General features: G+C 35.1%; 154 protein-coding genes, 10 tRNA genes and 8 pseudogenes. 133 read left to right on the top strand and 39 right to left on the bottom strand.

Translation table 11 applies throughout. The features are described 5' to 3' along the window. Window positions 1-5: 5 nt before the first annotated feature. The 10 genes from ACM6HU_RS27310 to ACM6HU_RS27265 all read left to right on the top strand — a co-directional run bounded on the left by ACM6HU_RS27310 (window position 6) and on the right by ACM6HU_RS27265 (window position 2,009). Window positions 6-81: transfer RNA gene (locus ACM6HU_RS27310), tRNA-Phe, on the top strand. Between the two features lie 14 nt (window positions 82-95). After that, a tRNA-Thr gene (locus tag ACM6HU_RS27305) sits at window positions 96-171 on the top strand. Between the two features lie 10 nt (window positions 172-181). Then, window positions 182-265, top strand: a tRNA-Tyr gene (locus ACM6HU_RS27300). A 14-nt stretch (window positions 266-279) separates the two neighbouring features. Continuing rightward, window positions 280-353: transfer RNA gene (locus tag ACM6HU_RS27295), tRNA-Trp, on the top strand. A gap of 12 nt (window positions 354-365) precedes the next feature. Continuing rightward, window positions 366-441: transfer RNA gene (locus ACM6HU_RS27290), tRNA-His, on the top strand. Between the two features lie 65 nt (window positions 442-506). After that, window positions 507-581: transfer RNA gene (locus ACM6HU_RS27285), tRNA-Gln, on the top strand. A gap of 5 nt (window positions 582-586) precedes the next feature. Continuing rightward, window positions 587-661, top strand: a tRNA-Gly gene (locus ACM6HU_RS27280). A gap of 14 nt (window positions 662-675) precedes the next feature. Next, window positions 676-746: transfer RNA gene (locus ACM6HU_RS27275), tRNA-Cys, on the top strand. A gap of 10 nt (window positions 747-756) precedes the next feature. Beyond that, window positions 757-838, top strand: a tRNA-Leu gene (locus ACM6HU_RS27270). A gap of 178 nt (window positions 839-1,016) precedes the next feature. Then, the gene (locus ACM6HU_RS27265; RefSeq protein WP_414848549.1) at window positions 1,017-2,009 is read left to right on the top strand and encodes a tyrosine-type recombinase/integrase; all 993 of its coding nucleotides are present in this window, start codon (window positions 1,017-1,019) and stop codon (window positions 2,007-2,009) included. An 870-nt stretch (window positions 2,010-2,879) separates the two neighbouring features. On the opposite strand, the gene ACM6HU_RS27260 is transcribed toward ACM6HU_RS27265, so the two are convergent. Together ACM6HU_RS27260 and ACM6HU_RS27255 are read right to left on the bottom strand one after the other, a co-directional pair. Beyond that, on the bottom strand, window positions 2,880-3,248 hold the full coding sequence (locus tag ACM6HU_RS27260) for a hypothetical protein (protein WP_016113004.1): 369 nt from the start codon (window positions 3,246-3,248) through the stop codon (window positions 2,880-2,882). Continuing rightward, window positions 3,248-4,363 (bottom strand): RapH N-terminal domain-containing protein, encoded by a 1,116-nt coding sequence (locus ACM6HU_RS27255; RefSeq protein ID WP_016132537.1) that lies wholly within the window; start codon window positions 4,361-4,363, stop codon window positions 3,248-3,250. The genes ACM6HU_RS27260 and ACM6HU_RS27255 overlap by 1 nt, the downstream gene beginning before the upstream one ends. Before the next feature lie 228 nt (window positions 4,364-4,591). Here ACM6HU_RS27255 and ACM6HU_RS27250 point away from each other — a divergent pair, with 228 nt between their 5' ends. From ACM6HU_RS27250 to ACM6HU_RS27155, 20 genes and pseudogenes are all read left to right on the top strand, one after another. Then, on the top strand, window positions 4,592-4,867 hold the full coding sequence (locus tag ACM6HU_RS27250) for a TIGR04197 family type VII secretion effector (protein WP_016113006.1): 276 nt from the start codon (window positions 4,592-4,594) through the stop codon (window positions 4,865-4,867). Window positions 4,868-4,907: 40 nt separating this feature from the next. Continuing rightward, on the top strand, window positions 4,908-5,270 hold the full coding sequence (locus ACM6HU_RS27245; protein ID WP_016113007.1) for a DUF3958 family protein: 363 nt from the start codon (window positions 4,908-4,910) through the stop codon (window positions 5,268-5,270). Next, complete coding sequence (locus ACM6HU_RS27240) at window positions 5,267-6,943, top strand: T7SS effector LXG polymorphic toxin (protein WP_077295576.1); 1,677 nt, start codon at window positions 5,267-5,269, stop codon at window positions 6,941-6,943. The genes ACM6HU_RS27245 and ACM6HU_RS27240 overlap by 4 nt, the downstream gene beginning before the upstream one ends. Before the next feature lie 24 nt (window positions 6,944-6,967). Beyond that, window positions 6,968-7,420, top strand: coding sequence for a YrhA family protein (locus ACM6HU_RS27235; RefSeq protein WP_016113010.1), 453 nt, complete (start codon window positions 6,968-6,970; stop codon window positions 7,418-7,420). Between the two features lie 15 nt (window positions 7,421-7,435). Further along, window positions 7,436-7,888, top strand: a complete 453-nt coding sequence (locus ACM6HU_RS27230; protein ID WP_016113011.1) for an SMI1/KNR4 family protein — start codon at window positions 7,436-7,438, stop codon at window positions 7,886-7,888. A gap of 179 nt (window positions 7,889-8,067) precedes the next feature. Then, complete coding sequence (locus tag ACM6HU_RS27225; RefSeq protein WP_033670992.1) at window positions 8,068-8,316, top strand: winged helix-turn-helix domain-containing protein; 249 nt, start codon at window positions 8,068-8,070, stop codon at window positions 8,314-8,316. Between the two features lie 979 nt (window positions 8,317-9,295). Beyond that, window positions 9,296-10,015: a YebC/PmpR family DNA-binding transcriptional regulator gene (locus tag ACM6HU_RS27220; RefSeq protein ID WP_016113013.1), complete on the top strand. Its 720-nt coding sequence runs from the start codon at window positions 9,296-9,298 to the stop codon at window positions 10,013-10,015. Between the two features lie 635 nt (window positions 10,016-10,650). Beyond that, complete coding sequence (locus ACM6HU_RS27215; protein WP_016113014.1) at window positions 10,651-11,427, top strand: transglycosylase domain-containing protein; 777 nt, start codon at window positions 10,651-10,653, stop codon at window positions 11,425-11,427. Window positions 11,428-11,618: 191 nt separating this feature from the next. Continuing rightward, a complete protein-coding gene (locus ACM6HU_RS27210) occupies window positions 11,619-12,272 on the top strand; it encodes a DsbA family protein (protein ID WP_016132538.1) in 654 nt (217 codons plus the stop codon). Window positions 12,273-12,383: 111 nt separating this feature from the next. After that, window positions 12,384-12,457, top strand: a tRNA-Gly gene (locus tag ACM6HU_RS27205). A gap of 209 nt (window positions 12,458-12,666) precedes the next feature. Beyond that, on the top strand, window positions 12,667-13,809 hold the full coding sequence (gene queG / locus ACM6HU_RS27200) for a tRNA epoxyqueuosine(34) reductase QueG (protein ID WP_016113016.1): 1,143 nt from the start codon (window positions 12,667-12,669) through the stop codon (window positions 13,807-13,809). A gap of 47 nt (window positions 13,810-13,856) precedes the next feature. Next, entirely contained in the window at window positions 13,857-14,744 is an 888-nt protein-coding gene (locus ACM6HU_RS27195) for an amidase domain-containing protein (protein WP_016113017.1), read from the top strand. Between the two features lie 58 nt (window positions 14,745-14,802). After that, complete coding sequence (gene trmL / locus ACM6HU_RS27190; protein WP_016113018.1) at window positions 14,803-15,291, top strand: tRNA (uridine(34)/cytosine(34)/5-carboxymethylaminomethyluridine(34)-2'-O)-methyltransferase TrmL; 489 nt, start codon at window positions 14,803-14,805, stop codon at window positions 15,289-15,291. Between the two features lie 403 nt (window positions 15,292-15,694). Next, window positions 15,695-17,590 carry a PrkA family serine protein kinase gene (locus tag ACM6HU_RS27185; RefSeq protein ID WP_016113019.1) on the top strand — a complete coding sequence of 632 codons (1,896 nt, stop codon included), beginning with the start codon at window positions 15,695-15,697 and terminating at the stop codon, window positions 17,588-17,590. 688 nt (window positions 17,591-18,278) lie between these two features. Beyond that, the gene (yhbH, locus tag ACM6HU_RS27180; protein ID WP_414848548.1) at window positions 18,279-19,442 is read left to right on the top strand and encodes a sporulation protein YhbH; all 1,164 of its coding nucleotides are present in this window, start codon (window positions 18,279-18,281) and stop codon (window positions 19,440-19,442) included. Window positions 19,443-19,995: 553 nt separating this feature from the next. Further along, window positions 19,996-20,562, top strand: a complete 567-nt coding sequence (locus tag ACM6HU_RS27175) for a restriction endonuclease subunit S (protein ID WP_414848547.1) — start codon at window positions 19,996-19,998, stop codon at window positions 20,560-20,562. 22 nt (window positions 20,563-20,584) lie between these two features. Further along, a complete protein-coding gene (locus tag ACM6HU_RS27170; RefSeq protein ID WP_414848546.1) occupies window positions 20,585-22,177 on the top strand; it encodes a type I restriction-modification system subunit M in 1,593 nt (530 codons plus the stop codon). After that, the gene (locus ACM6HU_RS27165; protein WP_414848545.1) at window positions 22,167-23,387 is read left to right on the top strand and encodes a restriction endonuclease subunit S; all 1,221 of its coding nucleotides are present in this window, start codon (window positions 22,167-22,169) and stop codon (window positions 23,385-23,387) included. The genes ACM6HU_RS27170 and ACM6HU_RS27165 overlap by 11 nt, the downstream gene beginning before the upstream one ends. 23 nt (window positions 23,388-23,410) lie before the next feature. Then, window positions 23,411-26,569 carry a type I restriction endonuclease subunit R gene (locus ACM6HU_RS27160; protein ID WP_414848544.1) on the top strand — a complete coding sequence of 1,053 codons (3,159 nt, stop codon included), beginning with the start codon at window positions 23,411-23,413 and terminating at the stop codon, window positions 26,567-26,569. A gap of 178 nt (window positions 26,570-26,747) precedes the next feature. Next, a pseudogene (locus ACM6HU_RS27155) lies at window positions 26,748-26,846 on the top strand (IS6 family transposase); the annotation flags it as partial. Between the two features lie 128 nt (window positions 26,847-26,974). Here ACM6HU_RS27155 and ACM6HU_RS27150 read toward each other — a convergent pair. Continuing rightward, a complete protein-coding gene (locus tag ACM6HU_RS27150; RefSeq protein ID WP_414848543.1) occupies window positions 26,975-28,522 on the bottom strand; it encodes a recombinase family protein in 1,548 nt (515 codons plus the stop codon). Window positions 28,523-28,644: 122 nt separating this feature from the next. Between ACM6HU_RS27150 and ACM6HU_RS27145 the strand changes: the two genes are divergently transcribed. Next, window positions 28,645-28,812, top strand: a complete 168-nt coding sequence (locus tag ACM6HU_RS27145) for a hypothetical protein (RefSeq protein ID WP_180230687.1) — start codon at window positions 28,645-28,647, stop codon at window positions 28,810-28,812. Window positions 28,813-28,907: 95 nt separating this feature from the next. On the opposite strand, the gene ACM6HU_RS27140 is transcribed toward ACM6HU_RS27145, so the two are convergent. Further along, window positions 28,908-29,285 (bottom strand): helix-turn-helix domain-containing protein, encoded by a 378-nt coding sequence (locus ACM6HU_RS27140; protein WP_414848542.1) that lies wholly within the window; start codon window positions 29,283-29,285, stop codon window positions 28,908-28,910. 40 nt (window positions 29,286-29,325) lie between these two features. Between ACM6HU_RS27140 and ACM6HU_RS27135 the strand changes: the two genes are divergently transcribed. The 7 genes from ACM6HU_RS27135 to ACM6HU_RS27105 all read left to right on the top strand — a co-directional run bounded on the left by ACM6HU_RS27135 (window position 29,326) and on the right by ACM6HU_RS27105 (window position 37,526). Next, window positions 29,326-29,457, top strand: a complete 132-nt coding sequence (locus ACM6HU_RS27135) for a hypothetical protein (protein WP_257208405.1) — start codon at window positions 29,326-29,328, stop codon at window positions 29,455-29,457. Window positions 29,458-29,512: 55 nt separating this feature from the next. Further along, window positions 29,513-30,967 (top strand): recombinase family protein, encoded by a 1,455-nt coding sequence (locus ACM6HU_RS27130; protein ID WP_414848541.1) that lies wholly within the window; start codon window positions 29,513-29,515, stop codon window positions 30,965-30,967. Beyond that, window positions 30,964-32,532, top strand: coding sequence for a recombinase family protein (locus tag ACM6HU_RS27125; RefSeq protein WP_414848540.1), 1,569 nt, complete (start codon window positions 30,964-30,966; stop codon window positions 32,530-32,532). Before ACM6HU_RS27130 ends, ACM6HU_RS27125 begins: the two co-directional genes overlap by 4 nt. A 790-nt stretch (window positions 32,533-33,322) precedes the next feature. Then, complete coding sequence (locus ACM6HU_RS27120; RefSeq protein WP_414848539.1) at window positions 33,323-34,399, top strand: cyclic GMP-AMP synthase DncV-like nucleotidyltransferase; 1,077 nt, start codon at window positions 33,323-33,325, stop codon at window positions 34,397-34,399. 8 nt (window positions 34,400-34,407) lie between these two features. Further along, window positions 34,408-36,093, top strand: coding sequence for a ThiF family adenylyltransferase (locus ACM6HU_RS27115; protein WP_414848538.1), 1,686 nt, complete (start codon window positions 34,408-34,410; stop codon window positions 36,091-36,093). 4 nt (window positions 36,094-36,097) lie between these two features. Beyond that, on the top strand, window positions 36,098-36,598 hold the full coding sequence (locus tag ACM6HU_RS27110; protein WP_414848537.1) for a Mov34/MPN/PAD-1 family protein: 501 nt from the start codon (window positions 36,098-36,100) through the stop codon (window positions 36,596-36,598). Continuing rightward, complete coding sequence (locus ACM6HU_RS27105) at window positions 36,573-37,526, top strand: SAVED domain-containing protein (RefSeq protein ID WP_414848536.1); 954 nt, start codon at window positions 36,573-36,575, stop codon at window positions 37,524-37,526. The genes ACM6HU_RS27110 and ACM6HU_RS27105 overlap by 26 nt, the downstream gene beginning before the upstream one ends. Window positions 37,527-37,621: 95 nt before the next feature. Here the strand turns inward: ACM6HU_RS27105 and ACM6HU_RS27100 are convergent. After that, a pseudogene (locus ACM6HU_RS27100) lies at window positions 37,622-37,799 on the bottom strand (helix-turn-helix domain-containing protein); the annotation flags it as partial. Between the two features lie 207 nt (window positions 37,800-38,006). On the opposite strand from ACM6HU_RS27100, the pseudogene ACM6HU_RS27095 reads away from it, so the two are divergent. The 6 genes and pseudogenes from ACM6HU_RS27095 to ACM6HU_RS27070 all read left to right on the top strand — a co-directional run. Then, window positions 38,007-38,162, top strand: a pseudogene (locus ACM6HU_RS27095) (sporulation protein YhbH); the annotation flags it as partial. A gap of 308 nt (window positions 38,163-38,470) precedes the next feature. Beyond that, a complete protein-coding gene (locus ACM6HU_RS27090; RefSeq protein ID WP_016113021.1) occupies window positions 38,471-39,019 on the top strand; it encodes a hypothetical protein in 549 nt (182 codons plus the stop codon). Window positions 39,020-39,031: 12 nt separating this feature from the next. Continuing rightward, entirely contained in the window at window positions 39,032-40,591 is a 1,560-nt protein-coding gene (locus tag ACM6HU_RS27085; RefSeq protein WP_016131172.1) for a flotillin family protein, read from the top strand. 1,255 nt (window positions 40,592-41,846) lie between these two features. After that, the gene (locus ACM6HU_RS27080) at window positions 41,847-42,560 is read left to right on the top strand and encodes a response regulator transcription factor (RefSeq protein ID WP_016113023.1); all 714 of its coding nucleotides are present in this window, start codon (window positions 41,847-41,849) and stop codon (window positions 42,558-42,560) included. Next, window positions 42,557-43,615: a sensor histidine kinase gene (locus ACM6HU_RS27075; protein WP_016113024.1), complete on the top strand. Its 1,059-nt coding sequence runs from the start codon at window positions 42,557-42,559 to the stop codon at window positions 43,613-43,615. The genes ACM6HU_RS27080 and ACM6HU_RS27075 overlap by 4 nt, the downstream gene beginning before the upstream one ends. 425 nt (window positions 43,616-44,040) lie before the next feature. Beyond that, window positions 44,041-44,352: a heavy metal-binding domain-containing protein gene (locus tag ACM6HU_RS27070; protein WP_016113026.1), complete on the top strand. Its 312-nt coding sequence runs from the start codon at window positions 44,041-44,043 to the stop codon at window positions 44,350-44,352. Between the two features lie 340 nt (window positions 44,353-44,692). On the opposite strand, the gene ACM6HU_RS27065 is transcribed toward ACM6HU_RS27070, so the two are convergent. Continuing rightward, window positions 44,693-45,487 (bottom strand): EcsC family protein, encoded by a 795-nt coding sequence (locus tag ACM6HU_RS27065; RefSeq protein WP_016113027.1) that lies wholly within the window; start codon window positions 45,485-45,487, stop codon window positions 44,693-44,695. A gap of 367 nt (window positions 45,488-45,854) precedes the next feature. Between ACM6HU_RS27065 and ACM6HU_RS27060 the strand changes: the two genes are divergently transcribed. The 8 genes from ACM6HU_RS27060 to ACM6HU_RS27025 all read left to right on the top strand — a co-directional run bounded on the left by ACM6HU_RS27060 (window position 45,855) and on the right by ACM6HU_RS27025 (window position 51,945). Continuing rightward, window positions 45,855-46,058, top strand: a complete 204-nt coding sequence (locus tag ACM6HU_RS27060; RefSeq protein WP_033670995.1) for a DUF4274 domain-containing protein — start codon at window positions 45,855-45,857, stop codon at window positions 46,056-46,058. 157 nt (window positions 46,059-46,215) lie between these two features. Continuing rightward, window positions 46,216-46,470, top strand: coding sequence for a hypothetical protein (locus ACM6HU_RS27055; protein ID WP_016113028.1), 255 nt, complete (start codon window positions 46,216-46,218; stop codon window positions 46,468-46,470). A 166-nt stretch (window positions 46,471-46,636) separates the two neighbouring features. Next, window positions 46,637-47,911, top strand: a complete 1,275-nt coding sequence (locus ACM6HU_RS27050; protein ID WP_016113029.1) for a nitrous oxide reductase family maturation protein NosD — start codon at window positions 46,637-46,639, stop codon at window positions 47,909-47,911. Continuing rightward, on the top strand, window positions 47,911-48,429 hold the full coding sequence (locus ACM6HU_RS27045; protein ID WP_003195015.1) for a nitrous oxide reductase accessory protein NosL: 519 nt from the start codon (window positions 47,911-47,913) through the stop codon (window positions 48,427-48,429). The genes ACM6HU_RS27050 and ACM6HU_RS27045 overlap by 1 nt, the downstream gene beginning before the upstream one ends. A 95-nt stretch (window positions 48,430-48,524) precedes the next feature. After that, entirely contained in the window at window positions 48,525-49,337 is an 813-nt protein-coding gene (locus tag ACM6HU_RS27040) for an ABC transporter permease (RefSeq protein ID WP_016113030.1), read from the top strand. Next, the gene (locus ACM6HU_RS27035) at window positions 49,334-50,029 is read left to right on the top strand and encodes an ABC transporter ATP-binding protein (protein ID WP_016113031.1); all 696 of its coding nucleotides are present in this window, start codon (window positions 49,334-49,336) and stop codon (window positions 50,027-50,029) included. Before ACM6HU_RS27040 ends, ACM6HU_RS27035 begins: the two co-directional genes overlap by 4 nt. Window positions 50,030-50,197: 168 nt before the next feature. Next, window positions 50,198-51,142, top strand: a complete 945-nt coding sequence (locus ACM6HU_RS27030) for an alpha/beta hydrolase family protein (RefSeq protein ID WP_016113032.1) — start codon at window positions 50,198-50,200, stop codon at window positions 51,140-51,142. After that, window positions 51,115-51,945 (top strand): ankyrin repeat domain-containing protein, encoded by an 831-nt coding sequence (locus tag ACM6HU_RS27025; protein WP_098116753.1) that lies wholly within the window; start codon window positions 51,115-51,117, stop codon window positions 51,943-51,945. The genes ACM6HU_RS27030 and ACM6HU_RS27025 overlap by 28 nt, the downstream gene beginning before the upstream one ends. Window positions 51,946-52,191: 246 nt before the next feature. Here the strand turns inward: ACM6HU_RS27025 and ACM6HU_RS27020 are convergent, their stop codons facing one another. The 6 genes from ACM6HU_RS27020 to ACM6HU_RS26995 are packed head-to-tail and all read right to left on the bottom strand — an operon-like array spanning window position 52,192 to window position 58,637. Beyond that, complete coding sequence (locus tag ACM6HU_RS27020; protein ID WP_016113034.1) at window positions 52,192-53,337, bottom strand: hypothetical protein; 1,146 nt, start codon at window positions 53,335-53,337, stop codon at window positions 52,192-52,194. Next, the gene (locus tag ACM6HU_RS27015) at window positions 53,334-54,671 is read right to left on the bottom strand and encodes a F390 synthetase-related protein (RefSeq protein ID WP_088094198.1); all 1,338 of its coding nucleotides are present in this window, start codon (window positions 54,669-54,671) and stop codon (window positions 53,334-53,336) included. The genes ACM6HU_RS27020 and ACM6HU_RS27015 overlap by 4 nt, the downstream gene beginning before the upstream one ends. Next, a complete protein-coding gene (locus tag ACM6HU_RS27010) occupies window positions 54,664-55,515 on the bottom strand; it encodes an MBL fold metallo-hydrolase (protein WP_016113036.1) in 852 nt (283 codons plus the stop codon). The genes ACM6HU_RS27015 and ACM6HU_RS27010 overlap by 8 nt, the downstream gene beginning before the upstream one ends. After that, window positions 55,512-56,498, bottom strand: coding sequence for an NAD-dependent epimerase/dehydratase family protein (locus ACM6HU_RS27005; RefSeq protein ID WP_016113037.1), 987 nt, complete (start codon window positions 56,496-56,498; stop codon window positions 55,512-55,514). Before ACM6HU_RS27005 ends, ACM6HU_RS27010 begins: the two co-directional genes overlap by 4 nt. Next, window positions 56,495-57,658: an ATP-grasp domain-containing protein gene (locus tag ACM6HU_RS27000; protein ID WP_016113038.1), complete on the bottom strand. Its 1,164-nt coding sequence runs from the start codon at window positions 57,656-57,658 to the stop codon at window positions 56,495-56,497. The genes ACM6HU_RS27005 and ACM6HU_RS27000 overlap by 4 nt, the downstream gene beginning before the upstream one ends. Then, window positions 57,648-58,637: a beta-ketoacyl-ACP synthase III gene (locus ACM6HU_RS26995; protein ID WP_016131174.1), complete on the bottom strand. Its 990-nt coding sequence runs from the start codon at window positions 58,635-58,637 to the stop codon at window positions 57,648-57,650. Before ACM6HU_RS26995 ends, ACM6HU_RS27000 begins: the two co-directional genes overlap by 11 nt. Before the next feature lie 637 nt (window positions 58,638-59,274). On the opposite strand from ACM6HU_RS26995, the gene ACM6HU_RS26990 reads away from it, so the two are divergent. The 12 genes from ACM6HU_RS26990 to ACM6HU_RS26935 all read left to right on the top strand — a co-directional run bounded on the left by ACM6HU_RS26990 (window position 59,275) and on the right by ACM6HU_RS26935 (window position 73,321). Further along, window positions 59,275-60,372: an ABC transporter ATP-binding protein gene (locus tag ACM6HU_RS26990; protein ID WP_016113040.1), complete on the top strand. Its 1,098-nt coding sequence runs from the start codon at window positions 59,275-59,277 to the stop codon at window positions 60,370-60,372. Next, window positions 60,372-61,304: a carbohydrate ABC transporter permease gene (locus tag ACM6HU_RS26985; protein WP_016113041.1), complete on the top strand. Its 933-nt coding sequence runs from the start codon at window positions 60,372-60,374 to the stop codon at window positions 61,302-61,304. Before ACM6HU_RS26990 ends, ACM6HU_RS26985 begins: the two co-directional genes overlap by 1 nt. Continuing rightward, window positions 61,301-62,122: a carbohydrate ABC transporter permease gene (locus ACM6HU_RS26980; protein WP_088094196.1), complete on the top strand. Its 822-nt coding sequence runs from the start codon at window positions 61,301-61,303 to the stop codon at window positions 62,120-62,122. Before ACM6HU_RS26985 ends, ACM6HU_RS26980 begins: the two co-directional genes overlap by 4 nt. Before the next feature lie 27 nt (window positions 62,123-62,149). Then, complete coding sequence (locus ACM6HU_RS26975) at window positions 62,150-63,526, top strand: ABC transporter substrate-binding protein (protein ID WP_016113043.1); 1,377 nt, start codon at window positions 62,150-62,152, stop codon at window positions 63,524-63,526. A gap of 523 nt (window positions 63,527-64,049) precedes the next feature. Further along, window positions 64,050-64,721: a response regulator transcription factor gene (locus ACM6HU_RS26970; protein ID WP_016113044.1), complete on the top strand. Its 672-nt coding sequence runs from the start codon at window positions 64,050-64,052 to the stop codon at window positions 64,719-64,721. After that, window positions 64,718-65,980: a sensor histidine kinase gene (locus tag ACM6HU_RS26965; protein ID WP_016113045.1), complete on the top strand. Its 1,263-nt coding sequence runs from the start codon at window positions 64,718-64,720 to the stop codon at window positions 65,978-65,980. The genes ACM6HU_RS26970 and ACM6HU_RS26965 overlap by 4 nt, the downstream gene beginning before the upstream one ends. A 295-nt stretch (window positions 65,981-66,275) precedes the next feature. Beyond that, window positions 66,276-67,061 (top strand): hypothetical protein, encoded by a 786-nt coding sequence (locus ACM6HU_RS26960; RefSeq protein WP_044880782.1) that lies wholly within the window; start codon window positions 66,276-66,278, stop codon window positions 67,059-67,061. 21 nt (window positions 67,062-67,082) lie between these two features. Further along, the gene (locus ACM6HU_RS26955; RefSeq protein ID WP_170927947.1) at window positions 67,083-67,904 is read left to right on the top strand and encodes a C39 family peptidase; all 822 of its coding nucleotides are present in this window, start codon (window positions 67,083-67,085) and stop codon (window positions 67,902-67,904) included. Window positions 67,905-68,266: 362 nt separating this feature from the next. Then, the gene (locus tag ACM6HU_RS26950; RefSeq protein WP_016113048.1) at window positions 68,267-69,874 is read left to right on the top strand and encodes a sensor histidine kinase; all 1,608 of its coding nucleotides are present in this window, start codon (window positions 68,267-68,269) and stop codon (window positions 69,872-69,874) included. Further along, entirely contained in the window at window positions 69,871-70,578 is a 708-nt protein-coding gene (locus ACM6HU_RS26945; protein WP_016113049.1) for a response regulator, read from the top strand. The genes ACM6HU_RS26950 and ACM6HU_RS26945 overlap by 4 nt, the downstream gene beginning before the upstream one ends. A gap of 122 nt (window positions 70,579-70,700) precedes the next feature. After that, window positions 70,701-72,047 (top strand): 2-hydroxycarboxylate transporter family protein, encoded by a 1,347-nt coding sequence (locus ACM6HU_RS26940; RefSeq protein ID WP_016113050.1) that lies wholly within the window; start codon window positions 70,701-70,703, stop codon window positions 72,045-72,047. A 68-nt stretch (window positions 72,048-72,115) separates the two neighbouring features. Further along, window positions 72,116-73,321: an NADP-dependent malic enzyme gene (locus ACM6HU_RS26935; RefSeq protein ID WP_016113051.1), complete on the top strand. Its 1,206-nt coding sequence runs from the start codon at window positions 72,116-72,118 to the stop codon at window positions 73,319-73,321. Window positions 73,322-73,646: 325 nt separating this feature from the next. On the opposite strand, the gene ACM6HU_RS26930 is transcribed toward ACM6HU_RS26935, so the two are convergent. Continuing rightward, window positions 73,647-74,186 (bottom strand): DUF4871 domain-containing protein, encoded by a 540-nt coding sequence (locus tag ACM6HU_RS26930; RefSeq protein WP_016113052.1) that lies wholly within the window; start codon window positions 74,184-74,186, stop codon window positions 73,647-73,649. 125 nt (window positions 74,187-74,311) lie between these two features. Between ACM6HU_RS26930 and ACM6HU_RS26925 the strand changes: the two are divergent. Further along, window positions 74,312-74,674: pseudogene (locus ACM6HU_RS26925) on the top strand (PLP-dependent aminotransferase family protein); the annotation flags it as partial. A 40-nt stretch (window positions 74,675-74,714) separates the two neighbouring features. Here the strand turns inward: ACM6HU_RS26925 and ACM6HU_RS26920 are convergent. The 3 genes from ACM6HU_RS26920 to ACM6HU_RS26910 all read right to left on the bottom strand — a co-directional run bounded on the left by ACM6HU_RS26920 (window position 74,715) and on the right by ACM6HU_RS26910 (window position 77,631). Beyond that, window positions 74,715-75,227 carry a GNAT family N-acetyltransferase gene (locus ACM6HU_RS26920; protein ID WP_016113054.1) on the bottom strand — a complete coding sequence of 171 codons (513 nt, stop codon included), beginning with the start codon at window positions 75,225-75,227 and terminating at the stop codon, window positions 74,715-74,717. Between the two features lie 191 nt (window positions 75,228-75,418). Continuing rightward, complete coding sequence (locus ACM6HU_RS26915; RefSeq protein WP_016113055.1) at window positions 75,419-76,795, bottom strand: sensor histidine kinase; 1,377 nt, start codon at window positions 76,793-76,795, stop codon at window positions 75,419-75,421. Window positions 76,796-76,959: 164 nt separating this feature from the next. Continuing rightward, window positions 76,960-77,631, bottom strand: a complete 672-nt coding sequence (locus tag ACM6HU_RS26910) for a response regulator transcription factor (RefSeq protein ID WP_016113056.1) — start codon at window positions 77,629-77,631, stop codon at window positions 76,960-76,962. 337 nt (window positions 77,632-77,968) lie between these two features. Here ACM6HU_RS26910 and ACM6HU_RS26905 point away from each other — a divergent pair, with 337 nt between their 5' ends. Then, window positions 77,969-78,091, top strand: coding sequence for a hypothetical protein (locus tag ACM6HU_RS26905; protein WP_077294981.1), 123 nt, complete (start codon window positions 77,969-77,971; stop codon window positions 78,089-78,091). A gap of 573 nt (window positions 78,092-78,664) precedes the next feature. Here ACM6HU_RS26905 and ACM6HU_RS26900 read toward each other — a convergent pair. Both ACM6HU_RS26900 and fdhD read right to left on the bottom strand, forming a co-directional pair. Next, the gene (locus ACM6HU_RS26900; protein WP_016113058.1) at window positions 78,665-79,171 is read right to left on the bottom strand and encodes a GNAT family N-acetyltransferase; all 507 of its coding nucleotides are present in this window, start codon (window positions 79,169-79,171) and stop codon (window positions 78,665-78,667) included. 317 nt (window positions 79,172-79,488) lie between these two features. Next, window positions 79,489-80,298: a formate dehydrogenase accessory sulfurtransferase FdhD gene (fdhD, locus tag ACM6HU_RS26895; protein ID WP_016113059.1), complete on the bottom strand. Its 810-nt coding sequence runs from the start codon at window positions 80,296-80,298 to the stop codon at window positions 79,489-79,491. Between the two features lie 461 nt (window positions 80,299-80,759). Between fdhD and fdhF the strand changes: the two genes are divergently transcribed. The 8 genes and pseudogenes from fdhF (at window position 80,760) to ACM6HU_RS26855 (ending at window position 92,666) form a co-directional block, all read left to right on the top strand. Beyond that, window positions 80,760-83,702 (top strand): formate dehydrogenase subunit alpha, encoded by a 2,943-nt coding sequence (gene fdhF, locus ACM6HU_RS26890; protein WP_016113060.1) that lies wholly within the window; start codon window positions 80,760-80,762, stop codon window positions 83,700-83,702. Window positions 83,703-83,714: 12 nt separating this feature from the next. Then, window positions 83,715-84,197 (top strand): DUF1641 domain-containing protein, encoded by a 483-nt coding sequence (locus tag ACM6HU_RS26885; RefSeq protein WP_016113061.1) that lies wholly within the window; start codon window positions 83,715-83,717, stop codon window positions 84,195-84,197. Window positions 84,198-84,401: 204 nt separating this feature from the next. Next, the gene (locus ACM6HU_RS26880; protein ID WP_016113062.1) at window positions 84,402-86,273 is read left to right on the top strand and encodes a glycerophosphoryl diester phosphodiesterase membrane domain-containing protein; all 1,872 of its coding nucleotides are present in this window, start codon (window positions 84,402-84,404) and stop codon (window positions 86,271-86,273) included. Window positions 86,274-86,847: 574 nt separating this feature from the next. After that, window positions 86,848-87,981, top strand: a complete 1,134-nt coding sequence (gene ald / locus ACM6HU_RS26875; RefSeq protein ID WP_016113063.1) for an alanine dehydrogenase — start codon at window positions 86,848-86,850, stop codon at window positions 87,979-87,981. Window positions 87,982-88,085: 104 nt separating this feature from the next. Then, window positions 88,086-89,501, top strand: a complete 1,416-nt coding sequence (locus ACM6HU_RS26870; protein ID WP_016113064.1) for an amino acid permease — start codon at window positions 88,086-88,088, stop codon at window positions 89,499-89,501. 67 nt (window positions 89,502-89,568) lie between these two features. Continuing rightward, window positions 89,569-89,676: pseudogene (locus ACM6HU_RS26865) on the top strand (SAM-dependent methyltransferase); the annotation flags it as partial. A 223-nt stretch (window positions 89,677-89,899) separates the two neighbouring features. Then, on the top strand, window positions 89,900-90,277 hold the full coding sequence (locus tag ACM6HU_RS26860; protein ID WP_016113065.1) for an ArsR/SmtB family transcription factor: 378 nt from the start codon (window positions 89,900-89,902) through the stop codon (window positions 90,275-90,277). Between the two features lie 22 nt (window positions 90,278-90,299). Then, window positions 90,300-92,666, top strand: coding sequence for a heavy metal translocating P-type ATPase (locus ACM6HU_RS26855; protein WP_016113066.1), 2,367 nt, complete (start codon window positions 90,300-90,302; stop codon window positions 92,664-92,666). Window positions 92,667-92,846: 180 nt separating this feature from the next. Here ACM6HU_RS26855 and ACM6HU_RS26850 read toward each other — a convergent pair whose 3' ends face one another. Beyond that, entirely contained in the window at window positions 92,847-94,310 is a 1,464-nt protein-coding gene (locus ACM6HU_RS26850) for a nicotinate phosphoribosyltransferase (RefSeq protein WP_003195138.1), read from the bottom strand. 246 nt (window positions 94,311-94,556) lie between these two features. Here ACM6HU_RS26850 and ACM6HU_RS26845 point away from each other — a divergent pair, with 246 nt between their 5' ends. The 3 genes from ACM6HU_RS26845 to ACM6HU_RS26835 all read left to right on the top strand — a co-directional run bounded on the left by ACM6HU_RS26845 (window position 94,557) and on the right by ACM6HU_RS26835 (window position 97,839). Further along, on the top strand, window positions 94,557-95,834 hold the full coding sequence (locus ACM6HU_RS26845; RefSeq protein ID WP_016113067.1) for a helix-turn-helix domain-containing protein: 1,278 nt from the start codon (window positions 94,557-94,559) through the stop codon (window positions 95,832-95,834). Further along, window positions 95,831-95,959 carry an NprX family peptide pheromone gene (locus ACM6HU_RS26840; RefSeq protein ID WP_016113068.1) on the top strand — a complete coding sequence of 43 codons (129 nt, stop codon included), beginning with the start codon at window positions 95,831-95,833 and terminating at the stop codon, window positions 95,957-95,959. The genes ACM6HU_RS26845 and ACM6HU_RS26840 overlap by 4 nt, the downstream gene beginning before the upstream one ends. Window positions 95,960-96,138: 179 nt before the next feature. After that, a complete protein-coding gene (locus ACM6HU_RS26835; protein ID WP_016113069.1) occupies window positions 96,139-97,839 on the top strand; it encodes a M4 family metallopeptidase in 1,701 nt (566 codons plus the stop codon). A 46-nt stretch (window positions 97,840-97,885) separates the two neighbouring features. Here the strand turns inward: ACM6HU_RS26835 and ACM6HU_RS26830 are convergent, their stop codons facing one another. Next, window positions 97,886-98,434, bottom strand: a complete 549-nt coding sequence (locus ACM6HU_RS26830) for a TVP38/TMEM64 family protein (RefSeq protein WP_016113070.1) — start codon at window positions 98,432-98,434, stop codon at window positions 97,886-97,888. A gap of 154 nt (window positions 98,435-98,588) precedes the next feature. Between ACM6HU_RS26830 and ACM6HU_RS26825 the strand changes: the two genes are divergently transcribed. The 5 genes from ACM6HU_RS26825 to ACM6HU_RS26805 all read left to right on the top strand — a co-directional run bounded on the left by ACM6HU_RS26825 (window position 98,589) and on the right by ACM6HU_RS26805 (window position 102,550). Beyond that, window positions 98,589-98,891, top strand: a complete 303-nt coding sequence (locus ACM6HU_RS26825) for a metal-sensing transcriptional repressor (protein ID WP_016113071.1) — start codon at window positions 98,589-98,591, stop codon at window positions 98,889-98,891. A 16-nt stretch (window positions 98,892-98,907) separates the two neighbouring features. Next, window positions 98,908-101,298 (top strand): heavy metal translocating P-type ATPase, encoded by a 2,391-nt coding sequence (locus ACM6HU_RS26820; protein WP_088094195.1) that lies wholly within the window; start codon window positions 98,908-98,910, stop codon window positions 101,296-101,298. A 96-nt stretch (window positions 101,299-101,394) separates the two neighbouring features. Beyond that, the gene (gene copZ, locus ACM6HU_RS26815; protein WP_003195128.1) at window positions 101,395-101,598 is read left to right on the top strand and encodes a copper chaperone CopZ; all 204 of its coding nucleotides are present in this window, start codon (window positions 101,395-101,397) and stop codon (window positions 101,596-101,598) included. A 143-nt stretch (window positions 101,599-101,741) separates the two neighbouring features. After that, window positions 101,742-102,260 (top strand): RNase A-like domain-containing lipoprotein, encoded by a 519-nt coding sequence (locus ACM6HU_RS26810; protein WP_016113073.1) that lies wholly within the window; start codon window positions 101,742-101,744, stop codon window positions 102,258-102,260. Between the two features lie 17 nt (window positions 102,261-102,277). Further along, window positions 102,278-102,550: a hypothetical protein gene (locus ACM6HU_RS26805; RefSeq protein ID WP_016113074.1), complete on the top strand. Its 273-nt coding sequence runs from the start codon at window positions 102,278-102,280 to the stop codon at window positions 102,548-102,550. A 4-nt stretch (window positions 102,551-102,554) separates the two neighbouring features. Here the strand turns inward: ACM6HU_RS26805 and ACM6HU_RS26800 are convergent, their stop codons facing one another. From ACM6HU_RS26800 to ACM6HU_RS26790, 3 genes are all read right to left on the bottom strand, one after another. Then, the gene (locus ACM6HU_RS26800) at window positions 102,555-103,808 is read right to left on the bottom strand and encodes a VanW family protein (RefSeq protein ID WP_088094194.1); all 1,254 of its coding nucleotides are present in this window, start codon (window positions 103,806-103,808) and stop codon (window positions 102,555-102,557) included. A gap of 246 nt (window positions 103,809-104,054) precedes the next feature. Next, window positions 104,055-105,071: an LCP family protein gene (locus tag ACM6HU_RS26795; protein WP_033670997.1), complete on the bottom strand. Its 1,017-nt coding sequence runs from the start codon at window positions 105,069-105,071 to the stop codon at window positions 104,055-104,057. Between the two features lie 192 nt (window positions 105,072-105,263). Further along, window positions 105,264-106,442: a NupC/NupG family nucleoside CNT transporter gene (locus tag ACM6HU_RS26790; protein WP_016113077.1), complete on the bottom strand. Its 1,179-nt coding sequence runs from the start codon at window positions 106,440-106,442 to the stop codon at window positions 105,264-105,266. A gap of 91 nt (window positions 106,443-106,533) precedes the next feature. Here ACM6HU_RS26790 and ACM6HU_RS26785 point away from each other — a divergent pair. From ACM6HU_RS26785 to aspA, 3 genes and pseudogenes are all read left to right on the top strand, one after another. Then, window positions 106,534-106,920, top strand: a pseudogene (locus ACM6HU_RS26785) (VOC family protein). 161 nt (window positions 106,921-107,081) lie between these two features. Continuing rightward, window positions 107,082-108,398 (top strand): hemolysin family protein, encoded by a 1,317-nt coding sequence (locus tag ACM6HU_RS26780; protein ID WP_016113079.1) that lies wholly within the window; start codon window positions 107,082-107,084, stop codon window positions 108,396-108,398. A gap of 182 nt (window positions 108,399-108,580) precedes the next feature. Next, complete coding sequence (gene aspA / locus ACM6HU_RS26775; RefSeq protein WP_016113080.1) at window positions 108,581-110,014, top strand: aspartate ammonia-lyase; 1,434 nt, start codon at window positions 108,581-108,583, stop codon at window positions 110,012-110,014. A 105-nt stretch (window positions 110,015-110,119) separates the two neighbouring features. On the opposite strand, the gene ACM6HU_RS26770 is transcribed toward aspA, so the two are convergent. Beyond that, complete coding sequence (locus ACM6HU_RS26770; RefSeq protein WP_016131179.1) at window positions 110,120-111,739, bottom strand: lactate permease LctP family transporter; 1,620 nt, start codon at window positions 111,737-111,739, stop codon at window positions 110,120-110,122. Between the two features lie 870 nt (window positions 111,740-112,609). Here ACM6HU_RS26770 and ACM6HU_RS26765 point away from each other — a divergent pair. Both ACM6HU_RS26765 and ACM6HU_RS26760 read left to right on the top strand, forming a co-directional pair. After that, window positions 112,610-112,897 carry an ArsR/SmtB family transcription factor gene (locus ACM6HU_RS26765; protein ID WP_003195107.1) on the top strand — a complete coding sequence of 96 codons (288 nt, stop codon included), beginning with the start codon at window positions 112,610-112,612 and terminating at the stop codon, window positions 112,895-112,897. Window positions 112,898-113,075: 178 nt separating this feature from the next. After that, complete coding sequence (locus ACM6HU_RS26760) at window positions 113,076-113,255, top strand: acid-soluble spore protein H (protein WP_016113082.1); 180 nt, start codon at window positions 113,076-113,078, stop codon at window positions 113,253-113,255. A gap of 28 nt (window positions 113,256-113,283) precedes the next feature. Here the strand turns inward: ACM6HU_RS26760 and ACM6HU_RS26755 are convergent, their stop codons facing one another. Further along, a complete protein-coding gene (locus ACM6HU_RS26755; protein ID WP_414848535.1) occupies window positions 113,284-114,675 on the bottom strand; it encodes a peptide MFS transporter in 1,392 nt (463 codons plus the stop codon). 382 nt (window positions 114,676-115,057) lie between these two features. Further along, window positions 115,058-116,023 (bottom strand): ABC transporter substrate-binding protein, encoded by a 966-nt coding sequence (locus tag ACM6HU_RS26750; RefSeq protein WP_016113084.1) that lies wholly within the window; start codon window positions 116,021-116,023, stop codon window positions 115,058-115,060. A gap of 195 nt (window positions 116,024-116,218) precedes the next feature. On the opposite strand from ACM6HU_RS26750, the gene ACM6HU_RS26745 reads away from it, so the two are divergent. From ACM6HU_RS26745 to ACM6HU_RS26735, 3 genes are read left to right on the top strand one after another with little or no spacing between them, the layout of a single operon-like run. After that, entirely contained in the window at window positions 116,219-117,223 is a 1,005-nt protein-coding gene (locus ACM6HU_RS26745) for a FecCD family ABC transporter permease (RefSeq protein WP_414848534.1), read from the top strand. Next, window positions 117,220-118,278, top strand: coding sequence for a FecCD family ABC transporter permease (locus ACM6HU_RS26740; protein ID WP_016113086.1), 1,059 nt, complete (start codon window positions 117,220-117,222; stop codon window positions 118,276-118,278). The genes ACM6HU_RS26745 and ACM6HU_RS26740 overlap by 4 nt, the downstream gene beginning before the upstream one ends. 60 nt (window positions 118,279-118,338) lie before the next feature. Then, window positions 118,339-119,166, top strand: coding sequence for an ABC transporter ATP-binding protein (locus tag ACM6HU_RS26735; RefSeq protein WP_016113087.1), 828 nt, complete (start codon window positions 118,339-118,341; stop codon window positions 119,164-119,166). 27 nt (window positions 119,167-119,193) lie between these two features. Here the strand turns inward: ACM6HU_RS26735 and ACM6HU_RS26730 are convergent, their stop codons facing one another. Continuing rightward, window positions 119,194-119,925: a class I SAM-dependent DNA methyltransferase gene (locus ACM6HU_RS26730; protein ID WP_016113088.1), complete on the bottom strand. Its 732-nt coding sequence runs from the start codon at window positions 119,923-119,925 to the stop codon at window positions 119,194-119,196. A gap of 214 nt (window positions 119,926-120,139) precedes the next feature. Here ACM6HU_RS26730 and ACM6HU_RS26725 point away from each other — a divergent pair, with 214 nt between their 5' ends. Both ACM6HU_RS26725 and ACM6HU_RS26720 read left to right on the top strand, forming a co-directional pair. Next, a complete protein-coding gene (locus ACM6HU_RS26725) occupies window positions 120,140-121,330 on the top strand; it encodes a glycine C-acetyltransferase (protein ID WP_414848533.1) in 1,191 nt (396 codons plus the stop codon). Window positions 121,331-121,365: 35 nt separating this feature from the next. Beyond that, window positions 121,366-122,340: an L-threonine 3-dehydrogenase gene (locus ACM6HU_RS26720; RefSeq protein ID WP_170927954.1), complete on the top strand. Its 975-nt coding sequence runs from the start codon at window positions 121,366-121,368 to the stop codon at window positions 122,338-122,340. Between the two features lie 80 nt (window positions 122,341-122,420). Here ACM6HU_RS26720 and ACM6HU_RS26715 read toward each other — a convergent pair whose 3' ends face one another. The 4 genes from ACM6HU_RS26715 to ACM6HU_RS26700 form a co-directional block, all read right to left on the bottom strand. Beyond that, window positions 122,421-122,699: a hypothetical protein gene (locus ACM6HU_RS26715; protein ID WP_414848532.1), complete on the bottom strand. Its 279-nt coding sequence runs from the start codon at window positions 122,697-122,699 to the stop codon at window positions 122,421-122,423. A 161-nt stretch (window positions 122,700-122,860) separates the two neighbouring features. Then, window positions 122,861-124,741, bottom strand: a complete 1,881-nt coding sequence (locus ACM6HU_RS26710; RefSeq protein WP_414848531.1) for a vWA domain-containing protein — start codon at window positions 124,739-124,741, stop codon at window positions 122,861-122,863. A gap of 3 nt (window positions 124,742-124,744) precedes the next feature. Continuing rightward, entirely contained in the window at window positions 124,745-125,638 is an 894-nt protein-coding gene (locus tag ACM6HU_RS26705; RefSeq protein ID WP_414848530.1) for an AAA family ATPase, read from the bottom strand. 153 nt (window positions 125,639-125,791) lie between these two features. Next, the gene (locus ACM6HU_RS26700; RefSeq protein WP_016113094.1) at window positions 125,792-127,321 is read right to left on the bottom strand and encodes a cardiolipin synthase; all 1,530 of its coding nucleotides are present in this window, start codon (window positions 127,319-127,321) and stop codon (window positions 125,792-125,794) included. A 63-nt stretch (window positions 127,322-127,384) separates the two neighbouring features. On the opposite strand from ACM6HU_RS26700, the pseudogene ACM6HU_RS26695 reads away from it, so the two are divergent. Together ACM6HU_RS26695 and ACM6HU_RS26690 are read left to right on the top strand one after the other, a co-directional pair. Then, window positions 127,385-127,631 (top strand): annotated as a pseudogene (locus tag ACM6HU_RS26695) (hypothetical protein). Window positions 127,632-127,718: 87 nt separating this feature from the next. Further along, window positions 127,719-127,979 carry a hypothetical protein gene (locus ACM6HU_RS26690; protein ID WP_088094304.1) on the top strand — a complete coding sequence of 87 codons (261 nt, stop codon included), beginning with the start codon at window positions 127,719-127,721 and terminating at the stop codon, window positions 127,977-127,979. Between the two features lie 190 nt (window positions 127,980-128,169). Here ACM6HU_RS26690 and ACM6HU_RS26685 read toward each other — a convergent pair whose 3' ends face one another. Then, entirely contained in the window at window positions 128,170-129,594 is a 1,425-nt protein-coding gene (locus ACM6HU_RS26685) for an amino acid permease (protein WP_016113097.1), read from the bottom strand. Window positions 129,595-130,049: 455 nt separating this feature from the next. On the opposite strand from ACM6HU_RS26685, the gene treR reads away from it, so the two are divergent. The 26 genes from treR to ACM6HU_RS26555 all read left to right on the top strand — a co-directional run bounded on the left by treR (window position 130,050) and on the right by ACM6HU_RS26555 (window position 158,418). Then, on the top strand, window positions 130,050-130,760 hold the full coding sequence (gene treR / locus ACM6HU_RS26680; RefSeq protein WP_033670999.1) for a trehalose operon repressor: 711 nt from the start codon (window positions 130,050-130,052) through the stop codon (window positions 130,758-130,760). A 160-nt stretch (window positions 130,761-130,920) separates the two neighbouring features. Further along, entirely contained in the window at window positions 130,921-132,348 is a 1,428-nt protein-coding gene (gene treP / locus ACM6HU_RS26675) for a PTS system trehalose-specific EIIBC component (RefSeq protein WP_016113099.1), read from the top strand. 13 nt (window positions 132,349-132,361) lie between these two features. Beyond that, window positions 132,362-134,020 (top strand): alpha,alpha-phosphotrehalase, encoded by a 1,659-nt coding sequence (gene treC / locus ACM6HU_RS26670; RefSeq protein WP_016113100.1) that lies wholly within the window; start codon window positions 132,362-132,364, stop codon window positions 134,018-134,020. Window positions 134,021-134,466: 446 nt separating this feature from the next. Next, the gene (locus tag ACM6HU_RS26665) at window positions 134,467-135,438 is read left to right on the top strand and encodes a phosphotransferase enzyme family protein (protein WP_016113101.1); all 972 of its coding nucleotides are present in this window, start codon (window positions 134,467-134,469) and stop codon (window positions 135,436-135,438) included. A gap of 164 nt (window positions 135,439-135,602) precedes the next feature. Further along, a complete protein-coding gene (locus tag ACM6HU_RS26660; protein WP_016113102.1) occupies window positions 135,603-137,063 on the top strand; it encodes an alanine/glycine:cation symporter family protein in 1,461 nt (486 codons plus the stop codon). Between the two features lie 169 nt (window positions 137,064-137,232). Beyond that, window positions 137,233-137,961 (top strand): amino acid ABC transporter ATP-binding protein, encoded by a 729-nt coding sequence (locus ACM6HU_RS26655; protein ID WP_016113103.1) that lies wholly within the window; start codon window positions 137,233-137,235, stop codon window positions 137,959-137,961. 12 nt (window positions 137,962-137,973) lie between these two features. After that, complete coding sequence (locus tag ACM6HU_RS26650; protein ID WP_414848529.1) at window positions 137,974-138,780, top strand: glutamate ABC transporter substrate-binding protein; 807 nt, start codon at window positions 137,974-137,976, stop codon at window positions 138,778-138,780. Window positions 138,781-138,846: 66 nt separating this feature from the next. After that, entirely contained in the window at window positions 138,847-139,503 is a 657-nt protein-coding gene (locus ACM6HU_RS26645) for an amino acid ABC transporter permease (RefSeq protein ID WP_016113105.1), read from the top strand. Further along, a complete protein-coding gene (locus tag ACM6HU_RS26640; RefSeq protein ID WP_016113106.1) occupies window positions 139,504-140,148 on the top strand; it encodes an amino acid ABC transporter permease in 645 nt (214 codons plus the stop codon). A 234-nt stretch (window positions 140,149-140,382) separates the two neighbouring features. Then, on the top strand, window positions 140,383-141,807 hold the full coding sequence (locus ACM6HU_RS26635; protein WP_016113107.1) for an amino acid permease: 1,425 nt from the start codon (window positions 140,383-140,385) through the stop codon (window positions 141,805-141,807). Continuing rightward, entirely contained in the window at window positions 141,785-142,165 is a 381-nt protein-coding gene (locus ACM6HU_RS26630; RefSeq protein ID WP_016113108.1) for an OsmC family protein, read from the top strand. Before ACM6HU_RS26635 ends, ACM6HU_RS26630 begins: the two co-directional genes overlap by 23 nt. Before the next feature lie 160 nt (window positions 142,166-142,325). Continuing rightward, complete coding sequence (locus ACM6HU_RS26625; protein WP_016113109.1) at window positions 142,326-142,880, top strand: hypothetical protein; 555 nt, start codon at window positions 142,326-142,328, stop codon at window positions 142,878-142,880. 153 nt (window positions 142,881-143,033) lie between these two features. Further along, entirely contained in the window at window positions 143,034-144,476 is a 1,443-nt protein-coding gene (locus ACM6HU_RS26620; RefSeq protein ID WP_016113110.1) for a SulP family inorganic anion transporter, read from the top strand. An 81-nt stretch (window positions 144,477-144,557) separates the two neighbouring features. Continuing rightward, window positions 144,558-144,980 (top strand): universal stress protein, encoded by a 423-nt coding sequence (locus ACM6HU_RS26615; RefSeq protein ID WP_016113111.1) that lies wholly within the window; start codon window positions 144,558-144,560, stop codon window positions 144,978-144,980. Window positions 144,981-145,125: 145 nt separating this feature from the next. Then, on the top strand, window positions 145,126-145,233 hold the full coding sequence (locus tag ACM6HU_RS26610; protein WP_016113112.1) for a DUF4027 family protein: 108 nt from the start codon (window positions 145,126-145,128) through the stop codon (window positions 145,231-145,233). A gap of 432 nt (window positions 145,234-145,665) precedes the next feature. After that, complete coding sequence (locus tag ACM6HU_RS26605; protein WP_016113113.1) at window positions 145,666-146,124, top strand: MarR family winged helix-turn-helix transcriptional regulator; 459 nt, start codon at window positions 145,666-145,668, stop codon at window positions 146,122-146,124. 19 nt (window positions 146,125-146,143) lie between these two features. Continuing rightward, entirely contained in the window at window positions 146,144-147,763 is a 1,620-nt protein-coding gene (locus ACM6HU_RS26600) for an MDR family MFS transporter (protein ID WP_016113114.1), read from the top strand. Between the two features lie 142 nt (window positions 147,764-147,905). Beyond that, window positions 147,906-148,877 carry a LacI family DNA-binding transcriptional regulator gene (locus tag ACM6HU_RS26595; RefSeq protein WP_016113115.1) on the top strand — a complete coding sequence of 324 codons (972 nt, stop codon included), beginning with the start codon at window positions 147,906-147,908 and terminating at the stop codon, window positions 148,875-148,877. A 13-nt stretch (window positions 148,878-148,890) separates the two neighbouring features. Further along, window positions 148,891-149,787, top strand: a complete 897-nt coding sequence (gene rbsK / locus ACM6HU_RS26590; protein ID WP_016113116.1) for a ribokinase — start codon at window positions 148,891-148,893, stop codon at window positions 149,785-149,787. Continuing rightward, window positions 149,784-150,179 (top strand): D-ribose pyranase, encoded by a 396-nt coding sequence (rbsD, locus tag ACM6HU_RS26585; protein WP_016113117.1) that lies wholly within the window; start codon window positions 149,784-149,786, stop codon window positions 150,177-150,179. The genes rbsK and rbsD overlap by 4 nt, the downstream gene beginning before the upstream one ends. 18 nt (window positions 150,180-150,197) lie before the next feature. Further along, the gene (locus ACM6HU_RS26580; RefSeq protein WP_016113118.1) at window positions 150,198-151,682 is read left to right on the top strand and encodes a sugar ABC transporter ATP-binding protein; all 1,485 of its coding nucleotides are present in this window, start codon (window positions 150,198-150,200) and stop codon (window positions 151,680-151,682) included. A 3-nt stretch (window positions 151,683-151,685) separates the two neighbouring features. Further along, window positions 151,686-152,621: an ABC transporter permease subunit gene (locus tag ACM6HU_RS26575; RefSeq protein WP_016113119.1), complete on the top strand. Its 936-nt coding sequence runs from the start codon at window positions 151,686-151,688 to the stop codon at window positions 152,619-152,621. 14 nt (window positions 152,622-152,635) lie between these two features. Continuing rightward, a complete protein-coding gene (gene rbsB, locus ACM6HU_RS26570) occupies window positions 152,636-153,559 on the top strand; it encodes a ribose ABC transporter substrate-binding protein RbsB (protein ID WP_016113120.1) in 924 nt (307 codons plus the stop codon). 35 nt (window positions 153,560-153,594) lie between these two features. Continuing rightward, window positions 153,595-154,242: a fructose-6-phosphate aldolase gene (gene fsa, locus ACM6HU_RS26565; RefSeq protein WP_016113121.1), complete on the top strand. Its 648-nt coding sequence runs from the start codon at window positions 153,595-153,597 to the stop codon at window positions 154,240-154,242. Between the two features lie 428 nt (window positions 154,243-154,670). Further along, window positions 154,671-157,070 (top strand): immune inhibitor A, encoded by a 2,400-nt coding sequence (locus ACM6HU_RS26560; RefSeq protein WP_016113122.1) that lies wholly within the window; start codon window positions 154,671-154,673, stop codon window positions 157,068-157,070. A gap of 508 nt (window positions 157,071-157,578) precedes the next feature. Beyond that, window positions 157,579-158,418, top strand: coding sequence for an N-acetylmuramoyl-L-alanine amidase (locus ACM6HU_RS26555; protein ID WP_016113123.1), 840 nt, complete (start codon window positions 157,579-157,581; stop codon window positions 158,416-158,418). Between the two features lie 34 nt (window positions 158,419-158,452). On the opposite strand, the gene ACM6HU_RS26550 is transcribed toward ACM6HU_RS26555, so the two are convergent. Continuing rightward, window positions 158,453-159,607, bottom strand: a complete 1,155-nt coding sequence (locus ACM6HU_RS26550; protein WP_016113124.1) for an MFS transporter — start codon at window positions 159,605-159,607, stop codon at window positions 158,453-158,455. Between the two features lie 226 nt (window positions 159,608-159,833). Here ACM6HU_RS26550 and bdhA point away from each other — a divergent pair, with 226 nt between their 5' ends. From bdhA to ACM6HU_RS26525, 5 genes are all read left to right on the top strand, one after another. After that, window positions 159,834-160,886, top strand: coding sequence for a (R,R)-butanediol dehydrogenase (gene bdhA, locus ACM6HU_RS26545; RefSeq protein ID WP_016113125.1), 1,053 nt, complete (start codon window positions 159,834-159,836; stop codon window positions 160,884-160,886). Between the two features lie 149 nt (window positions 160,887-161,035). After that, a complete protein-coding gene (locus ACM6HU_RS26540; protein ID WP_016113126.1) occupies window positions 161,036-161,350 on the top strand; it encodes a potassium channel family protein in 315 nt (104 codons plus the stop codon). A gap of 252 nt (window positions 161,351-161,602) precedes the next feature. Beyond that, a complete protein-coding gene (gene cerA / locus ACM6HU_RS26535) occupies window positions 161,603-162,454 on the top strand; it encodes a phospholipase CerA (protein ID WP_016131186.1) in 852 nt (283 codons plus the stop codon). A gap of 190 nt (window positions 162,455-162,644) precedes the next feature. Further along, window positions 162,645-163,817, top strand: a complete 1,173-nt coding sequence (locus ACM6HU_RS26530) for an amino acid deaminase/aldolase (RefSeq protein ID WP_016113128.1) — start codon at window positions 162,645-162,647, stop codon at window positions 163,815-163,817. Beyond that, entirely contained in the window at window positions 163,805-165,118 is a 1,314-nt protein-coding gene (locus ACM6HU_RS26525; RefSeq protein WP_016131187.1) for a D-arabinono-1,4-lactone oxidase, read from the top strand. The genes ACM6HU_RS26530 and ACM6HU_RS26525 overlap by 13 nt, the downstream gene beginning before the upstream one ends. 4 nt (window positions 165,119-165,122) lie before the next feature. Here ACM6HU_RS26525 and ACM6HU_RS26520 read toward each other — a convergent pair. Further along, a pseudogene (locus ACM6HU_RS26520) lies at window positions 165,123-165,425 on the bottom strand (hypothetical protein); the annotation flags it as partial. A 25-nt stretch (window positions 165,426-165,450) separates the two neighbouring features. Then, a complete protein-coding gene (locus ACM6HU_RS26515) occupies window positions 165,451-165,753 on the bottom strand; it encodes a hypothetical protein (protein ID WP_016113131.1) in 303 nt (100 codons plus the stop codon). A 960-nt stretch (window positions 165,754-166,713) separates the two neighbouring features. Between ACM6HU_RS26515 and ACM6HU_RS26510 the strand changes: the two genes are divergently transcribed. The 5 genes from ACM6HU_RS26510 (at window position 166,714) to ACM6HU_RS26490 (ending at window position 171,057) form a co-directional block, all read left to right on the top strand. Then, a complete protein-coding gene (locus ACM6HU_RS26510) occupies window positions 166,714-167,958 on the top strand; it encodes a 3D domain-containing protein (protein ID WP_098116750.1) in 1,245 nt (414 codons plus the stop codon). Window positions 167,959-168,061: 103 nt separating this feature from the next. Then, window positions 168,062-168,289: a helix-turn-helix transcriptional regulator gene (locus tag ACM6HU_RS26505; protein ID WP_077294953.1), complete on the top strand. Its 228-nt coding sequence runs from the start codon at window positions 168,062-168,064 to the stop codon at window positions 168,287-168,289. After that, window positions 168,282-168,755, top strand: a complete 474-nt coding sequence (locus ACM6HU_RS26500; protein ID WP_016113134.1) for a hypothetical protein — start codon at window positions 168,282-168,284, stop codon at window positions 168,753-168,755. The genes ACM6HU_RS26505 and ACM6HU_RS26500 overlap by 8 nt, the downstream gene beginning before the upstream one ends. A 134-nt stretch (window positions 168,756-168,889) precedes the next feature. Next, the gene (locus ACM6HU_RS26495) at window positions 168,890-170,326 is read left to right on the top strand and encodes a hypothetical protein (RefSeq protein ID WP_016113135.1); all 1,437 of its coding nucleotides are present in this window, start codon (window positions 168,890-168,892) and stop codon (window positions 170,324-170,326) included. Between the two features lie 95 nt (window positions 170,327-170,421). Next, window positions 170,422-171,057, top strand: coding sequence for a class A sortase (locus tag ACM6HU_RS26490; RefSeq protein WP_016113136.1), 636 nt, complete (start codon window positions 170,422-170,424; stop codon window positions 171,055-171,057). 22 nt (window positions 171,058-171,079) lie between these two features. Here ACM6HU_RS26490 and ACM6HU_RS26485 read toward each other — a convergent pair whose 3' ends face one another. Then, the gene (locus ACM6HU_RS26485; protein ID WP_016113137.1) at window positions 171,080-172,465 is read right to left on the bottom strand and encodes a peptide MFS transporter; all 1,386 of its coding nucleotides are present in this window, start codon (window positions 172,463-172,465) and stop codon (window positions 171,080-171,082) included. A 553-nt stretch (window positions 172,466-173,018) separates the two neighbouring features. On the opposite strand from ACM6HU_RS26485, the gene brnQ1 reads away from it, so the two are divergent. Then, window positions 173,019-174,320, top strand: coding sequence for a branched-chain amino acid transport system II carrier protein BrnQ1 (gene brnQ1, locus ACM6HU_RS26480; RefSeq protein WP_077295003.1), 1,302 nt, complete (start codon window positions 173,019-173,021; stop codon window positions 174,318-174,320). Window positions 174,321-174,361: 41 nt separating this feature from the next. Here the strand turns inward: brnQ1 and ACM6HU_RS26475 are convergent, their stop codons facing one another. Then, window positions 174,362-174,910, bottom strand: a complete 549-nt coding sequence (locus ACM6HU_RS26475; RefSeq protein ID WP_016113139.1) for a DUF3916 domain-containing protein — start codon at window positions 174,908-174,910, stop codon at window positions 174,362-174,364. Window positions 174,911-175,112: 202 nt separating this feature from the next. On the opposite strand from ACM6HU_RS26475, the gene ACM6HU_RS26470 reads away from it, so the two are divergent. Next, window positions 175,113-176,852 carry a DUF2339 domain-containing protein gene (locus tag ACM6HU_RS26470; protein ID WP_016132542.1) on the top strand — a complete coding sequence of 580 codons (1,740 nt, stop codon included), beginning with the start codon at window positions 175,113-175,115 and terminating at the stop codon, window positions 176,850-176,852. 34 nt (window positions 176,853-176,886) lie between these two features. Here ACM6HU_RS26470 and ACM6HU_RS26465 read toward each other — a convergent pair whose 3' ends face one another. Both ACM6HU_RS26465 and ACM6HU_RS26460 read right to left on the bottom strand, forming a co-directional pair. Then, window positions 176,887-178,440 (bottom strand): DNA-binding protein, encoded by a 1,554-nt coding sequence (locus ACM6HU_RS26465; protein ID WP_088094309.1) that lies wholly within the window; start codon window positions 178,438-178,440, stop codon window positions 176,887-176,889. A gap of 183 nt (window positions 178,441-178,623) precedes the next feature. Continuing rightward, complete coding sequence (locus ACM6HU_RS26460; RefSeq protein WP_016113142.1) at window positions 178,624-180,015, bottom strand: amino acid permease; 1,392 nt, start codon at window positions 180,013-180,015, stop codon at window positions 178,624-178,626. 273 nt (window positions 180,016-180,288) lie between these two features. On the opposite strand from ACM6HU_RS26460, the gene ACM6HU_RS26455 reads away from it, so the two are divergent. Continuing rightward, window positions 180,289-181,581 carry an NCS2 family permease gene (locus ACM6HU_RS26455; protein ID WP_016113143.1) on the top strand — a complete coding sequence of 431 codons (1,293 nt, stop codon included), beginning with the start codon at window positions 180,289-180,291 and terminating at the stop codon, window positions 181,579-181,581. Window positions 181,582-181,607 lie beyond the last annotated feature (26 nt).

The raw sequence follows: 181,607 nt of genomic DNA, 5'->3' as shown, positions 1-181,607 counted from the left end.
TTTCTGGCTCGGTAGCTCAGTCGGTAGAGCAGAGGACTGAAAATCCTCGTGTCGGCGGTTCGATTCCGTCCCGAGCCACCATTTTAACTAAATATGCCGGCTTAGCTCAATTGGTAGAGCAACTGACTTGTAATCAGTAGGTTGGGGGTTCAAGTCCTCTAGCCGGCACCATGTAAGTTTCGGAGGGGTAGCGAAGTGGCTAAACGCGGCGGACTGTAAATCCGCTCCTTCGGGTTCGGCAGTTCGAATCTGCCCCCCTCCACCATTTACATTTTATATAGGGGTATAGTTTAAAGGTAGAACAGAGGTCTCCAAAACCTCCAGTGTGGGTTCAATTCCTACTACCCCTGCCAAAACATAACATGGCGGTTGTGGCGAAGTGGTTAACGCACCGGATTGTGGCTCCGGCATTCGTGGGTTCGATTCCCATCAGTCGCCCCATTTTCATTTTTTAACATTTGTAAATAAAGTAGTTAATACTTGCATATAATGAATTAAAACTTCGGTGGGCTATAGCCAAGCGGTAAGGCAACGGACTTTGACTCCGTCATGCGCTGGTTCGAATCCAGCTAGCCCAGCCATTTTTGCGGAAGTAGTTCAGTGGTAGAATACAACCTTGCCAAGGTTGGGGTCGCGGGTTCGAATCCCGTCTTCCGCTCCAAATTAATTTAATATGGCGGCATAGCCAAGTGGTAAGGCAGAGGTCTGCAAAACCTTTACCACCGGTTCAAATCCGGTTGCCGCCTTTCTTATTATGCCGATGTGGCGGAATTGGCAGACGCGCACGACTCAAAATCGTGTTCCTTCGGGAGTGTCGGTTCGACCCCGACCATCGGTATCGTTAAATGTTTATCGGGAATTACAGAAGAATTAAGTAATAGCAACGTTTAAAACGTCTTTCTACAGTTTTGTAGGAAGGCGTTTTTTTTGTTTTCAGGGGTAATTTTGTTTGAAAAATCCACTTTTAAAATCGTATTCATTGGTCGTGTTCACAGGTAAAGAAAGGTGGTTAACTTTTGGCTAGAAGAAAAAATACTTTAGATGAAAGCGAATTAGCTGTTATTAAAAGACAAAGTAAATCTTATGTTGAAACGTTTGATGAAGCTATCACTTTGTTTGTGAAGGACTGTGAATTAAGAAATCTTAGACCGTTTACCATTAAATATTATTTAAATGAATTACAAGCTTTTCTTAATTTATTAACTGAACAAGAAATAGACGTTTCTATTCTAAAGCCTTACAACATGAAAGAAGAACATGTAAAAGAAAACGTAATACTTTACATGAAAAATTATAGGGGAATTAAAGTAGTTTCTATTAACACTCGTTTACGTGCATTACGTGCTTTCTACAACTTTCTATACAAACAGAAGCACATTCCTAGAAATCCAATGGAAAACATTAAGTTGTTGAAAGACAGAAAACGAATCATTCCCACCTTTTCAAAAGAACAGCTTAATAAATTGTTCCATCAGCCTAATTTAAGGACGTTTACTGGCGTTAGGGATTACACAATTATGATGTTAATGCTTGAAACGGGAATACGTGTAAATGAACTGGTAGGGCTATCAGTAAAGGATACTCGCTGGGAAGATAGTTTACTCGTAATTCGTAATGCTAAAAGCTATCGAGAACGGCAAGTGCCTATACAAAGGGATATGAAAAACCAGTTGAAAAAATATATTGCGATTCGAGGTTATGTTGAAAGTGATGCTTTATTCGTCACTGTTGATGGTACACGGCTTACTAGAAGAGGAATACAACAACGAATATCCATATATGGCAACATGGCACAAATAAAAGATGTGCGTTGTAGTCCACATACCTTTCGTCATACGTTTGCGAAATTAAGTGTTCAACAAGGGGCGAATATCTTTGAATTACAAGCTATATTAGGACACACGAACATGGAGATTGTTAAAACGTATGTAAATCTATTCGGTACTGATGTAAGAGAAAGACATAAAGAATTTTCACCGTTAAAAGTGCTTAATAAACGGTACGTATAAAAAGTTTAGACAAAGAAAAAAGTCACCTGTTACAGCAGGTGACCCAAAGTTTGAAAAATCGACTCAAAACTAAATAACGGACATTCCGTATACTCGTCACCCCCATTATAAATTTTTTGAAAATATAATGCAAAGGGTTTAGTTTTCTATTGTCTTTTTTAGATATTTAGAAGCGTTGGTGTGCGGTAATTCCGAACGTGGAATTGCCTGAAACCACGTTAAAATAGGTTATTCATTATGGTTTGTGTACATGTGAAAATTAAAATAATAAGTATTATGGAAGGTATCATCTCATAATTCCACTTCCTAAAAATTTGATTAGTAATGAGATAGGAAAACATAATTACACTACTTATGATTTGAAGGAAAATTAAGGTCTTAAAAACAATATTAAACTTCTTGTTTTTATGCAGAGAAAACAAAAACAGAAAATATAGTAAAAATAATAGAATCACATTAATAATTATAGTTCCTCTGATGTACCATACTCTTTCGCTTTTACTCCACATTTTGTTGAGGTCGTCGTAAAAACCAATATTGAAGACTACAGCAGCAAATAGATAGAAAATAGCACCTAAGAGTGTAGATAAAATCACATTCCAAAATTTTAATTTTACTTGTGTGGCTTTATTTAAATACAATTTATCAATTTCCTTAGTTGTTGCCGCTATTACAAGTTGATTAGCACTATATAGTACAGCCGTTATAAGTAGACCTATAAGGGTAGTTATAATCGCAGTGAACGCAGGTGGAAGCTTACTAATTGTATCAATTGTTAATCCATTGAACATTCTCTCTGTTCAGTCCTTTCATGGTTAAATTCCGATAAAAAAGAACGTCACCTTTAGAGAAGGACGTTCTTTTTATTAATTAAATTATTGTTTCACCATGCGTATTCGTAGGTGCAGGGGGTCTTCCATGGTCATAAGCAGGAGAACCAGTGTTACCATCAGCTACACCCCAAGGTTGTCCGTGTGTGTAAGCAGGTGCAGGCGTGTCATCTTCAGCTTTATTACTTGCAATACCAGTATCTCCATGTGCGTAAGATGGAGACCAAGTGTCACCTATATTTAATGCTAAATCAGGTCTTTGAGGTGACCAACCTTCTCCATGCGTTGATTGTAACTTATTAATGTTATCTGCCTGTGCAGTTTGTTGTGTTTCTGGATTGATACTTAATCCGAAAGACATAAGACCTGTAGTAGCTAAACTCATTACCATTAAACCAAGCTTTTTCATTATTTTAACGCCCCTTTAGCTAATAATTTTGTTCTTGCTTCAAGACCTAAACAGAAATAGTCACTAGATGTTTGGTAGTCACACACAGTATGTAATCTAGTTGCTAACAGTTCTGCATATTCTTCTACATAATCCCAAAGTGCTTCTCTTTTGAAATAGGAGATACCTGCAATAGTTACTCTTTTTAATTCTTCAATAGAAGCATTGTTATTTAGTGCTTTTAAAATGGTAAAGTGATGTGTGTATTCTTCATTCTCTAGGTTTAAACAAATTTTTAAACCTTTTTCAACAAAGTCAGAAGCAATATTTGTTTCACCTAACTTAGAATATTCTCTAGCTTGTAGAAAAATAGCTTTGAAATGATTAGGGATTTTCTCTGTTACTTCTGATAAGTGACGAATAGCTGATTCAGAAAGGTTTTGACTTGAATATAACCAACCCAAATTGTGACGGACTAATGAAATTAATGTTTCTTCGTTATTCTTATATAATAAGTTTAATGCAGAATTTAAATGTTCCTCGGCTTGTTCAAATTGTTTTAGAGATACACAACTCATTCCAATTGTATTTTCACAAGAAGCTGCATTACTTTCATAACCTTGGTATTTAGAGAAGATATCTTTTGAAGTAGTTGCATAACGAATAGCTAAAAGTGGTTCGTAGGTGTTATGGTAAAACAAGGCTAACTTAGATTGAAATTCAGCTTGTTCGATTTCATTGGAAACATATTTCAAAAGAGATTCAGCTTTTTCATAATGATTTTGTGCCTCGTTATAGTCAGTAAGTATCATGAAATGTACAGCTTTATAAAAATGATAATAATAAGCTAAGAAACCATCAGTCGGAGTTTCAAAAGAATCAATTTCATCAAAACTATTTTTTGTGATACTGAATCTATCGGTAAGTGTTTTGAAACGGAAATCTAGCAAAGAGTAGTATAATAATAAATTTCGGTTTTGTAGTTCTGTGTTTTCTTCAGTCTTTAAAATGTTAATATATTCATCAAGTTCTTGTTTTAAGTTTGTTACTTTTGAAAGTTGTTGTTGTAACATTGATTGATACCAGTCATTAAGTAACCTTGTAACCTTTTCATTCCCCTTCACTGGAACGTGCATATAATCCCTTCCTTTTCTGAATAGTCTTACATTAAATGATAACAAGAATAAGATTTAATAAAAATAAAATTTCTATATTTCTCAACATTTGTTTAACAATTTTATTTTCAAGTATATAACTAATCGCATTCGTTCTCCCTGTTAGTAATTTCAAATATTTGGAACAGTAGAATGATTTAACATGATATAATTTTCTTGATGAATATGGAACTAGAAAGGATTTAAGCGATGGGAAAATTTCAAAGTAATTTTCAAGTGGCACAACAAATCGCTACTCAAATGAGGAATGCTTCGGATACAATCCAAAGTGCAACAAGTCGTTCTATAATAAAGGCGACGCGTACAACACTATCTGTTAACTCCAAAGCACAAGAAGCGAATCAACAAGTTTTAGATTTAACAAAACAATTTTCTGCTGCTTTTCAACAAGCGGCTGATAATATTCATTCGGTAGCTAACGAGTTTGAGAGAATGGATAAAGAACTTCAAAATACTTTTCGCTAATGTAATAACCTATATAAAGTAAAACGATAGGAGGAAAAAGATGAGTCAAGATATTGAAAAACAAATTAATCAATTAAATCAAAAATTACGAAGTGTATTTGAAGAACAGAATCGAAATCAATCTGCGATTCAAACACAGGGACAAGCAGAAGAAGATTTTCATGTATGGAAAAATCAAAACCATCGTTTGTTTGACCGTATTTTAGGAACTTGGCATGGAGATAGAGAAATGTCACTGTTTTTTATGGATATGCGTCAAGATGCACAACAAATGGAACGAAAACTCACATTCGAATTGGAAAATCAAAAAGAAACGTTGCTTAAAGAGAAACGAGACCTTAGTGATTTAGAAAACGACCTTTCCTATCAGCAACAACAATTAGCAAGGGGGACCAATGCATGAGTTTAAATATGTATTTGGGAGAAGTACAGAACCAAACTCAAAGCATGAACGCTGTATGTACCGCTACCATTCAAGGCATGGAACAAGCCATTCAGTCGATTGACGCTTTTACAATTGATACTGTTCTACAAGGACAAACATATAGCAGTGCAAAATCATTTTTTGTACAAACCTTTCGTCCTTTAGCACAAGGAATCATTTACTTATGTGAAGAATTAATCCGTCAGAATGATGCCTTTCCAAGTCAATTTCAATCAAAGGTAGCTTCAACTGATGTCATTGAACAAGAAATATTAGAACAAATCCAAGGGATTGACCAAACAAAAGCAGGTATTGAAGGAATTAGTAATGTCCTTCCAGGTATGCAAGCAATGATGGGTATTTTTGATATGATGAAACGGAAACTGCAAGAAAAGTTAGAACATCTACATGAATTTAATTATACTTCTAGTAGTAACTATGATACAGCACTTCAACTAGCTGCTAGTATTGCGACGGGTTTAGCGGAAGTCCAAAACGGAAAAGGTTTTATTCCTGCAAGTGGTACATTTAGTACACAAGGGTTGAATATGGAATGGGCAACGTCTATTCAAGCGATAGAAGAAGAGAGGGCACGTAAAGCGGACAATTCAATTGAAGAAGGGGCAATGTGTGGCAAGCTTCTTCCGAAATCTGACCTCGAAAAAGCTTGGGATAAAGAAAAAAAGGATTTGAATGCCGCATGGACTGGTATTTCTACTGGTTTTGTAGATGGTGCTGAAGATGCATGGGAAGGGTTCGTAGCTTTAGGCGATAAAGAAACCTGGTTGAATATGCGAGATGCGATTATAAACTATGATGAAACTTTTCCTGCAATGTGGAATACTTTTTCAGATTCGTTTATAAATAATTTTTGGAATGGGGATTTGGAAAGCAGAGAACATTATGTAGCTTATGGTGTAGCATCGTTGGGGCTGGGGTTTCTGGGTGATAAAGGTCTTAGTAAAGCAGGACAAGTAGGGAGAATAGCAGCCGTTACAGGCTTTACAAAAGGAAAGTCGTTCATAACTAATTCTGCTACGTATAGAAATGCGTTAAATACATTAAATAATTTTAAGTTGAACACTGGAAACCGCTTTGCTTATGCTGGTGTTGGGGGAAATTCTTTAAAATCCAGCTTTGTTGATACTTATCAAACAGCTAAGGATAAACTATCGCCTTATCAATATACTAAAAGTACTACGGACGGAGACGTTTTTGTTGGCAAATTATACGGAAAAGATGTACCTCTTAAAGACGTCAGAGTTGATGACATTACGTATACTAAGAGACCTAGAGAAGAATTTGAACAACTTAGGAAAGCTTTTGATAGCAGGATAAGACAAGAGTTTCTTAAATCCTTGGTAAATGACCCTGTTAAGCTTACTGAACTTAAGAAAGCGGGAATAACAGATGGTAATATAGAATTAATGAAAAAAGGAAGACCTCCAGTAGGGTGGCAAGTACATCATAACCTTCCTTTAGACGACGGAGGAACAAACGCATTTGAAAATTTAACTTTAATACAAAATCACCCATATCATAAAGCTATAACTAATACACAACGTACATTAACTAGACACTTACAAGATGGCGATAGTACAGACATAAGTTGGCCTATACCAAAATATAACATCTATCCTAAGGGAGAATAAATAAACTTAGAAAGAGGTTTTTATATGTGGAAAAATCTAGTTTTAGAAATTGGAGATATACTGAAAAGTGTTAACTTTAATTTGAACACACCAGCAACAGATACTGAAGTTCATAGATTAAGAGAACACGTGAAAGAGAAATTTAATGTTGATTTATCGATTGAATTTGAGGAGTTTCTTAAAAACGTAAATGGTTTAGATTTTGGTGGACTAGTTATTTATGGAGTTGATCCTTCTTTACTAGAAACAGAAAGAAACGAACCAATTTGTGGATTTATAGATACGAATGAGATTTGGTATGAAAATGAATTTCAAAAAGAGTATCTTTTCTTTGGAGATTCAAGTATTGCGTGGTTTTGTAAAAACTTATCTGACGGTACTTACTTAGAACTTGATAAACCATCGGGAACAGTGATGAAAACATATAATAATTTCAATACAATGCTAGAAGAAGCATTGAAAACAGCCCTTCTTTAATAAGGAGGATTACATATGAACAATATTACATGGTTTGATGTAAGTGAAAAGAAAATTACGGATGAACAAATTCAGAAATTAGAACAGTATTTGGGTATTAAATTTCCTAACGACTTTATTGAATGTGTGAAACAATATGATGGAGGGTACCCGCATCCAAAAGTATTTGATATACAGGGACAAGATGGAGGTTCATTCAGTTACCTATTAACTTTAGATTCAGAAAGTAGGTACTCCATTCTTCGGGTGTATGAAGGCATAAAAGGCAGATTAGTAGATAAAGTATATCCGTTTGCCACAGACCCGTATGGAAACTTCTTATGCTTTGATTATCGAAATAATCCCGAAGCACCAACGGTTGTATTTTGGGAACATGAGGAAGAAGAAATGGAAAAAGCAGTTTATCCTGTTTGTTCGTCTTTTACAGAACTGCTTGATAGCTTATGCGATTATGACGATGAAGAGTAATTAATTATGAGTAACAAAAGTGAGACTTATGTGAATTACGCATAAGTCTTTTTAATATGTACCAACACAAGTTAAGAGGAAGTTTTTATTGCTTTTATAGTAATTCATATGTACTATATGAAATGTAAAGCACTATTAGTATGAGTGTTAAATGACAGAACAAGGGAAGGGAATTGCAGTTGGAATTATTTAAACAAACAAACTTAGATAAAACGGAACTATTGTTACTATACATTATGAAAGAATTAGAGGCAGATAAAGTACCAGTGAAATTATCATATAACCAGTTACAGGACTATTTAAGGGCTAACCGTAATACAACATCTAAGGCGATAAAAGGACTGAAAGAACATGGTTTACTGTCTGTTACAGTGGGGCAGGGAAAAGCTTCCAACACTTATCAACTTACATTAGAAACAGATGTATAAGGAGAAGGGTGATTATATAATAGTAGAAAAAATATATTGAAAATCTCGCCTGCTAGAATTATACTGTAAAGTATATAGTAGTCGTGTGAACAGGCTAACTGTAATACCCTGCAATTACTTGTAGAATTACTTAATATAACTGTAAAGAAATGATAATAAATAATGATATAACGGAAAAAACCGACTCAAAATCGTGTTCCTTCGGGAGTGTCGGTTCGACCCCGACCATCGGTATCAAAAAGACGAGTAATCGTCTTTTTTATTTGTCTTCGGATTGATTATATCGTACATATTAAGCGCTTCTTACTTCGGTAAGGAGTGCTTTTTTTGCGAATAAACGTAAAAATTCTTGTCCACAATAACTAAAGAAGATATCTTAAGCTATTCGTAGCAACCTCCAGCAAATGTTTTTTGTACGACCGTTCTTGTAAAAGAGGCGGTCTTATTTACGTATTGCTATAAATACAAAGAAAATCTCTTATAGTATCAGTCATTCCGTTATTGGTACTAACTGAACAAAAGTTAACACTACGAGCAGTTCTCACCGTTCGCACCACGCATTAAAACCGTGCATCGTAATCGGCAGTGAGTCCGAGAGTCCGATGAACCAAATCATGCGCATTATGAGGAAACGCACTTTGTATTAAATAAATTTGGAGATGAATTGCTAGATTATTAACGAAATCTGGAGACCTTTCAGAACCAAAATAATGGGTTGTAAAAGTAGGCTTCCATTTTAGGAGGCTTTTTTCATGTACATTGTCAAATCATGTTATTTGAGTGTTAAATTCGTAATGAATTATGAATTTAAGGTATAATATAATTTGGTGAATGAACAAAATTATATTGATTTATATTATGTCAGTAATGCGAATCAATAATGAACTTTTTGTATTTATTTTGAAAAAGTGTTGAATAAACATTGTATTTCATATTAATATTTTTATGTAGATTTAAACGTGAAAGAGAGTGGAACAGTATGGGCCGTAAATGGAATAATATTAAAGAAAAAAAAGCATCAAAAGATGCAAATACAAGCCGCGTATACGCTAAATTTGGACGTGAGATTTATGTAGCGGCAAAACAGGGTGAACCAGATCCAGAATCAAACCAAGCTTTAAAAGTGGTATTAGAGCGTGCAAAGACGTACAGTGTACCAAAAACAATTATTGACCGTGCAATTGAAAAAGCAAAAGGTGGTTCAGAAGAAAACTATGACGAACTTCGTTATGAAGGATTTGGACCAAACGGATCAATGGTAATTGTAGATACACTTACAAATAACGTGAATCGTACTGCAGCAGATGTACGCGCTGCATTTAGTAAAAATAGCGGTAACATGGGTGTGAATGGATCAGTAGCATATATGTTTGATGCGACTGCTGTTATTGGGCTTGAAGGAAAAACAGCAGATGAAGTGCTTGAAATATTAATGGAAGCAGATGTAGACGCGCGTGATATTCTAGAAGAAGAGGAAGCAGTTATCGTTTATGCTGAACCTGATCAGTTCCATTCGGTACAAGCAGCGCTTAAGGATGCTGGTATTACTGAATTTACAGTTGCTGAGCTAACAATGCTTGCACAAAATGATTTAACACTTCCAGAAGATGCACAAGTACAATTTGAAAAAATGATTGATGCATTGGAAGATTTAGAAGATGTTCAACAAGTGTACCACAATGTTGATTTAGGTGAATAATATATAAAAAAGAGACCTTTTGTTATTTATAACAGAAGGTCTCTTTTCTTATATTATGTAAGTAAAAGTGTCTAGTATGATGTGTAATCGGTGAAACTAGGTAAGGTAGTAGGATATATATAGTAAATACATATTGATTACAGGAACGTTTGTTTGGTAATATGTTTATATTGCTCAAATTGTATTATTGTATTAATTTCTTTAGAAATGCTGTAGAAAAATTTTAGGGGGGAACCAGCTAAATCTGAAAATATGCCAGGTGATATAATAGAAGAAGGATGGATATGTGATTTTTAAAGCGATTCATCTGAATATATATATCCATTTTGATTTCCAAATATATAAGTCGCGGCTATGCAAACAAACTCTCTTTGTTTGCACGTGACATGGGGATAAAAAAAGTACTGACCGCTTCTATACATGATCAGATTCTCTCTCCCAACTAAAAAGAAGAGGATTATGTCATTTTTTAAGTTGAATGTATATAGAAGTTTGCTACTTTTTCTGCTAGAATATGTATTTTATAGCTTACAACATTGTAAGGTAAGTGTAAGAGAAATCAATTGGGGATTGCTTTGAGAAACAGTATTCTTAATGTAAAGATTATATGGTTGTAAGGAAAAGAGGTGTGCATAATGAAAGAACGAGTACTATCTAAAGTTAACTATCATCAAAAAGTTTCATTCAATCCAATTACAAAGTTTCTTTATAAAGCTATTATTTTATTATTACTACTTAGTTGTACATTATTATTCATAGGAAATGTAATGATTGAAAGAAGTGATATTAGTAAGCTACATGTACCTGCTAAATTAGAGGTACCAGAATCTCTGGCTCACGCATTTATTGCGACAGAAGATAAAAGGTTTTATCACCATAACGGCTTAGACTATATAGCAATTGTTCGAGCTTCTATTGAAAATATAAAAGCTGGTGGTATTGTACAGGGCGGAAGTACAATTACACAGCAGCTTTCCAAAAATGCTTTTTTATCTAATGAACGTACATTTTCTCGTAAATGGAAAGAAGTTTTTTATACAAAAAAAATTGAGCGAACATTTACTAAAGGTGAGATTTTGAAATTATATGTAAGCAATATTTATTACGGAGAAGGTGCATGGGGGATTGAAAAAGCATCCAAGCTATACTTTGGCAAAACGGTAAATCAATTAACATTAAGTGAGAGTGCAATGATGGCTGCTGTTGTGAAAGCTCCTGCTTATTATTCTCCTGCTCAAAATTATGACAAAGCAGTAGAAAGACGAAATGTTGTTTTGAAATTAATGGAACGAGAAGGATATATTAGTCATGATGAATATGTGCAAGCAATTAGTGAAAAATTAGTAATTCGTCATGACATTTTAACTCAGCATTCATTGCAAAAAGTAGCTCGTGAAAAAGCGGTAAGTTAAAAGTGAAGTTCCATAGGGGAACTTCACTTTTTTTTGAATAAGACTGCCAAAGAAGAGACACAATATTGACACATTTGTTGTGTTTTCGGAAATTATGTGAGCGTGTTCATTGCATGATGTATAAAAGTATTGATATCATGTGTAATGTGTACAACAATGTATACAGAATATGAATTTAAAGAGGAATGTATATGAAATCATCAAATAAAATCATGGCTCTTGGTATTGTTTTTTCTATTGCAGTGTTAATTGTAATTGGAACAGTTGCGTACAGTATCATAAATGACAAAAAAGATAAAGGGAATGAAATGTTTGCTTATTCCACGCAGCAATCTTTAGGTAAGGAAGATGCACCCGTTAAGGTTGTTGAATTTGGGGATTTTAAATGTCCAGCTTGTCGAACTTGGGATACGACAGTATTACCTCGTTTAAAAGAGGAGTATATTAATAAAGGGAAAGTCCAGTTTTATTTCATTAATTTTCCGTTTGTTGGAAAAGATTCTAATTTAGGTGCAGCGGCTGGTGAAGCGATTTATAAACAAGACTCAGAATCTTTCTGGACATTTTATGATGAAATTTATCAAATTCAGAAGAAAGATACTGAAGAATGGATTACAGAAGAACTGCTTCTTAATATAGTGAAGGAAAAACTTCCGAAAGTTAATATAGAACAGTTTAAAAAAGATTTACATAGCAAAGAAACCCAAGACAAAGTACGTAAGGATTACGATCGTGCACAAAAATTAAAAGTACAAGGTGCTCCTTCAGTATATGTAAATGGGAATCTTTCAAATCCTGATTATGATAGTATGAAAAAGGCAATCGATAAAGAATTGAAAAAGTGATGATTATTCATCACTTTTCGACTTTTTTCGATAAAATTATTGCTTGGGCTTTTATTACATGCTATACTATTTTACATAAGTTATTTCAATATCTTATGTTTTTTCATATTTGCGGGTGTAGTTTAGTGGTAAAACAAGAGCCTTCCAAGCTCTGGTCGAGAGTTCGATTCTCTTCACCCGCTCCAGATATTATTTCATATTCTCATAATAAATTGTGATCAACGCAGTGTTTCGTTTCTAGGATAAACGAGGCATTGCGTTTTTTAATGTTTGGAAATGAAGATTTTATGCGAAAATAGAATTAAGGACTATGATTACGAAGTGGATTGCTAACCATCAGTAGGTGATTACTTGTTTGATGAGGATATGTATTCATCGTAGAAGGAGGCAAAGCATGAATTTTGAGCAATTAAAGCAAGATGTTATAGCGTATAGTAAAACAATTGGAATAGATAAAATAGGCTTTGCGAGTGCCTCACCATTTGAAGAATTAAAACAGCGTTTAATTCAGCAGCAACAATTAAATTATCAGTCTGGTTTTGAAGAACCTGATATTGAAAAAAGAACAAATCCACAGTTACTATTGCCGGGAGCAAAATCAATTATTGCAATTGCATTAGCGTATCCATCAAAGTTGAAAAATGCACCGTTAAGTAAACGAGGAGAAAGACGTGGTATTTTTTGCCGGGCATCTTGGGGACAAGATTATCATCTTGTTTTGCGGGATCGCTTGCAAAAATTAGAGGCGTATTTAATTGAGAAGCTTCCTGATATAGAAGTGAAATCAATGGTAGATACGGGAGAATTGAGTGATCGTGCTGTTTCAGAGCGTGCTGGTATTGGATGGAGTGGTAAAAACTGTTCCATTATTACGCCAGAATTTGGCTCTTATGTGTATTTAGGAGAAATGATTACGAATGTACCATTCCCACCGGATCAACCAATAGAAGACCAGTGCGGAAGCTGTACAAAGTGTATTGATATTTGTCCAACTGGTGCACTTGTACAAGGAGGACAATTAGATTCAAAAAAATGTATTGCTTTTTTAACACAAACAAAAGGATTTCTTCCAGAAGAATATCGGGATAAAATTGGAAACCGTATTTACGGATGTGATACGTGCCAAACAGTTTGTCCAAAGAACAGAGGGAAGGATTTTCATAATCATCCAGAAATGGAACCCGATCCAGAGCTTGTGAAACCACTGTTAACGCCATTATTAACGATAAGTAACCGAGATTTCAAAGAAAAATACGGTATTATGTCGGGGTCATGGCGCGGGAAAAAACCATTGCAACGAAATGCAATTTTAGCCCTTGCTCATTTCAAGGAAACCACAGCAACTCCGGATTTAATTAGTGTTATGAAAGATGATCCAAGACCCGTAATTCGTGGGACAGCAGCATGGGCTCTAGGGAAAATTGGTGGTGAAGGTGTAGGAGAAGCGATTGAAAAGGCGATGGAACGTGAAAAGGATGAAGAAGTTCTTCATGAAATGAATCGTGGTCTTGAAATGTTAGCTGAGAAAAAACAGTAGATAATACCTCTTTTTTTCATATTGTGTAATATGGGGGGGAGAGGCCTATGTTGGTAAAGAAACAGCTTGAACAACAGATGCAACAATTTTTAGCGTATATTACAAATAAACGTGTAGGTGTCGATAAGATTCCTGCTGATTTACTACAAGTATTACAGCGAAAAAGAAATTTGTTTCAAAAACGTGATGCTGAAATTGTAAAGGCAACAGCAGACGTATCTTTTATAAGACAATGGAATAGTAAGCAATATCAAGAAGTAGATTATCAAGTTCATTTGAAATATTTAGTTCATCATCATGAATTATTCTACATGGAAGAAGAACAATTAGAACGGCGTGTTTATCTGAAAGATGGGCGTATTGTAGAAGATAAAGATATTACAGTGAAAGAAGAAAAGGTCCAAGGGGAAATGTTAGAGCGTGAGATAACGAAAGGAAAGTATGATTCGTATCAATATAATCGCTTAGAAGCTGTCAAATATGCGGAGCGTTGGTGGGATGATCGAAACCCGGCGTATCGTAATTTTCCTGATAATTGTACGAATTTTATTTCACAGTGTCTGCATATTGGTGAAACACCAATGACTGGGTATCCTAACATTCGTAAAGGATGGTGGCAAAGGGAGAATCAGTGGAGCTGGAGCTGGGCAGTTGCTCATTCATTTTATTGGTATTTATCAGGGGCTACAACAGGACTTCGTGCTAAAGCGGTAGAAAATCCGGAAGACCTTCTACTTGGTGATGTAATTGTTTATGATTTTGAAGATGATGGTAGATGGAATCATACAACAATAGTTGTAGCCAAAGATGCGGACGGCATGCCGCTTGTAAATGCCCATTCTGCTAATAGCCGCAGGCGTTATTGGAATTATGAAGATTCCAGTAAATATACACCACAAATGAAATATAAATTTTTTCATATTATTAATGGGTAGAGATTTTTCACTCAAGTGGTATAATACGTAGTAGACAAAAGATTGAGGTGAATATAACGTGGGAGTACATGTTGTTTTATATCAACCAGAAATTCCAGCAAATACAGGGAACATTGCACGTACTTGTGCAGCCACTGGAACAGAATTACATTTAATTCGACCACTTGGATTTTCAACGGATGATAAAATGTTAAAACGTGCCGGTCTTGACTACTGGCAGCACGTAAAAATTACGTATTATGATTCGATTGAAGAGTTTTATGAAAAAAATAAAGACGGTGAATTCTTCTATTTAACAAAGTATGGTGAAAAAGCACATACAGCGTTTGATTATAGTAAGGTAGAGAAAGATTATTATTTTGTATTTGGAAGAGAAACAAACGGATTGCCAGCAAACGTAATTGAAGAAAACTTCGATCATTGTTTACGTATTCCAATGACTGACAAAGTACGTTCTTTAAATTTATCCAATACAGCAGCGCTTTTAATTTATGAGGCATTCCGCCAACAAAATTATCCAGGTTTAGATTTAGAGATTGTATATTAAAATTTAAATGTAATAGCAAACAAAAAGTGATGGGCTTAGGCCCATCACTTTTTGTTTGTACCTGGTTTATCATTATATCCTGAAGTGAAAATTGCAGTAAGAAATGTAAGTGAGACACCTAAAATTAATAATAATTTCATGTGGGACCTCCTTCTTCATATTTTATTTAAAATAATTTTGATCTGAAGTTTATGTAGATTCTATGGAAGTAAAGAAGATATATCCTGTAAGAATGGAGAACAAGTTCCCCGGTATTTTCATTATACCGAATTTTCTTTTAACTTTGGGATAAAATTTATAATGTTTGTAGAAGATTTCATTTTGATTTAAAGAATGTTTAAGGACATCCTCGCATACCTTTTATAATAATCCGATTGAACAAGGAGATGGGGGAGGAGCTATAATGGATATTCTAAAGAAAATTGAACAGCATCGAGAAGCAGAAGAACGTTTACAATGGGAAGGTACGTTTGCGGAATATTTGGAGCTTGTTAAAGAACGACCATGGGTGGCTCAAACTGCACACTCTCGCATTTACAATATGATTAAAGATGCTGGCATTGAAGAAGTAGAGGGGAGAAAAAAATATAATTTTTTTAGCAATCGGCTATTTGGATTAGAAGAAGCATTAGAGCGCCTTGTAGAAGAATATTTTCATCCGTCTGCGAAACGTTTAGATGTTAGAAAACGGATTTTATTATTAATGGGACCAGTGAGTGGTGGGAAATCAACGTTAGTCACTATGTTAAAACGGGGATTAGAGACATACTCGCGTACAGATCGAGGAGCTATTTTTGCGATAAAAGGTTGTCCGATGCATGAAGATCCTCTTCATTTAATACCACATCATTTACGTGATGACTTCTACGATGAATATAGCGTAAGAATTGAAGGGAATTTGTCACCATTAAATGTGATGCGTTTAGAAAAAGAATATGGTGGAAGAATTGAAGATGTAATTGTAGAACGTATTTTTTTCTCGGAAGATCGCCGGACAGGAATTGGTACATTTAGTCCTTCAGATCCAAAATCACAGGATATTGCAGATTTAACAGGGAGTATTGATTTTTCTACAATTGCAGAATATGGTTCAGAGTCAGATCCACGTGCATACCGTTTTGATGGAGAGTTAAATAAAGCAAACCGTGGTATGATGGAATTTCAAGAGATGTTAAAATGTGATGAGAAATTTTTATGGCATCTATTATCTCTTACACAAGAGGGGAATTTCAAAGCGGGGAGATTTGCACTTATTTCAGCAGATGAATTAATTGTAGCCCATACGAATGAAACAGAGTATCGCTCCTTTATTTCTAACAAGAAGAATGAGGCGTTACATTCAAGGATTATTGTAATGCCGGTTCCATATAATTTACGAGTGAGTGAAGAAGAACATATTTATGAAAAGATGATTCATGAAAGCGATGTTGCCAATGTACACATTGCACCGCACACACTTCGCGTCGCAGCAATGTTCACGATTTTAACACGCTTGAAGGATCCGAAGCGCCCGGATATTGATTTAATTAAAAAGATGCGTTTGTATGACGGAGAAATGGTAGAAGGTTACAATGCAATTGATGTAGAGGAATTGCAGCGTGAATATCAGGATGAAGGTATGAGTGGTATTGATCCGCGTTATGTCATTAACCGTATTTCTTCTACTATTATTAGAAAAGAAGTACCATCGATTAATGCGCTTGATGTGTTACGTTCATTAAAAGATGGGTTAGATCAACATCCATCTATTAGTAATGAAGATCGGGAGCGCTATATGAATTTCATTTCATTAGCACGGAAAGAGTACGATGAAATTGCCAAGAAAGAAGTACAAAAAGCATTCGTGTATTCGTATGAAGAATCAGCTAAGACGCTTATGGATAATTACTTAGATAACGTTGAGGCATATTGCAATAAATCAAAATTACGTGATCCATTAACAGGTGAAGAAATGAGTCCAGATGAAAAGCTGATGCGTTCTATTGAAGAGCAAATTGGTATTTCAGAAAATGCAAAGAAAGCGTTCCGAGAAGAAATTTTAATACGCATTTCTGCTTATGCTCGTAAAGGAAAACGTTTTGATTATAACTCACATGAACGCCTTCGCGAAGCAATCCAGAAAAAATTATTTGCTGATTTGAAAGATATTGTGAAAATTACAACATCCACGAAAACACCAGATGAAAATCAGCTGAAGAAAATTAATGATGTTGTAGCACGCTTAATCGATGAACATGGCTATAATTCTTCATCAGCAAATGAATTGCTTCGCTATGTAGGTAGCTTGTTGAATCGATAGCTTGATAATAAAACGCTGTCTCTAATGAAAGCAGAGGCAGCGTTTTTGTATCTATGTAAATTTAGGCTAAAAAAACGCCATAACCCCTATTCTTTTTAGTTGGGAGCGAGGATTCAGCCAAGCATAGAAGTGGTCAAATCCTTTGCCTGTCCCATGCCAAGTAAGAACAGAAAGAGAAAACGAGTGAATTCACCTTTTCTTCTTCGCGTGAGCGACTTATATGTCGAAATCCTAAAGTGAATTTATATATCTAATTGAAGTAATGGGATTTTACTAGTGAACGCCTCGTTTTATGTATGGACTTGTCCAAACATAATAAATTAAGGTGCAATTTCATGAATTTATTGTCAATTATTTTTACAATACGCATATGATAGAGTAACCAACCATTCATATAGAAAAAGCCAACACAATACAATATGTTGCAGAGTGGAAAAGTGTGCAACAATGAATTGTGTTTCTTTCTTATCAGCTAAAGAAATTTCAATTTAAAGTGAATGTCAAAGTTTTTGTTAAGGAAGTTCGGAGCAATACGTAAAAAAGCTATGGGTGCCTTATGATTATGGAAAAAGTAAGTTCTAATGAACAGATACTTTTTAACGATTCTTGTTGCTACATCATAACCTCAAATTCGTATATTACTGTTTATTAGAGAAAATAAGGAAAATTACAGTAAGGAGGGAAAAAGATGGGCGAAGAAAATCAACCAAATTATACAATTTCACAGGAAAACTGGTCCCTCCATCGCAAAGGACATGACGATCAAAAACGCCATCAAGAAAAGGTGCAAGAGGCAATTAAGAATAACTTACCAGACCTTGTGACAGAAGAAAATATCGTGATGTCTAATGGTAGGGACGTTGTAAAAATACCAATTCGGTCTTTAGATGAATATAAAATTAGATATAACTACGATAAGAATAAACATGTTGGGCAAGGAACTGGTGATAGTAAAGTTGGCGATGTGGTTGCAAGAGATGGGTCAGGTGGTCAAAAGCAAAAAGGACCAGGAAAAGGGCAAGGTGCAGGGGATACAGCTGGAGAAGATTATTATGAAGCAGAAGTATCAATTTTAGAATTAGAGCAAGTATTTTTTAAAGAGCTAGAGCTACCTAATTTAAAGCGGAAAGAAATGGATGAAAATCGTATTGAACATATTGAATTTAATGACATTAGAAAAACAGGATTATGGGGAAATATTGATAAAAAACGGACGATGATATCAGCTTATAAACGAAATGCGATGAATGGAAAGCCCGCTTTTCATCCAATTCGTCAAGAAGATTTGAAGTTCCGAACATGGAATGAAGTGTTGAAGCCAGATTCCAAAGCTGTCGTATTAGCAATGATGGATACGAGTGGATCTATGGGGATTTGGGAGAAGTATATGGCGCGTAGTTTCTTCTTTTGGATGACAAGATTCTTACGTACAAAGTACGAAACGGTAGATATAGAGTTTATTGCGCATCACACAGAAGCGAAGGTCGTGACAGAAGAAGAGTTTTTCTCAAAAGGAGAAAGTGGTGGAACAATCTGTTCCTCTGTTTATAGAAAAGCACTTGAGCTTATAGATGGCAAGTATTCACCGGAACGCTATAATATTTATCCATTTCATTTTTCAGATGGAGATAACTTAACATCAGATAATGCTCGGTGTGTGAAGCTTGTGCAAGAATTGATGAAGGTATGTAATATGTTTGGGTATGGGGAAGTAAATCAGTACAATCGTTCATCATCTACCCTTTTTTCGGTTTATAAAAACATTGAGGATGAGAAGTTTAGGTATTATATATTGAAGAATAAGAAGGCTGTTTTTGACTGCCTGAAAACATTTTTCTCAAAAGAAAATTAAAAAGTAAATCTCTTAGAAATAGAGAAGCGATAAAGTGAAACTTTTATCAGTGTGGGGCTTGCTGCCCATTAATAGGGAATGAAACTAAGATAAACAGGTTTATTAAGGACGGAGAACCGTTCTTTTTTTATTTTTATATATGCCATGCGACTTATCCGGACAAGATATTAGTACCATACAACTTTTCGATATTTTGTAAGTGTTGTTTTTAAATAAAGCCACGAAGTTTATAAAAAGTTGCGGTGTTTTTCCTCTTTGGATCTGTTTATCTAAAGGGGTGTTATTATAGTGAAATTCAAAAAAAGACCTAAACACTTGTATTCACATAGTGTTTAGGTTTATTTATTGTTTTTTATTATTTTTACGATTCCTTGTCAAATATTGATAAGTTATTTCTATATTCTTTTGTGAAAAGGATTTCCTATGTGTAAGTTTGTTCGTCTTTTTCTCAACTTACTAGAATTGTTGACGGAGTATTTTCAGAGTGATACGATTTAATCGCAATGGTAATTAAGTAATTCTAAAGAAATACTTTTTTCGAAGAGGGCGGGATATGAAACTTGAAGATATCGTAACGGTTAGAATAGGAAGAAACCTTTCTAGAGGAAACGAGAAAAATGATCTGACTTTAGTTGCTTATTCGTACGAGGATTTAATGAATGATTTAGAGGGATCATTTCTAGACTCACAAGCTAGTTCTTATAGTGGAAATTCAAATCATAAAGACAGCTATTTGAGCAGTGCCGGAGATGTTGTTTTCAGCTTTGTTAGTTCCAAAGCTGGGATAGTCAGTGACTTAAATCAAGGGAAGATCATAAACCAAAACTTTGCGAAACTCATTATTGAACATGATCATTTGGATAGTAGCTATTTATGTTATGCGTTGAATGAATCATACTCAATGAAAAAGCAAATGGCAATTTCTATGCAAGGAAGTACTGTACCAAAATTAACTCCAGCGATTTTAAAAGAGTTGGAAATCAAGTTACCAAGTATTGAGAAACAACGGACGATTGGAAAAGCTTATTTCTTTTTGAGGAAGCGTCAAGCTTTGGCAAAGAAACAAGCAGAACTTGAAGAGCAACTTTATTTAAAAGCATTGAAGCAATTAGACCAATAATAGAAAAAGTGAGGAACGCAACATGGCTGAATTAAACTCAAAATTATTTAGTGCCGCAGACAACTTGCGAAGCAAGATGGATGCATCAGAATATAAAAACTATTTATTAGGATTGATCTTTTACAAGTACTTATCTGATAAGTTATTAGAAAAAGTAGTTGAAATAGCAGATGAATCACTAGAAGAATACAATACACAAGAAAAACAAACTCAATTGTATAGAGAATCATTAGCAGATGAAGATATAAAAAATGACTTGATTGAAACGTTAGTGGATACATTGGGCTATGATATTGAACCAGAGTATTTATTCAATGTATTAACCAATCAAGCTAAACAAAACACGTTTCAGTTGAGTGACTTGATTAAAGCCTTTATTAACTTGTCTACGAAATATAATCAATTTAATGGATTGTTTGATGATGTGGATTTGAAATCAAAAAAGCTGGGATCAGATGATCCACAACGAAACATTACCATTACAGAAGTCTTGAAGAAACTAAATGACGTCGATGTGCTGGGACATAATGGCGATGTCATTGGGGATGCCTATGAGTTTTTGATTGGTCAATTTGCCTCAGAAGCTGGTAAGAAAGCTGGAGAATTCTATACACCTCATGAAGTATCTGACATGATGGCTCGTATTGCCGCAATTGGTCAAGAAGACAAAAAATTGTTTAGTGTATTTGACCCAACCATGGGATCTGGTTCCTTGATGCTGAATATTCGAAACTATATTAACCATCCAGACAATGTAAAATATCATGGGCAAGAACTAAATACAACGACCTATAATCTAGCGAAGATGAACTTGATCTTGCATGGTGTTGATAAAGAAGATATGCGTTTACGCAATGGGGATACATTGAATAAAGATTGGCCGACAGATGAGCCTTATACCTTTGATTCTGTCCTAATGAATCCACCTTACTCAGCTAATTGGTCTTCAGATGATACGTTCTTAGATGATTCTCGTTTCAACCGTTACGGGAAGTTAGCGCCAAAATCAAAAGCGGACTTTGCTTTTCTCTTACATGGATTCTATCATTTGAAAGATTCGGGAACAATGGCAATCGTCTTACCGCATGGGGTACTATTCCGTGGAGCTGCGGAAGGTGTGATTCGTAAGAAATTATTAGAAGATGGCAGTATTGATGCTGTTATTGGTATGCCAGCAAACTTATTCTTTGGGACATCAATTCCAACAACAGTCATCATCTTGAAGAAAAACCGCACCACTCGTGACGTGTTATTTATTGATGCAAGTAATGAGTTTACGAAAGGAAAGAATCAAAATAAACTTTCCAAAGAAAATATTGATAAAATCGTCGAAGCGTATAAGAAGCGAGAAGATGTGGAGAAGTATGCCCACGTTGCTACCTTTGATGAAATCAAAGAGAATGATTTCAATTTGAACATCCCTCGATACGTAGATACCTTTGAAGAAGAAGCGCCTGTTGATATGGCATCAGTGGGCTCAACTATCAAAAACATTCGTAAAGAAAAAGCTGAATTAGAATCTAGCCTACATGACATGATTTCTTCACTACAATTTGATGAAGAAAACGCAGAATGGATCAAGGGTGCATTAGAGGTGTTTAATCGTGAAAAATAACCATACACCAAAAATTCGTTTTTCAGGGTTTACTGGAGATTGGGAACAGCGTAAGTTAGGCGAGATTTCAGAAAAAGTAACTGAGAAGAATAAAAATAATATCTATTCTGAAACTCTGACGAATTCAGCAGAGTTTGGAATCATCAATCAACGTGATTTTTTTGATAAGGATATTTCAAACGAAAAGAATTTAGATGGTTATTATGTCGTTCGTCCAGATGATTTTGTTTACAATCCAAGGATTTCTAATCTCGCTCCAGTAGGTCCAATTAAGCGAAATAAGTTAGGCAGAACTGGCGTAATGTCGCCTCTTTATTATGTTTTCCGTACACGTGACATTGATAAAACATATTTAGAAAAATATTTCTCATCTAATAGTTGGCATATATTCATGAAATTGAATGGAGATTCCGGTGCACGATCAGACAGGTTTGCTATCAAGGATTCTTTATTTCGTGAAATGCCTATTCCGATTCCTTCAATTGAAGAACAAGAGAAAATCGGTAACTTTTTCAAACAACTAGACGACACGATCACTCTTCATCAACAAGAACTAACCACCCTCAAACAAACAAAACAGGGATTCTTGCAAAAAATGTTTCCCAAAGAAGGGGAGTCCGTGCCTGAGATTCGGTTCCCAGGATTTACTGGAGATTGGGAACAGCGTAAGTTTCAAGACTTTATCGCTAAGGCTGGTAAGAAAAATACAATGGGTGAAAATTATCCGGCATATTCTGTAAGTAACAAGTTGGGATTAGTTAGCCAAACAGAACAATTTGATGGAAGTCGATTAGATGATCTTGATAAAACATCTTATAAATTAGTTAATCCGAATGAATTTGCATATAATCCAGCTAGAATTAACGTTGGCTCTATAGCATTTAACAACCTCAATAAAACAGTAATTGTGAGCTCACTTTATGTAGTATTAAAAATGAATGAAGAGCTAGATAATGAGTTTATTCTACAATTTATTAAATCGCAATTTTTTATTGATGAGGTAAGAAGAAATACTGAAGGGAGTGTAAGGGAGTATTTATTTTTCGAAAACTTCAAAAATATCAAGTTCCCTTACACTTCTAGTAAGGATGAGCAAATCAAAATCGGCAACTTTTTCAAACAACTAGACGACACGATTGCTCTTCATCAACGCGAATTAGATGCCTTAAAAGAAACAAAAAAAGCATTCTTACAAAAAATGTTTGTCTAAGCAATATAGGGAGAGGGAGAAATATGACAAAGATACCACATAACGCTGAAGCTGAAGTGGAACGTCGCCTGATTGAAGTATTAGGGGAAGGACATAATCAGTGGAATTATCGCCCAGATTTAAAATCAGAAGAAGACTTGTGGAATAATTTACGTCAAAAGATCACTCAAAATAACTTATCAGAAATTGGGGAACACCCCATTTCTGATAAAGAATTTGACAGCATTAAAACAGAATTATTATTGAAAACACAAACACCATTTGATGCTGCGAAATGGCTCAAAGGAGAGAATGGAATTTCTCGTATCACGATTGAACGTGAGGATATTTCCATGGGTTCAATGTCCTTAGTTCTATATTCAAACCAGGACATAGGTGGTGGTATTTCTACATACGAAGTCGTTCATCAGATTGCAAAACAAAAGGCAAACGTTGATGGTCGTGATCGTCGATTTGACGTGACACTTTTAATCAATGGGTTGCCAATTGTTCAAATTGAATTGAAACAGGTAAGTGCCAAAGACGGCGTATTCCAAGCCTATAATCAAATCAAGAAATACGCAGAAGAAGGGATGTTTAGAAATAATATTTTTTCTACCCTTCAGTTATTTGTCATTTCCAACGAACAAACGACTCGCTATTTTGCCAATGCGATGCCAAAAGACATGCATAAGAAATTTGTCTTTAGCTGGCGGACCACAGACAATCGAAAAGTAGAAAATCTCTATGAATTTGTGAAACAAGCCTTAAATATTCCAGATGCACATCGCTTGATTGCCAATTATACAATTGTGAGTGAGGATCAAGACAACAAAGCCTTAATGGTCCTACACCCTTATCAAATTCATGCGATTGAAGCTTTGTTTACATCTGCCATGAAACATGAATCAGGATATGTTTGGCACGCGACTGGTTCAGGAAAAACGTTGACAAGTTTTGTTTCTACGAAGTTATTAGCTCGCAAACCAGGTATAGATCGTACCATTATGCTCATTGACCGAAAAGACTTGGACAATCAAACTACGACTGAATTCACTAAATTTGCTTCCGAGTTTAATACCGGTATTTCTTCTGGTAATGCCAAGTCTAATAGTTTAATTGTTGGAACTAGAAGTGCGAAAGAGCTAAGTAATACTCTACTATCTGATGCAAATTCCAATATAGTGATTATTACCACACGTCAAAAATTAGAAGCTGCCTTGCGCTATGCCCAAAAACAAGAGGAACAAAAAGGTACACAGCGTTTTAAGAAACTGCTGGGACAACATATTGTCTTTGTCGTGGATGAATGCCATCGTGCTTTAAGCGCAGAAGGGATGGAAGCGATTAAGGGCTTTTTCCCAAATTCTACATGGTTTGGATTTACAGGTACGCCAATATTTGATGAAAACAAGAAACAAGCTAAAGGTCGATTAGCTCGCACCACTCATGATCAATATGGAGAAGTTTTGCACACCTATACTATTAAGAATGCGTTAGATGATGGGGCTGTCTTAGGATTTCAAGTAGAGCACGAAGATACGATTAAACAAACATCCTTTAATAATTATATTTTTGATCGACTGCGCCAAAATGAAAAATACGCTCATTTTAGTGATGATGAAATTAACGATATTATCGATCAAATGGATGGAATGGAAAAGGAAGCATACCTTGAACCATCCTCTTTCGAAGATGATACTCATATTCAAAAAGTCATTCGTAAGATTTTCCGACCAGATAATGCCTATACAAAATTTGATTTCCAAAACGGTCGTCCTCAAAAGTCTGCCATTTTAACAACAAATTCTATTGATATGGCGAAACGCTACTATCAGGCGATTAAGGAAATGACTAAAGATCCAGAATGGTTGATGAAAGAATTTGCTGGATATCCGATTCGAAAAGGGCGTACGATTGAAGATCCAGATTTCCCGCGGATTGCTATCACCTATTCGATACAAGAAAACGAGGATAATTCCAAACAAATTCAAGATGAAATGAAAGACATTATTAAGGACTATAACGGTTATTATCGCACTGCTTGGTCGATAGAAGATATTGAACGATATAATGGCGATATCAACAATCGCTTAGCTCGTAAGAAAGCAGAGTTCAAAGAATTTGGAAAACAAATTGACTTAGTCATTGTTGTAGACCGCTTATTGACTGGATTTGATGCACCAACGATTCAAACGTTATTTGTGGATCGAAATTTAAGTTATGCCAATTTGATTCAAGCCTTTTCTCGAACCAATCGTACCTATCCAGGAAAGACAAAAGGATTGATTGTGACATTCCGGAAACCTGCGACAATGGAACAAAACGTAAAAGAAGCTACGAGGGTATATTCTGAAGCAAAAGAGGAGTCTAATCTTGTTTATCCAACTTACGATGAATCGAAGAAGCGTTTTAAAAAGGCTCACAAGTCGTTAACAACGTTAGTTCCAAATCCAACCGATATTAACGAGCACTCACCTTTTGAAACCCGGATTGAATTTGTGAAAGCTTTCCAGGAGTTAAACAATGCCTATGAAGCTTTAGTTACATATGATGATTACAACGATGATATGGAAAAATCAACAGCACTTCAAGAACAGGTGAATACCTTAGAAGAATATATTGGTGTATACAACACGGTTAAGGGTTCACTAGTAGATGAAGGGGGCCAGGATGGACCGGGTCCAGATTTCTCAGACATTGAATTCTATGGAGAAAATGCAATTAAAATCTATGATATTGACTCAACCTATATTGACCGACTATTAGGAACGTACTCAGCCAATAATCAGAATATCCGTGATGATATCGAAAAAGCACTTCAAAAACTGAAGAAATCAGAAATTGTTAAAGGCGTGTACCATGCAATTTTAAATGCTATTGATACCAAAGAAATAGATTCAGAGGAAGATATTCTTGGAGTGAAACGACGCTTTTTCACTAATACACGTAAGAAGGCGATTGAAGAATTTGCGAGTACTTGGTTTGTGAAAGAAGATGAGCTACATACATCTGCGATTCAATATGTGATAGGAACGGATCCTATTCCGAATATTGGGGGAATCATCAACAGCAAGCAATTTGATAAGTATAAAGCCGTACATCCAGATGCAAAACCATTGAAATACGGACCAGAAATGAAGCGTCAGTGGAGAAAGACATTAGATGAAGTCATTGTACCTTTGGATAACGAGTTGAGATAAAATCGTTTTGAAATAAAGAAAGAAAATCTATATAGTTATAGGCCAACTACGAAGCTGTAGTTGGCCTATACGGTTCTGGTGCAAAAAGATTAAATGGATTGCAAGTAATCTCTAAATCTTGGGCATATTGATCCTATTACTCTAAAAAAGGGGTATGATCAGTATGTAAAACCCATACTTGTTCAAATGGAAACATTATTAACCTGACATTATCTTGTTAACAGTGAGATGGTATCTGCGGTACAACCTAAGTTTTCGTGAGTTGGTGGAAATGATGAATAGGTAAAAAAAACGAAATCAATATAAATAGAGAAAGAAGCTAACTATATGTAGTAGGTAGTTATCTTCTTTCTCTATTAATGGGCATTTTGGATGAATACTGTTATATGGAGTTGATTTTTATGCTTATATTTTAGTATATAATTCCACTACAAATTCATCTTTTCTTTGCCAGCTTTTTTTTCTCAAATATGTTGCCTTTTCAAGTACTGACTTAAGAAGGCGGTTTTTTTTTTCTATATCTTCAGTCGCATGGTATGCTTCTAATACATTTTTAATTTTGGGAACAAACTCATGTATATGTCTTTCTTTTTCTAAAACATGCTTAAATTCATGTTCAAGTTGTTCAATTTCTTCTTGGGTAGTTTTTAAACGTATTACAATGGATTTTTGTCGTTCTAAAAAAGTCTCAATATCGTATACACCCTTTTCTAACAAATCATGAAGGTTACTTTTTTGCTTTTGTAAATCGTTAACTTGTTGTTCTTTCTTTTCCAAAGTTTTTTGCTGCAACTGAATATTATTTTCTTTTTTCTTTTTTTGTACCATATTTTCTTGTATCTCAAAGCTCTCGATAATTTGTTTTAAGCCATCAAGTATGCGCTGTTCAACAAGTACTAAAGAGGCACCTTTTTGAATTCCTTTACAAGATGGTTGTACACAACGCACTTGAGGATTGGGACGATCTTTCCGTGGTTGATAAAGCATGGAATGACCGCACAGTTCACATAATAAGATGCCTGCCAATGGATTAGAAAGTTTTTTTGTTTTGGTTGTTGGTGGTCTCCAGCGTTTACTATGTGCCATGTTGGCTTTTTGAAATAGTTCTTCCGATACAAGCGAAGGGTGAGCATGATTGTGTCGTTGCCATCTTTCTTTTGATACCTTTTTACGAATATATTTTCCATTTTGTTTAATATAACGTATTTTCCCCCAAATAATGTGACCAAGATATACTTCATTTTTGATAATAGATGAGATAGTTGAAGGATTCCAATACTCACCTTCAGGTGGGGAAATTCCTAGTCTATCTAGTTTTTGTGCAATTGCCTGTCTTCCCATTCCATCAGCCATATATTCAAAAATTTTAGGTATCACCCAGCTTCTTTCAGGATCAGGATAAAGTTTTAAATTATCATCTCGTAAGTACCCATAAGGAGGAACACGAGAGATGGATTTTCCTTCTTTTGCAGAAGCCCTTCTACCACGCTGCATACGCTTAACAATTGTTTTCAATTCTTCTCGAGCAATTAAAGATTTTATACTGAAGGTTAACTCTTGATTTTCATCATTGGGGTTAATGACTTCTGTTGGTGTAATAATGAATGTTTCTGAATAGCGAAATACACGATAAATGGTTCCTTGGTCTACCATATCACCACGACCAAGGCGGTCCAAATCCATCACCAATACTGCATCAGCAATCCCAGTTTCCACTTCACGAAGAAGTTTTTGCATCATAGGTCTTTCAGATATATATTCACCTGAAACAACTTCTTCGAAAATATCGATAATATTGTGATGCTCTTTATGAGCGAGTTCTAATAACTGAGTTCGATGACGCTCAAGCGTATCGTAATGTTGTCCGTGTTCCATCGCCTTTTTTTCTTCTTCCATGTCTTTTCGGCTTTTACGTAAATAGATGAAGACGTCGAGTTCTTGTGGACGGTACATTCGTTTCACCTACCAGCTTGTCTAGTATTATTGTTATGAATATGTATGGATAGCTTGTCTTATGAAAATGATAGTTCGTCTTTTTCCTTGCATTGCATACATATAGTGCAAGGGGGGATATGATGAAAGAATTCCAGTTTGGTAATACAAAAGTTATTATCCATTCACCACTTGCATCGATGGAAAAAGAGGAACAAAAAAAATGGTTTCAACAAGAATGGGAAAAGAGAAATCCAGTGTTAAAGTCGATAGTTGAAGCCGCAGTAAGTTGTCAAGAAGATGAAAAGTAAAAAGAGCATTCTCTTTCATTAAGAGATATGCTCTTCTTTTTTTGCTGAAATTATTCATTAAAATAAATAACCGTTTTTAATGATGAATAACCTTTTTAGTTTTGCAAATAATAATCTTGATCATTGTTATGGAAAGAAGGTGAAACTTGAGATAAATCAATACCTTTCTCTAAAGTTTCTAATAAGTAATATCCAAATGCTTTATCCTGTTGTATCAAGTTATGTAATAGGGTGCTTGCGCGAGCAATTCTATATTTTGTTTCATCTAGGGCTAAGGATGAATTATCTATTGTAATGAGGTGAAGCTCATCTTGTAGCTTTTGTAATAAGGAAAGTTGAATGGTATCCGTCTTTCCTGTCTCAAGATTACTTAAATAAGCTGGTGATACACCAAGTTGTTTTGCAAAGGTGTTTAGTCCAATGCCTTTTTGAGTACGTAGTGTACGAATGTGTTTACCAATTTCATTTATCATAAGATTAACCTCCACGGATTTATTGAAAGGAATACATAAAATGAATAAGCGAAAGAAAATTACAATTACATCAGTAAGTTATGTTCATGATCCAGAATCAGCTCAAAAATGGTTTGAAGCGTATATCAAGATTGTTGAAAAAGAATTAGTTAAAGCAATTAATAAGGACTAGCCGCTATTTTTGATACATACAGTGTAAATAGAACATCATGAGAGGAGGTCCTGAATTGAAGACCGTTGCATATTATAGAAGCTCAATTGATTCTCAGGAAAACTCAATCGAAATGCAACAAAATTCAGTTCTTACTCGCTCCATTGATATGGCATTGATTATTGATGAAGAATATATTGATGAAGCGGTATCAGCCAGAAAAGTCAGTTTGAAAAAGCGTCCAGCCCTACAAAAATTAATACAAGATATCAATAATAACGATGTTGGAACTTTATTCTTATTTAAGCGAGATCGCCTGGCAAGAAATGTAATGGAGTATTATGAAATTTATCAAATATTAAGAAGCAAGAAGATAAATGTTATTTTAACTGCACCGAATGAGCCGCCAGTGTACTACACACCAATTGGTGAATATCTTGAATTAATTATGGCCGGTATGGCTCAACGTGAAGGTGAACAAATTATTGAGCGTTTAAAGCAAACATTAAAAGCGAATTTCCAAAATGGAAAGAATCCCGGACGTCTTCCGTATGGCTTCAAATGGAATAAAGAAACGAAAGAAATTGAATTGGTTGATGAACAAGTACAAATCGTTAAAAGAATTTATCAAGAACTTGTATCGGATAAATACGAATCCTTGAAAGAGCTTTGTAGTATATTGAGTTTGAAGGAGAACGGTAAGTCTTGGACTCCAGCTGATATAAGAAAAATTGCATTAAACCCGACATATGTTGGATTACGAACCATGAATATTTTTGGTGAAGATGTTACTAGTAAATATGAAAGACTTTCTATTATTGATAAGAATACCTGGGAAAAAGCATGTAGTATTGTCACCGTTTTATCTCCCAAAAAGACTCATCAAGATTATGTATTCGAACAAGTGTTATTTCCATTGCAAGACTTACTAATTTGTTCGAAATGTAATGAATCATTACAAAAAGTAAAGGCTAGAAAAAAAGAAAATTTAAAGTATAAATGTTTAAATCATTCTGCGGTTTATGTTCTGAAGAGTACAATTGAACCATTAATCTTCGAACGCTGTAAGGAATATTTTGATAGCTTACTTACTTCCCATTTTCATGAACTATTCGATCGATATGAACAAAATGCTAAAAAACAAATAAAACAGAAAATACAAACCATTGAAGAGAAAATCCAGCTTATGAATGAAAAGTTAATTACAAAAGTAGATGCGTGGTATCACGAAACTGATGCACCTTATAAGGAACAGAAAGAAATCGAAATTATGGCGCTGTATGATGAGCTGGCAAAATATAAAAAACAAAAAGAACAGGTAATACAGGAATTAAGTGGTGTAAAACAATTACGTGAAAAGATAAGCAATTATCAATCCTCTATGTCGTTTTCCTATGACGAGATAAAGGAGAATCGACAGTTAGGTTCCTTTTTTCAAGATTTAATACAACAAGTTAAAACCGACGGAGAGAACTGTGAAATTGTTTTTAAACACCCATTCTTACGTACTCAAGAGGTGTTAACATCATGAAGCTTTCTCATATATTACAACCAAATATGAAGGCTGCTTTTTATGGTCGTCATTCTACGGATAAACAAGATATGGATATGCAATTGAATTCCGTTATGGAAGTGATTCGCAAATATGATTGCATTCATACGCATTCTTTTCTCGATAAGGCTGTTTCCGCTCGTAAAAATAAAATTACAGATAGGAAAGAACTTGAAAATATGTTTGAAGCGTCCAAAAGAAAAGAATTTGATTTTGTCATTGTTTATAAAAGTGATCGTTTGGCCAGAGATCCTCTTGAGCATCAAACGATACGTATTGTCATGAAGACACTAGATATTCCCATCATTATTAGTTCAACCGAAAGTGTGTACAATACTGATACTGACTTGATTGTGCAACTTATGGAAGATGGTTTTACTAAATATGAAGTTGACACCATTATTGCCAGAACACGATCAGGTCTAGAAAACAAAGCAAAACAAGGAAAATGGCTTGGTGGTAAGCCGCCATTTGGTTACACATATGATAAGAATAGTGAGCAATTTATTGAACACCTTGATGAGCTTTGCTATGTAAAAGAAATCTTCAATTTATATGTAAATGGTCATGGGTTTCAGTATATTGCTAATACACTCCCTAACGGTTCCCGTCGCGGAAAAGATTGGGGGAGAGAGAATGTAAAGGCGATTGTGCTTAATCCTTTTTATTGTGGTTTATTATCATGGCGAAGGCAAACAGATGGAAAGAAAAATGCAAGGGATATTTGGATTGAAGCACCAAACCATTATGTGAAGCCAATTATTTCACGAACGACATGGGAATCATGTTGGCGTATTTATTCAGAAAAACGTAATGGCAACATGGTGCCTAAGCATTATAAGACAAGTTTTCTGCTACAAGGGCTGCTTTCTTGTGAAAAGTGCCAAGAACTAATGAAAACAAAGAATCAACAAACAGTAAGTTCTACAAATAAAAAGTATGGAGGGAAAATTTATTTCTGCCCTAACTGTAAATTAAGAATAGAGGCAGACCTCCTTCATGATAAAGTAGTGAATCAAACACTTACTGATGTGAAAATAAGTGGATTTCACAATGTATATCATGCGATAGAACAAAAAATTCAGTATGAGATACAAGAATTGAATAGCAATATTCAAAAGCATCAGCGTCTCTTCGAAAACTACACCATCAAACTTCACAATATTACAGAAGAGCTCAAACAACGTATGAAAAATAACGATGATAAACGTTTTTTGAAGTCCTTAGCGATTTATCGCTCGGATGTACAGCGAAAACTAGATGGAATCATACAACAAATGAACGACTTTAAACAGCAAATCACCCTCAAAGAAAAAATTGAAAAAAGTAAAGAAACATGGTTACATACTTTGAATGAAGTATTTCAAGATGATGTCAAACTTCAAGAAATAAGCGATATGGATAAAAGACGATTTTTATTACCTCTCATTCAATCTGTATCCATTAAAGAAAATAAAAAGCGTAAGGAATATGATATTTCATTACAGTTACGAACCGATTTTTCAAAGCGTGATGTAAAAAATCAAATCAGCTTGATTTTGTAAAACAGCTATCATATTGGTGGCTGTTTTTTCGTTATTGATGTATCGGTATTTGGGTTGAACTGTAGATGGAAATTCTTTTGCTACTCGGTGATTAGGATGGAGTGGTATACCACTCCATCCTAATTGCCGAGTTTGATACTCTTGAGAAAGAGTTTGTATCTTAAGGATAAAGGGTTTGTCCTTGTTTATTATTATGGACAGTGATTTGGAGAAATAAACGTGTTCGGTGATTGGGGGATAGGTAACTATTTAAAACATGTGAGAGCTCGGTAATTGGGTAAATAAAAAATGCCTTATCATTCTCCTTGTAAGGAGACATGAGGGGGTCACCATACATACCCATCAACTTAAGAAAAATAAAGGCCTATGATATGAACCATAAGTTTGCCGGAACGGCAAGCTTATGGTTCTTTTTGTTTGCGGACAACTTATGCTTCCAGGATTTGAGGAATATTTTTAATGTCGCGTTGGATCTGTTTATCTAAAGGGATGTTTTTATAGTGAAAAGAAGATCTGAACTGAAAGGCGGATTAAGGAACTGTTGAGTAGCAATAAAGTTACTCCACTAAAGGGCCAGATTGTTGAATAAATAATTATTGGTTCTACATTAATAGTGACAAAATAAGTAGATTGAAATAGTTGTAAATAATAAAGTTTTGGAGGATCTATAAGAGAACTCATTAGGAAGAAAATGTTATAATATAGGTAGATTACAAAAACAGACTTCATAAAATTTTAGGGTCTGTTTTTAAAAATAAACTGTATAAAAAAGAAATCTTGGAGGGGAATAATGGCGAATATTCAAAAGCAATTTGAAGAGTTTCATGAGGCAATTAAACTAAAACGTTTTAAGGAAAATAAGGAGTTACGGGGAAAAAGAGATATCATCACAGGGAAAATAAAGACAGGTGTTAAGAGTAAGTTTGAAGAAATGGAAAAGGATGTGCCTAGTCTAGAATTCATTGACCAAGGTAGTTATGCCGTGGATCTTGGTATCGTACCTGAAGATAAAGACTATGATATAGACGAAGGTGTAATTTTTAACCTATACAAAGAAGATTATACGGATAGCATTGAACTAAAAAAAAAAATTAGAGATATACTTAAAAACCATACTAAGACATTACCTAAGATAAAAAATCCCTGTGTAACGATAACTTATTCATTAGATGGTGAACCAGCATATCATGTCGATTTACCAGTGTACATAAAATCAAAGTATGATAACAATCTGTATCTTGCTTGGGGGAAGGAGTTTGCTAAAGAGGAGGATAAATATTGGAATCCTGCTGATCCAGAAGGATTAAATAATCATATCAAAAATTCATTTACGGATGATGCGAAAAAGCAATTTAAGAGAATTGTTAGATATATGAAGAAATGGAAGGATATTCGCTTCGACTCTTCAGGAAATTCACAACCTCCTAGTGTTGGTATAACCCTTGCAGCAGTTGATTTGTTTTCATATAAGCAATCATATGACTCCTTATCAGGTAAATTTACGGATGATGATTTATGCGCATTAAAAGATTTTGTAAGTAATTTAAAGAATCGATTTATCCTAAAGTGGGATTCTGAACTGGAGAAAACTTTTTATACTATTGAATATAATTTGCCGGTACAACCAAATACTAATGTCTTCTCCAAGATGTCAAATAAGCAAATGGATTCTTTTTATCAAAAACTAAATGATCTAGAGAATGCACTGACGGAAGCAGAAGGTAAAAGTGATCCACACGAAGCATGTAAAATTCTTAGTCCTAAATACTTTGGCGATAAATTCCCGATACCAGAATCAAAAGAGGCTAGATATAAACAAGTAGCTTTGTCTAGTGCGCCTTCTTCCAGTTCTGCTAAGGGAGTCTGATTATAAACATGGATTTTCAAGAATTACTACAGGAGAAAGAATATTTAGATAAGATTATAGCAATTGAACTGTATCATTATGAATTATTTTTTAAATTAAGAAATGGTTATCAAATACCAATAACTATAACTTTCAATTCATTGTTTCCAACCCAATTACCAATTGTTCATATTAATAAAAAATACCATCACATACCTGATATCCCACATGTTATGAGTAGTGGACTTATTTGTTTTTTGGATAAAGAGGGCGTAATTTGGAGTGATGTTCCTGAAAGAACACTAGATTTTGTTTTTGAAAGAGTTGAACAGGTATTAATATCGAATTCTCCGCAAATAGAATACCATCGTGAATTTAGTTATTATTTTGGAACATTAGATAACATAGAATCAGTTTTTTCAATATACACACCTGACGATGAAATAAAGGAGATTTCTGTATTAGCAGGTAGGCGTAAACCGTTTGCTTTTTTAACGGATGATATTGAGTCTAGAAATTTATTAAGTAAATTATTAGGTCCAAACATCAAATCCCGTAATTTAGAAAAAGCGTTGTATATCCCTTTAGATCATACCTATGAGGGAAAGGTTCCTCAACTAGACCAATTTTGGAGTAATAGGGAAATCACAAAAATTGTTAGGGATAATGTAACAGAAGAAACATTATCGAGGATAATGAATTTTTCAATGAATAAAAAAAGGTACTTTTATTTGCTAAGAATACCACTATTGACAGGTGACCAAACAATTATTGGATTATGGTACGAAAAAGTTAACCATTCCCTTTCAAAAAGGGTTATTCCACTTATAGATGAAGGCATTGCTAATGATTTCAAGGTTACTCCTTTGTTTGTCATTCAAAATGATGACACAACATTAATTGAGAGGGGGAGTGGGGTACAAAAGCCACTCAATATTTTATTAGTAGGCTGTGGCTCTATTGGAAGTGATTTATTATTTATATTGGCGAGATCTGGGATAAAACATTTTACACTAGTAGACAATGATAAATTAAATATTGAAAATTCATACCGTCATTTTTTGGGGATGAATAAATCTATTGAAGGTGAAACAAAAGTTAAACTCCTGAAAGAAGAATTTGAAAGTAGATATCCCAATATAAAGATTCGAACCATTGAAAATGAAGTATTATCTGCAATAGAAAATGGAGAAATAGATTTAGATAATTTTGATTTGATCTTAGTAGCGATTGGTGATCCTAATATAGAAAGAAAACTTAATGAACTTATTTTAAAATCCTCTACTACAGCTATTTTTACTTGGGTAGAAGCCTATGGAATAGGTGGACATGCACTTGTAGTTAATAATGGGGGAAATGGTTGTTATGAATGCTTAATAGATAATGAATTAAGAATGTATTCTTCTTTTGCAGGTAAGAGTGACGTACCATTTATTAGGAACATAAATGGTTGTGCTGGATCTTTTACACCTTACGGAAGTATGGATGCCATGGAAACAGCACTACTTGCCTCAAGGTTAGTTTTAAGGTATCTAGATGCTAATCTTAAAGGAAACCCTCTAGTTTCATGGAAGGGATCTTCTAAAATATTTGAAGAGAATGGTTTTTCTACCTCTGATCGATATAAAAATTCAGTGGATATTTTGAATCAGGATCATTATGGATACATTGATGAGGGTTGTAAAATTTGCTCTAATGTTAAGGGTGAGGTTTAGTTAAATGATTAGGGTTAAATATAAAGATAATTCAATAGAAATAGAAAAAAATGTAATTAAATTAATTGAAACTATGCGGCAAGAGTGTCCTACTGATAAAGAATCAGGAGGGATGCTAATAGGCTCAATTTTAACAGGCAGTAATGACCTTGTAATTAAGGATTATACATTACCACTAAAAGGCGATTATCAGTCAAGATGTAGGTTTGTACGGAAGAAACAAAGTCATAATGTTTTATTGCAAGAAAAGTGGCAGAAAAGTAATAAAACTGTTATGTACTTGGGTGAGTGGCATACTCATCCTGAAATTGAACCGAGCTACTCACAACAAGATATCAGGAATTGGAAAAAGTTATTGCAGAAATCAAAAACTTTTTCTGATTATTTGGTGTTTATCATTGGGGGAATAAGCTTTTATAAGGTATGGATAGGCTGCCGGAAAACAGAAGATATAGTTTTAATATATAAAGGAGCATATAATGAAAATATTCAAATCAGCTACTGAGTTATTTCATTTAATACAAAGTGACCCACTTACTGCAATAATAATGCTATTAATATTAATTTTTACTAGTATTATTTTATATAAAAAGTGGGGATGGCTGCAAATTGCATATAATTGGATTGTCAATCATGTACTTATATTTATGAAGAGGGACTTCATTATGTTAGCTACTTTTTCGAAGACAGAAGCTAATTTTAATAAGGTTAAGAATGAATATCAAGAGCGAGGATGCCTATATATAACTCACAATTTTTTTGGGGAATTTAATAATGATGGAAGCATCGATGTTGGAAATCTCAAAGGTATTCTTGATAAACAAAAGGCTAAAATGAAAACAGCTATAAAGCGGAGTATGAATTCTAATTCCCTAATATATATAGGGTTTCCACATGTACCACTTGCATTTATAGATGGATATTATTTCAAAAGTACGGATGACCCAATTCTTTATGAATATCAAGGAGAAGACTCCGAATGTTTAGGAAAAGGTTTTTATGAATTAAAAAGAAAGTATAATACGGAAATGAAAATTGTTACTGATTATAATGCGGAAATAAAGTATGATAATGAGATTGCGTTAAAAATTGAACAATCATTTCCAATAATGAATGAGGAGATAAAAGAAGTATCAGGTGTCTCTCAAGTTGTATCTTTAGGTTTAGAAATTCCAAACCGTTGGAGTATTACTAATTATGCTCAAATTGATATGTATCAAACAAGATTTTTGGAATTAATATCGAAGTTAAAGGAGAATGGTGTTAATAAAATCCATTTATTTGCGACTACACCTGTATCATTAAGCTTTAGTTTAGGGCGAAAAATAGAGCATTATCATCCTGAAATAATAGTCTATAATTACAATAATAATGCTTATGATTGGGCAATTAACCTAAGAACTGAAGAAATTTTAACGTTTAATGATAAGTAAATTGTACTTTTTATAACAAATAATAACTTATTTAGATCTAAGTTAATTATTATAGAAAAGTAGCCTTCCATATTATAGAGGGTTACTTTTTTTGAATCAAAATCTACTATTTCCCTAATATCCTCGATATCAAAAACTTCTGCAATCTTTGCTATATGTCTAAAGTTAATATTTTGTCTTTTTTGATTAGCTAATTCACTTAAGGCCGCGTGACGGATATCGTTAATCTTGATAGTTCTTTAAGGATATTCCTTTTTCTTTAAATAGGGTTATTCAACAATCGGGCGCGATTGTTGAGCAAACACAGGTAGAAAAATGATCAAACTTTATTTTAAAGTAATAGTTGTTAAAATAAATTAGATAAAAACAAGTATCCCTGGCGTGGATGCTTGTTTTTAAATCTTGTTTGTAATACAGATAATAGAAGAATAATTTCTAGACCATGATGTTTATTTTGTGAAGTACAGGGTACATCCCTGCCAACTCAACCAGTATAATCGTCACAGTACGCTTATGTCAGCCTATAAAAATATTAAAGATGAGAATTTTAGATATTATATCTTAAAGCAAAAGGCTGATGTATTCCACGCAATGAAGAGCTTCTTTAAAGAAGAATCGGGTGAGAGAATGGCGTGACCCCTTTTTTAAGGGGTTTTTTATTAATAGAATATTCATTCATGTGTAATAAAAGGGAAAAAATTGAAGTAGAAATATTTATATAACTTTACTTTTTATGTAAAATAGTATATTATATAAATATACAATATAACGGTTATTTTCTAGGAGGAGCCTGTCACCATAGGCTCCTCCTGTTCTTTTTTAAGCAGCCTGTCGTACAGGTTTTTCTTTAAAGATTAAATAACTGAAAATTAGGAAAAATAATTCGAAAGAGGTGAGGCATACATATAACAAAGAGAGAGGTAATGATGAAAGGGGGATAAGGCATGACATTGTTGAGTTATCCGCTTGAGACAATTTATTTATATGGATTTATTATTGCTACCGTACTTACTGTTATTTACATCTTTTTTGGAGATATATTTGAATCCATATTTAGCTTCGGAGGTGGATCTACATCTATTGTAACGTTGCTGCTCAGTTTCTTTGCCATGCTCTGTGGTTTTAGTTATATAGGAGAGTATTTATTTACTTGGAATAGTATTGTTATTTTTAGTCTTTCTTTCGGCATATCTTTTATTGGAGTTTTTCTAATGAAAATATTGATTTTAAAACCAATTGCAGAAGCTGAACAAAATACAGTGCAACGTATGGATGAATTTGTTGGATGCAAAGGAGAAGTGATTATTACCATCCCGAAAGAAGGATTTGGAGAAGTATTAGTTTCTTCACAATTTGGAAGTAATGCGATACCAGCTAAGACAATTGGAAAGAAAGATATTTTACAAGGAACCGAGGTCATGATTGAGGAAGTTCAAGATGGTGTTTTGCTTGTACAGAACATCGCTTATTCTTTAAAAAAACCAAAGTTATAAGGGGGAATTTGAATGATTCCATTAATTATCGGTGGTATATTACTTGCAATCTTACTTTTACTTATTTTGGTGTTTATCACAAAATATCGTACAGTTGGTCCTGATGAGGCGCTGATTGTAACAGGGAACTGGCTTGGTGACGGGAAAAACGTTGTCACAACAGATGATGGTAAAAAAATTAAAATTATTCGTGGTGGCGGTACGTTTGTTGTACCAATTATGCAACGAGCAGAACTTCTTAGTTTATTAAACTATAAATTAGAAGTTGGAACACGTGATACGTATACAAAGCAAGGGGTGCCAGTTACGGTAAATGGTGTTTCTATTATTAAAGTAGGTTCAACAATTGAAGAAGTATCTACAGCAGCTGAACAATATTTAGGGAAAGAAACGGAAGAGTTAAAAGTTGAAGCGAAAGAAGTATTAGAAGGCCATTTACGTGCTATCTTATCTTCAATGACAGTGGAGGATGCTTATAGTAATAGAGAGCAATTTGCACAAAAAGTACATGAAGTTGCTTCGACAGATTTGAAGAAAATGGGGCTTCGTATTGTCTCCTTTACGATTAAAGAAATCATGGATAAAAATGGTTATTTAGATGCTTTAGGTCAACCGCAAATCGCAACAGTGAAACGTGATGCAACAATTGCGAATGCAGAGCGTGAAAAAGAAGCACGTATTGAAAAAGCTCGTGCGGAGAAAGAAGCAAAAGAAGCTGAATATCAACGTGATGCACAAATTGCTGAGGCTGAAAAGCATAAAGAATTAAAAGTACAATCATATAAGAGAGAGCAAGAGCAAGCACGTGCCGATGCGGACCTTTCTTATGAATTACAACAAGCAAAAGCACAACAAGGTGTTACAGAAGAGCAAATGCGCGTTAAAATCATTGAGCGTGAAAAGCAAATTGAATTAGAAGAAAAAGAAATTGCGCGTCGTGAAAAACAATACGACGCGGAAGTAAAGAAGAAAGCAGATGCAGATCGTTATGCAGTTGAACAATCAGCGGAAGCGGAAAAAGTAAAACAAATAAAAAAAGCAGATGCAGATCAATATAAGATTGAAGCAGAGGCAAGAGCACGTGCGGAAGAGGTGCGTGTAGAAGGTTTAGCAAAAGCCGAAATTGAAAAGGCACAAGGGCAAGCAAAAGCAGAAGTTCAAAAAGCGCAAGGTACAGCGGAAGCGGATGTTATTAGGTTAAAAGGTTTAGCAGAAGCGGAAGCGAAGCAAAAAATTGCGGAAGCGTTCGAATTATATGGGCAAGCGGCAATTATGGATATGGTTCTTAAAATGCTTCCAAGCTACGCAAAAGAAATTGCAAGCCCACTTAGTAACATTGATAAGATTACTGTTGTGGATACAGGCGGCGGTGGCAAAAACAGCGGAGCTGGAAAAGTGGCAGGATATGCGACTGATCTAATGGCAACGATGCAAGAAACATTAAAAGCTTCTTCTGGTATTGATTTAAAAGAACTATTAGAAAGTTTTGCTGGAAAAGGTGCTGTGCAGCAGGCGGTGAGTGAGAAGCCTGTTGTGCAAGTAGTGGAAGAAAACGAGAAAAGTGAAAAATAACGAAGGAAGGCCTCTAGTATTAGGGGCCTTTTTAGGCTCTAATGCAAAGCGAAAATAGCGCATATATTTCTAGCGGAATTATATTTGATGATATAAGTGCAAACAATTGATGGATGAATTCTTTCTAGTTTGGACAGGTTGATTCTGTAAATCAATTTTTCTTTTTCATACTGATCATGTCCTTTTTTAGATTGATAGTATCAGTATGTCAAGGCTTTATAAATTTCTCGCACCAGAATCTCGCTAGCATCATACATGCCGCACTCATGCCACCTAATGCTTTGGAAAGAAATAATCCCCATATATGATTGGTAAATTCAAATAAAGATTCAGATGAAGAACAAAGAGATAACCCCAGTATAATCAATTTTTGATTGAATCTATCTGCCTATCTGTATATATATTCCGGTGATAGGAGGTGTTAGTAATTGAGTAAATGTAAATGTATCAATATTTCATTATATCAGTAATTAATTGTAACGTATTCATATAAAAAGACATTATAGGAACAACAAGATCGATTCCTAAAAATAAAGAAATTGAATAATATCAAGGCTAAAGATATCTTTTCTGTTGCATACAATTATGTTATTTCTTTCAATGTGTTAAATTTAATTGAAATAAAGTAAATTTAGATTAATGGAGAAATGATTGTGTGTTAAACTACATTAAAATGTGTTTAATTATAATTCGTTACACAACTTGCTACAGGAACATTAGGAGGATTAGAAAGATGAGGAAATTGAAAGCAAAGATATACAAGTATGGAAAGATTAATATTTTACTAAACAAGCTCATTTCAATGGAGGAAGTATTTTGAATTAATCCTGATATCGAACAATTTCAAAAAGGATTGAAAATAGCGTTAGAGAAACGGAATTAATTTAATATGGGAATTTGAACTTCATATAGCGTTTGAAAAAGCTACTTCTATTCAAGTGAGATTACAAATAGGATGGACTGTTGTGTATAGCGTAACTCAGATGATTTTTATAGTTATATAAACAGAATTGTTAATGTGATATAAAAATTATGTGCAACTCCATTTTTATTTTTAACATTCTTTAAAGATGGTAAGAAGCGAGAAATATCTTAGGAAGGCTATTTATATCAGCATTATTTCGTAAAAGTATAATAAAAATCATGTATTTTTATCCCGCATTAACGGGCAGTAAGATCCCCCACTGATTAAAGTTTCACTTTATTTAGTGTGCTGTTATCGCAGTTTTTATAAGGAACAGAGGAGAGTTAATGTATGAAAAAAAGAATTGTAATCATAGAAGATGAAGATAATATCCGAGAAATATGTAAACGGTACTTGGAAAGAGAAGGATATGAAGTATACACCGCTGTAAACGGAACAGAAGGTTGGAATGCATTTCAGCAATATCAACCAGATTTAATTATTTTAGATTTGATGATGCCGAAAAAGGATGGCTGGGAATTATGTGAGGAAATTCGCCAATACTCTAATGTCCCTATTATTATGTTAACCGCTAGAGGAGAAGAAAGAGATCGGATTTTAGGATTAACAATGGGCGCGGATGATTATGTGACAAAGCCGTTTTCACCTCGTGAATTAGTATTAAGGGTGCAAATTATATTAAGAAGAGGAAATCAAGCAACGATACAAGAGAAAGAACCTGTATCAGAAATGATAGAGTTCCTAGATTTGAAGATTGATCCAACGAAAAGACGTGTATTTGTTTGTGGACATGAAATTGAGTTAACAGTGAAAGAATTTGAGGTGCTTTATCTAATGGCAAAACATCCAAAACAAGTATTTTCACGATCTCAACTTTTGGAACAGATATGGAATTTTGAGTATGAAGGGTGCACAAATGCAGTAACTGTATTAATGAGTCGTCTACGTGAAAAATTGGAGAAGCATACAACAAAGAACCGTTGGATTCATACAGTTTGGGGTATTGGTTATCGTTTTGAGCCAGAGGAAGGAAGTCAAGCATGAAATTACGTAATCAATTGTTATTGATGAATCTATTAAGTACAAGTATCATGTTAATTTTTATTTGGTACAGTGAAAGGCGAATGTTACTTAGACCGGAACAAACAAAATTATTAATAGGAATTGTGATGGTAGCAATGATTCTTTCAACGATTATTTACTGGTTAATGACACGTCCTATTATGAGATCTATTCAAAATTTAATTGCATTAACGAAACAATTTAGTGATAGACACTTTGAAACGATGTATATAATCGGGAAAGAACCAGAAGAGTTTAAAGAATTAGCGACAGCTTTTCAACAAATGGCTAAAAAATTAGAAGAAAGCTTTACTAAGTTAGAACAAGGAGAAAAAGCACGTACAGAACTAATTGCGAATATTTCCCATGACTTACGAACCCCTATGGCTAGCATACAATTGATGATAGAGGCGTTACAAGATGGTTTAATTGAAGATCCTAATATGAAAATGCAGTATCTAACGACAATCCTAAACGAAATTCAAAGATTAAGTGGATTAATTAATAATTTGTTTGAGCTTTCTAAGTTAGAACTTGGACAAGGAGCCTTTCACCCCAGTTTAACACATGTGGACAGCATTCTATTAGAAGTACTAGATTCCCATGCGATCTTATTGAAGGACAAAAGTATCGATTTGCAATTGCACGTTTCGGATACATTGCCACGACTTTGGATTATGCCATGTAAAATAGTGCGGGTTATTAGTAATTTGTTACATAATGCGATTCGGCATTCCCCTACATTTGGAACAATCGAGTTAATTGTAGAGGGAAATAAACAGAAACAGCAAGTTACATTCACCTTGCGTGATGAAGGGGAAGGGATTTCTTACGATGATCAATTACGTATATTTGAACGTTTTTTCAGAACAGACCCATCAAGAAGTTCACAATCTGGAGGGTCTGGACTTGGACTCGCCATTGCGAAATCACTAGTTGAAATACACAAAGGAGAAATTGGTGTTCAAGATCGTTCAGATGGGAAACAGGGATGTGAATTTTGGTTTACTCTTCCCATTGCATCAGAAAAGAAATAATACGGTTGAAAGACTTTTGTAACATTTATGAGAGAAAAATGAAAGATTTGTTAGCTATGATGAAGTTAATCTTACTAGTAGATGTTCTAACTCATCTAGAAAACTTAGCGACCTATGCATATTTGAAAGCTACGTGCGGTAACAATTAATAAAAGTTAAGTGTATCTCTTTATTTACGCGGACAGTAATACTCCTGCCTAAAAATAAAGAGTGGGGTATTACTGCCTGTGAAATTCTGGTTGGTGAGGACTGATAATCAGTGGGGATGAAGAGTTTGCCACTGATTATCAGTCCTCACCCATGTAATCTTACAAAACTGTCATCTTTATGTAAGGTTATTAGATAGTCCATTTATTATTTCAATGTGATAATAAAGGTATAAGAAATACTAGTAAATTTTTAGATATTATAGGAGAGTGTCAGTGATGATTATAACAACAACTTCAACTATTCAAGGAAAAGAAATTATTGAGTATATCGATATTGTAAACGGTGAAGCAATTATGGGGGCAAATATCGTACGTGATCTATTTGCTTCTGTTCGTGACGTTGTTGGTGGCCGTGCTGGTGCATATGAAAGTAAATTGAAAGAAGCACGTGATATTGCAATGGAAGAAATGAAACAACTTGCGAAGCAAAAAGGTGCAAATGCAATTGTTGGTATTGATGTAGACTACGAGGTCGTTCGTGATGGAATGTTAATGGTTGCTGTAAGTGGTACAGCTGTACGTGTATAAAAAAGTGAAACTTTAATCAGTGGGGGGTCTTCATCCCCTCACTGATTATCATCCCTCACCAATCGGATTTTTACGGGCAGTTCAGCTCTCACCTAACTTCTTTGCTTTTTCCGAAGGGTCTTACTGCCCGTTAATGCGGGATAAAAAGTATAATTGCTAAAGCACCTTGTTAAGAGTGAGGTGCTTTTTCTTTTTTATAAAATTAGAAAGGTGAAACATCTGAAAGGAAATAATATCTTATTTTCTTTCAGTTACTTTAGTGTTTTTTATACCGTTAATATTTCCAATTATAGTATATTCCCTTTTATTTTATCTTTGCACCAGCCAACCTTTTTAGACACTATTTAGAAATGTATTTCATTCCTTCTAGTCTATCTAGTACCCTTCTTTTCTTATAAAGCATCTTACCTACTTCAGCAATTTCCTCAATCGTTTTTCGATTTAAATAAGCACCAAAAACCATACCAGCAATGGGAATCATCTGAAATAGCTTCTTCCAACCGTAATTGTCACGATATACAGTAAACACTTCGCGCCATGATTTAATTTGGGACATACTATTGTCGTGATTGACACGAGCATCAAAATGTTTTAATTCATGAAGAATGGTTTGTTTCCCTACAATATCAGACGAGGAAAATTGTAAGCATTTTACGATAAATAATCTCTCTTGAATATCTTCAGGATTATAACCGTAGCAAATTGCAATTTCTTGCAAAATGTTTAGTGACATGCTTAAAACAGCTGGAATATCAATTGCGAGGGTGAAAATGCCACCAAAACCAGTTGTGGCCCCTTGTGCAGTTGCGACAGATTTTCTATTTTCGATAATTTTATCAACGATTGTATCCATCTCACTTAAAAGGGATTTTTGAACATCTGCTAAAGAAGCTGCGTTTTCAAATTTCTTTATTGTTGTTTGTGGATGAATCAAATATTTACTTCCAGAATTGAGATATTGAATGAGCTCATCTAGTAAAATATTAATTTTTTTATGGATAAACTTTGGAGTTAACTTATCAAGAATAGTAAATGGGATTTTCCCCCACTTTTCAAAGAACCAAAGATCTTCCTGTTCTTTCTCCCATTTTTCAATGATTGCGATTTCCTGTAATAAAAGTTCTTTTGACTCCATTTTTCGCCCTACTTTCTTATAACCGTGTCTTTCTATTTTACTTGGTATTTTATAATAAATAAAATTTAGCGTTTGTATTTATATGGGATGCTGTAAATAAGAAAAAGAGATAAGAGAACCGGCTTGAAGGAAGTATAGAATTAGATAACGTAATACAGCATTTCAGTTGGGATTTCTTGTGTAGGAAGTAGATATACGAGTACAATAAATATGTTAGTTTTACTTAGCTTTTAACATTTGAATAAGCTTAATTGATCTTTGTGAGGTATCCTTTTTTACTGATAAAGAGCTTAATCTATTTGTAGATATCAGTATTTTCTGTAAAAAAGGTTATTTGTAAGGAGAACCTGCTGAAGTAAATGCTTATTTGACTCAATTAAATACGCCGGAATTGTTACATGCTTTTGTATTACATTTTAATTGGGATGATGATTTACAGCCGATGAAAATGGTATTGCAACATGCTAATTGTCAGGAAATAACTGCTATTGAAATGTTTGATTTAGTGGATGGGGATTATTGGCTGAATCAGGGAGATAGTAGTGATGAAGAAAGGGAGTATGTATGGTAAATAATTAGGAAAATAACGTTATTAAACGCATAATCGTTATTTTGTTCATTTTATTCATGAGTTTTATTTTGAATTTTTAAAAATATAATGCGTTTATTGCAGGAGTGATAGAATAGATGAGAAAATAGAGAAGCGTGAAGTAGGGAGTAGATTTTGAATGAAAGCAATGATTGAAGAGATTTATAGTTCATATAAAGGAAGAGTTGAAGAGATTTTCGTTGATGAATCCTCTTACGTATATGAATGGGAAAAATTAATGACGATTCGAAAAAATGACGGAACACTGGAGAAAGTAGCAGTGGGAATTAGTGGTCATATACGATCTGTAAATATAGAGGTTGGTCAGGAAATTGATATGGATACATTGTTACTTAAGTTAGAAGATGATTTATTGATTACTGGCTGCGAATGATAGAAGATGTGTAGAAATTGCTGCACATCTTTTTTTATTAGTGGAAATTCCATTTATTACAAAAGATGCATTGTTTTTTCACAAATCTCACACAAATTTCACACAAATCTTTGGTATTCTCCTAAATGAGTAAGTGAATAGAATTTGATAGAGAAAGGAATTACATATGAAAATGATTCGATTTTCTTTTCTCTTATTTTTTGTATTACTTTGTATCCCATTTCGTATTCATGCTGAAGCAACAATTCAATCACAAATTGATGATACTCCTGCGTACGGAACTGTAAAGCTAAAAAATGGTATGTATAATGAAACGATTGAAATATCAAAACCTATTACGTTGGAAGGAGAGAAAAATACGAAGATTCGTTTTTGTGGTAATAAACCTGTTATTAAGGTGAATGGGGAAAATGTTACTGTTAAACGACTAAAAATAGAGCAGTGTAAGAAAAGAGAGGGAACAGCCGCTGTATATGTTGCAGGAACCGGGCATAATTTCACTGATTTAGAAATTCGTACACAGCAAATTGGGATGAAGTTGGAAGGTACTCAAAATACGAAAATCCAGAATAGCAGTATTCTAGGAGAAGCTAACGGTAATGGAATTGATTTATGGAAGTCCCATTGGAATCAAATTGAAAATGTTCGAATGAAAAATGTAAGGGATGGGATTTATTTAGAGCAAAGTGATAATAATCAAATATTAAGAAATTCCATTAGGCAATCTCGTTATGGTATTCACCTTATGTATTCTGATGGTACGAATGTGAGCAATAATATATCACAATATAATATAACTGGTGCGATGATTATGGGTACGAAAAGAACGACTGTAAAGGGAAATCAATTTATCAATAATAGAAGAAATGTTCATGCGCAAGGATTACTTTTGTACGATTCGATAGAAACGGAAGTTATGCAGAATCAAGTTACTAACAATAGAGTGGGAATGTATGTTGAAAAGGCGAAAGATAATCGAATTATAAAAAACATCGTTACAAATAACTTTATTGGAGTGCAATTAAAAAATGCAAATGAAAATGAAATAGCTGAGAATACCTTTTTAAGTAATATCAATGGATCACAAGCTACGAAAAGCACGAATAATGTAATTCATCGTAATTATTGGGATGGTGCTTTAAAAGTAGATTTAAATCATACAGGTATTAGTGCATTACCTTATAAGGCTGATTCTTTTTTTTTAGTTTTAACGCAGGATATTCCTGAATACCAGTTGTTTTTTCATTCGCCTGGGATGCTTGTTTTACAAAATTTAATCAAAATTCCAGATGAATCGATGTTAATTGATTATAAACCAAGTATGAGTATGCAGTTTTCGAAGATAGAAAGAGGTACAGAAAGTCAATTTGAAGCTTGGATTATTAGTGTAAGTATGTTGCTTATGGGGAGTATATTATTCTTTTTAGGGAGGAAATATTGATGAAAATAAAACATGTTGTATTTGTTATGTGTATGTGCCTAGTATTTGCAGTGGTAGGGTGTGGAAAGAAGGGCGCAGAGCCAGTCGCGGTCGATGAAAAAAATGATAAGTGTGATGTTTGTAATATGGCAGTAATGGATAATCAATTCGCAACGGAAGTTATTTTAGAAAATGGTAAAGCGCTAAAATTTGATGACATTGGTTGTATGTATAAATGGATGGACGAACATAAAAATGAAAAAACACAAGAAAAATTTGTTCGAGATTATCATACAAAGGATTGGATTTCATTAGATAAAGCTACTTATGTGTATGATAAAACAATTAAAACGCCAATGGCATACAATGTAATTTCTTTTAAAGAGAAAAAAGATGCTGAAAACTTTGTATCTAAACATGCTGGAAAAGTCTTTTCATATAAAGAGTTAACGGATCATAAATGGGAAATGAATAAAGAAATGATGGGGAAAATGAAGAAGGAACATGGGAAAGAGAATAACTCAGGGCACTCCCATTAATATAAAATAAAATGGAAAGAGGCTTTATAGCCTACAAATAGCTGGATAAAAGACAACCTTAGGCGGTTGTCTTTTTCTATAAAAAGGGTGATGATATGTGGAATATATGCTATTCAGAGTGGCGTAGAACAGTAAGAGAAAAGTCTTCGTATACATTTTTATTACTTTGGATTGTAATACTTTCTTTATTATTTTTGATGGAACGGAATGTACCATCCTTAGCGGGATATACGAACACAATGGGAACAATTTTAAACTTAATTTTATACATTATCCCTTTATTTATGTTAATCGCAGGATCATTTTCAATTGCAAATGAGATGGAAAATGGACAATGGCGGCTTCTGTGTACATATCCTTTAACTACATCCTCATATGTAATAGGAAAGATTGCTGGTCAATTTATAGCGCAAATTATTCTTTTTACACTTAGCTTTGGAAGTAGTGTAATGATTGGATTATTAAGTGGAAGTATGTTTAAAAGTAGCTGGATACTAGCAATTTACTTATTTTCTATTATTCTCATATTCTTTTTTATAGTTTTAGGTATAACAATTGGTGCATTTTCTTTGACAAGGTGGCAAGCGTTAGCAATTTCAATTGCAGTTTGGTTTTTACTCATTATGATGTGGCCTACGGCAGTAATTAGTATTCTTAATCTTGTTCCATATACGATGATAGCGTCGCTTATAAAAGTTTTTGTGTTTTGTAATCCGGCTGAACTGCTAAGAATCATATTTGTTATTCAATTAGGGGGAGGGGCAGTATTTGGACAATCCTATGATCAGCTTGTGATGTTTTTTCAGAGTGGGACAGTAGTTATCATTCTTTTTATGTATAGTGTGATCTATACAGTAATCTTCTTATTATTAGCTGTTTGGCGACTAGAAAGGAGAAGAAACCAATGACGGTATTGCAAATTGATGGAATTTGTAAGCAGTATAAAAAGAAAACGGCATTATTTCCTACTTCGCTATACGGTAGAGATGGAGAATGTATTGTACTATGCGGTGGAAACGGAGCGGGGAAAAGTACGATCCTTAATATATTAGCAGGAATCTCTTCACCTACATCTGGAACAGTAAGGTTACAGGACATAGAATTGCATAAAAATAGAAGGCGATATGTAGCTGAAATTGGTTATATGCCAGATGATTTTCATGCGCAACAATCTATGACTGTACAAGAGTTTCTATCATTCTATGCAGCTTTTCGAAAGGTTGGAAAAGAGAGAGTTCAGGAAGTAATTGCATTACTTGGATTAGAAGAGAAGCAAAGCGAGTGTTTACACAGACTATCAAAAGGAATGAGACAAAGGCTTTTATTTGGACAAGCGTGGCTCGCCAAGCCTAAATTACTACTATTAGATGAACCAACAAATGGTTTAGATCCATATTGGGTAAATGAATTTGTTACATTATTAAAAGATATAAAGAGAAGTGGTACAATCATTGTTTTTTCTACACATATGATGGATGTAGCAGCAGATATTGGAGATGTGATTCTCTTTATGGAAGATGGAAAGGTTACACAAGAAATAAGAGATGATGGAAATACGGAAAACTTGATATTACAATTATTGCAGCTTCATCGTAAGTAATAAAATAGATTTTTTTCATATAATCCAAACAGCTGTTGAAAATGATTCAACAGCTGTTTGGATTATATACCTGTTCTTACTTTTGATAATATAGGCATAGAATATAGTAGGAAAGAAGAGCGATTGCAACGATTATCATTCCTGAAAAAGAATGAGAGGCGAATAGAAATGGGGAAAGAACTGTTTGTGACAATTGAAAGTACTTTTACACTTCAAGGAACATTAACAATTCCTACATATTATTCAGAAACATATCCAGTTATTATGTTGATTGGTGGTACTGGGAAGGAAAATCGTGATGGAAATACAGGTCGTTTACAGTTAAACTTATATAAGGAATTAGCTGATTATTTTACCTCTTTAGGATTTGCAGTGCTTCGTTATGATAAACGTGGTACTCATAAAAGTAAGGGGAATTACTATAAAGCAGGGGTAACAGATTTTATTGATGATGCTGCTTTATGGATTAGATTTTTAAAGGATCATCCGCAAATAGATCCGAAACGCGTTATTATCGCGGGGCATAGTGAGGGAGCTTTGCTTGCACCAGCTGTCTACGTAAGAGAATCAGTTGCGGGATTAATATTACTTGCTGGTGCAGCAGAACCATCTAAATCGCTCTTAGAAAGACAAATAGATAAAGTTGCTAACGAGTTAGAAATAGCGTCAGGATTCAGAGGATGTTTATCTAAAATGTTGAAAATCCCGCGGCGTATGAGAAAGCAAAATGAAGTACTGGTGAAAAAGGTACAACATTCAACAAAAGCTGTTATATGGATAAAAGGTACGAAAGTGAATGCAAAATGGCTAAGAGAACAGTTACAATATAATGTAGTTACATATTTAGAGCAAGTATCATGTCCTGTTTTAGCAATTACGGGAGACAGTGATATACAAGTGCCACCCGAGCATGCTAAACTGATTGCTTCATATGTTAATGGTGAAGCAGAGTGGCATATCATTCCGAACATGAACCATATTTTAAGAAATTATGAACATAAGCATACAATGATTCGATTAATGAAGGAATATAAGGGGCTTATGGATAAATCTATTGAAGAAGAGTTGTTACATGTGATGAAGGGATGGTTAAAAAAACATTATCTTTCATAGGAGCTGTAGTTGTGAGGAAACAAAATTTTTTATTATTTATGTTATTAGGGCTTTTCATTATGATAGTAGCTTGTGAGAAGCAAGAAGAGGTTGAATCTAAACCGGTTCAAGTGAAAAATGAAAAAAAACAAGAGAAGACGCATAAAGAGGAAGAAGAGAACAAAGAGAAAAAGAATATGAATTTAATGGATAAGCAATTATTACTTTCTGCAACACTAGGCGATACAGAAACAGTTATGAAATTAATAAAAGATGGAGCTAACATAAATGTATCAGGGGATAAAGGAGAAACACCTGTAATGGCAGCGACATATCATAATCATGTTGAGACAGTGAAAGCATTGATCGATGCAGGTGCAGACATTGAATTTCCAGATGAAAATAAAGAAAATCCATTCCTTTATGCGAGCAAAGAGGGCTATGTTGATATTGTAAAACTAACAATTGATGCAGGCACGAATATTAGAGAAACGAATCGTCATGGTGGAACAGCACTCATTCCAGCGGCTGAAAGAGGGCATGTGGAAGTTGTAAAAGAGCTAGTAGGTCGCACGGATATCGATGTGAATTATAGGAATGATCTTGGTTGGACGGCATTACTAGAAGCAATTGTTCTTGGAAATGGCAGTGAAAATCATAAACAAATTGTTCAGTTACTCATTGATCATGGGGCAGATGTAAATATGGCAGATCGAAACGGCGTTACGCCACTAGAGCATGCGGAAAATCGAGGTTTTAAAGAAATCGCAAATATGCTAAGGGTAGCAGGAGCAAATGAAATTATCAAGCAACCTACAGAATAATATATATAAATACAAATTGAAAAACCGACATAAAACCCTTCTTTTTAGGTGGGAGAGAGCATCCAGCCATGCATAGAAGCGGTCAGGTCCTTTTCCTGCCCCATGCCAAGTAAAAACAAAGAGAGAAAACAAGTAGCGGTCATCTTTTGTTTTTCGTCGCCGTGACTTATATGTTGAAAAATCAAAATGGATTTATATAGATTGTGAAAAAAGAGATAAGGAGGAAATCTTATCTCTTTTTTGTGTTTAAAACTGATGTTTTTTTGCCATCGGTTCTATACATGTATTTAATATCCAACTTAAGATTCTCCAGACTTTTTGTTGTTTATGTGGCAAATGGTCATTATATATATAGCTGTATTCAATCTGCTGTTTTGCACCACGATTTCGTTTGAACTCTCCAGCCCCAGCGCTACAATGACAAATTAAATTTTTTTCGATAGAATCCATTGTAATAAGGAGGGAAAGAATACGATATAAGCCTTGTTGCTGACCAGAGTTTGTATCATAGCCAAGTATAGGAGTTGTCATAACTCCATCTCTAATAAAGTAAGCAATGACACCATCAATTATCCCCTCTTTTTTTATAACTTTTATCTCAAATAAATGATGCTGAAGTGCATTCCATAAATAAGCTGGTGTAAACATTGGATTATGATCGGAATATTTCTCGATATATAGTTGATTGTATAACTCGGAAATCTGTAAAATATCCTCTTTTGTTAACTCCTCATTCGTAATTATTTCATAATTACTTTTCTTTAATAAACTTTTATCATTTAATAAGTCTTTTCGTGCTTTTCGGTTCATTTTTTTATAGTCTTTTGGATTAAATAAATATATAGAACGAGACATAATTTTATTGTAACCTACAGTAGACAATGCTTGTGTAATTGTAGGGTATAATTCGCTATTTAAAGAACGGAATAAAATTGTATGCTCTGGAAATTTCTCAATAAGTAAATTCGTAATCTGTTCGATTTGTTGTTTATTGATAGAATGGTAAAGATTTGTTGATAGCATCCAATTATTTACTATAATTACTTTATTAATATTCGTTCGTCGTAGCCAGCTTCCGATAAGATGAATTGGGTAGGTTAGTAACTTCTCTAACCACGGTTTTTTTAATTCCCATAACTCTTCTAGCGCATAGGATATGTAATGTGTATAAGGAGAACATACATATGAATTATCAAACTCCTCATGATTAACAGTAACTGGTAATACAAGATCATCAATTTCTAATAGAAAAAGTTGAGTATTAACATTTTCAATAAATGCTGTAATGCCATTTTGTAAGAGTGGTAGGAAGCTGTCTCTTACATATGCTCCATCTCGTTTTGTGGTCCAGTCAATGCTGTGTAGAGAATGAATATCATGTAGCTTAATCATATATTCTCACCATGCTTTATAAGGTTTTCTATTCTTTTTAATTTTTTATCATATAACTGAATATCATAATGTGAAAAGAAAAAGTGTGGTACAACACATTTTTTAGTGTCCCATAGTGTATGTAGCTCCTGTATTACGATAGATTTACATGATTTGAAATGTTCAGGTGGTACTTTAAGTTTAATCTCAATTTTGTCTGTGCTGTGCTGAATCACTTTAAATTCTTGAATTTCATTAGATGCAAACATAATTGCTCTTCGGATGAAATCAGGAAAAATAGATATCTCACTCTTATCCAATTCACTTATCCCAATAAATATATCATCACATCGACCATCAATTCGTTCTAAGGCTAAGAAGGGAGAGCCGCAGGCGCATGTTGTTTTTTTCTCAATTAATATGTCATTGAGACGGTAGCGGATTATAGGCTGTGTTTTCCTCATGAAATCAGTAATAATAGGAACGAATATCCCTCTTTCCTGATCTAGGTATTCTTTTTCAATATGAACGAGGTCTTCATTGATATGTAATGTACCATGTTTACATGTTGTAGCAAGAAAGCCTTCTGTACATTGGTAAATTTGGTGTACTGTTTGTTGAAAAATTGTACTGATAAACTCTCCATCAATATCTTCAAGTACTTCTGCTACAGAGATAATTTTTTTGGGACAAATCATAATAAGTCCTTCTTGTTGCCAATGAGCGATTTTTCGCAACATAGAAGGAGGTGCAATTAAAATAGATGGATTTACTTCATTTAGTCGAGCGATATGTTGCTGAAACGAATCTAGTAAATCAAAAAAATGAAATGAGATTCGCTTATTTTTTGTCGCTTCATATAAATTGCTGTTCGCTCGTAGGAAAAAAGCGATAGTGTGTTTATGTAGAATGCTAGAAGGAAGTACTTTACCGATAATAGAACCAGCCCACATCGTTTGTTCTTCCTCAGAAACGAGAAAAACTCCGCGATTTCCACTAGTGCCTGATGATAGCCCAACAGTTATATTGCGAATAGTCGGAGAAAAATTCCGGGTCTTTTCAGCCTCAAATGCCACATGAAAGGCTTCTTTCTTTGAAATAGAAACTGTATTTAATGTATCAAAATTTTCCATCATTACCTCTTTATTAATGAGAGGGAGTGCAGCCAAGTTCCCTTTTTCGATTTCTTTTGAAAAAGGTGTATATAACTGGCGATAGAAAGGAGACATCTCTAGAGTGAACAAAAGTTGTTTTTTTATTTGTTGTTTATGAAATTGTTCCAATTGTTCGCGATTTGAAAATCGTAAGCGATATTTTGTTTTCAAATATTGCTGGAGAATTCGTAATTTATTCATAGTACACCCCTGCTTTAATTTGATTCCATGTGCGTTCGCAATGAGTTGGAAGAATTTCAATTTCAGGTGATATTTGCGATAAATGATGTAATTTTTCAATGTTGAGACGATAAGATTTTGCATCCCCAGTTAAAAGATTGGCGATCTTACTTGGAAATACAAGGTTTTCATACGTTTTACTTAGCCACACTGCATCTGCACAAAGAAAAACAATTTTATTACTATGTAAATGGACGAATACACCAAATTGTCCAATTGCATGTCCCGTTAAATCAACAGCGAGCAATGAACCATCACCAAACACGTCATAAGCCTCTTCAAATTTTCCATATGTAGGAGGTAAGCTTGATGGCGGGATTTGATCAATGAATGTCAGCCGTTGTTCTAAATCAATTGGTAATGTGTCTTTTAAGCAACCTTTTAATAGAGCACCAAATTTACTTCTCTTTTTTATATCTTCATAAGCTTTCGCGAAGGTTAGTATTTTTGCTTTCGGAAAGTCAGGTAGCCCTGCTGTATGGTCACCGTGAAAGTGAGAAAGAATAATATATTTAATTTCTTCTGGCTGGATGCCATCAAGAAGTAGTTGCTGTTTAATAGATTGCTCCTCTGTAAAATGAACAGGGGTAAGTTTAGCGTATACAGAGTAAGGAAATTTTCTTGTTGCTTCTTTAAAGTGCCGAGCATATCCGGTATCAAACAAGATATAACCTAAGCTTGGATGTTGAAGTAACCCCACTGTAGCTGGAAAGCGAATTTGTCTCCAACTTCCCTTGGAATATGCAACTTTTTCAGGGTGTGTACAATATCCTGTATCGTATAGCTTTAAAGATTTGATTTTCATTGTGTTTTCCACCATTCTACAAATTTTGTGATTCCTTCTTCTATGCTGATATTCGGAGCATAGCCTAGTTCTTTTTGAGCTTTATCAATGCTTAAAGTCTGACTTTTTGAAAGTACACTAACCGTATATTTTGTGAGAATAGGTTCTTTTCCAAGTAAAATGGTTTTTGAAATACCTTCTAGTATAGCGGCAATTGTAAAAGCGGTTTTGTAGGAAATCTTTTTATATTGAACCTCTTTACCAAGGCGTTTCATCACATTCTCAATTACTTCATATAAATTTACACGTTCACCATTTGTTATATTATATTTTTGACCTAATGTATGTTTAGGTGAATGCATACAAAGAAGTAAGGCATCTACAACATTATCGATATAGGTAATATCGACGAGTACATCTTCTGTACCGATTCTTGGTAGAGCGCCTTTTTCACATACTTTAATAAGGCGCGGGAGAATGGCGTTATCTCCTGGACCAAATAAAGCACGTGGGCGTATCGTGATAACAGGTAAACCATGATTGAATGCTTGATCAATAGATTGCTCAGCTAAGTACTTTGTTTTCGCATAATGGTTTACAAATGTATCAGGAAGTTTCGCATTTTCTACTACATCTTGTCGTTCATCATAATAGAAATAAATACTCGGTGTTGATACATGGATGAGGCGTTTTATACCAGATTTTTGACTTCCTTCAATAATATGCTTTGTTCCTAATACATTCGCATTGTAAAAATCTTTATATTTGCCCCAAGGAGAAGAAAGGGCACCGCTATGAAAGATATAGTCTTTATCTTTACAAACTTGTAGAACACTATGCCTGTCTTCAAGAGGGCAATAGACAAACTCAATTCCATTTCGCTCTAATAATTTTCCGATTGTCTTATTTCTCCCGGTTGCTGTTACTTCATAACCCATACTCGCTAATCGAAAAGCAAGTTTTTGTCCCAGAAAACCAGTTCCTCCAGTTACTAGCGTTTTCATAAATTTTCACCGTCCCATGATATGTCATATGTTGTTTGCTCCAAAATAGTCCGTCCATGTTTATAGCTTTCATGCCATAATTTATACATGCTATAAAACTGATAAAAAAATGTTTTTCTATCAGAGCGACTATAAATAATATCTGGATAGGAACATAGGACTTTCCACCATCGTTTACGTGTTTGTTTGCTTTTTAAGTAAGGAATTCCGTATAAAAGCATTGCTAATCGAATTGCACATTGGGAGTTGTGCTTAGGAATGCGCATATTGTTCACCTTTTTAGCAAAAAAAGCGGATACTACTTCTTCGTCGAATAAATGTAATCCACTTGTGGTACGTGGATTACATTCAATCGGAATAGCGTCTCCATCTTCTGGAATGATAAAATCAAAGGCGATTTGCCCAGAGAAATTTAGCTCCTTTACGATATGTTCAACAAATTGGTCAATTTTTGGATGGTTAATATGCTCGAAAGCAATAGTAGCACCTAAGCCCGCCGTGAATTCCGTTTTGTAAACAGAGTGAGCTAATACCTTCCCAGATTGTACAATACTGTAGGAGCAATGCTGCGTTCCTTTTATAAACTCTTGAATGATATAATTTTGCTTGTCCATCGTGATGCCTTTTTCAATATCTTCTTTTGTAATAAACGCTACTTTGTCAGAAAAACGAGAGAAAATAGGCTTTAACACAAAAGGAGTGGCGGGTGATGTTTGTTGAATCATTTCCTGTATGATTTGTTCGTTATTTGTTCTATATGTTGCAGGAACTGGCCAACCTAATTTCGTTACGAACTGAATAAATTCCCACTTATTATGAAGTAATGCAAGTTTTTGAAATTCGTCTACAAATATATGACAAAATCGGCTTAATTTCTCTTTATGTTTGGATATATAAAATATTTCTTCACAAGTAGGAATAAGTAAATCTACATCATGACTTTGAATAATTAATTGTAGTGCAGAGATACATTCATCTGTTTTCCATTTTGGAGAAGGAATTTCATAAAAATGATCAGTGCTCGTTGAAACTTTGCTTAATGGATAAGGAATACTATCTGCAATAATGACGGTATGTCCGTTTTTCTTAAGCAGCCTGCATAAATGCAATGCTGCTGGTGCGCGTGCGCCAGTAATTAATACTGTTTTCTTAGTACTCAAGGAGAATGCCTCCGATAGAAAGCCCAGCAGAAGTACCTAGTAATAATATTTTATCTCCGCGTTGCACTTTCTTTTGTTTAATTGCTTCGAAAAGAGCGATCGGAATGGATGCAGAAATCATATTCCCATAGTCTTCAAAAATAGTCATAAAGCGATCCTCATCGACACCTAGCTTTTTACGAATTAGTTTCATAGCTGGTCCACTTGCTTGGTGTGGAACAATTAAATTGATATCATTTAACGAATAACCTGTATGCATAAGTAGTTTTTCGATAAAATCTAACATATATTTAGAGGACAATTTGAAAATAGCTCTGCCATTCATATCGAATAAAAAATCCTCTTTTCGTTCTTCGCTATATTCTCTAGGATGAATCATCGTTCCCCCGCCGCGAATTTCCGATAGATGTGCGCCAGAGCTATACGTTTCCATATGAGAAGCTATAATGGAAGAAGTGTGATCACTTTTGGTTACAACAACGGCCGCTGCGCCATCGCCGAATAAAATGCTACTTTCATTTTGTCCCCAATTTAATCCTACAGAAGAAATTTCAGAAGAAATGATAACCACATTTTTGTATCTCCCGCATTCAATTGCGTAAGAAATTGTATCAAGTGCTGTTACGAAACTTAAGCATGTTGAGTTAATATCAAAACATGGAATACCAGAATGCTGTAGCCCAAGTTGTTCTTGAATAAGTGATGCAGTAGAAGGAATTGCCTGCTGGATTGTTCCGCTTCCACAGATGATACAATCGATATCTTTCCATGTTAAATTCGCATCTGCTACAGCTTTTTTTGCAGCTTCAGCTCCCATATAAGAAGAAGTTTCCTCATCGACAAAGTATCTCGTTTTCACTCCAGCTTTTTTTAAAGTCCAGCCTTCAGAGACTCCTAACATACGATCTATTTCAAAAGAATCTACTTTTCGTTTTGGAACATATACACCAATACCTTTTATTTTAATATACCTTTTCATCCCATATCGCCTCTTAATCTTTTCATAAATTTATAAAATTCTATCATATTATATATTATTATAGAAAAAATATGGAAAAAAGTATTTTTGGGAAATTTAGTATTTTTATAAATTATTTCTATTTAATTTGTGTCGCTGTAAGAAAAGAAATAACTAACTTTATAGTGAGAAATAAATAATTAATGTGGTGAAAATTGTAAAAAAAAACAAAAAAATATTAACATGTGATTAACATCTTGTTAACAAATCATCAAAACTAACTTAATAAATAAGTAATATAGTAAAGGTAACAACGTAACTAGGGTAGAGAACATTTGAGAACACCTGCTTACATATAACAATCTATTTATATTTCTTACATTTACTCTAGTTTATAGGGGTTAAGCGAGAAGAAGGTTGTTCTATGTAGATTGGTGTTTTAAATTTGCCTGCATGCATATTAGAAATACGTAAAAAGCTGAGGGAAATCAATATTTCAGGAACCCTTCCTTTATAAAATAACTAGTAGAGAAGGTGGCTTTTCCTATTATTGCAGGAAGCTTCATTCAAACGTAAGAAGAGGCGGAGATTGCAGGTAAAGCAGGTTAATAAGCCGTTGTGAAGTATGGTTACAAGAACAAAAAAGGAGCGCAAACTGATGATTGAACTAAGAGATGTGTCAAAAGTTTATAAGAATTCAAAGGAAATAGCAGTTGAAAATGTGTCGGTGCAGATTCAAAAAGGTGAATTTTTTGTTCTAGTTGGTCCTTCTGGGTGTGGGAAAAGTACATTATTGCGAATGATTGCAGGTTTAGAAGAAATTACTTCTGGGGCGTTACTTATTAACGAAAATGTTGCAAATGATTTAGAACCGAAAAATCGAAATCTATCAATGGTATTCCAAAATTACGCTTTATATCCACATTTGACGGTGGAAGAAAATATTTTATTTGGATTAAAAATACGGAAAATTCCAAAAGAGGAACGACAAAAACGATTGATAGAAGCAGTAGAAATGGTAGGGCTTACGGAATATACAAAGTCGAAACCAGGTCAATTATCAGGTGGACAAAGACAACGTGTTGCACTGGCGCGAGCAATTGTAAGTCAAGCGCCAATTTGTTTAATGGATGAACCCCTTTCTAACTTGGATGCAAAGTTGCGTGCACAAATGCGCATTGAAATTAGAGAGATCCAGCAGCGACTAGGTATTACGATGATTTATGTGACCCATGATCAAATTGAGGCAATGACAATGGGGGATCGCATTATGGTGTTAAACAAAGGGAGTATACAACAGGTAGGCACACCGCTCGATATATATAACTATCCTGCAAATGAATTTGTTGCAGGCTTTATCGGTTCACCATCCATGAATATTGGTAATGGAATCGTAGATAAAGGTATGGGGGGATTACATGTTGATGGATTACAAATCCCGTTGTCTTCGGGGCATTTACAACAGTTTTCAGAACAAAAGGTGCGCTTAGGAATTCGTCCAGAACACATCGTATTAGCTGAAGATGGCCAAGAAGTTACACTGCAATCTGTAGAAGTATTAGGAAATGAAACAATTTTAAATTTTATAGTAAATGAAAAAACATGGAGTGCAAAAGTAATCGGACAACTTATTTTGAAAAAAGGTGATAAAGCTAAATTGCAATTTCCAGTACAGAAACTATGTTTCTTTCATAACGATACAAATGAAAGGATTCGATTCGTTGCCGAAGAAGAGTTGAAGGCGGTGGCGAAATAATGATTGAGGTAGAAAATTTACCTGTTCAAACAGAAGTTTCAAGAAAAAAGGCATTATGGGGCCGTACGAAAGATTTGCGCACAGGCTTGTTATTCTTGGCGCCTTCCATCATATTATTTACAATTTTTTTGTTTTATCCATTATTTCGTACTATCTATTATAGTTTTTATTTAACAGATGTTCATGGTGAGGCAAATCTTTTCGTAGGACTGGAAAACTATCAATATTTATTGTCTGATCCAACTTTTTATAAAAGTATAAAATCTACTTTACTCTTTGTATTATATACAGTTCCAACTAGTATTTTGTTTGCACTGTTTCTTGCTTTAATTGCAAACGAAAAAATAAAAGGAATAGGCTTGTTTCGAGTTTTATTCTCCTCAACAATGGGAATTTCAGTAGCAGCTAGCGCAGTAATCTGGTTATTTTTATTCCATCCGAGTGTCGGTTTATTCAATAATATACTTGGTTCGATGAATCTTCCTGCAATTGCATGGCTAACAAGTCCAGATTGGGCATTATTTTCTGTATCAGTTACAACAGTTTGGGTAAATACCGGGTTTGCATTTTTAGTTATATTAGGTGGTTTGCAAAATATTGATACGACTCTATACGAGAGTGCATCTATTGATGGTGCTAGCTATTTACATAAACTTCGGCGCGTTACATTACCGATGCTATCTCCTACATTATTTTTTATTATAACAGTTACTTTAATTAGTGCATTTCAAAGCTTTGGACAGATTGATATTTTAACGCACGGTGGACCGAACGATGCAACAAACTTAATTGTGTACTCTATTTATAAAGAAGCTTTTGCGAATCATCAATTTGGTACAGCGAGTGCACAGGCAATGGTATTATTTATTTTCATTTTTCTTGCCACATTACTTCAATTTAAGTTTGCAGAGAGAAAGGTGCATTATAAATGATTACGAATAAGTGGAAACAACATATTCTTTTATACATACTGCTTACCATAAGCGCAGTGATGGTCTTTTTTCCAGTTCTATACGCATTTTTGCTAGGGTTCATGACGCCAGAAGACATTCAAATGAGAAGGGTGTTCCCGACACAATTTACATTCGATAATTTTGTACATATTTTTCAGAAAGTACCGCTGTTTTCTTATTTATACAATAGTCTGATAGTTTCAACAGCAGTGATGATTGGGCAGCTTGTTGTATCAAGTTTAGCTGCTTATGCATTTGTATTTTTAAATTTTAAAGGACGAAATTTTATTTTCTTTCTGTTTATTTCAACGATGCTTATCCCATGGGAAGCAACGATGGTACCGAACTTTTTAACGGTACAACAATTTGGATGGATTAACACATTTACTGGAATGACGGTTCCGTTCTTTGCAACTGCTTTTGGAATCTTTTTATTACGTCAGCATTTTATGACGCTTCCAAATGAGTTAAAAGAAGCTGCCTTTATCGAGGGGATTGGCCATGTGAAGTTTTTATTCCGTGTTGTCATTCCTTATTGTAAAACAAGTTTTATAACACTAGGTGTATATAGCTTTTTAACAACATGGAATATGTATTTATGGCCCCTCCTAGTTACGAATGATGAGAAAATTAGAACCGTACAAATTGGGGTGAAACAACTTCAATCTCAGGAAGTTGCAACAGATTGGGGCAGTGTGATGGCAGGAGTTACAGTTATTGTGATTCCGACTTTAATTTTATTATTTTTAGGTCAGAGGCAGTTGCAACAAGGTTTAACAAAAGGGGCAATTAAATAAATATACATATGAAAAGGTGGGATTGAGATGAGATTTTGGAAAAAAGGTGCTGTTATTATAATGGCAGCAACGATGGCTTTATCAGCTGCAGCTTGTTCAAGTAGTAAAACAGAGGGGAAATCTGAAGCAAAGGAAAAAGTAGCTCCCGCAGAAAAGAATGGAGATAAAACAGTTATTCGCTTTTGGCATGCAATGGGTGGAAAAACGCAAGGTGTGTTGGATGGAATTGTTGCAGATTATAATAAGTCACAAAATAAATATGAGGTGAAAGCTGAATTTCAAGGTTCCTATGAAGAATCTTTAACGAAGTTTAAAAATATAACAGCTTCAAAAGAATCACCAGCTCTCGTTCAATCTAGCGAAATTACAACGAAATATATGATTGATAGTAAAAAGATTACGCCGATTGATAGCTGGATTAAAAAGGATAAATATGATATATCGAAATTAGAAAAAGCGATTACGAATTACTATTCAGTTGATGGGAAAATGTATTCCATGCCATTTAATTCATCTACACCAGTATTAATTTATAATAAAGATGCCTTTACAAAAGCGGGGCTCGATCCGGAAAAAGCACCGAAAACATACGCTGAATTAAAAGAAGCAGCAAAAAAATTAACTGTTAAAGAAGGCGAAAGCGTAAAACAGTACGGTTTTTCAATGTTAAATTACGGATGGTTCTTTGAAGAGCTTTTGGCAACACAAGGTGGGTTATATGTTGATAAAGAAAATGGGCGTAAAGGTGCAGCGAAAAAAGCTGTATTTAACGGAAAAGAAGGACAAAAAGTATTTGGTTTATTAGATGAACTGAATAAAGCTGGTACATTAGGAAAGTATGGGGCGAGTTGGGATGATGTTCGTGCCGCATTCCAATCTGGACAAGTTGCGATGTATTTAGATTCTTCAGCAGGTGTTCGTAATGTGATTGATTCGTCTAAATTTAATGTAGGAGTAGCATATATCCCATATCCAGAAGATGTGAAACAAAACGGAGTTGTTATTGGCGGTGCATCACTATGGATGACGAATATGGTCGCAGAAGAAACACAAAAAGGTGCTTGGGACTTTATGAAATACTTAACAAAAGCAGATGTACAAGCAAAATGGCATACGGAAACAGGTTATTTCTCTATTAACCCAGATGCATATAATGAGCCTTTAGTAAAACAACAATATGAAAAATATCCACAGTTAAAAGTAACGGTAGAACAGTTACAAGCAACAAAACCATCTGTTGCAACACAAGGTGCACTTATTAGTGTATTTCCTGAATCCCGCGATGCAGTTGTAAAAGCGCTAGAAGCAATGTATGATGGAAAAAATAGTAAAGAAGCATTAGATGAAGCAGCAAAAACAACAGATCGGGCAATTAGTATTTCGAACCGTACAAATCAAAAATAAAAGAAAGCCGTATCTGTAAAAAAGATACGGCTTTCCTATCTTTCCTTTGCTTGTTGTCTCATTTCTTACTTTAAGTATAGCGGGTAGCAAGTCTTGTAACTATCGAATTAGGTGACATGAGGATTACGGTGTTGTAAGGGTACAAATTCTCCTTTTTGAAACTTCTTTTGTTAAGGGAAAGTTAAGGAATAGCTTTCATAATAAAGTACATATATAAACGGATGGTAAATGAGCAAGAAAATGATTCATGTTATGACAGGTCTACATAGACAATGATATATAATTATTATAAGTACGTAGGATTTAGAGGGAGCAAGGCAAGGTGAAGTATTCGGATACAAGACTGGAAATCGTTTGGAAGTAAGGATAAGTATGTTGTGCTGCTCTCTTTTGTTATTATGAAAAATGGTAACAGTAATTATTTATCCCGCTATTCGCGGGCTACTAATAATCAGTGATGGATGAAGAAAATCACTACCGATTAAAGTTTCACTTTATATTTGATGAAAGGTGAGAAAGTGGGATGCGCTTATTAGTTGTAGAAGATCATGCACCTTTATTGGAATCAATTACACAAATTTTATGTGATGAGTTTGAAGTTGATACAGCAATGAATGGAGAAGACGGTTTGTTTTTGGCGTTACAAAATATTTATGATGTAATACTTCTTGATGTAATGTTACCGGTGATAGATGGTTTTGAAGTAATTCAAAGAATACGGAATGACAAAATTGAAACACCTGTCTTATTTTTGACTGCTAAAGATTCTTTGGAAGACCGTGTGAAAGGATTAGATTTTGGAGGGGATGATTATTTAATAAAGCCATTTCAAGCTCCCGAGCTGAAAGCGAGAATTCGAGCTTTATTACGAAGAAGTGGTAATTTAACAACAAAGCAAACCATTAACTACCGTGGAATCGAGTTGTTCGGAAAGGACAAGGATATTCAAGTGGATGGAGAAGCAATTAAATTAACATTAAAGCAATATGAACTTTTAGAGTACCTCATTCAAAATAGTGGAAAGATTTTAATGCGTGAACAAATCTTTGATCGCGTTTGGGGATTCGATTCAGATACAACGGTAGCCATTGTTGAAGTGTATGTTCATCATTTACGAAAAAAGTTGGAGCCATTTGGTTATCAAAAAGATATTCAAACCGTTCGCGGGATTGGATATATGTTAAAAGAACAATGAAAAATAAGAGTATGTTTCAAAGAACCCGCATTCGCCTTACAATTTTAAATTCATTAGTGTTTATTATATTAATTGGAGTTCTAGGGAGTATTATCTATGGCTATACATATAATCGTATTTATAGTGGAGTAGATAATTCGCTAGAAATGTTTAAAGCAAAAGAGAAGAAACATTCTAAGTCTAATCCAAAAGGGTCCGTTAAGGATATTCGTATTGGAGATCCGAGGATTACTGTACTGTTATGGCATGGAAAAAAAGTAGCCCTAATAGATAAGAATCCTAAATTTGTTGATCCTGTTTTTGAAGAAAATGCTTTAGCGTTTTTCCCAGAACAATTAGAGGGTTTTCAGGATATTGAAATCAATGGGAAGAGTTTTCGAGCGTTGGCTTTTCAGCGTAATACTGAATTTGGACAAATGACGGTTCAATTTGTACGCGATACAACAGCAGAAAGGGATATGTTGCATACGTTATTACTAATTCTTATAGCGGGATGCAGTATAGGAAGTTTATGCGCAATTGGGATGGGATTTTTCTTAGCTGGAAAAGCTCTTGTACCAATTCGTAATTCTTGGGAAAAGCAACAACAGTTTGTTTCTGATGCATCTCATGAATTAAGAACGCCACTAGCGGTCATTCAATCTAAAACGGATGTACTATTTCAGTCTCCTTCCGCTACGATAGAGGAAAAGGCAATTGATATTTCTACAATTTCAAAGGAGTGTAGAAGGTTATCGAAGCTCGTTGCCAATTTATTATTATTAGCTCGTTCGGATTCAAATCAAATTGAAATGGATAAAAAGAAATTTGCATTAGATGAATTATTAACAGAAGTAGTAGAGCCTTATGCAGAGATTGCTGCGTATCAAGAGAAAAAGATGACATTGGAAATCGAATCTAAAGTATCTTTTATTGGTGATAGAGAACGAATTCATCAAATGGTGGTAATTTTATTAGACAATGCGATGAAATATACTGATGTGGGTGGAACGATTCAAGTAGCATGCATGCAAACCAATAGTTCAATTACGATTCAGGTAAAAGACAATGGAATTGGAATAAAAGAAGAAGAGATTCCAAAGTTATTTGATCGTTTTTATCAAGGAGATAAGGCAAGAACGAAAGCAGAAGGTGCTGGCTTAGGCCTTTCAATTGCCAGCTGGATTGTAGAAAAACATCATGGGAAAATAAAAGTAGAGAGTAAAATGAATGAAGGTACTTGTTTTGAAGTAATTTTACCTAAAAATCAAAGAATATAAAGAAATTAGAGACGATCTTGTTTTTACAAGGTCGTCTTTTTGTTAAGGGAAAGTTAAGAAATATTTTTCATAATAGAGTTTACACAGAATGAGAAGGACAAAAGAGAGAAAAAGTAATCACTTTGTATTCTTTTTGCGGATAGATAGTTATATTCATGAGTGATTTTAATACGAGCCGAATTGAGCGTATCTTTTACGATAATATGGAAAAAATGGAAGGCAGATCGTACGAAAAACATAAAGGAGGAGAAGGAATTTGGAAAAGAAAAAGATAGTGTCATTATTTGTTATTGGCATGATGAGTTTAAGCGTAATGGGAGGGGCGTCTGCTTCTACAACGTCAAAAGGTAAAACTAACTTTTCGCAGTGCAGTAATGAACAACTGAATAACGGAGAAACGCATGTGGCCTATACAGAGGAGAAAGCGCAAAAACTAGGAATTGAAACGGATGGAAAAGAGCAGCTTACGTTAGAAAAGGAGATTCATGAAACAGAAGTTGATCAAGAAGCGACACAGTTAGGAATCTCTACTGAGGGAAAAGATGTAGGAGCTCTTTCAGAAGAAATCTATGAAACAAAAATAAAACAAGAAGCAAAAAAATTAGGAATACCGATCGAAAATACATCCATTGTCGATTTAGTCAATCAAATTAATACAATCAAAATAAATGATGAAGCAGATAAACTCGGTGTTTCAAAAGAAGGAAAAAAAATAGATGAAGTTGCTGAAGAGGTTTATGGAACAAAGGTAAAAGAAGAAGCGGAAAAGCTTGGAATTTCTCAAAAAGGAAAAGGTATAGAAGATTTGGCACAAGAAGTATACGAGGGGAAAATTCAGGCCGAAGCAAAAGAACTTCATATTGATTTATATGGTAAAGATATTTACCAAGTGCTAAGAGAAATAAATGAGCAGAAAGTAATACAAATTGCAGACGATCTTGGCATAGATAGTACAAATACAAATATCGAGCAGTTAACAGAGAAAATAAAAAAGGAACAACCTGAAAAGGGAAAGGAACTTGTCTTTTTACCTATGGTTCAAACAGATGCGGATGCATTTTATTCGTATTTAACGAATTAAAAAGGACGTGAAGATAGAAGAATGATACGAAAGTGGAAGGTGTATATATGTTTGATTGTATTAGGGATATTTATCAGTAGTGTATATATGAAAAGGAGCGGCATAATGCCTGTTACTAAACGTGTAGAAAATGTAAAGAGAATCGTCTCAAACAAATTTGTCCAAAAGGAAAGCGGTAAGAATCAGCTTGTCATTCCAGTTGCGCAAGAAAAAAAGAAAAAGACGCTGGGGAATGCAGATGAAGAAAAAGTATTATTGCAAAATGTACCTTTTATCCAGCAGTTACCAGAGTTAGATAGAGGCTGCGAAGTAACTAGCTTAGCCATGATGTTACAGTACGCAGGTGTTTCTGTAGGTAAGATGACGCTGGCAGATGAAATACAGAAAGTTGCCTTTTCAAATGATGGTGTACGCGGTAATCCACATGAAGGGTTTGTAGGGAATATTTATACTTTTTCTGAATCAGGATATGGTGTGTATCATGAACCGCTTTTTCAGTTAGCAAATAAATACTTGCCAAATCAAGTTGTTGATTTAACAGGTGAAAATATAAATGAAATTTATAAAACTGTAAAAGAGGGCAAGCCAGTTGTTATGATTACAAATGCAACATATGCTCCTTTGGATGAAAATGAATTTGATACATGGGAAACAGATGCAGGTAATGTCTCTATTACGTACAATGAACATTGTATTCTTCTTATTGGTTATGATAAGGAGTTAGTTTATATTCATGATCCGCTTAGTGATACTGCAAGTGTAAGTGTTCCACGCGAAAGCTTTGAACAGGCATGGGTACAGATGGGAAGTCAAGCTATTAGTTATGTGCAAAATTCAAAGTGAATGGGACAGAAATGGGGTTAAGAAGAGAAAGTGATGATTATATTTAACAAAAACAAGAGGAACTCAGCATAATTTCTTATACTGAATTTCTCTTGTTTTTGTTTCGTTATACATCGGGAGATAGGAGAGAAAAACAATGATGAATATTTCTCGTTTTATTATTAATTTATTTAACTATTTGCGAACAGTAATATTCTCATCTCAAGATTCAGTAAAAATAAAGAAAAATAGGTGGGAGATAAAATCCTCGTAAAATTCCGTTTGCTGAGGCATGATTAAAGTTCAGTGTTGTATTCATAAAAAAGAATAAGTAAGATAGATTTCGCGTGTAGTAAAGAGGAAATAAGGGAGACAATAAAGGGATGAGAAAAAGAAAAAAATTGTTAAGTTTATGGAAAACGATTACGTTGCTGGTGTGTACTGTTATTTTACTTTCTTTACTTGTAACAGATATATTAATTAGTCATAATGTCGAACGTACGACGGAAGAAAGTCAAGCTGAAAAAGCAAAAACAATCGCGCGTATTGTAGCAAATTCACCACTTGTAATAGATGCTTTAGCAGGAAGAAAAGATATATCTGAAATTCAAACGTATACAAATCGGTTGTTAAAAAATACAGATGTTCAATTTATCGTGGTCATGGATATGAATGGCATTCGCAAATCTCACCCAAATCCTCAAAAAATCGGCCATCACTTTGTAGGGGGAGATGAAGGGATAGCCTTAAAAGGAAAAGAACATGTATCAATGGCAGAAGGAACATTGGGAATCTCTATGCGAGTGTTTGTACCTGTTTTTTCTGAAACGAGAGAACAAATGGGGGTTGTTGCTGTCGGAATTTCAGCTGATAATGTGCATGAGAGGATAAAAGAGAGTAGATACATTATTTATATCGGTATCGGTGTTGGAATCTTAGTTGGAATTATAGGTGCTATTTTATTAGCTAGACATATTAAGAAAATTTTATTTGATCTTGAACCTAGCGAAATCGCAAAAATTTTAGAAGAACGGAATACGATGTTACAATCTGTTAAAGAAGGAATTATTGCTGTCGATAAAGATGCGAGAGTTACTTTAATTAATAACGAAGCGAAACGGTTATTTAAGAAAAGTGGTCTCGAAGAAGATTTTATTGGTAAAGATGTTGAGAAGTATATGCCCAACTCATGTATAAAAGAAGTGTTACAAACGGGGAAAGCACAATTGTATGAGGAACAAAATCTTTATGGAATTACCATTGTTACAAACAGAGTTCCTTTATATGTTAAAGGAGAAATTGTTGGTGCTATTGCAACATTTCGTGATAAAACAGAGATTAGGCAATTAGCAGAACAATTAACGGATATTCAACTTTATGCAGAAGCGCTCAGGGCACAATCTCATGAGTTTATGAATAAGATGCATGTTGTATTAGGGCTTACACATATGAAGCATTATGAACAATTAGAGACCTATATTAGTAACATGGTCTCGGAGCATCAATATGAAATTGGTGGTGTGATGCGAAAAATAAAAAATCCTGTATTTGCAGGATTTATGCTTGGTAAACTTAGTTACGCAAGGGAAAAGAGTATACAACTCATTGTAAGCGAAAATTCTTACTTACCAGAGCCATATGATGAAAGTATTATTCATGAACTCATTACAATTGTAGGAAATTTAATTGATAATGCATTAGATGCGGTGATAAATTGTCAATATAAGCGAGTAGATATTTCTATTCAATATCAGGATAAGATGATTATCACAGTCAAAGATACAGGAGTTGGAATCCGGCAAGAAGAAATTGACAAATTATTTGTCAAAGGGTATTCCTCAAAAGGAGAAAATCGAGGATATGGTTTATATCTTGTAAAGGATAGTTTAAAGCGAATAAATGGGGATATACAGGTAGAGTCTTTGTTAGGGAAGGGAACGACTATAACCATTGAAATACCATACAAAAGTAGGGATGAGATAGGGACATGATCAAAGTTTTGATTGTAGAAGATGATCCAATGGTAGCGATGTTAAATAAGCATTATTTAGAGCAAGTAGGAGGGTTTGAACTTGTTCATATAGCTAATTCTGTGAAAGAAGCAGTAGAGATATTAAAGGAATCGTCTATAGATTTCATATTGCTTGATATTTTTATGCCTGTAGATACAGGATTTGAATTGCTACTGCATATTCGGAATCAAGAAAAAGAAATTGATGTTATCATGATTTCAGCTGTGCATGATATGGGAAGTATTAAAAAAGCACTTCAATATGGGGTTGTTGATTATTTGATTAAACCATTTACATTTGAAAGGTTTAAGGAAGCATTAACCGCATATCGAGAAAAATTTATCTTTATGAAAGAACAGCAAAAAATTAGCCAGTCTGAATTAGATACGTTGATTTTACAAAAAGAAAAAGTAGAAACTCATGTGAATAAAGAGCTGCCAAAAGGGCTAACAAGACAAACATTACAGTTAATTTGGAAGCAAATAGAATCACTTCATGGACAAGCATTTACAACAGATGAAATGGCTCAATTAGTTGGAATTTCAAGGGTGTCTATTCGAAAGTATGTAATGTTTTTAACTGAAATTGGAGTTTTAGAAAATAAAATGGTTTATCAACATGTGGGAAGACCAGTAAGTAAATTAAAGTGCATCGATGAAAACAAAATACGTTTGTATGTATAAGCGGCTTATATAAGCTGCTTATACTTTTTTTAATTACAAAACTACTTACAAAACTTACAAAAACTATTTTTACTATTGAAAGCGTTTTAATATTGTAGATAAGAATATAAGGGGGTGCCTATATGGGGATTCAAAAAAAGGTGGAAGCGGTATCATCCGTGGAAGCAGCAGAGGTGGAACAAAAATCTTTTGTTTCAAAAATCATGAATATTAAAATTGGTGTTATACCTTTACCGTTATATATCGTATTAGCAGCTATTATTTATGGAGCATCTGTATATAACAAGTTACCTGCTGATATGATTGGTGGATTTGCAGTCATTATGATCATGGGGATTTTCTTAGGTGATATTGGGATGAGGATTCCGATTTTAAAAAATATTGGTGGACCAGCAATTCTTTCATTATTTATTCCATCTTTACTAGTGTTTTTTAATTGGATGAATCCAGCTTCAATGGAAGCAGCGACGATGCTAATGAAAAAATCGAACTTTTTATATTTATATATTTCTTGTTTAGTAGTCGGAAGTGTTTTAGGAATGAACCGTAAAGTGTTAGTACAAGGGTTTGTTCGCATGTTTATTCCATTAGTTGTAGGAACACTCGCTTCTATTGCAGTTGGATTATTAGTTGGATCATTATTTGGATTTGAAATGAAGCGAACGTTCTTCTTTATCATTGTACCAATTGTAAGCGGTGGTATCGGAGAAGGTATTTTACCACTTTCCTTAGCTTACAGTGACATTTTAAATCAATCATCAGCAACATTTGTATCTCAGCTTGTTCCAGCAGCGGTTATCGGAAATATGTTTGCGATTGTAAGCGCTGGATACATGAAGCGCTTAGGTGAGAAAAAACCAGAGCTTAGCGGTAATGGTGCATTGGTAAAAACAGGTGATCAAGATGAATTATTAAAAGAACAAAATACAGAAAAACCAATTGACTTCTCATTAATGGGAGCAGGTTTATTAATTGCATGTACGTTCTTTATTTTCGGTGGATTTGCTTCTAAATTTATTGGTATTCCAGGGGCAATCATTATGATCTTTTCAGCAGCACTTGTAAAATACTTTAAATTAATGCCAGCAAAAATGGAGCAAGGTGCATATCACTTATATAAATTTATTTCGACAAGCTTAACGTGGCCATTAATGGTTGGTTTAGGATTGTTATATATTCCATTAAAAGATGTAGCAGCTGTTCTTTCAGTTGGATATGTTGTGGTGTGTGCATCAGTAGTATTAACAATGATCACGACTGGTTTCCTTGTTGGGAAAGTCATGAAAATGTACCCAGTTGAATCTGCGATTGTAACAGGATGCCATAGCGGATTAGGAGGAACTGGAGACGTTGCGATTTTATCAGCTTCAAATCGTATGGAATTAATGCCATTTGCGCAAATTTCAACGCGTTTGGGCGGTGCTGCAATGGTCGTAACAGCAACAATTTTATTAAAAATGTTTTCGTAAATTATTATCATACAAGCTAGCTATGTAAAAACGTAGCTAGCTTGTCAAATTAGGAGGAGCTTATTTATATGTTAGAAAGTCAAATTAATGAACGTTCATTATTACTTCATAAAGAATTGGTAGGGAAAATTGAAATTACAAGTAAAGTAGAAGTGAATTCAGCAGATGATTTAAGTTTGACATATACACCAGGAGTGGCTGAGTCTTGTAAAGCGATCGCTGCAGATGAAGAAACAGCTTATGACTATACAGCGCGCGGTAATATGGTTGCAGTTGTTTCAGATGGAACAGCAGTACTTGGATTAGGTGATATTGGCCCGAAAGCAGCTATGCCTGTTATGGAAGGAAAAAGTATTTTATTTAAAAAGTTTGCGAATGTAGATGCATTTCCGCTTTGTCTTGGAACGACTGATGTAGATGAAATCGTAACCATTGTTAAAAATTTAGAACCTACATTTGCAGGTATTAATTTAGAAGATATTGCAGCGCCGCGCTGTTTTGAAATTGAAAAGCGCTTAAAAGAAGAAACAAATATTCCGGTGTTCCATGATGACCAACACGGAACAGCAATTGTTGTTTTAGCTGCGATTATTAATGCGTTAAAAGTTGTAAATAAACAGATGGATGCAGTGAAAATTGTCATTAATGGTGCTGGTTCGGCAGGGATAGCAATTGCTAAATTACTGTTACAAGCTGGAGCGCAGCATATTACATTAGTAAGTTTAGAAGGAATTGTTTGTGAGGATGAATCATGGATGAATCCGGCACAAATAGAGATTGCAAAGAAAACAAATCGCGAATATGTACGTGGAACATTAAAAGAAGCGATTCATGAAGCAGACATTTTTATCGGTGTATCTGCTCCTAATGTGTTAACAACAGAACTTGTACAGACAATGAGTGAAAAACCAATTGTGTTTGCAATGGCGAATCCAATCCCAGAAATATACCCAGAGGATGCACTAAAGGCTGGTGCTGCTGTAGTTGGAACAGGGCGTTCTGATTATCCAAACCAAGTAAATAATGTGCTAGCATTTCCTGGTATATTCCGTGGGGCATTAGATGTACGTGCAACAGATGTTACAGAGGAAATGAAATTAGCTGCAGCATATGGGATCGCTAACATCATTACTGATGAAGAACGTAATGAAAACTATGTAATTCCGAATCCGCTAGATAAAAGAGTTGTCCCAAGTGTTGCAGCTGCAGTAGCAAAAGCAGCAATTGAATCAGGAGTAGCGCAAATTACAAAAATGCCAAGTTATTCGAAATAATAATAAAAAAGCAGTGCCATCTTCTTAGAAGGGCGCTGCTTTTTTAGTGAGATAAGAGATCTAAACAATAAAGAAATCGTACTCCCGCTTATTGTTTTATATTATTAGTAATAAATATTTCGCTCTGCATTATTTATTCAACTCCATTGCAACTTGCTTTCCATTTACGAAAACCTCTACCATTGCCACTACAACATCCATCACTTTTTTCATCTCTCATCTCTCCTTGTTTGTTGTTGCATTTCTTATTTTTAGTATAAGAGAGAGAGGGAGATACAACTATCGAAGTAGATGACATAAGAATTACATTGTTGTAAGGAAGAAATTAAGCTTTGTCACTTTCTTCTACATGAATAACGATTTGTTCATAATATTTCTCGTCAATATACGCATTTAATACCCATAATCCAGGAGAAGGCAGTGACATAAGAAGAGGTAATTCTTTTATACTTGAATGAATGGGAGTAGGAGTGGTCCAAGTTTGTTCGGAAGTTTCATCTTGAAAGAGTACGGGAGTGGGTGCTGTAGATCCTTGTTTTAAAGCAATAATAGATAATTTTCCAGATGGCATTTGCGGATCGAGGAAGAACCACATCTGTTTATTTTTCTCATTGGCAATGAAAGGACTATCCGCAACTGCAATCTTTCCTTCAATGCCTTTTAACGGCATCTTTCCTTCTACAAAGGATGGACTTTCTTGCCAGTAAACATCTTTTAAGACGCTAAGGTGAAAAAAGGTAGGTGCATTATTTTGAGGTTTAGAGATTTCGGTTATTTCTTTTATCGGTTCCTTGGAATTTTGCCCTAGTGAGGTACAGCCAGTGATGATACAGGAGAAAAGTAGCACGGTTCCAATTTTTTTCATCTTGCCACACTCCTATTTTTCATAGTTAGTGTAATTGTATTTGCTAGAAGACAGGACAATTCCTTTTAATTCATAAAAAGAGGTCATAAGTTTAGTATGACCTCTTTTGACATTTTGTACTATAAGAAATCATTAGAAGGTTTTTAAACGAAGGACATTGGGAAAAGCATATTCATAAGATGCGAGTTGTTTATCGAAAAAAGAGGGATGCTCTTGTCTCAGCGATAGAAAGGTACTTTTCTAATAAGGTGGAAGTGATAGGAGAAGATTCTGGCCTACATATCTTATTAAAGGTTCGAAATGGAATGTTCGAAGAAGAATTAATAAAGAGGGCATCTGATAAGGATATAAAAATATATCCGGTTTCTACGTACTATGAAGAAGGAAGCGCCCCAAAAAATACAGTTTTACTTGGGGGTGCTATTTTATCAGAGGCAGAGATTGAAGAGGCAATTCAATTGTTATATAAAGCATGGTTTTTATCGTAAAAAATAATAAAAAAATCCTCATATACGTGAGGATTTTTTATTATTTTTCTTCATCTAAGAATAAAACCATATGCTCTTCATCCCAGTACTGACCGTTATATTTTAAAGAACGCTCTTGTACACCGAAGGTTTTAAATCCTAATGATTCGTAAAGCTTTTTGGCACCATCGTTTCCGACAACAACATCAAGCATAATTTGTTCTATTTCTAGTGTTTTGGCAAGTTCAATACACTCTTTAATAAGTGCTTTTCCAGCTCCAAGTCCGCGCGCTTTTGGAGATACATATACGGAACCAATTTTCGCTTTGTGCTCTTGTTTTACGTATGGTTTCGTTTCCAGGGTTGCAACTCCGATTAATTTTCCGTCTTTAAATGCACCTAGTGTATAGTTTTCATCCTGTGCTAATTTTTGTGCTTTATACTCAATCGGACATTCTTTATTAATAATATCTTCATAAGAAGAACTAAAAGCCTCAGGATTTTGTTTTAATCCTTCTACACGAAGTTCTAAGTAAATTTCTGCCTCTTGCTTTGTTAATACATGGATTTCCAATTATATCACCCTCCGAATCTTTCACAGTTGTATTTCCATTTTATATTGAAATAAGAATAATTTCAAAAGGTCAGCTTGTACCATTAGCATTTTAATGGGTTTACTAATAATTTGCGAATACATATTAGCTATTAACATAATATCACCAGCAGTTTTGAAGTAAGAATACTACTGGTGATTTAACGTATAGATTATTCAATTGGTAATTTAATAATAAATTCGGTGCCCATTCCTAATTCACTTTTTACTTGAATGGAGCCGCTGTGTAACTCAACAATTTCTTTTGCAACAGCTAGGCCGATTCCTTTACCACCCGTAGCTCGAGTTCTTGATTTATCAACTCGATAAAAACGATCAAAAATATGCGGAATATCTTCTCGTGGAATACCTTCTCCTTCATCTTGCACACTTATAGAAAAAGTATTCCCATTTTGCGATGCTTGTACAGTAATAACTGACTGTTCATAAGAATGCTGATAGGCGTTGTGTAATAAATTTAGCATCACTTGTTCCATTCGGCGTTCATCCATACAGACATTAGGGTTATCTGTGCAGTGAAATTTAATTTTTATTTGCTTTTTAGCAAGTGCTGGTTTGGTTTTTTCAATCATGCGTTCTAGAAAAGGCTGTAAAGGAATCTTTTGTTTTTTTATAATAAATTGATGTTGTTCTAGCTGAACAAGATCGAATAAATCTTGAACGAGTTCTGTTACACTATCTGTCTCATCTTCAATAATTTGTAAATATTCTTCACGCTCTTCTTTAGAGAGAGAATCTCTTTTAGCCACTTTTGCATAACCTTTCATATACGTGAGAGGTGTGAGCAGTTCGTGGGCTACACTTGCAAGAAATTCATTTCGTTCTTTTTTCATGTAGGCTAATTCACTAGATAATTCTTCAATGGTTTTGGCCAAACTACCGAGTTCATCATTGCGTTTAATTCCTAATTTAATCGGTTTATTTAGCTTTGACATTTTTTCTGTTGCACGTTTCATTTTTATAAGAGGATCGGTAATGACACGAGAAAAGATAAATACAGAAATTGTTGTTAAAACAAGAGTTAATATACCGATAATAATAAATTGATGTGCTAAGCGAAGAATCATTTTTTCTAAAAATGCGGTATCTAAAAACATATGTACATATCCAGTAATTTGTTTATGAATGATAATTGGCGTTGCTGTTGAAATAAATTTCGATGTTTTCCAATTTTTCTCAACCAAAGTTCCATCTATTGAAGTGCAATGTATTTTGTAAGCAAGTTGCTTTTTCATTTCTGGTGTTATCGGATCAGAAGAAGAAAGGATTTGCCCATTGGTGTCTGTTATGACTAACTTTGTATCTGAATTAGAATGTGATTCCATTGCTGCAGCATGTTCAAAAGCTCGTGGACCATAACGTTTTGAAATAAAATTACTATAGCGCTTCCCTTTTTCTAAAAGAGCGGCTTTTTCTTCCTCGATACGCATGTTCGACAAACTTGTATAAAAAGATACAAAAGCAATTGTTTCAATACATAGAGCTAATATTAAAAAGTATGTACCGATCTTGAGGGAAAGTTTATTCATTTTTACCACACCTTTATTTCACATTAATAGCTAGAGGGAGGTATCTCACCACTTATCAAATTTTTATCCCCCTATTCTCGGACGGTAAGCCCCCTACCTTAAAGTACAGCGAATAGGGGGATAAAAAATGTTTGCTAATCAAAGTTTCACTATACTATTTGTTTTTATTCACTTTTCCACTTGTATCCCACTTTATAGATGGTTTCTAAGTATTTTTCAACAGGAAAGTCTTTTTTTCGTAATTTATCACGGATATTGCGGATATGTGAGTCGACAGTACGATATTCAATATCCGTTTGATATCCCCATATTTTTTCAATTAAATCATCACGGCTATATGCTCGGTTCGTATTTTGTAAAAACAGTCCTAGTAATGAAAATTCGATAGGTGTAAGGGGGATTTTCTCGTTGTAAACAGTGACAGTATGTTTGGTTTTATCCCATTCAATACCATTGAAGCTTATAAAACCATCCTTTTTTGTTCGGCGCAGTATAGCTTCAATTCGTGCAACTAGTACTTGTTCGTCAAAAGGTTTTGTAATATAATCATCGGCTCCCATTGTAAGTCCTTTTACCATATCGTAGTTTTGATTACGAGCTGTTAACATTATGATTGGAACATTGCTGATTTGACGGATTTGATAACATGTATCCCATCCATCCATATTGGGCATCATCACATCTAATAAAATGATATCGAAGTTCTTTTGTTGAATTAGTTCAAGAGCTTCTATACCTGAATTGGCTTTCATACAAAAATAACCACGTGGGCTCAAAAATAAATCTAACAATCGTAACATGCGTTCTTCATCGTCTACTAATAAGATTTTAATCATAGTCTTGTGCACCTCAAAACATTCATTCTACTTTGTATAGTTTACATGAAAATAATAAAAAACTCTGTTTACGTGATTGAATTGTAGTGTATTTTTTCTACTAAGGCAATTGACATAAAAAATGCACTACTTTTGCACAACTCTTTTTTATAATAGAAAGCGTAGCGACACAAAATACCCTATGTTGCGACATAACGTCATGTCATTTTATTTATAAAATGACAATTCCATTCTATTGTGTATGTGAGATAGTGAGAAATTTCGTATTCACCTCGCATCGGATAAGGAAAATCTCCTATCTCCCACTTTTTTTATTGTTATAAAGGGGACTATACACGTGAGTAAAAAAGAAGAACGTTTACAAAAAGATAAACAAGAGCGCAATGCTATTGTGATGTGTATTGCCGTATCTATGCTAATCATTGTGACATGTACTAATAAATTTTTCGGAATTCTATAATAAATGTAAAAGCTCATTGTTTTATTTTGAGAAACAATAAGCTTTTTTATTTGTACGTAAAAATCCCCTGTATGCTATGTACAGGGGATTTTTGTATAGGAAGGAACCAAAAAATGACGGAAGCTTTATACAATAAACCAAGGAAGAATTGCTAATCCTGAAGTGACGATTATTGTACCACAAATGAACAAAATAAGATGTTTGTGCTGTTTCATATCTGTTATTCCTCCAATTACTGATTTCATTCTATTACTTCTATTATTTTTTCATCTCTCATGTCTTTTGGCTGTGATTTCGTACTTTTAGTATAGCGAAGAGGGGGGAATAGAACCATTCAATAAGATGACGGGAACATTACATTGTTGTAAGAAAAAAGCACCTTTATCACAAAAGGTACTTTTGTGAAAAGTTATATAAATATATTTTGGTTTTTCAACATATAAGTCACGATTATAAAGAACAAAAGGTGATTTTCTCTCTTTGCTTTTACTTGGCATGGGCGGATGCCCTCTTCCATCTAAAAAGACAGGTTTTATGTCGGTTTTTCAATTTGTATTTATATATGTTGTATGATTAGTTATTCAAAAATAAAACCATATGTTCCTCATCCCAATACTGTCCATTGTGTTTTAAAGAACGTTCTTGTACACCATATGTTTGAAAGCCAAGTGACTCGTATAATTTTTTTGCAGCTACATTTCCAACGACAACATCAAGCATGAGTTGTTCTACATGTAATTTATGAGCATTTTCAATAATGGCTTTTATTAATGCACGTCCAGCCCCAAGACCGCGAGCTTTTGGAGAGACGTAAACAGAGCCGATTTTTGCTTTATGTTCTTGTTTAATAAATGGTTTTGTTTCTAAAGTCGCGAGTCCAATCAAATCGTTATCTTTAAAGACACCAAGGGTATATTTATCAGGATTAGATAAACGTTTTGCCATTGCAGCAACTGGATCCTCATGTTTTAGCACATCTTCATAAGAAGAACTAAAGGCTTCTGGATTTTGTTTTAATCCTTCCATACAAACTTTTAAATAAATTTTTGCATCCTCTTTTGTTAATAAGCGAATTTCCATAGCTGTAACCTCCTCAGTTTATCTCACTCTATAGGGAAATAGATCCTCGGCTTTATTATGTAAAGCAGGAGATTGTAATCCGTAAGAGTCTGATGATTATATTGATAGAACATCTACTGTGTATTCATAAACATATTTTGTACTTATTCTTTCTTAATTTGTAAAAGAATAAGTAGATATATGCGAGGAAGACATGTGTCTTCAGGCATTTTTTATGATTCACTTTATGTAATGAAATTATATATTAACTTTATTAACTATTCAACAAATAAATATAGTACATTTTTATAACTAAAAAATGATTCCTTTAGCAGGAATCATTTTGTTTCTATTATATATCCTTCAACTCGTTCTGGATGAGTGTAAATATTACAGGAGTCATTACGAATAAACCCAACTACCGTAATGCCTAAATCATGAGCGAGCTGTAATGCTAATTTTGTTGGAGCTGATTTAGAAAGAACAATTTCGCAACCGATTTTAGAAACTTTCAGCAAAATTTCAGATGAGATTCGGCCACTAAATACAATAATTTTCCCTTTAATGGGGATATGATTGCGTAAACAATGGCCATATATTTTATCCAATGCGTTGTGTCGTCCAATATCCATTCTTGATATGAGAACGGTATTTCGATCGCACAGGGCGGTATTATGAACCCCGCCTGTTTGACGAAACGTAGTGGAAGATTGCTGTAAGGAGTTCATTAAATGAAAGCATTCTTCTGGAGTAATTGTTACATGTATATCATGTAAAGTTTTTGCTTTTGCTGCATCATTTACAAAAACAAATCCTTGTCTACTTTTGCCGCAACAAGAAGTGACATATCGTTTGTTATATAGCGTTTGATAGAGTGGATTGATTTGTGATGTTTTTACATGGACAACCCCTTTGTCTTTCTGTATCCATAACTCATCAATGTTCTCATAAGAAGCAATAATTCCTTCAGAAATTAAAAAACCTATTACCATATCTTCAATATAATTTGGAGTGCATACAACTGTTACATATTCTTCCCCGTTTAATTTAATCGTTACAGGATATTCCGTGACAATTTCATCTTCTTGTTCGAGGAATATTCCAGCTTGATAACGTACCATTTTACATGTTTCTTGGACAGACCCCATAGTATTTTTCCCTTCATATGTATTTTTCTTCCTATTTATCATAAAACATTGAAAAAATAAAAGCATCTGTTATCTATATAAATCCATTTTGATTTTTCGACATATAAGTCGCTGCTAGGAAGAGAAAAGATGACCGCTACTTGTTTTCTCTCTTTGTTTTCACTTGGCATGGGGCAGGAAAAGGAACTGACTGCTTCTATGCACGGCCGGATGCTCTCTCCCACCTAAAAAGACAGGTTTTATGTTTATTTTTCAGTTTCTATATATTATTTGGTTATTATTGTATATGTAAGATATAATAGAGTAGTAGAATAGTGTCATTTTTTATACCTTATAGCATCAAGAATCGACTTCTAAGATAGGATTTCAACAGAGTGTTTCAAAAAATATGTATAACAACACAGTTTTGAAAACGGATTCAAAACTGTGTTGTACAGTTGGTTGTAAGGAGAGGGGAAACTATGGCAGAAAAAACAGTTCGTGTAACCATAGATGGAAAAGAATTTCTTTCATCTGGTGAAGAAACGATACTGCAATTATTTAACGAAAGTAATTTAGAACATCCACAAATTTGTCATGTACCAGAGGTGGATCCAATTCAAACTTGTGATACGTGTATTGTGGAAGTAGATGGAAAGCTATTGCGTGCTTGTTCAACGAAATTGGAAGATGGTATGCATATCGAAAGAAATTCACCACGTGCTAAAGAAGCACAAACGGAAGCAATGGATAGAATATTAGAGAACCATTTATTGTATTGTACAGTATGTGATAATAATAACGGTAATTGTAAAGTTCATAATACGGTACATATGATGGGAATTGAAGAACAGAAATATCCATATGAACCGAAAGTTAGTGCAAAAGAAGTGGACATGACTCATCCATTTTACCGTTATGATCCAAACCAATGTATCGCTTGTGGGCAGTGTGTAGAAGTATGTCAGAACTTACAAGTAAACGAAACGTTATCAATTGATTGGACCTTAGATCGTCCGCGTGTTATTTGGGATAATGGCGTGAGTATTAACGATTCATCTTGTGTTAGTTGTGGACAATGTGTAACAGTTTGTCCTTGTAACGCATTAATGGAAAAATCTATGCTTGGGGAAGCAGGATTTATGACGGGGTTGAAACCGGATGTGTTAGATCCGATGATTGATTTTGTAAAGGATGTAGAGCCTGGATATAGTAGTATTTTAGCAGTTTCAGAAGTTGAATCTGCAATGCGTGAAACGAAGATTAATAAAACGAAAACAGTGTGTACATTTTGCGGTGTAGGTTGTTCGTTCGAAGTATGGACGAAAGATCGTCAAATTTTAAAAGTACAACCTGTATCAGACGCACCAGTAAACGGAATTTCTACATGTGTGAAAGGAAAGTTCGGATGGGACTTTGTAAACAGTGAAGACCGTATTACGAAACCGTTGATTCGTCAAGGGGATATGTTCGTTGAAGCATCATGGGAAGAAGCTTTAGAGGTTGTTGCGTCCAATATGCAACATATTAAATCGGAACATGGTAGCGATGCATTTGGCTTTATTTCTTCTTCGAAAGTAACGAATGAAGAAAATTATTTAATGCAAAAGTTAGCTCGTCAAATATATGGAACAAATAATGTGGATAACTGTTCTCGTTACTGCCAATCGCCAGCAACAGATGGTTTATTTAAAACTGTTGGTATGGGCGGTGACGCTGGGACAGTGAAAGATATTGCTGAGGCAGGACTAGTCATTGTTGTCGGTGCAAACCCGACAGAGGGACATCCAGTACTTGCAACACGTGTAAAACGTGCTCACAAGCTACATGAACAAAAACTAATTGTAGCGGACCTTCGCAAACATGAAATGGCAGAGCGTGCTGATCTGTTTGTTCATCCGCGCCAAGGAACTGACTATGTATGGCTTGCTGGTGTGACAAAATATATTATTGATCAAGATTGGTATGATAAAAAATTCTTAGATGAAAATGTGAAGAATTTTGATGAATATAGCAAGATGTTAGAAAAATATACACTTGATTATACGGAAAGTATTACAGGTATTTCTAAAGATACATTAAAAGAAATGGCTCGTATGGTATATGAAGCAGATGGTACTTGTATACTTTGGGGTATGGGTGTTACACAAAATACAGGAGGAAGTACAACATCTGCAGCGATTTCAAACTTACTTCTTGTAACAGGTAACTATCGTCGCCCGGGTGCAGGTGCATATCCACTCCGCGGACATAATAACGTACAAGGTGCTTGTGATATGGCAACATTACCAAACTGGCTTCCAGGTTATCAAGCGGTATCGGATGATGCAATGCGTGCGAAATTTGAAAAAGCATATGGAACTACGATTCCGAAAGAGCCAGGGCTAAATAACATTGCGATGCTACTTGCAGCAGAAGAAGGAAAATTGCGTGGTATGTATGTTATGGGAGAAGAAATGGCTTTAGTAGATTCAAATGCAAATCATGTACAGCATATTTTAGCAAATCTTGATTTTCTTGTTGTTCAAGATATGTTCTTATCAAAAACAGCGCGCTTTGCGGATGTTATTTTACCAGCAGCACCAAGTTTAGAAAAAGAGGGAACATTTACAAATACAGAGCGCCGTATTCAACGTTTATATGAAGTTATTAAACCGCTTGGTGATTCTAAACCAGACTGGTGGATTTTACAAAAAGTAGCACGTGCACTTGGTGGGGATTGGAATTATGAGAACCCAAGTGAAATTATGGATGAAATTGCATCACTTGCGCCGCTCTATTCACAAGCAACATATGATCGTTTAGAAGGATGGAACAGTTTATGCTGGGGAAGTCATGACGGTAGTGATACACCGTTATTATATGTCGATGGTTTTAATTTCCCTGATAAAAAAGCCCGTCTTTCACTAGATGAATGGGTGCCGCCAGTTGTAGCGCCAGAAGACTACGATTTATTATTAAATAATGGTCGTATGTTAGAACATTTCCATGAAGGAAATATGACAAATAAATCAGTGGGGATTCTATCCAAAATTTCTGAGGTGTTTGTTGAGATTTCACCTGAGCTTGCTACTGAGCGGAATGTGAAAGATGGTGGCCTTGTAGAACTGACATCACCGTTTGGGAAAATCAAAGTACAGGCACTTATTACAGATCGTGTGACTGGAAACGAGTTATATTTACCGATGCATGCGACAGTAAATGAAGAAGCGATTAATATTTTAACAGGAACAGCGACAGACCTATATACGTGTACACCGGCTTATAAACAAACGATGGTGAAAATGCGTGTACTACGTGAAAAAGGAAATCGTCCACTTCCTGCTTCAAACCCAAGAGATAAAAAGCGTCATCCGCAAAATGGTGTTGAAATTCAGCAGAAATGGCAGAGAAAGCAGTACGTATCACTTGTGGATCAGAACTAGGGGGCGAAGAACGTGGCAAAAGAAATTACATTGATTCAGAAAAAGGTCATTACAGAAGCAGAAAAGAAACAACAGTTATCAGATGAACTGCTAACCCAATTAGCTGAGAATCGTGAAGCGGTAGAAGAGACGATGCAATTGTTAGCACAGTTGCAACAAGCTGGCATATTAGATGCAGCAATTAGTTTGCTTGCTGCAAAAGAAGATGTTTCTAAAATTGCTGCCCAGCAATTAAATCGTGAACCGGTAAAAAATGCATTAAATAATATGATGGGGGCAGGAGAAGCGCTATCTTCTGTTGATCCAGAAGTAACAAAACAGGTGACATCGAGTTTAGTTACAGGATTACAATTTGCAACAGACGAATTAAAAAAGGGTAAGAAAACAAAGGTTATGGACTTCTTTAAAGTATTAAAAGATCCTGATATCAATAGAGCGATTACCTTTGGATTTAGCTTTTTAAAAGCATTTGGACAAGGATTAGGGAAAAAATAAGGTGAAATTTTAATCAGTGGGGGGTCTTACTGCCCGTCAATAGTGTGGTAAAAATGAGAAAGAGTGATGGGGTTGTGCCTGTCACTCTTTTTGGGATGTATAAGAGTGTTCATATTAAGCGGAATATATTATTATAAAAAAGATGGATTTGAAATAGAAATATGGAATCCATCTCAAATATAGCGTTAGAATTTGGAGGGATTTATGCTACACCGTAAAAGACTATCTATACCAGGAGTCATGAAACATTCCTTTCAAACAGTGCAATTTGCTTTTTGGAATGTGTTGGCGTTTCAGCTTGTTTATAAATTATTAGCAGCCATTGTATTTATACCGCTATTCGGTATTATTTTTAATAAATTGTTGTATTTTGGTGGCTATGCAAATGCGACAAACGATGAATTGCTAGCTTTTTTGAAAACTCCATATGGTATCGCAACTATTTTCATTTTATCGATATTAGCACTTTTTCTCATTTTTACGGAGTTTGCAGTGCTTATTATTATTTCATATTTTGCACATAAACGACAAAAGGTGAAATTACGACCTATTTTATATAAAACGGTAACGTATTTGCCTTCTCTGTTTACATATTGCTTACCTGGATTTGTTTTGTATGCGGTTGTATTGTTACCTCTGTTAAGCATGGGGTATAAATCTGCACTAATTCCTGAAATTCAAATTCCTAATTTTATTACAGGAGAATTGTTTAAAACGACAATGGGACAAGTCGGTTACTATGCTTTCTTTGCTGTAGTTGCATACTTGAATCTTAGGTGGATCTTTGTTTTACCTATTATTGTTTTAGAAGAAAAAACATTTCGTACGGCTGCACGTAAAAGTGCAAATTTGGTAAAAGGAAGCTTTTTTAAAGTCTTGTTCTTTTTAATTGGATTTTTTATCTCGATCGGGATTGTATTTGTTTTATTAATGGGAATGTACTTATTAGTTTTATGGGGTGTATATGAATTTACGAATCCAAAAGGGACATTTGCCCTCTTAGCAGAATCTACTCTATCTGTATTTTTGACGAGTACATTGTATTTATTTAGCTTTATTGTAACTCCGTTTTATATTATGGCATTGACAAGACTTTATTTACAAAAGGTTCCAGTTGTAGATGTTTTATTAGAAGAAGGCTTAGATTATTCCAAAACAAAAGCGAATAAATGTTTTTTTAAAAAGCATCGTTTGAAGTTTATTGGTGTATATATTGTTGGTGTTTTCACCGTGGGCATGGTTGTTGCTTTTATTGTGACGTTTATTACGAATTCATATAAAGAGCCAGTTATTATGGCACATCGTGGATATGTTTCCAAAGGAGTAGAGAATACGAAAGAGGCCCTACAAGGTGCGATTGATGCAAAAGCAGAGTATGCTGAAATTGATGTATTACAAACAAAAGATGGTCAATTGGCCGTAATACATGATTTGAAATTAAAGCGTCTTGCGAATGCGAATGTACAAGTATCAGATTTAACGATGGATGAGCTTCAAAAACTGACTCTCAGCCAAGATGGATTTACGGGTAAAATTAGTACACTTGATGAGATGATTAAGCTTGCAAAAAACAAGATAAAACTGAATATAGAAGTGAAACTACATGGAAATGAAAAGGATTTTGTAAAGAAAGTATTAAAAACAATTAAGGAAAACGACTTTGAAAAGCAATGTGTCATTCAAACATTGCACTATCCGCTCATTAAAGAATTTAAGCGTGCAAACCCAGATATAAAGGTAGGATATATATTATATGCAAGCAGAGCGGATTTAAAATATGTTCAGGCTGATTTCTATGTGGCAGAAGAATATATGTTAAATAAACGCCTAGTAAAAGCAGCAAGAAAATTAAATAAACCCATTTATGTATGGACTGTAAATGATATGGAAAGCTTTAAAAAATATTATAAGCTTAATGTCGATGGGATTATTACAGACTATCCTGTGGATGCACAAAAAACCATTAAAATGATGAAAGAGCAAGAAGAAAGTGAAACAGATATGTTTGATAAAATTACAGAAACAACGGAAGATTTATTTTCAAAGTTATTCATAGGTTATCCAGCTGCCGGTTAAATATCGGTAGCTGTTTTTTACTATATAAGTGCAAATAGAAAAACTGATATAAAACCTTTCTTTTTAAGTGGACGAGAGCATCCGACCGTGCATAGAAGCGGTCAAATTCTTTTCCTATCCCATGCCAAGAACAACCGAGTGTAAAGTCAACTTCTTCTCTTCATAGCAGTCATTTATATGTTGAAAATTTAAAATGGATTTATATAAAAAAGAATATACTTCTAAAATGTTACAGGGGATTTTAATTGCATATGTATGCGATTTGTATTGTTTTTTCACATTGTTATATTATTGTCAAATAATAAATAAGGAATGTGTAGTTTCCGTGGTTATAATGAAAATAGAATGATAGATCATAAGAAAAGAATGATAGATAATAAAAAAACATGAAGACCCCTTGTAAAATAAAGTTCTTTATATTTACACTATTCCCAATATAAAAACTTCTTTTAAATTAGTATGTTAGCGTTTTCATAGCTTTTAAGTTATGCTAGAATAAGGACATAAGTTATTAATTATTTAAAAAAGAAAAAAGAATTCCTTTTTTCTGTTAATTATAAGGGGGCATTTCATTATGCGTATTGGGGTACCAACAGAAATTAAAAACAACGAAAACCGTGTGGCAATGACACCAGCTGGTGTTGTACATTTAGTTCGTAACAATCACGAAGTATTCATTCAAAAGGGTGCAGGTATAGGATCTGGTTTTACAGATGCTGAGTACGTTGAAGCAGGTGCAAAAATCGTTGATACAGCTGAAGAAGCTTGGAACATGGATATGGTAATGAAAGTTAAGGAACCAATTGAAAGTGAATACAAACACTTTAGCGAAGGTTTAATCTTATTCACATACTTACACTTAGCTCCAGAACCAGAATTAACAAAAGCATTAATTGAAAAGAAAGTTGTTTCTATCGCTTATGAAACAGTACAATTAGAAAACCGTTCTTTACCATTACTTGCACCTATGAGTGAAGTAGCTGGTCGTATGTCTGCACAAATTGGTGCACAATTCCTTGAGAAAAACAAAGGCGGCAAAGGTATCTTACTTGCAGGCGTTCCAGGGGTAAAACGTGGCAAAGTAACAATTATCGGTGGTGGACAAGCTGGTACAAATGCTGCTAAAATTGCAGTTGGACTAGGTGCGGATGTAACAATCATCGACTTAAGTGCAGAACGTCTTCGTCAATTAGATGACATTTTCGGTAACCAAGTGAAAACTTTAATGTCTAATCCTTACAATATTGCACAAGCTGTAAAAGAATCTGATCTTGTAATCGGTGCAGTATTAATTCCAGGTGCAAAAGCACCAAAACTTGTAACAGAAGAAATGATTAAATCAATGGAACCAGGTTCTGTTGTAGTAGATATCGCAATTGACCAAGGTGGTATTTTCGAAACAACTGACCGCATTACAACTCATGATAACCCAACTTATGAAAAACACGGCGTTGTTCATTATGCAGTTGCAAACATGCCTGGTGCGGTTCCACGTACATCAACTCTTGCATTAACAAACGTAACAGTGCCATATGCAGTACAAATTGCAAACAAAGGCTATAAAGAAGCTTGCCTAGGCAACTCTGCATTATTAAAAGGTATTAACACATTAGACGGCTATGTAACATTCGAAGCAGTTGCAGAAGCTCACGGTGTAGAATACAAAGGTGCAAAAGAATTATTAGAAGCAGAAACAGTATCTTGCTAATAGCAGCATTTTACTAAATAACAATCGAACAATATTTCATACAACATGATAAGAGCTAAGAGAGAAGACCTCTTAGCTCTTCTTAGTCGAAGGGGGCATACATCGTGGCCAACCTATTTAAAAAGAAATCCGTTACGCAATTGTTAGGGGAAAGTAAAAGTAAAACTTTGACGAAAACGCTAGGGGCATTTGACCTAACAATGCTAGGGATTGGTGCGATAATCGGTACAGGAGTTCTTGTATTAACTGGATTAGTAGCAGCAAGAGATGCTGGTCCAGCAGTTATTTTTTCATTTATGATTGCGGCAATTGTTTGTGGATTTGCAGCGCTATGTTACGCAGAGGTGGCATCTACACTGCCCGTTTCAGGTAGTGTGTACACATATTCTTATGCAACAATCGGGGAGTTTGTAGCCCATTTAATGGGATGGACGTTACTATCAGTATATGTTTTAACAACGGCAGCGGTAGCTGGCGGATGGACAGGTTACTTCCATAACCTGATAAGTGGATTTGGATTAGAAATTCCAAAAGCACTGTTAACGATTCCATCACAAGGTGGTATTGTGAACTTGCCGGCGGTGGTTATTACATTAATAATAACTTGGTTATTATCACGTGGTACGAAAGAAAGTAAACGCGTAAATAACGCAATGGTATTAATTAAAATTGGTATTGTTGTCTTATTTATTGCAGTTGGTGTATTCTACGTAAAACCAGAGAACTGGGTACCATTTACACCGTACGGCGTAAGCGGAGTCTTTTCCGGAGCAGCAGCAGTATTCTTTGCTTTCTTAGGTTTTGATGCATTAGCAACTTCAGCAGAAGAAGTGAAAAATCCACAACGTGACCTTCCAATTGGTATTATTACTTCGTTAGTTATTTGTACAATCATTTACGTTGCAGTTTGTCTCGTTATGACTGGTATGGTTTCTTATAAAGAATTAGATGTACCAGAAGCGATGGCTTATGTACTAGAAGTGGTAGGGCAGGATAAAGTAGCTGGTGTAATCGCAGTTGGAGCTGTAATTGGTATTATGGCTGTAATTTTTGCTTACATCTATGCAACAACACGTGTATTCTTTGCGATGAGTCGTGACGGTTTATTGCCAAAATCTTTTGCGAAAATTAATAAGAAGACAGAAGCGCCAACATTTTCAGTTTGGTTAACAGGAATTGGTAGTGCTTTAATTGCCGGATTTATCGATTTAAAAGAATTGTCGAATTTAGCGAATATTGGAGCGTTATTAACATTTGCGATGGTTGGTGTATCGGTTATCATTCTGCGTAAAACGCATCCGAATTTAAAGCGCGGATTTATGGTACCGCTTGTGCCAATCTTACCGATTATTTCAGTCGTATGTTGCTTATTCTTAATGGTAAATTTACCATTAACAACATGGCTGTACTTTGGTGCTTGGTTAGCAATCGGAGTAGTTGTATACTTTGTTTACTCGAAAAAACATAGTCATTTAAAAGAAGATACAAGTTCGCAAGATAGCTTAGAAAAAGCTAATTAAGGGGATATAATGAATTGTAAGCCTTGTGTGCCTAGGGAGCGCGCAAGGCTTTTTCTTTTGTACAGAGGAGGAAAAAGTAGGATTTATTTATCGGTCTAAACGCTTTGATCATAGAAATCAGGATGGAAAGTTAGGGTTCGTTTCTTTAATTGTTGATGCAGTGAAAGGTGAATAAATGAAGAAAAAAGGATGTACGAAAGGATAGAAACTTTCGTACATCCTTTTTGTATGAAGAATATAACGGATGTGGAAAATAAGTGATATGTTTTTAAATGTGGACAAAATGTTCGGAAAATTTGTTGCGGATTTTATTGACACATATGAATGGGCGCTCATATAATGGAAGTATAAGACATATGAATAGTTGTTCATATGTTCAAATGAAGAGGTGAGCTATAATGGCTGAAAATAAAGTAGAAACATGTCAAGAAGCATGTTCTCAAACAATTATCCATGAAGAAGTTGTTGATCAAGTAAAACAAACGATTCCAGCTGACGAAAGTTTAAGTAAAGTGGCAGAATTATTTAAAGTATTAGGTGACCGTACACGTACGAGAATATTACATGCATTATTCGAAGCTGAAATGTGTGTGTGTGACTTAGCCTATTTACTAGGAATGACACAATCATCTATTTCACATCAGCTTCGTGTATTAAAACAAGCGAAACTTGTGAAAAACCGCAAAGAGGGAAAAGTCGTTTATTATTCATTAGCGGACCATCACGTAATCGGTATTTTTGAGCAAGCATTTGAGCATGTAAACGAGGAAGAATAAAAGAACACAAGGAGGGAGAAAGATGGCAGAAGCATTAGTGAAACGAAAACTTGTGTTAGAAGGATTAGATTGTGCGAATTGTGCAATGAAAATTGAAAAAGGGGTCGGAGGATTAGAAGGTGTCTCCTCTTGTTCCGTGAACTTCGCAACTAAGACAATGACTTTAGAAACAGAACAAAATAAAGAAAATCAAGTTGTTAATGAGGCAAAACAACTTGTTACGAAATTAGAACCGCATATTAAAGTACAGGAAGAACAAAAAACAAAAGTTGCTAAAGAAGTATTTGTATTAGAAGGATTAGATTGTGCGAATTGCGCGATGAAGATTGAAACAAAGGTAAAGGAAATGCCTTCCGTGTCAAACGCGACTGTTGATTTTGTATCGAAGAAATTAAAAATAGAAGTGGCAAATAAAAAAGAGCTTGAAACGACAGTACAAGATATTAAAAATATTGTTCATAAATTAGAACCAGATGTAAAAGTTGTCCGTGAAGAAAAAACAGGTCATGATCATGGACATAGTCACGATCACGGTGAAGGAAATGTGAAGAAAATGCTGTGGCGCTTAGCGATTGGTGGTGTTTTAACAGGAGTCGCTGCACTTGCAGGATTACCACAAATGATAACCATTCCACTTTTCGTTATCGCATATTTACTCATTGGTGGAGATATTGTTTGGCGAGCTGTGAGAAACATAACACGCGGCCAAGTATTTGATGAAAACTTTTTAATGGCAATCGCTACACTTGGAGCATTTGCAATCGGGCAATATTCAGAAGCTGTTGCGGTTATGCTGTTTTATCAAGTAGGTGAGTTATTCCAGAGTATTGCGGTGAATCGTTCTCGAAAATCGATTACTTCGTTAATGGATATTCGTCCTGATTATGCCAACGTGAAAGTTGGAAATGAAACAAAACAAGTTTCGCCAGAAGATGTGCAAATCGGAGACTATATCATTGTTAAACCAGGTGAGAAAGTACCATTAGATGGGAAAGTGGTTGAAGGAACATCAATGGTAGATACTTCAGCATTAACAGGTGAATCTGTACCACGTGAAGTGGAAGTTGGTAATGATGTTTTAAGTGGTTTTGTGAATCAAAATGGTGTGTTAACAATTGGGGTAACAAAAGAATTCGGTGAATCAACTGTATCGAAAATTTTAGATTTAGTACAAAATGCAAGTAGCCGAAAAGCGCCAACAGAAAACTTTATTACGAAATTTGCGCGTTACTATACTCCGGTCGTAGTTATTACAGCAGCGGCATTAGCGTTTATTCCACCTCTTATTTTAGAAGGGGCTACATTCTCTGATTGGATTTATCGTGCATTAGTGTTTCTTGTTATTTCTTGTCCATGTGCATTAGTGGTATCTATTCCACTTGGATTCTTTGGCGGTATTGGTGGAGCCTCTAAAAGCGGTATTTTAATCAAAGGAAGTAACTATTTAGAAGCACTGAATGATGTGAAACATATCGTCTTTGACAAAACAGGAACATTAACAAAAGGTGTATTCAAGGTAACGAAGAGGGAGCCGAATGGAGCAACTACAAAAGAAGAACTCCTTGAATATGCTGCATTTGCGGAAGTTTATTCAAATCATCCAATTGCACAATCTATTCGAAGTGCATATGGAAAATCAATTGATGAAAATATGATTGAGGATTATAGTGAAATTTCCGGTCATGGTACAGTTGTAAAAGTACAAGGTAAAGAAATTTTTGCGGGCAATGCAAAATTAATGAAAAAAGAAAATATTACATTTGAACAGCCACAAACAGTGGGCACGCTTGTTCACGTTGCTGTAGACGGTGCATACGCTGGTTATATCGTCATCTCAGATGAAGTAAAAGAGGACTCAAAACAAGCAATTCAAAAGTTGAAAGAACTTGGTATTAAGAAAACGATAATGTTAACAGGTGATGCGAAATTAGTTGGAGAGGCTGTTGGTAAGGAGCTTGGCTTAGATGAGGTTCACGCTGAATTATTGCCACAACAAAAAGTAGAAGAAATTGAAAAAATTGATAGTGCAAAACAAGCGAAAGAAAAAGTTGCGTTCGTTGGTGATGGTATTAATGATACACCAGTATTAGCGAGAGCAGACGTCGGGATTGCGATGGGTGGATTAGGATCTGATGCAGCAATCGAGGCGGCGGATATTGTAATCATGACAGATGAACCTTCTAAAATCGCAACGGCTGTCAAAATTGCCAAACGTACACGGAACATTGTATGGCAAAATATTATCTTTGCACTTGGTGTGAAAGGACTGGTCTTATTACTTGGTGCATTTGGAATTGCAACAATGTGGGAAGCTGTTTTCTCAGATGTGGGCGTTACGCTACTTGCTGTATTAAATGCGATGCGTGTGCTTAGAGTGAAAGATTTGTAAAGTAAAGTGAAACTTTAATCAGTGGTGGACTTCATCCCTTACTAATTATTAGCCTTCACGAATCAGGCTTTTATGGACGATTTATCTCTCTACTAACTCCTTTTCTTTTGTTGAACTTTGAGGTGGGAGTATTACTGCCTGTAAATAGTAGGGGGAAAAGAGAAGCGAAGGCTTCTCTTTTTATTTTTGTATATTTTTTGCAACCTGATCCCGTACGGTTTGAATGTAATTCATTTTATGATCCCAGCATTCTTGGCTTAAATCTACAGGATATTCTTCGGGATTTAGTGTTCTCATATATTCTTCCCAAAATAGTGCTAAGCTGTTTTCTGTGTATTTTTGAATGTCTAATATGTTAGGTAATTCATATGTTCTTTTACCATTTGTGAAAATGTTATGATGAAGCTCGCGTGCTTCAAAGTTTGTCACAAATTTACTGATGTACGTATGGACAGGATGGAACATTTTTAAACGCTCTTCCTGCTCAGGTTCTTCTGATTCTAAAGCGATATAATCACCTTCTGCATGATTGTTAACGCGATTAATGATTCGATAAATTCGTTTTAATCCTGGCGTTGTAATCTTTTCAGGATTAGAAGAGATTTTAATCGTATCATTTAATGTGCCATTCGCATCCTCAATCGCAACTAACTTATAAACAGCTCCTAAGGCAGGTTGCTCAAATGATGTAATTAATTTTGTTCCGACGCCCCATACATCAATTTTTGCTCCTTGTGATTTTAAATGCATAATTGTATATTCATCTAAATCACTGGAAGCGATGATTTTTGTATTTGTAAATCCAGCTGCATCAAGTAATTTTCGTGCCTCTTTTGATAAATAAGCCATATCGCCGCTATCAAGACGAATACCATAAAAATCAATGCGGTCACCAAATTCTTTCGCGATGCGAATGGCATTTGGTACACCGGATTTTAATGTGTCGTATGTATCGACAAGAAAAACACATTTTTTATGTGTTTCAGCATACTTTTTAAATGCAATATATTCATCACGGTATGCTTGGACAAAGGAATGAGCATGCGTACCAGCAACTGGAATACCAAACCGTTTTCCAGCACGGACATTGCTTGTAGAAGAAAATCCACCGATAAAGGCTGCGCGTGTACCCCAAAGGGCCGCATCAAATTCATGAGCACGGCGTGTACCAAATTCTAATAGTTCATCATTGTTCGCTGCATGTTTCATGCGAGCTGCTTTTGTAGCGATTAATGTTTGGTAATTCACAATGTTTAACAAGGCGGTTTCAATAATTTGAGCTTCACCAAGCGGTGCGTCAACGCGCAATAATGGTTCGTTATTAAAAACAACTTCTCCTTCTTGCATACTGCGAATTGTTCCGGTAAACCTCATGTTTTGTAAATACTGTAGAAACTCTTCTTCAAATTGTAGCTCTTTTAAATAAGTGATATCACTTTCGGTAAAACGAAAATTCTCTATGTATTCTATAATTTTTTCAAGACCAGCAAAAATGGCATAACCATTTTTAAATGGAAGCTTTCGGAAATATAAATCAAAAACAGAGCGGCGATTATGAATGCCGTCTTTCCAATATGTATAAGTCATGTTGATTTGATATAAATCTGTATGTAAGGCGTAACTATCATCTTTATAATGATTCATTGTGAAAACACCTCCGTAATTTGGTTATATTATATCGTTTTTTCTAGTTTATGCCAAAGAATCCATTTCTAATAAGAAAGAGTGAAGGTGATATAACATGTTTTTAGCATAAAATTTAGTTACTTCAAGTGGAATAAAACAAATTTATCGAAAAAACTTTTAGAAAATTTACATTTATCAATTTATATTTTTGGCATTTTTATGTATTATTAAAGTAGTGGGGGTAAATGAGAATGGAGGAGGACAATGCAACAAACTTTAGAAAAAATCGGCAAACAAGTTTTTTATAAGCGACTGCAGCAAAAAATGACACAAGAAGAATTATGTCAGGGCATTTGTTCCGTCTCATATTTAAGTAAGATTGAAAATGGAAAAATAGAAGCATCGGAGGAAATCTTGCAGTTGCTCTGCGCGAGGTTAGAGATTGCTGTGTCGGATTTGAGAGATGTAGAAGAAGAAGTGAAAGAGAAATTGGATGAGTGGCTAAACGCATTAGTTCATTTGGACAAGCAACAGGTTGAGCGCATATATAACGAATTACATTCTGAAATGAAAAATGTCTTAGATTTTGAAATTATAAATTATTATAATCTGCTGTATACACGTTATTTGATTATGAAAAGAGATCTTCCTGCGCTTGAAGAAGAACTAGAGAAATTAAAGAAGATGTATAAGAAGTATTCTCCGTTTCAGAAGTTGCTGTATACGTATAGTAGGGCTTTATTATATTGCATCCAATATAAATATAAACAGGCATTAGAGCATTTGTTAAAAACAGAGTCTATGGCGAAAGAACAAGGTTATTATGAAACGGGGATATATTATAATTTAGCACTTACGTATAGTCAGATGGAAATCGATCATATGACATTGTACTTTGCGAATGTTGCGTTAGAAGGTTTCCGAAATGAATATAAGTTTCGGCATGTAATCAACTGTCAACTTTTAATCGCTTTCAGTTATATACGAAAAAAACAGTATAGTGAAGCTATGGAAATTTATAATCATATTTTAAGAGAGGCTGATTCTTTTGCAGATAAAGATAATATCATGTCAATTGCCTTGAATAATATGGGGTACTTATATTATCGTCAAAATAATTATGAAAAAGCAAAAGAATATTATTTGGAGGGTCTACAGTATAAAAAAGAAGAAGATTTAAATTATATTGATGCTATGTATGAGATTTCTTTGCAATGTATTCAGTTAAAAGAATTTGAAGAAGCGAGAGGTTGGATTGAAAAAGGAATTTCTGCTGCAAGAAAAGATGATAGATATAAAAGTATGTTGCACTTATTATTAATTCTTCAATATAAGTATTATGGAAAAAAAGAGGTATATAAGAAGTTTTTAGAAATAGAAGCAGTGCCTTTCTTTAAGGGTGAAAAAAATATGAAAGATTTAAAGAAGGTATACTTAGAATTAGCGGAATACTTTGAAGAATCATCGGAATTTCAAGAAAGTAATCGATATTATAAATTAGCAATTATGTTGTTAGAAGAAGAAGGAGGAGTTATAGTATGAAAAAGATAATCTTAGGAACCTTTGTAATTATAACGGTTTTAGCGGTAGCATTCGATGTGCAGTATGCTTGGAAACCAGATAACTATGGTCAAGAAACGAATGCAGCAGAAGCAGTAAATGTATAATAAATTACCAAAAAAGGCCCTTTCCAAACGGAAAGGGCCTTTCTCAATAATTGTTCGCCAAAATTCTACAAAACTTGAGAAAAGATTTTTTTGAATTTTCAGTATATCAATATTGGAAACCTAATGCTAATATAAAATTACTCTTTTTCAAAAAAATTTTTTATTAGGGGGAAGGTTATATGAAAAAGAAGAGTTTAGCATTTGTATTAGCGGCAGGAATGGCAGTTACAACATTTGGAGGGACAAGCTCTGCGTTTGCAGATTCAAAGAATGTGCTCTCTACGAAAAAGTACAATGAAGCAGTACAGTCACCTGAGTTTATCTCTGGAGATTTGACTGGAGCAACTGGAAAGAAAGCAGAATCTGTTGTATTTGATTATTTAAATGCAGCAAAAGGAGAGTATAAGTTAGGGGAAAAGAGTGCAGAGGATTCTTTCAAAGTGAAACAAGTGAAAAAAGATTCTGCAACTGATGCAACAGTGGTACGTATGCAACAAGTATATGAAGGTACACCAGTATGGGGGTCTACTCAACTAGCTCATGTTAGTAAAGATGGTTCATTGAAAGTTTTATCTGGAACAGTTGTACCTGATTTAGATAAAAAGGAAAAATTAAAAAATAAAAATAAGATTGAAGGTAAAAAAGCAATTGCAATTGCACAGCAAGACTTAGGATTAACTCCAAAATATGAGGTAGAGCCATCAGCAGATTTATATGTATATCAAAATGGTGAGGACACAACTTATGCATATGTTGTGAAATTAAACTTCTTAGAGCCAAAACCAGGAAACTATTATTATTTCATTGAGGCAGAAAGCGGTAAAGTATTAAATAAATACAATACAATTGATCATGTAAATGGTGAAAATCAAGCACCACTTAAGCAAGAAAATGCTAAACAGGAAGGTAAAGCAGTTGTAAAACCTGTTACAGGGACAAATAAAGTTGGAACAGGTAAAGGTGTACTAGGAGATACAAAATCTATTAATACAACACTATCTGGATCTACTTATTATTTACAAGATAATACACGTGGAGCAACGATTTTCACATATGATGCGAAAAATCGCTCTACATTGCCAGGGACATTATGGACAGATACAGATAATGTTTTCAATGCAAGCCGTGATGCAGCTGCAGTAGATGCTCATTATTATGCGGGTGTAACATATGATTATTATAAAAATACGTTTAATCGAAACTCCATTAATGATGCAGGAGCGCCATTGAAATCAACAGTTCACTATGGAAGTAATTATAACAATGCATTTTGGAATGGCTCACAAATGGTATATGGAGACGGGGATGGTTATACATTTACTTCATTATCGGGTGGATTAGATGTAATTGGGCATGAATTAACGCATGCTGTTACCGAATATAGCTCAAACCTGATTTATCAAAATGAGTCAGGAGCATTAAATGAAGCGGTTTCTGATATTTTTGGTACGTTAGTAGAATACTATGATAATCGTAATCCAGATTGGGAAATTGGTGAGGATATTTATACGCCTGGCCAATCGGGAGATTCGCTTCGCTCTATGAGTGATCCAACGAAATATGGCGATCCAGATCATTATTCTAAACGTTATACTGGTTCAAGTGATAACGGTGGTGTTCATACGAACAGTGGTATTATTAATAAAGCGGCTTACTTACTAGCAAATGGTGGTACGCATTACGGTGTAACAGTAAATGGTATTGGTAAAGATAAAGCAGGCGCAATCTATTATCGTGCAAATACACAATATTTCACTGAATCTACTACGTTTAGTCAAGCGCGTGCTGGCTTAGTACAAGCAGCTGCGGATTTATATGGTGCGAACTCTGCTGAAGTTACAGCGGTGAAGCAGTCATATGATGCAGTTGGTGTAAAATAGGGTTCATTCTTCTTTAGAAAAAATAAAAAGGAGCAGATGCTCCTTTTTATTTTTTCTTCCACTTCTTCAATATATATAATACTCCGATGCAACCGGCAATCGTGATAATCCACTTTGCTTCACTTGTTCCGTTCATGACATGGTATGCAGAATACACTTCAATGAGTAATGCCGGTATTTTTCCTAGTGTACTTGCAATACTGAAAGCGAATAACGATATTGTTCCTAATGCTGCAAATAAGGTGATAATGCTAGACGGAATAAATGGAACAAGTCGAAATGATAGAACGAGTAAAAATGCCTCTTTACCTTGTACATAAAGAAGGCGTTCTACTTTTGGATAGTTGTTTAATTTGTTATGAGTCAATTTTTGAAAACCTAGTCGATAGAAATAAAATGAGACAATTGCTCCCAATGCTTCGCCTGCGATCGAAATAATTGTTCCATCTGTTAAACCGAAAAGTTGTATGTTGATGGCTGTTAAAAATATGCTTGGAATAAATCCTGCCAAGCTGATGATGATATTGAATAGAATACTGAGTGGAATTGCAATCGTGTGATGCTCTGTGAGTAAATTGTGAATCATTTCTTGCATATAGTTATAGTCCTTTGTCTTTTTTAGCATTACACCATATTTGGTCAATATAGGCAAGTGTGGATTTTAATTAAAAAATATAAATTTTCACAGTAAAAACTTGCAACATTATACCCCTTACGGGTATAATGTATATAGAGAAGGGGGTATACGGATGGACCATTGTTCAAATCAAGAAAAGATGGTTCCGCGAACGGACGAAGAGATCGAGAAGGTTGTAAAACGCTTAAAAAGGATTGAAGGTCAAGTGCGCGGTATACAAAAAATGATTGAAGAAAATCGTTATTGTGTAGATGTATTGATTCAAATTTCTGCGGTGCAAGCAGCGTTAAATAAAGTCGGTTTTTCATTGTTAGAGCGACATACAAATCATTGTGTCGCTAAAGCGATTCAAGAAGGTAATGGAGATGAATCTATTCAAGAGTTAATGAAAGTCATCAAACAGTTCTCAAAATAGAAAGGAGACGAACTGTATGGGTCAGACAAAACAGATCACGGTTGGTATTGATGGGATGACATGTTCAGCTTGTTCAGCCAGAATTGAGAAGGTGTTAAATAAGTTAGAAGGTGTAGAAGCAAATGTAAATTTAGCTATGGAACAAGCAACGGTTCAATACGATGTGGACGCGCAATCTGCAGAGTCAATCACAAATCGTATTGAGAAACTTGGTTATGAAGTTCGGACGAAAAAGGTAAGTCTAGATATTGATGGAATGACATGTGCCGCATGTTCAAATCGGATTGAAAAAGTAATTGGAAAAATGGAGGGAATCGAGAGTATTACTGTTAATCTGGCGATGAATACTGCAACAATCGTATATAAAGATGGCCTTATTACTATAGAATCTATTTTAGAAAAAATAACGAAACTCGGTTACAAAGGGAAACTCCAAGAAGAGACTGAACCAAATAAAAAAGCAGACAACTTAAAAGGGAAACGAAAACAGCTATTTCTTTCTATTCTGTTATCATTACCGCTTGTCTATACAATGGTAGCGCATATGCCATTTGAAACGGGGCTATGGATGCCGCATTTTTTAATGAATCCATGGGTGCAATTATTGTTTGCAACACCAGTACAATTTTATATCGGTTCACAATTTTATATTGGTGCATACCGTTCTTTACGAAATAAAAGTGCGAATATGGATGTGCTTGTTGTACTTGGTACATCAGCCGCATATTTTTATAGCTTATATGAAGGTTTGAAAACATTACAAAATCCATCGTATTCATCGCAGCTGTATTTTGAAACGAGTGCAGTGCTCATCACATTAATTCTTGTTGGAAAATATTTCGAATCTGTTGCGAAAGGAAGAACAACGGAAGCGATTTCAAAATTAGTAAGTCTACAAGCAAAAGAGGCATTGGTCATTCGTGATGGACGTGACATGTTAATTCCAATCGAAAGTGTTGTTATTGGTGATACCATTGTTGTAAAACCAGGTGAAAAGATACCTGTAGATGGTATTGTTTTATCAGGTATTTCGTCAGTTGATGAGGCAATGATTACCGGTGAATCAATCCCCGTGGATAAACAGGTCGGTGATGCTTTAATAGGTGCAACAATTAATAAAAACGGTGTGTTAACAATGCGTGCTGAAAAAATTGGAAAAGATACAGCCCTTGCAAATATTATTAAAATTGTGGAAGAAGCGCAAGGGTCTAAAGCGCCAATTCAGCGTATGGCAGATACAATTTCTGGTATATTTGTTCCAATCGTTGTTGTTGTTGCAGCAGTTGCCTTTTTAATTTGGTACTTTGCCATTACTCCGCAAAATTTACCGCAATCTCTTGAAGTAGCTATAGCAGTATTAGTAATTGCCTGCCCTTGTGCACTGGGACTGGCAACACCAACTTCTATTATGGTTGGAACAGGAAAAGGTGCAGAGAAAGGCATTCTTTTTAAAGGTGGAGAGTATTTAGAAGCAACGCATAAAATTAATGCTGTTTTATTAGATAAAACGGGTACGGTTACAAAAGGGAAACCAGAAGTAACAGACGTAATGAGCCTGCAAGATGACATGCTTTTATTTGCGGCTTCTGCAGAAAACGTTTCTGAACATCCGCTAGCCTCTGCAATTGTAGAATATGGAAAACAAAATCAAGTTTCTTTACTACCTGTAGAAACGTTTCGTGCAGTACCTGGGCATGGAATTGAATCGATTATAGAAGAGAAATCAGTTATCATTGGGACTCGAAAATTAATGAGTGAACACAGCGTTAATATAGCGGAATATGAGAATGTAATGAATGAGCATGAAGCAAACGGAAAAACGGTTATGCTTGTAGCAATTGGGGGTCAGTTTGCAGGGATGATTTCTGTTGCTGACACGATAAAAGAAAGTTCAAAAGAAGCTATTCATACGATGCAATCTGCCGGAATTGATGTTTATATGGTAACAGGAGACAATAAACGAACTGCTGAAGCAATTGCAAAACAGGTTGGTATCAATCATGTATATGCAGAAGTATTGCCAGAGCAAAAAGCAAATATTGTAGAACAATTACAGCAAAAAGGAAAGCAAGTAGCAATGGTTGGTGATGGTATTAATGATGCTCCAGCACTAGCGAAAGCGGATATAGGGATGGCGATTGGAACAGGTGCAGATGTAGCAATTGAAGCAGCTGATGTTACATTGGTTGGAGGAGATTTAGGGCATATTCCACAAGCAATTGATTTAAGCCAAAAAACGATGAAAAATATTCGTCAAAATTTATTTTGGGCATTATTTTATAATGCGATTGGTATCCCCATTGCGGCAAGTGGCTTATTAGAACCCTGGGTAGCTGGAGCGGCGATGGCATTTAGTTCTGTTTCGGTTGTAACGAACGCTTTGCGTTTGAAGCGTGTTAAAATATAAAGTGAAGCCAATGTTTTTACGAGCAATGTACCTTATTATAGGTTATGCTGCTCATAAATAATAAATAAAAGATTTATAATTAAGGAGGAATTGGAAATGACTGTAACATTGAATGTACAAGGAATGACATGTAATCATTGTAAAATGGCTGTGACAAATGCATTGCAAGAACTAAACGGAGTAAATGGCGTAGCAGTTGAATTGCAAGCGGGCACAGTGGCTGTTGAATATGATGAAGCAAAAGTGAATATAGAGCAGTTAAAAGATGCCATTGAAGAGCAAGGATACGATATTGTATAAAGTGAAATTGTTATCAATCAGGCAAATATTCATGTAGAAAAAATAAGACAAAGTGTGTAGGGTTTTAGAATTCTACACGCTTTTTTATATGTGAAATTGACTTTTTGTGAAGTTACGATAATAATCATGAAAGAGGTGATATGATGAAACGATTATGGGGTACTTTCTTGAGTTGCTTGTTTGCAATGGTTCTTATCTTAAGCGGTTGTGCGGGACAAGAGCAAAAAAAAGCGAACCCGAAAGAAAGTAATTCAACATCAGTAGAAAAAATTAAAGATACGATTTTAGATGAAATGGAAGGACCGCCGAAAAATGGCCATACGATAGAACGACATGTTGGGAAAACAGAAGATGAGCTAAAGAAGCGGTTGCAGACAGATAAAGTATCAGCTGCAAGTACATATTATGATAAAGAGATAGCAACAAAAGCTGTAAAAGATAGCTTAAAGCAACATGAGCAGGAAATTGAGAAATGGTTAAAGAATTCCAAAGAAAATCGTCTTGTATTAAATGCGAAGCACTCATTTCCTGTTGGAAAAACGGTATTAAAGCGAGATATGAGTGTAAAAGATAAGCTTATGAATACAGTTACCGTTCTGGCGAGAGATAAATCAGGGGCATTAGGATTTAAAATCATTACTTCCTATCCATCAGATAAGTAAGAAAGGGGGGGGGGAGCATGTATCCGACACTTCAATATTTCTTAAGAGCATATTGCACGTTAAGTGTGTATGAGGATGAAATAATAAATGTAATGACTGAGTTTCTAGAACAAGAGGATCAGGAAACAATTGAAAAATTAAAAAGCGAGTTATTACATATAAAGCAGACAGAGGCATGGGAAGAAGGTTGTTCAATAGTAGCTAAACAAGGAAGCCGTATATGGTCGTTAGAAGAGACGAGGGAACATATGGGGACATTTGTGCGTTTATTGCAAAATAAAAAGGCGTGAATCATCACGCCTTTTTGTATACGCTTTTTGAAATTTGGCCATTTGAGATGACTTGACCGTTTTGTGTTACTTTTTTATATGTGACAGCCGTAATTTTATTTTCAGTCTCGCCAATTACTTTTGATGAAACTTCTACGTTCTTGCCAGTAGGTGTACCGAAAATACGTGTAGTTATGCTGCTACCATTGGAAGACGCTTGAATGTAAATATATTTACCAGTATTATTTTTGAATTTTAAATCTGGACCATAGTCTGCTACAGCAGCATCTTGACCAAGTGGCAAGTAATGAACAGGCATAGAGTGGTTACTACGAGCAACAACTCCTAAATCAGCACGTAATGCTGCCCCATATAGAGTACTACTCACTTGGCAAACCCCACCACCGGCGCTCTGGACAACTTTTCCTTGTAGGAATACAGCAGCAGATTTATAGCCATGCGCAGCATCTGTAATACCAACGCGTTCATTGAAACTAAATGTTTCATCAGGTGCTACAATTGCTCCGCTTAAAGTATTAGCAGATTTGTTTACATTAAAGGATTGGCTCCCGTTTCGACCAGCCATAGGAGTAGAATATTCAGCAATCACTTGTGTAATCCCCATATTTTGCATATCTTCTGTAGAGTGTTCGGGCTTTATGGAGGCAATTGGGAGCTGAATATCTTGTGTACCAGCAGTAATTGCTTTTGCTGTTAATTCTTTTAATTTATCTTTATCAACTTTTTCGCCATTTTGACTTTGACTAATATTTACTGTTGTTCCGGAAACACTTAATTCAGCATTTACAGGTTCCTTTAAGGTTTCGTTATATTTTTCTTTTATAAAGGCTTCATAAGTAGCTGTATTTAACTGTGGCGTTAGTTTATATTCACGTTTTAACTCGCCATTTTCAGCTTGTTTTCGCATTTTATAGCGATTTATCACATTTCCTTTTTGCTCTTTAAAGATTTTTTCGCTAATTTCCGTTTCTTTATATTCAACACCTAAGTCTTTCCACGTATAAGCTTGTGTATTGCCTTGGAATGTATAGTTAAGAGATTTTTTGTTTGATTCATCAATTTTTTGTTGAATAATTTCTTGAACATCTTTTTTACTTTTGCCATCAAGAGAAGTGCCTTCAAATGTAGTATGTGGTAATACATTTGTATCAAGCTGTTTATTCAATTTAGACACGTATTGATAACCACCAATCCCACCTGCACATAGTAATATTCCACCAGTGACAGCAGAACCAATCAGTAAGTTACGTAGCTTCATTTACTTCCCCCCAAAAAATTAATATATAAGGTCATATGTATTCATTTTTTATGTATGAATGATAAAAATAGTATTATGTATGTACTAGTATACTATTATTTTAATTGCGGGTGTAATATTTTTATAAAAAACGTTACACTTCTGTAACATTTGTCTCTTTTTGTCATTATTTGCGAAAGAAAATGAAAGTATTTTGTTGAAAATTATAATAAAAAGGCTGCTAGGAAAGTCCTAGCAGCCTTTTTATTATAATTTTTTATGTTCAGTTTTATTCGTAACATCGAGATGTTGTTTCAATGTTTTAGATATGTCCTGTACACTCTTTTCGTCAGGAATGTAGTAGTAGATGCCACTTATATATTTATCGTCACCTTTTACTTGGAGTTTATCCATCTTTAGATTGGAGCCCATTGTGCTCTTTGTAATTGTCATCATGTCATCAAATGTTAAGTTTGTTTTTAAATCATGATCAACAGCATCTAATAAGCTGCTAATTTTATTAATGGAATTTATGGATAGCGCTTTTTGAGCAATTGCTTCCAAAACAAGTTGCTGACGCTGACCACGCATATAATCGCTGTCGATATGACGAGTTCTAGCTAAAGCAAGTGCTTCTTCACCATTTAAATGCTGACGCCCTTTTTTTAGATGGATTGCACCTGGTTCGTCCTTACTATTTTGTTCTGTAAATTCAACAGGAACATCAACATCGATGCCACCAAGGGAATCTACAATTTTTATAAAGGATTTAAAGTTAAATTTAACATAATAGTCAACAGGAACATTTAAAAAGTTCTCGACTGTATCAATCGTACTATCTACGCCCCCAAATACGTGAGCATGCGTAATCTTATCTTGTTTATCGCGTGATTTAATATATACACGAGAGTCACGTGGTATACTAACAAGTTTTACTGATTTATCATTTTTATTAATTGTGGCAAGTAATAATGCATCGGTACGCGTTGCTTTGCCGTAAGATTTTTCACGGAGGTCACTTTCATCAACACCCATAATAAGGACAGAAACATTGTCCGTCATCGGTTTAACAGCTTTTTCTCGTTTATCCGATTTATCTCCTCTATCTAATTTAGAATATGCATTATTTACAATTGATTTTGCTTTACTGTATATATGGAAGGAATAGCTTCCGCCACCAATTGTTACAATAAGTAATGGAATGAGAATAAACCATAGTAGGCGTCTTTTTTTAAATCGCCTCTTTGAGGTTCTATTCGTGTTTTCTATATCAGATTTCATTATTTAGTTCTCCTTTAAATCATTCAATTTGTATATTATCTTATAATGCATAGGTGAGACACATAAAAAGATATTGTACGCTAAATAGATGTTGTTGTACATGTATAAAAAAATAGATGCCTCGAGTATTTATGAGACATCTATTCGTATTGTATACAAAAAGTATGAATAAGAAAAGGATCAAATTTTACCTTCTTATAGCATAATGCTTACAATAATTGCAGATAAAATGCTGACGAGTGTCGCACCGTACAACAGTTTTAAACCGAAGCGAGCAACGACATTCCCTTGTTCTTCATTTAATCCTTTAACGGCACCAGAAATAATTCCTATAGAAGAGAAGTTTGCAAAGGATACAAGAAAAACTGAAATAATGCCTACTGTACGAGGAGTGAGGCTGTTTGCAAGCTTACTGAGATCCATCATGGCTACAAATTCATTCGTTACAAGCTTTGTAGCCATAATACTTCCTGCTGCGACAATTTCGTTACTTGGCACACCAATAAGAAAAGCGATAGGAGAGAAAACATAACCAAGTAATTGCTGAAATGTAATTCCAAAAATAATATGGAATAAATCATTGATACAGCTAATTAAGGCAACAAATCCAATCAGCATAGCACCGACAACAATAGCAACACGAAATCCGTCTAGAATGTATTCTCCAAGCATCTCAAAAAAGGTTTGCTTTTCACCCTTAATTTCTAAAATATCTTCTTCTTCTTTAACATCATATGGATTAATAATAAGTACGATAATAAAGCCGCTAAATAAATTTAAGACAAGAGCAGTTACTACATATTTTGGTTCAATCATTGTCATATAAGCACCGACGATTGACATCGATACGGTCGACATGGCGGAGGCGCATAGTGTATAGAGACGATGTTTTGGAATTTGCGCAAGCTGTTTTTTTACGGTAATGAATACTTCTGATTGGCCTACAATGGCAGAAGCGACAGCATTATAAGATTCAAGCTTTCCGAGTCCATTTATTTTACTAAGGAAAAAACCGATCCAACGAATACAGAATGGTAATATTTTAAAATGTTGTAAAATACCAATTAAGACGGAGATGAAGACAATTGGTAAGAGTACATTTAAGAAGAAAGGCATTTCACCTTTATTCGTAATACCACCAAATACAAAGTTTACCCCAGATGCAGCATAGGCCAATAATTTCGTAAATACATTAGAAATCATGGTTACAAGTATGAGGCCGATTTCTGTATTTAATAGTAAAAAGGTTAAAATTAACTGTATAATAAGCATAATGAAAATCGGTTTGAATTTGATATGCTTTTTATTGTTACTTGCAATGAAGGCAAGAAAGAAAACAACGGCAAGACCGAGAAAAAAAGTAACAAACTTCATAATAAGCCTCCTTATGATGTGTTCTGTTATATAGGTTTTTCATTTCAAGGGAGAATATGCATGTTAGGTAAAGAGAGGAATGAAGTAGAGTATGAATATATCTAGAGTGCATCATATTGCAATCATTTGTTCTGATTACGAAACATCTAAAAATTTTTATGTTAATATATTAGGGTTTAGAGTGTTGAATGAAGTTTACAGAGAAGAAAGGGATTCGTATAAATTAGATTTATGTGTAGGAGGATAGTATCAAATTGAGTTATTTTCATTTCCAAATCCTCCAAAGCGGCAAAGTTTTCCTGAAGCAGCTGGTCTTAGACATTTAGCATTTGCAGTTACGGATATACACGAAGCAGTGGGGCATCTAAAGCGATGTGGAATAAAGACAGAGCCAATACGTGTTGATGAAATAACAGGGAAACAGTTTGTGTTTTTTCAAGATCCTGATTGTTTACCATTGGAGTTATATGAGAACTAAAAATTGGGGAAATTTATATAGGTTTGCTTTTTGACAAATGAAGAGAATAAGAACAAAGTGAAACTTCCATTCGTTTTTCTTTCAATCAGCTTCTTTGATTGAAAGAAAACTTCTTTTAAAAAGGAGGTGTAACTTTAGCTAAGAAAAGCTAAAGGCGTTCTTTGGAAATTGCTAAATTAATTATGGTTGTTATTCTTATTGCATTAACTGGTTTTTTTGTGGCAGTTGAATTTGCGATTATAAAAGTGCGCAGTAGTCGCATTAATCAGCTTGTAGGAGAAAAAAAACGTGGCGCACTAGCAGCTAAGAAAGTGATTTCAAATTTAGACGAATATTTATCAGCATGTCAGCTCGGAATTACAATTACAGCTCTAGGGCTAGGCTGGTTAGGCGAACCAACGATAAAGCATGTATTAGAACCGATATTTTTAAAAATTGAACTTTCATCTGCGATTGCGAGTACTGTTTCTTTTATTATTGCATTTGCTGTTATTACATTTTTGCATGTTGTGATTGGAGAGCTAGCACCAAAAACATTTGCTATTCAAAAAGCAGAACAAGTAAGTTTGTTACTATCTCAGCCGCTCATTTATTTTTACCGGATTATGTATCCGTTTATTTGGGCTCTAAATGGCTCAGCTCGCCTCGTGACTGGCATATTTGGATTATCCCCTGCTTCTGAGCATGAAGTTGCACATTCAGAGGAGGAATTAAGACTTATTTTATCGGAGAGTTATAAAAGCGGAGAAATTAATCAGGCGGAATTTAAATATGTAAATAATATTTTTGAATTTGATAATCGGTTAGCAAAAGAAATTATGGTTCCACGCACTGAAATAGTTGGTTTATATGAAGATGAACCGTTCGAAACACATATTAAAGTGATTGGACAAGAAAAGTATACAAGGTATCCTGTATTTGGAGAGGATAAAGATGAGATTATTGGGATGGTTAATGTAAAAGACTTATTTATTCGCTATATGGATGGTGGACAAAACGAAGAATGTTCTATTATTCCGTATACGAGACCTGTAATTGAAGTTTTGGAAAATATCCCAATCCATGATTTGTTACTGCAAATGCAGAAAAGAAGAATTCCCCTTGCCGTTTTATATGATGAATATGGGGGGACGGCGGGAATTGCAACACTTGAAGATATTTTAGAGGAAATAGTTGGTGAAATTCGGGATGAATATGATGAAGATGAACATCCACCCATCGAACATATAAGCGAAACGTATAAAATTATCGATGGAAAAGTACTCATTAGTGAAGTGAATGATTTGCTCGGTTTACATTTGTTTGCTGACGATGTAGATACGATTGGTGGTTGGATTATGATGCAAAAACAGACAATTGTTGAAGGTGATGTCATTGAAACGAATGGCTGGATTTTCAAAGTTCTTGAAAAAGATGTGCATCAAATTAAACGAGTAGAAATAAAGAAAGTTGAAGCGGAAGATACAGCAATTGCGTAATCTTTATAAATTAGAAGTATGAGTGCGTCATCGATTTTGCAGAAAAACAGTATTGTTTGCGCTTTCAAAAAAGGTGCTATATATTGAAGGAAGATATAGAAATATATCTCTTACAAAAATCATATTTTTATAGAAATCGTTTTTAGGTCATCGATTAGAATGAAAAGTATAGGTGATGAAAAATGGTAGCAACGAAAGGGATACGTATTGAAAAAGATTTTTTAGGAGAAAAGGAAGTACCAAATGCAGCTTACTATGGTGTTCAAACATTACGAGCAGTAGAAAATTTTCCGATTACAGGATATCGTATTCATACGTCATTAATTAAAGCAATGGCAATGGTTAAAAAAGCTGCAGCACTTGCAAATATGGAAACAGGTTATTTGCACGCAAATATTGGGGAAGAAATTGCAAAATCGGCTCAGGAAATTATTGATGGGAAGTTTCATGAGCAGTTCATTGTAGACCCAATTCAGGGCGGGGCAGGGACTTCTATTAATATGAATACAAATGAGGTTATTGCAAACCGTGCACTTGAGAGAATGGCGCATGAAAAAGGAAACTATGCAATCATTAGCCCGAATACACATGTGAACATGGCGCAATCAACAAATGATGCGTTCCCAACAGGAATTCATATTGCGGCGCTTATGATGCTAGAAGAACTTCTTATTACAATGGATGCACTTCATCGTGCATTTACCGATAAAGCAAAAGAATTTGATCATGTGATAAAAATGGGGCGTACACATCTGCAAGATGCAGTTCCAATTCGTCTTGGGCAGGAATTTGAAGCATATAGCCGAGTGCTTGAGCGTGATATAAAACGCATTAGGCAGTCTCGTCAACATTTGTATGAAGTGAATATGGGCGCAACGGCGGTTGGGACCGGATTAAATGCAAATCTAATTTATATTGAGCAAGTTGTAAAGCATTTACGCAGTATTAGCGGATTTCCACTAGTTGGTGCAGAACATTTAGTGGATGCAACGCAAAACACAGATGCGTATACAGAAGTATCAGCAACACTAAAAGTATGTATGATGAATATGTCTAAAATTGCAAATGACTTGCGCATTATGGCATCTGGCCCACGTGTCGGATTGGCTGAAATTCAATTACCAGCTCGTCAACCAGGATCATCTATTATGCCAGGAAAAGTAAATCCAGTTATGGCAGAAGTAATTAATCAAGTGGCCTTCCAAGTTATTGGAAATGACCATACAATATGTTTAGCATCAGAAGCAGGACAATTAGAACTAAATGTAATGGAGCCGGTGTTAGTATTTAATTTAATTCAATCCATTAGTATTATGAATAATGCATTCCGCGTATTTCGTGAGTATTGTATTAAAGGTATTACTGCAAATGAAGAATTGTTAAAACAATATGTTGAGAAAAGCGTTGGGATTATTACAGCGGTGAATCCTCATATTGGATATGAGGCGGCATCTCGCATTGCTCGCGAAGCGATTGAAACAGGTAAATCTGTTCGTGAGCTTTGCTTAGAGCATGGTGTGTTAACAGAAGAGGAACTTGATATTATTTTGGATCCATATGAAATGACACATCCCGAAATTGCTGGTGCGTCGCTATTGAAGAATAAAAAATCCTGATACTGTGTGTATTAGGATTTTTTTATACCAAAGTATAAGAATGAGTGAATGGTTAGAAAGAAGAAGATAAAAAAACGATCCCACGTGAGGGATCGTTTTCATCTTTTAAAAGATATTAAATATAGAGTTAAGTTGAAGTAAACTAATTATGACTAAGAAAATCAAACTATATTTCATTGCTGTTTTAAATAGGACAGATTCTTTACCAACTAGTCCAACTGCCGCACAAGCAACTGCTACAGATTGTGGTGATACCATTTTTGCCATTGTGCCACCGACTACGTTTAAAGCAACAAGTGTAGAAGGTACGATATCTAATTGTGCTGCAGTTACTGCTTGAAGTGGTGCAAATAATGAACCACTTGATACTACAGAACCAGTTAAGAATACGCCAATCCAACCTAAGATTGGAGATAAGATTGGGAAGGCCTTACCAGTAGATGATAAAGCTAGTCCAAGAGTAGAAGACATACCAGAGTAGTTTGTTACATATGCTAATGCAATTACACTACAAATTGTATAAATTGGAGCTTTTAGCTCTTTTAATGTTTCAATAGTTAGTTCTTTAACCAATTGGCCTTTTGCGCGATATACAAGTAAAGATACGATAATTGCTAGTACAATTGCAGTAGTTGTAGATGAAAATACATCTAGCTTGAAGATTGCTGCAAATGGTGTATCGGCATTTACAATTGGTGTTGTTTTAATAACGTGATTGTGTAAACCAGGAATCTGGATATTAAATACTAAGTTTGCTAACGCACCGTTTGGAGCGAATAAACTTTTGATTGCTTTTAAATTGAAAATTGTTACGAATGCAGTTAAGAATGCAAATGGTGACCAAGCGTATAAAATTTGTTTCATTGTGTAGCTATGTTTTTCTACTTGTTCTTCAGTTTGAGCTGAAGATTTTGGTTGCCATACACGTAGGAATAATGCAAGTGCAACCATGCTGACAACTGCAGCGAAAATATCAGTTAATTCTGCGCCAAGGTAGTATGTTACAACGAACTGAGTAATAGCGAAAGAACCACCACTTACAAGGATACCTTGCCAAGTTTCTTTAATTCCTTTAAAGCCATCTACCATTGCAACAAGTAAGAATGGTAATACAAAGCTAATGAAAGGTAATAATGTTACAGCTTGACGACCAACAGTTAATGCATCCATTTGAGTTAATTGAGCAGGTACTGTAACTGGTATTCCCATTGCTCCCATTGCGCCACCAGCAATATTTGCAACTAAACAAATACCTGCTGCGTTTAATGGGTTAAATCCCATACCTACAAGTAATGCTGCTGTAATTGCAACCGGTACACCGAATCCAGCTGCACCTTCTAAGAAAGCACCGAAAGAATAAGCGATTAATAATACTTGAAGGCGACGGTCGCTTGTAATACTTGAAATACTGTCGCGAATAACATTAAATTGCTCAGTTTTTACTGTTAATTTGTAAAGAAAGATTGCTGCAATAACAATTGTACAAATTGGATAAAATCCAGCTGCTACACCAAATGCAGCTGATGATACTGCCATTGTTGCAGGCATTTTATAAACGAATATGGAAAGAATGATTGCTAAAATTACGCTATAAAGTCCTGATAAATATCCTTTGATCTTAAATACTGTTAAACAAAGAACAAAGAATAAGATTGGAAGAGCAGCGACAAGTGCTGATAACCAAATGTTGTTTAACGGGTCATAAATTTGTGTCCAAGTACTCATAATAATGACAACTCCTATCTATAATATGTGAAGGCATTCACATTATTTGTGAAACAATTCACAATCAACTTACATCGCTAAGTATATTCCTCTTCAACACTATTGTCAACGTAAAAAAGTATAATTATTCCATAATAGTGTTAACTTTAAAAATTTCGTTACATTTTGTTCATAAACTAGACAAAAAGAGGAATCGTGTATATTAAAGTACACGATTCCTAATTTATCCCGCATTAACGAGCAGTAAGGTCCACACTTCAAGATTTAGAGGGAAATGAGGAAGATAGGTGGGGGATGAAGAAAACCCCGCTGATGGGCTCTCCATATACGCAACCATATGCTCATATGTCATTGGTCCTACATGTTTAAAATGAATAATTCTTTTGTCATCAAGAATAAAGGAGGAAGTTTTGGATAATTGTATAGGCAAGTGCAATATTAATTAAGACTATTATTAATCGCTTTTTAATTGTGGATCCTCCTTTTTACTAAAATTTAACTCTTCCCATCGTAACAAAGCAATTTTTATAGGTTGAATAACTAAAAAGATTACATTCACATATCATTTAAGAACAATATTTTACAATATTATTACGGTAAATATTGTGAGTGAAAAAATATAACAAAAAGGTTGAGAAAACAGCATTTAGAAGCAAAGTATTCCGATCTGTATTTTTTGCTTTTTCACTAAGCCGTGTAGTATAATATTCAAAATCAGCAGGGGTTTCTGCCCTTAATTGTATGTTGATAAAAGGAGGAAAAAATTTTTTTATTTTAGGTTGATAAAGTTGTGTCGTAACAGGAAATATAAAAACAAATATATAAAAATAAATAAAGTGAAAATAAAAATGAAAAAATGAGGGGAACTTTATGAATCAAAATCAATTTGATTGTCGTATTTCAGAAGAGGATGTACAAATGCTACGAGCGTTAGCTCACCCGCTCCGTCTTCGCCTTGTAATGGAGCTTATGGGGCGTGGAACTTGTAACGTAACACAATTGCAGGAAGTATTAGAAATTCCGCAATCTACTGTTTCACAGCATTTAACGAAATTAAAGCAGAATAAAGTTGTTCGTTTTGAAAGACGTGGATTAGAAGTATATTATCAAGTGCATAATGAGAAAGTAAGTGAAGTTGTAAAGACACTATTTTCATAAAATTTGAATATTACGGAAAAAGATGTGCAGAGATGCACGTCTTTTTTATTTAAAAATAGGTGTGAAAACTCCACTTCAAGATCTGAAGGAGAGAAGTGACGAGAGTCTTCACGGAATATATTTCAAAGAGAAATGAGAAGATAAATAAGAGTGTAATAAGTAAAAGGAGGAATGAAGGATGGATGTAAAGCGCGTAAAACAAATTTTATCATCTTCGAGTAGAATCGATGTAACTTATCATGGTGTACCGGTTTGGATTGAAAGTTGTGATGAGGGACGTGGGATTGCAAATGTATATGATGTGAAAACACCAAATGAAACAGTACAAGTAGATGTTACAGCGCTAGAAGAGGAATAAAAAAAGCGGAGAATTTTCTCCGCTTTTTTTATTCCATCATATGTGCAATTTTTTTAGAGAACATAAGAAGTACGAACCCAAGTACAATTACGATAATACCAATGCTTGCGAATACTTCTAGATATCCTAAAGATTGTGTGAAGGCAGCTAGTGCGCCAGCTAGATAGTTCGCCATACCAGAACCAGCTAACCATACTCCCATTAATAGGGATGCTAATTTTACAGGAGCAATTGCACTTACCATTGATAGACCGATTGGTGATAAGAATAGTTCACCAATTGTATGGAACAGGTATGTGAATACGATGAATAATAAGTTTGCTTTAGTAGCAATATGTGCTTCATCGCTTCCAGTTTTCAGAACAGCTAATGTTAAAACAAGGTAGCCAATGCCTAGTAAAATCATACCAAGTGCCATTTTTGTTGGAACTTTTAAGTCACCATTTTTTGTTTTAGATAGTTTCATCCATAACATAGATACGAATGGTGCTAATAGTACGATAAATGCTGGGTTAACAGATTGGAACCAAGATGTTGGAACTTCCCATCCGAAAATTGTACGATCAACAAATGTGTTTGTATATAGTGTTAAAGAGCTACCAGCTTGTTCAAAACCTGCCCAGAAGAAAACTACGAAGCAAGTTAAAATAACGATTGCCCAAGTACGGTTCTTTTCTTGTTTTGTTAAAGGTTGTTTCTCAATTACTTTTGCGTTTTTGTCTTTTGACTTTTTACCTACAACTGTTGTTCCTGCATTACCAAGGTAACGAGGAGCTGATAGGTTAAAGAAAATCTGTCCAACAATCATACCGATACAAGCTGCAAGGAACCCGTATTTATAACCCATAACCATAACGCCATTAGCGCTTGTTTTAAAGAAATCTTCTGCAAGGAATCCGCAAATTAGTGGTGCAAAGAAAGCCCCTACGTTGATACCCATGTAAAAGATTGTAAAAGCACTGTCACGGCGTGAATCATTTTCACCGTATAGTTCACCTAAAAGTGTAGAAATATTTGGTTTGAAGAATCCATTACCGATGACTAATAATCCTAGTCCTAAAAAGAGACCGGTTTTTGTATTCATTGAAAATAGTACAAAGTTACCAATTGCCATAATAATACCACCAAGGGTAATTGCATGACGTCTTGTAATAAAGTGGTCAGTTAACCAACCACCCGCAATTGGTGTGAAATATACTAATGCTGTAAAAATTCCGTATAATTGTACTGCAAAAGCCTTGTCGAATCCAAGACCTCCGCTTACAACAGTTGTTGTTAAATAAAGAACTAAAAGGCCACGCATTCCATAGTAACTAAATCTTTCCCACATTTCTGTTAAGAACAACAAATACAATCCAGGCGGATGTTTTTTTGGTGATTGTTGTTCTTCAGCTTTTTTTAATTTTAAAGCTGCATCCATTTTTGCTTCCCCCTAATCCTGTATAACGGATATTTATGTAATCATTTTAATTTACAAAATATTTAGAAGTCAATAGAATTATATGGGAATAGAAAGGAAATTTTTAAAATAATCTATTGAAGCTTCGACCGTTATTGTATTTTTCCCTGAAAACTAGATAATAAGCGTTTTCAAATGTAATATTTGAATTCCAAAAGAAAATAAAATAATGATTAATCAGAAAATTTAGATTAAAACAACTATTCCGATATACAGAAATTATATTTTATTTACTATTACAATATAACATATTGAGAATAAAAATACAAAATGAAATAATGTGACATTTTTGTGTGAGCGAAATGAAAACAGCTCCCGAAAGGGGAGCTGTTTTTGAAAAATATTATTTTACAAATCGTTTTTCAATATCATCTAGCATTAAGTTTGCTGCCATTACACCGCCAGCTGTATTCCAAATCACATCGTCAACTTGATATACTTTGTTGTTTTTTACAGCATTTAAGTTTTTGAATAAAGGATCATTTATATATTCTTTCTCAAGTTCAGAGCCCTTTTTCTCATTTCCTTGATTGTAAGTAAAGTAGAAGATGATATCGCCATCCATTGCAGGGATGCGTTCTTTAGATACGTTACGTTCTGCAAAGTCATTTTTGTTTTGATCACCAGGACGTTTGAAGCCAAGTTCTTTTAAAATAACACCAGAGAATGTATCGCCGTGATAAATACGAACATCACCAGGCATAAAGCGTACCATAGAAATTTCTTGATTTACTTTATCCCCAAGCTTTCCATTTAAGTCTTTGATACGTTTGTCGTAATCAGCTAATACCTTTTGACCTTCTTTTTCTTTATTCAATGCTTTTGCATAAAATTTAAAGTTATCTTTCCATTCACCGCGTAGTGTTTCTGAGAAAACAGTAGGAGCAATACCTTTTAGCTGCTCGTACACTTTTTCTTGACGCATTTTGTTACCGATAATTAAATCAGGTTTTAAAGCAGCGATTGCTTCGATATTAACTTGACTTTCGTTACCGACAGATTTTACATCTTTCATTTTATCTTTCATATGTGGATACCATTGGTCACTAGTTGGTGGTTGTACAGCACCGATCGGTTTTACACCAAGAGTAAGTAAAGCTTCTGTTCCTTCATTTGTTAAAACAACAACACGTTTTGGATTAGCAGGAACTTCTGTTTTACCCATTGCATGTTCGACAGTAATCATTTCTTTCTTTTCTTCTTTTTTAGGTTCTGCCTTGTTAGATGAGTTACTACATGCACCTAAAAGGAGTGAAAATGATAGTACGAATGCAAATAACGCAAACGATTTTTGTTTGATGAAATTCATTATGTATCCCCCTACATATTGAGAATGGTTTTCATTGTCAAAACTGATATTACGGTTTAATAAATATATTGTCAATAGTAATAATTTACAATCATTATTACTACAAATGAAAATAATTATCACTATCATTGACAATGCGAATTAAGTTACAATACACTAATAACGTATCATTATGCATTAAAGGAGAAACGCTGCATGTTATTAAAAACAAATCAAGCAAAATGGGTTGGATTATTTGTTGGAATCATTGCAGTTATTACTTGTATTTGGGGGAGTATTATTTTCGGATATACAAATACGAGTTGGAAGTTAGCACTCGATGCTTTTTTCCATTTTAATGGTTCGAATGAACATATTATTATTCAAAACGTACGTCTTCCACGTGCGCTTATCGCTGCTAGTGTTGGTGCTAGTTTAGCCATCGCTGGTTGTTTTATGCAAACTTTAACAAAGAATCCCCTTGCTGCTCCAGACTTTATTGGATTAAACTCAGGTGCTGCCTTTTTTATTGTTGTAGCCATTGTTGTTTTTTCGATAACATCTTTGTCAGCGTTTACGTGGATCGCCTTTTTAGGTGCAGCAGTTGCTGCAGCACTTGTATTTGCTTCTAGTTCTTTAGGAAAAGAAGGGACAACTCCTCTTAAGTTAACGTTGGCAGGGGTAGCGATAAGTGCCCTATTCTCTTCTTTAACACAGGGACTGCTTGTATTAAATGAAAAAGCGTTAGAAGAAGTGTTGTTTTGGCTTGCTGGTTCCGTACAAGGCAGAAAGTTAGAAGTATTACAATCCGCATTTCCATATTTATTAGTTGGTTGGATTGCCTCTCTCCTAATGGCAGGGAAAGTGAATACGCTAATGATGGGAGAAGATGTAGCAAAAGGGCTAGGACAACGAACAGTGATGATGAAGGCATTTGTACTACTTATTATTGTTTTATTGTCAGGTGGATCTGTTGCTGTTGCAGGACCAATTGGATTTGTTGGAATTATTACCCCTCATTTCGCAAGAGCTCTTGTTGGTGTAGATCATCGCTGGAGAGTTCCATATAGTGGTTTGCTAGGTGCCATTCTACTATTATTTGCAGATATTGCTGCGAGATATGTGATTATGCCACAAGAAGTTCCAGTAGGGGTTATGACAGCATTTATTGGTGCACCATTCTTTATTTATATTGCACGTAAGAGAGGGCTTAGCAAATGAAGAAGTATATTCCGTTTCGTATAGGAAAAGACGGCCTCTCGTTTTTAATGTATAAACGAGCTTGTCTCGTCTTATTCAGTTTATTAGTCATTTTAACTGGCTTGTTTTTTGCAAGTGCGGGTATGGGGGAGATGAAAGTAGCTCCATATGATGTATGGCAAGCAATCATTGGAAACGGTGATGCAATGTCAAATATGGTTGTCAATAAATTTCGTATGCCACGTATTCTAATTGCAATTCTTGTAGGAATAGCTCTTGCTGTAGCAGGTTGTATTTTACAAGGACTCGTTCGAAATCCGCTTGCTTCGCCTGATATTATTGGAATTACAGGTGGTGCAAGTGTAGCGGTTGTACTATTTCTTGCTTTATTTAGTGATAAGAACAATGCATTAACAGTAAGCATTCATTATATGCCGCTAGCAGCATTTATTGGTGCAACTGTCGTCGCATTTTTTGTATATTTATTCGCATGGAGAAATGATGGATTATCAGCAGTTAGTCTTGTTTTAATAGGTGTCGGATTTTGGGCACTGACAAAGGCAGCGACAACATTATTTATGCTGTTAGCGCCAATCTATCAAGCGAGCCAAGCAAATGTATGGATTACCGGTACTGTTTACGGATCTTCCTGGCAAAACGTAGGGGTGTTAGCACCTTGGGTTCTTATCTTAACAGTGGTTGCATTTATATCAGCGAGACATTTAAATGCACAAGAACTTGGTGATGATATTGCTGCCGGACTTGGGATTCGTTTAACAAAATCACGTTTTTTCCTGCTACTCCTAAGTACGGCGTTAATTGGGGGAGCGGTTGCCTTTGCAGGTGGAATCGGATTTGTTGGTTTAATGGCGCCGCATATTTCAAGAAGATTAGTTGGTTCTTTATATGGTGCATTACTTCCAGTAGCAGCTATTGTCGGTGCGATTTTAGTACTTGCTGCCGATTTAATTGGGCGCACAGTCTTTGCCCCGCTTGAAGTTCCAGCAGGTGTATTTACATCAGCAATCGGTGCTCCGTATTTTATTTATTTACTTTATAAAAGTCGAAATTCATAAAGGTAAAAAAATACATAGATGATTTTCTGTCTATAAAAAACGGGGTAAAGGAAGATGAACATGAACATGCAAAAAGCACTAGAGACTAAATCGTTAACATTGTCTTACGGTGAAACAACTATAATTAATGAGTTGAATTTAGAGATTCCAAAAGGAAAGATTACGATTTTTATCGGTTCTAACGGCTGCGGAAAATCCACTTTATTACGTTCACTTGCTCGTTTATTAAAACCGACATCGGGTGATATTTTATTAGAAGATAAAGCAATTCAAAATATGCAAACGAAGCAGATTGCTCGTCAAATGGCAATTTTACCACAAGGACCTCAAGCTCCAGAAGGACTTACTGTACTGCAACTTGTGAAACAAGGACGTTACCCATATCAAACATGGCTGAAGCAATGGTCAGAAAAAGATGAGGAAATGGTACAAAAAGCGCTTGCTGCAACAGGTATGACGGAATTTGCTGAACGTGATGTTCATGCTCTTTCAGGTGGACAACGTCAGCGCGCTTGGATTGCTATGACGCTTGCACAAGATACAGATATTATTCTGTTAGATGAGCCGACAACATACTTAGACATGACACATCAAATTGAAGTGCTAGATTTATTATTTGAATTAAATGAAACAGAGCAAAGAACAATCGTTATGGTACTACATGATTTAAACTTAGCGTGCCGCTATGCAGACAACATTGTAGCCATTCAAGATAAACAAATTTATGCGCAAGGTAAACCAGAAGAAATTGTTGATTGTAAATTAGTTCGTGATGTATTTCGGATGGATTGTCAAATCATAACCGATCCGTTATTTGGAACGCCGCTTTGTATTCCGCAGGGAAGAGGAAGATGTTTACTTCCACAAGCAGCGCAGGTAGTGAAATGAAAAAAGCGATGAAATTTCATCGCTTTTTTATTTTTTACAAGAAAACAAGAGAAAAAGAGGAATACGCAATCGGCGTGTATATTCTTCTTCGCTTTGAAAATGGTTTCGTTTTGGTGTTGCTTCTCGTAAATCTGTAATTGTAAATCCAGCTTGTTGTAAGAGTGTAAAATATTGTTCGATGGTGCGGTGATATTTAATGACATCCTGTTCAATCCATGGTTCAATACGCTCTCCAGTTTTGAAATAATTGTCGATAAGCCAACTTGTTCTCTTACCGCTAGTTTGTAAACTCTCGAATGAAGAGGTAATAACGGGATGTTGAACGCTAAAAGTGAAGATGCCGTCGTTTTTTAAAGTTTGATAAACATTTTGAAAAATAATATCGAGATGTTCAATATAGTGCAGAGCGAGTCTAGATGTAACAAGATCAAAAGTAGAAGAGGGGTATGTATAGTCTTTGAGGTTTATAAAATGGACGATTCCACTTTTATTTTCTAGTTGTTTTATAGCTTCTGTATACATAAGGTGAGAGCCTTCAATACCGGTATAGGATAAGCAACCTTTTTGTAATAACTCTACACCGAACTGGGCATCACCACATCCTAGATCAAGAATTGTCTTTTCTTTCACATCACCAATGAGCTGCAATAAGGCTGGTTTTTCGATTGTATCATTTGGATTATCATTTCGATATCTACGCTTCATGTACTGTTCAAAAAAAGAATCGTTATTATATACTTCAGATTCTGTAAATGCCATTTTCTCAGCTCCTAAAAACATTTTTTTCATTCTATCAAACAATTGAAGTAAATCATAGATTTCTTGTATTTAATCCTATATAATTAAAAGTTGTAAGCGTTTTCTTTAAGCTATTTTTCTATAATAAATTTCGAAAACGTGTTAAGCTAGTAGAGGGATTATTAGCATTATTAAGATAATAATCCGCTTACATGAACGATAGGGAGGCTTCACGATGTCTAGTAAAACACTCGCAAACTTTTTGGAAGAAAATTTAGAGGATTTAAAAGCAAAGGGGCTTTATAACGTAATTGATCCGCTAGAAAGTTCAAATGGACCAATCATTACAATTGGCGGGAAAGAATATATTAACTTATCTTCAAATAACTATCTTGGTTTAGCAACAGACAATCGTCTGCAAGACGCAGCGATTGGTGCAATTCATAAATATGGTGTTGGTGCAGGGGCGGTTCGTACAATTAATGGTACTCTTGATTTGCATATCAAATTAGAAGAAACAATTGCAAAGTTTAAACATACAGAAGCAGCGATTGCATATCAATCAGGATTTAACTGTAATATGGCAGCGATTTCAGCTGTTATGGATAAAAATGATGCGATTCTTTCTGATGAATTAAACCATGCGTCTATTATTGACGGTAGCCGTTTATCGAAAGCAAAAATTATCGTTTATAAACATTCTGATATGGAAGATTTACGCAAAAAAGCAATCGAAGCGAAAGAATCCGGTCTTTATAATAAATTAATGGTTATTACAGATGGCGTTTTCTCAATGGATGGTGATGTTGCGAAACTACCAGAAATCGTTGAGATTGCAGAAGAGTTAGATTTAATGACATATGTAGATGATGCACATGGTTCAGGCGTACTTGGACAAGGTGCAGGGACTGTAAAACATTTTGGTCTTTCTGATAAGGTAGATTTCCAAATTGGTACATTATCAAAAGCAATTGGGGTAATTGGAGGATATGTAGCAGGGAAGCAAAACCTAATTGATTGGTTAAAAGTTCGTTCACGTCCATTCTTGTTCTCAACAGCTTTAACACCAGCGGATGCGGCGGCTTGTATGAGGTCTATTGAAATTTTAATGGAAAGTACAGAACTACATGACCGTTTATGGGAAAATGGCCGTTATTTAAAACAAGGTTTAAAAGAGCTAGGCTTTAACATTGGAGAAAGTGAAACACCAATTACACCTTGTATTATTGGCGATGAAGTATTAACACAAGAGTTTAGTAAACGTTTAAATGAAGAAGGCGTATACGCAAAATCAATTGTGTTCCCAACTGTAGCAAAAGGAACAGGTCGTGTTCGTAACATGCCAACAGCGGCTCATACGAAAGAGATGCTTGATGAAGCAATTCGTAAGTATGAAAAAGTGGGAAAAGAAATGGGAATCATTTAACACAATTACATCTTTTGAAAGCTTGCAAATGAGGAGTGGGGAAAATGAAAAAAATTCTAGTAACCGGTTCTTTAGGGCAAATTGGTTCTGAACTTGTAATGAAACTTCGCGATGTATACGGTGCATCAAACGTTATTGCGACAGATATTCGTGAAACAGATAGTGATGTTGTAAAATCTGGTCCATTTGAAACATTAGATGTAACTGATGGTCAGAAACTACATGATATTGCGAAACGGAATGAAGTGGATACAATTATTCATTTAGCAGCTTTACTTTCAGCGACTGCAGAAAAAAATCCGCTATTTGCTTGGAATTTAAATATGGGTGGACTTGTAAATGCATTAGAAGCGGCACGTGAACTTGACTGTAAATTTTTCACGCCAAGTTCTATTGGTGCATTTGGTCCAACAACGCCAAAAGATAATACACCGCAAGATACAATCCAGCGTCCTACTACGATGTATGGGGTAAACAAAGTAGCAGGAGAATTATTATGTGATTATTATCATCAAAAATTTGGCGTTGATACGCGCGGTGTACGTTTCCCAGGTTTAATTTCTTATGTAGCTCCTCCAGGAGGCGGTACAACTGATTATGCAGTTGAAATTTATTATGAAGCAATTAAAAAAGGTGCTTACACCTCTTACATTGCGGAAGGCACATACATGGATATGATGTATATGCCAGATGCACTGCAAGCAATTGTTTCATTAATGGAAGCAGATCCAAGTAAGTTGATACATCGTAACGCTTTTAATATTACCGCAATGAGCTTCGAGCCAGAACAAATTGCAGCAGCAATTCGCAAGCATATTCCGACGTTTACAATGGATTATGCTGTGGATCCAGCTCGTCAAACCATTGCTAACAGCTGGCCAAACTCAATTGATGCAACAGCAGCGAAAGAAGAGTGGGGCTTTAAAGCGGAGTATGATTTAGATAAAATGACAGCTGATATGCTGGCCAAGTTAAAAAAAAAGTTAACAGCTGAGTTAGTACTTAGTTAATGAAGGGAACCGATTCGATTGAATCGGTTCTTTTTGTCAGCATACCTAAACTTAGTCTAGGGAAGAAATGAGTTTTCTCGTTATATAGACTTTACCTTATTCGTATCTAGACTTCCTGATTCGGCGCTAGCTTCAGGATATTGTTGTTCCGTTTCTTCATATTGTTTTTCATATTTGTAGCTAAGTGCTTTATGCGCTTTTTGATCTTTCTCCCAAGGAGTCGATTTTCCTAACTTTCTGTTAGTGGAAGAACCGTAAGGACCCTCAGGAAACTCTTCGGGAATGACATATTGATGTCTTGCTTCAGCAGCTGTAACATCCGTATATTGTTCATCCTTTTTTTGGGACAAATGAAACATCCTTTCAAATATATTTGATAGTAGACTTCTTCCTTAATATACCCAAAAAGATTTCTATGAATTTTTCATTTCCTTTTATCAGCGCTTTTTCAAATATATACATATATCGAGGGTTCGACAAATTACAACTAAAAAACAGGAGCAAAATCAGCTCCTGTTTCCTATTCAATCGTCTTCAGCAATAATTTCTTCAATAACGGCTTAATCTTTAAGCGTAAATCTTCAGCGTGGTTTGCAACTAAGAAATGATGGTTATAAATATTTTTCATCAATTGATATGTCGCTTCTTTTGCCTCGCCTTCTTCGATAAAGATACCGATGACTTCCATACCGCTTTTACGAGCGAGTTTAACAGCTTCATGTGTGTCTAAAATACCATCTTGTTGGTAGTCTAAAGCAGATGGTTCACCGTCTGTAAATACGAGTAGGAATTTATGTTTTTCTGGTCTTTTTGCAAGTTTTTCTGAAACGATGCGGATAATGTAACCGTCACGATTGTCTTCTTCTTCGCGAAGTTGCATAATTTCTGGTCCAACGTTTGGAAGCGTTGAGTTTTGGTATGTTACAACTTCATGAATTACGTTTGGTTTATCTTCTGGTGTCGCACTAGAAGCATCTTCCCAGAATCCACTAATTGCATGTGGAATTTTTAATGATTTTAATGCTTCATGGAATAGAACAACACTTTTCTTCGTTTCTTCCATTTTGTTATACATAGAACCAGAGCAGTCGACTAATAGTTGAAAGGCAACGTCAAGTTCTTGTGATTCTTGTCCCTTTTTATAAAACATGCGCGGCTGTTTTTCTGTATAAATACGAAGGAATTTCTTACGAAGTCTTCCGTAATATTTATCACTATTTGCGTTTGTTTTATTTTCGATCGTCTTCTCAATGATTTTCTTTAACTCTTTTACATCTTTATTAACGACAGATTTAATGGCTTGATAATCTTTTTTATCATCAGGATTTGGCTTGCGTGCTTCTTTAAATGTATGAGAGGCACCAACATTATATTTACCGTATATGCCTTCATTTTGACTAGAAGCATGGGAGGCTCTTGCTTCTTCTGTATCAGCACCATCAAAGTTAGATTGCGTACTTTTTTGAGAAGTCCCTTGTACAGAACCAAGTGCTTGATCGCCATCTTCTGATTCACGAGCAGTATCACCCATCATATTTGTTTTTGTTCCGCTTTCTAATTCAAAGCGTAAAAAGTTCTCGTTTTCGTTATTTTTATTTTCACGATGCCATGTCGAGAAGCTTTCATTAATTTTATTTTTATTCTCATCATCTACGATTTGAGTATCATCATTTGCTAAATCTTCTACGCGCCCATCTTTTTCTTCTGCAATAACAGATAAATAGAGCGGCGCATGTCCAAAGTAGTTATTAATCATATCATTTTCAAGAAAACCTTCTAAGCGATAACGGATTTTTTCAACAATATACATTGTATCTTCCGTATTACGAGCCTGGAATGCTTCATGTAAAATAGCTTCAATTTGCTCGAAATATTCATTGTTGAACATTTCATATTTATCGCTCGTTAATGAAAGATAACATAAACAAAATAGACGATCACCGTGATAATTACGAACGCGGTTTATTTCATTTTGTGAGCCGAAGTAATTACGATACATTTCTTTTCGGCGCTTAAAAATATGTTTTGTGCCAGGACGTAAGCTTTTCACGATTTCCTCAACACGTAAATCTTCTAATAAAACAAATAATTGTGTTAAAAACTTTTTAAGAGGAGATTCTTGTAATTCAATTGCATAAGAGCGAATTAAAGTCATGTCCGAGTAATGTTTATTACCAAGTGCTTTTAAAAACACTTCGCTTTTTAATCCGATTACGGTATCTTCTTCTTTTCGATCATCCCAAAAGTGACTAATGACAACCTTTTTTTCTATTTCGTCGTAGTATGCTTTATAGCCATACTCAAGGTAGGCATCGTCTTCTTTTAGAAGGGCATACATTAAATTTTCCATTTGAAGAAACAGCGACGTATCAATTTTTTTGTCACTAAAAATTTGTCTCATGAATTATCCCTCAAAAAAGTAGCTTTCTGCTAATTCGCGGACAGTCATTTGTTCTGTTTCATCATTTAATTTTGCAATAATGCTTCGCTCAATTGCGCGCATAACAGGAATATATACGCCTAAATCACATGCGTCGATAATTCCGCGAATACTTGCTGCTTCTTCACTTACGCGTCCATCACGAGCAAGTGGCATGAGGTCACTTGCGAATGCCACAAACTTTTCAATTGTTGCAATGTCTTTCAATTTTGATTCGGATAATAATAGTTCTTTTAATGTATCGCCTTGAATATAAGGAACTTCAATGATAACAAAACGGTTTTTTAATGCTTCATTTAATTCACTTGTTCCAACATAACCTTCGTTGATTGCAGCAATTACACGGTATTCTTCATCACCATATACAACTTGCTGTGTAAATGGATTTGTAATCATTTTACGGTAATCCAATGCACCGTGAAGAAGTGGAAGTGTTTCAGGTTTTGCCATATTAATTTCATCGATATATAGGAAATGCCCATTTTTCATTGCTTTCATAAGAGGACCGTCAACGAAGGAAACTTCAGATGCCCCGTCTTTTGTTTTTAATGTATTGTATCCTAAAATACCTTCCACATCTAAATCAACCGAACAGTTAATACTGTGCATTGGTTTTTGGAATAAGGAAGAGAGAGTTTCTGCAAGGACTGTTTTTCCGCTTCCGGTTGGTCCCTTCAGTAGAATATTTTTACCAAGCAGAAGTGCTGTAATTGCATCTTCAATAATGCTATTATCCGATGCTTTGTACATTTTTGTTCCAATTAAATGTGTATTTTCACCAGCTGCTTGCTTATTTTTGTCGTGAATCGTTGCTAATTGCTGTTTTAAATCAGCATGTATATGAAATTGTTCTAACATGTATTTCCCACCTAACATTATTTTCATAAAGTAAACAATACATCTTATGATAACTTGTTTTAATATGGTATGCAAAGAAAAGGAGAGGAGGAGGAATGTGCCATAATAAAAGAAAAAAAGTAACCAAATTTATTTTGATTACTTTTTTTGTAATTATAATAAAGGTGATATGAGACGCATTAGGGATTCCAGTATACGTTTTCGAATACTTCTTTTTTGAAATGATTTCCATCTAATTTCAGTTGAATGCTTAAAATCTTCTTCAAAATCATGTTTAATATCAAGAACTGTCTTGGATTCATAAAGTACGCTAATGATTTCATAATTTAGTTCAAAGCTGCGGACATCCATATTTGCTGTGCCAATTGTTGCAATTTTATCATCAACAAGTACAATTTTAGCGTGCATAAAACCATCTTTATAGCTGTAAATTGAAGCTCCTGCTTTTAGGAGTGGTGTAAAGTATGATTGAGATGCTTGATCACTAATGATGCTATCACTTTTACCTGGATATAGAATGCGGACATCTATTCCAGCTATTGCACTTAAACGTAGTAATGTTAATGTTTCTTGATCAGGGATGAAGTAGGGTGTTGCAATCCAAATTGATTTCTTGGCAGAACCTATAACAGCAAGTAAAGTATTGCGAATGCTTGTATCATCTGAACTTGGTCCACTTGCTACAATTTGAACAGCACCTTCTGCATGAGAATTTTCTTTACCCGGAAAGTATTTTGTATTCATAAATTGATCCCAAGAATAAGTATTTAAACCACTAGAGGCATAGAGCCAATCCTCTAGAAATATTGCCTGTAATTTGTACAATGCTTTTCCTTCTATTCTTAAGTGGCTATCACGCCAAATTGGGAATTTTTTGGAACGACCAAGATATTCATCGCCAACGTTGAGTCCACCTGTAAAACCAATCTCTCCGTCTACAATGACAATTTTACGATGGTTACGATAATTTACTGTTTCAAGTAGCCATGATGAAAGAATGGGATCAAATTCCACAACCTCAATTCCTGCATCTTTCATGGGCTGTAAGAAACGATTTCGTAATGAATTGCTTCCGAGTCCATCATAAAGAAAGCGTACGGTTACACCGGATTTTGCTTTCTTTATTAATGCATCTCGAATTTTTGTACCGATTTCATCTGCTCGATAAATGTAGTATTGAATATGTATATGATGTGTAGCATTTTCAATAACTTGTATAATGTCTGTAAAGGTTTGATCCCCATTTGTTAAGAGTTTTGTTGTTGTATTATTGGCAACAGGACCACCACCGAATTTTTGTACAACCTGTGTTAAATAAGTAGAGCGCTCACTTAATGAGGAAGTGAATGATAAATCTAGACGCTTTCCTTCTAAAATCTCACGGAATAATTTTCTTTGCTCTTCTGAACGATGTAGATGCTTCTTTCTTCTCCAGCGACTTCGGCCAAAAAGAGAATACAAAAGTACACCGACAACAGGAAGAAGTGCTAATACTAAAAACCATGCTAACGTACTTTGCGGGGAACGGTTTTCAATAAAAATAACGAAGGAAATTCCTACTATTGTGATAGACCATAGTACGCCGACAAAAGTGTATAGTGAGATAATAGATGTATCCATAAGTAACAGAACGATGGATACAAGTGTAAATACAAATAATAATTGAACGATAGGATTTTTCATCTGTATACATTTCACCTATTCTTTCTTAAATATAGGATTCTTATATGGAAGCTGTAATCTAACATTTCTATTATAAAACGTTTTATTTTTTTGTACCAATCTAGACATTTTGCCCATGTCTTCCGCATTTGTCCTACATAAGGTATATTGTTCCATTTTTTGTATAAAAAGGAGTGTGAATGACATGAACGGAGTAAGTCGTCCGTTTGGTGGGTTTGGTTATGGTGGATATGGTTATCCATATTACTCAGATTATCCATACTATACGGATTATCAGGACTATCCTTATTATTCATACAGCACATATTGATGAACGCGGAAGAACAAGTACTCATGTTTTCCTCATTTGTTCTGCGTATAGTAGTAAATAATCAGTATAAAAGGAGATGAAGATAAAATGCATGACATAAGAAATCATGGAGGATATCATCACAATCATCATAGCGGTCATCATCATGGTGGCGGATGGGGAGGAAGCACATTTTTTCCAGGAAGTTTTGCGGGTGGTTTGGTAGGGGGACTTACAGCAGGAGCTTTAACGAGCGGTGGCGGATATTACCCAGCACCATATCCGGTATCCTATCCAGCGCCATATCCAGTATCTTACCCAGCAACCTATCCAGCGCAGTATCCATATCCTCCATATGGGGGATTTTAATAAAAGACGTAGGTAAGCATACAAAAAACTATGGTAAAAAACAGACTATTGCAGTCTGTTTTTTTATTTTTATGAAGTCTATCATATGGAGCAACATAAAAGTAATTAATAATTATTTAGAAATAAAAGAAGCTGTCAGCGAACAATCCAGTGTATTTGGAGGGTTCTCACAGCTTCTTTTGTATTCGTATTAGCTTGCTTTGTTATTTGGTTGTTCTGAAACGGGAGTAGACGAATTTTTCATCAAAATGGGATAAAGAATAAGTCCTAATACAAATAATCCAATTCCTAAGAAAAATGTTTTTAAATCAGCTGTTCCAGTTTTAATAACCCAAAGAGAATATAGAAATGCAAGTACGGTAATGATTCCATCTTTTACTCGAGATCCTGGTGTTATATCGTATGTTTCCCCTGTAACAACTAGTTTTAATTGATACAAGGTAGAAACAAGGTATGGAATTAAATAGGCTAAAGTTGCAACAACAATGGCAAAATTATATGCTTCTGAAACAGTGCCAGAGATTGTTGAAAATAAGAAAATTTGAGTCATAATATTTGTAACAAGCAATGATTTTGAAGGGCTTCCTTTTTTATTTGTTCTTCCAAAAAACTTAGGGAAAAGTCCATTCTTCGCTGCTTGATAAGGTACTTCTGAACTAACAACAATCCACCCTACAGTAGATCCGAATAATGATACAAGTGCAAGTAGTGCCATAATGTAAGCACCTTTATTACCAATTGCTAGGTTTAGTGCATCCACCAATGGTTTTTGTGATTCTTTTAAGGCATCTTGCGGAAGAGCACCCATTGTAAGTAGGGTAATTGCCATGTAAATAAGAAGTGCAATAATTAATCCAAAGATCGTTGCTTTTTTCACATCACGCTGTGATTTTGCGCGATTAGACAGCATAACTGCTGACTCAATTCCTATAAATGCCCAAAGAGTTGCAATAGCAGCAGCATTTACTTGTCCGCCTAATGGAATCGATTTTCCAGCCTCATTCATAAATGTTTGGCCATCACCAAAATTAGAGGCGTTAAAAATAAATAATGTAATGACGATGAACATTGTAAATCCGATAATCTTTGCAATCGTTGCAAGGAGATTCATGTTGCCCGCTCTATCGATGTTTTGAGAAAGGATATATTGAATTCCCCATAGCATGATGCTACATATAGCAAATGTTAAACCTTTTCCAAGTTCTAGTGAAAACCCGTTTAGTGAAAAAAGAACTTGCTTACTTTGTAAAACTGGGAAGAATGTAGACAAATATCCTGCAAATGAAATAATAACAGAAGCTGTTGCAGCCCAGTTAGCAGCCCAATATCCCCATGCCATACTATATCCAGCAACTTTACCTGCCTTTTGAGAGGTAAACATTGCTTGTGCGTAACTTTGTGGGCCAGCTTTTAACTCCGGTTTACGCACTGCAAGGTTTCCAAATACAAGTGCAATCATAAATACACCAAGTCCTGTAATCGTCCATGCAAGTGTCGATCCCATCGGACCTGATATTCGCGCTAAATTTGCTGGGAGCATAAATACGCCACCGCCAACCATATTTCCCACAACAAATGCTGTTAAAATCCATAAACCCCATTTTTTCGTTTCCATGTTTGTCTATCTCCTTTGTAGTAGTTTTGCTTATTCATCATCTTTTTACTAACGTTTTTTGAAAATAAAAAAGAGCCATGTAGATAAAAAATACCTACATGGCTCTTTGCCAAAGCGTAGGTACAATGGGAATAACCCTTGTACCTACGCGTGAATTTTTCCGCTAGGTTTCAAGGGTTTACGTATGATGATGATGTTTTTGTGCAAATGTAACTACAGTTGTATTATTTGTAAGCATAGTTCTTTGCTCCCTTTCTCCTCTGATTTTGAAGTTAGTATACTACATGTTTTTTAGAATGAAAAGAAAAATATGAAAAAAATTTATAAAAATGCGGATTGATGATTAAATATTTATATAGATATTTCTTGTACTGGAAAATAAGTGAGAGATTGGAATGATTTTATGTCATGCTATAATACAAGTAGAAATAGAAGGTGACAAGGGGTTATTCAAAATGATGAGTAAGTATGAACAAATCTATACGGAGATAAGTGATTCAATTGATAATCGTAAATTAAAAGAGGGATGTAAAATCCCATCTGAAACAGAATTGATGAAGCAGTATGAAGCAAGTAGAGGGACGGTAAGGAAAGCAGTCGATTTATTACAGGAACGTGGATATGTACAGAAAATACATGGCAAAGGCGTTTTTGTTTTAAAGCGAAAAAATATTGAATTTAACTTTGGTGGTATTGTGAGTTTTCAAGAGGAAAATGAACGTTTAGGGCGCCAATGTATAACAAGTGTTGTAGAGATGGAACAATTTTTAGTACTGAAAGAAATAGCTAAATTATTAAATGTAAAGACGAAAACGAAGGTAGATCATATTAAACGTGTTCGAAATATTGATGGGGAAAACGTGATTCTAGATGTAAACTATTTCGTATCTGAACATATTCCTGGATTAACGAAAGAAATTGCTGAGAAATCGATTTATAAATACATTGAGAAGGAATTAGGATTACATATTAGTTATGCACAGCGTGTTATTGAAGTGCAACCTTGTACAGATGATGATCGGAATTATTTGGATTTGAATGGAACAGATTATGTTGTTGTTGTAAAAAACTTTACGCATCTTTATGATGGTAGTCAATTTGAATATACAGAATCACGTCACCGTTTAGATATTTTTCATTTTTCTGATGTGGCGCGGAGAAAATAAAGAGATGAAACAGTGCAGTGTTTCATCTCTTTATTTTGTATATTTTGAGACCAAATGAAAAAAATTCCACCAACTCGTATATACGAGTGTTGACTAACTTATATATACCAGTTAATATGTATTTGTAAACGGTATCAAAAAAAGAAAAGAGGGACGGAATATGGGGAAGGATTATCGTAAGACAGCAGAAGAAGTGCTGCAATATATTGGTGGGAAAGAAAATATTGAACAAGCAGCGCACTGTGTAACAAGACTACGCATCGCTTTGAAGGATGAAAGTAAAATAGATAGCGAAAAACTGCAAGCGGTTTCTTTAGTGAAAGGTGCGTTTCATAACGCTGGGGTATTTCAAATCGTTATTGGTCCAGGAGATGTAGATCGTGTATACGCTGAATTGATAACGCTTGCAGGTATGGAAGAATCCACGGTAGCAGATGTAAAAGATTCAGGGAATCAAAAATTGAATCCGCTTCAAAAGTTTGTCAAAGTATTTTCTGACGTATTTATGCCGATTTTACCGGCGATTATAACAGCTGGTTTATTAATGGGAATTAATAACTTATTAGGTGCAAAGGATTTATTTTTTGATGGCAAAAATTTATTAGAAGTATACCCAAACTTAGGGGGACTGTGGGATTTAATTAATATGATGGCCAATACGGCATTCGTATTCTTACCAGCACTTGTTGGCTGGTCGGCAACGAAACGTTTTGGCGGCAGTCCGATACTTGGGATTGTTATGGGACTTATGTTAGTACATCCTGATTTATTAAATGCATGGAATTATGGAAAAGCAGCTGCAGGGCTAGATGGACAAAAAATTGAGTACTTCAATATTTTAGGATTGTTCCAAATTGAAAAAGTAGGCTATCAAGGACAAATTTTACCGATTTTAGTAGCGGCATTTGTCTTAAGTAAAGTTGAGATTTTCCTTAAGAAACGTGTACCAAATGCGATTCAATTATTAGTTGTTCCGATTACAACAATTGTTGTAACTGGTGTATTAGCGTTAGGAGTTATTGGTCCAATTACACGTCATATCGGTGATTTATTAACAGCTGGTTTAGTTGGTGTATACGAAACAGTTCCTGCTTTGGGAGCAGTATTATTTGGCGCATTGTATGCACCGTTAGTCATTACGGGGATGCATCATATGTTTATTGCGATTGATTTACAGTTAATTTCGCAAAGTGGTGGTACATTTATTTGGCCAATGATTGCACTTTCTAACATTGCGCAAGGTAGTGCAGCGCTTGCAATGTTTTGGATTTCCAAAAATCAAAATGATAAAAGTATGGCGTCTACATCAGCAATTTCGGCGTACTTCGGTATTACGGAGCCAGCGATGTTTGGTGTAAACTTACGAAATAAATTTCCGTTTTATGCAGCTATTACGGGATCGGCGATTGCAGCAGTGTTTATCACGTTAAATGGTGTATTAGCGCCAGCTATCGGAATTGGCGGGTTACCAGCATTTATTTCTATCATTCCGAAATCGATTCCAATGTTTGTTGTTGGTATGGTAATTGCGGTAGTGGTTCCATTTGTTTTAACATGGTTATTTGCAAAACGAGTAAAACAGAAGTAGGAGGCAGTTTAGTATGAAAGATTGGCATAAAAGCGTTGTCTATCAAATTTATCCGAAAAGCTTTAATAGTTACTACAACACAGAGACCGGTGACATAAAAGGGGTCACAGAGAAACTAGATTATTTAAAAGAACTCGGAGTGGATTACATTTGGTTAACACCGGTATACCAATCACCGCAAAATGATAATGGCTATGATGTAAGTGATTATTATTCTATTGATCCGTCTTATGGAACGATGGAGGAATTTGAAGAGCTACTAGCAGAAGCGAAAAAACGTGAGATTGATATTATGCTGGATATCGTTGTAAATCATAGTTCAACAGAGCATAAATGGTTCAAAGAGGCAAGCGGAGATAAAAATAGCCCGTACCGTGATTTTTATATATGGCGCGATGAAAAGAATAATTGGCAATCTAAATTTGGCGGTTCTGCTTGGGAATATGACGAAAAGACAGGGCAATATTATTTACATCTATTTGATAAAACGCAAGCTGATTTAAATTGGGAAAATGAACAGCTACGAAAAGAAGTATACGACATGATGCGTTTTTGGCTTGAAAAAGGTGTTAGAGGATTCAGGCTGGATGTCATTAACCTAATTTCAAAAGAACAGCATTTTTTAGATGATGAAGGAACATCGGCTACAAGTGATGGACGTAAATATTATACAGATGGACCACGTGTTCATGAATATTTACAAGAGATGAACCATGAAGTATTTGCCGAAAAAGATGTCATTACAGTTGGAGAAATGTCATCGACGACAATCGATAATTGTATTAAATACTCAAATCCAGAGCGCAGTGAATTAAGTATGACATTTAGTTTTCATCATTTAAAAGTAGACTACCCAAATGGTGACAAGTGGACGAAAGCGGATTTTGATTTTGTGAAATTAAAAGAACTCATGTCGAAGTGGCAAACCGAGATGCAAGAGGGTGGGGGCTGGAATGCATTATTTTGGTGTAATCATGATCAACCACGTATTGTTTCTCGCTTTGGTGATGATAAACGGTACCGAAATGAATCTGCAAAAATGTTAGGAACGGCGCTGCATATGTTACAGGGGACACCTTATATTTATCAAGGTGAAGAAATTGGGATGACGAATCCGGACTTTGATGATATTAGTAAGTATCGCGACGTAGAATCTTTAAATATTTATGAAATGAAGTGGGGAGAAGGGATGTCAAATGAAGGAATCATTGGTATCCTACAGCAAAAATCTCGTGATAATTCGCGGACACCTATGCAGTGGAATGAAGAAGAAAATGCGGGATTTACAACAAATACACCTTGGATTTCAGTTGCAGATAATTATAAAAAAGTTAATGTAAAAAAGGCGCTTGAAGATAAACAATCTATTTTCTATCACTATAAAAGGCTAATTAAACTTAGAAAGAAATACGATGTCATTACAAAGGGTAAATATGAAATTATAGATGTAAATCACCCTAATATTTGGGCGTATACACGCACGTTAGATAATGAAGTATTGTTGGTTGTAAATAATTTTTATGGGGAAACACTCACATATTCCGTACCAGATGTTCAGTTAACTGGAATGAAGCAAGAAATATTAATATCAAATTATGAGGATTTAAGTGAAGATATTAGAAACCTTGTACTTAGACCGTATGAATCCATTGTGTATCGACTTACTAAATGATTGAAAAAAGAGGTTGTATGCCCAGAGCATACAACCTCTTTTTAATTTAAAATACCGCTATATAACATTTTTATTTTTACTTCAGGAGTAAATTTCACCATTCATATATACCTTTTGTACTATAAAGGTTACGTCCGATGGTATGTACAATTACACCATTTGATGAATAGGAAGTTTATGAAAGGCGATTTATGCTAGTATTGTGTCTTGCCTTTTTAGGTGTAGTACATAACCGGTGATTGGCTAGTGGAAGTTCTTCCATTTTACCAGTGCCGGTTTTTTGTTGGATAATAGAGGAAATATATTTTCTACAAGAAAGAAGGGACTGTTTTGAAAGATGTAGATTCTATTTCTAGGTAGCGGCAGAGTTTTTTAATTATATTCATAGAAGTATTTTCCATATTTATGGCGAATTAAATGTAGAGATACATAAAGGAGGGCTACATATGGAAATAGCTGTAGAACGAGTTTTTACCAATAAAATTCTAGAAGAAGCTGCAAGAAGATTTAATGTTACAGTTGAAGAAAATCCGCTTGGTGATTTTGAAAATTATATTTTTCATGCAAAGGATGAAAGTGGAGTATCTTACGTATTAAGATTAACGCATTCTTCTCATCGATCTGAAAAACAAGTGGAAGCAGAATTAGACTTTTTACAGTATCTCAAAGAGCATGGGGCTAAGATTGCTGGACCATATTATTCAGAATCTAGAAAACTTGTAGAAGGAATACGAACAGTAGATGGAACTTTCTTTTACGCTTCTTTATTTGCATATGCTAAAGGAGAACGAGTAAAAGGAGATACATCGATTTATTGGGAAAACGAACTTTTTGAGGCATGGGGAAAAGCGATTGGTCAACTTCATCGTCTTACAATTGATTATCCAAAAACGGAATATCGAGATACGTGGGAAGTAGAAGAAAAAGCAATTATTGATGAGCTAGATGACGAAAAGGTGCAAAATATAGCTTATATATTAATGGAAGAGATAAAGGCCCTTCCAATGGAAAAAAGAACGTTTGGTCTTATGCATGGTGATATTCATCAAGGGAATTTTCATTATGATGGGAAAGAGTTAACGATTTTTGATTTTGATGACGCGACTTATAATTACTTTATTCACGATTTGGCGATGGTTATCTATTATTCCGTTCTTTCAACCGCATGGACTGAACAAGAGAAAACATTGTTTGCACGTAAACAACTGCAAGTACTACGAAAAGGTTACGAGTTAGAACATCAATTAGAGGAAAGTTGGTATGAATCGCTACCACTATTTTTGCGACTTCGTGATATTGGTTTGTATGGTACGATTCAGAAAAAATTCAAAGGAAAAGAAATGCCAGTACATTTTCAAAAACTAGCAGATGCCATTTATGTAAGAATTATAAAGCAGGAAGTAATTGTGAATATATAATACACATGCAACGTAACAAAGTATATAACTCGAATATATACTTTGTTTTTTTATACAAAAATATGTTTGTTTTATCAAAATAATATTGTCATAGACTTTAGATACCTTTATAATTTTCATATATTCTGAATATTCTTTATAAAATGAAAAGGAGGGGGAATAGATTGGAAGCTTTCGTTACTTGGCTAAATAATATTGTATGGAGTCCCGCACTTGTTTATCTATGTTTAGGAGTAGGTTTATATTTTTCAATTCGAACGAGATTTTTACAAGTTAGGCATGTAGGTGAAATGGTGAGACTTACATTTCAAGGAGAAAAATCAGAAGCAGGTGTTTCTTCTTTCCAAGCGTTAGCACTTTCTTTATCTGGGCGCGTTGGAACAGGGAATATTGCTGGTGTAGCAACAGCGGTTGCATTTGGTGGTCCGGGAGCTGTCTTTTGGATGTGGGCTGTAGCATTTTTAGGGGCAGGATCTGCTTATGTGGAATCGACACTTGCTCAAATATACAAGACGAAGCATCAAGGCCAATTCCGCGGTGGCCCGGCTTACTATATTGAAAAGGGATTAGGGGTTAAGTGGTATGCACTCGTGTTTGTCGCTGCGACCATTCTTGCAACAGGAATGTTACTCCCAGGTGTGCAAGCGAATAGTATTGCTTTGAGTTTGGAAACAGCTTTTGGTATTAATCCATCTGTATCAGGAGCAGTATTAGTTGTTGTATTAGCACTTATTATTTTTGGTGGGGTTAAGCGTATTGTTAACGTAGCACAGGTTGTTGTGCCATTTATGGCGGTTGGATATATACTTGTTGCTTGCGTAATTGTGTTTATGAATATTGAAAAGTTGCCTGAAGCATTTATGTTAATTATAAAAAGTGCATTTGCATTAGAAGCTGCTTTTGGAGGAATTATCGGTTTAGCAATTTCTTGGGGAGTAAAACGTGGTATTTATTCGAATGAAGCTGGTCAAGGAACTGGGCCACATGCTGCTGCTGCTGCTGAAGTATCTCATCCAGCAAAGCAAGGCCTTGTGCAAGCATTTTCCGTTTACATTGATACATTATTTGTTTGTTCAGCAACAGCATTTATGATGATTATTACAGGCATGTATAACGTATTTGATGCAAGCGGAAAAAATTTCATTGTAAATAAATTGAATGGTGCAGAACCAGGACCAGGGTACACACAGGCAGCAGTTGAATCTGTATTCCCTGGATTTGGAAACGGTTTCGTTGCAATTTCCCTATTATTCTTTGCTTTTACAACAATTATGGCGTATTACTACATTGCAGAAACGAATATTACTTATTTAAATCGTGATAAAGATCGTCCATGGATGTCAATTGTTTTAAAAATTGTTTTCTTAGGCGTTGTATTTTACGGATGTGTCAAAACAGCAGCAACTGCTTGGGCTCTTGGTGATATCGGTGTAGGGATTATGGCATGGGTCAATATCATTGCAATCTTACTTTTACAAAAACCGGCACTGCTAGCACTGAAAGACTATGAAAAGCAGAAAAAAGAAGGGAAAGATCCTGTATTTGATCCAAAGGAGCTAGGAATCAAAAATGCTGATTTTTGGGAGCATGAATACGGAAAAGATAAGAAAGAAGAAGTGTCATAATAAGGTACTTGTAGAACAATAACGGACAGTATATCTGCTCGTTATTGTTCAAATAATGGGAATTTCTATCTGCATGGCCGAATAAAATTTGAAGCAGAGAAATTTCACTTTATAAATAATCGCCCCAAGTTAAAATACGGTAGAAATAGAGAAGAAAGGAGGAAGAGAATTGATTGCCTTTCGTAATGTAAATAAGTTTTATGGTAGCTTTCAAGTCTTAAAAAATATTAATTTACAAGTTCAAAAAGGTGAAGTAGTTGTAATTGTTGGACCATCAGGGTCTGGAAAAAGTACATTGCTCCGCTGCATTAACCAATTGGAAACAATTACAGAAGGAGAATTAGTCGTACAAGATGTGGAAGTACATAATCGGAAAACAGATATGAATCAATTACGCCGAAATATTGGAATGGTATTTCAGCATTTTTATTTATATCCACACAAAACAGTGCTCCAAAATATTACACTTGCACCGATAAAAGTAAATAATATCTCAAAAGAAGAAGCGGAAAAAACAGCAATGTATTATTTGGGAAAAGTAGGGATTCCAGAGAAAGCGAATGTGTATCCGCAGCAACTATCTGGAGGACAACAGCAACGGGTAGCAATCGCAAGGGGATTAGCAATGAAACCAGAAATTATGTTATTCGATGAGCCAACTTCTGCACTTGATCCAGAAATGATTGGTGAAGTGCTCGATGTTATGAAAACCTTAGCAAAGGAAGGGATGACGATGGTTGTCGTGACACATGAAATGGGATTTGCACGTGAAGTAGCAGATCGTATTATATTCATGGATGAAGGACAAATCATTGAAGATACAAAGCCAGTGAACTTCTTTGCAAACCCAGAGCAAGAAAGAGCACGATTATTTTTAAGTCGAGTGTTAAACCATTAGAGGAGGGGTTTTATGTTTAAGATGAAGAAACTGTTCGTTTTAATTGTATTTTCATGTTTATTTACTCTGATCGTAGCAGGTTGCGGGAAGGAAACTTCGGGCGGAAAAGTGGTAGATCAAATTAAAAAGCGTGGGAAATTAGTAGTCGGAGTTAAGAATGATACAAACTTATTTGGATTGAAAGACCCTGCAACAGGGAAGGTAGAAGGGTTTGATGTTGACATAGCCAAAGCGCTTGCGAAAAAAATTCTAGGGGACGAGAGTAAAGTAGAATTAAAAGAAGTGACGTCTAAAACACGTATTCCAATGTTGAAAAACGGCGATATTGATACGATTATCGCAACGATGACAATTACAGAAGATCGTAAAAAAGAAGTTGATTTTTCAGATGTATATTTTAAAGCAGGACAGTCGTTACTTGTGAAAAAAGGGAGCAAAATCAAGAGTATTGATGATGTGAAAAGCGGTGTGACAGTATTGGCGGTAAAGGGATCAACTTCTACCCAAAATATTCGTAAAAAATCACCAGAAGCAAAGGTGCTAGAATTTGAAAATTATAGTGAAGCATTTACAGCATTAAAAGCAGGGAAAGGTGATGTCCTTACAACAGATAATGCGATTTTATACGGTATGGCAAAACAAGATACAAATTATCAAGTTGTTGGAAAAATTTTCACGGATGAACCGTATGGAATTGCTGTTCAAAAAGGAGCAACAGATTTAACAAAGGTAATTAATGATTTGTTAAAAGAGATGAAAGCAAATGGAGAATATGATAAATTATATGAAAAATGGATTGGTGAAAAGCCAGAGAAGTAAAGTATAGAAAGAGTAAGAGGATGAGAGATACTCATCCTCTTCTTGTAAAGAAAGAGGGGGGAGCATTTGCCTGATTTTTCTATTCTTACAAACAATCTTGATTTGTATCTAGAAGGATTTAAATATACAGTGATGTCCAGCATTGTTGCACTGATTGGGAGTTTCATTCTTGGTACGATTATGGCAGTGATGCGAATTGCACCCATTCGAGTTTTGAATTGGTTTGGCGCAGCTTATGTAGAATTCATTCGAAATATTCCACTTGTTTTAATTGCGTTTATATTTTATTTTGCTTTTCCGGTAATGGGTGTTACATTAAATGGTTTTATTGCTGGTACGGCTGCACTTACAATCTATACAGCCGCATTTATTGCAGAAGCAATTCGAGCTGGAATCTTGTCAGTTCCGAAAGGACAGATGGAAGCAGCACGTTCTTCTGGCTTAACGTACGTGCAAGCGATGTATTATATCGTTTTACCACAAGCTATTAAAATAGTAATTCCGCCATTAGGTAATCAATTTCTCAATTTAGTAAAGAACTCATCTATCCTTGGCATTATTGCTGGAGCAGATTTGATGTATCAAGGGGATTTGATTTCAACAAGAACATTTGTTACATTTGATGTATATATATTTGTTGGTATGTTTTATTTACTATTGACTGTACCGCTTAGTATGCTTGTGCGTTATTTTGAGAAACGCTTAGCGAAAGGAGCGGTGTAAATGGATTTTCGAGGTGCTTATACAGGCGATCATATTTTATTTTTATTAAAAGGGCTACTTGTTACATTAGAAATAGCTGTTGTAGCGATTTTACTTAGTTTTATTATTGGTAGTATAGTGGGAACTTTACGATATGCAAAAATACCAGTCGTATCACAGTTACTAGCTTTTATCGTTGAAATTATTCGAAATTTACCACTGCTTTTAATCATCTTCTTTACATATTTTGCACTCCCAGAAGCTGGGCTGAAATTAGAGATTACAACGGCAGCAATTGTTGCTTTAACGATATTTGAAGCAGCGATGATATCAGAAATTGTTCGCAGTGGTTTATTATCGATTGAAAAAGGACAAATTGAAGCAGCGCGCGCGTCTGGATTATCATATATACAAGCACTTTGGCATATTATTTTACCGCAAGCATTGAGACGAATGGTACCACCGCTCGTCAGTCAATTTATCTCGTTATTAAAAGATACGTCACTAGCGGTTGTTATCTCCTTGCCAGAACTCATGCATAATGCCCAAATTATTAATGGACAAAACGTAAACTATATGATTCCTACATTACTACTTGTTGCTTGTATGTATTTTGTTGTCAACTACAGTTTATCACTTGTATCTAGGAAATTAGAAAGCCGTTAACTCTTACATGAAATAAGATGTGAGAGTTTTTTTATGTTTTTTACATAGTTTAAAAGTTGGGATTTGGAAGATATTCGTTTTTTTTAGTAGTGTAATTGTAAGGTAGATGAAAAAACATTATATTTTATCAGAAAAGTTTTAATTTTATATAGAAATTGTAACCGCTTTCGTGTATATTTTTATTATCAGAAAATTTTAAAAAGAGATAGAGGGTAGTTGTAGGGGAGGATTACGATGCAGCAAACAACAAATGAGAAATTACATCGTACGATGAAGAGTAGACATTTATTTATGATTGCACTTGGAGGTGTAATCGGAACAGGTTTTTTTCTTGGATCAGGATATACCATTAACCAAGCAGGACCAGGAGGAGCGATCCTTTCTTATTTAGTCGGTGGATTTATTATGTATTTAACAATGCTTTGCCTTGGTGAGCTAACGGTGGCGATGCCGGTTTCTGGTTCTTTCCAAAAATATGCGACAAAGTTTATCGGTCCAGGAACAGGATTTATGATTGGATGGCTTTATTGGCTTGGATGGGCAGTTACAGTTGGTTTAGAGTTAACGTCTATCGGCTTAATGATGAAAAGATGGTTTCCAACTGTAGATGTTTGGGTATGGTGTCTTGTATTTGGAGTTATTTTATATATGTCAAATGCTATCTCAGCAAAGAGTTATGCTGAATTAGAATTTTGGTTCTCAAGTATTAAAGTAATTACAATTATTGCATTTGTTGTTCTTGGTGGTAGTGCGTTATTTGGTTTTTTACCGTATGACGGAAAAGAAGCAACGCCTCTTTTTTCTAACTTTGTGAGCGATGGTGGATTATTCCCGAATGGGCTGGCTGCTGTGCTTCTTACAATGATTACAGTTAATTTTTCCTTCCAAGGAACAGAGTTAATAGGGATTGCAGCAGGAGAGAGTCAAGAACCGGAAAAAACAATCCCACGTGCAATTCGTAATACAGTATGGCGCATTATGTTGTTCTTTATTTTAACAATGACGATTTTAGTAGGTTTAATTTCATGGAAAGATGCAGGGATTATTGAAAGCCCATTCGTTGTTGTATTTGATAAGATCGGTATTCCATATGCAGCAGATATTATGAACTTCGTTATTATCACTGCGTTATTATCTGTAGCAAATTCAGGATTATATGCGGCGACGCGTATACTATGGTCACTTGCAAATGAAGGAATGGCACCAACTTCCTTCAAAAAGGTAAATAAACGCGGTATTCCGATTACGGCATTAGTAGTTACAATTGCAGTAGCGGCATTATCTTTACTAACAAGCTTTTTGGCAGAGGATACAGTATATATTTACTTATTATCTGTTGCTGGTTTATCTGCAGTTGCAAGTTGGATTATCATTGCTTTATCACAACTTCGATTTAGAAGTCAGTATGTAAAGCAAGGCGGGAAAGTAGAAGATTTAAAATATAGAACACCGTTATATCCAATTGTTCCTATTTTAGCGTTAATTACAAACAGCATTGTTGTTATTAGTTTAGCATTCATTCCAGAACAGCGTATGGCGCTATATTGCGGCATTCCATTTATCATTTTCTGTTACGTGTATTATTATATAAATAAGAAGCGGCAGCAAATTACGAAAGTGGAGTTGGGAACAACGTATGAAACTAACAATCAAGCATGATGATATGGAGGCAGAACTTTCACATGGTCAATTGTCTATTGGAAAAGAAAGTGGATATACACCGTTAGAGTTATTCGTTTCCTCTATTGCAGGGTGCAGTGCAATTGTATTTCGGACAATTTTAGAAAAGAAGCGTATTACATACGATACGTTTACAATTGAAACTGAAATTGGAAGAAGCGAAGTTTTACCGAGGCCGGTAGAAAGCCTTCATTTGCACTATAAAATAAAAGCAGAAGGAATTACACAGGTACAGTTAGAAAAAGCGTTAGAGCTTGCGGTGAAGAATTGTACGATTGTTCAATCTGTGAAGGATAGTATAAAAATTACGGAAACAATTGAGTTAATTGGTGAATAAACTTTTGTAGAGAAAATAATGTGCGAAAAAGCTTAAGAGAAATTCTCTTAAGCTTTTTCACATACTGATTGGCAATGACATAGTAAAGCAAGAACCTTGATTTACTTCACTTTTCGGTAAAGTATATAGGCTTAAACGTGACGAATATGGAGGCGGTATAGTGAAAAAAGCAGCTCAATTTTTGAGTATGACAATAGTTGCTGCACTTGGACTTGCGGCGTGTGGGCAAGCGAGTACGGAACAAAAAAAGAATGAAGATACAAAAGAAAGGAAGAGTGAGCACCAGAAAGATATGAAGATGGATCATGGAGCGATGGCACAGAAAGGAATGAATGCAGGAGCATCTAATGATTTATTAACAACAAGTTTAAAAAATATAACAAGGTTAAATACGAATGATACCGTTCAAATGGCAATATTAACATCACAAACAATATGGCCAGCGACTCACAAAGAGAACCAACTAGGGCACGGCGTATCATTTGTTTCAACAGAAACTCTCGATTTAGCAATTGCTGGAGCGCCGTTTTCACAGCCAGTATATGATTTATTAGCTACGATTCAACCAAAATTTAAAGATGATCCAACGCTCGGGCCATATAACCACGGTTTCCTATTAGGAAATACAGAGAATATCTCGTTTGAAACGCAAGGAATACTTGACGAGAAGTTAGAGATTGTTCAAGAAAGTGGTGGGGGACACGGTGGACATTAAGAGAAAAGACGTTGCATGATGCAGCGTCTTTTGTATTTGGGAAAGTTTTTCATAGAAAAAAATCTGACATTCGTTATATAATAGCACTCGTGCAATCGGCCCGATTTTCTTACGGAGAAAATCAAAAAATAAGAAAAGTAGAGGAGTGTTATCTTGTTACAAACTATAAAAACTGAATGGTTTTCCAATGTGAAGGGGGATGTGTTATCAGGTATTGTCGTCGCATTAGCTTTAATTCCTGAAGCAATTGCTTTTTCGGTTATTGCAGGGGTAGATCCAATGGTTGGATTATACGCTGCTTTTTGTATTGCTGTGACAATTGCATTTGTTGGCGGAAGGCCGGGAATGATTTCTGCTGCAACAGGGGCGATGGCATTGTTAATGGTGACAATTGTAAAAGATTATGGCTTGCAGTATTTGTTTGCTACAACAATTTTAACCGGTGTTGTTCAAATTATCTTTGGAGTGTTAAAGCTAAGTTCATTTATGAAATTTGTTCCGCGTTCTGTTATGAGTGGATTTGTAAATTCGTTAGGAATTTTAGTTTTTACAGCACAATTGCCACACTTTCAAGGTGCAAACTGGCAGATGTATGCGTTAGTAGCATTAGGACTCGCAATCATTTATCTATTTCCACGTATTACAACAGCAGTGCCTTCTACACTTATTGCTATTATTGTCGTGACAAGTATTGCGCTGCTAGGCGGTTTTCAATTACGTACAGTTGGTGATATGGGAAGTTTACCAACTGAATTACCGTTTTTCAGTATTCCAGATGTGCCATTTACATTAGAAACATTAGCTATTATTTTACCGTATTCGATTATGTTAGCTGTTATAGGTTTACTAGAATCACTATTAACAGTATCTCTTTTAGATGATATGACAGATACACCTAGCAATAAGCATAAAGAGGCGCGTGGACAAGGAATTTCCAATATTGTTGCTGGTTTCTTTGGTGGAATGGCAGGGTGTGCAATGATTGGACAATCTATTATTAATATGAAATCCGGTGGTCGTGGTCGCTTATCAACATTTGTAGCAGGTGGATTTTTAATTGTATTGCTCTTCGTTCTCGGTGACTATGTTGTCAATATCCCAATGGCAGCATTAGTTGCAGTTATGATTATGGTTGCTATCGGGACATTTGATTGGAACTCTGTATTTACTCTTCATAAAGTTCCGAAAGGCGATGCATTTGTTATGATTGTAACAGTTGCAATTGTTCTTGTTACACATAATCTAGCTCTTGGTGTTATGATTGGTACAGTAATAAGTGCGGTTTTATTTGCATTCAACATGGCAAAGATTCACGTGAAACATTCTTATGTTGGTGAGAAAAAAGTATATGCCATTCATGGACAACTCTTTTTTGCATCTACTACAGAATTCATAAATGCATTTCAGTTTAAAGAAGATGTAAAGGAAATAGAAATTAACTTCACACATGCACATGTATGGGATGATTCAGCTGTAGGCGCAGTTGATAAAGTTGTGATGAAGTATGAGCGAAATGGTGTAAAAGTAAAGATAACGGGATTAAATGAGTGTAGTTCAGAGCTTGTTACAAAATTGGCGAAACAAGCTGTTCGTTAAATAGGAAGCACCTTTTCTGAGGACCGAAAGGGTTCTTTTTGTATTATAATACGAGTATGATGATGAAAGGGGCTTCAGCATATGTACAAGCAAATTATACTAGCATGTGATGGGTCAGAACATGCAATACGTGCAGCAAAACATACCGCATATATTGCTAAATTTAGTAAGGAAGTAAACGTTGAAGTTGTATATGTTGTAGACAATAGAACGGCAAAATCAGATATTATACACGGACAAACAGATATAGAGACAATCTCAGCTAGTCGAAAAGATAGATTAAAAGAAATTGAAGCTTTATTACAGCAAGAAGAGGTCTCCTATAAGATTACGATTTTGCATGGTGATCCAGGAAATACACTTGTGCAATATGTAAATACAGGAGACATTGATCTTGTTATAGTGGGGAGCAGAGGATTAAATACATTGCAAGAAATGGTGCTTGGAAGTGTAAGTCATAAAATAGCAAAACGAGTGAAATGTCCGGTGATGATCGTAAAGTAACAGACAGCAGAAATGCTGTCTGTTTTTTTGATGAGGAAGGAACCTTACATTATTGTAAGACAGTTGTTAGGAAAATCGATGTTATAGAATTTCTTCCATTGATACAATAAAATCATCAAAGGGAATGAATGGGAGGAAGAAAGAAATGAAAGGATTTCAAAACTTATCATATAGTCAGAGCGTAAGTTTGATTTGTTTAGGTGGATTTGCTAGTTCGGTGCTGTTGGCTGTTGCTGTGAAAATGTTTCAGTAGATGTTTTAATAAAGGTAATGTTGTAAATAGAAGGGAAATGATTGTTATAGTTGGCAAGACAATATCACTAGACATAAATAAAAAATAGCTCTTAGCATATATCTGAATGCTAGGAGCTATTTTATTTCTTTACTTCAGTTTTTGTTCCCACTAAGTAAAATTTTATTTTATCTTTATAGAAGTTTTATTGAAAACATTTTATATCATGGAAAATAAAAAAGACCATGAAATACAGAAAGGCACTCTTTCTATGTTCCATAGCCGTATACGCTAACTCTCCGTGACATTCACTATTAATGTCGTCATAAATTATACAACTTTATGATAAAAATGTAAACGTTTTCGTGAAATATAATTGTTGACGGAATTAATTATAGGGTTTAATATTTAAATACGTTAAATATTTCATTGTTTAAATAAGAGGTGGATAACATGCCAAATGATATGACTCACATTGATAGAATTCAGGCTTTAACATTCTCTATAGGAAAGAAAATGCAAACGGAGCTACTAGAACAAATGCAAGCATCAGGACTTACACCACCGCAGTTTTATATTTTAAAAATTTTAGACCATTACGGTGCATCAAGAGCAACAAAATTGGCAAAGAAAATGTATGTGAAACCAAGTGCAATTACAGTGATGATTGATCGGTTAATCGATCAAGAGTTGGTACTGCGCTACCATGACAAAGAGGATCGCCGTGTTGTTGTAATTGAGCTGACGAAGAAGGGGAAAGATGTAGTAAACGAGGCAATGTCTGCTCGTAATGAGCATATTGCAAAATATTTCTCACAGTTAGAATTACAAGAGAGAGAAGATTTATTACGTTTATTTGAAAAGTTAGAAGCAATTATTTGCGGGGAATCTGAGAAAAAAGAGACAAACTAAATAGAATTGAGGAGATTACATGGAACAACAAGAAAATCAGAATAGAAAGCTGTTGTTAATCGGTTTAGTAATCGCGATGTTATTTGCTGCATTAGACGGAACAATTGTCGGTACAGCAATGCCTCGTATTGTTGGAGAACTAGGCGGATTAAGCTTAATGACATGGTTAACAACAGCATATATGCTAACCTCAACGACAGTTGTACCAATTGCAGGTAAGTTAGCGGATTTATTAGGACGTCGTAACGTATATATTACAGGGTTAATCATTTTTATGGTTGGTTCAGCACTTTGCGGTATGGCGAACGGTATGACTGAGTTAATTATTTTCCGTGGTATTCAAGGTCTTGGTGGCGGTATTATGATGCCAATGGCGATGATTATTATCGGGGATATGTTTACAGGTAAAGAACGTGCGAAATGGCAAGGGATCTTTGGAGCGTTATATGGTCTTGCTTCCGTAATTGGACCGCAAGTGGGCGGTTGGATTGTGGATGCTGTCAACTGGAGATGGGTATTCTATATCAACTTACCAGTCGGTATTTTGGCGACAATCTTTATTGCAATGGGATTAAAAGGACATAAACAAACAGGTCCAATTAAAATTGATCTTGCTGGTATTTTCACGATGATTCTCGGTGTTGTGAGTTTATTACTTGCATTAACGTTTGGCGGGAAAGACTATGCTTGGGATTCTTGGCAAATCATTGGATTATTTGCACTTGCTATCATTGGTATAGTAAGCTTCATCATTGTTGAAACAAAGGCGGAAGAACCAATTTTACCAATGCATTTCTTTAAAAACCGTACATTTACATTATTAAATGCAATCGGCTTTTTTATGAGTATTGGAATGTTTGGGGCAATTATGTTCGTACCATTCTTTATGCAAGGAATTGTTGGGGTAAGTGCGGCTGAATCTGGAACAATTATGACACCAATGATGATTACGATGATTGTGATGAGTATTATTGGTGGTCAGCTTGTATTAAAGGTTGGTGTGAAACCACAAATTATTACAGGTATGCTCATTATGGCCGGTGGATTTTGGCTACTAACGACAATGGATATGCATACAAGTAAGCTTCTCGCAACTTCTTATATGATGGTTATCGGTTTAGGAATGGGTCTTGTTATGCCAACTTTAACATTAGCATTGCAAGAAAGCTTCCCGAAAAAAGACCTTGGCGTTGTTACATCATCTAGTCAATTCTTCCGTCAAATCGGTGGTACATTTGGGATTACGATTTTAGGTTCTATTATGAATAATACTTCAGGTACAACATTAACAAACAAATTAGTACCTGTATTGGATACGTTCCCACAAGAAGCGGGACAAATGGTAACGAAGTTTAAAGATATGATTCATACGGACCCACAAGGTTTATATTCTATGCTCTTTAGTCCAGAAGCATTAAAACAAATGCCAGAAGCATTCTCTAACAGCATCGTACCAATTTTGAAAAATTCTTTAGTGGATTCACTTCATACTGTATTCTTAACAGGATTAGTGTTTATTGTAGTAGGTGCTGTATTTACGATTTTCTTACAGAAGATTAAACTGTCTGATCGTAAAAAAGGTGCAGAAGAGCCTGCTGTAGCAGAAGAGGAAAAGGATACAAACGTATCGTACTCATAATAAAAAAGCATCGCTATATAGCGATGCTTTTTTATTATGAGTATAACATGTAAGCTTTTTTAGTTAGAAATGATTGACGTATTTTTGTAAATGAGTTATATTATTTTCTGTAAACGGTTACATGAAATGGAGAGGGAAGAGAATGAGTACGATTAAAGATGTTGCGAAATTAGCGGGAGTATCTGTTGCGACCGTTTCCAGGGTGTTAAATAAGAACGGATATGTTCACGAAGATACATTAAAAAAAGTGGAACGAGCAATTGAACTGTTGGATTATAAGCCTAGTACAGTAGCACGTTCTTTATATAATAAAAAATCTCGCTTAATTGGTTTGGTTGTTCCAAATATCGTGAATCCATTCTTTCCAGAAGTTGCACGTGCCGTAGAGGATGTAGCACATAAGCAAGGATACACAGTTGTACTTTGTAATTCTGATGAAAGTTTAGAGAAAGAGAAACAATATATTGATGTGCTCAGACAAAATAATGTTGATGGGTTTATTGTGGCTACGAACCCACAAAATAGTATGAATTACATGAACTTGTCTGTGCCAGTTGTGGCAATTGACCGCATGTTTAATGAACGTATTCCGACGGTATATGCAGATAACTATGCGGGAAGTCAAGAAGCAACAAAGTTACTGTTAGAAAAAGGGTGTCAACATATTGCGCATATTCGTGGACCGCGCGATGTGAGTACAGCAAATGAGCGTTTTGAAGGTTTTATAGATGTTATTACGCAATATGGGCTTTCTTATATGATTGCAGAAAGTACGTTTGATCCAGCAGATAGCGAACGTGTGGCAATGGAATTGTTAGAAGAGTATCCGCATATCGATGGCATTGTAGCTGGAAATGATTTGATTGCCATTGGGGTAGTGAAAGCGGCATTACAAAAAGGAATTTCCATTCCAGATGATTTACAAATTATTGGATTTGATGGTATTTCTTTAACAGAAATGATGTATCCATCTCTTACAACAGTTGCACAACCTATTTATGAAATGGGACGAATTGCAACAGAATTATTGCTAGAGCAAATGGAAGGAAATCAATTAGAAACCGAACATTATCGTTTACCGATTGAAATTATAGAACGAAATACAACGAAGTAAGGAGATGAGATATATGCCAAACATTGCAGTAGTCGGCAGTATTTCAATGGATTTAGTCGCTGTTTCAAAAAAGCGACCAAAAGCAGGAGAAACAGTGATTGGAGAAGCGTTTCATACAGTGCCTGGAGGCAAAGGAGCAAACCAAGCTGTTGCCGCAGCTAGATTAGGTGCAAATGTGGCAATGGTAGGTGCTGTAGGAAATGATGATTATGGTAAGCTAGTTAGAAAAAATTTAGAGAATGAACGTATTTTTATCGACTGTGTGGTACCGGTTACAGATGGAACGACAGGAATTGCTCATATTGTTTTAGCGGAAGAAGACAACAGTATTGTCGTTGTACAAGGAGCAAATCGTCTTGTGAATGAACAAATTGTTGATCGTGCGAAAGATCTTCTTGTAAAAGCTGATATGGTTGTCCTTCAGCTTGAAATTCCGCTAGAAACAGTGGAATACGTTCTTGATATTTGTGAAGAACACAAAATTCCGGTTATGTTAAATCCAGCTCCGGCACAAGTATTGCCAGTAGATATTTTAGAAAAGGCGACGTATATTACACCGAATGAACATGAATGCCGCATTGTATTAGATGATTTTACGTCACCAATTGAAGAGTTACTTGCGAAATATCCAAATAAATTACTGATGACAGAAGGTGGGAAAGGTGTTCGTTTCCATAATGGTACAGAGATTGTTCATGTACCAAGTATTGATGTTGAAGTAGTGGATACAACCGGAGCAGGTGATACTTTTAACGGTGCATTAGCGGTTGCGCTTTCCGAAGGTGAGACATTACAAAAAGCAATCCGCTTTGCAAACATTGCCGGCGGTCTTTCTGTAACAAAGCTAGGGGCACAAGGTGGTATGCCAACAAGAGAAAAGGTAAGAGAAGTGCAGGTGATTGTTGGATGAAGAAGCATGGTGTATTAAATAGTGAAATTGCTGCGGTACTTGCTTCCCTTGGACATACGGATACAATTGTGATTGCTGATTGTGGTTTACCTATTCCAGATGGTGTAAAGCGAATTGATTTAGCGGTAGAACTTGGAAAACCATCGTTTCTAGAGGTATTACAAGTTGTGATAGACGACATGGCAGTTGAAAAACTAACATTAGCAGGAGAGATTACGATCAATAATGCAGAAGTAAACAGAGAAGTCGAAGCACGTTTAAAAGAAGCTGCTTTTGAATATGTATCACATGAACAGTTTAAAGAACGTACAAAACAAGCCAAGGTAGTTATTCGTACGGGAGAAGCAACGCCATATGCGAATGTTATTTTACATGCAGGCGTGATTTTTTAATAAAGGGATGTGATGAGAATGCGTATTGAAATGCAAAATATTTCAAAAGCGTTCAATGGTAATCCTGTTTTGAAAAACGCACAGTTTAGTATTGAAACAGGAGAAGTCCATGCACTGATGGGGGAAAATGGAGCGGGAAAATCAACGCTCATGAAAATTTTAACGGGTGTATATACGAAAGATAGTGGTCAAGTCACGATTGATGGGCAAGACCGGACATTTAAAAACGCAAAAGAAGCTGAGGAATACGGAATTGCTTTTATTCATCAAGAGCTGAACATATTACCGAACTTAACAGTTGCTGAAAATATGTTTCTTGGGAAAGAGTTGATGTACGGCAAAACAGGCATTTTACGTACACGGCAAATGAATGGGTTAGCGCAGCAACAATTAGCAAGTCTTGGGCTTCACGTAAAAGGGGCTATGCTTGCTGGGGAATTATCAGTTGGACAGCAGCAAATTATTGAAATTGGTAAGGCCTTAATGACAAATGCGAGCGTTATTATTATGGACGAGCCGACAGCAGCCTTAACGGACCGCGAAATTGAAACACTTTTTACGGTTATTAATAAATTACGTAAAGAAGGCGTATCGTTCGTCTACATTTCACATCGCATGGAAGAAATCTTTTCTATTTGTGATGCTATTACGATTTTACGTGATGGGGAATATGTTGGAACGAGGTTAATTCCAGAAACATCATTTGATGAAGTAGTGAGTATGATGGTTGGTCGCAGCATCGGTGAGCGCTATCCGGAGCGCGATGCGAAGATCGGTGAAGTTATTTTTGAAATGCGTAACGGAACGAAAAAAGGAAAGTTTAAAAATATTTCGTTTCAAGTGAGAAAAGGTGAAATTCTCGGTGTCGCTGGATTAATGGGAGCTGGCCGTACTGATATTATGAAGGCGATATTTGGACATGAACCGTTAGATTCGGGCCAAATATTTATGAATGGGCAAGAAGTGAAAATTGATAGCCCAATTGATGCAATACGGCAACGAATTGCCTTTATTACAGAAGATCGAAAATCAGAAGGGCTTGTCTTAGATTTTTCTATTCGTGAAAATTTAGCATTGCCAAATCTAGAGAGTCTCTCAAAAGGTAGTGTGATGGATAAAGGAGTAGAAGCACAGTTCACAGAGGATATGATGAAGCTTCTCAATGTAAAAGCGGCAAATGGTGAACAAGCCGTCAAATCACTTTCTGGTGGAAATCAACAAAAGATTGTTATTGCAAAATGGCTAGGAATCCATCCGCAGCTGTTAATTTTAGATGAACCAACACGGGGTGTTGATGTTGGAGCAAAAAAAGAAATTTACTCTATTATGAACAAGCTTACAAAGCAGGGGGATGCAGTTATTATGGTTTCATCCGAACTTCCAGAAGTTTTAGGAATGAGCGATCGTGTCCTTGTTATTCATGAAGGAAAAGTAGGCGGTATTTTAGAGAAAGATAAAGCAACACAGGAGTCCATTATGGCATTAGCTACAGGGGGAGAGTAAGTTATGGCTAAAAAGGGGAATATATTGCAGCAGCTAGGTTCTTTAATTGGATTGGTACTGATTATTGTAGTTATTACAGCATTAAATCCAGCATTTATTGAAATACCAAATTTATTTAATATTTTACGCCAAGTATCTATTAATGCACTCATTGCATTTGGAATGACCTTCGTTATTTTAACTGGGGGTATTGACTTATCGGTAGGTTCTATCTTAGCATTATCAAGTGCACTTGTTGCTGGAATGATGGCAAGTGGTGTGGATCCGTTCCTTGCAATGGCGGTTGGATTATTGGCTGGTCTTGTAATGGGAATTATAAACGGTGTCATCATTGCGAAGGGAAAAGTGGCACCATTTATTGCGACATTAGCAACAATGACCATTTTTCGTGGGCTGACGCTTGTTTATATGGACGGACGTCCGATCACTGGCCTTGGTGATCACTTAATGTTTCAAATGTTCGGTCGTGGTTACTTCCTTGGTATTCCTGTACCGGCTGTAACGATGATGATGGCTTTTGCTGCATTGTACTTTATTTTAAAGAAAACGACGTTTGGTCGTCGGACCTTTGCAATTGGTGGAAATGAAGAAGCAGCGGCATTATCAGGTATTAATGTAACAAGAATAAAAGTAATGATTTATGGTCTTTCCGGAATTTTGGCAGCGCTTGCAGGTATCGTGTTAACATCACGTTTAGATTCTGCCCAGCCAACTGCTGGTTCTGCTTATGAATTAGATGCAATTGCTGCAGTTGTATTAGGAGGAACAAGTCTTTCTGGTGGAAGAGGTTGGATTGTCGGCACATTCATTGGTGTACTGATTATCGGTGTACTAAATAACGGTCTAAATTTATTAGGCGTATCTTCTTTCTTCCAACAAGTTGTAAAAGGACTTGTGATCTTACTTGCTGTATTAATTGATCGTCGAAAAGAAGCATAATGGAGGGACAATTCATGAAAAAATGGTTACTTGTACTCGTTGCACTCATAGTGATAATCACTGCTGGTTGTTCAATGGAACCACCAGAATGGGCAAAGGATTCTAGCGATAAAGGTCGAAGTAAAACTATTAAAGTTGGATTTTCTGTCTCCACTTTAAACAATCCATTTTTCGTCACGTTGAAAAAAGGGGCAGAAAAGAAGGCGAAAGATAGTGGCATTGAGTTAATTGCTGTTGATGCACAAAATGATGCAGCGAAGCAAACGAATGATGTTGAAGACTTAATTCAAAAAGGCGTTGATGTAGTTGTCATTAACCCAACAGATTCAGATGCAGTTGCTTCAGCAGTAAGTGCAGCTAATGCAGCAAATATCCCTGTTATTACAGTAGACCGCGTTGCAAACTCAGGAAAAGTTGTTTCACACATTGCGTCAAATAATGTAGAAGGCGGAAGTATGGCCGGTGACTACATTCGTGAACTTGTTGGTGAAGGTGCAAATGTTGCTGAGTTAGAAGGGATTCCTGGATCATCCGCTGCTCGCGAGCGTGGGAAAGGATTCCATAAAGTTGCCGATAAGGGGCTAAAAGTTGTTGCGAAGCAAGCCGCAGACTTCGATCGTGCCAAAGGATTATCAGTTATGGAAAATATTTTACAAGCAAATAGCGATATAAAAGCAGTATTTGCTCATAACGATGAAATGGCATTAGGGGCACTTGAAGCATTAAAATCTGCTGGGAAAACAGATGTGGTTGTTGTTGGATTTGATGCCACAGATGATGCTGTGAAAGCGGTTAATGACGGACGTATGACAGCAACTGTTGCGCAAAAACCAGAATTAATCGGAGAGAAAGCGATGGAAACAGCAAGACAAGTGAACCAAGGTAAAAAAGTGGAAAAATTCATTCCGATTGAATTAGAGCTTATTAAGAAAAAATAAAATATAAACTTACATTTAGGAAGGAAGAAAAACAAATGAAATTTTTTATTGATACAGCAAACATTGATGAAATTAAAGAGGCAAATGATTTAGGCGTATTAGCAGGTGTAACAACAAATCCATCACTTGTAGCAAAAGAAGGCGTAGATTTCCATGAACGTATTCGTGAAATTTGCAGCGTTGTAGAAGGACCTGTAAGTGCAGAAGTAATTAGTTTAGAAGCAGATAAAATGATTGAAGAAGGAAAAGAATTAGCAAAAATTGCTCCAAACGTTGTTGTAAAAGTACCAATGACAAAAGAGGGCTTAAAAGCAGTAAAAGCATTCTCTGATTTAGGAATTCGTACAAACGTTACGTTAGTATTCTCTGCGGTACAAGCATTGCTTGCAGCACGTGCTGGCGCAACGTACGTATCTCCATTCTTAGGTCGTTTAGATGATATCGGTCATAATGGTTTGGACTTAATTCGCCAAATCGCTGATATCTTTGTAATTCATGACATTAAAACAGAAATTATTGCAGCATCTGTACGCCATAGCGTTCACGTAACAGACGCAGCGTTAAACGGTGCACACATCGCAACAATTCCGGCAAATGTAATTGGAGCATTAGTGAAACATCCGTTAACAGATCAAGGAATTGAGAAGTTCTTAGCTGATTGGGAGAAAACACAAGGGAAATAAAGTAAAACTTCCATCTGTGAAGGATTGGTCCCCGTTTATGAGGGGGAAACAAAAACTACCAAGGTTAGCATTACGTTAACCTTGGTAGTTTTTTTGTTTGTAAAATAATGAATAAAAGAATTTTCATGCAATTGTGCATATTGTCTTTTGAATTTTCTATCTAAGTTATTTAATATATAATAAATAACTCTTTTTTGTGAGTTTTTTCGACACGAGGTAAGTAGTCAACACAGGGTCTGACCAGAGAACTGGAGGGCATGATTCTATAAGGGGATAATCACTATTCCATGATTATAGAACTATGTCTTTTTTATGTATATAGAAGGGGGGATAGATCTATATTATAGAACTTATATATATTGTGCATTTCATATTATTAATTATCTAAATTTTAAGTCTTGTTACAATTAATAAGGGAGGAAATAGTAATGAAAAGAAAAAAACCGTTTAAAGTGTTTTCATCTTTGGCAATCACGACAATGCTTGGTTGCACATTTGTACTTGGTACATCATCGGCTTATGCGGAAACAACATCTCAGTCAGAAGGAAGTATTTCAACAACTCCAATTGATAACAATTTAATTCAAGAAGAACGTTTGGCTGAAGCTTTAAAAGAACGTGGAACGATTGATCGATCAGCATCAAAAGAAGAGACACAAAAGGCTGTAGAGAAATATATTGAAAAAAAGAAGGGTGATCAGCCAAATAAAGAAATTCTTCCGGGTGATCCTGTTAAAGAAGCATCTGATTTTGTAAAAAAAGTAAAAGAAAAAAAGATGGAAGAAAAGGAAAAAGTGAAGAAGTCTGTAGAAAATGCTAGTTCAGAGCAAACGCCTTCACAAAATAAAAAACAGTTAAATGGAAAAGTACCAACTTCTCCAGCAAGGCAGGCTCCATATAACGGAGCTGTTCGTACAGATAAAGTACTTGTACTACTTGTAGAGTTTAGTGATTATAAACATAATAATATTGAACAAAGCCCTGGTTATATGTATGCGAACGATTTTAGTAGAGAGCATTATCAAAAAATGTTATTCGGTAATGAACCATTCACGTTATTCGATGGTTCAAAAGTAAAAACATTTAAACAATATTATGAAGAGCAGTCTGGTGGTAGTTATACGACAGATGGTTATGTAACAGAATGGTTAACGGTTCCTGGGAAAGCGGCAGATTACGGAGCAGATGGTAAGACTGGCCATGATAATAAAGGACCTAAAGGGGCACGTGACCTTGTGAAAGAAGCCTTAAAAGCAGCAGCAGAGAAAGGATTAGATTTATCTCAATTTGACCAGTTTGATCGTTATGATACAAATGGTGATGGAAATCAAAATGAACCAGACGGCGTAATTGATCATTTAATGGTCATTCATGCTGGGGTTGGTCAAGAAGCTGGTGGCGGTAAATTAGGTGATGATGCAATCTGGTCACATCGTTCTAAATTAGCACAAGATCCAGTTGCAATTGAAGGGACAAAGTCAAAAGTTTCATATTGGGATGGAAAAGTTGCTGCACATGATTACACAATTGAGCCTGAGGATGGTGCAGTTGGCGTATTCGCTCATGAATTTGGTCATGATCTTGGTTTACCAGATGAATATGATACGAACTATACTGGAGCTGGATCACCTGTGGAAGCATGGTCATTAATGAGTGGTGGTAGCTGGACAGGAAGAATCGCAGGGACAGAACCAACAAGTTTTTCACCGCAAAATAAAGATTTCTTACAAAAAAATATGGGTGGAAACTGGGCGGAAATTGTAGAAGTAGATTACGATAAAATAAAACGTGGAGTAGGTTTCCCTACATATATTGATCAAAGTGTTACAAAATCCAATCGTCCAGGTCTTGTACGTGTAAATTTACCTGAGAAAAGTGTTGAAACAATTAAAACTGGATTTGGCAAGCATGCATACTACAGTACAAGAGGCGATGATATGCATACAACATTAGAAACACCATTGTTTGATTTAACGAAGGCAGCTAATGCGAAATTTGATTATAAAGCAAACTATGAACTTGAAGCAGAATGTGATTTTATTGAAGTGCATGCGGTGACAGAAGATGGAACAAAAACATTAATCGATAAACTAGGCGATAAAGTGGTAAAAGGTGACCAAGATACGACAGAAGGAAAATGGATTGATAAATCATATGATTTAAGTCAATTTAAAGGGAAGAAAGTGAAATTGCAATTTGATTATATTACAGATCCTGCTTTAACATATAAAGGATTTGCAATGGATAATGTGAATGTAACAGTCGATGGAAAAGTGGTATTTTCAGATGATGCAGAAGGACAAGCGAAAATGAAGTTAAATGGTTTTGTCGTTTCTGATGGAACAGAAAAGAAACCACATTATTATTATTTAGAGTGGAGAAACTATGCTGGCTCAGATGAAGGGTTAAAAGCAGGGAGAGGTCCAGTATATAATACTGGTCTTGTTGTTTGGTATGCAGATGATAGTTTTAAAGATAACTGGGTTGGCAGGCATCCTGGTGAAGGCTTCCTTGGTGTTGTTGATTCTCACCCAGAAGCAGTTGTTGGAAATTTAAATGGAAAACCAGTATACGGTAATACAGGGTTGCAAATTGCAGATGCTGCATTTTCACTTGATCAAACACCGGCGTGGAACGTAAATTCATTTACACGTGGACAATTTAATTACCCAGGCTTACCAGGTGTTGCAACATTTGATGATTCTAAAGTATACAGTAACACTCAAATTCCTGATGCGGGACGAAAAGTACCGCAATTAGGGCTGAAATTCCAAGTTGTTGGGCAAGCAGATGATAAGTCGGCAGGAGCTATTTGGATTCGTCGTTAATAGATTAGTAATAAAATAAAAAAGTACGTTCTTCGTAGAAAGAACGTACTTTTTTATTTATACATTAAGCTATTATTTTATTTTGTGTAATACATTGTTTACCTATATACAGTCTATCAAATGGTGTAGGGAAAAGAAATATTTCCAGGGAAATTGTCGAAGTATAGTCGATATTTATACCGCATTAACGGGCAGTAAGACTCCCACCTCAAAGTTCAGAGAGAAACAAAGAAGGGAGTTTTGGGGATCAACTGCCCATAAAAGCCCGATTGATGAGGGCTGATTAAGGTTTTACTAATTTTTAATCTTAAAAAATAATTATCTATAAAAAACAAAATTATATATTGATTTTGTTTCTTATTTTGAGTAAAATTCAAAAGGATTATTTAGAATAGTGATAGTTTAGTAGTTTAATTGAAAACCTTTTTTAGGAAGGGAATGTAGAGTCTAATAGACTTGGAGTGTAGGAGATATTTGTAAATTTATATATAAAGGGAGAGTACAGTAATTGACAGCATTGAAAAAATTATCAGCTTTTGTGAAAAGTAGTATTGTTTTATTATGTGTAGCATGTATGTATTTTGCTATACCAACTGCACATGCAAGTGCGGAGACAGTTAAGATTTATCTTGATCCAGGTCATGGTGGAACGGATACAGGAGCGATTGGAAATGGTTTACGAGAAAAAGACTTAACATTAGATATTGCAACACGTATTCGTAACATTTTAAATGCAGAATATACAGGGCATGAAATTAGAATGAGTCGTACGAGTGATGTATATCCTACGCTAACACAGCGAACAACTGATGCAAATAATTGGGGAGCAGACTTTTTCTTATCTGTACATATTAATAGTGGTGGTGGCACTGGTTATGAAGATTATAGTTATCCAAATGCAGGAGCACCAACTACGACTTACCAAAAGGTAATTCATCAAGAAATTATGAAAACAACTAACCTTGCTGATAGAGGAGTTAAAACGAATAATTTCCATGTGTTAAGAGAAACGAATATGCCAGCAGTATTAACTGAAAATGGGTTTATTGATCGAGCAGAAGATGCCCAAAAATTAGGTAATGCAACATTTAGAGAGCAACTTGCAAGAGGGCATGTAAATGGTTTAGTAAAGGCATTTGGATTACAGAGAAAAACATCCTTAATTCGTGTAAAAGTAGAAGAATTATATTATTATAATCAACCTGATTGGAATGCAAAGGCTGGTACTGTGAAAAAAGGTGATGTATTCACTGTTGTGGAAACGTTAACTGTAAATGGTTCAAAAATGTACAAGCTAAAATCAGGAAACTATATAACTGCTAATCCTTTATATGTTGAGGCTTTATAGTAAATAGTTGATTAAAAAAAGGGACAATGATGAGTTAATTCATCATTGTCTCTTTTATTTTTCCCCTGAAATAAATCATTCCAGCAAATGTGAGTAAGAATGCAGTTCCAATTACAAAGCTTACGCTCGGTGATGCACCGATTGCCCCCACTGTAAAAGAGCCTGCGACGACGCCTAATGAGAAGAATGCGTAAAATAATCCGAATGCCTTCCCTCGTTTATCTTCAGTTGTATTTTCAACGAGTAAAGCATTAATAGATGGGAAGAGGATGGCGAATCCAATTCCGTAAATCATCATCACAACAAAGAGCATACTTTTTGTTGTAAATATGCCAAGTAATGATAAGGCAAGTGCCATGACCGCAATACCGATCAGCATCATTTTTGAACGGTCAAAGCGATCGTAAATACGATTTGTTGGTAGTAAGAAGAAAAGGATGGCAGTGATTCCAAATACACTTAGCATCATGCCTGTTGTAGATGCTTTGAGTGCTAGTGCTTCTACTTTTACCGGTAACATATATGTGACGATTCCTTGTGAAAACATTAATGTAAAAGCACCAATATATGCTTGTAATAATGGTTCGGATTTTAGTAATCCTACCATATCTTCTTTGTTCATCATTTGCGTCCGTGATGTATCTTTTCTAGTCACATTGGTTGGTAACAAGACAAGGGCTACGATAGTACCGAGTACCATTAAGATAGAAATCGTAACAAAGACCCACTCTACACCTGCGGTTGCTTTCATAATTCCACTGAAGGCAGGACCAACGATAGCCGCTGTTCCGACAGCAGCACCAGATAGTGCCATTGCTTTTCCTTGTTTTGTAGATTTCGTTTGTTTAGATAGGAAAGTAAAGGCTGCAGGGATTAAGAAACCATCACTAAATCCGTGTAAAAAGCGAACGATAAGTAATTGTTCCCCGCTTTGAACAACGGTATACAATAATACTATGAAACTCGTAATTCCCATACTCATATAGAGTACTTTCTTTGCTCCAAATTTATCAACAGATGCACCTGCGATAATATTGCCGATCATATTGGAAAACGAGTACATCCCTACAACAAGACCAATAATAAGAGGAGTTCCCCCAAGACTTTGCGCGTAAGTACTCATAATAGGTAATTGTGAAAATGTATCTAAAAACGCTACGATAACAATAAAATAAATGAAATATTTCAAGCGATGTTCACCTCTCCTATGCTATTATGGCATAATGCGAATTTCACCTGCAATGAAATTGAATTAACAGATGTGGAAAAAAGTACAAAGTGACAAAAAAATGAACTTTTTTTGTTAAAATTTAGTGGAATTCAGATTGGGGTTTTGAAAAATATGGATAGAAGTACTATAATAGATTGGTAAACTTCACCAGGTTAAGTATATATACAAGAGAGGGATGCATAAAATGAAAGCATTACTTTGGCATAATCAACGTGATGTAAGAGTAGAAGAAGTTCCAGAACCAACTGTACGACCAGGAGCAGTGAAGATCAAAGTTAAATGGTGTGGTATTTGTGGAACAGATTTACATGAATATTTAGCAGGACCTATTTTTATTCCAACAGAAGAACATCCACTAACACATGTGAAAGCACCTGTTATTTTAGGTCATGAGTTTAGTGGTGAAGTTGTTGAAATCGGTGAAGGCGTTACGAATCATAAAATAGGGGACCGCGTTGTTGTAGAACCTATTTATTCTTGTGGTAAATGTGAAGCTTGTAAACATGGTCATTATAACGTTTGTGAACAACTTGTTTTCCACGGTCTTGGTGGAGATGGCGGTGGCTTCTCTGAATATACTGTAGTACCAGCAGATATGGTTCACCATATCCCAGATGAAATGACTTATGAACAAGGTGCACTTGTAGAACCAGCAGCAGTTGCAGTTCATGCAGTGCGTCAAAGTAAATTAAAAGAAGGCGAAGCTGTAGCTGTATTTGGATGTGGACCGATCGGACTTCTTGTTATCCAAGCTGCTAAAGCCGCAGGTGCAACACCTGTTATCGCAGTTGAACTTTCTAAAGAACGTCAAGAGTTAGCAAAATTGGCAGGAGCTGATTACGTATTAAATCCAGCAACACAAGATGTGCTAGCTGAAATCCGTAACTTAACAAATGGTTTAGGTGTAAATGTTAGCTTCGAAGTAACAGGAGTTGAAGTTGTACTTCGTCAAGCAATTGAAAGCACAAGATTTGAAGGACAAACAGTAATTGTCAGCGTATGGGAAAAAGACGCGACAATTACTCCGAACAACTTAGTATTAAAAGAAAAAGAACTTGTTGGTATTCTTGGATACCGTCACATCTTCCCATCTGTTATTAAATTAATTAGCTCTGGTCAAATTCAAGCAGAGAAATTAATTACGAAAAAAATTACAGTGGATCAAGTTGTAGAAGAAGGATTTGAAGCGCTTGTAAAAGATAAAAAACAAGTGAAAATTCTTGTTTCACCTAAATAATATATAATATAGAAGAAAGTAGTCTTTTTCTAGAAATAGAAGAAGGCTACTTTTTTTGTGGATAGAAAGGTGATAGACTTTCCTTTGACTAAATTGTTTAAGTAGGAAGGGAGAGTTATAAGGTTTCATTTTTACTAACTTTGAAACGAATGCTAAAAGCCTGCTCAAGAGCGTGGAAAGATAAAGAATTTCAAGTGTTATTTGTATTAACGATTATAACGTTACTATCAGGGACTATTTTTTACAGTACGGTAGAAGGATTACGTACAATTGATGCATTATATTTTAGCGTTGTTACATTAACGACAGTTGGCTATGGAGATTTTAGCCCGCAAACAGATTTCGGGAAAATCTTTACTATATTTTATATTTTCATTGGAATTGGTTTAGTGTTTGGGTTTATTCATAAACTAGCAGTAAATGTTCAATTATCAAGTATATTATCAGGGCGAAAGAAAAAATAGAAGCAATCAGGATATGCACCTGGTTGCTTCTATTTTTTACAATATTTTAGCTGTTTCTTTGCAGGAAATTAATATTCGTTTACTATAATGCAAATGAAACATATTATCCATAGAATTATAATGATGTGAATATTCGCATCATTTATTTTCTCAATAGAAATTAGTAGAAAGGTGGGATATTCTAATCGTAGGTTAACCATAGGATTTGAATTACATATTCCAAGTAAATTAAATATAAACGGAGGTTTTCATATGAAAAAGAAAGTATTAGCATTAGCAGCAGCTATTACATTAGTAGCACCATTGCAAAGTGTAGCATTTGCCCATGAAAATGAGGGCGGAGATAAGGTAAGAGCAATTCAATATTGGTCTGCTGAAGATAAACATGCAGAAGGTGTAAACTCCCATTTATGGATTGTCAATCGTGCAATTGATATTATGTCTCGTAATACAACGGTTGTAAAACAAGATCAAGTTGCATTATTAAATGAATGGCGTACAGAGTTAGAGAATGGTATTTATGCTGCTGATTATGAAAACCCTTACTATGATAATAGTACATTTGCTTCTCATTTCTATAATCCCGATACAGGGAAGACGTATATTCCTTTTGCTAAGCAGGCAAAAGAAACCGGAGCTAAATACTTTAAACTTGCTGGTGAAGCTTATCAAAAGCAAGATATGAAACAAGCATTCTTCTATTTAGGATTATCGCTTCATTACTTAGGAGATGTAAATCAACCGATGCATGCAGCAAACTTTACAAATCTTTCTTATCCACAAGGTTTCCACTCCAAATATGAAAATTTTGTAGATACACTAAAAAATAATTATAAAGTGACTGATGGAAATGGATATTGGAATTGGAAAGGAATAAATCCTGAAGACTGGATTCATGGAGCGGCTGTAGCTGCTAAGCAAGATTATGCTGGTATTGTAAATGGCACTACAAAAGATTGGTTCGTAAGAGCGGCAGTTTCACAAGAATATGCAGATAAATGGCGTGCAGAAGTTACACCAGCAACAGGAAAACGTTTAGTAGAAGCGCAGCGTGTCACAGCGGGATATATTCAGCTTTGGTTTGATACGTATGTAAATCGCTAGAACGCTTGGTTACTTCTTAGTTAAAAAACATATACGTATAATGATTCATGATCCAGTACAGGCAATCACTTCTATTGAAATAGTTAAAAAGTTTCTTCGTAAAGAAGAAACTTTTTTTGTTTAGACACAGGAAAATGATAGTTTTGTTCCAATATGTATAAGACATATATATAGAAGGGGAGAGAACAATGTGGAGCGTAACATATTTCAAAAGGTTCCCTTACCATGCGCATTTCTTGATGAAGAAGCGTTAGAAAGAAATATAGAGTCAATTGTGCAATTGTGCGGAGGAAAGAAAGTTCGTATTGCTAGTAAATCGTTACGATCTGTTCCAGTGATGAAGAAAATTTTAGCCGCTAATAGTTGTTTTCAAGGCATTATGTGTTTTTCACCACGAGAAGTAATATTCTTAATAAAACAAGGATTTAATGATTTGTTGCTTGGATACCCTATACATGATGAACAAGCACTTCAAGAAATTAGTTTGCTTACAAAACAAGGACTTATAATCACTTGTATGGTAGATTGCATAGAACATATTGCTTATTTAGAGAAAATTGCAATAGAAACAGGTGGACGCTTTCGAATTTGTATTGATATCGATATGAGTAGTCATTTTTTTCAGTTTCATTTTGGTGTTAGACGTTCTCCTATACGTACTACTTCTGAGGCTTTAAACGTTATTGAAAAAGCAATTCAATCTTCCGTTTTACAAATAGACGGTGTAATGGGATATGAGGCACAGATTGCAGGAGTTGGGGACGCTGTACCAAAGCAAGGTTTTAAAAATAAAATAGTTGCTTATTTAAAGAGAAAATCTGTATTTGAAGTGATGAAACGTAGACAAGACATTGTTCGCGTGTTGCAAGAACGAGGAATTACACTTCGTTTTGTAAATGGAGGAGGCACAGGAAGTATAAAAACGACAATGCAAGATGAATCCGTTACAGAGATTACAATAGGTTCTGCTTTTTACTCTCCCAAGCTCTTTGATTACTATAAAGATATTAGATTTGAACCAGCTGTTGGCTTTGCGTTGCCGATTGTTAGACAACCAAGCCAACATATATATACTTGCCTCGGTGGCGGATATATTGCTTCAGGAGCAGTTGGGAAAGACAAACAGCCTGAGATTTGGGAGCCAAGTGGGGCAAAGTTGTTAGCTTTAGAAGGAGCTGGAGAAGTACAAACGCCCGTTTATTATGATGGTTCAGAACATCTAACGGTTGGGGATGCCATGTTATTTCGGCATAGTAAAGCCGGAGAACTATGTGAGCGTTTCTCATCGTTACATCGTATTGTAGGTAACAAAGTGATAGGGAAGTATTCAACATACCGGGGGGATGGTCAATGCTTTCTGTAAAAGGGCAGAAATGGAGAAATTGGACAGGGAATGTAGAAGGAAATCCACAATATACGATGTATCCAAAAAGTATACAAGATGTAATAGAAGTAGTGAAGTTTGCAAAGGAACAGGGAAAGAGAATTCGTGTTGTTGGATCAGGACATTCCTTTACACCTCTTGTGCAAACAGAGGAAATTCTAATTTCTTTAGATAAGCTACAAGGGATAGTAGACGTCGATTCACAATCATTCATAGTAGAAGTATGGGGCGGAACAAAGTTGTATAACTTAGGAAAACTGCTGGAAGACATAGGATACGCACAGGAAAATTTAGGAGATATTGATTCACAATCTATTGCAGGAGCAATTAGTACAGGGACGCATGGAACAGGTATTCAATTTGGTAGTTTGGCAACACAAGTAGTAGAAGTTACAGCTGTGTTGGCATCTGGAGAAATTATTGTTTGTTCTGAGAAAGAGAATCCTGAATTTTGGAAGGCATTTCAGTTATCTCTTGGCATGCTAGGAATTATTGTAAAAGTTAAATTAAAAGTCATTCCAGCTTATTCACTTATTTATGAAAGCAGAAAGGAATCGTTTTCTACTGTAATAAACAAACTAGAGAAATATAAGCAACATCGTCATTTTGAATTTTTTGTGTTTCCGTATTCAGATGATGTCCAAGTGAAAATTACAAATGAAACAACAGTTAAAGGGATAGATTTAAAGTGGCATAAGTTCAAGACAGAACTACTTGAAAATATAGCTTTTTCATTATTGTCTAAAGGATGCAAGTTACTCCCTTCTATAAGTAAAGGAGTTAGTAGACTGTCAGCAAAGGCAGTACCGAATGCAAAAACAATTGGTCCAAGTTATCAAATATTTGCTACATCTCGTAATGTTCGTTTTTATGAAATGGAGTATAGTGTCCCAGCGCAGTATATGAAAGATGTAGTAGGGGAAATTTACAACCTCATTGAAAAGAAGAAATTCCAAGTTCATTTTCCAATTGAATGTCGTTATGTAAGGGGAGATGATATATGGATAAGTCCTGCTTATAGAAGAGATTCAGCGTATATCGCTGTGCATATGTATAAAGGAATGAAATACGCTGCTTACTTTACAGCGATAGAACATATTTTTCAAAAATACGAAGGGCGTCCACATTGGGGGAAAATGCATACAATGCGATATGAACAATTACAATGTGTTTATCCAAAGTTAAACTCTTTCTTGGAAGTTAGAGAAAAGGTAGATCCAATGGGAGTGTTTTTAAATCCATATGTAGCAAAAATGTTTTCTGTTTATGAAAAAAGCTGACAAATTATTTGTCAGCTTTTTGGAGTGTAATTGCATTTCGTGTATGACTCATTCGCTCGTAAAATAGTAATTTATCACGACTAAATACGTGCAGTAGAACGTGGATAACAAAGAGACCGTTAATTACGAATAGGAATAATAATGTAACAAGTAGAATTAAAGTATCGGCACGATTTAAAATGGAACTACTAGAGAGAATATAGTTCATTCCTCCTAAAATAAAATAGAAAAGACCGTAACGAATCAATAATTCTTTAATTGTAATTCGTTCATTTTCACCTTTTATATGAATACGAAGAAGAACCTTACTGCAAATTGGCAGAAAGCTCTTCTTAGTGGGGATATTTAACATGCGTAGCATTGGATTTTGATGAGAGAATATAGCTTTGGAATTGTTGCTTCCATGTTAAAGTGGTGGTCTCCTTTTTTTGAGAAATCCACTCGTGATAATCTTGTTGCGTTTTCCATAATATACGAATCATATACTCATTTTCATGTTCAGTACGCTTCGTACGAGAAAATTCTAGATTAATAAACCCGTATGTACCAGGGTTTGGATAGTATTGTTGCAAGGAACGAATTACTTTTTCTTCATAGCCAAATTTAATATGAATAAGTTTTGTAACAATAAACATGATTGCACCCCTTTTGTATTAGTAATAAGAAATTAGAGTGAATATCCTGTTTTAGTCATAACATGTGCAATCCCTCCTGTTATTCTTACAAGGTTAGGGCATGTTTGTAATATCGATTCATCCCGTTCGAAATTCATTTTATAAAACATGATATACATTTAATGTTATGCTATTCTGAAAATTAGAAGTAAATAAAAGGAAGACGACAAATTTTTTATCCCGCTATTCGCGGACAGTAAGACCCCCACCTCAAAATTCAGCGAAAGTAAAGAAGTTAGGTGGGGGATCAATTGCCTGTAAAAGCCCGATTGGTGAGGGCTGATTAAAGTTTCACTTTATAAGAAAAGCTGTCCTATTTTTTAGTACAGCTCTTTCGTTCTTATAGGAAAATAATGGTGAGTATCCCCACGATGACACAATAAAAAGAGAAATATTTTAAATTTCCTTTCGCCATCAAATGTAAGGAAAAAATGAGAGTTAAACCATATGAATCTATTTCGATTTTTCAATATATAAGTCGCTGTTACGAAGAATAAAAAGTGACCTGCATTTATTTTTTTTCTTTTTTAGATTGGTATGGGGCAAGGGAAGAATTTGACCGCTTCTATGCATGGCTTGATGCTCTCTTCCGCCCAAAAAGAAAGGTTTTATGATGGTTTTTCAATTTGGATTTATATAATTTGTAGAGGGTTGTCATATGTTGTCAACAGACTGATTTTGTATCAGTAGGGTTCCTACAAGATTTGACAATATTTTTAATGTCGTGTAATCTTTTGTTTCTAATATACGAATTTACATTTTGTAAGATTTGTATGAAAGTAAGTTGTTAAAAGTTAAGTGTGCATTACATTTTATGGTTTGTTTTCATTTTTTTGTCATGAAAAATAAAGTGTATTTAATGAGTTTGTAAACAAACTGTAAAATAAATCATGTATAACTGTATGAGAAGGGAGTCGGATTATGAACTATTTTAAGCGAATCAGTAGTCTAGTATTAGCAGGAATTATTGGTCTTTCTAGTACAGTCGCTGTAAAAGCTGAGTCAAACGACGAGAAACTGGACAACATGCAACAGCAATTGCAGCAGAATAACAATGATATTCAGCAAAAAGAACAAGAGAAGCAAGCTGTTAATAAAGAAATACAAGGTATTGAAAATGAACTACATAATTTAAATAATACAATTACAAAAAACAAAGAGGACCAAGCTGCTATTCAAAGTAAAATCGATGAAACGCATAAACAAATTGAACAGAAAAAGCAAGAGATTATCGTTTTAGAGGATAAAGTACTTGCTCGTAAAGATATTATGAAAAAACGTATGGTTTCTGTTCAAAATAGCTCAAATACGAGTTTAGTAGTAGAAGTTGTAGTAGAATCAAAGAATTTTGCTGATTTCTTACAACGTATGAATGCAGTATCTACAATCTTAGATGCAGATAAAGAGATTTTACGTCTGCAAGAACAAGATCTTCGTCAAATTGAAGAAGACAAAAAAGCAATTGACGAAAAGGAAGCGTCTTTAGAAGTAGACAAACAAAAATTAGCAAAAGCACAAGCGGATTTACAAGAAAACTTGAAAAAGCGTCAAGAAAACTTACAAGCTGTGCAAGCAAAATATAATCAAATTGCAAGTCAAATTAATTTAGCTGAACAAGAAAAAGCAAAAATTGAATCAAGTATGAAAGAAGTACAAGAAACAATTGCTCGTGAGCAAGAAGCTGCAAGATTAGCAGCGGAAGCTCAAGCAAAAGCAGAAGCAGAAGCAAAAGCTGCGAAAGAAGCAGAAGCAAAAGCAATAGCAGACGCGGCTAAGCAAGCAGCACCAGTGCCTAAGCAAGCTGAAAGTGGAAAAACAACACCTACTCCTCAGCCAGATCCAAAGCCGGCTAAAGGTGGTCGTGAAATTTATGTATTGGCAACTGCTTATACAGCTGATCCGTCTGAAAATGGAAATAAACCAGGTGAAACTGTAAAATCTAAATTGGGTCATAACTTAACTGCAAACCCAGGAATGAAATTAATTGCTGTAGATGATGCGGTTATTCCATTGGGATCTCGCGTATATGTTGAAGGATACGGTGAAGCAATTGCCGGGGATACTGGCGGAGATATTAAAGGTCATAGAATTGATGTATTAATGCCAGATAAAGCTTCTTCTAGCGCTTGGGGACGCAGAACGGTTAAAGTTACAATTTTAAATTAAAATCAAATCCAACTTTACATCTGGTAAAGTTGGATTTTTTTACGAAATAAATGTTAAGTTGAGTTTACATTTTGTAAAGTTTAGCATACAATAATGGTAAGAGGTGGTAAAATTGACCATTTACAATAGAGTGAAGGAGCTAAGAGCCCGTTTTAACTTTACGCAGAGCGTATTAGCTGAAAAAGTTGGCGTAACAAGGCAAACGATTGCAGCGATTGAAAAGGGTGATTACGTTCCATCATTGTTATTAGCGCTAACGATTTGTGATGTATTTGGTTTGAAGATGGAGGATGTGTTTGTTTTAAATAAGGAGGGAGAAAAAGGTGAATAGAATCATTTCGTCTTATGTGGTGAATGTGTTATTTATCGGATTAGCTAGCTGGGCATTTATTGAACTCTATTATTTTGAGGTGGAATTTGCAAATATCATTCAAACAGAGAAAGTGCCATTTGAAATATCGATGAGCATCACACCGTTTTTATTGTTATTGATTGTAGCTGTTGTATCAACTATTTTTTATAAAGTTCAAAAGAAGAAATATAAGAAATTATCTTTTTGGATGTTTCCTCTTTTATTTCCACAAGATGATGAGCGGGAAGAAATCATTACAGCAAAAGCATGTCGTACGACTTTTATGGCGCTTTGGTATGTTATGCCGACTGCAGCTGCATTGCTTGTTATATATCCGATTGTAACCCCGTATATTCCTGCGTACCCATTATATGTTGTGTTTTTAATCTTCTTTATACAAATGACTGTATTCCATATTTCACTTTATCGAAATAAATTTGCTTGAAGACGTGCCACGTGCACGTCTTTTTTTGTAATAAACATCCTATTTTTTACAAAAAATTAACGTATATCGAAGTGAAGATTTACAAACGTTTTTTATGATAGAAATTGGGCTTATTGAATAAAGGGAGTGGGGAAATGAAAAAGGCGTTCTTATACGGTGGGATCATTGTAAGCGTATTATGGACAGGAAATGATGTGAGGGCAGAAACAATAGACAAGGACGAACAACAGGTTGTGAATAAAATAGAGACGTTACCAAAGGGAAGTATATCTAACCCAGCGTATCGCGGGAAAGTGGAACAGATGGTGACGGACTTTATTGGTAAAAAACATAAGGATACAAAAGTTAATCGAATCGCCTCATTTCAAATGCCAAATGGGAAGGCTGAAATTACAGCATCAACACCTGATGGGAATACACTTGTTGTTACGGAAGCAGATTTAGGACAAATTCAGATTCTATCAATTGCAGATTTAGAGAATATAAAAGTATTAGGAAATGTGAGTTTTAAAGAAATTCATTCAGAAGCAGAAGTAACGAGTGTAACGGTTACACCAGACGGAAAGTACGCATTGGCTGCTTTTCGAACTGGAGATAACTTATATTATGCAAATAAGGGACAAGTGGCGGTAGTGGATTTAGCAGCGCAGAGAGTTGTAAAAACGTATGAAGTAGGTGTAGGACCAGATTCAGTAGCGTTAACAGCAGATGGAAGAACACTTATTATTTGTAATGAAGATGAGGAAAACGATCCAAATGATGAAAATGAAGTGAATATGAAAAAAACAAAACGACCAGGAAGTATTTCTATGATTACATTTCCTGACGGTGATGTCATGCGCGGGGAACATATTGAGCTTCCAATCTATATGAGTAACATTAGTAATGGAGCAATATATAAACATGACCCACAGCCGGAGTATGTAGCGATTAGCCCAAAAGGAGATAAAGCGGCTGTTACATTGCAAGAAAATAATGCGGTAGCAATTGTAAATATCGCAGAAAAACGAATTGAAAATATATTTGGTCTGGGCACGACAACACACAAGGCGGATTTAAAAAAGGATGGTACCGTATCTTTTCAAGATGAGATAACTGCACGATTAGAACCAGATGGTGTGACATGGGATCCGTCTGGGCGATTTCTCATTACTGCTAATGAAGGGGATCTTGGTAAAAATGAATTTAAAGATGGCGTGAAATCAGGAGGGAGAAACATTTCTGTATGGAGTCAGGCTGGATCTCTTGTGTATGATAGTATGAATCTTATTGATGAAAAAGTAGCGGCTGCGGGTTTATATCCTGATAGCAGAAGTGAGAATCGCGGAAGTGAAGTGGAAAATGTAGCGACTGGTATGATAAAAGGAAATCCTATTTTAGCAGTGGCTGCTGAAAGGGCGAATGCTGTATTATTTTTCGATATGACAATTCCAATGTTTCCGGTTTATATTGGACTTGCTCCATCAGCTGGGGCAGCACCGGAAGGAATTCATAAAGTAAACGGTCGAGATTTGTTTGTGAGTGCGGATGAAGTAGATGGAGTGTTAAGTTTTTATCGTATAAGTAAATAAATTTCTTTTCCTTTTCGTCTCATACTTGTACATATAGTCATCTTACTTTATCATCTTATATAGAAGTAAGATTTTGTAAAGGAAAGGGATTATGTATGAATAAGCGAAGAATATATAGTATACTAGCAATTCTTTTATTTGTTGTAGGTGGTGTGTTAATTGGAAAACCATTTTATGATGAATATAAGGCAGGGAATAAGCAAACAGCAAATGCACAGGCTGTTCAGAAAATGGAATACCAAAAACATGAAACAAAATTTGTAGATGCTTCTAAAATTGAGCAACCAAATTTAGCGGAAGTTGCGAATGCATCGTTGGATAAAAAACAAGTAATAGGACGTATGTCTATTCCAAGTATTTCATTAGAACTTCCAGTTTTAAATAGTTCAACTGAGAAAAACTTATTATCAGGTGCGACGACTGTAAGAGAGAAGCAAGAGATGGGAAAAGGGAACTATGCATTAGCAGGACATAACATGTCAAAAAAAGGCGTTCTATTCAGCGATGTATCAAGATTAAAAAAGAACGATAAAATTTATTTATATGATAATGAAAATGAATATGAGTATGCTGTTACTGGTGTATCAGAAGTAACGCCTGATAAATGGGAAGTAGTAGAAGATCACGGGAAAACGGAAGTTACACTTATTACATGTGTATCTGTATCAGATAACTCCAAGCGTTTTGTTGTTACTGGGGAATTTGTAAAAACGAAGAAAATAAAAAGCTGAGGAATTGCTCCCTCAGCTTTTTTTAGTCCATCCATTTTACCAGTTTTTTAGAAAGCAGTAATAAAACACATCCTAAAACAATAGCGACTGCTCCTATAACTGTGAATACTTCTGAATATCCAAGTGAAGTTGTAAAACTAGCGAGTTGGCCACCTAAAATGTTAGCGATCCCTGAACTAGCTAACCAAACGCCCATTAGTAATGAGGCAAGTTTTACTGGTGCAAGGGAACTGACCATTGATAATCCAACAGGTGATAAGAACAATTCACCTAATGTATGGAAAAGATAAGTAAAAACAATAAATAATAGGTTTGCTTGCTCTGTAATGTTGTGTTCATCACTACCTGTTTTTAATGTAGCGATAACAAGAACGATATAACCGATTCCAAGTAAAATCATACCGAGTCCCATTTTTGTTGGGATTTTTAAATCTCCACGTTTTGTTGTAGCAAGCTTAGCCCATAGTGCTGAAATAGCAGGAGCAAGCAAAATGATAAATAGTGGATTGACTGATTGGAACCAAGATGTTGGGATTTCCCATCCAAATACAGAACGATCAACAAACGTGTTTGTATATAACGTTAACGAGCTACCAGCCTGTTCAAAACCAGCCCAAAAGAAGACGACGAAGCAAGTTAGAATAACAATAACTGCTGTATGTTGTTTTTCTTTTTTAGTGAGTGGTGTATTACCAGCTGTTTGTTTCCCTGATGCTGCTTGTAAATCTCTTGTTGGTCTTTTACCGATATCACCAAGGTAGCGATTAGACAATGTTGTAAATAAAATTTGTCCAATAATCATACCGATTGAAGCAGCTAAGAATCCGTAACGGAAGCCGTAATGAACAACGCCATCTACTGTTGTTTTGAATAAATTTTCTGATAAAAACCCGCAAACGAGTGGAGCTAAAAATGAACCGACGTTAATACCCATATAGAAAATGGTAAATGCACTATCACGTTTTGGGTCATTTTCTTCATACAGTTGTCCAACAAGTGTAGAAATATTTGGTTTGAAGAAACCATTACCAATAATAATAAGCGCGAGTCCAAGGTATAGGCCGATTTGGTTTTGCAGGGCAAATAGCGTAAGGTTACCGATTGCCATTGTCACGCCACCTATCGTGATAGCTAAGCGTCTTCCAAGAAACCGGTCAGTTAAGTATCCACCAATCATTGGAGTAAAGTAACATGCTCCAGTGTAAAAACCATAGATAGAAAGTGCCCACCCGGGACTAAATCCAAGACCACCACTTACTAAAGCTGTTGTTAAATATAGTGTTAATAATCCTCGTAATCCATAGTAACTAAATCGTTCCCACATTTCTGTGAAGAAGAGTAAGTATAAACCTGGAGGATGTTTCTTGTTTTTTTGTTGTTTTTTCTCAAGTTGTATCGCTGATTCCATTTAAGTTTCCTCCTGACACAAACGAAAACAAGGTTAATAGTTTTGTATGTTTAATAGTTTACTTTATTAACTATTAGATGTCAATAAAGGTCGATTTTTCAGAAGAAATTGGAAAACAGAGCGGATATAGAATGGGGATTTCTTTTGTGGTAGACTATGGACTATATTTGTTTTAGCGTATAAGTGAAAATTGAAAAACAATGTAAAACCTTTCTTTTTAGATGGAAGAGAGCATCCGACTATGTATAGAAGCGGTTAGGGGCTCAAAAGGAGAAAACGAGTGGAGGTCTGCTTTTGTTTTCAAAGCCGCAACTGATATGTTGGAAAATCAAAATCGAGTTATATACCTCTCTTTTTAAATGGGAGAGAGCATTTGTTCATGGATAGAAGCAGTCAGATCCTTTTTCTGTCTCATGCTAAGTGAAGACAAAGAGAGAGGATGAGTGCGAATCATCTTTTGTTAGGCGTAGCCGCAATTTATATGTTGAACAAACAAAATGTATATAGGGTGAAAAGGATTCCACCTTATTTGAAAGTAAAAAAGGAGAAAGAAATGAAATCATTACAGAAAAAAGAAATTTTACTTATGAGTCTGATGTTATTTTCCATGTTTTTCGGAGCTGGAAATCTTATTTTCCCACCTTTCCTTGGATATGAAGCAGGGGACAATGTGTGGATTTCGTTGTTTGGATTTATCATATCAGCAACTGGACTTCCGATATTAGGTGTAATGGCAATTGCTAAGGCCGGAAGTTTCCAAGGACTAGCAAATCGTGTACATTCCTCTTTTGCAATTATTTTTCCTTGTTTAATTTATTTGTTTATCGGTCCTGGGCTTGGTATACCACGTGCAGGAAGTTTAGCTTTTGAAATGGGACCAGGCCAGTTTCTTCCAGAGGCTAGTGGTATATTCCTACTCGTCTATACAATCATCTTTTTTAGTATTGTATATTGGTTAAGTTTATCGCCATCGAAATTAATAGGGCTGTTTGGAAAGTTGTTAACACCTTTATTATTATGTATGATTTCCCTTATTTTTATAAAGAGTATGATTACACCAGTGGGAGATGTTCAAGTACCTGTAGGGAACTATGGGAAATCTGCGGTGTTTCAAGGTTTTTTAGATGGGTATTTAACGATGGATGCTTTAGCAGCATTAATCTTTGGAATTGTTGTAGCAAATGCTTTGCGTGAAAAAGGAGTACAAGATGAAAAAGGCTTAGCAAAGTATATGAGTATGGCAGGTATCGGTGCTGGTCTATTATTATCTCTTATTTACGTTATTCTCGGATATGTCGGATCAATAAGTGGCTCACTTGGAAAATTTGATAATGGTGCACAAGTATTAGCTCATGTGATGACTACATTATTTGGACAAAGCGGTATGATATTATTAGGAATTATTTTTACAGTTGCTTGTTTGTGTGTATCGATTGGACTTGTTACATCTTGTAGTCAGTTTTTTACAGAAGTATTTCCAAGTGTCTCTTATAAAGTGTGGGCTTTTGTCTTAAGTGTCGTTAGTATGATTCTTGCTAATTTAGGATTAACACAAATTTTAAAAGTATCAGTCCCTATTCTTGGGTTTATTTATCCGATTGCTTTAACACTTATTATTTTAGGAATATGTCATAAGTATATCGGTAAGTATACGTATATATATCCAGTGACTATTGGACTAGTAGCGGTGTTTAGTGGAATAGATATTTTAAATCGTAACGTGCTACTTTCAAAATGGACATCTATATTAGAACACATTCCTTTATATACAGAAGGAGTAGGATGGATTATTCCAGCGATTGTAGGTGGCTGTTTAGGAATGATTGTAAGTGCTTGTATGAATAAAAAGGATTAGAAGAAAAAGGTGTTTTCTATACTGGAAAACGCCTTTTTTGTTTAATCTAATTCACCTATAAACCAGATTTCTTTGTCATTGTAATCAGAATCAGTAAAAATTTCTGTATATCCTTTTACTTGTAATTCGTTAGGTATATGTAAGCCGCATTCTCTTTCAATATCGCGTTCTTGTGGTAATGGAATCCACTGTGGTCCGTCCATGTATCTACCTAGAAAGCCTTCAAAAAATCGTGCTATGCCTTGTTTACTACATACAATTAAGATATTAGAAGCGTGTAAATTAGGGAAAGAGACAACAAAATAAATACGATACTCTTTTTCAGTTGTAGTTTTTATACGGATTAAATGCTCTACTCGATTGATTGCTGTCTGTAAATAAAATTGTTTAATCGCGTTTGATTTACGTTTTGAATGCATATAAGAAGGATTGAAGGGAAGAGGAATAGACCAGCAATCTAAAGCAGAATGTTTGTTAGCATTTGGTAAAGAGCTTGTATGCATAGTCGTATATTGCAAGAAATTCCGGCATGCACGCCGTAGACCACGGGTTTTCTTTTTTGAGCCATTGTCCCCAATCGATTGTTTCAAAGCAACACCTCATAAACAATATTTTGTAGTTAAAAAATAAAAGGTGGAATACTGTTATATTACTATAAAAGCAGAAACTGGAGGGAATTAAGGAAAATTCTCTTAAAAAATGAATAAACTAATAGTATGATATAGGTAATTGGTAATTTCACCAATTATAGGTATATTCCTGTTTTAGCAGCAAGATTAGAGGGGGGAGAGAATGAAAGAGGATTTAAACAAAAAAATAGAAGCTCTAGAAACAGCAATTGATACAATACAAGAGGCGCTCTATGAATTAAAGGTACAGCAAAGGGAAATAGAAGGAAAAGTTCAGCAAGAAAGAGAGCTGAACAAACAGGAGCTTATTGAAAAGAAACCAGAAGTCAGCATCCCCGCGCCAAATGTACGGCAAGAAGAAATAGTCGTTAGTCAAGAAAGTGTGGAGGAATCAGAAGTAAAACAAGTAGATATATCTGCGTTTAAGCCTGAACCATTTGACATTATAAAATTTTGTCAAACATGGCTACCACGTATTTTCGTTGCAATTATGCTACTTGGGGTAATTTGGCTATTTAAAGCGGGAGTAGATGCGGGATTACTTACTCCAGCAATTCGTATTATATTTGGCGTAGTATTATCAGTTGGTTTGTACTATGTAGGTGATATGCAAATAAAACAGGAACGTCAAGCATTAGGGTTAGTATTAGCTGGGGGGAGTATTACAGGGATAGTTTTAACGACATTTGCTGCACATTATTTGTATCATTTCTTTCCAGCAAGCATTGCATTTATACTTAATATTATTTGGATTATACTTGGCATTTATCTTGCTAAGCGATATCAATCAGAGTATCTCGCTATATTTGTATCTGTGGGTGCCTTTTTTGTACCGTTCTTATTAAATAGTACAGCACCTAATTCTTACATTTTCTTTGGATATGAAGCAATATTAACGATTAGTTTATTATGGTATGCGTATAAGAACCGTTATCAATATTTATATATGGTGTCTTATTGTGTTTCTGTACTTGTAACATTTGTCTTCTTTGTGATTATGACAGCGTTACTAGGAAATTTAAATGTACAATTAACAGTTGTTTATGGATTCATTCATATTACACTTTTTTGGCATATGTTTAATGATAGAAAATTTATTTATCAGCCTAGAAGTGGGATATTTAGTGCCAATGCAATCTTCTTTATTATGACAATTGTAAAAATTCCAGACTTTACAACATGGGGACTATTGATTAGTACAATTGTGCACGCTGTAATGTTTGTAGCTGAATATACGAAAAATAAAAAATCATTATTTACCGATCTTTTATTTGGATTTGCAATGGGATCGTTTAGTTTAGCAATTTTATATGAGTTCAGCTTAGTAAATGGATCGATTGTCTTAATGTTACAAGGATTCTTAGGTGTTGTTACTTCTGTTAAATTGAAACAAGAAATTAAGTTTTATATAAGCGTTGTCATTTATGCGATTGGTATGCTTCAAACGCTCGTTAGTCCATTTGAAGCATTTATGTCAGCTTCTTTTGTAGCTCACTTCATTTTGCTTGGAACATTTTATTATGGCATGATGAGAGTGAAACCAATGTTACAACGGTTTGGAAAACATGTGTATTCAATTACACTGTACGGCTTTATGGTACTTGTATTTATTACAATTACTAGAATAGGAGAGGTTCTTTCAACAAGCGGAAGTATCATTAGTGTACCTGTCTCTCTTTTATGGATGATATATGCTTTAGTTTCAGTTTGGTTTGGGCGTAATAGAAGAATGAATGAAATACTGTATGCGGGGCTAGTGGTGTTAGTTGTGACAGTGAGTAAGTTATTCTTCTTAGATTTACCAGAAGTATCAATGATGATTCGTGCAGTATTATTCTTACTTATTGGTGGACTAGGAATTGTTATTTCTAGAATGTTTTTCTCAAAAGAAAAAGATGAGTAGTAAAAAAGCAATCCATTTAGGATTGCTTTTTTTATTATTTATTATTAATAGTGACAGCTTCATTATATTTTGTCGTTGTATTTTGACGAAGACGCAAAGTGGCTTGTCCAGTTGTATTTGGTGCGAGTTGTACATTTACTACTTTTTCAGCAAAACCTAGACTGTTTGTTATGAAAGAGAATGTATTACTATATCCAAAGTTAGACGGCCAAGTACCATTTTCATTTTGGATTTTCGCAACTTGTGATCCTCCAGTTGTAAAAATTCCTAGAGAATAATTACTATATGTTGTATTTGGTAATAAGTTATTTAATTGAATTTTCACTTGGAATACTTCATTGTTTGGCAGGATACTAGGATGCGTAACTACGTAATTATTTACAGGTGTAGTTACTGTACTGCTGTATCCATATGAACCTGGCTTAAATGTATTTGTATTGAACCATTTATATCCTTGATTTGGGGCGCTCCAAGGTTCTGGTTGTGGCTCAGTTGATAAATTAGGTTGCTCAAATGTTTGTAAAGGTGTTGGGTTATCAAGTTGTAAGCCATTTACTTGATCTAAACTTGTATAGGTTTCTTGTTTAGATAACCAATTAACAATATTATCCAATAAGATAGCGTCATTTTCTTCTTTATACCCATCATATGTTTTTTTTGCTTGTCCTGTATCTTCACGAACATATTTTGGTGAGGCATCCTCAACAGGAGAAGAATCGCCGATAAATGCTGTTTTTCCAAGGCCAACCTTAGCAATAGCAGCATAAGGACCTTCTGCAATACCGCCACCATTATAAACACCACTATCAACAGCGTTATTCCATTTTGATGGGTTTTCTGGAAGGTACACGATTCCTTTTGCTAATTTAGGGTTTGTAATGGCAAGTGTAGAACCAGCATGCATAGCTACTGATGAAACACCTTTCGTAATACCAAAGGATTGTTCAGGTGATACAATATTTTTGGCAGAAACATCTCCAAGCGCATTATAGCGAAAGCGAATACCAAAGTTTTGAGATAACCAATCGGAGCTTTCTACTCCTTGCATTACTGGTGAGTTTGCTTCTTCATTAGGCATACCTTTTGCAGGGTTGTCCCATGCACCACGTCTGTATCCATTAAATACCTCTGAAGAATCCCAGCGATTCTTATTTCGGTCTGCATTATAATGATCTGCGATAAAGAAAATACTACCACCATTTTTAACATACTGTAACATAGCATCTTGTTCAGATTTTTTATAAGGAATATTTGCTTCAGGAACGATAAACACATTATAATCTTTTAAATTTTCATATGTAATAGGTGTAGATTGGCGAAGCTCTTTTACAAAATATCCATTTTTTGCAATGCCATTTCCAAAATCGGAAAAACCACCATCAATGACCCAATCAGCTGTACCTGCTGTTTGCCCATGTGTATTATCAAATAATACTTTCTTCCCATTGTTTTGATTTACAACTTTTGCAGCAATTTCAGGTGCTGGATCTGTAGAACTTTCGGCGAAAGCAGGTGGAATATAAGTGCTTCCGATACTGAGTGTAATTGCTGTTGCTAAAGAAAGTTTAAGCCATTTTTTGTTCTTCATAGAAGAATCCCCCTAATAATAAATATATGTCCCTTAATAATGTAATGGATTTTTTTATGAAAATAAAGATGGAAAATGTAAAATATACAAAAAATTTGTAAAAATAACATGAATTTTGTTGATAAATATTTGTGTGAAAAATAAGAAACCCCCTTCCTCGCTATCGGGAAGGGGGTTTCTTATTTAACTAATTTTTGAATTTGCTACAGCATCTATCTTATGAAATCCTTTTAAGTAATATACAACTACCAATGCAATTAACCAAATTGGACCAACAATTAATGCGATTCGTGTATCTTCTGAATAAGCCATGATTCCTAATACTAATGTAAGGAAACCGAGTGAAAAATAAGAACTTAATGGATACAAAGGCATTTTATACGTTAAATTTTGCTTAGTTTGTGCTGGTAATCCTTTTCGGAAGCGGATTTGGGTAACTAATATGATCCCCCATGTCCAAATTGCGCCGAACGTTGAAATACTAGTAAGCCATGTAAATACTTTTGCAGGAACAAGATAGTTTAAAATAACACCAGCTAGTAGGACGAAAGAAGTTGCTAAAATTCCTTTACTTGGAATCCCATTTTTATTCAAACGGCCGAACTTTTCAGGTGCCTTTTTTTGTTGCGCCAATGTAAATAACATACGTCCCGTACTAAATAGACCACCGTTACAAGAAGAAAGAGCCGCTGTTAAGACGACAAAGTTAATAATTCCTGCTGCTTTTGCTATACCAATTTGTTGGAATGTTAATACAAATGGACTTCCTTTATCGCCAAGTTCATTCCATGGATAAATTGCCATCATAACAAATAAGGCTCCAACGTAGAACAGTAAAATACGCCAAAATACGTTATCAATTGCTTTTGCGAGTGTTTTCTTTGGATTTTGTGCTTCACCAGCTGTGACACCGATGAGCTCGACTCCTAGATAAGCGAATAAAACCATTTGTAAGGAAAGAAGTAACCCAGAAAAACCATTTGGAAACCATCCGCCGTGTGACCAAAGATTTGAAATACCAGTGGCGATACCATCATTTCCAAATCCAAATAAAATAATGCCTGTCCCAATTACAATCATACAGATAATTGTGACAATTTTAATTAAAGCAAACCAAAATTCAAGTTCCCCGAATACTTTTACAGATAAAAAGTTAAATGCACTCATTAATACGAGAGCCATTAATGCCCAAATCCAGCGCGGGATATCTGGGAACCAAAACTCCATATAAATACCAGCGGCAGTGATTTCTGCCATACAAGTAACAACCCATAAAAACCAGTAGTTCCAACCAGTGATATAACCTGCTAACGGTCCTAAATAATCATGTGCATATTTGCTAAAAGAACCAGCAACAGGCTGTTCAATTGCCATTTCCCCAAGAGCGCGCATAATGAAGAAGATAACGAGTCCAGCAATCATATAGGCTAACAGAATAGAAGGGCCAGCTAATTTAATAGCGGAAGCAGATCCTAAAAATAGTCCTACGCCAATAGCGGATCCAAGAGACATCAACGTGATGTGTCGTTGTTTTAGACCGCGGTTTAAATTTCCTGATTTGTTTGTGTGCTGCATAAAAAGCCTCCTTATAGGATGAAAAAGTTTGAATGCGTTTGCATAAAAGTGAAACTATTTTAAATTATAAAACATTTCTTTCTGTTATGCTACAAAAATTGTCGGTGTATGCTGTACTATATCTATATTTGTCAGACCTAAACTTAAAATTCAAACTATTATTGAATACATTGACTCTTCTTTTTATTGATTGGTAAGATTAAGTATTACATTTTCTCGTATAATAATAAGAATGTGTGATAATAATTCATTGTGTAGGAAGGGTACTTAAGCATGTTTCAATTACAAAAGTATAACACTTCTGTGAAGCAAGAGATTTTAGCTGGCATCACAACGTTTTTTACATTTGCGTACATTCTTGTCATCAATCCGAAAATATTATCTGATGCAGGTGTACCTTTTGATCAAGCATTTACGGCAACCATTATTGCGACAGTTGTCGGAACATTATGTATGGCGTTTTTTGCAAATTATCCAATCGTCATTGCTCCAGCCATGGGGATGAATGCATACTTTGCTTATTCTGTTGTACAAAAAGCAGAAGGCATTACATATGTTATTGCGTTTTCAGCAGTATTTGTAACAGGTATTATTTTTCTTTTACTATCTTTCACATCATTTCGTCAAAAGCTTATTGTAGCAATTCCAGATAGTTTAAAACAGGCTATTGCAGGTGGAATTGGGTTATTTATTGCTTTCATTGGTCTTCGTTTATCTGGGATTATCGTTGATCATCCATCTAATTTAGTTACAATTGGAGATTTTCATTCACCAGCTGTTATTTTAACACTAATTGGTTTAGTGTTAGCAGCAGTGTTAATGGCATTACGTGTGAGTGGTGCACTATTTATTAGTATGATTGTGACGGGCATCATTGCCTTTTTTACAGGTCAACTTAAGTTTGAGGATAAAATTGCAGCTATCCCTCACTTACCAAAGGGGATCATTGTTTCAAATCCGATGACTGCGTTATCTGATGTGATTGAATATGGATTATACGGAGTTGTGTTTTCATTTTTACTTGTACTGTTATTTGATACAACCGGTGCCTTGCTTGGTTTAATTAAACAAGCTGGTTTAAGTACAGATAACACTGAAAAACGTTTCGGTAAAGCATTTATTGCTGATGCAATCGGTGGTACAACGGGAGCAGTATTTGGGACAAGTCCGACAGCAGCAACGATTGAATCATCAGCGGGAATTGCAGCAGGTGGTAAAACAGGATTAACAGGTATTGTAGTAATCTGCTTAACGATAGTTACTGCATTTTTCAGTCCTGTTATTGCCTCTTTATCAAGTGTAGCAGCAATTACTGCTCCATCATTAATCATTGTAGGAAGTCTAATGGCACAAAGTATTCGCGATATTAACTGGAATGAAATTGAAGATGCATTACCGGCGTTTTTAATTTTCGTAGGGATTCCATTAACATCTAGTATTGCGAATGGAATTGCACTTGGATTTTTAATCTATCCTATCTTAAAGATTGTGAAAGGGAAAGGGATGGAAGTTCATCCGCTTCTTTATTTCTTTGCGATTTTGTTTGGATGTCATTTATTTTTATAATGAGATAGAAAAAGGTACTCCTCATA

The sequence above is a fragment of the Bacillus sp. IT-79MI2 genome (genome assembly GCF_949768135.1).
GTDB classification, from domain to species: domain Bacteria; phylum Bacillota; class Bacilli; order Bacillales; family Bacillaceae_G; genus Bacillus_A; species Bacillus_A pseudomycoides.
The sequence above is the reverse complement of the archived record's forward strand: the minus strand, read 5'-3'. Positions and strand labels throughout refer to the sequence as shown.

What these genes read in the sequence shown, in the direction of transcription:
- ACM6HU_RS27260 (WP_016113004.1), bottom strand. Translation starts at nt 3,248, where the DNA reads ATGAAAAAGCTTGGTTTAATGGTAATGAGTTTAGCTACTACAGGTCTT.
- ACM6HU_RS27255 (WP_016132537.1), bottom strand. Translation starts at nt 4,363, where the DNA reads ATGCACGTTCCAGTGAAGGGGAATGAAAAGGTTACAAGGTTACTTAAT.
- ACM6HU_RS27250 (WP_016113006.1), top strand. Translation starts at nt 4,592, where the DNA reads ATGGGAAAATTTCAAAGTAATTTTCAAGTGGCACAACAAATCGCTACT.
- ACM6HU_RS27245 (WP_016113007.1), top strand. Translation starts at nt 4,908, where the DNA reads ATGAGTCAAGATATTGAAAAACAAATTAATCAATTAAATCAAAAATTA.
- ACM6HU_RS27240 (WP_077295576.1), top strand. Translation starts at nt 5,267, where the DNA reads ATGAGTTTAAATATGTATTTGGGAGAAGTACAGAACCAAACTCAAAGC.
- ACM6HU_RS27235 (WP_016113010.1), top strand. Translation starts at nt 6,968, where the DNA reads ATGTGGAAAAATCTAGTTTTAGAAATTGGAGATATACTGAAAAGTGTT.
- ACM6HU_RS27230 (WP_016113011.1), top strand. Translation starts at nt 7,436, where the DNA reads ATGAACAATATTACATGGTTTGATGTAAGTGAAAAGAAAATTACGGAT.
- ACM6HU_RS27220 (WP_016113013.1), top strand. Translation starts at nt 9,296, where the DNA reads ATGGGCCGTAAATGGAATAATATTAAAGAAAAAAAAGCATCAAAAGAT.
- ACM6HU_RS27215 (WP_016113014.1), top strand. Translation starts at nt 10,651, where the DNA reads ATGAAAGAACGAGTACTATCTAAAGTTAACTATCATCAAAAAGTTTCA.
- ACM6HU_RS27210 (WP_016132538.1), top strand. Translation starts at nt 11,619, where the DNA reads ATGAAATCATCAAATAAAATCATGGCTCTTGGTATTGTTTTTTCTATT.
- queG (WP_016113016.1), top strand. Translation starts at nt 12,667, where the DNA reads ATGAATTTTGAGCAATTAAAGCAAGATGTTATAGCGTATAGTAAAACA.
- ACM6HU_RS27195 (WP_016113017.1), top strand. Translation starts at nt 13,857, where the DNA reads ATGTTGGTAAAGAAACAGCTTGAACAACAGATGCAACAATTTTTAGCG.
- ACM6HU_RS27185 (WP_016113019.1), top strand. Translation starts at nt 15,695, where the DNA reads ATGGATATTCTAAAGAAAATTGAACAGCATCGAGAAGCAGAAGAACGT.
- yhbH (WP_414848548.1), top strand. Translation starts at nt 18,279, where the DNA reads ATGGGCGAAGAAAATCAACCAAATTATACAATTTCACAGGAAAACTGG.
- ACM6HU_RS27175 (WP_414848547.1), top strand. Translation starts at nt 19,996, where the DNA reads ATGAAACTTGAAGATATCGTAACGGTTAGAATAGGAAGAAACCTTTCT.
- ACM6HU_RS27170 (WP_414848546.1), top strand. Translation starts at nt 20,585, where the DNA reads ATGGCTGAATTAAACTCAAAATTATTTAGTGCCGCAGACAACTTGCGA.
- ACM6HU_RS27160 (WP_414848544.1), top strand. Translation starts at nt 23,411, where the DNA reads ATGACAAAGATACCACATAACGCTGAAGCTGAAGTGGAACGTCGCCTG.
- ACM6HU_RS27150 (WP_414848543.1), bottom strand. Translation starts at nt 28,522, where the DNA reads ATGTACCGTCCACAAGAACTCGACGTCTTCATCTATTTACGTAAAAGC.
- ACM6HU_RS27145 (WP_180230687.1), top strand. Translation starts at nt 28,645, where the DNA reads ATGAAAGAATTCCAGTTTGGTAATACAAAAGTTATTATCCATTCACCA.
- ACM6HU_RS27140 (WP_414848542.1), bottom strand. Translation starts at nt 29,285, where the DNA reads ATGATAAATGAAATTGGTAAACACATTCGTACACTACGTACTCAAAAA.
- ACM6HU_RS27135 (WP_257208405.1), top strand. Translation starts at nt 29,326, where the DNA reads ATGAATAAGCGAAAGAAAATTACAATTACATCAGTAAGTTATGTTCAT.
- ACM6HU_RS27125 (WP_414848540.1), top strand. Translation starts at nt 30,964, where the DNA reads ATGAAGCTTTCTCATATATTACAACCAAATATGAAGGCTGCTTTTTAT.
- ACM6HU_RS27120 (WP_414848539.1), top strand. Translation starts at nt 33,323, where the DNA reads ATGGCGAATATTCAAAAGCAATTTGAAGAGTTTCATGAGGCAATTAAA.
- ACM6HU_RS27115 (WP_414848538.1), top strand. Translation starts at nt 34,408, where the DNA reads ATGGATTTTCAAGAATTACTACAGGAGAAAGAATATTTAGATAAGATT.
- ACM6HU_RS27110 (WP_414848537.1), top strand. Translation starts at nt 36,098, where the DNA reads ATGATTAGGGTTAAATATAAAGATAATTCAATAGAAATAGAAAAAAAT.
- ACM6HU_RS27105 (WP_414848536.1), top strand. Translation starts at nt 36,573, where the DNA reads ATGAAAATATTCAAATCAGCTACTGAGTTATTTCATTTAATACAAAGT.
- ACM6HU_RS27090 (WP_016113021.1), top strand. Translation starts at nt 38,471, where the DNA reads ATGACATTGTTGAGTTATCCGCTTGAGACAATTTATTTATATGGATTT.
- ACM6HU_RS27085 (WP_016131172.1), top strand. Translation starts at nt 39,032, where the DNA reads ATGATTCCATTAATTATCGGTGGTATATTACTTGCAATCTTACTTTTA.
- ACM6HU_RS27080 (WP_016113023.1), top strand. Translation starts at nt 41,847, where the DNA reads ATGAAAAAAAGAATTGTAATCATAGAAGATGAAGATAATATCCGAGAA.
- ACM6HU_RS27075 (WP_016113024.1), top strand. Translation starts at nt 42,557, where the DNA reads ATGAAATTACGTAATCAATTGTTATTGATGAATCTATTAAGTACAAGT.
- ACM6HU_RS27070 (WP_016113026.1), top strand. Translation starts at nt 44,041, where the DNA reads ATGATTATAACAACAACTTCAACTATTCAAGGAAAAGAAATTATTGAG.
- ACM6HU_RS27065 (WP_016113027.1), bottom strand. Translation starts at nt 45,487, where the DNA reads ATGGAGTCAAAAGAACTTTTATTACAGGAAATCGCAATCATTGAAAAA.
- ACM6HU_RS27055 (WP_016113028.1), top strand. Translation starts at nt 46,216, where the DNA reads ATGAAAGCAATGATTGAAGAGATTTATAGTTCATATAAAGGAAGAGTT.
- ACM6HU_RS27050 (WP_016113029.1), top strand. Translation starts at nt 46,637, where the DNA reads ATGAAAATGATTCGATTTTCTTTTCTCTTATTTTTTGTATTACTTTGT.
- ACM6HU_RS27045 (WP_003195015.1), top strand. Translation starts at nt 47,911, where the DNA reads ATGAAAATAAAACATGTTGTATTTGTTATGTGTATGTGCCTAGTATTT.
- ACM6HU_RS27040 (WP_016113030.1), top strand. Translation starts at nt 48,525, where the DNA reads ATGTGGAATATATGCTATTCAGAGTGGCGTAGAACAGTAAGAGAAAAG.
- ACM6HU_RS27035 (WP_016113031.1), top strand. Translation starts at nt 49,334, where the DNA reads ATGACGGTATTGCAAATTGATGGAATTTGTAAGCAGTATAAAAAGAAA.
- ACM6HU_RS27030 (WP_016113032.1), top strand. Translation starts at nt 50,198, where the DNA reads ATGGGGAAAGAACTGTTTGTGACAATTGAAAGTACTTTTACACTTCAA.
- ACM6HU_RS27025 (WP_098116753.1), top strand. Translation starts at nt 51,115, where the DNA reads ATGGTTAAAAAAACATTATCTTTCATAGGAGCTGTAGTTGTGAGGAAA.
- ACM6HU_RS27020 (WP_016113034.1), bottom strand. Translation starts at nt 53,337, where the DNA reads ATGATTAAGCTACATGATATTCATTCTCTACACAGCATTGACTGGACC.
- ACM6HU_RS27015 (WP_088094198.1), bottom strand. Translation starts at nt 54,671, where the DNA reads ATGAATAAATTACGAATTCTCCAGCAATATTTGAAAACAAAATATCGC.
- ACM6HU_RS27010 (WP_016113036.1), bottom strand. Translation starts at nt 55,515, where the DNA reads ATGAAAATCAAATCTTTAAAGCTATACGATACAGGATATTGTACACAC.
- ACM6HU_RS27005 (WP_016113037.1), bottom strand. Translation starts at nt 56,498, where the DNA reads ATGAAAACGCTAGTAACTGGAGGAACTGGTTTTCTGGGACAAAAACTT.
- ACM6HU_RS26995 (WP_016131174.1), bottom strand. Translation starts at nt 58,637, where the DNA reads ATGAAAAGGTATATTAAAATAAAAGGTATTGGTGTATATGTTCCAAAA.
- ACM6HU_RS26990 (WP_016113040.1), top strand. Translation starts at nt 59,275, where the DNA reads ATGATTGAACTAAGAGATGTGTCAAAAGTTTATAAGAATTCAAAGGAA.
- ACM6HU_RS26985 (WP_016113041.1), top strand. Translation starts at nt 60,372, where the DNA reads ATGATTGAGGTAGAAAATTTACCTGTTCAAACAGAAGTTTCAAGAAAA.
- ACM6HU_RS26980 (WP_088094196.1), top strand. Translation starts at nt 61,301, where the DNA reads ATGATTACGAATAAGTGGAAACAACATATTCTTTTATACATACTGCTT.
- ACM6HU_RS26975 (WP_016113043.1), top strand. Translation starts at nt 62,150, where the DNA reads ATGAGATTTTGGAAAAAAGGTGCTGTTATTATAATGGCAGCAACGATG.
- ACM6HU_RS26970 (WP_016113044.1), top strand. Translation starts at nt 64,050, where the DNA reads ATGCGCTTATTAGTTGTAGAAGATCATGCACCTTTATTGGAATCAATT.
- ACM6HU_RS26965 (WP_016113045.1), top strand. Translation starts at nt 64,718, where the DNA reads ATGAAAAATAAGAGTATGTTTCAAAGAACCCGCATTCGCCTTACAATT.
- ACM6HU_RS26960 (WP_044880782.1), top strand. Translation starts at nt 66,276, where the DNA reads ATGATGAGTTTAAGCGTAATGGGAGGGGCGTCTGCTTCTACAACGTCA.
- ACM6HU_RS26955 (WP_170927947.1), top strand. Translation starts at nt 67,083, where the DNA reads ATGATACGAAAGTGGAAGGTGTATATATGTTTGATTGTATTAGGGATA.
- ACM6HU_RS26950 (WP_016113048.1), top strand. Translation starts at nt 68,267, where the DNA reads ATGAGAAAAAGAAAAAAATTGTTAAGTTTATGGAAAACGATTACGTTG.
- ACM6HU_RS26945 (WP_016113049.1), top strand. Translation starts at nt 69,871, where the DNA reads ATGATCAAAGTTTTGATTGTAGAAGATGATCCAATGGTAGCGATGTTA.
- ACM6HU_RS26940 (WP_016113050.1), top strand. Translation starts at nt 70,701, where the DNA reads ATGGGGATTCAAAAAAAGGTGGAAGCGGTATCATCCGTGGAAGCAGCA.
- ACM6HU_RS26935 (WP_016113051.1), top strand. Translation starts at nt 72,116, where the DNA reads ATGTTAGAAAGTCAAATTAATGAACGTTCATTATTACTTCATAAAGAA.
- ACM6HU_RS26930 (WP_016113052.1), bottom strand. Translation starts at nt 74,186, where the DNA reads ATGAAAAAAATTGGAACCGTGCTACTTTTCTCCTGTATCATCACTGGC.
- ACM6HU_RS26915 (WP_016113055.1), bottom strand. Translation starts at nt 76,795, where the DNA reads ATGAATAAACTTTCCCTCAAGATCGGTACATACTTTTTAATATTAGCT.
- ACM6HU_RS26910 (WP_016113056.1), bottom strand. Translation starts at nt 77,631, where the DNA reads ATGATTAAAATCTTATTAGTAGACGATGAAGAACGCATGTTACGATTG.
- ACM6HU_RS26900 (WP_016113058.1), bottom strand. Translation starts at nt 79,171, where the DNA reads ATGGAAATTCGCTTATTAACAAAAGAGGATGCAAAAATTTATTTAAAA.
- fdhD (WP_016113059.1), bottom strand. Translation starts at nt 80,298, where the DNA reads ATGGGGTCTGTCCAAGAAACATGTAAAATGGTACGTTATCAAGCTGGA.
- fdhF (WP_016113060.1), top strand. Translation starts at nt 80,760, where the DNA reads ATGGCAGAAAAAACAGTTCGTGTAACCATAGATGGAAAAGAATTTCTT.
- ACM6HU_RS26880 (WP_016113062.1), top strand. Translation starts at nt 84,402, where the DNA reads ATGCTACACCGTAAAAGACTATCTATACCAGGAGTCATGAAACATTCC.
- ald (WP_016113063.1), top strand. Translation starts at nt 86,848, where the DNA reads ATGCGTATTGGGGTACCAACAGAAATTAAAAACAACGAAAACCGTGTG.
- ACM6HU_RS26860 (WP_016113065.1), top strand. Translation starts at nt 89,900, where the DNA reads ATGGCTGAAAATAAAGTAGAAACATGTCAAGAAGCATGTTCTCAAACA.
- ACM6HU_RS26855 (WP_016113066.1), top strand. Translation starts at nt 90,300, where the DNA reads ATGGCAGAAGCATTAGTGAAACGAAAACTTGTGTTAGAAGGATTAGAT.
- ACM6HU_RS26850 (WP_003195138.1), bottom strand. Translation starts at nt 94,310, where the DNA reads ATGAATCATTATAAAGATGATAGTTACGCCTTACATACAGATTTATAT.
- ACM6HU_RS26845 (WP_016113067.1), top strand. Translation starts at nt 94,557, where the DNA reads ATGCAACAAACTTTAGAAAAAATCGGCAAACAAGTTTTTTATAAGCGA.
- ACM6HU_RS26840 (WP_016113068.1), top strand. Translation starts at nt 95,831, where the DNA reads ATGAAAAAGATAATCTTAGGAACCTTTGTAATTATAACGGTTTTAGCG.
- ACM6HU_RS26835 (WP_016113069.1), top strand. Translation starts at nt 96,139, where the DNA reads ATGAAAAAGAAGAGTTTAGCATTTGTATTAGCGGCAGGAATGGCAGTT.
- ACM6HU_RS26830 (WP_016113070.1), bottom strand. Translation starts at nt 98,434, where the DNA reads ATGCAAGAAATGATTCACAATTTACTCACAGAGCATCACACGATTGCA.
- ACM6HU_RS26825 (WP_016113071.1), top strand. Translation starts at nt 98,589, where the DNA reads ATGGACCATTGTTCAAATCAAGAAAAGATGGTTCCGCGAACGGACGAA.
- ACM6HU_RS26820 (WP_088094195.1), top strand. Translation starts at nt 98,908, where the DNA reads ATGGGTCAGACAAAACAGATCACGGTTGGTATTGATGGGATGACATGT.
- copZ (WP_003195128.1), top strand. Translation starts at nt 101,395, where the DNA reads ATGACTGTAACATTGAATGTACAAGGAATGACATGTAATCATTGTAAA.
- ACM6HU_RS26810 (WP_016113073.1), top strand. Translation starts at nt 101,742, where the DNA reads ATGAAACGATTATGGGGTACTTTCTTGAGTTGCTTGTTTGCAATGGTT.
- ACM6HU_RS26805 (WP_016113074.1), top strand. Translation starts at nt 102,278, where the DNA reads ATGTATCCGACACTTCAATATTTCTTAAGAGCATATTGCACGTTAAGT.
- ACM6HU_RS26800 (WP_088094194.1), bottom strand. Translation starts at nt 103,808, where the DNA reads ATGAAGCTACGTAACTTACTGATTGGTTCTGCTGTCACTGGTGGAATA.
- ACM6HU_RS26790 (WP_016113077.1), bottom strand. Translation starts at nt 106,442, where the DNA reads ATGAAGTTTGTTACTTTTTTTCTCGGTCTTGCCGTTGTTTTCTTTCTT.
- aspA (WP_016113080.1), top strand. Translation starts at nt 108,581, where the DNA reads ATGGTAGCAACGAAAGGGATACGTATTGAAAAAGATTTTTTAGGAGAA.
- ACM6HU_RS26770 (WP_016131179.1), bottom strand. Translation starts at nt 111,739, where the DNA reads ATGAGTACTTGGACACAAATTTATGACCCGTTAAACAACATTTGGTTA.
- ACM6HU_RS26765 (WP_003195107.1), top strand. Translation starts at nt 112,610, where the DNA reads ATGAATCAAAATCAATTTGATTGTCGTATTTCAGAAGAGGATGTACAA.
- ACM6HU_RS26760 (WP_016113082.1), top strand. Translation starts at nt 113,076, where the DNA reads ATGGATGTAAAGCGCGTAAAACAAATTTTATCATCTTCGAGTAGAATC.
- ACM6HU_RS26755 (WP_414848535.1), bottom strand. Translation starts at nt 114,675, where the DNA reads ATGGATGCAGCTTTAAAATTAAAAAAAGCTGAAGAACAACAATCACCA.
- ACM6HU_RS26750 (WP_016113084.1), bottom strand. Translation starts at nt 116,023, where the DNA reads ATGAATTTCATCAAACAAAAATCGTTTGCGTTATTTGCATTCGTACTA.
- ACM6HU_RS26745 (WP_414848534.1), top strand. Translation starts at nt 116,219, where the DNA reads ATGTTATTAAAAACAAATCAAGCAAAATGGGTTGGATTATTTGTTGGA.
- ACM6HU_RS26740 (WP_016113086.1), top strand. Translation starts at nt 117,220, where the DNA reads ATGAAGAAGTATATTCCGTTTCGTATAGGAAAAGACGGCCTCTCGTTT.
- ACM6HU_RS26735 (WP_016113087.1), top strand. Translation starts at nt 118,339, where the DNA reads ATGAACATGCAAAAAGCACTAGAGACTAAATCGTTAACATTGTCTTAC.
- ACM6HU_RS26730 (WP_016113088.1), bottom strand. Translation starts at nt 119,925, where the DNA reads ATGGCATTTACAGAATCTGAAGTATATAATAACGATTCTTTTTTTGAA.
- ACM6HU_RS26725 (WP_414848533.1), top strand. Translation starts at nt 120,140, where the DNA reads ATGTCTAGTAAAACACTCGCAAACTTTTTGGAAGAAAATTTAGAGGAT.
- ACM6HU_RS26715 (WP_414848532.1), bottom strand. Translation starts at nt 122,699, where the DNA reads ATGTTTCATTTGTCCCAAAAAAAGGATGAACAATATACGGATGTTACA.
- ACM6HU_RS26710 (WP_414848531.1), bottom strand. Translation starts at nt 124,741, where the DNA reads ATGAGACAAATTTTTAGTGACAAAAAAATTGATACGTCGCTGTTTCTT.
- ACM6HU_RS26705 (WP_414848530.1), bottom strand. Translation starts at nt 125,638, where the DNA reads ATGTTAGAACAATTTCATATACATGCTGATTTAAAACAGCAATTAGCA.
- ACM6HU_RS26700 (WP_016113094.1), bottom strand. Translation starts at nt 127,321, where the DNA reads ATGAAAAATCCTATCGTTCAATTATTATTTGTATTTACACTTGTATCC.
- ACM6HU_RS26690 (WP_088094304.1), top strand. Translation starts at nt 127,719, where the DNA reads ATGCATGACATAAGAAATCATGGAGGATATCATCACAATCATCATAGC.
- ACM6HU_RS26685 (WP_016113097.1), bottom strand. Translation starts at nt 129,594, where the DNA reads ATGGAAACGAAAAAATGGGGTTTATGGATTTTAACAGCATTTGTTGTG.
- treR (WP_033670999.1), top strand. Translation starts at nt 130,050, where the DNA reads ATGATGAGTAAGTATGAACAAATCTATACGGAGATAAGTGATTCAATT.
- treP (WP_016113099.1), top strand. Translation starts at nt 130,921, where the DNA reads ATGGGGAAGGATTATCGTAAGACAGCAGAAGAAGTGCTGCAATATATT.
- treC (WP_016113100.1), top strand. Translation starts at nt 132,362, where the DNA reads ATGAAAGATTGGCATAAAAGCGTTGTCTATCAAATTTATCCGAAAAGC.
- ACM6HU_RS26665 (WP_016113101.1), top strand. Translation starts at nt 134,467, where the DNA reads ATGGAAATAGCTGTAGAACGAGTTTTTACCAATAAAATTCTAGAAGAA.
- ACM6HU_RS26650 (WP_414848529.1), top strand. Translation starts at nt 137,974, where the DNA reads ATGTTTAAGATGAAGAAACTGTTCGTTTTAATTGTATTTTCATGTTTA.
- ACM6HU_RS26640 (WP_016113106.1), top strand. Translation starts at nt 139,504, where the DNA reads ATGGATTTTCGAGGTGCTTATACAGGCGATCATATTTTATTTTTATTA.
- ACM6HU_RS26635 (WP_016113107.1), top strand. Translation starts at nt 140,383, where the DNA reads ATGCAGCAAACAACAAATGAGAAATTACATCGTACGATGAAGAGTAGA.
- ACM6HU_RS26630 (WP_016113108.1), top strand. Translation starts at nt 141,785, where the DNA reads ATGAAACTAACAATCAAGCATGATGATATGGAGGCAGAACTTTCACAT.
- ACM6HU_RS26615 (WP_016113111.1), top strand. Translation starts at nt 144,558, where the DNA reads ATGTACAAGCAAATTATACTAGCATGTGATGGGTCAGAACATGCAATA.
- ACM6HU_RS26610 (WP_016113112.1), top strand. Translation starts at nt 145,126, where the DNA reads ATGAAAGGATTTCAAAACTTATCATATAGTCAGAGCGTAAGTTTGATT.
- ACM6HU_RS26605 (WP_016113113.1), top strand. Translation starts at nt 145,666, where the DNA reads ATGCCAAATGATATGACTCACATTGATAGAATTCAGGCTTTAACATTC.
- ACM6HU_RS26600 (WP_016113114.1), top strand. Translation starts at nt 146,144, where the DNA reads ATGGAACAACAAGAAAATCAGAATAGAAAGCTGTTGTTAATCGGTTTA.
- ACM6HU_RS26595 (WP_016113115.1), top strand. Translation starts at nt 147,906, where the DNA reads ATGAGTACGATTAAAGATGTTGCGAAATTAGCGGGAGTATCTGTTGCG.
- rbsK (WP_016113116.1), top strand. Translation starts at nt 148,891, where the DNA reads ATGCCAAACATTGCAGTAGTCGGCAGTATTTCAATGGATTTAGTCGCT.
- rbsD (WP_016113117.1), top strand. Translation starts at nt 149,784, where the DNA reads ATGAAGAAGCATGGTGTATTAAATAGTGAAATTGCTGCGGTACTTGCT.
- ACM6HU_RS26580 (WP_016113118.1), top strand. Translation starts at nt 150,198, where the DNA reads ATGCGTATTGAAATGCAAAATATTTCAAAAGCGTTCAATGGTAATCCT.
- ACM6HU_RS26575 (WP_016113119.1), top strand. Translation starts at nt 151,686, where the DNA reads ATGGCTAAAAAGGGGAATATATTGCAGCAGCTAGGTTCTTTAATTGGA.
- rbsB (WP_016113120.1), top strand. Translation starts at nt 152,636, where the DNA reads ATGAAAAAATGGTTACTTGTACTCGTTGCACTCATAGTGATAATCACT.
- fsa (WP_016113121.1), top strand. Translation starts at nt 153,595, where the DNA reads ATGAAATTTTTTATTGATACAGCAAACATTGATGAAATTAAAGAGGCA.
- ACM6HU_RS26560 (WP_016113122.1), top strand. Translation starts at nt 154,671, where the DNA reads ATGAAAAGAAAAAAACCGTTTAAAGTGTTTTCATCTTTGGCAATCACG.
- bdhA (WP_016113125.1), top strand. Translation starts at nt 159,834, where the DNA reads ATGAAAGCATTACTTTGGCATAATCAACGTGATGTAAGAGTAGAAGAA.
- ACM6HU_RS26540 (WP_016113126.1), top strand. Translation starts at nt 161,036, where the DNA reads ATGCTAAAAGCCTGCTCAAGAGCGTGGAAAGATAAAGAATTTCAAGTG.
- cerA (WP_016131186.1), top strand. Translation starts at nt 161,603, where the DNA reads ATGAAAAAGAAAGTATTAGCATTAGCAGCAGCTATTACATTAGTAGCA.
- ACM6HU_RS26525 (WP_016131187.1), top strand. Translation starts at nt 163,805, where the DNA reads ATGCTTTCTGTAAAAGGGCAGAAATGGAGAAATTGGACAGGGAATGTA.
- ACM6HU_RS26515 (WP_016113131.1), bottom strand. Translation starts at nt 165,753, where the DNA reads ATGTTTATTGTTACAAAACTTATTCATATTAAATTTGGCTATGAAGAA.
- ACM6HU_RS26510 (WP_098116750.1), top strand. Translation starts at nt 166,714, where the DNA reads ATGAACTATTTTAAGCGAATCAGTAGTCTAGTATTAGCAGGAATTATT.
- ACM6HU_RS26495 (WP_016113135.1), top strand. Translation starts at nt 168,890, where the DNA reads ATGAAAAAGGCGTTCTTATACGGTGGGATCATTGTAAGCGTATTATGG.
- ACM6HU_RS26490 (WP_016113136.1), top strand. Translation starts at nt 170,422, where the DNA reads ATGAATAAGCGAAGAATATATAGTATACTAGCAATTCTTTTATTTGTT.
- ACM6HU_RS26485 (WP_016113137.1), bottom strand. Translation starts at nt 172,465, where the DNA reads ATGGAATCAGCGATACAACTTGAGAAAAAACAACAAAAAAACAAGAAA.
- brnQ1 (WP_077295003.1), top strand. Translation starts at nt 173,019, where the DNA reads ATGAAATCATTACAGAAAAAAGAAATTTTACTTATGAGTCTGATGTTA.
- ACM6HU_RS26470 (WP_016132542.1), top strand. Translation starts at nt 175,113, where the DNA reads ATGAAAGAGGATTTAAACAAAAAAATAGAAGCTCTAGAAACAGCAATT.
- ACM6HU_RS26465 (WP_088094309.1), bottom strand. Translation starts at nt 178,440, where the DNA reads ATGAAGAACAAAAAATGGCTTAAACTTTCTTTAGCAACAGCAATTACA.
- ACM6HU_RS26460 (WP_016113142.1), bottom strand. Translation starts at nt 180,015, where the DNA reads ATGCAGCACACAAACAAATCAGGAAATTTAAACCGCGGTCTAAAACAA.
- ACM6HU_RS26455 (WP_016113143.1), top strand. Translation starts at nt 180,289, where the DNA reads ATGTTTCAATTACAAAAGTATAACACTTCTGTGAAGCAAGAGATTTTA.